Genomic DNA, 230686 nt, shown 5'->3' with positions numbered 1-230686 from the left:
GTGGGGTGAAAATCCTATATGCGCTTTTTTATGTTTTAAATAGATTTGAAAAAAGGATCAGCATATCGCTTTTAAGTGATTTCAAGAAAACGCTTTAAATGGTAATATGATTATGATTCAATCGATAGTAGGGGGAAGCGGAGCGTGAGGTTCGGTAAATCGATTAGAACTCGTCTTATTATTGGGTTTATGGCAGTTATGCTGCCGGTAGTTATTTATATGCTCATTAACAACAGTTACTCACGTGAGATCATTCGAGAGAAAGTATCTGAGACCTATCGAAACACACTCGATATTTACGTGGGGCAAACGGATCAAAATCTATTGCAGATTAATGATTATCTTTATAAAATGTCTGTGCTTGATACCGACGTAGGTTTGCTGATGTCCTTTCCGATGGATAGTGACGGATATACGTTAACGAAAATTAGAATTGATGGGAAGCTAAATCGTGACGTTGGTGTTTATAATCTGATTGATGCTGTATTTCTATATCACGATAAAGATATTATTTTTGGAACAAAAAGCGTATATAACGATACAAAAAAAATAATAAAAACGCATATGGATACGATGACAAAGGAAGAAAATCTGCTTATGAATGATCAACATTTATGGGAGGTCAGAGCAGATGAGCGGATGCCAGGGAAGTTTTTTTTGATCAATTTCATTAAGGTGTCAGATGATTTATACGTCGGCGCAATCATTAAAGTACAGGATATAAACAGAATGTTATCGATTCAATGGAGTGACGGTGATATCGGCCATAACGGCATTTATTTACGCGCTGGCGATCAACTTGTTCAGTCATTGACGGAAAACTTAGCGCCACTGGAACTCAGCTATAAAATATCGAAGAAACCGTATGAATCGCTGACTGATCGAAATACAGGCGAAACCTATCTTGTTATGAATAGAATGAGCGAAATGGTGGATATCGCTTATCGAGTCGTTATACCTGAGCGGACGCTGCTGCGTAATTTATTATTTTTTAGAAATGCGACGTTATTTGCTCCGATTGGGTTTCTAGCTATTTTGCTTATTTATTTGTTCTTTATGAGGAATATGCTGTTTAAGCCGCTGCATGAACTTATTCTAGGAATGAAGAAAATCTCTTTAGGAATGCTGGATGTTAGATTGAAGAAAAACAAATCGCTTGAATTTGAGTTTCTAGGAAACACCTTCAACATCATGGCGGAACAAATTAAAACCTTGAAAATTGATGTTTACGAGGAGCAGCTCCGCGTGAAGCAAGGAGAGCTTAAGCAGCTCCAAGCGCAAATTAATCCGCATTTTTATATGAACAGCTTAAATATTATTTATAATTTAGCAGCATTAGGCGATACGGAATCGGTGAAAAAGATGTCGCTGCATCTCGCTGATTATTTCCGATTTATTATGAAAGCCAATCGGGATACGATTACACTTAAGGAAGAACTAATGCATATTGAAAACTATATGACGATTCAAAAGATTAGGTTTCCTGAGAAGCTGCAATGTACCTATGAGGGAATCGATGACATTTTGCATTATCCAATTGCTGCATTAACCATTCAGCCTTTTGTAGAAAACTCCATCATTCATGGGTTCAAAAACAGGAGGCAGCTTTTCCAAATCAAAATTTGTGCGGAAATGGACTCCGAGAATGGATTTACGTTATCGATCAGCGACAATGGTACGGGCTTTAGTCCTGAGGTGCTGGAGAAGCTGCAAAACAAAGAACCGCTTCAGGAAGGCGAATCGAGCAGCTTAGGCATCATGAATGTTATTCATAGACTACAGCTGCTGTATGGCGAGCGGACATCAATTACTTTCCACAATCAAGCGGAGGGCACCGGAGCAATTGTCGTTATCGTATTTCCTAAGCTTACGGAGGGAGTGAAAGCAGTTGTATAACTTATTGGTTGTAGATGATGAGGAGATAGCAATTCGAGGCATCGTGAATGGCATAGACTGGTCAACGCTGCCGATTGCGAGTATTTATACGGCTATAGATGCGGAAGAGGCCCAGGCGTTGCTGACTGCGCATACGATTCACATTATGATATCGGATATTGATATGCCAAATCAAAGCGGAATCGAATTGCTAGAGTGGGCGAATGAGCATTCCCCTTCCAGCGTAACAATCTTTTTGACCGGTCATGCGGATTTTAAATATGCGCAGCAGGCGGTTCAGCTTGACTGCTTCGATTACTTGCTCAAGCCGATTGATCATAACGCTCTAAAAGCATGTGTGAATGAGGCGCTGGAAAAAGCTCGTGATTTGGAGCAGCTGGCAAAAATTCGCGGGACGTACAACTTATTTTATGAGCAGTGGAGCAAGCAGCAGCCTATATTAATTGAGCGGTTCTGGCAAGATATCATTCACTATCGTTTATCAGCGGCATCGCAGCAGCTCAATTTCTCATTGCAAACCTACGGTTTACCGCTTGAATCGGACAGTTTGATTCGCGTCGTGCTTATCAGCATCGAGCAGTGGCGGGAGGAATGGTCGGCCCGTGATGAGGAGATCATGACATACGGTATTAAGAATGCAGCTGAAGAGATCGTGCTTCAAGGTGAATCCGGCCATATTGTTCAAGATGGCAGCGGGATTTTATATGCAATATTTTATAGTGGAGTGTTCGATGACAAGCAAGGCAATAATGATCTGCATGCCAGATGCAAAACATTTATTGATCAATGCAAAACGATGCTGAATTGCTCGTTATCCTGTTATATAAGCGAAGCAGCGGAAGTGAAGCAGCTCCGTACTACAATACAAACGCTGCTTACCTTAGAGAGAAGCAACGTCAGCAATACTTGTGCGATTATAATGGAGCGTGATCATACACAGAAGCAAGGATTGAATACACTTCAGCAAGCCCCCTTTGCTGACTGGGCACTATTGCTGGAGTCCGGCAAGCAGACGGAGTTGTCCTTGCGAATAGATGAATGCTTCGACCAGATGTTAGAGCTGAAAGTTGATTATACCCATATGGCATCGTTTTATTATGGATATATGAATATGGTGTTCCAATGGTTGAATAAAAAGTCGGTTCAAATGACGGACGTGTTTGTACATAGAGAATGGGAGGTAGGCGAGAACATTCTCAAATCATTGCCGCGCATGCGAACATGGACACAGCAATTGAGCCAGCAGATAACGGACTATGCCAACCAAAACGGCAAGGACGTGTCACAAGTTGTGGAGAAGGTTCAGCGTTACATGGAAGAGCATATGGGAGAGGAATTCAGTCGTGAGCAAGCGGCAGAGTCTGTTTATTTGAATCCAGCTTATTTATCTCGTTTGTTCCGAAGGGAAACGGGTTACTCTTTAACGGATTATTTGGTTCGAATGCGTATAGCTAAGGCGAGAATCGAGCTTGAAAAAACAAATAACCGAATAAGTGATGTTGCCATAAACGTGGGATATAGTAATTTCTCGCACTTTTCTAAGCTGTTTAAGAAAACGACAGGGCTTACACCGCAAGAGTATCGTAAAAACTTTCAGGATGTATGATTGAAAAGTCACTGTACCGTTAATATGGTCACGGCGCCGACAGATGTCGGCGTCTTTTTTTTATACAATTATACCTAGATGAAACACAAGAGTTTTAGAAAGAGGAGGGGGAAGGCGTTGGCGAAACATACGTCGGAAGCGATAACAGCAGCTGCCTATATTCCGAAGAGTTCAATGAAAAAAATGTCTCAACTCCGTATTTTTCGCAAGTATTGGATGTTCTACCTAATGATGCTGCCAGCCATCGTATTGCTGCTGCTGAACAATTACATTCCGATGTTCGGAATCATAATTGCTTTCAAAAACATTAATTACGCGGATGGAATATTTGGAAGCGCCTGGAGCGGGTTAAGAAATTTTGAGTATTTGTTCAAAACGTCAGACGCTTGGATCATTACAAGGAATACGCTGCTGTACAACTCAGGTTTTATCGTATTGAACTTGGTATTCCCGCTCTCCTTTGCGATCATGCTTAATGAAATCAGAAGCCGGTTTCTCGCTAAGCTTCATCAAACGATTATGTTCCTGCCCTACTTTTTATCGATGGTCGTCATTAGTTATTTGGTCTATGGCTTCTTGAGCGATCAGCATGGGTATTTGAACACTTCGCTGCTGCCGGCGCTTGGACTTGAACAGGTTCAATGGTATTTCACGCAGGAGGTATGGCCTTACATTTTGCCAATCGTTAACACCTGGAAAAGCATGGGGTACTTTACCGTCATTTATATGGCAGCCATCATTGGCATAGATGATGAGTATTACGAAGCCGCAACCATAGACGGAGCAAGCAAGTGGAAGCAAATGACGAGTATTACGATCCCGCTCATCATGCCGATCATTACGATTATGACGCTGCTGCAGATCGGAAAAATATTTAACGCGGATTTCGGTTTGTTTTTCCAAGTGCCAAGAGAATCGGGTGTGTTGTTCCCGGTAACGAATGTTATCGACACCTATGTTTATCGCACATTCCTAACGGTTGGTGATATTGGCTTATCCTCAGCGGCAGGATTGCTGCAATCCGTAATCGGCTTCGCATTAGTATTTTTCTCGAATTGGGTGGTCCGCCGAATTAATAAAGATAATGCGTTATTTTAGAGTCGTGCAATCGAAGTATATTTACGAAAATTTTGTTTGGAGGTGATCCTATGGAAGCAGCTGAGATTGAGAAAATACCTTCCGGATCTAATATCAAAAACCAATTATCACTTCCGGCTTCTCTAGGCATCAATATATTTTTTATAGTGTATTCGTTGCTTTGTATCGTACCGCTCATTTTAATTATTATGGTTTCGATCTCCGATGAAAGTACAGTTGTCAGGGAAGGGTATCAATTTATTCCATCAAAGTTTGATTTGGCAGCGTACCAGTTCCTATTTAAGGATGCGACCCAAATTTTTCGATCCTATGGTATCTCTATCTTTGTAACGATTGTCGGAACTTCACTTAGCTTAATGATCATGGCGCTGTACGCTTATCCAATATCCAGATCAGACTTTCCTCATGCCAAGTTTTTTACCTTCTTCGTATTTTTTACGATGCTTTTCTCAGGGGGCTTAGTTCCTTGGTATCTCGTATATGTTCAAATGCTCGATTTGAAGGATACGATAATGGCTCTTATTGTACCGCTTTTAGTTGCTGCGTTTTTTGTTCTAATCATTCGAACGTTTTTCCAAACGACCATTCCTGTTGCCATTCTGGAGTCTGCAAAAATTGATGGAGCGGGAGAACTCACGATCTTTTTCAAAATTGTTTTGCCGTTATCGCTTCCGGTACTTGCCACAGTAGCACTCTTCCAGACGTTAACGTATTGGAATGATTGGTTTCTCAGCCTTGTGTTTATAACGAAGGAATCGAACATAACTGTTCAATACCTCATGTATAAGACGATGCTGAACATTCAGTTTTTAGCTAATAACAGTACGGCGGCGGCGGCTATTATTGCGGCTGGAGGCACCTTTAAGTTTCCGAGCGAGACGGTTCGTATGGCAATGGTTGTTGTTGGAATCGGTCCTATCATTTTTGCATACCCATTCTTTCAAAAATATTTTGTAAAAGGGCTGACTGTCGGCGCTGTAAAAGGTTGAATTCATGGCTATCAGCAATCATACGGCTGTAATCGGCAACGCCGATTTAGCATATAATCCAAATTTTTGAGGGAGGTCCACCCGCTATGAAGCAAGTTAAACAAAAAACATCGATGCTTCTTCTCATGCTGATGTCCATCGTACTGATTGTATCCGCATGTTCAGGAAACAACGGGAAAAACAACGCAGAGCCAACAAAAGCGCCAGCTGCCGAAACGGATAAACCAGTCACTAAGGATGAAGAGTCGCCAGCATCAGATTTGAAGCCATATCAGATTTCTCTCGTATATCCTGGCACACCGCAAACGGATGAGAAAAAAGTAGAAGAAGCACTCAACAAGCTGCTTACTGAAAAAATCAACGCAACGATTGATCTCAGGCCAATTGATTGGGGTGCATGGGATGATAAAATCAATTTGATGGTTGCTTCGAGGGAAGAAGTGGACATTGTGTTCACGGCGCAGTGGAATGGTCATGCTAAATATGTTGCCAAAGGCGCATTTCTGGATCTAGGTGAGCTGATTGATAAATACGGTCAAGGCATTAAAGATTCATTAGACCCTGCGTTTCTGGAGGGGGCAAAAATTAGCGGCAAAAACTACGGTGTTCCAACGAACAAGGAACTCGCGGCTGCTGGCGGAATCGTCTACCGCAAAGATGTTACCGATGAGCTCGGCATTGATATGAGCAATGTGAAAACACCAGAAGATCTTGATGCTGTATATGCCGTCGTTAAGGAGAAAAAGCCGGAATTAATTCCGCTGTATACAACGGCAGGCGCTTTCAACTCGCACTTCTTCGCCAATTACGACTTCTTGGGCGATTCAACGATTCCTGGCGCCATTCTTAAAGATAAAGACGATACTAAAGTGATGCCTATGGAGCAGCTTGATCGCTACAAGCAATATTTAAATCTGACTCGTGACTATTTCAAGAAAGGCTACATTAATGCAGATGCTGCGACTACACAAGTTGCTTCAGCAGACGCTTGGAAGGCAGGCAATGTATTCTCTACGATTGAGCCAATGAAACCAGGCAAGGACGCAGAGATTGCAAGCGCTTCTAACCTGACTGGGAAGCTTGCTCAAATCATGATGACAGAAAAAACAGTCGCCACATCTGAAACTGCTGGTTCGATGCTAGGTATCTCTTCCACTTCTAAGGACCCAGACCGTGCGATGATGTTGATTAATTTGCTTCATACTGACAAGGAAATCAATAACTTGCTTAACTTCGGTATTGAAGGCGACCATTATACACGCAGTGGAGAAATCATAACAGCTACAGGAAATACAGCTAACTATAACCCAGGCTCGGCTTGGATGTTCGGCAGTCAGTTCTTGAACTATGTTTGGAATACAGAGGACCCAGATAAGTGGGCCAAATTTAAAGAGTTCAACCAAAATGCGAAGGTTTCTCCAGGCCTTGGTTTCGTATTCGACAGCGAGCCAGTGAAATCGGAAGTTGGAGCATTGGCAAACGTAATCCGTCAATATCAAAGAGCGCTTGAAACAGGCTCGGTCGACGTCGATAAAACGTTAGCTGAATATGATAAGAAATTGAAGGAAGCAGGCGTTGATAAAGTGGTTGCGGAGAAACAAAAGCAATTTGATGCGTTCCTAGCCAGCAAGTAAACAACCTGTTGTTACGATCAATGAAACCCGCGCCTTCTAAAGGCGCGGGTTTTTCTTGCTTGCAATTTTTTGTGTATTCCTTACAATTAAGCTAACAAATGCAATTCATCCATGCAGTAGGGGGCTATGCGGGTATGACTCGATCGATGTACCATTTGATGCGTGCAAGGATGCTCCTGCTGACCTGCTTCTTTCTAGTCATAGCTTGTTCAAATGAATCAGGCACAGAACCGGCATGGAGCAACAGTGAAGCCAAGAGCCAACTTGAAATCAATAATGAAAGCGTTTCATTGGATACGGGAGAAATGGATGAAGCTGATAACTCTGACATTCATCAATTAAAAGCGTACACGCTTAAGTTTGTATATACAGGTGCACCGCAGAAAGATGAAGAAGAAATAGAAGCGGCCATGAATGACTACTTATTAACGAAAATAAATGCAAAAATAGACCTCATTCCAATTGACTGGGGACCGTGGGACGATAAAGTCAATCTGATGATCGCATCACGTGAAAAGATTGATATTTTATTTACAGCGCAATGGAATAAACACGCGATTAATGTGTCAAAAGGTGCTTTTTTAGTCGTTGATGAGCTTCTAGATCAGTATGGTCAAGGCATTTTGCAATCGCTTGACCCTGTATTTCTGGCAGGCGCCAAGATTGAGGGACATAATTATGCCGTTCCAACAAACAAGGAGCTTGCTGCGCAGGGAGGCATTATCTATCGCGCGGATATAGCTGAAGAGCTTGGAATAGATATGACTAAAGTGAAAAGTATAGAAGACTTAGATGAAGTTTATCAGATTGTCCGAGAGAAAAAGCCGGAGATCACACCCCTTTATCTGAAGATGGGGGAATCATTTAATACACATTACATTGGGAATTTTGATGCATTAGGAGATACATCGATTCCTGGGGTCATTTTGAAGGATGGAGAAAGCACTAAGGTTTTGCCTGCCTATGAAGTGGGACGTTATATAGATACACTGCACGTAACACGCAAGTTTTTTCAAAAAGGGTACATTAATAAAGATGCGGCTACGAATCAGACGATGAACAGCGAGGCGCTGAGATCCGGCGATGTTTTTTCAATAACTGGCGCATTGAAGCCCGGCAAAAGTGAAGAGCTGGCGATTCAGACGGGTATGATTGGAAAGCTTGCACAGCTGCCGTTAAATGTGAAGACGATAGCAACGTCAGAGACCGCGGGGGCCATGCTGGCTATCTCTTCGACCTCACAAGATCCAGCGCGAGCGATGATGTTTATTAATCTGCTGCATACGGATGTTTATTTAAACAATTTATTGAACTACGGAATTGAAGGCAGGCATTATATAAAGGTTAGTGAGAATGTGATTAGGCCTACGGAGTATACGCAAAATTATAATCCAGGAACCACTTGGATGTTCGGCAATCAGTTTTTAAATTATGTATGGGAAAGTGAAGACCCAATGAAGTGGAATAGCTTCAAACAATTTAACCAAGAGGCAAAAGTTTCACCAGGTCTTGGCTTCGTATTTAATGGAGATACGGTAAGGGCTGAAGTAGCTGCGGTCGGCAATGTGGATAGGCAGTACCAAACTGCGCTTGAAACAGGATCTGTAGATGTGGATAAAATACTGCCCGAGTATATCGAGAGGCTGAAAGCGGCTGGTATCGAGAAAATAATAGCGGAGAAGCAAAAGCAATTCGATCAATTTCTTACAAGCAAATAAGCCTTCAAAGCTTATAAATTGTGCCGGCCATGCGCTTTCGTTGCTGGACCGGCACTTTTTAATGATAAGAAAACGGCTAGAGAGCGCTTCCGCCAAAAACAAAACGGTACTCCCAATGCGTATTGTCGATGTTGTCGATTCGTACACCGCCGCTTTCCTTAGAATAAGTATCCAGCATTTTTCCGTTGCCTAAATAAACGCCTACATGAGTAATCGTTTGTTTTGACTTCGTTAAACGCGAATAACCTGCCGTACTGCTGCCGTGATAGGACATAAAGAACATGAGGTCACCGCGCTTTAGGTTTTTCCAGTCTGTTTGAATCGCTGAATTTTTCTTAATATAAGCTGCTTGCAGAGCAGAGGTAGAAGGAAGCGTTACGCCCGCTGCTTTTTCAAATATGTGTTTGGTGAAATCTGAACAATCAAATGTTTTCGTTGTGCTTCGATCAGAGCCGAACTCATAGGGTGTCCCTAAGTATTTCATTCCTGTTGCAATTATTTTCTCCACCGATGATGATGCTGCATAGACATGTCCATTTGTTTGGAAAGGAATGGTCCCAGTATTTAATAATACGGTAGTCAAAAAGCCAGCTACAATGAGTTTCTTAATGGAATAGTTTTTCATTGGCAGCGTATACACCTCCTGTGTGATAATAACGTAACACAGGGATATTAGTAGTTTAAGCTGTAAAATATGGGTATTAACCCGCATTTGACCCTAGAGGCGGGCTGCCCACTCGACCTAAGTCTAGTGAGAAAACCGCCGAAAGTCCGTTTTATAAAAGGAGAAATTGATCTAAACTAAGTACATAAGCAAGAGCAACACACGTAAGGCAAGAAAAGAAAAATGAATAAATTCTAATAGTCGAAAGGAGTTGGAAATGGAGATGAATGGAAAAAGCGCTTTGGGCGTGTTGCTTGTCATCGTCGGCAGTATCGCGGTACTTAATTTTGTCGGAGTTCATTTCGGTGCAATATTCGGATTTTTGCTACCGTTCATACTAATCGGATTGGGGGTTGTCGGTTGGTCGAACAATAAGAAATGGATTGGCGGAATACTTATTGCAATCGGCGGCATGATGATTTTCGGTAAACTCGGCGGTATCATCTTACTGCTTCTAGCAATCGGCTTAATCGTTGCTGGTGTGAGCCTCTTTAAGAAAGACAAACGCAGAGCATTCTAGTTGCTGCGAATCATTATAAAATGTAAAGATAGATGAAGCTGGTTTTGCACCGCAAAACGTTAAGGAGGACATTGAATGAGCATTATGAAGCGAGTTCGCGACATTACTGTCGCTACATTAAATGAACGGCTTGAGAAATCAGAGGATCCAGTACGGTTGATTGATCAATTCCTCTGGTCGACAAGAGAAGATATTATCCAAGCTGAGAAGTTGTATCAGCAGTATGCAGGACATAGCAATCACCTGAAAGCACAATGGCTGCAAGCTGAAGAGCAAAAGGAACGCCGTGAGAATCAAGCGTTGACAGCTCTGAAGGCTGGCGAGGAGCAAATGGCAAGAATCGCATTGCATGAGAAAGCTAGCTGCGAAGAGCGTTCAATTCAATACCGTGAGCTGTTCGAGCAAAGCCGTCAAAACACGCTTGATCTTGAAGAACAGCTGCGCGAGATGCGCAGCGAATACCAATCGGTATATGACAAGCGTGAATATTATGCAGCTCGTATGGAATCACTAAGGCTTCAACAACGAATGAACGCTCGATATACGAGCGGCTTCGGTGATCAAGGCATTCAATCGGGTTCTGTGTTTAGAAAGCTGGAGGATCGTATAAGCGGCATGGAGCATGAAGCAAAGAGTCTTCGCGACATTCGCAAAATGGGTCAAGAATTCGTATCCGAAGCGGGCAATACATTGCAAACGGTTATTGAACGAGAGCTTGAGCAGCTGAAACGTAAGCTTGAGAAAGAGGGATGGTCGTCTTGAAAAAACTGTATCGATCTTCTCGAGACAAAAAATTATTCGGTCTTTGCGGTGGATTAGCAGAAATGTTGAATGTGGATGCGACGCTGCTGCGGATTCTACTTATAGTCGTTACGATCTTCACAAGCGGAGCTGTTATTCTGATCTATATTATTGCAGGCTTGGTTGTTCCTAAAGAACCGCCAGTCTACTCCGGCTTTGGTCCAAACGGCTTTGGTAACGGAAACGGAAACGGTTATGGCGGAGGTTATAACCCTGGATTCGATCAACATACAAATTCGCCTTTCGGCGGTCCTTACAAAAACCCGCCGCAAGCGCCAGGCTCTTGGAGTGCACCGGCACCTTCATCCCAGCCTACAACATCGTCACAGTTCGATAGCATGATGGATGATTTGGAGAAAAAAGCACTACGTCGTGAAATTGAAGAATTGAAAGCCAAAATTGCTAAATACGAGAAGGGGGATTTTTAATATGGGAATTTTCAAACGCATGAAAGACATGACTAAGGCATCGGTAAATGAGGCATTGGACAAAATTGAAGATCCGATTATTATGTTGAATCAATACTTGCGTGACATGGAATCTGAAATTCATCAAGCTGAAGTAACAGTAGCTAAACAAATGGCGAATGAGCGCCGGATGAAGCAGCGCTTGGAAGAAACAGTACGCAGCGCGGCAGATCGTGAATCAAAAGCAGAAGCGGCTCTAAGAGCTGGACAAGAAGAACATACGCGCAAGCTGCTTGAAGAGAAGCTTTATTTTGACCAAAAGGTAACAGAATATACTGATTTGCACGCACAATCGAAGACTCAGGCTGAGGAATTGATGCAACAGCTGCACGCAATGAAAGAAGAGTTCTACCAGCTTCGCAACAAGCGCAATGAGCTTGCTTCCCGTGCACAAGTAGCAAAAGCTCAAAAGCAAATGGCGCAATTGACTACAAACAACACGATTGATAGCGGTTCGGCATCACGCGGCTTCTACCGGATGGAAGAGAAAATTATGCAGCTAGAGGCTGAAGCAGATGTATTGCGCACGCCTTACTCCTATAACAGCTCTTCGAACAGCTTTAATGCAGCAGATGCTGAGAAAAAAAATAAAGTGGATGAGCAGCTGCAAGCACTCAAAAACAAGCTAAACCCAACAACTTCATTAACAAAGGCTCCGACTGAAGAATAAGACTATAGGCTATGAAGGAAGCGGACCGTTTTGCGGTCTGCTCTTTCATATGTTTTTTGCTTCATCGTGGTTAAAATAGCGAAGAGAAGGAAGTGAGCCGTATGGAGCAAGGCAATAAGAGCGACCATTCGAATCATGCGGCCCGCAAGCGTCTGGTAACGGAAACGATATTGTGGCTGCTGATCATTGTCAGCTTGGTTGTTATCATATTGCAAGGAATCGGTTATGTTGATCTCTTCACGCTTCAAGGGAAATGGGCAATTATCGGACTAGCTTTCGTTGGCGCAGGTTTAGCGGCTGCTACATTAAACGGTTATTTGCAAAACTCCAAGCTAAAGGAATCGCTGAAGCGGCTGACCGAGCAGCAAAAAAAACGTCGATTTACAGTTACGCTAAGCAATGGGGAGACGACGGAAAACGAAATTTCAGAACAAGAGCAGGTTGATCCTAACTGGGCGAAGAAGGTCAAGTTCACCGCAGTAATCGAAGAGCGCCAGCGGCTTGCGCGCGAGCTGCATGATGCAGTAAGCCAGCAGTTATTCGCCATATCGATGACAGCGACTGCTGTTAGTCGAACGATTGAGCGAGATTGGGAGCGAGCCAAACGTCAGGTACAGCTTATTGAGGAAATGGCTGCCGTTGCTCAATCAGAAATGCGTGCGTTGCTGCTACATCTTCGGCCCGTCCACTTGGACGGAAAAAATCTGGGGCAGGCGCTTACTGTTCTAGTGGATGAGCTGAAGCAGAAAGTACCGATGAAGATTACACTTGAGGTTGATGATACGATCCTGCTTCCTCCTAATGCTGAGGATCATTTATTCCGCATCGCTCAGGAGGCATTATCGAATACACTCAGGCATTCGAAAGCGGAAAGCATGGATATCAAATTGCTTCAATTCGGCAACCAAGTACACATGAGTCTGAAGGACAGCGGCGTTGGATTCGATCTTGAGGCGAAGAAGCAAACGTCCTATGGCTTACTGACTATGGAAGAGCGGGTAATTGAAATTGGCGGTTCCTTGCAGATGATTTCGAAACCTGGCGAGGGAACTGTCATTGAAATTTGGGTACCCACTGATGTTTCATAAGAGAATGTAATATAATTAGAGATAATGATGAGCTTTACGAAAAAATGAGGGCGGTGTAAGGTGTGGAAGCAACCCAGCAATTGAGTCGGCCTATAAAGGTTCTGCTTGTAGATGATCATGAAATGGTGCGCATCGGACTTGCAGCGGTGCTTGATACCGAGGATGGAATTGAGGTTGTCGGTGAAGCGAGCAACGGCATGGACGGCATTCGATTAGCACAGGCATACAGACCGGACGTTGTACTTATGGATTTAGTTATGGATGGCATGGATGGTGTCGAGACGACAGCAAAACTGCTCGAGTTGTACCCGGAATGTAAGGTAATTGTATTGACGAGCTATTTGGATGATAGCAAGCTCTACCCTGTTATTGAAGCAGGCGCATTCAGTTATTTGCTGAAGACCTCGCGAGCGACCGAGATCGCGGATGCGATAAGGGCCGCTGCTCGCGGACAATCGGTACTGGAGTCGCAGGTAGCAGCTAAAATGATGAATCGCTTCCGGCAGCCAAAGCAGCAGGAGCAAGCTCCGCTGCATGATGAGCTGACTGAGCGCGAGATGGATGTATTGAAGCGGGTTGCACAGGGACGCTCCAATCAAGAAATTGCCGACGAGCTGTTTATAGGTGTGAAAACAGTGAAGTTTCATATTACGAATATTTTTAATAAGCTTGATGTGGATGATCGCACACAAGCAGCCATTTATGCACATAGACAAGGAATTGCCGAATAAGTGTAGAGCTATGGCTTAGCGGATATCGATAATACTTTTTGGTATAGCTGCTCGATATCATCTACATCGATTACTGGGATGGACGGGTGAACTATTGTTCCAGAGCTGGCATTACCCCAAGCCGCGGCTGCAAGAGGGTTTGAAACACTGTGGAACAGCTCGGAATCTACCGCTGTTCGGATCATAATGATTTTTGGGTATGAGGCATCTTTGAAACCTTCGATAAGAATAACGTCGGCCTCGGTCATTTGTGAAATTAACAGCTGAAGCGGTTCAGCATGCTGTTTCATAATTGCTGTACGCTTTGAGGATGTGATAGCTGTTATATCAGCCCCTGCTTCTTGATGCCTCCATGTATCCGTTCCTGGTGTATCGATCTGAAAATCATGCGCGTCGCGTTTGATTGTCCCAACTTTATATCCTGCTTGTTTGAAGCGTTCTGTTAGCCGGCAAACCAATGTGGTTTTGCCGGTATTTTTGTATCCAACGATTTGAACGATTAATGGCATGGGCTTCTCCTTCATGGCGCTTGATGACCGTAATTGCCAATAGTTTAACATACATTGTAAAATGGATGCTGAACAAGCTGCCGAAGGTTACGTAAGGCGGCGAGATGAGCGGAGGTTGAATATGACTGAGAGTGGCGAGGCGAGCGGAAGTATGGATATGGTTGATCGTGGTGAGGTGAGCGGGAGTAGAGATATGGCTAATCGCGGTGAGGCGAGTGAGGGCATGGATAAGGCTGATCGCGGTGAGACGAATGAGGGCATCGATAAGGCTGATCGCGGTGAGGCGAGTGGGAGGAAACAGATGAGCCGGTTCAAACGGCAGGCTGTGAAGGTGGAAGAAGCGCAGCAGCGGCTGCTTGCTGCTGCGGATGGGCTAGCCCTCGGCAGCGAGCTTGTGCCGCTGCGGGCTAGCGGCGGCCGATGGCTTGCGCAGACGATAGCTGCGACAAGCGACTGGCCGCCCTTCGCGCGCTCGGGCCTCGACGGCTACGCCGTGCGCGCGGCAGATATCGCGTCAGCGTCGCCAGGTACGCCGGCGACGCTGCGCGTGGTTGATTCGGTTGCAGCGGGCGAGCTCGCCTTTGCGACCGTGCAGAAGGGCACTGCCGTGCGCATCATGACTGGCGCGGCTGTGCCTATGGGGGCTGACGCGGTCGTCATGCTTGAGCAGACCGCGGAAGCGATGCTGGCCGATGGCTCGCCGGCGGTGCTGATTAAGCACGCCGCCGCGGCAGGCCAGCACATTGCGCCCCAAGGCGAGGAGTTTCGCCTTGGGGGCGCGTTGGCATGTCCCGGGACGCTTGTGCGACCGGGACATATTGCGCTGCTAGCCACCTTCGGCTATGCCGAGGTGGCGGTTGGCAAGCGCCCGCGCGTAGCGATATTTGCGACCGGCAGCGAATTGCTGGCGGTCGAGGCTCCGCTGGCGGCGGGGCAGATCCGCGACAGCAACAGCTATATGGTCGCTGCTATGGTGGAGCAGAGCGGCGGAGTAGCGGTTATGTGCGGATCATTGGAAGACAAGCCTGATGCCGTTGAGGCTGCTTTGGCGAGTGTATGGGATGATGTTGATTTGATTGTCACAACAGGCGGTGTATCTGTAGGGGACTTTGATGTCATGTCAGACATCATTAGGTCGATAAAGAACAATAGTGTATCTGGTAGCGAAGATGCAAACCGAGTGCTCTTCGACAAAGTTGCGATGAGACCGGGCAGTCCAACGTCAGCAGCAATGCTTAACGGCAAGCTGCTGCTCGCCTTGTCAGGCAATCCCGGTGCTTGTTTTGTCGGATTTGAATTATTCGTTCGTCCGGTGCTGCTGCGATTGCAGGGAGCAAGTGAAGCATTGCCTCGTAAAGTAAAAGCAAAACTGCGGACAGCTGTGAATAAGCCAAGTCCCCATGATCGTTTTGTGCGCACAACACTCATCAGCACGGAAGATGGAAGCTTGGATGCTGACCCGCTAGCCTATTCCAAATCGAGTATGATGGCTTCCATTCCGGATGCAGAAGGATTAGCAATCATTCCGTCAGGCTCGAGAGGAGCAGAAGCGGGTGATATCATTGAGGTCGTTCTTATCCCTTAACATGGAATTTAGTGAAAATAAAGGTTTTTATTATATAAAACGGGAGGATATAGTCGGTACGGAGCCGAATATATCACTTACATAGAGTGACAAGAAGCAGCTTTGCGAACGTGGCATGCCCTTTCGGATTTAACTTTAAAGGAACCGATTCAAGACTAATCCAACATATGGAATTGGCGAGTAGGTTTGCATAGAACTGTAGTAAGCAGCGTAAGGAAGAGTTGATGTTAGAGGTGACTGGAGCAGATCAACGGCCTTATGCTGCTCGGCATAGGTAAGTGCATATTTTATGCCAGTAAGCATACCTTCTGATCCAAGCATTAGCCTCTGCATACGGCTGGAAGAGTACGACAGCTTTTGTTTTTGCTCCATATGGATGGAAGTTGGCAGCAAACTCTTGCTGATTTCGTTCTGAACAGAAATAAGGCTAGCTGTTCGATCTCTATTTTCTGATGAAATGCTATATGTAGAATCCGCAATCCACTTGCCGTCTGTTGTACTGCGTCGCAGTCCGATCTCCTCCGCTGCGGGATGCCTCAAAGCCAGCTCAATACTTTCCCACAGCTCTGGTTTCAAATCATCAGCATGTGCTCTGTAATGATCCTCCAACTGATTGAGCATTGCAGTAAGGCGATGCAAACTGCCTGCAATTGGCTTGTCCGTGTACAATTCGTTACTTAATTGCTTGTTTATCTGCTCGATGTCGTACTGAGCTTGTTTAGCCTTATTAAGCCAAGAAGCAGCACTGTTAGCAGCTTGCTGGAAATCGCGCGTTAAGCTCTTGTTATATTCTGGGGCTTGCTGAGCTTCGCCATCCCGATAAGGATAATAAGCATAAGGGCTAATGGCTTGTACGGTGGAGTATGCATAGGATCGTTCAATGCCTCGAATGGAACGTATCGATGTGCTCATTAGAAAACTCCTTTCTCACTCCATTGGTATATGTTGTGTCAGCGTACTATACGGTGATTAAAAAGACTGGCGAAAGCTGTCAGCAGCATCAATAAAATAAATAAGCGGCGCATCTCCGCTGAGCTCGCCGCTTTGCCATTTACAGCAATAGAAACAAGAATGCGATTGAAGCCAAATCAAGAGCGAGCGCGTCGCCCCATGGATAATAAGGCCGTTCTCCATAATAGTAAGGATCATAAGGGTAAGCTTGCGTTTGAACTTGCGTTGAAGCGGATTTATGAGCCATCTCTTTTTTACCTTTACCGCCTTTTTTGTTTTTTGAAACTTGCGGCTTTGCATTTGAGGTCGCGGCTTCCGTTTCGCCGGAGCCTGCGTTTAAATGCAATCTGCCGCTTTCGCAGGAGCTAAGTATGCCAAAGTGGCGCATGCCGTCATTCATAATCACACATACTGGATACCCGCAAAAACGACTGACGACTTCTTCGTGCAATGGATAAATGCGTTCCATTTGCTGATGACACCTCCAAAGTGTAATGGGAATAAAGCGCTTGAGCGTGTTGTTTTGGCATTTTGCTATGAGAGGCTAGACTCAAAGCATTTATTCCAGCATTCCTGCAACCAGTGTATTCACCTACAGGCAAACGTGTATGGATGTTTACCCATTTGGAAGAGGACAGGAGTGAATAATAATGTATATTCCGAAAAACACACCTCCCGCTCGCCACCGTATGTCAGCAAAGCAGCGAGCCAAACAAACGAAGGTTGGAATCATGCTAGCGATGCTCGTGATTTTGATATGTGCAGCATGGGCGATGTGGCAGGCCGACAGGGAACCGAAGGAAGCAACTTCAGCGGAACAGCTTCTTCAGCATGATTTGGGAGAGCTGTGGTTATGGAGCGACGACCAAATGAAAAGCAGCTCTGAGGGAGCGCAGTGGTCGATTCGATGGAATGTAACGGGCAAGGAAGGAGCCATGGAGGAGCTTACTCAGCAAATGTTTTCACAGGAACCGGGAAAAGCTAGCAGCATACTGGTGCAGAACCAGAATGAGGGCAAAACAGTCACTGGCGTTATCCCGTCATACGGCGGACAAGTTTCAATTAGTCTCACGCAGATCGACAGCAATGGCGAACAGCTTATGGTTATATTGGAAACTAAGCCAACAGAAATGACCAAAAAAAATAAGCTGCTGCAAGTGACAGCAGAAGTTTCCGCACAGATCGCACGTATTTCCCCTGCGTTTACGACGAGTATGAAAGTACAAGGTTATACGAAAAATAGTCAAGCCATTGAGCGTTTGGTTAGGCTGACAGATGCCAAAGTAGTGGATCATTATGAAGATAAAGGCACGACAAGCGACATGTTTTATACCCGAAAGCTGCATTCAGCCATCACCGTTGAAAATGGGAAAACAGCCAATCTTCAAATCGCTTTGCATAAAGAGACAAATTCAGATCAAACGGCATTGACGATCGGTGTGCCTGTCATTACGGGTGAATACAGTGCCAATGCGACGGCAAGCCCATAGATGGGTATACTTTGATTAGAATTAGTAACGGATCTTATCAGTATTTTTTATGACATGTTGAATAGCGAATTAAAGTTGAATATGCTAAACTACATATCATGTAAAGTTGTATAAAAATACATAGGGAAAGAATGAGGCAAATGACATATAATAATAATCTTGAATCCGTCTCTGCAGAAGGTGCTGTATATTACCTCTTCGGAGCAACGGGCGATTTGGCTCGGCGCAAGCTGTTTCCAGCCCTTTTCAGTTTATATAAAGAAGGCAAGCTCACGGAAAACTTTGCCGTCGTTGGTCTAGCAAGACGTCCTCGTACGAATGAACAATTTCGTGCTGACCTTTATGAATCTATTGTAGAGTTTTGTCGTTACAAAGCGGACGATGCTGAACTTTGGAATCGTTTTGCAGAACATTTCGTATATATGTCACTCGATATTAACGATGTAGAAGGCTTCCGCGAGCTTAGCAAATTGTCTGAGCAGCTTGACGTGAAGTTCAACATTCCCGGCAACCGTCTTTTTTACTTGGCCCTTGCGCCTTCACTTTTCGGTCCGGTATCATTCAATTTGCGCGACGGCGGATTGCTTGAATCAAACGGTTGGCATCGCGTCGTAATCGAGAAGCCATTTGGCTACGATCTTCCATCGGCTCAGAAGCTGAATGAACAGATTAACCAAGTGTTTAAGGAAGAAGAAATATACCGTATCGATCACTATCTAGGCAAGGAAATGGTTCAAAACATTCAAGTTATTCGTTTTGCTAATGCTTTTTTTGAGCCTTTGTGGAATAATAACCATATTGCCAATGTTCAAATTACATTATCCGAAACGGTTGGCGTTGAGGATCGCGGAGGCTATTACGACAAATCGGGAGCTTTGCGCGACATGGGTCAGAACCATATGCTGCAAATGCTTACGATGATTGCTATGGAGCCGCCAAGCCGCTTGCACGGAGAAGATATTCGTGATGAGAAGGTAAAGGTGCTTCGTTCACTGCGTAATTATACGTCCAGTGATGAGGTTCGCTCGCACGTCGTACGCGGTCAATACAGCGAAGGCAGCCATCATGGCAAAGAGCTTACGGGCTACCGCCAAGAGGATTCTGTTGGCGAGGACTCCACGACTGAAACTTATTTTGCTGCCAAAGTATTAGTGGACAACTTCCGCTGGGCTGGCGTGCCTTTCTATATTAGAACGGGCAAACGTCTACCTGTAAAAACAACGGAGGTCGTCATCGAGTTCAAATCGATGCCGCAAAATGTTCTATTTGCGCAGCGTCATGATTTGGCGCCGAATTTGCTCGTTATTCGCGTAAACCCGCTTGAGGGCATATATATTAAAGTAAACGCAAAGACACCTGGTCAAAACAATTCGGTACAGCCAGTCGCCATGGAGTTCTGCCAAAGCTGCCAAATCGGCTTAAATACGCCTGAAGCGTACGAACGCCTCATTCATGATGCGGCACGCGGCGACTCCACTTACTTCACTCGCTGGGATGAAGTTTCCCAAGCATGGGCGTTTGTGGATCGAATTGCACAAGCATGGCGTGAAGATAAAAGCGATTTGAAGCTGTATCCAGCGGGATCATGGGGTCCAGAAGCTGCGGATGAAATGCTAAAAGAAGATGGTTTCCATTGGTGGCCGGTTAACGGACAAGAGGAAGATAACGTCATTTGGGTTTCGAACAGCGGGAAATAATCGCTGCCGCATACCTTACGTAATGAAGGGAAGACAAGCATGAGCCAATCGTTAAGTGAAGAAATTAAACAGGAAGTAGATAAGCGCCGCACATTCGCGATTATCTCTCACCCGGATGCAGGAAAAACGACCCTCACTGAGAAGCTCCTCCTATTCGGAGGAGCCATTCGGCTTGCAGGGTCAGTTAAGGCGCGCAAAGCGAGCCGTCATGCAACATCCGACTGGATGGAAATTGAGAAACAACGTGGTATCTCGGTAACGTCCAGCGTAATGCAGTTCGATTATTTGGGACATCGCGTTAACATTCTTGATACGCCTGGTCACCAAGATTTCAGTGAGGACACATATCGTACGCTTACCGCAGCCGACAGCGCCGTCATGCTTATTGACGTTGCCAAAGGTGTCGAGGCACAAACGATCAAGCTGTTCCAGGTTTGCCGCAAACGCGGCATTCCGATTTTCACTTTTATTAACAAGCTGGACCGTGAAGGGCAAAGTCCATTTGAATTAATGGAGGAGCTTGAGCGTGTCTTAGGCATTCGCGCTGTTCCAATGAACTGGCCAATCGGCATGGGACGTGAGCTTTGCGGTGTTTATGACCGAATGAAAACACAGGTCGAGCTTTTCCAAGGAAATGACCACTCGACAATCGAGGTTCGTCCCGTTAGCGATTATAATGATCCTGTCATTCGTGAGATGGCTGGAGATTATTTAACAGATCAGCTTATTGGTGATCTTGAGCTGCTGGATGTCGCTGGTGATCAATTTGATTTCGAGAAAGTGCAAGCGGGTGAACTGACGCCTCTTTTCTTCGGAAGCGCAGTTAATAACTTTGGCGTGCAAACTTTTCTAGAAAACTTCCTTCAGCTGGCTCCTAAGCCGACGTCGCGCAACAGCACGACAGGTCAGATTGAACCAACGAATGAGAAATTCACGGGATATGTTTTCAAAATTCAAGCGAATATGAACCCGGCCCATCGTGACCGAATTGCTTTCCTTCGGATTTGCTCCGGCAAATTCGAGCGCGGAATGAGCGTTCGTCATGTGCGTAATGGCAAGGACATTAAGCTTGCGCAGCCTCAGCAGTTTCTAGCGCAAGACCGTGATATCGTGGATACGGCGTATCCGGGCGATATTATCGGTTTGTTTGATCCAGGCATTTTCCGAATCGGCGATTCATTATCACAAGGCGGCGAAGTTGTGTTCGATGAGCTTCCAACGTTCTCGCCTGAAATTTTTGCTAAAGTAACCGTTAAAAATGCGTTGAAGCACAAGCAGTACCAAAAAGGCATTGATCAGCTCACGGAGGAAGGCACGATTCAAGTGTTCCACTCCACAGGCAACTTCGACGAGACGATTCTCGGCGTTGTTGGTCATTTGCAATTTGAGGTATTTGAGCATCGAATGAAAGCGGAGTACGGCGTAGATATTCAATTGCACCGGATGCAGTTCCAATTTGCCCGCTGGATCGTTGATGATAATATTGACCCTAGCAAATTCCGAATCAATACGACGCTCGTAAAGGACAAGAAGGGCAACTTTGTCGTCTTGTTCGAGAACGAATATGCGATGCGTACGGCAGTAGACAAGAATCCAACGTCTAAGTTTCTGGAAACTGCGCCTTAAGGGTAGGGATATAGGCACGTTTAAAGCATCCTCGGCCAATCGCGCAGCAGCGCTTGCGGCTGGGGATGCTTTTTATATCCATCTCCTTGAATTTCAGTGCTAAAACGAATCTTTACCCGTATAATAAATGGATAAAAAACGATAGGTGGCTAGTCATTCATGAAAACAATCATGTTCACCGGGGGAGGCTCAGCCGGACACGTTACCGTTAATATGGCCTTGATCCCGCATTTTTTGGAAGAGGGCTGGTCAGTCCAATATATCGGATCGGAGAGCGGTATTGAAAGGCAGCTTATCGCAACGATTCCAGAGGTTAAGTATTTTCCGATATCGACGGGAAAGCTGAGAAGGTACATGGATATTCAGAACATTAAGGACCCGTTCAAGGTAGTAAAAGGTCTTTATCAAGCTTATCGCCTCATTAAGCAAAATAAACCGAATGTCATCTTCTCCAAAGGCGGATTTGTATCCGTACCTGTCGTTATTGGCGCATGGCTAAACAAGGTGCCGCTGCTTATTCATGAATCCGATCTGACGCCAGGTCTCGCGAATCGGTTATCGATCCCTTTTGCTACAGGGGTATGTACGACTTTTCCTGAGACGGGCAGCATGCTGAAGGCTGATAAAAGCAGGCATGTAGGAGCAGTTATACGTGAGGAAGTGAAGCAGGGCAACGCGGATAGAGGCAGAACCTTTTGCGGATTTACCAAAAACAAACCTGTCATCTTGATTATGGGTGGAAGCTTGGGTGCACGCAAAATTAATCAGGCGGTCAGACAGTCATTAACAAGCCTTACCAAAAGCTTTCAAATCGTTCATCTCTGCGGTAAAAATCAAGTTGACCCGTCGCTTGCTATGCCTGGCTATAAGCAATTCGAATTTGTGAATGAGCAATTGCCGGATGTATTGGCGATGACGGACCTTGTGATTTCACGAGCAGGCTCTAATTCCATATTTGAGTTTTTATCCTTAAAGAAGCCGATGCTGCTTATTCCTCTAACACGGGAACAGAGCCGAGGAGATCAAATTTTGAATGCCCAGTCGTTTGAGAAATCGGGTTATGCCGACGTATTGTATGAAGAGAAGCTGACGGCAAGCACTCTTGTTGAGAGTGTCGAGCGTTTGTACCAAAACCGTAAATCCTATATTGATAGGATGAACATGAGTGAGGAAGCAAATGCGCTGTCCGCTGTTTTTGAATGGATTAATGAAATAGCGAAGAAGTAGGTAACTGCAAGAGACAACGAGAAAAAACGATCTGGGACGCCGATGCAAGCGTTCTGGATCGTTTTTTTGTAATGAGGGCAACGATAGAAAAATATGCAAAAAGTTTATTGACGCTAAAACGTTTTCATGCAATAATGTACGCGTGTACATTAAAATGAAATGACAACTTAGCATATTAGTTTTTCAGGAGGAAAATGATTATTAGCAGGAAAGAAGTTGCGAAACTAGCTGGTGTTTCAGAGGCGACTGTTTCGAGAGTGATGAACAGCGTCGGCCCTATCAAAGAGGAAACGCGTGAACGTGTATTACAAGCCGCGGCTGAGCTTGGATACGTACCGAATGCGCTTGCTCAGCAATTTGCTCGAAGGAAGAGCGGGAATATTGGCGTCATATTGCCATTCGTGCCAAAGGTTCATTTGTTTTCCACTTACTATTTTTCGGAAATATTAAGTGGAATTGGTGAAACAGCGAAGCGCTGCGGCTATGACCTGCTTCTTATTTTTAGAGAACCGGATGGGGCGAGAGATTACGCTAAGCTATTTCGCACGCATAAGATTGATGCTTGTATCGTTTTAGGCTCACAAAATGTGCCTGAAGAAAGAGCCGCCCTTGCTGAGCTGAAGGCTGAAAACTTTCCTTTCTGCCTTGTGAATCAGCGGTTTGATGCGGAGCATTATCGTACTGTCGATGCTGATCATGTTTCAGGCAGCAAGGCAGCCGTATCGCATTTGTTGAGTCAGGGCAGCCGCAGTATTGCTTTTGTTAACGGCCCGCTGCAATATTCCAATAGTGCCGATAGGCAGGAAGGCTACAAAGCGGCTCTAATGGAAGCGGGACTTGCTTATGAGCCTAGTCTAATCTATCACGGTAATTACAGCCGAAAGAGCGGAGCGGAGCTCGCGGAGCAATTGGCGGAACAAATTAAAGAAGGCAATATCGATGCGGTATTTGCGGCTAATGATCGAATGGCAATCGGCCTGATGCAGCGCTTGCGGGAACTGGGAGTTGAAGCTGGCGAGCATTATGCGCTAGTTGGATATGATGACTCAGACGGCTCGCGCATCATTAGTCCAAGGCTTTCAACCGTTGCTGTTCCTTTCTATGAAATGGGTAAGCTTGCAGCTGCTAGATTGCTGGACCCGGATCAGAAAACGGAAACGTCAGATTCACAAACAGATGTTTTACCGGTCAGCCTGATCACAAGAGAAACGTCAAGACTCAAACGTTAAATCCTGAATACGAGTTTTTCTGCTCCATTCTATTTCAATTGCGGGACGCGATCTTATCGCTAGAGGCAGCATAAGGCGTTTACGCTTAAGAGAGGCGGATTATTATGGATAAAGTAAAAGTTGGCATGGTTGGTTATAAGTTTATGGGGAAGGCACATAGCAACGCATACCGCGCGCTTCCGATGTTTTTCCCGAATGCGATTAAACCGGAGATGACGGCCATTTGCGGACGTGATCCAGAAGGTGTTGAGCAAGCACGGTCACAATTCGGCTGGGAAAGTGCTGAAACGGATTGGAATGCGCTCGTTAACCGCGAGGATATCGACTTAATCGATATTAATGCACCAAGTGATGCACATAAGGCTATCGCTCTAGCAGCAGCGGCAGCTGGCAAACATATCTTTTGTGAGAAGCCGCTGGCGCTTACGCTTGAAGACTCCCGTGAAATGCTTGATGCTGCAGAAAAAGCAGGCGTGAAGCATATGGTAGGTTTTAACTATCGATTTGCACCTGCTGTACAGCTTGCCAAAAAATTGGTGTCAGATGGCAGGCTCGGTGAAATCTATCATTTCCGTGCTGTGTTTTTGCAAGATTGGATTATCGATCCGAGCTTCCCGCTCGTATGGCGTCTTCAGAAGGAAATTGCAGGCTCCGGCTCACATGGTGATTTAGGAGCACATTTGATAGATATGGCGCGTTTTCTCGTTGGAGAATTCAATGAGGTTATCGGCATGAGCGAAACTTTCGTTAAAGAGCGTCCGATTGCTTCAGCTATGACAGGCCTTAGCGCAAAGGGAAGCGAGGGTGGACCGCTCGGAGAAGTAACAGTGGATGATGCAACCATGTTTATGACACGCTTTGCTAACGGCGCGCTGGGCAGCTTTGAGGCGACTCGCTTCGCAGCTGGCCATCGCTGTACGAACGCTTTTGAAATTAACGGCAGTAAAGGAAGCATCAAGTTTGATTTTGAGCGGATGAATGAGCTTCAAGTTTATTTCACCGATGATGCCGAGGATGTTCAAGGCTTCCGCCGCGTACTTGCAACCGATCCATCGCATGCGTATATGGACGCTTGGTGGCCAGCTGGACATACCATTGGATACGAGCACACGTTTACACATGAAATGCATGAGCTGATGCAAGCTTTTGCTGAAGATCGTCAGCCCGTTCCGAACTTTGTAGATGGCGTGAAATGCCAAGAGGTTCTGGAGGCGGTAGATCGTTCGATTGCAGAACGCCGCTGGGTAGCAATTAGCGAATTATCGTAAGCCATATAGGGTTATTAGTTAGGAGATTACTTAGCGCTTGGAGAGAGGCAGGAGAAGGTAATGAAAAAAGCACTAATCGTATGGGGCGGCTGGGATGGACATCAGCCGAAAGAGGTAGCAGAAATTTTTCGTGAGGTGCTTGCAGCTGAGGACTTTGAGGTAGAGGTGTCCGACACATTGGAAGCATTTGCGGATGCAGAAAAACTGTTGGGACTTGATCTTATCGTACCCGTATGGACGATGGCACGGATCGAGCAGAAGCTTGTCGATAATGTATCTGCAGCTGTTCAAAGCGGCGTAGGCTTGGCAGGATGCCATGGCGGAATGTGCGATGCGTTCCGTGAAAATGTAGACTGGCAGTTTATGACCGGCGGACAATGGGTAGCTCACCCAGGCAATGACGGTGTTGAATACACGGTTAATATTAATTATTCATCTAGTCAGCTGACAGAAGGCATTGAAGATTTTGTTGTCAGCTCTGAGCAATATTATTTGCATGTGGATCCGGCAGTTGAAGTGCTGGCGACAACACGTTTTCCGCTGACACCGGGACCGCATTCCCTCAACAAGGCAGTCGATATGCCGGTTGTTTGGACGAAGCGCTGGGGTGTTGGACGCGTATATTACAACTCGCTTGGTCATCAAGCTAATATTATAGAGATTGATGCGGTGAAAGAGCTTATGAGACGCGGCTTCTTGTGGTGTGCGGAAGGTAAAGCAAATGCGCTGGCAGCAGGCAAAATAGCTTCTGCTTATAGCGGTATGGCAGATAATCAGTTGTAAATCGCAATCATAATAATCTTAGGATATGAGAAGAGGGACTAGACATTATGGAAAAGATCAAAGCAGGCATTATAGGAACAGGCAATATTAGCGGCATCTATTTTGAAAACGGCAACCGTTTTGATGCCTTGCAGGTTGTAGCTTGCGCAGATTTAGATGTGGAGAGAGCCAAAGCAAAAGGCGAGCAGTTTGGCGTTCGCGGTTGTTCGGTTGAGGAGCTGCTTGCTGATCCGGAAGTTCAAATGATAATCAATTTGACGATCCCACAAGCGCATGCTTCGGTGTGCTTGCAAGCTCTTGAAGCAGGCAAACATGTTTATGTTGAGAAGCCATTTGCAGTTACTCGTGAAGAGGCGCAGCAGGTACTTGAGCTTGCTGAGAAAAAAGGTCTTTATGTTGGAAGCGCGCCGGATACATTCCTTGGCGGCGGCATCCAAACGAGCATCAAGCTGCTTGAGGACGGCTGGATCGGTACGCCGATTGGCGCGACTGCATTCATGGTGTGCGGCGGGCATGAATCATGGCATCCGGCTCCTGAATTTTATTATCAAAAGGGCGGCGGCCCGATGTTTGATATGGGGCCATACTATTTAACCGCGCTTGTAGCGCTTCTTGGACCGATCACTCGTGTAACGGGTTCGGCACGTATCTCTTTCCCAGAGAGAACGATTACAAGCAAACCGAAATACGGCCAGCAGGTTGAAGTTGAAGTACCAACTCATATCGCTGGAGTGATGGACTTTGCATCTGGTCCAATCGGAACATTGCTCACAAGCTTTGATGTGAAAGGCGGCTCAACGCTTCCTCGAATCGAAATATACGGCAGCGCGGGCACACTTCTTGTCCCAGATCCAAATGGGTTTGGCGGACAAATTAAAATTTGGCGTGCGGGCTCAAACGAATGGTCAGATATTCCGCTTGCTTACGGATACACAGAGAACGCTCGTGGTGTCGGTGCAGCAGACATGGCCAAAGCGATTCAAACCGGTCGTAAGCATCGCGCTAATGGCGAGCTTGCTTATCATGTACTCGAAGCTATGCATGGCTTCCATGACGCGTCGGAACAAGGCGTACATTATGTTATGAAGAGCACTTGTGAGCGCCCAGCGCCATTGCCGCTTGGTTTGCAGCCATTCTGCTTGGATTAATAAAGGCTGAAGAGCATTAACGGCTAGGATGTAAAGTCATTAATAAATAACTTAAAAAAAGAGCTGTCTCAAAAGTAGATGTATCTACGATTGGAACAGCTCTTTTTTTTTTGATGAAACATAGTTCGGACGATGTCCTCACCTTAACAATCTTATAGCTAATGAACCCAGCAGGTCTTATTCAAACCATTCGTAATAGATTTAATTTGTAACGAACTCCAGAATCGCTATTTCAAGAAAAATAGCTCGGAACACCATGTAAATCATGATATAACGTTTATCAGGTTCGTTAAAATGAAAGAAGAGTCGTTTTCTGCATAATAAGAATGATACGGTTCGTTAGAGAAATGATTAAAGTATTATGCAATGTCGGCGAGACCAATAATTGAATCCGCCGGGAATAGCCTTTGGTGTGCTATTTTTTCATGCTCTCCAACATTTTGTCCAAAGTGAGCTATTGATCCATCGATCTGAATACTTTTGAGACAGCTTCATTCGAATGCTGGCTATTATTTTATCCAAGCGGCAACCTTGTCAGGATTTTGCTCAACCCAAGCTTTAGCAGCTGCTTCTGGCGTTTCGCCTTCTTGGATTTTGATCATAACGGAAGCCATATCATCTGGCGTCCAATTAAACTGATCGAGGAATGCATAAGCTTCAGGCAGATCATCCTTTAAGCCTTGACGGGCGATTGTATGAATTTGTTCATCTCCGCCATATACATTTTTAGGATCTGCCAAATATTTCAGCTCCATCTTGGCGAACATCCAGTGCGGTGTCCAGCCTGTCACAACAATCGGCTCTTTGTTAGCATAAGCCTTCTCAAGCTGCTGAGTCATCGCTGCGGAGGAACTCTCAAGCAGCTTCCATTTATCTCGCAGATTATATTGATCTAATACTTTTTCTGTCGACATCATAAGACCAGCACCCGGCTCAATACCGATAATCGTATGATCTACTTCAGCGCCAACGGCATCGTTAAGCTCGTCAATGCTGTTAACATCCATATATTTAGGAACGACTAGACCAATTTTTGTTCCTTCAAGATTTGGTCCTAGATCATCAAATTTACCGTTATATTTTTCGATGTACGATGCATGTGTTGTAGGAAGCCATGCAGCTACCATCGCATCTGCACTGCCGTCAGAAATACCAGCCCACATAGGCCCCGCGTCAACTTGCATCATATCAACTTTGTAATTAAGCTTCTGCTCAAGTACTTCCTTCACAACATATGTGCTTGCTATCTCAGAATCCCAAGCCACATAAGCAAGCGTTACTTTTTTCTTAGCGCCTTCATTGTTCGAAGAGCATCCAGCGACTAAAGCCATGGTCATAACAGCAGCAACAATTACACTCATTTTATTAAATTTCAAAAAATCACTCCTTAAAGTTTGCGCAGCAAACTAACATCGAAAGCATACGCTTTAATTTTGCGCAGCAAACTAGCATTGAGCATGCGCTTAACGTTTATAAATTAGGTTAAGTGGTTTTGCTTTTACGAATAATTTGTTGGGTCAGCCGGTCTAAAATAATGGCTAATATAACAATGGCAAGACCAGCTTCAAACCCAACGCCGGTATTTCCTTGCGTCACTGCACGATATACATAAGCTCCTACACCTTGAGCACCAATCATGGATGCAATGACGACCATCGATAGTGACAACATAATGGTCTGGTTAATGCCGGCCATAATGGTTGGCATGGCAATAGGAAGCTGCAGCTTGAATAATTTTTGCGTTGGCGTAGAGCCGAAGGCATCTGCTGCTTCTACTAATTCGGCAGGGACTTGGCGAATGCCAAGATTCGTTAATCGTATCGTTGGCGGGATTGCAAAAATAATCGAAGAGATCACGCCAGGAACAACACCCAAGGAGAAGAAGGTTACAGCTGGGAGCAAATAAACGAAGGCTGGCATCGTCTGCATAAGATCAAGCAATGGTGTAATGATTTTTTGGAAATTGGTGTAGCGAGCACACAAAATTCCAATAGGAACGCCAATCAGCACGGATATGAAAGCTGCAGTCAAAACGAGAGCTAGTGTCTGCATCGTTTGGCTCCATAAGCCGAGGTTTTCTATAATTAACAATCCGATAAGTGTGAATATTCCCATTTTCCACTTGCCGATGAGCCAAGCCAAAATAGTGAATATCAAAATAAGCACTAGCGCTGGAAACCAATTGAGAGCGACATCCAAGCCATTTACAGTTTCGCCAACAACTGTGCGTATTAATTTGAAAAAAGGGTCGAAATGAGCTTCAAACCAAGCTTCCAGCCATTCGATCCAGTCAGCTAATGGGATTTTAGGTAGATTCAATACGTTCACCAGCCTCTAATACGGAATTTCCAGCTAATGCGGCTAGAACCGCGCCCTTGATGACGATGCCTTTAAGGCGCCCGTTTGCATCAATAATGGAAATGGGGAATTTCGAATTACTCATTAATTCAAACAACTCATTAAGCAGCGTATCCGGCTGTGCGAATGGTGCTTCTCGCTCCATTGCATCTTCAAGCTTTTGGCCGTTTTTAATTGCATTCGCTGCTTCTTCTGCCGTTATAACGCCAAGCAGGCGCATACCTTTGTCGACAACGTAAAGGCTCGATACTCCGCGGTCACGCATAAATTGCAAAGCAACACGCGGGCCTTTCTCGATCGTTATCGTTTCAGGCTTAATCATGACATGTGATGCTGTAAATACTTTGGATAAATCAACGTCCTCGACGAAACGCTCAACATATTTGTTCGCTGGCTGCATCAATATTTCTTCAGGTGATCCAATTTGCACGATGCTTCCGTCCTTCATCAAAGCGATTTGATCACCGATCCGCAGTGCTTCGTTTAAGTCATGGGTAATGAAAACAATTGTTTTCTTCATTTTGGATTGAAGCTCAAGCAGCTCATCCTGCATATCCTTCCGAATTAAAGGATCGAGTGCGCCAAATGCTTCATCCATAAGCAGAACATCCGGATCGTTAGCAAGTCCTCTTGCGAGTCCAACGCGCTGCTGCATACCGCCGCTTAATTGGTCAGGATAGCTGTCAGCCCATCCTTTTAATCCAACAAGCTCTAGCGAATGCATCGCCATTTCTCTGCGTTTTTTCTTATCGATGCCCTGTACCTCTAGTCCGTATTCAATGTTTTGAATAACGGTGCGATGCGGAAACAGTGCGAACTTCTGAAATACCATACCAACATTTTTTCTTCTAAATTGCCGCAGCTGCTCTGGTGACATCTTAAGCACATCTGTCCCGTTAAACAGGACTTGACCTAAAGTAGGTTCAATTAATCGATTGAGAAGACGTACAAGTGTCGACTTGCCGCTACCGGACAAGCCCATAATAACAAATATTTGTCCCTCTTCAATCGAGAAATTTGCTTGGTTCACCCCAACCGTAAGCTTTGTTTCTGCAAAAATTTTCTCTTTAGACCATCCTTTATCCAGCAGCGGGATCGCCTTTTTCGGATCTGTTCCGAAAATTTTGGTCAGCCTCTTGGCTTCTATAATCGCCATGTTGTGCCCCCTTTGGAATATTTCGACTCCCATAAGTTTAGTTGGTTATGTTTGTTATGGTCAAAAGGCGTGAGACTCTGTATACTACGTACAGTTATAACTTTACGAACTTTACATACTGTATACTCTGGATAACTCCCTTTTTCGTATCAAACGTGTTCTTTACATATGGATGGTCATTTGATTACAATAATTGATGTAAGAATGATAGGGGGAAAGACACTCCTCAGGAGGAACGACATGAATGAGCTTGCAGCATTAACAGATGAGCAGCTAACCAAGCTGCATAAAGCAAGGCGCCGCGTCATTGAATCAATTGGTGAAAACATGGATTTGTACGGCATTACGTTATCCATTGGTCATTTGTACGGCAATATGTACTTTAATCGTGAGCCAGTTACACTTGATGAGATGAGCCAGACGATGGGCATGAGCAAGACTTCAATGAGTACTGGCATGCGTACGCTGCATGATCTGAAGATGATAAATAAAGTATGGGGTAAAGGCTCAAGAAAAGACTTATATGAAGTAGAGCCGAACTGGCATCAAAACTTTACGGACTACTTCTCCATTAAATGGAGAAAAGCTGTCGAGCAAAATATGAGTGCCCTAAACCGATCAATGAAGGAAATCGATGCTCTAAAGCTTCAATACGAAAGCGAACAAGCTTTCCTTGATGTGCTTGATAATGATACACAAAAGATTGATGAGGCTTTAAAATATTACAAATGGCTGGATCGTTTAATCGATTCTTTTGAAAATGGAGATATTTACAAGCTAATACCTCTTGAAGAATAAAATGAGAAACGAAAGGCAACGCTTCTTGCCTTTATTATGCTTCAAAGCCGCGAGGAATTATTCTTGCGGTTTTTTTGCTTGTTTCGGGCATAATATAGAAGCTTTGGTTCTGTATAAAAGAGGGATTAATGTATTTTTTACAAATATCAAGGATCTAACTCCTAGGTATGTTTTTCTAAGTAAAATATGGTAAAATCATTACAATCATTTTAGAGCGGGGGAAGTGTATATCGATGGATAATCGCTTGAGAGCCAGCACTGAGCCTATGATCATTACGAACGGAAAGATCGTTTTGCCTGGCCAAATGGCTGACGGGGCAATTGCTATTATCGATGGGCGAATTACTGCTGTGCTGCACGATGAACTCGCAATCAGCAATTGGATAAAGCTGCACCCCCAGTCTATAAACATAGATGCGAAGCAGCAATACATACTTCCAGGTCTAATTGACATTCATTGCGATGCGATTGAGAAAGAAGTGCAGCCGCGTCCCAATACATTGTTTCCTTTGGATATGGCATTGCTGGAGTTTGAACGGAAGCTTCCGGTGCATGGCATAACTACGATGTATCATTCATTATCGCTTGGCGTAGGGCTTAGTTTGCGAGGAGATCATTTGCTAACGGGGATGATTGAGCATATTAACAGCTATCGCAATAAACGATCGATGATTCGCAATCGTATACATTTGCGCTTTGAGGTATCACATTTGGCAGGTATGCCAATAGTTGAACGGTTTTTGAATGAGAAAGCGATTGATTATTTATCGTTTATGGATCATTCGCCCGGGCAAGGCCAATATCGTGAACCCGGCTCATTTGAGCGTTATGTAATGAAGAATCAAGGTGTAGGCGTCGTAGAGGTACGTGCAATTGTTGATAATCTTATTCAGCAAAGGCAACTGGTAAACGGTGACCATTTGAAGAATCTGAGTAAACTTGCAGCTAAAGCTGGCATAGCCGTTGCCTCACATGACGATGATTCGGTGGAGAAGGTAGATGAGTCGCTTGATTATGGGGTTTCTGTCTGTGAGTTTCCAATTAATATGGTTACGGCAAAATATGCTTCTAATCGAGGGCTTCATGTTTGTGTAGGTGCTCCTAATGTGGTTAGAGGTGCGTCTCATGACAACAATTTAAAGGCGGTCGACGCAATTGCTGCTGGTGCTGCCCACATTTTATGCTCGGACTATCATCCATCTTCTATGCTGGCAGCTGTGTTTAAGCTTGCAGATGAAGGGATTGCCGCTTTGCCAGCTGCGGTACGGATGGTCTCATTACATCCAGCGCAGGCATTGGGCGTGGATGGTGACATTGGTTCCATAGAGCTTGGCAAAGCAGCGGATTTAATTATCGTGGATCGTTATGATGGCCTGCCTTGGGTAACAGCTGCCATTATCGGAGGCCAAATTGTTTATTCTGCAGCTGTGCGTTACTGAGACGGATTAGCATGCTCAGAATGATGAAGATGCCTATATAAGGAATCAACCATTCGCTCTTGCTCTAGCTCAGTGGATTGCTGCCAGATCATCTCAAAAAGTACACCAAGCCCCGGCAAAGCACGCTCATCCGCGCCAATTGAGTCTTCAATTACTTCTGATAGATCTTTAGCCGAGTTATCCTGCACACGCATAACGATTGCTTGACGCAGATCAATTTCTTTCAAACTAAACAGCCTCCTGCCCATTGGGATTTACTTATTTACTATGTCCAGTGCATGCTTCTTTCATCCGAATGAGCAAGCTATGGTATACTGTCTAAATAACTGCAGCAATCATCCGCGTAAGGAGGATTATGTATCGATGGCAAAGAAGCAATACGCAGTAATTGGAATGGGGCGTTTTGGCTCCAGCATTGCAAAAGCTTTGACAGATATGGGCTTTGAGGTATTAGCTATTGACTCGAACGAACAGCGAGTACAAGAAGTCGTTAATTTTGTAACTCATGCAGTATCCGCCGACTCAACGGATGAGGAAGCGCTTCGAGCGCTCGGTATTCGAAATTTTGATGTTGTCGTCGTTGCGATAGGACAAGACATTCAGTCAAGCATTTTGACGACGCTCATTTTGAAGGATTTAGGAGTAAAAACGTTAATCGTCAAAGCTCAAAACGAGCTTCATGGTAAAGTTGTTGGCAAAATCGGTGCTGATAAGGTCGTTTTCCCCGAACGGGATATGGGCCTGCGCGTTGCGCATCATCTTGTGTCGCCTAACATTCTCGATTATATCGAGATATCAGACGATTACAGCATTATTGAAATTAAAGCTCCCGAGCCAATGATTGGACAAAGCTTGAAGAAGCTCGATATTAGGGCGAAGTATAAATGTAATGTTATGGCTATTAAAACGGGCTCCACCATGAACATCGCTCCATATGCGGACGATTTAATTGGCAGGGACGATATTCTTGTTATTGTAGGTAAAAACTCAGATCTAACAAATTTAGAAATTGCATATTCGGAAGGTTAAATCAAACTATGAATGAAAATTTTGATTCTTTGCTATCATCTGTACAAAATGACAGAGTCAAACAGTGGGCATCGCTGCTAGACAAAAAATACCGTGATCGCAGTGGCCAATTCCTAATAGAAGGCGTTCATCTCGTATTGGAAGCGCTGAGAGGTACAGCAAAAGTTACGACGATAGTTTATGATGCAGAACGTGGTATTCCCGCAGAGCTTAAGCTGGAGCGAGAAACGAATGATACAGAGGCAACACTCGGTTTAGAGTGGGTTCAAGCTTCACGATCGGTCATGTCAAAATGCACAGGAACGGATACGCCTCCACCTGTATTTGCTATTTTGTCAAAGCTGTCCGTACATAAAGAGGCATTATATCGCAAAAACGGGATTGTCGTTGTTCTTGACGGCGTTCGAGATCCTGGAAATGCGGGAACGATCATCCGCAGCGCGGATGCGGTTGGCGCAGATGCTGTTATTTTGGGCAAAGGCTGCGTGGACCTCTACAATCCGAAAACCGTAAGATCTACGATGGGTTCTTTATTCCATCTGCCTATTATAGAAGCGGATTTAAAAGAACTGCTGCCTGAAGCGAAAGCAAAAGGCATGAAGCTTATTGGGACAAGCCTGCAAGCGGAGCATACCTGCTATGGCTACGACTGGACACAGTCAACTTGGCTGCTGATGGGCAGCGAATCAGAAGGACTGTCTCCTGAAGTTCGCGCGCTCGTGGACGAATCGGTCATTATTCCGATGGTTGGACAAGCAGAGTCGTTAAATGTAGCGATGGCAGCAACGGTTTTGCTGTATGAAAGCTTGCGTCAGCGGGCTTATAACAAATAAATATCGAGATCAAAAAAAGGCTGTTACAAGGTTATTTCCTTGTGACAGCCTCTCGTTTTTCACGCTAGCTTATTGGATAACTCCGCAAGCGATACGATTGCCAGAATTTCCGGATGGGTCGGTAACATAATCATCTTCTTTTTCATGAATGATAATGGATGTGCCGCCGTCCTTTAATAAGGAATTTGGGTTGCCTTTCAAGAGCGTCACATCACTGCTTACGAGATCAGCCTTCACTTTGCCATCAGCACCTACCGTAATATTGGGGAGGTCACCGTTATGGTAGCCTTTTGGATTGTTAAAGCCATGCTGCTTATTCACTGGATTGAAATGAGCTTCAGCTGTTTTGAAATCAGGAGTATCGCATTTGCCCACGCTGTGAAAGTGAATACCATGCTTGCCTGGAGGAAGCTTTTCCGCTTCAATGTGCAAATATACTTTGTCAGCTTTTTGGGTGAGTTGAGCGGATCCAATATGTTGGCCTTCGCTGTTAATTATAGTGACAAGTACTCCAGCAGGTTCAGCATTTGGATTTGGATGTGCTAATACAATTCCAAATGTTTGGGTCAGGAATAGCAAACAGACTAACATAGATATTTTTCTCATCGTATTCTCCCATTCATCATGTTTTTGTTTTGACCGCATAGAAAACGGCAATATGCTTATAGTGTGCAAAACGATTACTTTTATACATAAAAATCCAGCTGGAGGAATGAGTATGAATATTAGAAGGTTCCTTGAAGAGGATATTAGTGAGGTTGTTTCCCTATTCTATGAGACGGTGCATGAAGTAAACAAACAACATTATTCACAAGATCAGCTTAACGCTTGGGCTCCACAAGATGAGACAGACCAAAAAATCGAAGCTTGGAAGGAATCCATGGTTCGAAATATTACTTTTATCGCTGAGAACAGCGGTCAAATTGTAGGTTTTGCTGATATGACATATGGAGGGGAACTGGATCGAATGTATGTCCATAAGGATTATCAGAGAAGAGGCATAGCTTCAGCCCTATTGAAAAAACTTGAAGCTGAAGCTGGTCGACTAGGGGTAAATGAGATAAAAACAGATGCGAGCATAACAGCAAAACCATTTTTTGAACATCATGAATACCGGGAAGTCGATTCACAAGCCGTGGAACGGAGAGGTGTGAAATTAAACAATTTTAAAATGATCAAAAAGCTGTAAAACTAAGAAGAATACTATGTAGCTGCTGTATTTGTCGCTTCGTTCTGGATGCTATGAACACCCATCACGACTGCAATAAGCTCATAGCTATTAAGCTCGGTTGAGAGATTGTGGAGACGGAAAGCTCCCGACTGGAGCCAAGTGCTCGTTTTTTCAAAGGAAGCAACCTCTTTCCCTGACGTATCCATGATCGAATAAACATAAGAGAAGGCAGGGGATTCAATTTGAAAAAGACCTCGCTCTCCGGCGTCGTATTCATATCGTTTGCTAAAAAAAGTAAATCTGGTTCTCAGCACACCAATTATTGAATCTGCGGCGTCACGAACTTCCCATTTACTAGAGAAAAGACGGAATTTTCCACTGTAGAGGAGTCTATGGTCGGAAGCATAAACAGACAGCGTCGCACTGAACATGCTTTGTAAGTCTATAGTTCCAGCAGAGGCTCCATTTGCATCCATAATCGTTGTTTCTCCAGCATTAAAGAAGTTGTCTTTAAAATAAAGCTCCACTTGAATACCACCTTTCCGTTTAAGAATAAGGAATGTACGGCTAGCCGAATATATTTTTTACAAACGGCGTTACGGGCATATCTATTAAATCACGCATAGGAATCCACTTTGCGCCTAACGAGTCTTGACCATCGCCATCCGTTCTTAAATTAAATGTATCATCTACTAGTTTTACATCATAAATAATGCCGATATGGTGCATCTCTTCTAATTTATCCGCTTTAAATGGCCAGATCAGCGTATATGACATTGTCGTTTTGATGGTGCCAGTTAACGCTGTAATTCCTGTCTCTTCTTCAAACTCTCTAATGAGTGTTTGATAAGGCTCTTCTCCAAATTCAATCGACCCTCCCGGGAAATCCCACTTCCCTGTATGAGGCCCTCTGCCTTTTTTGATGAGCAATACTTTATCGTCTTTCCTCAAGACGCCGTACACCCCAAGATGTGTAAATCTATCCATATATAAGCCTCCTTCACAATGTCATCTTCGACATCATGTACACTTACTCCTTGTAAATACAAAATTTGGTTTGGCTATTGCAATAACACTTGCCCTTATGTTATTTTAAAAAGAATGAATGAAAGGGAGGTGAAGTAGGTGAATCACGAAATGGTCAATAACCGTATTAGCCAGCTGCCGATTGCTATGGCTGGCATTGTTCATGCATTTTCCGCGAACGGGAGAGGTCTGTCCAATTATGCTCATACGATTAAACCATTCGCGAGAAGACGCCTACTTTAACCACTACGGATAGCTTTACCATCCGAAGGGTCGCAGGCTTGTTGCTGCGGCTCTTTTTTTGTTGTGTTTGAGAGTCAGGGTCTTCATCTAACAGGAGGCTCTTCACATGATTATTGTTAATATACAGGAAATAAAGAAATACCACGCCGCAAATCTAATATTTGATGGACTTACGCTGCAAATACAAGCAGGCGAGAAGATCGGGTTGATTGGCCGCAACGGAAGCGGAAAATCGACATTGCTTCGCCTAATTTCAGGTCATGATCAGGTAGATGAGGGAATGCTTACAGTACAGAAGGAGCTGGCAATCGGATATTTGCCGCAGACACCTGCCGAATTTGATAAGCTGACTGTGTATGAAGTTTTGGCTTATGGCTATCAAGACTTAATGGCGTGCAAGCATCAGATGACGCAGATGGAAATAGAGATGTCGAGTCCGCAAATGCTTGCTGATTCAGCTGCTTTGGAGCGTTTGTTAAAAACATACTCGCTGGCTCAAGAAAGGTTCGAGAGAAGCGGCGGTTATGAGATGGATACGGCAATTGAGCAGGTCGCAACGGGCTTGCGTATCGATCGAGCTGTTTATTCACGAAGCTTTGGCAGCCTGTCCGGCGGTGAGAAAACGCGGATTGCACTTGCCTCCCAGTTGATCGTCCGACCGGCTTTGCTGCTGCTTGATGAACCTACGAATCATCTGGATTTGCGGGGGATGGAGTGGTTGGAGCAATTTATTCAGCAGTATGATGGCGCATGTGTCATCGTATCGCATGATCGTTATTTTCTTGATGAGGTGTGCTCCAAAATAATCGAGCTTGAGGATGGTACAGCACAAACCTTTCTTACAAACTATAGCGGATATGTGAAGGAGAAAGAGGAGCTTCTCTTGCAGCAGTTTGCGAATTTTCAAGAGCAGCAGAAACAGATAAAGAAGATGAAGGAAACGATTAAGCGCTTGGAGGAATGGGGGCGTATCGGCGACAATGAGAAGTTTTTTAAACGCGCCGCTTCCATGCGCAAAGCTTTGGAAAAGCTGGAAATGATTAAACGACCGGTTCTTGATCCGAAGACCGCTGATTTCGAGCTTACAGCGCTTGATCGCTCTGGACGTAAGGCTATTACCTTTGAGAATGTAACTAAACAATTCGGTGATCGGATTATTTTGGATAAAGCTGAGGGCAGCTTGTTCTATGGTGAGAAGGTTGTGCTGGTCGGGGACAATGGCTCAGGCAAAACGACGTTGTTTAAGATGCTGCTTGGCGAGCTTCAGCCAGATGATGGACAGCTAGTCCTAGGAGCCCGTCTTCATATCGGCTATTTGGCTCAAGAAGAGAAGGTTGACGATAAGCAGCTCAGCGTACTTGAATTTTTTAAAACGGAGGGCGGTTTAGAGGAAGGCGAGGCAAGGAATATACTGGCCAGCTATTTGTTTTACGGAACGGATGTATTTAAACCGCTTCATTTGCTGTCAGGCGGGGAATGGTCACGCCTTCGCCTCGCGCTGCTTATTCGCAAAAAACCGAATTTATTGCTGCTGGATGAGCCAACGAATCATCTTGATGTCAGCTCCCGCGAGGCGCTGGAGGAAGCTTTGGAAAACTATGATGGAACGGTGCTGGCGATCTCGCATGATCGATATTTTATCAATCGGCTGGCTAAACGAGTTTGGGAGCTTAATGAGGGAGCCATTCACACTTACTTGGGCAATTACGATGACTTTAAGTCGAAGCGGAAGCCTTATAAAACGAACGAGAACAATGTTACCGTTAAAACAGATCATGTTGTGCGAGATCCGAGGCAATTAGCTGAGCATACCAAGCCGAAACATGGTGGAAGAGTGGAGCGTACGAAGGAACAGCTGGAACAAGAGATCGCGAGGCTTGAAGCTAGTCTGCTAGAGGGCAATATGGAAATGGAGCAAATCGCGGCAATGGGTGATCCAGCTGCGCTTGAATCCATTTGGAATATGCAGGAGGAGCGCCAAAAGCAGCTGGATCAGCTAATGGCAATATGGTTGGAACTATAATTTATAAAATGCCGTTATGCTAATCTAACATGCTGTTATGTGTAACCCATGGTGTGATTCTTGTTTTGTAATGGTTGTAGTACACCATTTTACGAGAATCCCCCTTGGGTTATTTCTTTTTCTATGTGCAGCTAGCTGCGTTCACGATTTCAGTCGCTAGACGTATTGTTAATCAAAGTTACGGAATGTATGATTATTTTGCTATATAAATAAGGATAAGTAGGTGGAAAATGGTAATAAAGGAAAGAAGGTTTATCTCGAATATATTACTTGTGAGTATGATATTGTGCAGTGTTTTAACGAATTCCGGCTGTACTGCCGCCACTAGCGAAAATAAAGCATTGTCCTCGAAAGCTCTTCCAGCAGCGCGTGTGGAAAAAATGACGATGAATAGTGAATCATTACATAAAGATATGAAACTGCAAGTTTATTTACCTGCTGGATATACGGAAACCGTTGACTATCCTGTCCTTTATTTGCTGCATGGTCGAGGAGGTAATGAGAAAACGTGGAATAAAGATATGAGCTTGTCCGATAAGGCGACTCAATTGATCAAGCTCCAGAAAATCAAGCCATTAATTATAGTGATGCCTCAGTATGACAACAGTTACGGTACGAATTACGCTGATCAAACGTATTCCAAGGATGGACGTCAATACGGGCGATATGAGGATTACTTGACCAAGGATTTGATCGGTTATGTGGATTCCCATTACAGTACGATCGCCGATAGAGAAGGTCGATATATTGGAGGACTCTCTATGGGCGGTTTTGCAGCGTTGTTTTTAGCATTTACGCACCCGGATTTATTCAGCAAAAGTGGTGGACATAGTCCAGCCATGTTTATGGACTCTACAGAGAAGTTAGGCTGGTTATTCAAAGATGAAGAAATGAGAAAGCAGACAGATCCGCTTTATCTTGTAGATCAGCTGGAATTGAAAAATCTAAAGGTTTATTTGGATTATGGTAATAAAGATATGATGCATGTTATTAATTCTACCGATCAATTATATGCAAAGCTTAAAGCAAAGGGCATTGATGTACAATTTCATACCTCATCTGGCGGCCATGATCGTAATTATTGGAAAGCGAATACAGATCAATATTTAATGTTTTATGCTGGATTTTAAGATAGCTGTACAGGACTTGATTCTGAAAAAGCCAACCGATTAGCCTTTCTAATCCGTTGGCCTTTTCTATGTATTCTCATCTTTCTAATTTTAATAGACCCTTCCTAAATAAGATATGGTAAACTAAATGTTGGAAACGTCAATTCCGAGGGAGTGAAGTCATGGAACAGTTGATCGGGAAAAAAATGAAATATGATATTTTGAACGCATATGGCGTTACGATTGTACCAGCTGACTCTGTTCTGACTAGTGAATCATTACAAATATTAATAAACCATCGGATAGATTTATCATCGATTGCCCTTGCTTATGAGCATAAGCCGATTCAGCAATCAAGCATTCAAATTGGTGAGCTTGTTCAGCAAACGGTTAATATCTCAAAAGAGCTGTTTGAATCGATCTTAGTATCACGTAAGGTCCCGTTAATGGAGATTCGCAATGAGGTGCTGCCAGCTATTTTGCAGCTATCCAAAAATCAGGATATTTTCGAATTATTCGAAGCGGTGAAAGCCAAGGATGATTATGTATATGAGCATAACGTAGGTGTTGGCGTCATATCGACGCTTATCGGAAGATGGATGAATCTGGACAATTCAGAGCTTTCGATTTTGTCGCTTGCTGCTACCCTACATGATGTTGGCAAAGTAAAGCTTCCGCTAGAGGTTTTAAACAAGCCGGGCAAACTGAATGAGGTTGAATTTCAATTAATTAAGAAGCATACCATTTACGGTTATGAGCTGCTCAAGGGTACGACGGGCTTAAGCCTGCGAATCGCTCGTGTTGCGCTTCAGCATCATGAACGCGAGGACGGGAACGGTTATCCGCTTGGACTGAAAAAGGAAAATATCGATTTATTCAGCTCTATCGTAGCGGTTGCGGATATTTTTCATGCGATGTCCTCCAAGCGTCCTTATCACGAGCCATTATCCTTTCATGAAATTGTAAATCAGATGACAGATGGGAAGTTTGGTGTTCTTAACCCGCAAATTATCTCGGTATTTATTGAAAACCTGATGAAGCGATTAGTCGGCAAACAAGTGCTTCTGACGGATGGCCGAGAAGGCGAGGTCGTGTACATCAACCCGCACAATATTGAGACGCCTCTTATCAAGCTGGCAGATTATTTCTTGGATTTAAGCCAGGAGAGAAATATACATATCAAATCTATTATCGCTTAAAATATACCATCCTAAGTGCTGCTAACCAACATCTGTTGACTAGCAGCATTTTTTTGTATGAAGTATGTGTATTTCTACGATTATGCTCTATTGCCGCTTTTGAAAAGGGTAGATCTAGCCACTCTGTTTGGCTGTTTTTTTTGCTATAGTACAATTATTAACCGGAGGTGCCTGCATGCGATCGGGTCTTAGCAATCCTTTGACAAAATTGAACATAAAGCAGCAATTGATACTTTTGTTTCTCGTGATGGTGAGTCCGATTTTTCTACTGCATTGGTACGGCAATATGAAAGCAGAGCATTTGCTCAAAAACCATGTGACGAGCGCATATGTGGAGCTCATTAAACAAAACGATACCGTCATTAATCGTGACATGGATACGATCAGCAAAATAACGACGACGATTATTCAAAATCCAATTACGCAGCAGCTTGTCCCTACTGGGGCTGAGACGGTTATTGAGAGAGTACGGAAATACGATAAGGTCGACAAGTTGCTTGCGAGTAATTCGATTCCTCTAAATGGAGGAGAAGCCGTATATTATTCGCTGTATATTTATGACCCGAATGATTACTATTTTTTTGCACCGAAGCGTCAGTTGACACAAACCGGGGTTTATTTTTTCTCCGATGCAGAGAAGCCGAGCTGGTACGATGATGCGGTTAGTTATAAGAGCAAAGGTTACATGGAAATTATTGATTCAAATGTAGGATTATCGCAGATCAGCACGCTTGCTTATATTCGTGCTGTTAGCAATGTATCTATTGGAAACGGTATCATTGGCGTTTTGGTCGCAACAAAGATGGATATGAAAATTAGCGAATCGCTGAAATCCGTTTCACTGCCAGACGGCAAGATCATGTTTATGGATTGGTCGAACCGCGTGCTCGCAGCGACTGATTCAAGTCTGATGGGGAAGACGTATGTACTGCCGCCTGCAACAGAGATTAAGGATGGGATGGAAGCGGTGGGCACTTTTGATGTCATGACCTCTGATTACATCTATGTGGTCAATTATAACCGCAACTTGAACAATAAACTTGTCTATCAAATTCCGATCAGCTCGTTATTAAAGCAGCAAAGCGAGCTCAAGCATGTCATCCAGCTCATTTCTATAGCTTATATATTGTTCGGCTGCGTCGTTGTTGTTTATTTCTGGCGCTCGCTTATGACGCCGCTTCAGAAGCTGGCGCAATTTGTTCGCACCTATGAGCCAGGCAGGCTAGTGCCGGAGACGCCGGGAAAAGGCCGGAATGACGAGGTCGGCGTACTCTTTGCCGCTTTGTATGATATGGCCCGCAGGCTAAATGTGCTTATTCATTATAAATATCATATGGACATCAAGCAGAAGGAGTCGCAGCTTCAGCTGCTTTACCAGCAAATTAATCCACATCTACTATACAACACGCTTGAGAGTATTTACTGGAAGAGCTCGCTTGAAGGCAATACGGAATCGGCTGAAATGATTAAGGACTTATCGAAGCTGATGAAAATTGGCCTAAGCAGAGGAAGAGAGCTCATTCCGCTGGATGAGGAGCTTGAGCATGCATCCGCTTATGTCAGCTTGCAGCAGAAGCGATACAAATATGAGTTTCAAGTGCACTGGAACATTTCCGATGCAGCAAGAATGATTATGATTCCGAAAATATCGCTGCAGCCGCTTATCGAAAATGCGATTATCCATGGCGTGAAATTTATGGGCGAGGATGGCGAAATCCAAATTTCGGCCGTAGTTGAGGGCGAACGGGTTACGATCAAGGTGGAGGACAACGGACATAAGGAAGTTGATTATGCCTCAATTGAGCGTTTGTTAAGCAATGACAAGTCGGATCATAGTTTAGGTTATGGGATTCGTAACATCCAACAACGAATTCAGCTTCATTTTGGCAATGGATATGGAATGAGTTACAAGCGCGGTGACAACGGAGGCACGACGGTGACGATTATTTTGCCAACGAGTTATGATGAGACAAAGTGAGCATTGGGATGCGGACGGGGAGGATTATAAATGTACAATATATTGATCGTAGATGACGAGCCTTTAATATGTGAGGGTTTATGCAGTTTATTGTCTGCTTCCGGCATTAGTTTAGCAAATGTTTATATGGCACACAGCGGATATGAAGCGCTCGATTATTTGAGAATTGAAGAAATTGACCTGCTGATCACAGATATTCAAATGGGTTCGATGAATGGAATTGAGCTAATGCATCAGGCTAAGCTACTGAAGCCTTGGGTTCAGACGATCATCATTTCCGCTTATGAAACCTTTCAATATGCTCAAATGGCGATTCGACTCGGTGCAAAGGATTATATGATTAAACCGCTTAATAACGATCAATTTCTGGATTCCGTCCGAAATGTGCTGCTCAAAATGAATAAGCCTGCGGCAACGGAGGATCAGTTCTTATCCAAGCTGCAAGAGCATTTCCATATGGAGGAGCCGCTCCCGAAGCGAACGGAGCTGTTTAATCAGCTGCTGTCAAGCTCCGAGGAGACACCCGAGGAAATAGCGAAGAAGCTGTATGAGCGCTACGCAATCAAGCTGAACGGGCCTTATTATGCGGTCATTAAGCTGCGCCTGAATTTATCGGATAAGGATCGGCAGATCCAAAGTAGGGATGCACTGCTGCTGCAATATGCTGCATTGAACATTGCGAACGAGCTGCTGGATAAGGAATGGAATCATGTGGCCTTCTATTCCCCCAATCAGGAGATTAGTGTACTTATTCAATGGGACGAGAACGAGTTTGGAGAAGCTAGTGTCAACAAAATTAATCAATTGGATATGATCGGGCGCAGCCTCTATTACAACATTCATAAATTTATCGGGCTGCACTGTGTCATAGGCATTAGTCAAATTGTGCGGGGCATTGGTTTCGTGGGCATGCTCAGCGAACAAGCGCGCAAAGCGATCTTGTGGAACCGTGAGCATCGTGATCATTATGTTTTTTATTACGGTGATTTTAATTGGAGCACCTATACGCAGGACCCTACTGCCGAAGAGCTAAGCGAACAGAATAGCCTCATTGTAGAGAAGTCGAAGGCATATATCGATCGCAACTTTGCTCAGAAGGGACTGACGCTGCATGAGGTCGCCCAAAAAAATCATGTCAGCCCGAATTACTTAAGCTATTTGTTCAAGAAGGATACAGGCTATAACTTATGGGAGTATGTAATAAAGCTTCGAATGGAGGAGAGTCGGAAGCTTATTTTGTTTACCGATTTGCGAAGATACGAGATTTCGGAGCGCGTCGGCTACGAATCTCCTGAGCATTTTAGCAAAATATTTAAAAAATATTATGGGATGAGCCCAAGCGAGCTTAAGAAGGACGACAAGAAATAAGATGAAGTAAAAATAGCTATCATTGTCTTAGATTTGCACATTACCAGTTAGCCGCCTTGCTTCTAGAATGGTATAGAGCAATAGAAAAGAAATGAGGGAAACTCAGATGGAACAATCCGTTGTAGTAGGCGAGCCGCTCGATAGCAAGGTGCAGAGGAAGGCTGGCAGGTGGAAAAGACATATTTCGGGCTATTTGTTTCTGCTGCCCGCAGCTATCATTTTTATTTTATTTTTGTGGGTGCCGATAACGAAAGGTATTATTTACAGCTTCTACACGATCGATTTTGTAAAGGGAAATACGTTCGTGGGGTTTGATAACTACAAGACGATTTTTAACGATCCTGATGTATGGATTGGTGTCAAAAATACGCTGTACTACATGTTTTTATGTATGGTTATCGGCTTTTGGGTTCCTATTCTGTTTGCAATCGCGATATCAGAGCTGCGTCGCTTTCAAGGCTTCGTTCGCGTGGCGGCATATTTGCCGAACGTCGTGCCTGCTGTTGTGTTATACGGCTTATGGAGATGGTTCTATGATCCGGTAGGTCCGATTAACGGATTGCTGACGGAAGCGGGGCTTGACCAAATAGCCTTCCTAACGAATAAAAGCTGGTCAATGATTTCGCTTGTTGTCATGGAAACATGGCAGCAGTTCGGTTCAGGCATGCTCATTTATTTGGCTGCTGTTCTTAGTATCCCGCGTGACTGGTATGAGGCAGCAGAAATTGATGGCGCAGGCATATTCCGCCGTATCTGGCATATTACGCTTCCGTCGATTCGCGGCTTGATTCTGCTTCTGTTCCTCTTGCAGTTGATTGCAACGACGCAAGGTTTCCAATCTCAGCTGGCCTTGCTTGACGGCGGTCCGAACAAAGCAACGCTCACTTACTCGCTGTTTATCGTCAAATATGCATTTACGAAGCTTGATTACGGGGTAGCTTCTGCGCTGGGTGTACTTATGTTCGTCGTCCTTGGCGGTTTGGCGCTTTTACAATTCAGGCTGAACAACAGGGGGGCGGGCAAGTGATGAAGAGCTTAGACAGAGGGATATTATCCAGTCACGATTTGCGCAGAAATAAAAACAAGGTAGGTTTTCTGATTATTATCCTTGTCATTATTGCAATGGTTGCCTCGATGCTTTATCCCATTGCTACTGCATTGTTTAACGGTTTGAAAGCAAACACCGAAGTGAACTCGTTTCCACCGCACTTTTTGCCATCGGAGTGGCATTTCGACAACTACCGAACAGGCTGGAATTTTATTAACCTGCCGCAGTTTTTGAAAAACACGCTTATGATTTTTGGCGGCAACATGATTATGACCATCGTCGTGCTCGGTTTAGCAGCCTTTAGCCTATCCAAGCTTAATGTTCCGTATCAGAAGGGAATCTACTTTTTTTTCATGATTACTCTTTTCATACCGCCTAGCACTTATATCATTCCGAACTTTCTTAATCTGAAGGATCTTGGTTTGCTTAATACGTATGCGGCTTTCTGGCTGCCTGCCAGTGCGAGTGCATTCTATCTGCTGCTGCTTAAAAATTTCTTCGATGGTATCCATCATGAAATGATTGAAGCGGCTCGAATCGACGGTGCGTCAGACTGGAAATGCTTCAGCCTTATCGCGATTCCGCTTTCCATTCCTATTTTCTCCACGCTAGCAATATTTGTTTTCTCAACGGCATGGAACGATTGGTTCTGGCCTTCGCTTGTGATGCACAGCGATAAGAAATATCCGCTTGCGACAGCCGTATATAAATACGTCATCAGTGCGCAAAGGCTCAATCTGAACATTCGTTTCGCCATCCTTACGATGGTGATGCTGCCGCCGATTCTCGTGTTTCTGGCGTTCCAAAAGTTCATTATGCGCGGACTTCATCTTGGCGGGGTTAAGGGATAAGCAGTTCGTAGACATACACATGATCGGAATAAGAATACACCTCGCCCAAATGAAAACGTCTCCTTTATGATGAGGATGTAGTGAAAATACGAATGGTGAAGGGGAATATCGATGCTAAAGAAAAACGTGGCAGTGTTGATTTGTTTGGTCATGATATGCTCAATTCTTGCAGCTTGCAGCGGTGGCAACAAGGAGACCAACGATCCAAAAGAAACCGATAAACCAACGAATGCAGCGACAAACAATGCAGGCAGCAAGGAAACAGATCCTCCGAAGGAAGATATTAAAGACAAAAAAATTACGATCAGCATTTATTATCCATTGCCGGATCAGGTTGAGAACCGCAAGCTGGAAGATGACAAAATCAAACGTTTTAACGAGGTTTATCCTAATGTGGAAATCGTAAAAAGCGACTGGCACTACAACCCAAGCGAAATCGGCATCAAAATGGCAGCAAACGAAGCGCCGACATTTTTCAACACTTGGGCAACAGAAGCTAAGTTTTTGCAGGAGCGCGGCTGGGTAGCCGATATTACGGAGCTGTGGGACAGTTATCCCTTCAAGGATCAAATCAACCCTGTGCTGCAAAGCCAATTTATCATTGACGGCAAGGTGTTCGGGGTATCCCAGAAAGCCTATGTTACAACTACGGTTGTAAACAAGAAGCTGCTAGACGAGAAAGGTGTACCGATTCCATCGTATGACTGGACATGGGACGATATGTACAACACTGCGAAAGCAGTAGCTGATCCGAAGAAAGGTATTGCAGGTATTGCACCGATGGGCAAAGGTACAGAAGCAGGCTGGAACTGGACCAACTTCTTGTTTGAGGCAGGCGGCGATGTTCAGACGATCGCTGACGGCAAAGTAACAGCGGCCTTTAATTCTGCGGCAGGCTTGAAGGCGCTAGAGTTTTACAACAAGCTTAGATGGGAAGCAAATGCAATTCCGCAGGACTGGGCACTTGGATGGGGCGATGCTGTCGGCGCTTTCGGACAAAGCCGTACGGCTATGGTTATAGCGGGAGCTGAGGGTGTACTTGAGCAGGCACTCAACCAAGGCGGCTTGAAGCCAGAGGATGTATTGACATTCCCAATGCCGGCAGCGGAGAAAGGCGGCAAGCATACAGGCGTGCTTGGCGGCGATTACCTCGTGATCAATCCAAATGCGACGAAGGACGAACAAGAAATTGCTTTCCGCTATATTACATTCGATTACTTTACGGATAAAGGTCTAGAGTCGCTTGAAACCGATATCCAAAAACGCCAAACAGAAGGCAAATACTATATTCCGCCGCAAATGAACTACTACAGCCCTTCATCGGAATACGGTCAAAAAGCACAGGCTATATTTGATAAATACGATAACGTCTACAAATATAACGCTGAATCCGATTCTTTGCTTGACGGCAAACCTGAAGCGCAATACAACACGCAGGATTACTACGGCGAAGTAACGAATGTGCTGCAAGAGGTTTTCTCCAAAAAAGGTTCAGATCTTCAAGGCCTGCTCGACAAGTCTGCCAAGGTCGTGCAAGAAAAGTATTTTGATTCTATTAAAGTCGAATAGCTAAACGGATTGATCTAAAGAAAGCCTCCCCAATTCATCTTTAAAGGGGAGGCTTTTTATTATTTTCTAGCTTTCTAAATCTTCTGTTTTTGTATGCACGCTGTCTTCTTCATTATCCCGAATGGTCTTTTGCAAAACGAGGCAAGAAACGATTAAGAAAGCACCGGCAATCGCGTAGTAGCCTTTGACATAAAGCGGCTCCTCTAGCGTGTAAATACCTATATATTGAGCGAGAATGGCAATGATAAAGCCGGCCCAAGCCATGAACGAAAAGGCGGAGGTATTGCGGCTTCTGTAGCCAGGGTTGTAGTCTTTGAGAAACTTATCCTCGTCATTGTCGCGCGCAACCTTCTGCAGAAGAAATGAAGTGATAATTAATAGTATGCCGGTTACAGCGTAATACCCTTGCACAGACATTGGCTGTTTAAGCGTGTAAATACCGATGAATTCGAAGCCACATGCTATAAGAAAAGCTGCCCAAGCCATGAAGGTATACGTTGGGGTATTGCGGCGGCGATAAAAATTTGCTGGTTTGCGTACTTGCATCGTTTCCATTTTTTCCATTTGAGAAAGCCTCCCGAATCGATTTGTTGTTCATGTCTTTAGTTTACATCAAATGCCAAAACGCAAAAGTACCAACTTATTGTAGTACCAGGTACTAGGGCGTGACTGAAAACCCGTTCAGTGGCACCTTTCACCGCCTTTTCGCCCCCTGCTTCGTTCCGTCTGCTTGACGTACCCCGGTACGCCTTCACAAACGCGCCTTGCATGGAACGAAAATTCAGCAAAATTTGCTGTCTTCAGAGTTCTCAGACATGCCCTAGTAAGAAAGGAATTGACAATGAGAATGGTTATCATTAGAATGCTTGTTAATATGCTCTGCAAGGAACCATACATAAAAGGCTGAACCATCATGATCAAGTAGTCGGCTTTTTCTTCGGTCGATCTGTGAGCAGCGCAAAGTAAACGCTAGAGGAGCTGAACTCGGAAAGTGGAGTGGAATGATCTTATTAGGCTTTGGAACCACGCCTCAATTAAGGTGTTGGATGTTCGTCACCATAGGATGAAACTTGGCGATAGGCTGCAATCCTACCGTCTTCCAGCAAGCGGATTTTTATATACGACAATTGGCAGCGCAAATGTATGTTTGGACGGTCATCTATATAAGGCGGAGCGATTTCATGTACTGCATGGGGGCAAAGGAATGTGCTTGGATATAGACAGGCTGGAGGAGGATTTTGATTATTACTTAATCTTCTATAAAGCACTTATTCCGCATCCTTGCAGGCAAGAGATTTTATCTCTTGTTGAAAATAACAACCCATTCCATATGCAATATGGCTTCGCCCCGCAATACCCGATCCCACTGTTTCGAATTGTTAACGCAATGGCACAAGAGTGGCAAATATCGCATTCATTGGAGAGGTTTCATGTCAATACGTTATTTCATCAATTTGTTTATGAGGTATTCATTCAGCTGCAAAAGCAAGACATATCTCTATCGAAGCCCGACCTAGCAGCTCAAGCGCTTCGTTATATTCATGATCATTATATGGAGCCGATTACGCTTGAGCAGTTGGCGCAGACCTTAAGCTATAGCGCCAAAAACTTGTCCAAGGTGTTTAAAAAGGAAACAGGGCATAGTCTCATTGATTATGTCATTCAGGAGAGAATTGATCATGCGAAGGAGCTAATGAAAAATACAAGCGCAACCATTCAGGAAATTGCGGAAAGCGTTGGTTATTCCGATCGCTTATATTTCACACGGATATTCAAAAAGGTTGCTGGCATTTCGCCAGGCAGGTATAAGGACCGTTTGAAAAATACTAGAAGCGGCGCAGATCGTCTATATAGATCGAGCCGATCGTCCATTGTTCAAGGGAGGCTCCGGCGTTACAATGTGTATCGTTATGATAATCATTATCAATACAAAGGAGAGAATCAATTGCCCATGTACAAAGGATTGAAATTATCAATGGCGGCAACCCTGTTGTTTTGTTTTGCTTTATTTATGAGTGCATGTTCTACGGGGACGTTAAATACAAATACGGCAACCGTGGAATCAAAATTAACGACGAAGGGGGAAGCAGCTCCTTCCAATAAGCCGCAAACGGAAGCTCAGACTAGAGTAATCACAACGATAAAAGGTGATATCGAAATTCCTTCGCATCCCGAACGGATCGTTGTTGATCTCTACTTAGGCAGCTTTATTGCACTTAATGTCAAACCCATCGGAACGCCAGAATTGAATTTAAAAAATCCATATTTTTCAGACGCGCTTGCAGGTGTGGAGAATATTGGAGAATACGAGAGTGTATCGCTAGAGAAAATAATAGATTTGCAGCCGGATATGATCGTTACAGGTAATGAAGCAGCTTATGAGCAGTATAGCAAAATTGCACCGACGATCGTTGTTCCTTATGGCGAACTAAAAAATACGCATGAAGAATTGACCTACTTCGGCAAATTGTTAGGGAAAGAGGCAGAAGCGGAAGCATGGTTAGCTGATTACGACCAGCGTATTGCAGCAGCCAAAGCAAAGGTTGAAAGTGCCATTCCAAGCGATGCTGTGTTTTCTGTCATGCAGGATTGGGGAGGGAATACGGGCGTATTCGGCGATAATTTTGGCAGGGGCGGACAAGCAGTCTATCAAGCACTTGGACTTAAGCCGCCAGCTAAAGTAGCGGAGCAGCTGATGAAGGAGCAAATTGTTGAGGTTTCTGGAGAGAAGCTGTCTGACTTTGCTGGCGATTATATTATATTAACGTCTGATACGCTAACGCTTACAGATTTGAAAACCGAGCCGATTTGGAAGCTGATTGATGCAGTTAAAAATGATCGCGTCTATATTTGGAGTAAGGAACGCTCATGGTATTTTGATCCGATTGCTACGCTATCACAGACAGAGGAACTAGCTAATTGGCTCGCAGGTGCGAAATAAACGAATCGTTGAAAGCATTGATAGAGATAACAAAAGTCAGTTTTGTACAAAAAAATGGTGACTTTTGTCCATTGTCACAATGAGGATGGTATCCTAAACTTTAATAAGTGATAGTGATAATCAATATCAAAAATAAATTGATCATGACTGACGTTTGGAGGCAAACGATGAACGAACAATTGGAACTCTATGATGTAACGATAATTGGTGGTGGCCCAGGTGGGTTATATACCACTTTCTATAGCGGCATGCGCGATTTAAAAACGAAATTAATTGAAGCGCAGGATCAACTCGGCGGGCGAATGCTCACTTATCCTGAGAAAATTATTTGGGATGTAGGCGGGGTAACACCGATTCGCTGCGAACAATTAATTGCGCAATTGATTCAACAAGCCAAAACCTTTGACCCGACGATCGTGCTCGGACAGCAAATTACGGACTATGAACGATTGGCTGACGGAACTTTTATGCTAACTTCATTAACTGGCGAGAAGCATCATACAAGAACGATCATTATGGCAATCGGTTACGGAATAAAAAAATTAGCGAAGCTGGAGATTGAAGGGGCTGACCGCTATGAAGTAACGAACTTGTACTATACTGTACAGGAGCTGGAAAAATTCCGCGATAAGCGAGTGCTCATTTCTGGCGGCGGCGATTCCGCAGTAGACTGGGCTAATGAGCTGGAATCCATTGCAGCCAGCGTAACGGTCGTGCATCGCCGCGACAGCTTCGGCGGGCACGAGAGAAATGTTTCCAGGATGAAACAATCCTCTGTAAATGTTCTTACGCCATATCAAGTGCTTGCGCTTCATAGCAGTAATGGGGAAAGTATCGAGAAGGTAACAATTGCACATATGGAAACGGAGGAAAGCAAGCAGATTGAAGTCGATGCTGTCATCGTCAATCATGGAATGAAAAGTGATTTTGGACCCATCCGTGATTGGGGTCTTGATATGGGAGTATGGAATGCGAACGTTGGGGAGCGGATGGCTACTAATATTCCGGGCATCTTCGGCGCAGGCGATTTCGCGAGCTTCGGCAGCAAGGTTGGGCTTATTGCAGGAACGTTTACGGACGGCGTCTTGGCACTCAACAGCGCGAAGCTGTATATGGATCCGGAAGCTCCAGAGATGGCTTATGTTTCTTCTCATAACGAGCGTTTTAAGGAGAAAAATCGGGAGCTTGGCGTAGTAGAAGAAGAATAGTATACCGTTTAATCAGAAAGCATGAGCTTCACAGCCATCAGCAGGTTACCCATATAAGTATAGAACCCCTCTGTCTAAGACAGAGGGGTTTTTGCATGCCTATACACTTCGTAATATAACACCTATTATTTCTAGAAATGCACATCGATATGTAAGCGATTCCAAATTATGATGAAAGAGAATGAAAGATTTACATAAGCAAGTGCTTTCGGGATACGTTTGCACTTGGATACCTTTGGGGAGGTTTGTGCAATGAAACGTGCAAGGTCTATACTGGCATTCATGCTGGCGCTGCTGCTTATGCTTATGGCGGTACCGGTCTATGCGGATGAGACGGCAGTAGTATCGGAAGGCGGGGGCCAGCCCGAGGCGGCAGTGTCATCCGTTACGGAATCAACCTACGTTCGCATCCAGAACAAATGGCAAAGCAATTATTTGTACGAGGATGAAAATGGTATCGTGAGGTACGGTTTTCCAAGCTATGAAGATGAGTCCTCGCAATGGCTCATCGAGGAGCATGCTGGCAATAAGCGAATTCAAAATCGTGCAACCGGACATTACATTACGGTCTCAGAGGTTGGGAAGCGGCGCGATGCACTGACCAGCCGCGAGATAACGGAGAGTACGCTTGCAGACCAATGGACCATTCATGCGTCCAGCCGCGAGGGTTATGTGGTCATTAAAAGTGCAACTGTGCCGGAGAATGCCAATCTCGTTATTCATCAAGAGGATTTGCTCGGCTTTGCAGAAGTAAGCAATGACATCAATATAACGTTCGAGAGTCCGCAGTGGGCGCTCGAGCCAGTGGAGTCTGCTGCTCCAATTCGTCTTGCCAACAAGTTCCGAGCAGGACAATATTTGTACGAGGGAGCTAATGGTTTCGTTGACTTTGGCGAGGTGCCTGCTGCGGATCGCAAATCTCATTGGGTGCTTGTCCCGGGAGCAACGCCGGATTCCTATCGGATTAAAAACCGTGCAACCGGTCATTACATTACGCAAGGAATAGACGAAGAGCCTATTAAAGCTATCGGACTGGACAATACAAATAAAAGCGAGTGGCTGGTTGCTGACACAGCGGGTGGAGATTTTATCACCTTTCAGAACGTTGCAGCTTATCAGGCGGTTCCTTCGACCATTTACGTGTTGAATACGCAGTTTTCTGATGACAAACATGTACGCTCGAACAGTTGGTCCGTTCTGGATCGAGACAATGCACACTGGCGAATAGAGCTGGCGCCGGATACGCAGCCATACCGTATCGTGAATTTTACAAATGAGAAGGTAGGTACTGCTTATTTGTATGAAGATGCTGGGCTGGCAAAGGTTGGCGCGCTGACAACACAAGCAGGCCAGAAGTCATTTTACCAGTGGGTAAGGGAAGATTTTAACGGCAAAAAACGGCTGCGCAACCTAGCAACTGGTCATTATGTTACGCGTGCAGGAGTTAATGAGATCAGTGATCCGCTTAAGGTATCTTCACTTACGGAGAGCTCTGCAGAGGATCAATGGTCCTTTAGCAAATCAGCCATTTATGATGACTATCAAAGCATTCAGAGCTATGTTGGTCAAGGCGAATATTTGCATATTCAAGACAATACGGGCGCGGCCCAGGCAAGTGCAATTCAGCCAAATGAGAATGCGGCGCAATGGTTGTTTGAAGACCCGGCATTTAGCGGGGATGGCTCGCCGCAATATATTCGAATTCAGAATGAATGGCAAAATTTCTTCTTATACGAGGATGCAGCAGGACAGCTGAAATACGGCAATGTCTCTGAAGGCGATTATAAGGGACAATGGTTAGTTGAACGTTTTAACGGTCGCAAACGCATTCAGAATAGAGCAACAGGCCACTACATTAATTTGCAAAATATGAAGGATGGACGCATGGATGTGACTGAGGTAGCTGATGACTGGACGAGTGCGGTTTGGGTCATCGAAGATGCCGGCGGCTCAAAGCTCATTCACAGCTTGCAGGACGCTAATGATGTTATCGGACAACAAAAGTATATTAGCTTGCAAAATCTGACGAAATACGCGGAATACGGCGTAATTAATCCAGGATGGGGAAGTCCCAAATGGAAGTTTATACCCGTGACAGACGCGGCGCTAACGAATGTGAGACTTAAGAACAAGCAAACCGGCAGTTATTTGTATGAAGTGACCGCTGAAGGTGATGATCAAGGCAAGGTTAAGTATGGTGAGCTTCCAGAAACGGATCTTAGCTCAGTTTGGTTTTTGGAGCGCACGGGCGATGGACCGACCTCGGTGCGGCTGAAAAACCTCAAGACTGGCCACTATGTGTCAATGGAGCACGTAGGCGGGGATGTTGAAAAGGATGCCCCGACTCAGCAAATTATTGCACAAGGCGGCATTCACGAGAGCTGGGGCAGCGTGAAGTGGAACATGGAGCCTGGATCTTCTGAAAAATTTGTAGTGCTGCGGAGTGGTTGGGCTCGTCATTTTCTATATTCAGATGGTGAGGGATATACGAAAGTGAGTAAGCTTGTTGCTGATTCGGATAGCGCACAATATGCAGTTGAGCCGCTAGTACTTCCTCCGAAACCTTTGCCAGAGGCCCCTATTCGTATAAAAAATAAGGCAAACGGCCAATTTTTATATGAAAACAATGGTGGAATTGTCCTTTACGGCAACTTGGCAGAGAACAACGGCTACAGTCATTGGATTATAGAGTCAGAGGGCGGGAAACAAAGGTTGAAAAACCGTGCTACAGGACATTACATGACAATGACCGGGGATTATGCCTTTATTGAGAGCAAGCAAGCCATTCAAGGCGATGCGTTCTTAGAGTGGGCAGTTGAAAGCACTCCGAGCGGTGCGGAATATATGATTCGCAGCTTGAATGGGAAATACGATGATGAGCTCATTCATGTTCAAAATAATGCAGGCTACGCAGAACGTGGATTGTACCCAGCATCATTTGGATCGGTGCAGTGGACGTTTGAGAATGCAACGGAGCAATTCGAGACGCCGCCAATGGGCGAGGAGAAGACGAATGACACGGCTACCCCAACATTTGACGATACGAACTATATTCGTATTAAAGAAAAGTCAGGCACAGGCTATTTATATGAAAACAGCGGCAAGGTGCTTAGCGGCTCGGTAAGGGCAGATAACGCGAGCTCCCAATGGCTGCTTCAGGATTTCAACGGCCGGAGGCTGTTGAAAAACAAAGCTACCGGACATCTATTGACGCTACAAGCAGATGGCCTGGCGGCAATTGCGGGTGAGGCTAGAGGCATTGATGCGGCACAATGGACGATTGAGGATCGTGCTGGCTATAAACGGATTATAAATGCTACGCAGAAAGACGGATTGCTGCTGCTAACGGCTGGCAAGCTGCAATACGGTACGCCGAGTCAAGCGGATGAGGCACTTTGGCAGTTTGAGCCCGTTGCCTCCAATCAGCGATATGAAGCAGAGAACGCTTTTATGTCAGGCGGCATTAAGGTAAGTAAGGAGTTAACAGGCTTTAAAGGTGCAGGGTACGCTGGGAACTTCACTGCAACGGGAGATAAAATCAGCTTTACCGTTCATGCTGGGGCAGCAGGCAGCTATTTAACGGAGCTTCGTTACTTGAATGTCTCCGATGCGTCAAGCCAGCTTAGCCTGTATGTGAATGGCTTACGGATCAAACAAGTGGCGTTTAATGCAGCAGGAGAAAAACAAAGCTGGTCCGAAGCGGTTATTGAAATGCAGCTGCGCAGCGGAATTAATACGATTACGCTGCAAAAGGATTCAGCGGATTCAGGGCAAGTATGGCTCGATAGCCTTCTAGTCAGACAAAGCATCGGCATTGCTTACCGCGGAGCGACAGTTCCATACATTACCTATGAAGCGGAACATGGGTTAACGAACGGTGAGCTGATTGGACCGTCGCGCAGCTATCGCGAAATCGCTTCTGAGGCATCGGGCAGGCAGGCGGTTAAGCTGGTAGATGAAGGTGATTATGTACAATTTACATTAGCAAAGGCGGCTAATTCACTTGTGCTGCGTTATGTCATCCCAGACAGTGCAGACGGGGCTGGACGAAACGAAACGTTGGGCCTGTACGTAAACGGAGAATTTAAGCAAAATTTAGAGCTTAGCTCAAAACATGGCTGGGAGTACGGCAGCTATCCATGGTCTAATGATCCAAAGCAGGGCAATGCACATCGTTTCTTCGATGAAATACATGCTTTGATCGGTGATATACCCGCAGGAGCTACGATCCGTCTGCAGAAGGATGCGGAGAATGCGGCAGATTATTATGTCATTGATCTTGTCGATATGGAGCAGGTGGAAGGTCCGTTTGCAAAGCCTGATGGATTCCTATCAGTTGCCGAATATGGAGCTGTACCTGGCGACGGCATTGATGATTCGGCAGCGTTCCATTCTGCAATGAATGCAGCGAAAGAACAAGGGAGAGGCGTTTGGTTCCCTCAAGGGGTATTTGAGCTTAAGACTGATGTGATTGAATTGGATCAAATCACTATTCGCGGTGCAGGGATGTGGTATACATCGCTGATCGGTGCGAGGTTTATTGGCAAAGGCGCTAATATTGGCGTATATGATCTACTCATCGACGGCGACCTGAATATCCGTGATGATGAAGCGTTGACCCATGCTTTTTATGGCGGCTTCGGCAAAGGCTCGGTCATTCAGAATGTTTGGGTCGAGCATTCAAAAACAGGGTTATGGCTGTCCAAGGTAAGGGGCAGCGACGAAATAACGGATGGCCTGCATATGGTTGGCCTTCGTTTGCGCAATTTGATGGCCGATGGCATCAACTTCTCCGTAGGCACGAGCAATAGTGTGATGGAGCAATCGGATATCCGCTATCCAGGTGACGATGGTTTGGCGATGTGGTCGGCGGAAGGACGCGCAAGCATCAACAATACGGCGCGTTTTAATACGGTGGCTTTGCCTTGGCTGGCCGATAACTTCGTTATTTTTGGCGGGCAAGACAATAAGCTTCAAGATAACATCGGTACAGATACAATTACGAACGGAGCGGGCATTGCCGTATCGACACGCTTTAATCCTGTGGCATTCAGCGGCACAACGGTAGTGGAGCGTAATACACTGGTTCGTACGGGCAGCGCTGACTCTGCGTACAACATTAATCTAGGTGCGATCTGGATTTTTGCTGGCGAGAAGGATTTGAACGGCGAGGTCATTGTACGGGACAACGTCGCACTCGACAGTACGTATGCCGGTTTAATTGTACACGGCGGCGGATTCAGCATTGCTCATGTGAAGCTGCAAAATATCGTGTTTGACGGAATGGGTACAAACGGAATAGATGTGACAAGCGGGGTGTCGGGCAATATTCAGGTGGATAATGTCATTGTGCGTGGTGAGCGGATAGCGACACTAGCAAGCTCAAATGATCAATTATCGTTCACCGAGCAAAATGAAGGTTTTGCCAATCGTCCGAAGCCATTCCGCATAGCTCTTGAGAATGGCGATAGAGGACCGCTGTCGTTGACTGTGGGTGATACGAAAGCCATAAAGGTGTTTGATCAAGCAGGCGTCGATGTCACAGCGGATGCGATCATAACGATTGCGCAAGCAGACATTGCAACTATTAATGATGATAGACAGCTTCGCGCACTAAAGATCGGCCATACCGCACTTACCGTGTCACATGGCTCGCAAAGCAGAGTGTATACGGTGGAAGTGAAGGCGGTCGTTGTGCCAGAGGAAGGAAATGAAGGCAGCACTGGCGGTTCAGGTTCAGGCCAAATCGGCGGTGCGATTAATACAGCGCAAAATGACAGCAAGCTAAAGACAGATGCCTCAAGCAAGCTTGAGCGGATCATCTTCGCCAAAGGTACGTTAACATCAAATGGAGAACTCTCCTTCTCCGCACAAGCTCTTCTTGACGCGCTTAAGAGCAGTCCAAATGCGGTAGTCGTCATTGAGCAGGGTACAGCGTCGTATGAGTTCCCGCTGGCGCTTGTAAACGGCGTTCTGGAGGAGGCAAAGCTTGCGAATAACGGCAAGCTAATTGTAACTTTCTCAATCAAGCCGGTTAGTCAACTGGTGCTTGATAACATTCGAGCTAAAGCTAAAGCCGCAGGCTTTGAGCTTGCAGGTGATCCTGTTGATTTTATTATTTCCGTCTCGGATGGAAGCACATCAGCAGAAGTACACAGCCTTGGCGGCAAATATGTGAAGCGTACGATGACAGTAGACCGTGAACTGGATGCCAAAACAGCAACAGCGCTCGTATTTGATCCGGCAACGGGAGCTTTCCGTTACGTTCCGGCTTTGTTCCGATCAGCTGAAGGGAAAACAACTGTCACCATTTTGAGTACTAGCAACAGCAGCTACGTAGTCGCTTTAAATCCCAAAACTTTTGCAGACATTAGCAGCCACTGGGCAAAATCGAATATTGAGCTGCTCGCTTCCAAACAAATTGTGAGTGGTACAACGGCGTCGAGCTTTGCTCCTAACCGTACAGTTACACGCGCCGAGTTTGCGTCAATGCTTGTAAGAGCGCTTGGCCTCCAAAATAGTGGAGGCAAGCAAGCGTCAGTGTTCAGCGACGTTGCGCCGGGGGCTTGGTATGCGGATGCGATTGCAACAGCTGCAAGGTTTGAACTGATTAAAGGCTTCGAGGACGGAACCTTCCGTCCGAATACGACCATTACGCGCGAGCAAATGGCAGTAATGGCAGCAAGCGCATTAAAATTTGCGGAAGCAGCAGGAGCTAACGTCAAGAAAGCTGTTAATGAGGCTGCCAGCTTTAAAGACGAAGCAGCTATACATGGCTGGGCGCTTGATGCGGTGACTCGGGTTGCAGCAGCGGGTATATTGGAGGGCAAAGGGAATCAATCATTCCTGCCTCTAGATCTAGCAAGCCGCGCCGAAGCAGCAACGATGATCACACGGTTATTGCAGTTCTTAGAGCTGCTGGATAAGTAATATGCAATGAAAAACGGTGTCTACCTGTCCCGCGAGGGCTAACAGGGCGACACCGTTTTTTTTGTATAACTTAGCGTTTTCTAAGTAGAAAAAACTCGCATTCTTTTCGGTTATGATAGGCAATATCGCTTACCCCCGATTGGGTCACAATCGTGCTATCATCAAACCGCACAACCAGCGAGCTGGCATCGATGAGCTGATTGTCTTGAAACACGCGAATACGCTGCTGCAGTTCGATAACCTCTTTAAAGTCCTGATCGGTGCTGAGTCGTCGATTAATGGCCATATATACTCCTTTAATACGGAAAATGATTTCTTATAGTCTATCCCATGTTAGATCCTGTTGCAAAGTTGTCTTTGTTTCTCTTTGTCCCCTCAGGGCAACCTATGTTACATTGTATTCACGAAAAACGAATTGTCAAAAGGAGAAGGAGATCCGAGTATGTCCATCCGCGTTCGGCTGCTATTGTCCTACAGCTGTATTCTTATCGTTACGATCGTATTGTTTCTTGCCGCTGCTCTGCTCTTTGTAGTAGCGATAACAGGCGATGTGCGAAGCGTAAAGGACTTTTACAATATTCATTATTCCGTTAATCCATTGTCTGAGCAGGAGGAAACGATTTTCCTTGATCTAAAGTATTTGGCGAAAAATGAACCCGACTCGCTTCTTGATCATACACTGCTCGATCAATATAATTACAAGCTTCGTTCGGTACAAGCGGAGCTGGTTATAAGAAAAGGTGACGAGGCGATATATTCGTCCTTGTCCGTAAAACAGCCCCAATTCATCACGTTTTTGCCTGACTATGAGATGGAAAACAATGCAATCCGCAACACCCTGCAAATAGGGGACCATTTTTATGCTTATGCGAAATTTGATTTTCGTTTTCCAGATCAATCCAAGGGAAGCGTGCTCGTTGTAAGGGAGCGTAGTCCATTTGCAGAGGTTGTTCGTACACTTTTGCCTATTATATTAGGCGTGCTGTTTATCGTGCTTTTGCTCATGAATATGCTGCTTTATTATTTTTTGACGCGCAGTATTATTAAGCCGCTTGATCTGCTTCGGAAGTCGACAGAGCGTATTAAGGAAGGCGATTTGGAGTTTGAGCTGCAAGCGGTAGGCAGCGATGAGATTGCAAGGTTAAGCGAAGCCTTTGAAGATATGAGAATGAAGCTGAAGCAATCGGTAGAGAAGCAGCTGCAATATGAGCAAAATCGCAAGGAGCTTGTCGCGAACATTACGCATGATCTGAAAACGCCGATTACTTCAATTAAAGCAAGCATTGAAGGCATTCGGGACGGTGTACCGGATACGAAGCAAAAGATGGAGCGTTATGTGAATACGATTTTGACGAAGGCCGAGCATATGGATCAACTGATTGACGAGCTGTTTCTTTACTCGAAGCTTGATTTGAAGCAGCTGCCATTTACATTCGAGGAAATCAGCTTGGGGCAATTCATAGAGGACTATGCCGAGGATTTGCAATTTGATTTGCAGGACAAAGGCGTTGCGCTGACGTGGAACATTGTTCATTCGGAATCTACTAATGTGCTTGCCGACCGAGATAAGCTGAAGCGGGTTCTAACCAACATTATGGACAACGCCATGAAATTTATGTTGGACGAGCCAAAGCAAATAGCGATATCGCTTTGTTTGGAGACTGATTTTGTTAGATTAACGATTAGCGACAGCGGCTCAGGAATATCGGAGGAAGCTCTCCCGTTTATTTTTGAACGTTTTTTCCGCGAGGATCTCTCACGCAGCCAGCAAACGGGTGGAAGCGGCCTAGGACTTGCGATTACGAAACAAATTATCGAAGGGCATAACGGCAGCATTCATGCTGAGAGCAAGCTTGGAGCAGGAACTAGCATGATCATCAAGCTGCCGCTCGCGAGTAGCATAGGAGGACGAACATGACGAGAATTCTCATTATTGAAGATGAAGTGTCGATAGCTGAGGTGGAAAAGGATTATTTTGAGCTGCATGGTTTTTCTACGGACATATGCTTAACAGGAACAGAGGGGCTGCGCGCTGCTGTAGAAGGTGAATATGATTTGATCGTACTTGATTTGCAGCTGCCAGGCATGGATGGGTATGAGATTTGTCGTCAAATCCGTGCGGTAAAGGAGGTCCCTATCCTTATCGTATCTGCCAAAAAAGAAGAGATCGATAAAATTCGCGGGTTAAGCTTAGGGGCGGATGATTATATAACGAAGCCGTTTAGTCCAAGTGAGCTGGTCGCCCGGGCGAAAGCACATTTGCAGCGCTACAAGCGATTGATGGGAAACCGCGATACCAAAGCCTCAAATAAGATCCAAATACGCGGCTTGCAGATTGATACCTCCTCCCGGCGCGTGTACGTCAACGACCAGGAGGTGCAGTTCACGACAAAGGAATTTGATCTGCTGTCCTTTCTAGCGTTGAACCCCAATCATGTATTCAGTAAGCAAGAGCTGTTTGAGCAGCTGTGGGGGATGGATTCGCTTGGCGAGATTGCGACGGTAACCGTTCATATACGCAGGTTAAGAGAAAAAATAGAAGCGGATCCTTCGAATCCGCAATATATTGAAACCATTTGGGGCGCAGGGTATCGGCTCACGATTTAAACGGATTAAATAGACTATTCCGGTACGCTATAGTTATTTAACCAGTGGAAGGCTTGTTCAGCATCACTAAAAAATTGTACAGATGGTTTGGTATTGGTTTGCTGTAAGTGATTCAGAATTTCACCATCTTCCAAGAGGAATGCGATGGCTTTGCTATGACTCAAAAGGCTTTCATTAAAAAATTTATCTTTCCATGCTTTTTGAACCGAAAAATGGTCGGGTGTGTAGCCTTTTCGATCCACTAACAAACGGTATTTTCTCCCCTCTGCCATGAATGGCTGACAAACCTGCTCGAAACCATTAAACCAGTCGTTAACGTCATCTGTGCTTATTTTTCCAATTAGACGAGTAACAATTAAATCTCCTGAAACGGTTGTGCTAATATTGCGTTCACTCAACTAGATTCATCTCCCTTAGTTACAATTATGTATAACGTTTCCATAATGTCAATATGGCTGCAACTTGCTGAGGTCGTCTTCTTTTTTGACCAAGTTCTGCATAAGTATGGGTAATAAAGAGTGTGCAGCTTGGTGCGGGAGGGGATCGGATTGGCGAAATGGGGAAGGCGAGGCTGGCATTTTCGAGGATCAGGCGGCAGCCGTATGCAGCTTTGGTCTGGCCGTCCATTCTCTAAAGTAAAATCAGTCACTTGGGGCAGTCGTGGGAGTTCAGCTTCATCAAGGCCAGCACCAAAGAAATGGGGTTCGGGAGTTCGTTCAAGTGCAAGCAGCGGAAAATGGGGCATTAGGCGTCCAGCTGTAAAATATAGCAGCAGTCGAAGCAGCGGCAATGGCGGATCAGGCGGCATTTGGGGCTCTCGCCCTGCTAAGCCTCGTATAAGACGACGTACAATCTTTATTATAGCCCTGCTTGTTTTTATGGTTTTTTCGATCCAATCCTTCGTCTATATTGAGAAAAATTTGCGGCCGCCGCTGATGAATATAGCGAAAATCAGAGTAAAGCAAATCGCTACGCAGGCTATCAATAAAGCGATAACCGAGCAGGTAGCGAGCCGATCGGACAGCAGCAACCTTATTGACTGGAAAATGAACAGCAATGGAAAAATATCTGGTTTCATGCTTAATTACGCGGAGCATATGAAAATTACCTCGCAAACGATAAACACCGTACAAAATACATTAAATGAAATGAAGGATATACCGGAGCATATTCCGATTGGGCATGCGCTGGGTAGTGCGATCATTTCCTCATACGGACCAAGAGTACCCGTCAAATTCGAGCCGGTTGGGGCTGTTAAGGTAGATCTTAGCACGCGTCAGAAGGATGCCGGCATCAATATGATTTTGGTTGAGGTATACATTCGCATAATAGCGGAGGTTACGATCATTATTCCGTTTGATACCGAGCCGGAGCTGGTCGAAACCGATATCCCGATTTCATATTTGCTAGTAGTCGGCGACGTGCCAATGTACTATTACGACAATACGGGCAAACCTGTAGGCGAGTCGGCTGCGCAGGCGCCAAACATTTCGGTTCCGCTCGGCGAAGGTGCGGGAGGCGGAGTTACATCCAGTCCGCAAAACAACAATAATGGAGAGTCTTCAGGCACTGGAGCATCTAATACAGGTCCGTCAACAGAAGCAACGAACGAAGGCTCTAATCATTCTAAAGATTCTAACCAAGGATCAAATAGTTCGGGAAATTCATCTTCTGAATAGCATACATATAAAAACGACTTTATTGTCTTCAGCAAAGAGGACGATAAAGTCGTTTTATATTTTTTGCTTTAATTTCCGGAACGAATTCGTTTACGCTCGGCTTGCTCCCAGCGGCGCAGCATCGGATATGGATCAAACGACCATTCAATTAAACCGCGGTCGCTGTATACGCCATAATGCAGGTGAGGAGGAAACTTTCCCTGCGTCCCGGGTTTGCCGTAACCAGAGCTTCCTACCCATCCAACAACCTGTCCAGGCTTTACGACATCGCCTATATTAACGGTTTTGTCAAAGCCGGACAAATGTGCGTAATAGTGGTAAAAATTGTTTAGATCACGAATGCCAATTCTCCATCCGCCGTAGGGATTCCAGCCCTGCACCTCAACAATGCCATAACAGGTGCTCCGAACAGGGACACCATGCCTTACGAAAATGTCGGTACCTTCATGGGTACGCCTGCCGCCCCAGCTTCGCCCGGTTCCCCAGGTGCTGTTATAGGCATAATGAGTGCTGATAGGCAGCGGGAATGCATGCTCGAACAAATCAAGCTGGCCAAATGCTTCATAGATTCGGGCGAACTGCTGGATGCGCTGCACTGAACGATTATTTTGATAATACTCCCAAAGTCCGATTGCGAAATCATCATTGGAGATACCGTACGCGGCAACGCGGCTAACAAGTGAATAGAGAAGATCGATGTCGCTTGTTCGTTCCGCTTGTCCATTCCCGTCACCATCGCGGCCAATTCCGTTAAAAAAGTTGATCGATACCGGCGAGCTGTCATCCGTATTCGGATTGAGCGGGCCTACCCAGCGTTCCTGGTCGATAAACACGCCAACGGTGTTCCCAAGCATTGGACGAGCCTTTGGACGTGCTTTAGACATGGATCGCTCATACTGATCGATGGCTGCGATCCAGAACCAAGGCACTTCGGTAAATAAGCTTAACTTGTCATACAACCCTCTTCTAACGGAAAAAGGATCGGTCTCAGCATCGACTGTTTGCTCATGGGCCTTATCAGTTTTTTGCTTGACAGCAGGAGCTGCTCTTACAGAACTGACGGGCGTGACAATGAACAGAGAAGCTGCGGTTATTGCTGCAACAATAGGAATAGTCAGTTTCAAACGTCTCACCCTTCCAAAAGCATGACGGTTATAACGTTATGTTTTGCAAATCATTGGTTTTTATACGAAACATGTTATAATAAACGCATGAGTTTAGGAATTATAAATGAACTTGAAAGCAGGTAATCCCCAATGAAACAACAAGAAACACTCAAAAAGCCTGATTGGCTTCGAATAAAATTAGCGACAGACGGTAACTTTGCCGAAATTAAAAATATGATGCGCTCAAAAACGCTACATACGGTTTGTGAGGAAGCACGTTGCCCAAACATTTATGAATGCTGGTCGAATCGAACAGCCACATTTATGATATTGGGTGATATTTGCACGCGCGCTTGCCGTTTTTGTGCTGTTAAGACAGGTATGCCGACTGAACTGGATTTGGACGAACCAGAACGGGTAGCAGAGGCAGCAGAGCAAATGAATCTTCAGCACTGTGTTGTTACATCGGTTGCTCGTGACGATCTTAAGGATGGCGGCGCATCCATATTTGCAGCTACTGTACATGCGATTCGCAAACGTATGCCGTTTTGCCGAGTTGAAGTGCTTATTCCTGACTTCTTGGGAAATAAAGATGCGCTTCAAATTGTAATGGATGCAAATCCTGATATTCTAAATCATAACGTTGAAACGGTGGAGCGGCTTTCGGATCGTGTTCGTGCCAAAGCCAAATACAGCCGTACGATGGAGCTGTTGAAGCGCGCCAAAGAAATGAAGCCTAAGATTCCAACCAAATCGAGCATTATGCTTGGCGTGGGTGAGGAATGGGATGAAATTTTGCAGACGATGGATGATCTTCGCGCAAACGATGTAAATATTTTGACATTAGGTCAATACTTGCAGCCAACGCCGAAACATTTAAAGGTCGTACGTTATGTCCACCCAGACGAATTTGCAAAACTAAAAGAAGAAGGGCTGAAGCGCGGTTTTAGGCATGTAGAATCCGCACCATTAGTACGCAGCTCTTATCATGCACATGAGCAGACCGATTCGGCACACGCAGCAATGGCAGCGGAAGCCGAAGCGAGCCGTGAGATTTCTTCCGGTGCTTGCTCGAGCAGCTTGTAACTGACGCTCAAGATGAGGTGGAAAATATGGCTTTGATTCATATCGGCGGAAAATCTTATGAAATTGTGCTTGAAAATAGGAATGGCTGGAATCCTGAAGCATTTCGTGATCGATACAGCGAAGTACTTGAGCGCTACGATTATATTGTTGGTGACTGGGGCTATAGCCAGCTGCGGCTGAAAGGTTTTTTTCGTGACAGCCATCAGAAAGCTACGAAGGAAAGCAATCTATCTGGCATGCCGGATTACATCAATGAGTATTGTAACTTTGGCTGCGCTTATTTTATTTTAGAAAAAACAAACAGTACCGTTCGTGAGCCAGACGACTATGACTTGGATGCAGACGAAGAGCGTCCGCGTATAGAAGCAGCTGATCTTCTTGCAGCAGCTGCCGGTTTTGTGGATATTTCTGAAGGTCTTGAACATGATGAGGTTGCGAGTGCAAAGGAAGAAAGCGCCGCTCCAACACATGAAAGGCATACTCGCAATCACACAAGGGAAAATCGCCATAGAAGCTCCAATCGCAATAAAAACGACGCGGATAAAGGCAACGACAGCGCGAATAGTGCTGGCGAAGGTAAAAATAGCAGCGAGCAGCAGCAGGGCAGTGGGAAACGTGAGCAGCAACAGCAGCGTAAAGGCGGCTATAAAGGCAATAACGATAACCGCTCCAAGAAACCGTTCCGCCTTGCAGCCAATGAAACCGCGGCTTCATCTGCAGAAACGAATCGACCAAACAAAAAAGACACAGAGCGCGTATAATACGCTCTGTGTCTTTTTTTGGTTTTAAATGATGGTAACAGATCTTATCGGACGTCGTAACCAAGGAATGCTTCACGTACTCGGTTCCAGAAAGGAAACGGCCGATATCGTGCAAAGCTTACTTTACGGCTGGATACACTGCAGCGGATGGAACGAATATCGCTGCTCATGATGCTGATGTGATCAATTGCGAGCTGCAGCCGCTGCTCTTTCTTAGAGATGATATCACAGTGATGATGCTGCGGCAGCAGCACGGATGATCCAAGTGTACGATATACACGATTATTGATCGAAGCGATTTCCGCAATTTGCAGCGATTCTATCGATGGATGGACAATCGCTCCACCTAAGCTTTTGTTATACGCGGTGCTTCCCGAAGGGGTCGAAATGACAATGCCGTCACCGCGGAACATTTCAAACATCTCATCATTTATATTGATTTGGGCGACGAGCGTTCCGTCAACGCCTTTTAATGTGAATTCATTTAATGATAAGTAATGACGGGTCTCGCTTGGTGTCTCAACTTCAATCTCGGCAAGTGGATACCTAACGATTCGTGGTGTTTCCTCTGCCATCATTGCGACGAGATCTTCAAGCTCGTCTGCCTTCCAGTCGGCGTAAAATCCAAGATGGCCGGTGTGAATGCCGACAAATGCAACATTCGTAATTTGATCAACATATTTATGAAAAGCGAGGAGCAGTGTACCGTCCCCTCCGATGGAAATAACGATTTCCGGTGATTCATCATTCCGAGTGAAGCCTCGCTCCCCGGCTAGTTTATGAAATTTTTCTGCTAACGATTTAGATAAATCATCGCCTCGATCAATTACCGCATACTTCAAAAGTAAATCTCCTTCCGATCTCCATAGTACTTAAGATGATAAAGGAAATTGTGTTTAAATTCAATGAGCGGCTCTAATCATGGCCCAAGCCACCCCCATAACAAGTAAACGAGAGTCATTGCAATTAATCCATGAATCATTCTAGCTATAAAAAAAGGACGATAGCGCAAATCTGTTTTGCTGAGCAGGCTTGCTACTTGGGCATGGACTGATAAGCCGCCCCAAGAGAGCACCCAAGCAGCGATTGCAGCTTGATGCATGAGTCCAGTACCCGCTGTACCTGCCGAACGAGAGCCTAATGTGACCTCGAACAATCCGAATATCCCAGCGTCTGCAAGCGGCTTAGGCAGGCCGATTAAACCAAACAAAAATCGCAGAGCTTCAGCCATCGCCTCAATGATGCCTGCATGCGTCAGCATCTCCATTACGACGGAGAAAAAAACGACGAGTCCGCCAACGACGATCATTAGCCGCAGCGCCGATTGAATTGAATCCTGCAGCAGCCGTCCTAGTCCGCGCCCATCCAGCAATCGAGCCTCATGCATCGCCTTGAGTGCTTCGGAGATGCGAGAGGGCCGTCGTTTTCTGAACCCCTCCCTTGCAATCGCCGTTTTTTTGGTTCCAGATGAAGGGGCATGTCTATCGTGAAAGCGCATGAGAAAACCGATAAGAAGACCGCCTCCGTAGTGCGCAGCAGCGAGTATAGGAGCAATCGCTACATTTTGGAAGAAACCAACGGACACGGCGCCAATTAGGAAAATAGGATCAGAAGTAGTCGTAAAGGCAACAAGCCGCTCACCTTCTGCTCGGTTGACGAGCCGCTGCTCAAAGAGCTGTGATGTTAGCTTTGCGCCTACCGGATAACCGGAAATGTAACCCATCGTCACGACAAAACCTCCGATGCCGGGAAGCCGAAATATAGGTCTCATGAGCGGATCAAGCAGCTTACCGAAAAAATGTACAATACCGAAGCCGAGCAGCAATTCCGATATGACGAAGAAAGGGAACAACGCTGGAAAAAGCACCTCCCACCAAATAGAAAGCCCACGGAGCGAGGAGTGAAGGGTTTCTGTAGGAAAGACAGTCATTAAAAGCACGATTATAATTGCGCCAAGCGCGGTTATAGATAAGGGATGAATAATCGTTCGCAGCAGATAGACCGCCTCCTCAAATAATTAGAAGGGGAGCCGAGCAGATGCCATAAGATGCTGTACAACCCCTCCTAAACGTATATGTAGGAATAAGGATATCCATCACTGGATATGCTTTAAAAATAAATAAGTTTGACAAAGAAAACGCTTGCAAAACGCTGGATTCCTGTTTTTTTTATGGTACAATGGAATTACCTTTGAAACGGTTGGAGTGATGGGTATGAGTATAATCGCTGGCATCTTGGTCTGTGCTTTCGTCTATGTCATTCGAGAATCTCTTACAGCACCAGGGGAAGAGGACTATGAAGGTTGATGGGTAATACGCACTATATGATGAGCCCCGGATAAGCATCCCGCGGGCTTTTTTTTGTTAAGTCCGTACTTTTATTTGTGATATAATACTAAATACCTACACAATGGAGATGAATTTGACGATGAATAGGAATATAAGCCTTTATGAGGCTTTAGGTGGATCTGAGACTTTAAGGCTGATTGTTAACTCTTTTTATCCTAAGGTACAAGCCCATCCGTTAATTGGGCCTTTGTTCCCGCAAGATATTGATCCTGTTATAGAAAAACAATACTTATTTTTGACGCAATTTTTTGGCGGGCCTTCTTTATATTCTGATGAATATGGACATCCAATGATGAGAGCAAGACATATGCATTTTCCAATAACCCCTGAACATGCTGGCGCATGGCTTGACTGCATGCAAAGAGCATTGCAAGAGGTAGGCATAAATGACGAGCTGCAAGAGATCGTTATCAACAGACTATCCGGACCTGCACACCACTTTGTAAACACATCTGAAGAGGAGACGTGATTGTATGGAACCGCTCTACCTATCCAAAATCATATGCATTTGCTGTGAAAAGACTTTTATGACTTCGCGCGTTAGACCAAGCTTCAAAAGAGCAGCTAGAATGGACTCTGACTTTTGCGGATATTATAAAACGGACGTAAACCCTGATTATTATGTTGTACGGGTTTGTCCTAATTGCGGCTTTGCCTCAACTGAGAACGGGATGGAGCGGTTGAATGATCGGCAAAAAAAGAAATATCATGATGAAATCGGAATGCATTGGAACAATCAAGATTATGGCGGGGAGCGCGATCTGAAGAAGGCGATGGCCAGCTACAAGCTAGCGCTTTTATCAGCCCAAGCCATTGACGAGAAGGATCGCGTGCTTGCTGGTATATTGCATCACATTGCTTGGCTGTATCGTTATGAAGACAATCAGAAAGACGAGAAACGGTTTCTTACGTTTGCACTTCAAGCCTATATTCGTGTATATGAGGCAGAGGGTGTTGCGCTTAACAATGCGAAGTTAATGTTTTTAATAGGGGAGCTGAATCGTCGTATCGGAGAATTAAACGATGCTGTACGTTGGTTTTCCCGCGTGGTGAATGATAAAAAAATCGTGGATGCTGCAATGATTCGTGCGAGCCGCGAACAGTGGCAGCTTATACGCGAGGAGATGGAAGCCAGATCGAAACATGCATCCGGCAACACTTCTCCTGACGAGGGCTCAGATTTATTGAAGCAGTCGGTCTCTTCTTCCGCTTAGCGGAGCGCCTTTTTTAGAACACGGTTTGTCAGCAAATAATCGCGATCTGCATCAACAATAGTCACTTTATTATGGCAGCAAGGGAAAACGAGCAATCGTTTCGTACCGTCTTGTATGTCTTGGAGCTCTTCTGGTTTTATTGGAAGCAGCACGTTTTCTGCATGGCAGAAGGGACAGCTCGATACATAAAGGTCGCCCATAATAATGTCATAAGGCCATGCTTTTTCGAACGGAATCATGATTTGTTTTCGCTCTCAGGTGCAGCGTTAGGCTTAGCAAGCTCGGCGAGCTTTTGCAATAATATATGGCGCGGCATATGCATTAAGTGCTCTATTGGGACGCCAAGCTGCTCGGAAAGCTTAACAGCTGTATCAGCAGAAATCTGCAACGGTTTAGACATGGTGTAATTCCTCCAATCTGGATATAATTAAGTTATACACTGCCGAGAAGGTTTGCGCAAATAAAAACGCGGCCGCATCTTGGCTTTTTTTATGGAAGAGAGGATGAGAGCAATGAATACGGGATATCCGCAAAGTTGGGATTTAGAAGTTTTTTATGAGGGTGGCTCAAGCTCAGCAGCGTTCTTGCAGGAGCTGAAGGGCATGGATGAGGACATTGAGAAGCTTGATGCAGCACTTTTAACGGAAGCAAGCATTGGAGCTTCTGAAATTGCGGTGATGACGGAGCTGCTGCAAAGCATCATCATTAGGCTGCGTGAAACAGAGTCGTTTGTTTCATGCTTGTTGGCTCAGAATATGCGAGACACAGCCGCGAACTCACAAAGCGATCGCGTAAAGACGCTTGCTGCGAAGTTTCTAGGGGTGCTAACCCGCTTTGACAACGTACTGCGAGGTCTTGATGATAGTGAATGGGAAAAACTGCTGACGCACCCACAGCTCGCTGAGGTAGCGTTTAGCTTGACTGAACGCCGCGAGCTTGCAAAGCAGAAAATGGCTCCTGAGCTGGAAGCGCTGGCTGGAGATTTAGCGGTAGACGGTTACCATGGCTGGGGCGATTATTACAACGTCATAGTATCCAGAGCGAAATTTAACGATGTAGGAAAAGACGGGGAGAAAAAAGTTTTATCCGCTGGTCAAATGCATAACCGCTTATCCGATGGAGACCGCGATGTTCGGAAGGCTGCATTCACAGAGTGGGAGCGGGAATGGGCAGAGCAGGCGGATTTATGTGCAGAGACGTTAAACCGAATTTCAGGCTTTCGTTTAAAGCTGTACGACAAGCGCGGCTGGGATTCGGTGCTGCAGGAGCCGCTGCAAATGAACCGGATGAGCGAAGCTACACTGCAAGCGATGTGGTCTGCAATCCAAGAAAGCAAACAGGTACTCGTTCGTTATTTAGATCGTAAAGCGAAGCTGCTCGGTGTAGAGAAGCTGGACTGGCATGATGTAGAAGCGCCAATTGGAGCTGCGACAAAAACAATTCCTTATGACGAAGCGGCAGCTTTTATAATCGAGCAGTTCAAGACGTTTAGTCCCGATCTGGCGGAATTCTCGGAGCTTGCCTTCAAAGATGGCTGGATTGAGGCTGAGGATCGTCCAGGGAAGCGTCCAGGCGGCTTCTGCACCGCTTTTCCAAAGAGCGGTCAAACTCGTGTATTTATGACGTATTCAGGTACGGCTTCGAATATTTCGACGCTTGCGCATGAGCTGGGTCATGCTTACCATCAGCATGTCATGAACGATCTGCCAGCGTTGTCGCAAGAATATGCGATGAATGTTGCTGAGACCGCTTCGACATTTGCGGAGCTGATCGTTTCGGATCAAGCACTTAAAACAGCAACGGAGGACGAGGAGAAGCTTGGATTGCTTGAAGATAAAATTCAGCGGTCTGTTGCATTTTTTATGAACATTCATGCTCGCTTTTTATTCGAGACTCGTTTCTATGCGCGTCGCAGCGAAGGTTTAGTATCCGTTGAAGAGCTTAATGCCTTAATGGAAGATGCGCAGCGGGAAGCTTATTGCGATACGCTAGGTGAGGTGCATCCTCATTTCTGGGCATCGAAGCTGCATTTTTACTTAACGGATGTTCCTTTCTACAACTTCCCTTATACATTTGGCTATCTATTCAGCGCGGGTATTTATGCAAGGGCACTGAAGGAAGGTTCAGATTTCAAAGACAAGTATGTTGCATTGCTTCGTGACACTGGCCGCATGACCGTAGAGCAGCTTGCTAAAGAGCATCTTGGCGTAAATGTGGAAGAGATGGACTTCTGGCGCGAGGCGGTTGCATTGACAGCTGTTGATGTAGATCAGTTCATCGAAATGACAAACGAGTAAAGCGCTTCTTCAGAAGTGCTGTAATAGCAATGGCAGTAGCCGTAGGCATGGGAAACCATTGGTCTACGGCTTTTTTTATATGGAATTGGGATGGATAGTATTCTAGCTACTGCAAAAACTTCTGCAAAACAGGAGTGCATTTCTTTGATTTGTGGGAAGCGAGGCAGATTATATTATAATAAGATTATGTTCGATTATTGAGAAACACAGAGAGGCGGAATTGAATTGAAAGAGCAAGCAAACAAAAAAGTTGTCGGATTTATTGGAACGGGTATTATGGGCGCAAGCATGGCGGGCCATTTGCTTGATCACGGATATGAAGTGAATGTGTTCAACCGAACGAAATCAAGAGCAGACCTCTTGGTATCAAAGGGGGCTGTTTGGCAGGATTCGCCGAAGTTGGTTGCGGAGCAATCAGATATTATTATTACGATGCTAGGTTATCCGGCCGACGTGGAAGAGGTTTATTTTGGAGCTGATGGTTTATTGCAAAATGCTAGGTCCAATGCGGTGCTTATTGATATGACTACCTCAAGTCCTGCTCTTGCCAAACGCATTGAGGCAGAGGCTGGCAACAGAGGACTTATGGCGCTGGATGCCCCAGTTTCTGGCGGCGATGTAGGTGCGAGGGAGGCTAGACTGTCAATCATGGTTGGAGGCTCGGAGCAAGCCTATAATGCGATATTGCCATTGTTTATGCTCATAGGTAAAAACATCGTTCATCAAGGTGAGGCAGGAGCGGGTCAATTCACTAAGATGTGTAATCAAATCGCGATTGCATCCAATATGATTGGCGTGAGCGAAGCTCTTGCCTATGCCAAAAAAGCGGGGCTCGAACCTAGCAAAGTATTGAAAAGCATTGAAGCCGGCGCTGCGGGAAGCTGGTCCTTGTCCAATCTAGGACCTCGCATTATCAACGGAGATTTTGCTCCGGGCTTTTACGTAAAACATTTTGTGAAAGATATTAAAATCGCCATCGAGTCAGCTGATGAGATGGGTCTTCCTTTGCCAGGACTAGCGTTAGCTCGTTCTTTATATGAGCAACTTATTTCACTTGGTGAAGAAAATAGCGGTACACAAGCGTTATATAAAGTTATTTTTAACGAGTAGGACGACCATATATTGTACATTAATTATTAATATGATATATTATTTTTGAATAATAGTACTATATAATACAAGTATGACTCATATAGAGGACGGGGGAGAGTACGATTCAATTATCTTCGCGGCAATTGGAGCTTCTTGAGCTTGTGAAGAGGCATGCGCCGATTACCGGTGAGCAGTTGGCAGAATCTCTAGGTGTCAGCAGGCCCACACTGCGCTCGGACTTATCACTTCTCGTCATGCTTGGATTGCTTGATGCGAAGCCCAAAGTTGGTTATTTTCTAGGCAACACCTATCGCTCGAGCAGCGAGCCTTTGCAGCAATTGAACAATATGAAGGTGAGAGAAGTACAAGGTGTTCCCGTTAATGTTCCGGACTCATTGTCCGTGCATGACGCTGTTATTACGTTATTTACTGAAAATGCAGATACTCTTCTAATTGTTAATGAGCAGAAACGTTTTGTTGGAATCGTAACACCGAAGGATTTGCTGAAAATAACGCTTGGCAACGCTGGTGCTGCATCTATTCCTATCAGTATGGTGATGACCCGTTATCCTAATATTGTGACGCTAATGCCCGACGAATCTGTGATGGAAGCGATTCGCAAAATGTCGCTTCATCAAGTAGATTGTTTACCAGTTATCGTTCCGCGCGAGGATCAGGTGACTGATCCAGAGGTTACTGGCTGGGTATCGAAGTCGAACATTATACGTCTTATGGCGGACATCGCGATGGATGGGAAATTGGGGGAGCCAGAGTTATGAAACAGCAGATCATTTATGTATGCTCCGATGCTGTTGGTGAAACGGCGGAAGCAGTTGCAAAGGCGACTTTACGTCAATTCTCCTCAGAACAAGTGAAAATAAAGCGTTACGGCCATATTAAATCCGAGGATGAAATTATTCGTATCGTGGCTGAGGCAGCTAGTACTGGCGGTTTTATAAGCTACACGCTCGTCCAGCCGGAGCTTCGGGAGCAAATGAAGGAAGAGGCTTTTAGAGCTGGAGTTAGAGCCGTTGATGTCATGGGACCGATGATGCAAGCATACGTTGATACGTTTGGGAGTTTCCCGAAACGTGAGCCGGGGCTGCTGCACTCCATTGACGATGCTTACCATCGCCGAATGGATGCTATTGAGTTCGCTGTGAAATATGATGACGGCAAGGATGCTCGAGGTTTTGTACAAGCGCAGGTCGTCCTGATTGGCGTATCTCGAACGTCGAAGACGCCGCTGAGCATCTTTTTGTCCCATAAAGGAATTAAGACGGCTAACCTGCCGTTAATGCCCGAGGTCAATCCTCCCGAAGAATTGAAGCCTGCACCTGGCAGGCTCATTATAGGTTTAACGATGCAAGCTGAGCATCTTCTGGAGATCCGCTCTGAACGGCTTAAGACGCTGGGACTTCCGGCATCTGCGCAGTATGCGACAACCGAGCGCATTCAAGAAGAGCTTGATTATGCAGAGTCCGTCATGAAATCATTGAATTGTCCTGTTATAGATGTTACAAATCGTGCTATTGAAGAGACTGCAGGTATTATTACTGAATGGCTTAATAAATAAATGGCTATACCGATAGAGACAAAGGGGGATTCAACATGGATAAAACGTTTGTAATGGTAAAGCCAGATGGTTACGCGCGTGGTTTAGTAGGTCGTATTGTTGCTCGATTTGAAGAGAAGGGCTTTAAACTAGTAGATGCAAGGGTAATGCGCCTTTCAAGAGAGCAAGCCGAGACACATTATGAGCATTTGCGCTCAAAGGTGTTTTTTGACGAGTTGGTCGATTTTATCGTTTCGGGGCCTGTATTTGCTATGATATGGGAAGGCAAAGACGCTATTAAAAACGCAAGGAGTCTTATTGGCGCAACGAATCCATCTGAAGCCCTTGCAGGTACAATCCGTGGAGATTTTGCAATCGATGTAGCTAGCAATATTATTCATGGATCTGACTCTATCGAAAGCGCAGAGCGCGAGATCAAAAACTTTTTCCAATAGTCAACGGAATTGTAAGTTAAAGAAATAAGAAAAACAGCAGAAAATTCCTTAGTTGACGAATGGAATATGGGTATGGTAAATTTTAAACAAAGTTAATGATCAAACACGGAAGCACCGTATAAGGACGCAGATATCTGCGCCTTCTACGGTGCTTTTTTTGTGTTTTCTAAGCGGAAGGAAGGTGAAAGGGCTGAACAAATATCAACTTGCTGTGGCGGTAAGGGAGCCGGAATACTTGAAGCGGCTGGCTGATTATATGCAAGGCAGCAAGCTTGGCGAGCAATGGCAGATTATCGCGTTCACGCACGCAGATTCTTGGAAGCTCTATGTGAAGCAAGGCTACAAGATTGACTTATTGGCTGCTCAGCCTGAGCTGCTTGCAGAAATGGATGCAGAGCAAGCGGGTATTCCTGTAATTGCTCTAGTGCTACAGCTGGGAGAGAGCAAGGAGAAGCATGAGCTTTTGCAATATCAACCCATTCCCCAGCTGCTGAAGCGTTTTTCGGAGATTCATTCCCAAGCGATAGGACATGCTGCCTCTTCGTCAGGCGCTTACGAGAGGCCGTCTGGCATGAATATTATATCTGTTTATTCGGCGTCGGGGGGAGTGGGGAAGACGGCTTTGGCGCTTCATTTGGTACATGCTGCAAGTGTGCATCAATGTCGTACCTTTTATCTGAACCTTGAGCGGTGGAACTCTTCTGAAGCTTGGCTGCGCAACCAGCAATATACAGATGGCCTCAGTGAAGGAGAGGTGAAAGAAGAGGGTTTGTCAGAACTGCTTTATGGACTCAAGGCACAGCCGGAGCAGTCGGTCAATTGGCTTATGGAGCATCGAAAACGGGATTCGCAACTTAACGGTGATTATTTAGCCCCTTGCACCAATTTGGAAGATCGATTGACGCTTAATGAGGAAGATGCGGCAGGAATAGTGAGTACGATTGCTCGAAGCGGGCAGTATGATCTCATTGTCATTGATTTGGAGAGCGGTCTGGATGAGCTGCACCTTGCTATTTTTGAACGATCAAATCATGTGCTTTGGGTTGCAAGCGATAATCCGTCTGTGAGGGATAAACAAAAAATGGCCCTGCGTTATGGAGCGCAAAAGTGGAGTGATCGCTTTAGCTCTTTGTCCAATAAATTCAAATGCGTAAAGAACCATATGGTTAATCCGAAGCATACCGTCCATAACGAGATTGATGGCATGGCATGCGCCAAGGTGGGGCTGCCGGAAATTCCAGAATGGCGAGGAGCAAGCCATGTTGCTCTGCTGTCATCGCCGTTATATCGAGCAGCTGCAGATCAATTATTCAAGCAGCTTTATTTGGAAGGAGGCGGATCGATTGCTGAGCGATGAAACGGTGCTTGAGCTGCGCAACAAGGTACGAGCCAAAATTGATTTTAGCGGATCACTGTCAGATGAAAGCCTGATGAGAATAGCAGAAGAGATCGTCTTCGAATGGTGCGATCTTCATCCTCTTACCGCAACCGAGAAAGTGAAGCTTGTACGGAGGCTGTTCCATTCGTTTAGAGGTCTTGATATTTTGCAGCCGCTAATGGAGGATGCCTCCATTAGTGAAATTATGATCAATCATCATGCAGAAATATTTGTGGAGCGAAGAGGGAGAATGACACTTTTGCCGGTTTCTTTCGAAAGTAGAGAGCGGCTCGAGGATCTAATCCAGACCGTTGTTGCGAGTGTGAATCGTGTCGTTAACGAGTCTACGCCGATTGTTGACGCCCGTCTGAAAGATGGCTCTAGGGTGCATGTCGTATTGCCGCCGGTTGCGCTCAAAGGACCATGCATGACCATTCGGAAGTTTCCTGATCAGCCTCTCACGATGGAGGAGCTAGTAGCATTCCACTCGCTCTCGCAGGAAGCGGCATCGTTTTTGAAAGAGCTTGTCGGGGCTCAATACAATATGTTTATAAGCGGCGGAACAGGAACAGGCAAAACAACTTTTTTAAATGCATTGTCGCAGTTTATCCAGCCGGATGAGCGGATTGTTACGATCGAGGATTCTGCTGAGCTGCAAATTCGCTCCATTCCTAACCTAGTAGCGATGGAAACGCGCAATGCGAATACAGAGGGGAAAGGGGAGATTACGATTCGCGACCTCATCCGTGCCTCGCTTCGGATGCGTCCTAATCGCATTATCGTCGGTGAGGTGCGGGGAGGAGAGGCTCTTGATATGCTGCAGGCATTAAATACCGGCCACGCCGGAAGCATGTCAACGGGCCATAGTAATGGCGCGAAGGATATGATGGCAAGGCTGGAGTCGATGGTGCTAAGTGCAGCAGAATTGCCAGTGATCGTTATTCGCCAGCAAATCGCCTCAGCCATCGATATTGTTATCCATCTATCAAGATTCCGTGATCGCACCCGCAAAGTGACGGAGATATGCGAGGTCATTGGCGTTGAAGATGGAGAAATATTGCTTAATCCACTGTTTATTTTTGAGGAGGAGGGAGAGCGGAATGGCAGAGTGCTTGGCGGGCTAAAACGTACAGCGAATCCGGTAATGAGAATGGACAAATTGACGCTTGCTGGGAAAAGAACGGTCGAAGGAGTGGCGATATGAACAATTCAAGCGGCGTGAATAAAAGCAGCAGCCTTCATCGTCAACATGGGGGACGGATAGAGAGAATGCTCTTATGGTGCGGCTGGGAAAGCGATGCGACGCTAGCGAATCTTCGAGCTGGCCGAACCCTTACCAATTATGAACAATACCCACTTAATCGAAACCAGTTTATCACTACGTCCTTAATCGCAGCTGTGATTTTCTATGGTGCTGTCTTTTTATTTTATCATTCTGTGTTCCTTTCATTTACAGCGGCAAGCTTCGGTATACTCGCTCCTAGAATTAGACGAAAATTTCTTCTGGAACAGCGCAAGGAGAGACTGAAGCTGCAATTTAAAGAAGCTTTATTTTCACTGACCTCCTCGCTTGCAGCAGGGCGCTCTCTTGAAAATGCATTTTTATCTACTCACGATGATTTGAAGCTAATTTACCCTGATGCTCGAACGGAGTTGCTGCTGGAGTTTCAAATCATTCGCTTTCGTCTAGATAACGGCGAGCCGTTAGAATACGCGCTGCGCAACTTTGCTAATCGTGCAGGAATTGATGAGATTACTCAGTTCGTCGATGCACTAGCTGCTTGCAAGCGCTCTGGAGGAGATTTGCTTGAGGTGATGAAACAAACCTCGATCATTATTGGAGAGAAACTTGAAATTGAGCAGGAAATTGCAGTTATGGTTGCTCAAAAAAAATTCGAAGGTCGAATTATGATGGCGGTGCCTTTTGTTTTTTTAGCGTTTTTAAGCCTAGCTGCACCCGACTATATGGCTCCTTTATATGGAGGAATCGGATATTTGCTATTGACGGGAGCGCTGCTGCTTTTGCTTCTCTGCTTTTGGTTGATGGCAAAGATGATGAGTATCCGAATGTAGGATGAAAGGGGACAAAGCATGCTCGCGGCAATTGCACCGGTTACTTTAACGGTGATTTGGGTGTACTTGGCAGGAAAAGGAGCATTGTATGCCATATGGCGTCAGCTAATGGGTAGAAAACAAACGAATGACCAAACGCGGCAGCAGCTAATGCAGCTAAGTTTGATTGACCCTTTTATGCGTGTGCTAGAACGGTTCAAGCTTTTTGATACGCTGCATCTGCCTATGGGCAGCTACCATATGAAGCTCCTCTTATTGAAGGATAGCAGCTGGTCAATCGAGCGGACAAAAGGTGAAGCAACTGCTGCTCTAGGTACGGGATATGCTGCTTTAACAGGTTGTGCTTGGATGAGTTTACTTGGACAGGAGCCTACACTGTTAGTCATGGGGGTAGTGTTCGGCATCGTGCTAACGATACGCCCTTTCGTAGATGCAAGGCGGCAAGTTGAGGAACGAAAGCAGCAAATCATTATAGAGCTCCCCGTTATGCTCAGCAAGTTAATGCTGCTGGTCGGTGCCGGTGAGACAGTACAGCAAGCGCTAGCAAGATGCTTGGAGGGAAAGGAGGCTACCCAGCATCCTCTCTACAAGGAATGGGGAGAGACGGTATCTATGCTTCGCAACGGTCAATCGTTCAGTACGGTAATGGAGCGGTTTAATAGAAGATGTGCGGTGCAGGAGGTTTCGATCTTTACAACGGTGCTCTTATTGAATTATCGCCGCGGTGGAGAGCATTTTATTCTTGCATTGCGAGAGCTCTCTTACACTTTATGGGAGAAGCGCAAGGCAATCGCTAGATCGCGCGGGGAGCAAGCCTCCTCAAAGCTTGTATTTCCGCTTGTAGGTATTTTGTTAGTACTCATGATTTTGGTAGCTGCACCCGCAGTACTGCTCATGTCTTAACTTAAATTAGGGAGGAAGATGAAGGATGAGAAAAATAAGCCAATCGCTACGTTCATTTTGGAAAGAGGAGGATGGTTTAGGGACGCTTGAAATTATTTTGATTATTGCGGTTGTCATCATTATTGCACTGTTGTTTAAAGACTGGATTATTGAGCTGATTGAGCGCTTGATGGGCAAAGCAGATGACGAGGCGGACAAAATTTTCAGTTAGCGGGTGAGGCTTTTGAACAGATTGCGAATAAATGCAGGGCTGCTTCGCTTGCTTAAGAAGGAGCAAGGCAGCTTTACGCTGGAGTCTACGATCGTATTTCCAATGCTGTTCGGGCTTATATTGTTGTTTATTTTATTTGGAATGTACATGTACGAGAAGGTCATTGTCTATTATGCAGCGTCTTCAACAGCAGAGCGTGCGGCTTTCAGCTGGGATAACAGTAATCGAGATGCAAGAAGTGGCATGCTCAATGAGCCAAGTTATGATGGTTTATATTGGCGTATTGGCGAGGATGGCGTGCTCAGCAGCTTGTTTGGACTGAGAGGAGAAAATGATGCAGCGAAAGTCGTGCTCCCACTTGCAGAGACGGGTGATGGAGAAAAGAATGCTTTAGCTATTCGGAAAATAGAGCAGTCTGCTAGATGGTTGGGACAAGCAGGCCTAACATACGAAGGAGAAATCAGCTATTCAAGCAGCATTCTGAGAAGAGTGATCAAAGTCAAACTGAAGGAGCCTTTATCGGCTGAATCCATTGAGAAAAGCTGGTTGAAGCGTGAACCCAAAAGTGTAGCCTCTTCCACGGTTGTTGATCCAACTGAGTTTATTCGGAGTGTTGATCTCGTACGCTATTATTCATCAAGGTTTGCAAATCGGGCTGGAGGAGCGGGGCAAGCAAAGTCTCAGGCTGGTCAAGTGCTGGATACTTATAAAGGTAAGGGGAAGGCGACAAAGCCATAATGTAGCGGAACAGATAAGGCTTGAAAGGTTCCGATGGAGGTGCAGGCAGCAGTGAGCATAAAAAAAGATTTGAAGCATCGTTATCGGCAGTTTGTTTGCAAGCTTTTCTTTCGAGAAAATGGGGCAGTGACCGTGTTTTCGGTTATTGTTTTATCCTCGCTGCTTTTGTTTTTCTCTTTGCTTATTGATTATGCCCGAATTGCGGCTCTGCATAAGTTAGCAGAGGATGCTGTAAGGTCAAGCGTAAGATCTGTACTCTCTGCTTATGATGCTGTTCTATATGAGCGATATGGTTTATTCGGCCGTGGTGGTACAGACGGTCAAATCATATTCGAGGAAATGATGACGGCGAATACAGAAACAGCAGATGACTCGGGTCGATCAGGGATGAAGCTGGTTCGCGCTAAGTCAGATGCTGCCGCACTGCACGCAGCGACGTTTCTAGGCAGCCATAATGTATTCTCAAGACAGGTGCTCGAAGAAATGAAGTATAAGGCGCCAGTAGATTTTACATTGGATCTCGCAGCAAGGTTTGTACCTATGGCAGGTGCAATGAAGGAGGCATCGATTGCAATAAGTTTGCTGGAGAGTATGCGGAAGCTTTATGAGAAACGGGAAATTCATCTAGCGAATGTACTTCAATTGCAAAAGCAGATGGCTTCGACGATAAGTGGAAGCAGTATTTCTATGTTAATTCCTGTCCAGCCAGATGTAGTAGCAATAGAGGGGAATTCTGCTCTGAGCATTGCGGGGGAATACAGCTCATATGCAGCCAAAGTTATATATAATCAATCGTTAACTGCCGGGCAGAAAATAATGTATACAGCTGAAATAGAAGCATACGAGGAGAAAGTGAGAGCTTTTGCTATGGAGCTGCGCAAAGTGAGTGATGAAATACATAGACAGCATGTGAAGCTTCAGGGAGAAGCAATACAGGAGCTGGAAGCTGCAAGGGCATTAAATGACGATATGCTGAGAATTGTTCAACAAGCTAATCAACAGCCTCAGCATAGTGGATATGATACGGTGTCCAAGCATAAGGCAACGAATACTGAACAGCATCAGGTTCCCGCTGATGCTGCTTCCGACATTGAGCAGGTAAGGAAAGCTGCGGATGAGCTTGTAAAGACGGATGGATGGTTCACGGAGTACCGTCAGGAGGTGGAGGCGCAGGGCTCGTCTGCTGCTTCAATCGATATGGAAGCGGGGGCTTATCAGTCCAGCAGCCTTGCCTCTATAGTTAAGCCGGTTAAGAGCATAACTGCTGATACGTTGCTTGAAAGCGTCACAAGCCTCCGTCTTGCTTATGGGGCATATGAACAGAAATATATTCGACCTGCTAGTATCATCGTTGATCGACAGAAAGCACTCGATCAGGGTCAGATATCAAAACAGCTTAAACAGCAAAAGGAGCAAGCCGGTTCTCTCTGGAATCAGGCACGCAGCTTGCTGCATGGACTGACAAGTATCCCGCAAATGGAAGAACATCAAAAGGTGTTCGAACAGGTACAGCTTCGTTATAACGATAACCTATTATTCAATGAGCAGACTGATGAAGCAACAGAGATTGTCGACATGGAGAAGGCTAGTGATGCGCATATGGCAGCTGAACAGTCTAATACGCTTATGGGTGGATTGTTCTCAGGTATGGCCGGGATGCTGGAGAAAACGAGAGATTCATTATACTTTGGTGAATACGTTATTCAACGCTTCACTTCTTTTGCTCCTCAGCATTTACGTTCAATGATGACTGGAGGAGATATATCAGAGTTGTCACATGCCATTTCATTTCATAATCAGGAAGCGGAATATGTTATTTATGGCTTCAACAACCCAGTAGGGAATATAGCTGCTGCATATGGTGAATTATTTGCGGCTCGACTGGCTGTGAGAACGATGGAGGGGCTGCTTGAAAGCAAATCATTAGGCCATCCATTGCTTATCTTATTAGCTGCGCTTATTTATGGATTAGAGAAATCGATCGAGGATATGCTTGCTTTCTCTGAACGAGGAACTGCTCCACTTTCCAAATACATAAAAGTAGAGCTTTCATATACGGATTATTTACGTCTTTTTATACTGATGCATGGTGCCGATGATGGGGCAAGTCTGGCCCGGATGATTGCAGCCATCGAACTAAACAGTGGGACGATTCTCTCTGCAGTCCCGAGCGGAGTGACAGGAGAAGCAGCCGTTTCGATGGAGCTTTGGTTCATACCCGGATTAATTCGAACGCTGGGAGCAGTCGGACTTCTGGAAGGAAAGGTTGTAGGCAACCGTTATGAGACGACACAAACGATGGGCTGGTCTTATTAAATGTCGACGCCTTAAGCAGGAACAAGGTTCGATAGTCGTAGAAGCTGCATTAGTTATGCCTATGGTTATAGTTGTGCTGCTAGTCTTCGTCATGCTCATTCGTTTATGTGCGGTACAGTTGGCACTGCATTCTGCTGCTTCTCAGACCGTAAGGCAAATAGCGGCACATATATATCCAGTAGAACTTGCCTGGCAGCAGGCATCAGCCGTCGTTCCGCTGCCTTCCAAAGGAAATATTCCTTTGTCTTCATGGAGTGAGATTGCCGCAGAAGCGGCTGAATGGCTGCCTTCACCCGCAGGAGCTTTGGTTTCATCTACATTGCGAGGAGATTTTCGTCCGATTCAAAATATGGCCGCTACTGAAATAGGCAGATCTGTTATTCAGCCGTTAATAAGTGAACATACTGATGCAGCCATTATTGATCCCCAGAAGATAAGGCTGAGCTGGTTATCGCTTCCGGATCTAAATAAGGAGCATGAGCCATATTTAGCTATCGAGGTGGAATATGACTTTCCATTAAAGCTGCCTTTTTACGGTAAACCGATTGTCCTTAAAGAGCAAGCCTCCGAACGTGTTTGGATAAGTGACGCCGCACCAGCAAGATATGGTGAAAACAAAAATGATCAAGAAAACATTCCGATACAAATCGTTTCTATTGAGCCAAATCCGCTCCGACCTGGCAAGAAAGCTGCCGTTACAGTGAAAACGCTGCCGGGTGCTGCGATTTCTTTGGGTGTTACTTATAAAAGCGGCTCAAGCAAAGCGAAACATCTTGGTGAAGCAGTTGCCGATGCAGATGGCTATATCAAATGGACATGGCATGTATCCGGAAATACAACTCCTGGCACATGGGAGCTTAAAGCTTCAAAGGTGAATAAGGAAAACAATCAAGTGTCGATGCATTTTGTCGTTGAGAAGAGCAGCGATAGAAAGTAAGGAAAGACTTAGCCGCCTTGGAGGGGAGTCGCCATGGAGTTTATTGTAACAGCTGTTGTTGCAGTGTTTTTAATGATCGCTCTCTATACGGATTTAAAGGCTCAAATTATACCGAATTGGCTGACTGTGACTTTTTTCTCCGCTGCATTTATTTATCATACTGGTATCAGCGGTTTGGAAGGAGCTGCAATTGCAGCAGTTGGCGCCTTAACCGGATTTATTCCTTTGCTGCTGCTTCATCTTGCCCGAGGAATAGGTGCTGGCGACGTAAAGCTGTTTGGCGCATTGGGAGCTTGGGTGGGAGTATGGTTGGTGCTGCAGATGATGTTTTATGCCATCTTATATGCTGGTGCAATTGGCGTGTTTCTTGTCATTGTAAATCGTGCATTCGGGAAAAGAATGGCTGCTGATGTAACGGCATTTGTTGTGCCAGTGGCAGGGGATAGGAAGCTTCAGTGGCTGCAATGGGCGGAATCAGGTAAAAAGTTTCCGTTTATGTTGGCGGTTGCACCCGCTGCTGTTACGGTATGGTCCATTTTCAGCTAAGTTTTCATGTTACAAGGGGGAATTTGAGAAATGAAAAGCTTTCGGATTGATTTTGCTATGAATCAGTCGCATGAGATGATTATTGATCGAGAGAGCGGCTTGTATAGAAGCGAGCTTGATGAAATTGAGCTTCATATGCTTCATAGCGAGCGAATTCCCTATCTGCTGCCTATTGATTGGTTCGAGCTGGATAGCAAGGTTACATTCCGATACAAGCTTTCAGGAATGAGAATGCTTTTGCACAGACTGCAGCAACAGCAGCTCTCGATGGAGCAATACTACATGCTAATATTAGGCGTTGCGGATGCGTTATTCGAATGTAGGCATTATATGCTGCGGCCAGAGGGCTGTCTGCTTGATGAACAATATATTTTTATTGGAGAAAAGCTTCATGATATACGGCTTGCTTATATTCCAATAATGGAGGGGACTGCTGAACAAACAAAAGGAGCGGGCGATCTCTTGGCGTTAATTGTACGTTTCACCTCTTATGTAGACCGCATTGATGGGGAAGGATTAAAGCGTGTGCTTCAGCATTTCGGCAAGAGATGGCCTCTTGAAGAGCTGCGGGCGACGCTGTTGGAATTGATAGGGGAAGCTTTATCTTCATCGAACCAGCGATACGAGGCAATAGAGAAGCCGGAGATGCAGCAAGCAGCAAAACCTGCTCCAACGCAAAAAAATCCACTATTAGATTGGCAGCAGCGATCTGAGTTGACGAATAGCGATGAAAAAGGGCGGGTTCAAATACCAAACCCTTCATTGCGTTCATACTCCGCCCCTATAATGGAGGAGTTTAAGGATCATGAATTATTTTCAAAACATTATGCTGACCCTTTGGATAGGGAAGCGGATGAGCCGGAAACAAAGAAAAAATGGATCGGAACAGCAATTATTGTCGTAGCACTTGCATGTGTTTGGCGATTTGTTTATTTTGAAGCTGTTGGTAGGCAGAGCTTACTGATCAGCTCGGGCATTTCCTTGCTGTTATTAGCAGCCGTTATGCTAGTTTGGAAAAAGAAAACAAATGACGAAGCAGACTACGACGAATCGAAAAAAATGATAGAAGAGGCATCGTTCCACTCTGGACTATTTCCAGGGCTTAGTCGTGCTCATGCAAATGATGATTCTGTCGAGGCGCCAGCTATTAAACCGCCAGAGGATCAGAGCGAATTATTCGAGTCTCAGTCGGCGGCCTCGCTGCATGTTGTTGCAGCAAATCCCGTTTCTCATATAGCAGAACCAACAGTATTGCTAGGAAATAATCAGTCATTGGGGGGGTTAGGTGAATCGTCAGTATGGCTCCAAAGGAGATGGAAGAGTCAGGAGAACAGGATAGAATTACAAGAAGGAAGCTTTAAAATTGGGCGTTCGGGAGAGCAGGTGAGTTATGCAGAGGGGGCAAGCGGTATATCGCGGCTTCATTTGGAAATTGAAATCTTAGAGGGTGAATATAAAGCGAAAGACTTAGGTTCCCGGAATGGGAGCCTGCTAAATGGACAAATGATGATCCCTTATAAAAGCTATAAGCTATCGATAGGAGATGTCATCCATCTTGCAGGCGAGCAAGGACCAGCGTATGTGCTGAAATCGGAATAAGAAATGAAGCTAACCTTGTCCTACAAGTTCTTCCATTGCACTATTAACCGTTGGATAGCGGAACACAAACCCGTTTTCAAGCGCTCTGCTTGGCAAAGCTCGCTGTCCGTCTAATAGAAGTGTGGACATTTCACCAAATAATGTTCGCATCACAAAAGCTGGAACCGGGAACCAATGAGGCCGGCCCATTGCTTTGCCAATGGCTCGACCAAATGAATCATTTGTTACAGGTTCAGGTGAAGAAGCATTGATGGGTCCTTCAATAAAGTTGTTGTCCAAAATAAATAGGATTAGCCGAATCATATCCTCGAGATGGATCCAAGATAACCATTGTTTGCCGCTGCCGATCTTACCTCCGCCGAACAAGCGATAAGGCATAGCCATTAAAGGAAAAGCACCTTCCTTTTTGTCTAGAACAACGCCCACACGAAGCTTAACAAGCCGCTCAGCTGGTATGCTGTCTGCGGCCTGTTCCCATTTCTGAACGACTTCGGATAAAAAATCGGTAACTTTTGTCGAGCTTGATTCATCAAAAATACCGTCTGCTGATATGCCATACGCAGAAATGCCGGATGCATTAATGACAAGCGGTGGCTTGCGATCGAGTGATTGCACAAGCTTTGAGATGCGGGCGGCTGCTGTTAGTCTTGAGTCCATGACACGCTTCTTGGCAGCTTGATTCCATCTTTGATTAATGGATTCACCTGTGAGATTGACTATGGCATCTATGCCTTCCAGCAAAGCAGGAGCAGCTTCGAGTTCATCCCAAGTTAATTGGTTAAACCCAGTGCGATTGGATTGATTTTTAGAACTAGTTCTGGAAATAATCCATACCTCATCATTTCTCTCAAGCAAAGCCTTGGTAAGCGCACTTCCGATAAACCCAGTTCCTCCAGCTATTGCAACCCGCATCCTCGTTCGCTCCTTCAATTCACCCATTACTTCAGTTCATTGATTACTTAATTTCTTCAATTTTAACTAACCAATTTTGTTTGAGGGTCGCTTCACCTTCAATGGCTATTTCCGAATACTCAAATTTCACTTTTGCATCGTCCGGCAATGCTTCTAACGTGCTTTTTTGGTCATCTGTTACTTGAAGTGCAATTGCACCGGCAGCTGTTTCTATTTCTATAGAGTGCGAGTCGCTTAGACCGCTATAAATACCTTCATTCACTTTGTTTGGCGCTGCTGGATCCTCGATCGTACCGTCGTTGTTTGTTGCAGTATCTGTCGGTTCCGGTGAAGAAAGATCAGGATCAATGACACCATTATCTTCTGGCAACTGAGTAATAACTGGTCCGTCGGTTGGACTGCCTTGCTGTTCGTTTCCTGCATTAGTATTGCCACCGCCACATGCGGATGTTGCGAGCATAACAGCGAGAAGAACGGCTCCTGCTGTAGCTGCTTTTTTGTTTCTTCTTCGCTTCGATGAGTTCATCATGAGAACCACCTCCTGTATTTAATAACGAAATAGATGAGTATTAGGTTACATTTTTATATATAACCATAAAATACGAGTATGAAGCATGTATATAAGGGGGGCATTAATTGATGATTAAATATAAATAAGTTTAAGCCGCACTGATGCGGCTTAAACTTATTTATTAAGTAGATGCTTATAGGGAGTATAGTCGATTCCTTGACGGTCAAGAAAAGTAACAAGACTACGGTAATCACGTTTAGGAGTTGCTCGTATGTAACCTTCGATACAATGCTCGCGCGTAACGGATGATGCGCCATGTTCAATCGCCACTTGACCAATCTTGGCTGCGATAGAATGTTTAGCTATATCACGAAAAGCGCTTGGCACTGGGGAAACAAGCTCGTCCAGCAAACTTTTGGAATCATCATTCCACATGCTGCGACTGCGATCTACCCAGTAGTTTTGCCAATCGAGCTTAGACTTGCCGTCTCGCATCGGAAGCACCTTGAGAAATTTTCGAAACATGAAAAATCCGCCAATCGACATAGCCGCAACCATGACGACCGCCCAAAAAACGATAAAATACATAAACCAGTCGGGGGCAACTTTCATACGTGTCTTTCACCTCAATAATGAATTATACCGTATTCCTAGATTTATTTCGACATTCCTTGTAAAATAAGGTTTGATCAACCGAAAGGGGCGTAATATTTATGTTGAAAATAGGTTCCCATGTATCATTTTCGGACAAGGGGCTGCTCACTGCAGCACAAGAAGCAGTATCGTATGGCTCAAGTACATTTATGATCTACACCGGCGCACCTCAAAATACAAGAAGGAAGCCGATCGATTCGTTATATATTGAAGAAGGAAAAGCGCTTATGGAGCAATCCGGTATTAATGAGATCGTGGTTCACGCGCCTTATATTGTGAATCTTGGCTCATATAAGGATTCTACGTACGAGCTTGCGGTTTCTTTTTTACAAGAAGAAATTCGCCGTACCGATTACATCGGTGTACGTAATATTGTTCTTCATCCAGGTGCCTATACGGACAAGGATGCAGAATATGGCATCGCTCGTATAGCTGAAGGCTTGAATGAAGTGCTTGCAGGCACAAAAGAAACGAATGTTAACATCGCCCTAGAGACGATGGCAGGCAAAGGCACAGAAATTGGCCGCAGCTTCGAAGAGCTTGCGGCGATTATTGACAAAGTTCAGGATAACGAACGGTTAACTGTATGTATGGATACTTGCCACATGCATGATGCTGGTTACGACCTTGTTCATGATCTGGACGGCGTTCTTGAGCAGTTCGATCGTGTTGTTGGATTAAACCGCGTTGCCGTTGTTCACGTGAACGATAGCAAGAACTCACGCGGTGCTGGTAAAGACAGACATGCTCCAGTTGGCGCAGGCTGGCTTGGTCACGATGCCATTCAAAGAATCGTTGAACATGAAGGCCTTAAGGGGCGTCCATTTATACTGGAAACGCCTTGGATTGGCAAGGAAGACAAGACTGAACGTCCGATGTATGAAGCGGAGATCGCTTTGCTGAGCGGCAATGGCAGAGCTCGCTTAGGTGAAAGCTTCTTTGAAGATGTGGAGCGCCTGCATCATTTCTTCGGCAAGCAAGAAATTGATTCCAGAGGTTTTGTACTCTCTACTTGGGATTTGCTAAAAAATGATGCAAAAGCAAAAAAAGCAGACCCGCGCGAGCCGATGGAGCGTCTGTTCGATCTTGTAATGGCAGGCGAAGCATTGCCGGCAGGACTAACAGAAGAACAAATCAATCAGCGTATTACGGCTTGGTTTGGCGGCAAAGAGCTGCTTGCTAGACTTTAATTAAAGTTAACATTAATTCATATAGATCATTGCGAAAGGAAGTTTGAAGTCCATGTCATCACCATCCACCCCATCTGAAATAACCGTTGAAGCAGGTGGAAAGAGCGGGCGTGCGCGCATGCTTATTTCTTGTCCGGACCGCCCGGGCATCGTAGCTGCTGTTTCTCATTTTTTATATGAGCACGGGGCTAACATCGTTCAATCGGATCAATATACGATGGACCCGGAAGGCGGAATGTTTTTCATCCGTTTTGAATTTGATCTAGTTGATCTGGACAAGGAGCTTCCACTTCTCATGGAGGACTTCACCAGAGTAGCCGATCGGTTTGATATGAAATGGCATACATTCCGTGCCAGCCGCAAGAAACGTCTTGCTGTATTCGTTTCGAAAGAGGATCACTGCTTGCTAGAGCTGCTTTGGCAGTGGAAGGCAGGGGATCTTGATGCCGATATTTCAATGGTTATAAGCAACCACCCTGATATGCGCGAACTGGTCGAATCCTTTGGCATTCCGTATTACCATATCCCAGTTACAGCGACTACAAAAGAAGAAGCCGAGCGCAAGCAAATGGAAGTTGTTGCAGATAAAGCGGATATCATTGTATTGGCGCGTTACATGCAAATCATTTCGCCAAAGTTCATTGAACAATTTCCAAATCGGATCATTAATATTCACCACTCATTCCTACCCGCTTTCGTTGGGGGCAAGCCTTATGCGCAGGCTTATACACGCGGCGTAAAAATTATCGGTGCGACAGCGCATTATGTAACAGAAGAATTAGACGGCGGGCCGATTATCGAGCAGGATGTTCAGCGCGTCAGCCACCGTGACAACGTCGATGATTTGAAAAGAATCGGTCGGACAATTGAACGGGTCGTTCTCGCAAGAGCTGTGAAATGGCATATTGAAGATCGTGTAATCGTGCATAATAATAAAACTGTTGTATTCAACTAACTGTATTTTTATGCGAATATTCTATTTTTTTTAATGGAAAACAAGCATGCAGAGTGATACAATATTCAAAGTTATTGCGTACTGGTATGACGCTGTATCGTTGTTTTTAGAAACCATATAACGAGATGAAATTAGACAAGCTTAGACCATAGGAGGAAATTGTAATGTCAGTCACACAAAAGTCGGTTGAACAGCTTTCTATCGATACGATCCGTACACTTGCGATCGATTCCATCGAGAAAGCGAAATCAGGTCACCCTGGTATGCCAATGGGCGCTGCTCCAATGGGCTATCAATTATTTGCAAAAAATATGAAGCATAATCCATCGAACCCTACTTGGGTAAACCGTGATCGTTTTGTTTTGTCTGCGGGTCATGGCTCTATGCTGCTTTACAGCTTGCTTCACCTCTCCGGTTATGATCTGCCGATGGAGGAATTGAAAAACTTCCGTCAATGGGGCTCCCTAACACCAGGACACCCTGAGTTTGGCCACACGGCTGGCGTTGATGCAACAACGGGTCCACTTGGACAAGGTATCGCTATGGCGGTTGGTATGGCAATTGCGGAAGCACAGCTGGGTGCTACTTACAATAAAGAAGGCCACGAGCTTATTAACCACTTCACATACTCCATTTGCGGCGACGGCGACTTGATGGAAGGCGTCTCTCATGAGGCTGCATCCTTCGCAGGCCACCTGCAGCTCGGCAAATTGGTCGTTCTATATGATTCCAACGATATTTCGCTTGATGGCGAATTGAGCCTTTCTTATTCCGAGAGCGTTCAAAAACGTTTTGAAGGCTACGGCTGGCAAGTGCTTCGCGTAGAAGATGGAAACGATCTAGATGCTTTGTCCAAAGCCGTTGCTGAGGCGCAAGCAGATCTATCCAAACCAACTTTGATCGAAGTAAAAACAGTAATCGGCTATGGCAGCCCGAACAAAGGCGGAAAAGGCGGACATGCTGGTCCTCACGGATCACCGCTTGGTGCTGATGAGACAAAATTGACGAAACAAGCTTACGGTTGGTCTGAAGAGCTTCAGTTCCACGTGCCTGACGAAGTTCGCGCTCACTTTGCAGATGTGAAAAGCAGCGGCGAGCAAGCAAATGCACAATGGGATGCAAGCTTCGCAGCTTATAAAGAAGCTTTCCCTGAGCTTGCAGCTCAGTTCGAGCTTGCTATCTCTGGCGCAATGCCTGAGGGCTGGGATGCTGACCTTCCTGTATACACAACTGCGGACAACGCGGTTTCAACTCGTGTAGCTTCAGGAAATGCACTTAACGGTCTTGCGAAAAACGTTCCGACTATTTTCGGCGGATCGGCTGACCTTGAGAGCTCGACAATGACTCATCTGAAAGGTTTGACGCAGTTCAAACCAGGCAGCTACGATGGCCGCAATCTTTATTACGGCGTACGTGAATTCGGTATGGCTGCTGCCATGAACGGTATTGCTCTTCACAGTGGTTTGAAAGTATTCGGCGGTACGTTCTTCGTATTCACAGATTACCTTCGTCCTGCTGTTCGTCTTGCTGCATTGATGAAGCTGCCTGTCGTTTATGTATTGACGCATGACAGTATCGCAGTTGGCGAAGACGGTCCTACACATGAGCCTATTGAACAGCTTGCTTCGATTCGCATCATTCCTGATCTAACGGTTATCCGTCCAGCTGATGGCAACGAGACTTCCGCTGCATGGGCTTATGCTGTAGAGAACACTGGCAATCCAGTAGCGCTTGTGCTTACTCGCCAAAACTTGCCGATTCTTGAAGGCACAGTGAACGGTGTTCATGAAAACCTGCGCCGCGGCGCATACGTTGTATCTGATGCAGCAAATGGCAAGCCGCAAGCACAAATTCTTGCAACGGGCTCCGAGGTTCAACTTGCTGTTGCAGCTCAAAAAGCTCTTGCAGAAGAGGGCATTCAAGTACGTGTTGTCAGCATGCCAAGCTGGGATTTGTTCGAGAAGCAATCGAAGGAATACAAAAATTCCGTCATTCTTCCTGAAGTTAAAGCCCGCCTTGCGATTGAAATGGCTCATCCATTTGGCTGGGAGCGTTACACAGGAGATCAAGGCGATATTCTTGCTATCGACCGTTTTGGCGCATCAGCACCTGGCGATCGAGTAATCAAAGAGTATGGCTTTACGGTCGAAAACGTTGTTAGCAAAGTGAAAGCATTGCTGTAATAGCTTGTTCAATAGATCATCAAAGCTTTAGCATCCGATATATAAGGGAGATTACGTCTACGATGTCTCAATTCGAAAATGTATCGATCGTCAAGAAGGCAAATGTTTACTTCGACGGTAAAGTAACAAGCCGCGCTGTACTGTTCGCTGACGGCACCAAAAAAACACTCGGCATCATGCTGCCAGGTGACTATGAGTTTGGAACAGACTGCGTTGAAATCATGGAAATTTTGGCTGGCGATTTGAAGGTGCTACTGCCTGGTGAAACCGAGTGGCTGCACATTCAAGGCGAAGGCGAATTCACTGTGCCTGCGAACACAAAATTCAAGCTTCAGGTTGCTGAAGTTTCGGATTATTGCTGCTCGTATATTTACGAGTAAGCACTAAATATTGAAAAAAAGGCTTCTTCGCTTCGGCGAAGAAGCCCTTTTTTTTGTTCGTTCGCAGCATTGACTTATAATATTCGTTAATTCGTGACAAAACTTGTTCAAAGCGAATTGTTTTGAGGTGTAGAATCGGATAAAGTTAATTTATATGCACCGTATTCCATGACTGGAGGATTTTTTGGATGAAGGAAAGAAACTATACACCGCTCATATCGATCTTAACAATCGTCCTTGTCGGGCTGATAGCTGTTTTGTTTTTTCTGCCGGCGTACGAGGGAGAAATTCACTTTGACGTAACGATTTTGCCATTGCTGAATGCGATTTTTAACTGCTTTACTTTTATTGCACTCTGCATAGCGCTAACGGCGATTATGAAAAAAAATGTTCGGATGCACCGTGCTTTCATCGGCGCTGCATTTGTCTCCACAACGTTGTTCCTAATTTCCTATGTAGCGTATCATTATCTAACGGAATCAACGAAATACGGAGGAGAAGGCATTCTTCGCTCGATTTATTTCTTCATCCTCATTACACACATCCTGCTAGCGATTGTTGTCGTTCCTCTAGCCCTAATATCGGTTGTACGCGGGCTGCAGATGAAAGTGGAGAAGCATCGAAAAATTGCTAGATGGACGATGCCGATTTGGCTGTATGTAAGTCTTACTGGCGTAATTGTTTACTTAATGATCTCGCCATATTATTAAGCAGTATTTCAATGAAAAAGGGGTTGTCCACAGTGATTCATACACGCGGACAACCCCTTTTTAAATTAATCCAGTCCGCTAAGCTTGCGGCCGATCCATTGCTCGTAAGCTTGGCCTACGCTCGACATATCAAGCTGGCTTAGTCCCATTGCATCACCAATTTGGAATAGGCTCTTCGTTGCTTCCAGCAGAGGAGTCGGCACATGCAGACTGTCCGAGAGGGCAGAGGATAACCTTAAATCCTTTAACATCAGCTCGAGCGAAAATTGAACGTCGTAATTGCCTTCAAGCAGCTTTGGTCCCTTCATTTCAGCTGCCCTGCTTGCTGCACCGCCAGATTGAACGAGCTCGACGAACGAGCTGCCGTCAATGCCACCGCTTGCTGCTATCGCCATGCCTTCTGCAAGTGCCACAACGTTGATGCCAACAATCGTATTGTGGGCGAGCTTGGCAATGGAGCCGCTGCCGCTTGGGCCCATTGGAATGACTTTACGTCCCATAGCGAGCAAAACGTCTTGGACTTCTTCAATCTTGCCTGCATCGCCGCCAGCCATAAATACGAGTGTACCGCCTTCAGCGGCTGGCTTGCTGCCTGTAACCGGCGCATCTAGGAATACTGATCCAATAGTATCCGCCGCTGCGGCAAGCTCCTTAGCAAGCGTTGGAGATATCGTGCTGCTGTCAATTAGCGTAATGCCTGCGCGAGCACCTGCAAAAATACCGTTTTCGCCAAAGTAAACTTCACGGATTGCAGCATCATTACTAATCATTGTAATGACGATTTGTGCAGCACGCGCAACGTCAGCCGGTGATTCAAGCTCAGAGGCACCTAAGGCGAGCAAGGACTCTGCTTTGCCAGGAGTTCGATTATAAACGACAACTTCAAATCCTTTGCGCAATAAATTAGCAGCCATTCCCATTCCCATTACGCCTAACCCGATAAATCCGATCTTCTTCATAATCATATCCTCCACTTTGAATCGATTTTTGTTTAATTATACAGACACTTCATTAATTTTTCATCGTTTGTTGCTTGTTTTTATAAGGCAAATCCGATATTGTAGATGCTAAGTTGAAAAGCATTTTCAGGTGTAGAAGCCACATTGGTTTACAACATTCTAGGAGGTTTCCATTTACATGAGCAAAACAGTTCAGTTTGACTACAGCAAGGCTTTAGCATTCGTTGGCCAGCATGAAATCGATTATTTGACAGAATCCGTTCGTCTCGCACACGAGCAATTACATAACGGAACAGGTACAGGATCAGATTACCTTGGTTGGATCGATCTTCCGACTAACTACGATAAAGAAGAGTTCGCTCGCATTCAAAAGGCTGCTGAGAAGATCAAATCGGATTCCGAAGTTCTAATCGTTATCGGTATCGGTGGATCTTACCTTGGTGCACGTGCAGCTATTGAGGCGCTGTCGCACTCGTTCTATAATATTTTGCCAAAAGAACAACGTAAAACACCGCAAGTTTTGTTTGCCGGCAACAACATCAGCTCGACCTATGTGACTCACCTTTTGCAATTGGTTGAAGGCCGCGACTGGTCGATTAATGTAATTTCGAAGTCAGGCACGACAACTGAGCCTGCGATTGCATTCCGCGTATTCCGTGCTGCACTTGAGAAACAATACGGCAAAGAAGAAGCGCGCAAACGCATTTACGCAACGACAGACAGCGAGAAGGGCGCACTGAAGAAGCTTTCCTCTGAGGAAGGTTATGAATCGTTTATTATTCCTGACGATGTTGGCGGTCGCTATTCTGTGCTTACAGCAGTAGGCTTGCTGCCAATTGCAGCTGCAGGCATCAATATCGAATCTATTATGCAAGGTGCAGCAGACGCATCCAAAGAATACAGCAACCCTAATCTTGCAGAAAACGAAGCTTACCAATATGCAGCAGCACGCAACGCGCTGTACCGCAAAGGTAAAGTGACTGAAATTCTCGTTAACTACGAGCCATCGCTTCACTTCGTTTCCGAGTGGTGGAAACAGCTGTTTGGCGAAAGCGAAGGCAAAGACTTCAAAGGAATCTTCCCAGCAGCTGTAGATTTCTCGACAGATCTGCACTCGATGGGTCAATTTATCCAAGAGGGTAACCGCAATATTTTTGAAACTGTTATTCAAGTTCAAGAAGTGTCTGAGCATATCGCTATCGAACACGATGCAGCGGATCTTGATGGCCTCAACTTCTTGACAGGCAAAACGATGGATTTCGTTAACAAGAAGGCTTTTGAAGGAACGCTTCTTGCTCATACGGATGGACAAGTTCCGAACTTTATCGTCAACATCAAAGACATGACGCCATACACATTCGGCTATCTTGTGTATTTCTTCGAAAAAGCATGCGGAATCAGCGGTTACTTGATGGGTGTTAATCCATTTGACCAACCGGGTGTTGAAGCATACAAAAAGAACATGTTCGCTTTGCTTGGCAAACCGGGCTTCGAGAAAGAAAAAGCCGAGCTGGAAGCAAGGCTGTAATCAACCGGCTTGAACGGTATACGGGAGTCATAGCCTATGCTTGAGAAGTATAGAACAGTCAGGTCGCAGGCTAGTGCAGAGATCGTCATCAAAAAATCGCGGTTCATCGGGTATGCGAAGCCAGTGGAAACCGAAGAGGAAGCTGTTGCATTCATCAATGAGATTAAGCAGCTGCATAAGCAGGCGACCCATAACTGCTCAGCTTATATGGTGGGGGAGCGAGACCAGTTCCAGAAGGCATCGGATGATGGTGAGCCAAGCGGTACAGCGGGCAAGCCGATTCTCGAGGTTATCAAGCATAAGGGGCTTAAAAATGTCGCTGTCGTTGTGACGCGATATTTTGGAGGCATTATGCTCGGAGCAGGCGGTCTCGTTAGAGCTTATACGGATGGTGCTGTAGCTGGCATTGAAGCAGCAGATGAAATCGTCAATGTGCTTCACCGCGAAGTATTTGTTGATGTGGACTACACTTGGTATGGCAAGCTGGAAAATGAGCTGCATACGAAAGGTACACGCGTTGGCGGGACGGATTTTATCGATCGTGTCATCGTGCGCTGCCTGCCGGAAGATCCTGAAGCAGATGCTTTTATCGCTTGGGTAACCGATCTAACACAAGGACAAGCGATCCTCTCCGAAGGAGAAAAGGTTTATTATATTGAAGGCGAATAAGAAGAAGAGGAGTATCGGCTTAGGCTGATACTCCTCTTCTTTGTACTCAGAGGCATGCGTAACGAACAATCATAAGAAAAAGCTATAAAAGCGATAAGATTTTCCAAATTTATTATTGACTTAATCCCAGTTTGGATGCTACATTATCAATACCTAGTATCTTAATAGGAATTATGTTTTTAATTGTTTTGTTACACCTACGGCACGAGCCGATGGTCTGGAGGTAAAGTCACAGTGAATGCTTTGTTTCGTGGTAAAGGGTGGAGTTTTGGTTTTCGAAGCACCATAATGCTTTATTTTGTCATCTTAATTATTTTACCAATCGTTGGCATTTACACGCAATCATTTTCGCTTGGATGGACCCCTTTCTGGGAAAGCGTATCCGATCCACTGGCTTGGAAAGCGGTGCTGCTTACAGTAAAGTTGGCTGTTATCGCAACGATACTCAATATGTTTTTGGGGACGATGATCGGATGGGTGCTTATTCGTTACCGTTTTCCCGGACGTCGTTTGCTCAACAGTCTAGTTGACTTGCCGTTTGCATTACCTACAGCAGTAGGCGGACTTATGATCTTGCTTCTGCTAGGGCCTAATAGTTTAGTAGGCGGCCTAGCCCAAAAGATTGGCATCGAAATCGTGTTCCATGAGCCGGCAATTGTTGTCGCTATGCTGTTCGTTACCTTTCCTTTTGTTATTCGTGCCATTCAGCCTTTACTTGAGGAAATGGATAAATCAGAGGAAGAAGCAGCCTATACGCTAGGCGCAACGCGCGCGAAAACGTTTTTTAGCGTTATTTTTCCTACGATGCTGCCAGGAATTTTGAGCGGCGCTATGCTGGCTTTCTCCCGCGGAATTGCGGAGTTTGGCGCAGTTGTGCTCGTTGCAGGCAATATTCCAGGCAAGACGTTAATTGCCTCCGTTTATATTTTTGGAGAAATTGAAAGCAGTAATCCGCAGGGAGCCGCCGCTGTATCGGTGCTGCTGCTCACGCTATCCTTCCTCATCTTATGGACGGTCAACCTCATTCAAGGCAGGAGGGGCGACCTATGATGAGAAGATTGTGGATTACATTAACTTATATTATTTTTGGATTGCTGCTCATCGCGCCATTGATCAAAATCTTTACAGGCTCTTGGGCAGATGGCTGGAGCGGCTTTATAGAAGGCATTACTAGGCCGCAGTCGCTGCATGCTCTTATGATGACGGGAATTATCGTTGTTGTCGTTACAGCCTTAAATACGTTGTTTGGCATTATGCTAGCAATGTATCTCGTCCGGGCCGAATGGATTGGGAAAAGGATGAAGCGGCTGCTTAACAGCTTAGTCGATTTGCCCTTTGCGGTATCACCAGTTATCGGCGGTTTGATGATCGTTCTTATTTTGGGACCTAATACAATTATCGGTGCATTGTTTGAGGATGCGGGCTTCAAAATCGTCTATGCGCTGCCAGGGATGATCTTAGCGACATTGTTCGTCACATTCCCGCTAATGGTACGCGAGGTTATGCCCGTGCTGCAGGAGATTGGAGCACAGCAGGAGGAAGCGGCATCAACGCTCGGCGCTTATTCCTGGTACACGTTCTGGAAAGTAACTTGGCCATCGATTCGGTGGGGTGTTATCTACGGCGTAGTATTGACTGTTGCACGGTCACTGGGAGAATTCGGAGCTGTACTCGTCGTCTCCGGCAATATTATGAATAAAACACAAACAGCCACTACACTCGTTTATCAAGATGTTGAAAATTTTAACGTTGTTGCCGCCAATGGCGTGGCTCTAGTTCTTGCGGCATTTTCAGTTGGACTGCTGCTGCTAATGGAATGGGCGAAAAAACGAAAGGAAGTGCATTAAGCCATGCATATTGAAGTACGGAACTTGAATAAAAACTTTGGCGATTTTCATGCAGTGAAGGATGTAAGCTTTGAAATCGAAAAAGGTCATCTGATCGGCTTGCTCGGACCGAGCGGCGGTGGTAAAACGTCCATACTTCGAATGCTGGCGGGGCTCGAGTCTCCTTCCTCAGGCGATATTCTGTTCCACGGCAAACGTGTGAATGATCTTCCGCCGCAGGAGCGCGGCATCGGTTTCGTATTTCAAAACTATGCGCTCTTCAAGCATATGACCGTATATGACAATATCGCATTTGGCTTAAAGGTGAAGAAGCAATCGAAGGAGCAAATTCGCGAGCGCGTTATGTACTTGGTAGAGCTTACGGGGCTAAAAGGTTTCGAGCATCGTTACGCCCATCAGCTGTCAGGAGGCCAACGCCAACGGGTTGCTTTCGCTAGAGCGCTCGCGCCTGAGCCGCAGCTGCTGCTCCTCGATGAGCCGTTTGCTGCTATCGATGCGAAGATTCGGACCGAGCTTCGCACATGGCTTAAAGAAATGATTGAGCGTGTCGGCATCACATCGATATTCGTTACGCATGATCAAGAGGAAGCGATTGAAGTTGCCGATGAGATCATGATTATAAGCAAAGGCAAGCTAGAGCAAAAAGGCAGCCCATGGGACATTTACAAAAATCCAGAGACACCGTTTGTAGCAAGCTTTATTGGCGAATCTACTATTGTAGACAATATCGCGGAGCTTAAAGGTTTTGAGGATGCAGCGAGCCGTCCGGGCACCAAAGCGCTTATCCGGCCTGAATATATTGAGATTGGCAAACCGGGCGAGATCAAGCTGGCTTCAGCTACGCTTGCCGGTAAAGTAAAACAGCTACATTTCCGCGGCAGCGAGTGGATGGTTGAGCTGCTTGTTGGCGATACGAAGCTGATTACGTACCGTTCGCTGGAGCAAGAAGTGCTCCATCCCGGAGATGAGGTAAGGGTGCTCGTCCATCGGGCTTATTTATTCAATGACAACGAAAGCTGGATTGCGGAAAATAAGCTGAAGGTTGACCCCATGCCTATTCATATTTAACCAATATGCTACGTAGAAAGAGTTGTATGCGAATATGAAAATCAATCTGGTAACAAGTCAGCGCATGCTCGTGCTGCTGCTTGCTGCGGTTATGCTGATCGTATCGGCTGGCTGCAGTAAAGAGGAGCAGACGAGTAACCATGCGGCTGGGTCTACCGTACAGGACGGCGATGTTACACTTGTAATCGGTGCGTATTCGGTAGTGAAGGATGCTTTCGCGGATTTGCTGCCTGCATTCCAAAAGTATTGGCTGCAGGAGACAGGGCAAAAGGTCGTATTTCAGGAATCGTATGAGGCTTCAGGCACGCAGGCCAGGGCGATCGCTGGAGGTTTTGAAGCCGACGTTGCCGTGTTAGCTATGGAAGGTGATCTCGACAAAATAGCGAAAGCGGGTTTCATTACGCATGACTGGAAGGCACAGAGCAATAATGGCATGATCACGAACTCCATCGTTGTATTGGGGACTCGTACTGGCAATCCGCTCGGAATTAAGGATTGGAATGATTTAACACGCGAGGGTGTGAAGGTGCTGTATCCGAATCCGAAGACTTCCGGCGGCGCACAGTGGGACATTAATGCCATATATGGCGCTGGCCTTAAGCAGTCAGAGGAGCAGACGGGTACAAAGGATGCCGAATATGCGAAGCATTTTCTAAAAGCAGTCCATGCCAATGTGGAATCGCTTGATAAGAGCGGTCGCGCATCGATGGCAGCCTTCGAATATGGTGTAGGCGATGTCATCGTCACTTACGAGAACGAGCTGCTCGCTCGAATTAAGAAAGGCGTCAAGTATGACATCGTTGTTCCAAAAGACACGATATTGATCGAGAATCCAGCAGCGATCGTGGATAAAAATGCGGATAAGCATGGCGTTCGCAAGGTAGCCGAGGCTTTTATTGCCTTTTTGCAAACGGAGCAGGCACAGCGGCTTTTCGTGGATCATGGATTCCGCTCCGTAGACAAGAAGGTAGCTGAGGGTACGAAAGACCGTTATGTGGTGCCGGAAGGATTGTTTGACATTTCTTACTTAGGCGGCTGGTCTGAGGTTAGAGAAAACCTTTATTCCAAAAAAGGTGTCTGGTATCAAGTGCTCGCTGATCTTTAATACGATGTGTGAGGAAAGTTCTTAATAAACCTCTGTGCTTTATGTCTCTCGTTTAAACGAGAGGCATAGGGTGCAGAGGTTTTTTTGATGAAAGCATGATGCTGCCATCGACTAAACGAAATATGAGCGATTTGTTTACGATTGTTAAAATAAGTCTAAAAGATGCTGGGGAGCAGGCAAAGTTTCCGGGCTTTTTTTGTGCGTAAAGGCACTTCATGGGCCGAACGTACTAAAAATGCTACTCCGCTGCGAATGATGTAGAAACGAGAGAAGCAAGGGCAAGGGGGAGAAATGATGAAAAATACTCAAACATTGAACAAGAAAAAGAAAAGGATTAAATACTTTTTGATCATAAGTATAGCTTTGTTGATCATCGTTGCTTTGGGCGGATGGGGGGCATTTCGTTACCTGATCGGCAAGCAGGATATTGGACAGCTTGAGGTGCCGCTGCCGGCAGCTACGATTTTGTATGATCAGCACGGTACGGAAGCCACCCGTATTTCTTTCAATAAAATTGATGAGATTGCCTATGAAGACATACCAAAACATATGGTTGATGCCGTTGTTGCGGTAGAGGACAGACGTTACTTCGAGCACGAAGGAATGGATATGCGGGCAATTAGCCGAGCGATTTGGACAAATATAACATCAGGCGGGACAGTACAGGGCGGAAGCACGATAACACAGCAGCTCGCGAAAAATGTCTTTTTGTCGCAGGAGAGAACCTGGTCGCGGAAGTGGGATGAGCTGCTTTTGGCGAAAAAGATTGAGGAAAGCTACAGCAAAGAGGATATTATGGAGAAGTACCTCAACCAGATCTACTATGGTGATGGAGCATGGGGAATCGATAGAGCGGCGCATACGTATTTTGGCAAGCAGCCAAATCAGCTTAGCGTAGCGGAGGCAGCGCTGCTAGCTGGTCTAATCAAGGCGCCATCCGCCCTAACTCCTTATAAACATCTAGAAAAAGCGGTTGATCGAAGAAATGTGGTTCTTCAGCTTATGAAAGATCAAGCGCTGATTAGCGAGGATATATATAATAAGGCCATTCATGAGCCTGTGAAATTACTGAGCGCAAAGCCTAATCGAGTAGATGATATCAACTATCCTTATTATGTGGACCAGATCATTCGTGAGGCGATGACGCAATATGGGTTATCGGAAAATGAAGTGCTGCAGGGCGGACTTCGAATCTATACCGCTTTGAATACGAAAATGCAGCAGTCGGCGGAACAGGTGTATGCGAAGGAATCTCTATTCCCAAGTAGTGCTGCAGACCAGCTCATTCAAAGCGGTGCTGTTCTAATTGATCCGCGTGACGGCGGAATTCGGGCGATGGTTGGCGGCAGAGGGGAGCAGCCATTTCGCGGCTTTAACCGAGCGACACAGCTAAGCCGTCAGCCAGGCTCAACGATCAAGCCCATCGCTGTATACACGCCTGCGCTGGAGCTTGGCTATAAGCCAAGCGATGATCTAGTTGATGAACCGATCAATATTAACGGCTATGAGCCAAAAAACGCAGACGGCTCCTTTCATGGCAGAGTGTCACTTTATGAAGCGCTTATTAACTCTTACAACATACCTGCTGTGAAGCTGCTTAACGAAATGGGGATTGAAAAAGGAATGGATGCGGCGGCGCGTTTCGGTATTCCTCTGACAGATGAGGATCGCTCGCTGGGGCTTGCGCTCGGCGGTCTTCATCAGGGTGTATCGCCGCTTCAGATGGCCGAAGCTTTTGGCGTATTCGCAAGTGACGGTGTTCGTAATCATGCGCATACCATTACTCGCATCGAATCGGCAGACGGCAGCGTACTAGCTGAATTCAAGCAGAGTGAAGGCAGTGTGAAAGTAACGGAGCCAGAAATTGCCCGAACGATGACAGCTATGTTAGAGGGAGTCATAAAGGATGGGACGGGTACTGCTGCAATGCTTGAAGGCCGCCCAGTTGCAGGGAAATCTGGAACGACACAAATGCTAGGCACGACAGGCTACGGCGCAAAGGACAATTGGTTCGTTGGCTACACTCCGCAGCTTGTAGGCGCGGTGTGGCTTGGGTACGATCAAAGCGACAGCAGCCATTATTTGTCGACGAGCTCAAAGGCTGCGGCTGTTGTCTTTCAAGCTATATTCGCAGATGCATTAAAGGATGAGCCGGTTATACCGTTTCCTAAGGCACCAGATCTTTTGCCGAAGAAGAAGGATAAGGAAAAAGAAAAAAATAATATATCGAACAAAGATGATGATTCTGATAAGAAACGAGATTGGAAAAAGGAAAGGGAAGAAAGAAAAAAACAGAAGGAAAAAGAAAAAGAAAAAGAGAGAAAGAAAGAGAGGCACAAGGATAAAGATAAGGATAAGGATAAAAACTGAGGAATAGGGCGTGATAATGTAAAAGGGAATTGGTGGAATAATAAGACCAACTAGGGTGGATCAAGTTATTAATAATAGAAGTTTATTCAGGAAAAATGCAATTGTTGGACAACCATTGTATAATGAATAGGCTATTAACTATTCTTTCTATGGTTAATTAATTTTCGAATGAAAAAGGGGAGTATTATCCTATGTCAACAATGAATGTATTTGTTACAAACTGGTTGAATCATCGTAAAGTATTGCTTGCTATGCTTGATACTGTACAAAATGAAAACCTCCAATATAAGCCTTGGGAAAAGGCAATGTCGTTGTCAACTCTTGTTCTCCATATCAATGGATCAATGGACATGTTCGCACAAACGGTAAAAAACGGCGTGTTCACGCCACCTTCAACAGCTAAACAAGCTGAAACGATTGAAGAGCTGAAAGCGATCGTAGCAGCAGATACCGCTTCAACGAAAGCATTGCTAGAATCTTTAACGGATGAGCAATTGGAAAAAGAGATCGACTTCCATGGCATGAAAATGGCTGGAATCGTTTTGCTCGAGAATGGCAAGGATCATGAAATTCATCACAAAGGTCAATTGTTCATTTATCTGCGCTTGCTGGGCATCGAAACATTGCCGTTTTTCGTAAGCAGATAATAGGAATTGTATTATAAGGGGAGGAGTTCATACATCAGGCCGTTGGTCTCATGAAGCAACTCCTCCTTTTTATTAACTCCTCCTATCTGGCAACTCCTATCAAATTTATAGAATAGGAATGAAGAGACGATGATCAAAATAAACAGTTCAGAATTGAACGCTGCTTTTCAAGCATTTATTGGCAAGGAAGTTTATATTCATAGTGAAGCGACCTCTTTCGTCTTTGTCCGAAACTTCAAGGTTAGCCTCACTGAAGCTCATATTGCTGGTGAGGGTTCATACCGGATAGCTCTTCGCTTTGATGAGCTTGGCTGGCTGCGTACAGAAGCACTCACCCATTATGAAGTAACGGTGGATGAGAAGCTATTACTGGCGGGTTACGATGATATAGGCAGAATGAACGTTGCTCTGCAGCTTGGAAAGGAGCCGTTTCCGGAATGAGTGAAAAAGCAGTTAAAAAGCTATTAGCTGTGTTTGCGCATCCTGATGATGAATCTTTTATTTGCGGAGGAACATTGGCAAAGTATGCAAGCATGGGAGTTGAAATTACTCTCGTAAGTGCGACAAAAGGCGAAATGGGACGTCGAATGGGAAACCCGCCTTATGTGAATCGAGAGACTATGCCTGATATTCGGGAAAAAGAGCTGCGAAACGCTTGCGAGGCACTTGGCATTCAAAATCTTATTTTTTTTGATATCCGTGACAAGATGGTTGAATTTTACGATTCAGAGAGCCTCATCTCAAAAATAGGCGTACTCATGGATGAGATCAATCCGGATGTAGTCCTTACTTTTCATGAAATTTTAGGCGGACATCCTGATCACTGTGCAATTGGAAAAGCAACAACTACCGCTTTCCACCGCAGCAAGCAGCCGGGTGCGCTCTATTTCATCAGTTTCGGCGATATGATGAATGCTCCGGAACGATTTGGTTACACGAAGCAGGACATTGTCAAAATTGATGTTCGTCATCAGTTAGAAGCTAAGCTTGCTGCGTTTCGTGCGCATCGCTGTCAAACCGAAATGGACGAATGGGTATGGGAAGCAGACAGCGCAGCATTGGCGCATTTTGGCAAGTTTGAGTATTTTATAAAAGGAAATCAAACAATGATCCCAAAAACTGCGGATGATCTTTTTTAAAAAACGTACATACGAAACAGGCAGTCTTCAAGCAGCTTAATCTGCTGAAAGACTGCCTGTTTTTATTTTGTTTAAAACATTGGAAATACATATCGAACAAGAAAGTAGAGAGCCCCGAAGAAGATAATAATGTAGGCAGCATATTTGATGAATGTAGACGCCACTAAACTTGAATCTGATTTTTTTTCAACATGTCTTTCTTCAATCTCTAAATTTTGTTGCCTTGTCGTCATTTGAATCACTCCCTCAGTGAGTTTGATAATATTGAATACCCTTCTGGGGTAATGATGAATCAATGGCGTACAGAAAATCGTTTATATATCGATGTTTTTCGATCATTTCTTGGGAAATAGTCGAGATAGGTAAATGGTAACCTAATCATTTTGTACCATTGAATCTGTCATGAGGAAGATGGATAATAACGGAAATAGCTTTTCTTTTTTTGCAGCGAGTAAAAAGGGTTTATCCCTTTTTTTGAGAATTGAGGTTCTTTTTTACGAAGGTCTGAATATCTTAGTTAACGAAGCCCTATTGTTGCAGGTACACCTTTATTTTGCAAAACAATAGAATAGGGCAACAGGAGGCATATAAGTTGAAAGAAGCAAGGAAGCCTTTACAGCTAAGTACACAGATGAGCCATAGCCACAGGGACATCCTACTTGAAATTGAGGAAACGATTGCGGAATTGGAAATCTACTTGGAGACAAACCCGGATGATGAGATCGCTTTGGTGCAGTATGAGCAGTTTTTGAATAAACGCGAGGATTTCACTTATTTTTTGGCGGAGCCGTATGGAAAAGCATCTCAATCTGTCATGCAGGCGTAATCAAATAGAGCAAGGATGTCAATAACATGGACATGCATGGTTCGGAAGAGCTGCATGGTTGCAGCTAGGCTAAGGGGAATTAATAATTAGATCTGAGATTAGGAGTCAAAAGGATGCCAAGGAGCGAGCAGCTGCCCTTGGCATTTTTTTATTTTGATTAGCGTATGATGAGACGAATGTACGTAGGGTTATTTTCGATATTTTTATCTTTAGCATGGGAATCAAAGAGGATGTCTGAAGGGAGATGGGGAAATAACCACACAATTAAATAAATAAAAGTTTAGCGAAAATACTAATTGAAAATGATTTTCATTCGCTGTATAATGAGAAACGGTATCAATATAATGATACTAATTATCATTATCATACAGGAGGAAATAAAGTGAAACGAGCAGGATTGAAGATTGGTATTATGACTTTATTATTAGCGACTACGGTAGCATGTGGAAACAATGTAAATAAGCCAGAACAGGTGACTGGAAACACAGCAACAGAGCAGCCAAGCCCGGCTGCAACGGAAGCTCCTGTGTCTGATTCTAAAATAGAAGTAGATGAAACAAAAGCAGCGGAACTGATTGCACAGTTCAATAACCAAGTTCCATCATCAACGGTAACCATATCAGTAGCTATTGCTGAGCTTCTAAATGAGCTTGGAATTGAGACAGCCGGTGTTCCAACGACGAAGAACAAATTGCCAGAAGCTTTCGTTAACCTGCCTCGCATCGGCTCATCTCATCAGCCGGATCTAGAGCAAATTGCGAAGCTGCAGCCTGGTGTCATTCTTGGACCAAGCTCCATTAAGGATAGTTTGGATAAGTCCTTTAAACCAGCGAATTTACCTACAGCTTATTTGCCTGCGGACTCCTTAGACGAGTTGAAACTCAGCACGGTAGTTCTAGGTCGAGTGTACGGGAAAGAAGATAAAGCGAATGAAGTATTGCAGAAGCTGAGCGAACAAGAAGCGGAAGCTGTTAAGCTTTCCGAAGGCAAAGATGCTCCAAGCGTAATGGTTCTATTCGGTTCTGCTGAATCATTAATGTTCATGAACGATAGTACTTTTGTAGGCAGCTTGGCGAAGAAGCTAGGAGCAAAAAACGTATTATCAGAAGTATTGAAAAAAGAAGATGCTTATGTACCACTTGATATGGAAAGCATCGTAACGGCTAATCCAGATATTATTTTGCTAGTTGCTCATGGTGATCCTTCTGCTGTTACGAAGCAGCTTGAAGATGATGTGAAGAAGAACGGAGCTTGGGAGAAGCTGAATGCATTCAAAAACGGCAAGCTGATTGCACTTGATTATAACTTGTATGGAGTAGCTTCGTTAGTAAATGCACCCAATGCATACCAAGATATGGCGAAAATTTTGTATAACTAATGAAAGGGAGCTTAGAGGTGACGGATAATAAAAAAATGAGAACGACCACGCTTCTAGCTCTCTCATTTTTGTTGCTGATTGTGGCTATTTTGTTCTCAGTTGCGCTTGGTAGTGCAAGATTTGATCTAGCTTCTACTTTTCAAGCGATACTAGGCAATGGGAATGAAGCGGCAAATTCTGTGCTTTGGGATATTCGAATCCCTAGAGTATTTCTTGCTTTGATAATCGGCGCGAACCTTGCTGCATCGGGAGCTTTGCTGCAAGCAGTTATGTTAAATCCACTGGCAGACCCGGGGCTAACTGGTGTTTTGTCCGGGGCAGCGGTTACCGTATTATTTATTATGCTAGTCATGCCTAGCTATTCATCGTTTATTCCGTTAGCTGCAATAATTGGCGGCGGTATTGCTGCCGGAATGGTTTATACTTGGGCATGGAACAAGCAAACAGGTTTTACACCTGTTCGCATCATTCTTTCGGGTGTCGCCGTAAATGCGGTATTTGGAGGAATGATCGGCCTGCTCTCTATCAAATACAGCGATAAGCTGCCTGGTGCACTTGCATGGATGAACGGAAGTTTGGCAGGCAAAGGAATGGGCGATGTGCTCATGATATTGCCCTATTCGATTATTGGATGGATTGCCGCGATTCTATGTATTCGGCAAGCGAATATATTACGTTTAGGCGAGCAAGTAGCACATAACTTGGGGCAAAACCTTAATCGAAGCCGCTTGATTTTGTCTTTTGTGGCGGTGTACTTAGCCGCTGTTTCAGTGTCGACAGTAGGTCTTGTTGGGTTTATTGGCTTAATTGTGCCACATATGGCTCGTTTATTAATTGGCACAAATTATCGCCACACGTTGCCGCTTAGCTTAATACTTGGGGCGCTGCTTCTCTTAGTGGCAGATACAATTGGGCGGACTGCCTTCGGCTCTGTAGGAGTGCCTGCAGGTATCGTCATGGCATTGGCAGGAGGTCCGTACTTCCTCTATTTGATGCGAAAAGGAGGGGTCTAAGTTGTTAAAGGTCCAATCGTTGAATATTCGTTACGCGGATCGTACAATAGTGAGCGACTTTTCTCTCGATGTGAATGAGGGAGAAGTGGTATCCATTATTGGACCAAACGGCTCGGGAAAGTCGACTATTTTGAAGGCTGTATCTCGAATGATTCCTTGCGAAAGCGGACGCGTCTGTATTGCCGATCAAGAGATTCGCTCGCTTAGTACGAAGCAAGTATCGCAAATGCTGTGCATGCTTTGTCAGAAGAACGTCAGTCCGTCTGACATGACAGTAGAGGAATTGGTTGGTTATGGGCGAATTCCTCATAAGAAATGGTATGAGCGTCTGGATGCCGAAGATTATAAGGTCGTACATTGGGCGCTTGAACAGACGGGCATGCTGGAGTTTAAAGACAGACTCATCGTATCCCTCTCTGGTGGAGAAGCACAGAAGGCATGGCTTGCTATGGCGCTCGCTCAAAGACCTAAGGTGCTTCTACTCGATGAGCCCACTACTTATTTGGACATCGCACATCAACTGGAAGTGCTCGAACTTGTGCGAAGACTAAATCGTGAATTGAAGCTGACGGTTATAATGGTGCTGCATGATTTGAACCATGCATCCGCTTATAGCGATAGAGTTTGTGTGATTAAGAATGGGGATAAACATGTATTTGGCAAGCCGAAGGATGTTTTTACGATGGAGCTGATTCGCAGTGTCTACGGTGTGGAAACAGAAATTCAGCAAATGCCGGAAAGCGCTAGTCCACGAATTCACGTATTAAAAAAAGTTTTATAAAAAAAGCGAGGGATGACGAATGAAGGCGATGGATATTGAAATGATTAAGGTGAATTATTTGAATTTTACGGAAAGCTTGAAATCTGTCGTGCTCGGTACAATCGACGATGAGGGAAAACCTTTTGTTTCCTATGCTCCCTTTGTGAAGTTCAACGGAAAGCTCTACATTTATATTAGCAGAATCGCTCATCATTTCCGGTACATGGAAGCCAATCCATCAGTGGACGTTATGCTGCTGGAGGATGAGTCGCAGACTACAAATTTATTTGCTAGGCAGCGTGCTCGCTTCGTTTGTAATGCGGTTAATATCGGCAATGAAGGGCATATTGAGATATTTGAACGGTTTGAGCAAACCTTCGGCAAAAACATGATAGGCATGCTTCGCGGCCTCGATTTCTCTTTGTTTGAGCTGACGGCTTCGGAAGGTCGTTATGTAGCAGGCTTCGGTCAGGCTTACGATATCGACTTGTCAGGCGAGAAATTTGAGCATGTTGCAAGAGATGGGCATGCACAAGCGAAGAAAGCTTAATAAGAGCAGAGGAGCGGACGCTATTATGACGATCACAACAGTACTGCCTATTTGGCGTGCTATTCAAGAAAGATTCCACAAAACGGTCAAAGCATTGCCGGAGCAGGATTTGTCTTTACAGCTTGGAGCATCCTCCATTGGCTATATGCTTCGACATAACGCTGAGGTTGAATATATGTTCGCAGACTGGTTCTTCGGGAAAGGCATGCCGGAGGGATTGCAGATCTCTACAAGCAGAGGTGCTGCTGGGAGCAAAGCAACCTACGATAATTTACAGGAGCTTATTGAGCTGCTTGAATCCTCCAACAATCATCTTATGGATGCAATGAAAGAGCTTCCAGAGGAGAAATGGCATCAAATCGTGGACTGTCCGATCGGCCCCTCAACGCCGCTTGAGGCTGTTGGCCGTTTAATGTACCATACCGGCATCCATGCAGGCCAAATCTCGCTTATTCAAAAATGCGCTCCTAAAGAGGAGCCAGCTACTTAGGGATACGATTGAAGTCTCAGAGACCACTCTCTGGGGCTTTTTTTTATGAAATAATAGTCAAATACAAATGTCGGATCATGACGGAAAATACGGATTAAGAGTAAAGGTCGCAGGTGATTTCGGTAAATGATGCCGCAATTTGTAGGGGAAGAATCGATTAAATTGAACTCGCTCTGAAAATTATGGACACATGGAGCGATTAGACAGTTTGGAAAACAAGATATTCTATCATTTGATTTACTCTTTGCCTTATTTGCAGTACCACTTATAATATATACATAACATCATAATTAGGATTGCAAGGCTATTGCTAAAACTAGATATAAAACAAGGAGTTGCTGTCATGATATTAGAGGTTGCTTCATTGCAGGTTAAGGCAGGGCTGTCCGAACAATTTGAAAGCAATTTCAAAGCCGCATCAAAAATTATCTCTAGCATGAACGGTTATGTCAGTCATGAACTTCAGAAATGCTTAGAAGAGAATAATAAATATATATTGCTTGTAAGATGGGAAACGCTGGAGGATCATACCGTTGGCTTTCGCGGATCGGCGGAATATTTGGAGTGGAAAAGTCTGCTGCATCATTTCTATGATCCATTTCCATCGGTGGAGCATTATACGAATGTGGATATTAGCTAGAGTGAATGGTAAGAGCCATCACTGAAAATAAACATAGAGGTGAGAAGCATTCAAGATTTTATTCCGTTACATCTTTGCTTCGATGGTGTAGGTCAAGAGGTCGAGATACTGGACGTTGTACAACTGGGTGATGACCTGTATCGCATTGAGGAGAATCCTGTATTTACTGAAAATGTTGCTTTTGGAGACGTTATTCGCGTAAGAGCATTCAAGGATGTATCCATGTACATAGAAACGATAGAGAAATCAACGTTCACCAGGCATAATTGGCTGCTAAGCAAAGAAGTTATCTATTCATTAGAGCTTAAACTATTAAAAAATAAAATTCGAGAGTGCCAAGGCAAGTCGCAGCAAGTGTTTGGCGGTATTTTTATTGTAAATTTACCTGCTCATTCAGAAATTGATATAAACCATGAGGTACAAAAGGTAATCAAAGCAGTTGGGAAGTAAAGTTTAAACGATCAAGCAGCATAGAAGGAGGAGTTATAGATGGAGCTTGGGCTAAAAGGAAAAATCGCACTCATTACAGGCGGGAGCAAAGGAATTGGACTAGCAACAGCATTGCTGCTGGCAGAGGAAGGTGCTGAGGTAGCCATTGTTGCACGGGAGGAGGAGTCTCTGCGCAGCGCGGCAGCACTTATAAAGGAACGAACAGGCAAAGAAGCGTTGGCAATCAGCGCGGATGTAAGTCGGCCGGAAGATGCCGCAAGAGCGGTTGAGCAAACGGCAGCACACTTTGGCGGTGTCAACATTCTTGTGAATAACGCAGGAGTTTCTGCGGCGCAGCCTTTTGAGAAGGTGGAGACTGATGCATGGACAGCGGACCTCGATTTGAAGCTGCTCGGAGCAGTTCATTTTGCGCGTGCGGTACTTCCATATATGCGTAAAGCAGGTGGAGGAGCTATCGTCAACGTGACAGCTATAGGCGGGAAAACGCCGGGTGCTTCCTCTCTCCCAACCTCCGTTAGCCGCGCCGCAGGCCTTGCACTGACCAAAGCGATGAGCAAGGATCTGGCTGTGGATCAAATTCGTGTAAATGCAGTTTGCATCGGGCTGATTCGCAGCGCACAAATCGAGCGGATGTGGCAAGCTGCGAGCCCTGAGCTTAGCTGGGATGAATTCTCAGCGGACAAGCGCCATGGGATACCTTTGGGTCGAATTGGCAGGGCGTCGGAAGCAGCAAATGTTATCGGTTTTCTCGTTTCGGAAGCCGCATCTTTCGTAACGGGTACGTCTGTAAATATTGATGGTGGCATTTCTACGGTGCTGTAGTCTGTCTGCTGAAATAAGAAACGAAAGAAGCTCCTTACAGATTGCCGCATTGAACGGTTCTGTTTGGAGCTATTATTATTACTATTTTTTTATTTCTTTTGTTGGAATCGTTGGTTGAAGCGGTCAACTCGTCCGCCTTTATCGGTATTGCGTTGTTTACCTGTATAAAAAGGATGCGAAGCGGAGCTTGTATCTACGCGAATGACCGGGTAGCTATTCCCGTCTTCCCATTCCATTTTTTCATTGGACGATTTGGTTGAGCCCGTCAAAAATTTGTAGCCGCTGCTCACATCAAAAAACAATACTTGATGGTAAACGGGATGTATGCCACTTTTCATTTTGTTCTCTCCTTTTATTTGTAATTGTTACGAATAACTATTTTTGTATCATACTCGAAATACGATTTTTGTGTCAAGGAGTATGGTTAAACACTTATTAATATATGGTATTTGCTAATTTCGCAAAAGTATACTACCATTAAATTATAATCATTCTAAAAGTAAGCCTTTACATAAAGTGGAATGCATTCATGTACTGGCTTTTCAATAAAAGGAGGTAGCTTTGCATGTTAAACATCACAGCAGAAACGGATCGAATAAATCGACATTTGATGGCGAACGGATATAAACTGACAACTCAGCGTGAGATTATATTGCGAGTGCTGCTTGAGAACGAAATGGATCACTTGAGTGCAGAAGGTGTCTTCATGCTCGTAAAGCAGAAAAACTCTGATATCGGTCTAGCGACTGTATATCGGACACTCGAACTGCTCGCTGAGCTTCATGTTGTTGAAAAAATGAATTTCGGGGATGGTGTAGCCCGCTATGACCTTCGCGGTGAGGATCATGAGCATATGCACCATCATCTAATATGCGATGAATGCGGCTCGCTGACAGAAATTAAAGAGGATTGGCTGCTCGAGCTTGAGCAGCGAATTGAACGGGAGTATGGCTTTAAAGTGACGGATCATCGGCTTGATTTTACAGGCAACTATAAGTCATGCAGCAAGGGCCAATGCAAACGGAGAAATAAAGCTGTATCTTAACTTCATAAAGGTTATAAGAAGGGCTTCTCCACTATGTGGGAGAGGCTCTTTTTTGTTTAGTTATGCGGTCGTTGCATGTCTAGCCGTCATCGAAATTTTCAAAAATGTTTCAAAACATTATTGTATAATATAAGAATGCTCTCGCAGATAAACATCTTACATAGAATAGAGGGGATTTAATGGAGCATGTTCATGGAACCTATGATAGTTTATTAGTTATTTTCTCTTATATTATAGCAGTCATGGCTTCATATACAGCACTGGATCTTGCAGGAAGAGTGAGCACCTCCAAAGGAAGCACAAAGCTAAGCTGGCTGATGTTTGGAGCGGCTTCTATGGGGATGGGAATCTGGTCGATGCATTTTGTCGGCATGCTCGCGTTAAAGCTTCCTTTCCCTATAAAATATGATTTGGTTATCGTGCTTATTTCGGTAATTGCAGCGATTGGAGCGGCTTTTACTGCGCTGTATGTTGTCGGCCGTAGTGAACTTTCGAGATCGCAATTGCTAGCTGGCGGATTATTGCTTGCCACAGGCATTACGATCATGCACTATGTTGGCATGTCTGCAATGCTTATACATATAACCTATAATCCGATTATCGTTATGCTCTCTATTTTTATTGCGTTTGTCGCATCCATTACAGCTCTTTGGCTATCGTTTTATTTCCGTAAGGATAGACAGAAAGGACAATGGTGGAAAAAGCTTGGAAGCGGCGCTATTATGGGGGCTGCGATAGTTGGCATGCATTATACGGGAATGATCGCAGCTAATTTTCATACCAGCAATAAGACTGCTTTGTTTCTTGGCGTTATTTTGGACCAAACGTGGCTGGCCTACATTATTGCGTTAGGTATATTTTTTACACTTGGATTATCTTTGTTTGGGATCTATATATCGAAGCGATTTGCCCATAAGGACTCAGAAATTGAACAAAATGAAAAATGGTACAAGTCCTTATACGAAAATAGCCAGGATGGCATCGTGTCTGTTGATTTGCAGTACCGTGTGACTAGCCATAATACGAATGCTTTGAAGATAACAGGTTTCAGCAGCAAGCAGGTTATGCATCAATCGATATCCTCGTTAAGCGGGATTATTGTGCATGAAGATCAAGAACGTGTGAAACAGATGTTTCAAAGATCCTTTAAGGGGGAGACTTTGAATCACGAAACCGCCATCATCCGTGCTGACGGTATGAGAATTGAGCTCAACGTAGCTAATGTACCGGTTGTTGTGGATGGTGAAGTCGTAGGCAGCTATATTATTTTTAAAGATATAACCGCTGAGAAGCGGGCACAGCTGAAAGTCAATCATTTAGCCTTTCATGATGAATTGACAGGTTTGCCGAATCGTCGCAAATTTAATCAAGCGATTGCAGAGACCATAGAACTGAGCAGTACAAGCGATTCACATTTTGCTGTAATGGTGCTTGATATCGACCGTTTTAAAATCATAAATGATTCACTCGGGCATATGGTCGGCGATCAGTTTTTGCAGGAAGTTAGCGGACGCATTCAACAAGCTATCGCAGGGCAAGACGTTATGCTTGCTCGCATGGGCGGAGACGAGTTTACGCTGCTGTGCCGCAATTATGAAACGCAAGACACGATTAAGCGGTTAGCGGAACAGATCATCAGCTGCATCCAAGCACCGTATCGATTAAAGGACAGTGATTTTTATGTGTCCGCAAGTATCGGAATTGCCCTGTTCCCTAGCCATGGACTGGATGCTGTACAGCTGCTCAAAAATGCCGATACAGCGATGTATGAGGTGAAGAAAAAAGGTAAAAACGATTATCAATTTTTCACTGGCGAGCTCGACCGAGTGCTGCAAGAAAAAATCGAATTAGAGGGCGATCTTCGAAAAGCGATCGAACGAGGGGAACTGCTGCTCCATTACCAGCCGCAAATCCGAACAGAGGATCGTGCGATGATTGGTATGGAGGCGCTTGTACGCTGGCAGCATCCAACTAGGGGGCTACTAAGTCCAGGCGTCTTTATACCGCTTGCCGAGGAGACCGGTCTCATTTATGAAATGGGAACATGGGTACTGCGCGAAGCCTGCAAACAAATGCGGATGTGGCATGTACAGGGAGGGCCGCTTATCCCTATATCCGTCAACTTATCTTCGCAACAATTCCATCAGCCTAAACTTGCGGATTATATTATGGCTATACTGCAGGAAACGGGATTGGAGCCGAAATATTTAGAGCTGGAAATAACAGAGAGCATGATGATGGACGCTGCATTGTCCAGCAGTATTTTGAATCAGTTGAATGAATATGGTATTCGCATTAGCTTAGATGATTTTGGGACAGGCTACAGCTCGCTCAGTTATTTGAAAATGTTCCCGATTCAAAAAGTTAAAATAGATCGCTCCTTCATCCGTGATATTACAAATAACAGCGATGATAGAGCCATCGTTTCAACGATCATTGCGATGGCTATGCATTTGAATATGGAAGTTATTGCGGAGGGAATTGAAACGAAGGATCAGCTGGATATTTTAACAGACAATTCGTGCAGAAAGATTCAGGGCTATTATTTTAGCAAGCCGTTGTCTGCAAGTGCTGTGGAAGAACGTTTTTTTGTGCCAGCGCGATAAGCAAGCTTTAAAAAAAGAAGCTGTTTCTAAAAGGTGATTACCTTCCAGAGACAGCTTCTTAATTTTGTTCTTCCGCTGCTTTGCTTAAGCAATTTCGGCAGATGCAGGCTTTGTTTTTGAGCTCCTCAGGAACGGCCTCTAAAAGCGTGCTGGGAAATGATTTCTGGAAGCACCAGCAATCTTTCGCTGCATTGTTTTCTTCCATAGCACAATCGTTTGGCCCATTGCAAAGGGGACAATTCATAAATGCAGTCGCCTCCTTGCTTGTTATTCAGTGACGTTAAGCACAAATTTCTCAATAACGTGGCGAACGCCTTCCTCGTTATTCGACAACGTTACATAGTCTGCAATGTCCTTCAGAGATTGAATGGCGTTGCCCATTGCTACACCAAGTCCGGCAGCGATAATCATTTCATTATCATTCCATGCATCGCCAAGGGCGATTGTTTGGTCCATTGTACAGCCAAGATGCTCGGCCATAAATTTCAGTGCATGTCCTTTAGTGCCTTCCTTATGCATGAACTCTAAATAGTGCGCTTTGGATTTAGTAATATGCACGCGATCACCGATTAGAGGCTTAAGCTGCTCAGCGATTTCATCGAGGCGAGCCGGATCATCGATAATAAGCATTTTGTTCATCGGAAAGTCGAGCAATTTGTTGAAGTCAGGCTCTATTTTGTAAGGGATATTGGCAAGCTTAGAATAAGCTTTGATTTTGTCATTGTCATGAGTGCTGTAAAGCTCATCGTCAACGTAAAGCTGCAGGTGCAAGCCGTTCTCTTCAGCGAAAGCGTGAAGCTCTTTAGCCGCATCAATCGGTACGTTTCTTTCATACAGGACTTGTCCATCAAGCAGTGTTTTGACGAGTGCCCCTTGATAGGTAATAATAGGAACATTGAGTTCAATTTGCTTAGCAATTTTTTGAGCGGAAGCAAACATGCGGCCTGTTGCCAGTGTAACCGTTACACCTTGGGCAATAGCAGCTTCCATGGCACGCTTCGTGCCTTCCGTTACGGTTAGGTCATCCGTTAATAACGTGTCGTCAACATCAATCGCGATAAGTTTATACATACTAGCGGTGAAGCTCCTCTCCAGCTCTCTATATTTAAAAATATAAGAAGTTATAAGTTTCAAATGTATAACTAGGCTTATATTTCGCAGCGAAACGATTGCATACGCCGCCAAGGTCGGCGATAGCCGTTTACGCTTTGATTAGGTTGATTGTAGCTAAAATGATCCAGACATTCAAGACTAGGCTTATGCTTACGAAGTAAGTTTTACTTCGTAAAACTTTTGAGGAGATGAACAGATGAACTATTTTACATCAGCGGCAGCAAAACAAAGATTTCTGACTCTCTGCGTCATGGGAGCTGTATTATTTACTGCTCTTGGCTTTGCAATAGGGTTTTTCTGGATGGGGAATCAGTATCCGATGATCAAGGAGCCGACCTTTAAGCAATTTACGGTTTCATACAACAAAATTATGAATGACTACTTAAACGGTGCTGAGCCGAAGAAGCTGATTAATGGCGCAATTGCAGGCATGGTTGGCTCGCTTGAGGACCCGTATTCCCGGTATTTGGCTGAGGAAAAGGGCAGTGCCTATACCCAGTCCTATGAGGGAGAAATATATGGAATTGGTGCTGAATTGCGCGAAGAGGAAGGCATGTTCATCATTACCGGGCTCACGAAGGGAGCTCCAGCCGAGCGAGGCGGCTTACTGACGGGCGATATCATTCTCTCGGTAGATAATCAGAAGCTGGCTGGAAAGACGTTTGAGGAGCTGCTTGGCCTTGTTAGAGGCAAGGAAGGAACATCAGTCTCGCTGCAGATTCAGCGCCCGAATCAAGTTGAGCCGATAACATTAAAGCTGAAGCGGGAAGCTATTCCAGTACATACGGTAACGTCTGAGCTTCTTGAAGGCGGTATCGGGCATGTTACGATTAGCCGTTTCGCTGAGAAAACTGCGGATGAATTCGAAGCTGCAATTACGGAGCTGCAGGCGAAGCAGCCTCTTAAGGGATTGTTGCTGGATATGCGATCCAATCCAGGGGGATTGCTGCAGCCAACCATTAAGATTGCGAGCAAGCTTATACCGAAAAACAAGGTTATTTTGAATGTCGTGTACAAAAATGAGCGGCAAACGATTTCGTATAAGTCTGATCAGAAGAAGGAATGGAAAGTGCCGATTGTAGTACTCGTGAATGGACAATCTGCAAGCGCGAGCGAGGTGCTGACGGCTGCGTTAAAGGAATCAGCGGGAGCAACAGTTGTCGGTGAAAAAACGTATGGCAAAGGTGTTGTACAAGCTTTTAATCAGTTTAAGGACGGTTCTGTCTTAAGCTTAACGGAAGCGCAGTGGAAGACGCCGGGCGGCACTTGGATTAACAAAACAGGCGTTTCACCGGATTTTGCAGTAGCCCTTCCCGAATATACGAAACTAAGACCGCTTGCGATTGGTACACATATGAAGATAGGCAGCTATGGCGAGGATGTAAAGACGCTGCAGATGATGCTGAAGGAGCTCGGTTATTCTCCTACAGGACAAGAAGGCATGTTCGATAAACAAACAGCAGCAGCATTAACTAAGTTCCAAAAAGCCGAGAAGCTGGAGGCTACGGGCAGTTTCAATGACAAAACGGGGTATAAGCTGCTGGAGCGTCTACGCGAGAAGCTTGGACGCGAGGACAGTCAGCTGATTAAAGGGTTAGAGGTTCTCAAAAACGGCAGTTGACAACGGGGATGATAATCATTATCATCAAATAGGAAGCAAATCCTTCGTTGCGCTGCGGGGTGTATCTTATGAAGAAGATTAAGTATTGCAAACGGAATCTCAAGAACGGTTTGGAGCCGGTTTATAAGGCGATGAAAAATCGATATCCGGATATTAAGCAGAAAAAAAGTGATTGCCTTGGCGATTGCAAAACCTGCAAGCTAGAGTGCTTCGTCGTGGTCAAGTCGAAGACGGTTAGCGCGCCGTCCGCAGAGAAGCTCTATAAGCGATTGAAAAAAATGATCGGGTAGCTTAAATTTCAATAAATTAACAAGAACGGCATTTGCCGTTCTTTATTTTTATGTTAGAATAAGTACAATCTAGGAAAGCTGAGGTGCATAAGCATGAATGATGGATTAGCAGAAGCATTAAATGAACAGATGAATTTTGAATTTTATTCAGCGCATGTGTATCTGGCAATGGCGGCTTACTGTTCAGGTGAAAGTCTTGATGGTTTCGCTAACTTCTTCATTGTACAGGCTGAGGAAGAACGGTTTCATGCAATGAAAATATACAAGTTTCTGAATGACCGTGGTCGTCGTGCTACGCTGTCTGCTCTTGGAGAGCCGAATAACGAATACTCTTCCATTTTGGACACTTTCGAGCAAGGCTACGGACATGAGCAGCAAAATACAAAACGTTTCTATAATTTATCTGACCTTGCGATCAACGATCGCGAGCATGCAACGATCAACTTCCTCAAATGGTTTATCGATGAGCAGGTTGAAGAAGAGGCGTTGTTTGATAACATTATCCATAAGCTGAAACGCATCGACAAGGATAGCAATGCATTCTATATGCTTGATGCTGAGTTCGCTGGACGTTCCTTCACTCCTCCAGCAGTTTAAGCTGGACACCGCAATAATGAATAATAAGGGGATGTGCCGGAAGTAGAGAAATCTACTTTCGATACATCCCCTTTTTTCGATCGAGTGGTTATTCAGCCCTTAAGCAATTGCTCCACAATTCGATTGGCTGCTGCTGCGGTTGAAATTCCATGTTCGTCAGCTGCTTGAAATACGTTCATCAGTATACCATTTATTTTCTCAACCTTTTGCTGTGCTGTCGCAGCATCCCCGCCAATAAGCTCAACAGAGGTTACGATGATGCCGCCTGCGTTAATCACATAATCCGGTGCATACAAAATGCCAAGCTCATGAAGCTTCTCGCCATGGCAGCTTTCGGCTAATTGATTGTTCGCTGCCCCAGCAACAATGCTGCAGTCTAGCTGGCCTAATGTAAAATCATTTAGGATGCCACCTAAGGCACATGGCGAGAAGACATCACAAGGTATGCGCATAATGACGTTTGGCTTGCAAGGCATTGCCCCAAACTCCTCGACAACCTTCTTCACTCGTTTTGAATCAACGTCCGTTACAACGAGCTCTGCGCCCGCATGCTTTAAATAGCGGCATAGCTGATAACCTACTTTGCCTAATCCTTGAACGGCAATGATTTTTTGCTGCATATTTTCGGAACCGTAAACCGTTTTGAGAGAGGCCTGAATGCCAAGGAAAACGCCGTATGCGGTCATTTTAGCTGTAAAATCATTTACTGCTCCGAGCGAACCTGATACATCAGTCACATAGGGTGTCTCGAGGCGAACCCAGTCCATATCCGATACATCTGTACCCAGATCCATACCGGTAATATAGCTTCCTTGCAGGTTTTGAATATGCTGGCCTAGCGCCCGAAACAATATTTCCCGCGAGCTTTGACCGGGTTGGCTTAGAATGACAGCTTTGCCGCCGCCAAATGGCAAACCTGAGATCGCTGATTTATAGGTCATTCCCTGCGCTAGCCGCAGCGCATCGAGGACAGCAGCTTCATCGCTGGCATATTGCCAAAACCGGCAACCGCCGAGGGAAGGACCAAGCTTTGTGCTGTCTATTGCAATAATTGCCTTTAAACCAATAGAACGATCCTGGAGGAAGATGAGCTGCTCATAGCTTTGATTCCATACATCCAAGTGGATTCCTCCTTTGAGGTCTGCCTGTCGCGCTTCTTGTATGTAGTGTATTCATTGCTGCTATTATGAGCTACTTCATGTGTCCCAGCCGCATCAATAAAGCGGGCAAAATTAATCATAGTAATTCTCTACCAGATCGGGCACAAATAATTTGTTATAGTGGAATGGAATAGATTCATCATTTGCAAACAGCTAGGATGAATTCACGATATAAAATAGATAATGAAAAAGGATGAGGTACCCTTGCATTTATTTCCTGTAGCATACTCGCTATTATCAACCGAAGCGTTATTGTCGCATATTAAAGTCCACTATGGCATTCATGAACCCGCTCGTCTGCACTATTTTCTGAGAGGGATGAACGATACTTATATTTTAGAGACGGAGCAAGGCAAATACATATTTAGAGTGTACCGAGCGGACCGGAGAAACCAATCAGAGATTGCTTTTGAGTTAGATTTATTAAACGATCTTCATGCAAAAGGGATAAGCGTGTCCGTACCGATTGAGAAAAATGACGGCACATTTATTAATGAGTTTTTGGTCCCTGAGGGTGTAAAGTTTGGAGTAATGTTTAGTTTTGCTGATGGTCAAGAAAAGCGAATGCAGCATCCAGAAGACAGTCGTCTATTTGGCGCATCCGTTGCTCAAATTCATCAAGCTGCCGACGATTTCACCTCTGAACACACAAGGGGAGAGCTCGATTTGGAGCATTTGATAGACAATCCGCTTCGCATAATTAAGCAACATATGGAAAATCGGAAAGAGGATTATCAATTTCTATATGAGCTGGTTATGCGCTTAAAAGATCAGCTTAACATCCATCTGAAAGCAGGACTGGACTTTGGAATTTGTCATGGGGATTTGCATGGCAATACGAATGTCGCTTTTACGGAAAATGGGACATTGACGCATTATGATTTTGATATTTGCGGTTATGGCTGGCGAGCTTATGACATTGCGGAGTTTAGACTGGCAAGAGAAATTCATAGCAGGCACGATAAAGAAGAGGTTGAACGTCTTTGGGATGCATTTATTTGCGGATACAGAGAAATCAGATCTATAGGCGAAAATGATATTCAAGCGGTTCCGATATTCGTAGCGCTTAGACAGCTTTGGCTCTTTAGCTTATGCTTCAGTGAATCTGAGTTAATCGGAGCAGCTGATTTTGATGACGGATTTATCGACAGCAAGATGGAGTATTTTAGAAATTTAGAGTAGATGTCACAAAAAAACTCATCTTATCGTTATATGTGCAAACATGCACAGGAGCTGATGGAGATGAAAGAGAAAAAGGAAATAACATGTATCATTATTGGCGGCGGTTATGCAGGCATTAACGCCCTCAAGGCAATACGAAAAACATTGCAGCCGGAATTAGGAGCTGGGAAGCTCCGTGTAATTCTGATTGATAAGCAGCCATACCATCTTCGGAAGGTATTGCTGTTCAAGCCGGCTGTCAATGATGATAATATTGTTGTTCCTTTTGGCAGCATGTTTCCGGATGGCGTGGAATTTATTCAAGGAATGGTAATGACCATAGAAAAAAGGGATAAGCGGTTATTGTATAAAGATGAGAGCGGGCAGGAGCAGCATTTAAAATACGATATTCTCATTTTGGCAGCTGGAAGCGTTATTCGTCAGCCCGATGCCGATCAGGGCGGTATTGCCTTGACTGGACTCGCAAGCGCAGCTCATATTCGAGAGCTTTGGCATGAAAACTTGAGAAAAGCGGTAAAGGAAACAAGCCGTGCTGAGCGTCAAAGATGGATGACTGTTGCCGTTGCAGGGGCGGGGATTAGCGGAATCGAATCATCTGCTGAGCTTGTCTATGCTTTGCGTAAGGAAGCAAGTGCACTCGGACTTGATCCGTCAGAGGTGATTCTCTACTTGCTAAATGCGCAGGATAGATTATTTCAGGAGGGACCGGCAAAGGTTGGCATGAAGCTGGAGCGCTTGCTTAAGGGCAGCGGAGTGACCGTTCTGCATGGACGCAAAGCTATTCGTGAGAGGGAAGGGGAACTTCTCTTATCGGATGGTGAGATTTTAAAGGTCGGCTTATGTATTTGGACGCTTGGATTGCTGCCTAATCCGATGCTCAGAAGCATGGGGCTGCCGCTTACCGCAGATGGTCGAGTCATTGTGGACGCTAATTACCGTGTGAAAGAAGCACCTGGGATATACAGCATTGGCGACTGTGCTCAAATTGTTGACCCTGTGAGCGGGCTAACGGATGGGATGACATGCAAGGAAGCGACTGCACAAGCAGATAGGCTGGGGAAGGTCATAACGGCTGATGTAATGGGTCATTCTGCACCTGTTCACAAGAGCTATATTGATTTTTTCTGTTTTGGTCTCGGGCCAGAGCGGGGAATGGTATGGACAAGGCAATGGGGGCTCGACATTGTCATAACGGGGAAGCTTGGATGGAAGGTACGGAAAATGACTTGGGATTATGCGAGTCTCATAAAATGATAAAAGCAGCATTTGTTATGAAACGAGGGATGGTGAAATGAAAGAGCTTTACCTGCAATATAAAGCGCTTTTGTTCAAAATTGCATACCAGCTTACGGGTTCGGCTGCTGACGCTGAAGATATCGTACAGGATGTTTTCGTGAAGGCATATGATATAGATCCAGAAAGCATAGCCGAGCCGAAGGCTTATTTGTGCAAAATGGCGACAAACCGCAGCTTGGATTTGCTAAAGTCTGCCCGAAAGCAGCGAGAGCGGTACGTTGGGCCGTGGCTCCCAGAACCCATTATCACAGAAGAGACGGATGCACTGGATGCCGTTATTCACCACGATTTGTTGTCTTATGCAATGCTGGTTTTGCTTGAAAGGTTAACCCCCTCGGAGCGTGCCGTATTTGTGCTTCGTGAAGCGCTGGGCTTCGAATATTCGGATATTGCAAAGCTAATAGAAAAAAGCGAAGTCAATTGTCGAAAGCTGCTGAGCCGTGCGCGAGACAAAATGGGGATTTCCGAGGCTGAGCCTGTTTATGCGCAGCCTGCAGGTGAAGAATGGGTTCGTCGTTTTGTATTGGAGCTTGCGGAGGGCAATGTGAAGGAGGTCCTTTCTCTGCTTGCAGAGGAGGTTGTTCTCCTTTCAGATGGCGGAGGCAAAGTGTCTGCTGCTATTCATCCTATTAAAACACGCGAAAACGTTTCTCGGTTTCTATTCGGTTTGGTTCAAAAAGGACCACTTGCTGATGGCAGTGTGAAAGCCGAGCTTAGAATTCTGAACGGTCAGACGGGACTTGTTTTACGATCAGATAAAGGAATCGAGGGGGTTACTCTTTTCCATGTGGTGCAGGGGGGCGCACTTCATCTGTACATTGTAAGAAATCCAGATAAGCTGAAACTGTTGGAATTGAATACTGGCGGATCATCATGAGGGAGGTGTCTTCATTTGAAGTTAATTGACGAGACCGTTGTAAAATTAGCAGAAGCCTTTCAACTGCCTGAACGCATATTTAAAATAGATAATTTGCCATGGGTTCCTTTTGATAAAAATCATACCTGTTATTTCAAACCTTTACGCTTTGATCTGAGCACGGGAACATTTATTTATGAGCCGCCCGGAGATATTCATACCCTCATAACGGAAGACGAGGAAGTGCTGACGCTCTTTATATTAGGGGGAGCGCTGCAATACTTCAATGACAACGATGAGATTACCGGACAAGATGATATTTTCACTATACTTCAGAAGTATAAGGATTTTTGCGCACAAAATAATATACATGAAAATCATGAGTTGATTTATTAATGCTGAGAGTAAAAATAGGAGAGATTATTGTGATGACACAACTTGCAAAACACATCATTGAGGGAAATTCGGTATTATTGCGTCCAGCAAAGGAGTCCGATATAGAGGCTTATTTAGCTTTTTTACAAGATTCGGAGATGAACCTGCTGACAGGGTCACAAAAAGCTTTTACAGGTGAGGAAATCGAAGCTTGGATTCGCAAAATTAGCGTCATAAACGAAGACCGATTTGATTCCATGATTATATTGAAGGAAACAGGGGAGCTGCTCGGCGAGGTTGTACTAAATGATATGGATACGATCAATCGCAGCGCGAATATACGTATCGGTATTCAAGGGACGCAGCATCGCGGCAAAGGTTATGGTACAGAAGCGCTGGTTCTCATGCTTAGATACGGATTTGAACAATTGAATTTGCACCGAATCCATCTCGGCGTTTACGCTTTTAATCCGCGCGCCATCCATGTGTATGAGAAGATCGGATTTCATCGCGAGGGAGTAGAGAGGGACGCTTTGTTTATGGATGGGAAGTTTCATGATCTCATTACGATGTCTATATTAGAGGATGAGTTCGACGCGCTATATGGAGCATAAAAACAAACAAATAAAGCGCCAATCGAGGACACGGTTCATTCCATGTTCGGGTTTGGCGCTTTTTTTGCAACTACATTTCGTTAGAATGGAGCGCAAGGAAGGAGTCAACCAGCTCAGGGTCAAAATGCAGCCCGCGCTGTTCACTAATATATTCCAGCGCACGTTCTTCGGACCATTTTTCTTTGTAGGGACGGGTGCTGGTCAATGCATCATAAACATCAACGACGCTGACGATACGTGCTTCAATTGGAATGTTTTCTCCGGCAAGCTGATGCGGGTAGCCGGTACCGTCCCATTTTTCATGATGGTATAAAATAATATTTTTACCCATTTCGAGCTCAAGCTTAAATAAATCATCTGTAAGCTCAGCATAAATTTTATCAATGATATCAACGCCGATTTGGGTGTGCATCTCAACAATATTTCGTTCGTAATAAGCGAGAGGACCAGGTTTATATAGAATACCCTCCGGAATTCCTGATTTGCCGATATCGTGTAAAATGCTCGCATGCGAAATGCGGTTCACGGCTTCCTCCGTCCAGCATAATTGCATGCGTTCATTATGGAAGTGAGTGAGCCGTTCCGTTAAATCCCGCACACGGACGAGATGCTGCTCGATGCCCGGATCACGAATTTCGCAAGAAATGGCGAGCACCTTAAGCATCGAGCTTTGAATGGAACCGATGCGCTCCTCTGGTAAATAGAAGCCGCTCTTTAACTTCTCCAGCTCACGAAAAATACCGATATAATAGGTTACCCCTTCGATTTGCAGAGGTGTTATAGTAATGGAGGAATGCCAAATACTGCTGTCTCTTCGCCGATTAGTTAGTACGCCTGACCATGGCAAGACTTGTTTAAGAGCTTGCTTCATCTGATCATGCGTTTCCTTTGGCGTATAGGATGTTCGCAGGATGCCAGCTTTTTTTCCAGCTATTTCTTGTGATGAGTAGCCCGTAATTTTCTCGTAGGACGGATTGACTGCAAGAATATGATGTTCTATATCTGTGATGATCACAGCATCAGCTAGTTTAAGGTAATGGACGAGGTGTTCATTCATGTTGCAAATCGTTTCTCCTCACTTCTTTTTCTTCGGCAATATCTTTGTGCCTTGCTCCATTGGAGACTGGCATAATGGGCATGCACGAGTCTCTGATTGTGAATCCTCGTACGTAATAATACGCTGCCATACCTCGCAGGAATCGCTAGTACATAACCATGCAAGAGCAGATTCAGTATCACCGTCCTCTTCTTCACCTGACATAAAGGCTGAGCGGATGAACCTTGATAGTTCAGCCGGTTTTCCCCGGTACAGAGCAGGGGAGCTGATATACAACTCCTCTTGGGCTCTAGTGACAGCAACATAGGCGAGTCTTCGTTCTTCCTCCAGCGCTTCTGCCAGTGCGTTGTCGCCCGTTTGAATGGAGCTCCGGTCACTATGCTTATCCGCAGCTAATGCAGAGCTATGCGGTAAAATGCCTTCTGAGGCACCGATGACGAATACAACAGGAAATTCAAGTCCTTTGGATCTATGAATGGACATCAAAGATATCGCACTGCGGTTATGATTATGCTTCTGAAGCTGCTGTACGGCAGCATGCTTGTCCGTAATATCATCAATATAGGCTAGAAAAGCTTCGATGGTATCATACGTGCTCGCCGCAGACTCGAACTCATCAAGCACTTCCTTTAAACCTTCCTTATGCTCCGTCATTTCATGACGCTTGCTCGTTTCAAGAAATTGGTCATAAAAGGATTGGCGAAGCTGCATAATAGCTTCAGCAGGTTTTAATTCGGCCAGCGCTTTAATAAGCTTGATGCGTTCTTTGATTTTGTCTTTCTGAAATTGTTTGATCTGCGGAAATTCAAGCAGATGTATGAGCGGCCATTTCTTAGCACGCTGCTTGTCTTGGTTCCATATGAAAGCCATAGCCTGTTCCCGATTGACATAAAGCGAGGGCAGCAAAATTTCCATTGCATCGAAATTGCGGCGATCCATTGCAAGCCTCAGATGGGCAACTAGCGGCTTTATCGCCCACTGGTCATAAAAGAGCTGGCCGTCGCCGAAGTCGATAAACGGAAGCTCCTTTGTAAGAAGCAGCTCGACGAGCGCCCTGCTGCTGCTCGCAGTACGGAATAAAACAGCAAAATCGCCAAAGGAGCGATTGCCTTGAGCAATTTGCATGCTAATCGTGTCCGTAATGAGCTTTGCCTCGTCTTGCGTCGTCTTGAGCCGTGCATAGGAGGGGCTAACTCCTTTGGGCTTGACAGCAAAGAGCGATTTCTCTTTGCGGAGCTTATTATATTGAATGATAGCATTGCCAAGTCCGACGATTGTGCTCGTTGAGCGGTAGTTAATATCCAGTACATAAGTTGCTGCACCTGGATATTGATGCTCGAAGTTCAATATATAATCGTTTTTTGCACCGTTGAAGGAATAGATCGTCTGATCGTCATCGCCGACGACCATAAGATTGCGATGCTTGTCGGCAAGCATTTGGACGAGCACGTATTGCACCTGATTCGTATCTTGAAATTCATCGATCATGATGTACTGAAAGCGCTGCTGAAGGGTAGCAAGCAGCGCCTTGTCGTCCCTCAGAAGCTTGTACGCTTCAAGCAGCAAATCATCGTAATCGAATTTATCCATCTCTTTCTTCCACTGCTCATAACGAGTGAAAAGCAGCTTTAGCTCTCTTTCCTCCGTTGTAGAAGCAGGAAGGTCTTCGATGTTGATCATCTGCAACTTAATGGCGGAGAGCTGTGCAAGAATGGTTTCGGGCTCATATTCGTTTTGCAGCAAAAGCTCTCGCATCAGACGTTTGAAAAAAATATGCTTTTGTCCGGTTTCACCCAAAATGCCTTGGCGATAGCCGCGCCCTCGCAGCAGTTGGAGGCAGAAGGAATGAAAGGTACGAGCCTCTACGCCGCTTGCTGCTTGCGGATTAAGCACAGGAAGAGCGCGAATGCGGCTTCGCATTTCATCGGCTGCTTTTTTGGAAAAAGTCATTAATAAAATATGCTGCGGCAAGGCGCCTTGCACAGCCAGCAGATAAGCAGTTCGGCATACGAGTACAGACGTCTTGCCCGATCCTGCTCCTGCCAGCGTTAGTGCGGCTCCTTTGTTATGGCGAACAGCGGCAATTTGAGGCCTATTGAGTGATATGCCGAATTGCTCTAAAGACCGGAAGAAGCCGGCATCCTTCTGGCTTGCATCAACAAGCTGAAGGCTCGTTTCGGCTTCTGCTTGCTCGGCAAAAGGAACCTGACTGTTCCGAATGCCTATGGGAAATGTATAATAGACATGACTCACAACTTCATCACCTTTAAGAATAATATTCACTTATTATAACAGAACATTAAAAGAATGAGGGATGACATCATGATTGAACAAGCTGTGAAAGAAGACTTAAAAGAAGTAATGCCGCTGCTGCTATCTGCGATTGGCCACATTGCCTACACCTTGGCAGGAACTGAGGATGATTCTGAAGTAGAGCGCATCCTTGGCGATTTTTATGTTCGCGAGGACAATCGGATTAGCTATAAGCATGTCCTTGTCGATAGGAGAGAAGATGGCATTGCAGGTATGCTTCTTAGCTATTCAGGCGATGGGGCTGCAGAGCTGGATGTGCCATTTGTTACACGTCCTGGGCGAGATAAAGGTGTGCGTGCGGATGAGACGATTGCTGTTGAGGCACAAGAAGGCGACTTTTACTTGGATTCCATCGCAGTCGCCGAACGTTATCAGGGGCAGGGCATAGCTAAAGCGCTAATTAGCGCTTTTGAACAGAAGGGTGAAGAGGCTGGATGCAGCAGGCTGTCGCTGATTGTAGAGCCAGAAAATACGAGAGCTTATGCGATTTACAAAAAGCTTGGTTTTACTGAGGATGGTACGATTTTAGTGAGCGGAAGTCCTTATATCCGAATGGTAAAAATCAAGTAATTGTTCAATAAGTTAATTATGGAATAAAAAGGGTTTGTGCGGTAAGATGAGAGAGTTATATGTAATTTATAATAGACTTTCATCGTAACCGGGGGCGTTTTATTTATGGCTATGGCAAGCTTCAAATCGAAATTAGCTTACAGCTCGGGAAATTTATCAGTCAACTTAATTGCACAGGCCTTCGCATCCTACATCGTTTTTTATTATGTGGATGTGCTTGGTGTAAAACCGACTTTAATCAGTTTGGCCATGGTGATTCACGGCATCGTCAATGCGGTGCTAAACCCGTTGTTCGGACACATTTCCGACCGTACGAGCTCCCGTTTTGGCAGGCGCATTCCGTACATGCTGTTTGGCATGGTGCCGCTGGTGGCCTTGTTTACTGCGATTTGGTTTCCAGTTGGTACCGGATCAGCGCTGTTCTGGTACTTCTTAACGATCGTGCTGCTCTATGACATTATGTTCGTGATGGTTGTATTGAACTATTCTGCACTGTTCCCTGAAATGTTTACAACGATGAAAGAACGGGCAACGGTGTCCTCATGGCGTCAAATGTTCGGCATCTTGGGGATGATTATTGGTGTGGCTCTTCCTCCCCTCGTTTATGCGAATATGGGCTGGGGGCCGATGGGAGCGATTTTTGCGGGGATCGCGCTTATTTTCTTTATTGTTATGGTATCGGCAAGCAAGGAAAAAATGGTTGTTTCGCGTGAAGAGGTTGGTTTCGTTCAATCCTTGAAATTCACATTCTCGAATAAGGCGTTTGTTTTATTCGTTATCGGCAGCTTTTTCGTCCAGTTTACCTTTGCCATGCTGCCCGCGGCTATCCCTTTCTTCACCAAATACGTGCTCGGAGCTGAAGATAGCAGCAATACGATTTTGCTTGGCGCTATTTTTGTCGCTGCCATCCCGTGCGTCTACATATGGGGGAAATTGCTGCAGAGATGGGGCCCGCGCAAGACCGTTATGATTGCCGTTAGTATTTACGCATTTGCAACGATTCCATTTTTATTCGTATCCAGCGTTGCAACTGCGGCCATGGCGGCGGTCGTGATCGGCATCGGTTTAGCGGGTTTGCTCGTTTTGCTGGATGTTCTGTTGTCCGAGATTATTGATGAGGATGAGAAGCAGACAAACGTACGCAGAGAGGGCATGTACTTTGGGATGAACGGCTTTATCGTCAAATGGGGAATTTCATTGCAGGCTGTTGTTCTGGGTGTTGTGCTGGAGGCTACAGGCTATGTGAAAGACGCGGTTCAAGCGGATGCGGCTGTGTGGGGCATTCGTTCAATGCTCAGCTTCATCCCGTTCATAGCTCTGCTTGTGGCTCTTCTATTTTTTTATTTATACCCTATTCGTCCTACGAATACGATTACAAAAAGCGGAGCGGTGACCCATAGTAATGACTAGTTTTATAGATTGGGTAAAAAAGAACCCATTATTGCTGCTTCTGTTTCTCGTCGGGGCTGCGGTGAGAGTGGTATATGCGGGATCCATACCAGGCGGCTTGAATCAGGATGAGGCATCGATCGGCTATGAGGCTTATTCTATTCTGCATTATGGCATTGATCGCAATGGCATTTCGCTGCCGGTTCATCTTATTGCATGGGGAAGCGGTCAGAACGCGCTTTATGCTTACCTGTCTATGCCTTTTATCTATTTATTTGGTTTAAATGAACTGTCAGTTCGAATGGTTAGCATCTTATTTGGCCTACTGAGCATGGTGCTATTTTATCGGATTGCAAATCAGCTATTTAAAAGAAAGCATGCAGCTGCGGCTGCAGCTTTTTTTATCGTCATATGTCCTTGGCATATTATGATGTCACGATGGGCGCTGGAGTCGAATATTTTTCCTACTCTAGTGCTGATCGCAGTGTTTTTTTTGTTCAAAGCGCTGCAGCAGCCGAAATGGCTGATTGGCTTTACATTAACACTAGCCGCTTCGCTTTATGCTTATGGAACGGCTTATTTTTTTGTACCTGTTTTTGGAGTAGGCATATTGGCTCTGCTCGTTGTTAAAAAGACGTTCAAGCTTCGAGTTCTGCTTTGGAATTGCGCGGTTCTCATTATATTAGCAGCACCTATCGGACTGTTTCTTCTTATTAATCGATATGGCATGGCGACCATACAATTTCTGTTTTCTATTCCTAAGCTAACTGTTCCTCGTGTAGAGCAAATCTCTACCGCATTTGGCGGTCATTTTTTCTCAACGTTTGCGGACAATTTCAAATCATTTTTGCAAATGTATTTGACTCAAAATGATGGTTTGCTGTGGAATGCCATGCCTAAATTTGGGTATATGTATCCGTTAGCATTACCGCTGATCGGAATTGGCATCTTGTATGGTGTGATGAAACTGATTAATAATTTCCGCATAGAGACAGCAGTCATTGCTATCTGGTTCGGAACGGCAATTCTAATGACATTGATTACAGATGTGAATATCAATCGTATTAATATTATTTTTTATCCGACGGTATACTTGGCAGTTGCAGGCCTTATGTGGCTGCACAAGCGGATTAAATACTCATTCCCAATAATTATAGCGGCGTTCTCCATTTTCTTTGTTTTCTTCTGTGCTAACTATTTCACTACTTATGCGAAGCAAATAAGCCCGCTTTTCTATGAATCCTTTGGAGAAGCTGTACAGTACGCATCGGATGAAACGGAAGGCAATATTTATGTGACGGATCAAGTGATGATGCCTTATATTTATGTATTGTTTTATGAAAAAATGGATCCGAAGCAGTTTATAAGCACAGTCGACTATATCAATCCGGGTGAGCCCTTTCAGTTTGTTCGCGCATTCGGCAGATACCATTTTGGGCAGCCTGAGCCAAGGCCAAATGAGGAAGCGGCTTATATTTTCAAAAATAGCGACTCTATTCCGGGTGAGGATTCAGGCTATAAGATTAAAAAATTTAAACATTATACGGTCGTGAGCGGTACAGGAACAGTGGTGGCTCAGAAGGTTCATGAATCATTTCAGAACGGCGGCTTTGAGGAAGGGCAGCAGTATTGGTCATTTACTTCCGGTACGGGGATAGGCTCAAACCGTCCTTACAGCGGTTCCAACTTAATGTATGTTGACCCAGGCAACGGTCGTGTCGTTTCCCAGACCTTCTCGGCTGCTGATGACGGTGACTATATCCTTTCTGCTAAAGTGAGTACGAGCGCTGCTGGTGGAATGATCGGGCTTTCCATCAATGGAGTAAAAGTTGAAGATCTTGCGATTAACGCACAAGAGCAATATGTAGAAGTTAAGCTGCCTGCAGTATCCGTGAACATGGGGGATACCGTTTCTATCTATTTTACTGGAGGGGCGGGCTGGTTAAATGTCGATGATGTGGCGTGGAGCAAGAAATAGTGACCGTATTATTTTGCGTGCTAGAGTAATGTTGATTATTTTGATTCTTCTATTTGTTATTGTCTTAATAGGCTGCTCAAATAAGCAGATGGGAATGAAGGAAACAATCACCGCATATTACGACCACATGCATAATGGAAAGATGGAGGAGTCTCAAAACCTTTTGGATTGGGACTCCGGGGAGTGGGACATTGTTGATTATTACGTTACGATGCCTCTCATGAATAAAGACTATGGTTTGGTTTCGTTAGAAACTTTTGAAATTAGTTCATCCAAGAATGATGATGCTTCAGGAGAAGCTGTAGTTAAAATTACTTATAAGGATAAAGCTGATAAAAATCGAATTGAAATCAACACGTTAGAGTTACATACAGATTCCAACGATAACTGGAAAATAACGTCCATCACACGAAACATGGAATGAAATTAATCCGATACGGCTTCACCGTTAATATAATAGCTGTCCTCACGATATGCATGAAACACGATCTCAATTTCAGATAAGTCAATTTGGCTGACATATTTGGTAACTGCCTGTGCAAATCGATTTCTTACTTGCTGTCCCCGCTCGAACCAGCCGACCTCGATAAATGCAAACCCTTGATCATCTGCCTCACTGCCAAAAACGCTGGTCGTATTTAGACAAGCCATTGTAAAATTATCGGTACCGCACTCGCAAATAGCGGCAAGCTCAGCGGCAAGCGGTGTCGAAACAGACTTTAACTGCTCGGACGGTACTCCGCGGAATAATAAATGTGGCATTGCACTGTTCCTCCTGCATAGATAGATTAAATATCCATAGTAGTATATCAAAAAAAAGCATCAGCCGCTTATACCAGGGAATGCCGTCTGATTCACAATCATTGGCATTCCTGTATAACGACTGATGCTTGTTTGTTTGCTGCTTACTCCGTCACATGAAACGGCTTAAGAAACAGCTTAGGAATTTCAGTTTCAAACTTGACGAGTTTGCCGGTTACCGGATGCGTGAAGGACAATACGCGGGCATGCAAGCCAAGGCGGCCAATGATGCGTGTGCGTGCGCCGTATTTTTTGTCGCCAACAACGGGATGGCCAATGTCCTCCATATGAACGCGAATTTGGTTTTTTCGGCCTGTCTCGAGATTCACTTCGAGAAGCGAGAAGTTTTTATTGGAACGAAGCACCTTGTAATGGGTAACGGCGTGCAGACCATCGTTCGGATAGGAGCTGGAATACATTTTGAGCGTTTTGCTTTCCTTCAGCCACGAACTGATTGTACCTTGCTCCTTCTTAACCAATCCTTCTACGAGCGCGATATAGCTGCGTTCTTGAACCGAATCCTGCCAGCTGTTTTGCAACTGCTGCTGAACCGCCTCGCTCTTTGCAAACATCATGACACCTGAAGTATCACGATCCAGACGATGCACAACGTAAATCCGGTTTTTCGTATTCTCGACACGTACATGCGCCATAAGCTGGCGATAGGCGGTCACTTCATTTTCTGGCGCAGAATCAGATGATATGGACAGAAGTCCCGATTCCTTCTTTATAACGATAATATGCTCATCCTCAAAAAGGATCGCGAGCCCTTCCAGCGGTATTTTATCCTGCGGCCGGTCTCTGCCTACCGTAACGGTTTGACCGGGCTGAAGCGGATAGTTGTAAGCGGTCGTTGATTTTCCGCCTACAGATACTTGTCCATTCGCTAATATGGATTTCACTACATTGCGTCCAGCACCTGAAATATTTTTTATGAGAAAGGGAAGCAGTTCCATCGGTTCGTTAACCGGGTAGGACTTGCTCTTATCTGCTTGTGATTGAGGAGCTCCGCGCTTTTTTCCCCTGTGCATGCCAAAAAACCTCCTAGATTCAATGCTCCTACTATACCATGAGTATGGGCTTCAGTTCTAATCTTCTGTTTAGCAGTTTAACAACGCTCTATGAATCTCGATCTAATAGACAAAGAGTTAAGAGGAGTGGTAGGATTAATGATAGATTTACCAAATGGTGAAAAAGGAAAAGTTTGGAGGAAATGATCGCGTGAAAACAAAAATTTTAAAGACTATGCTAAGTCCTATGCTCATTGCCGGGTTATTGCTTGCCCCATTGTCAACACTTAGCGTAGATTCTGTAGCGGCAGCCAGCGCTGCAAGCAAGACGGTTGCCGTATCGACGCAACAACTGCAGGTGATTGTAGATGGCAAGAAATTATCTCTATCAGCCGGCGCGTATGCAGAGAAAGGCGTCACATTTGTTCCGATGCGCGATATTTTTACAGCACTGGGCGCTACCGTAACTTGGGAAGGCAAGACGGAGACGATTATTGGACGTAAAGGCAATCGTTCTATTTCTCTTAAAGTAGGCATGAAGCAAGCGGTCATTAACGGTAAAACAGTGAAGCTCGATTCACCTGCTGTCGTTCGCAAAGGCGTCACGTTTGTACCCGTTCGGTTCATCTCGGAAGCTCTTAACGCAAATGTGAAATGGGATAAAGCCGCTAACGCGGTTCGAATCACATCGCAAGAGGCTGCCGAGCAAGCAGAATACAACGAGTGGCTTGAGCAGCAGAAAAACATTCCTAGACTTACTCCTAAAGAAATCGTAGATAAATATGATGAGAGCGTTGTTCTCATTATGACCAATCGCGCTCAAGGCAGCGGCGTTGTTATTGGTGATAATCTGATTCTTACTAATTATCATGTTATCGGAGATGCAGCCTCTGCTACTATGCTGGATGTTTATGGTGATGAGCTGAAGATTACAGGCGTAGTTCATTATGATAAGTCAGCAGATCTAGCTATTGTTAAAACAGAAAAATCAATTGATATTCCGCCGGTCGTTCTAGGTTACGGGTTAAACTCGTATAAAGGCGGCAAAGTCGTTGCCATTGGAAGTCCGCTTGGACTGCAAAATACAGTTTCAGACGGTCTGATTAGCAACATCACCTATGAAGACGGTATCCGATACATTCAGACAAGTGCTCCGATCGATCACGGCAGCTCAGGCGGGGCATTGTTTAATGAGTTCGGAGATCTTATTGGTATCACCACGCTTGGATACTCTGGGACGAGCGCGGATTTGAATTTTGCTGTATCCGTTATTCATGCTGCTAGTTTGAATAGCGAAGTAACAGAGGAGAAAATAAAGAACGCTAAGTTTTTACCTTCAAGCTTGCCGGATACGCTCGTTGGCGCTCCTTTGGCTGATATCGAGAAGGTGCTGAAAGATCAATTCTCTTCTGTATCTACTACTGAAGGCGAGGCTAAGTTTACGAAGTGGGAAGCCAAACGTGATTCCGCTGGCTGGCTCGTACTGACAGCAGATATTGATCCTAGGTTTTATATGTTATACGGAGCGTCGATGTCTCAGGAGCTCAGGCTTTGGGCAATTAATCTAGGGAATGAGTTCCATAAGATGCTGCCGGATGAGAAAATTCAAGTGCTTATTTCCTTCGAGCGCGATTATGGTTTCGAGCCGCGCGGCTTTGAATCGGGCGAGGTCACAGCACTTGGCGGCGACAAATGGCGTGTTCGCTATCCAATTATCGATATGCAGCTCAAAAATGAACTTTATATTAAAGTAAGAGTGTAAAAAAATGGAGGCATCTGCTGCTGCGATCTGCGGCAAGGGATGCCTCTTCTTTTTTTTGATTTTTTTCTGTACAATAGAAGGCATCTTGCTATAAGCGCTGAAGGCTTTCGCAAGCGTGCTTTATAGGCAAATGCTTAAGTTAGAGAGGTTATTACTTATGAAAGTGGTACTGTCCACATTAAATGCCAAGTTTATACACACATCACTGGCGCTGCGCTGTTTGAAGGCGTTTAGCGGCGATCGATTCGATATTGAAATTGCAGAGTACACCATCAAAGATCCAGTGATGAACATCGTGTCCGATATTTTTTCGAGAAAACCTGATGTAGTCGGATTCTCCTGCTACATTTGGAACATCGAGGAAACGATTACGGTTATTAATATGCTGCGCAAAATCATGCCTGAAATCAAAATTATTTTAGGCGGTCCAGAAGTCAGCTATGATATGGACTATTGGATGGAGCGTGTGCAAGAGGTTGATTTTATCGTGGTGGGCGAAGGCGAAGAGACCTTCCATCATTTGCTTACTGAGATTGAAGGCGATGGCAAATACCATATGGTATTTGGAATTACCTATCGGAAGCAGCGCGAGGATCGCGTCGAGGTGCTGATTAATCCGCCGCGTCCCAAGCTGAATCTGAATGAGCTGCCATCCCCGCATCGCTTTGAGGAGGATATTCCTCATTTGGGAAGCCGTGTCGTTTATTTTGAGACAAGCCGAGGCTGCCCGTTCAGCTGCCAGTTTTGCCTATCCAGTATCGAGGTTGGCGTTCGTTATTATGATATGGAGCGGACGAAAGCAGATATTTTGTATTTGATCGAAAAAGGCGCCAAGCTTATTAAATTCGTCGATCGAACATTTAATATTAAACGGGATTACGCGCTTGAAATTTTTGAGTTTTTGATCAAAAACCACCAGGGCTGTGTTTTTCAATTTGAAATAACAGCAGATATCATGAGACCTGAGGTGCTTGATTATTTGGCTGAGAATGCGCCTCCAGGCATATTCCGCTTTGAAATTGGCGTACAATCTACGAATGATCCAACAAATGAAGCGGTTCAGCGTCGTCAGAACTGGATGAAGCTGGTGCGTACCGTTATGAAAGTGAAAAATTCTCAAAAAATCGATCAGCATCTTGATTTGATTGCCGGTCTGCCGCTTGAGAACTATGATACGTTCCGCGGAACGTTTAATGATGTATTCGAGCTGCGTCCCGAGGAGCTGCAGTTAGGCTTTCTCAAAATGCTGCGCGGTACGGGTCTCCGCCGTGAAGCAGATAAATGGGGCTATATCTATATGGACAGATCGCCTTATGAAATGCTGGGCAACGATCTGATGCCATTTGGCGATATCGTTCGCATTAAACGGGTAGAGGATGTATTGGAGAAATATTGGAATGCGCACCGAATGGATCATACGCTGCTTTATTTGGTTGATCGTGTGTTTCCATCGCCATTCGACTTCTTCCAGGCGTTCGGCGATTTCTGGGAACGAAGCGGCTGGCAAAAGATCGGCCATCAGCTGGAGGATCTGTTCTCGCGGCTCTCGGCGTTTCTTGGATCGCTGCCTATCTCAGCAGAGAAGAACTTCGAACAGGTGCCAGCACTGCAAGAGGATACGAAGAGAGTTTCTGCTTCACCAGAAGAAATACTCGCAATTGCAGGCGAACGCTTAGATAAGGACGTCGTGCTGGGGCTAATGAAATACGATTATTTCCTTAATCATAATTATAAGCCTCGCAAAATTTGGTGGGAGTTTACGATGGACAAGTCGCTGTGGAGCGGCTGGATGCGCCACTTAGCGGATCGCCCAGAGGATGTATCTCCTGAATTCGCAGCACTGCGATTTGGCGAGAAGGAGCTTCACAAACATGCGGTTATTGAGAAGCTGCCGTTTGATCTTGCAACGTTCCTTGCTACAGGAGAGGTTGATCGCGAACATCATACGCTGCTCGTTGTTCTGTATGCACTTGAGGCAGGTAGTAGCAAACCGAAGCCGCGTCCTTTCACTTTAAAGATTAAAGCTGGTCAAGAAGCGATGATTAAGTAGTCCAGATTGAAATGAAAAGAACCTCCAAACCCATGAAGCAAACGGGTTTGGAGGTTCTTTGTTATTGGTTTGAAAATATGAAATTAAACAGAAGCAGGTACAATGCTGCGAAGTACAGTCATGCTGCCGGAAAGCTCATAGTCGCCAAGATTAGCGGGAAGGAGGAAGCACTCGCCTGCTTTAACGGATTGCTCGCCATCCGCCCATTTCACTTGTCCCTCACCATCGGCAACTACAAGGATAACGAAGCTATCAAGCGATGTGGACAGCTTCCAAGGAGCGGCTACGATACCTTTCTCAACGATGAAGTAAGGAGAAGAAGCGATGGTCAGCCACTGGCCAGCTACTGCGCTGTCTGTTTTCATCCGCTCAGCGCCTGCGCCTTCATAGGCAATGACATTAAGAGAATCTTCGATATGAAGCTCGCGCAGCTGACCATCAAGCCCAAGGCGATTGTAGTCATGCAAGCGATAAGTAGTGTCGGAGTTTTGTTGAATCTCAGCTACAACAACGCCAGAGCAGAGAGCATGAACGGTTCCTGCGGGAATGTAAAATGCATCACCGGCTTCAACAGTCACTTCTTGAAGCGCGTCCATAATGCGGCCTTCAGTGATTGCTGCTTCCATCGCCGCACGGTCAATGCCGTCTTTTAGGCCATAGATGATTTTTGCGCCTGGCTTAGCGTCGAGGATGTACCACATTTCTGTTTTGCCAAGCTCGCCTTCAGGCAGCCCTTCGTATGCATCCGTTGGATGGACTTGAATGGATAGGTCATCATTGCAATCGAGCAGCTTGATAAGGAGCGGGAAACGTCCGTTTTTCTCGGAAAAGCCTTGTGAGCCAAACCATACAGGTCCGTAAGTTTCACGAATTTGGTCAAGTCCAACGCCAGCAAGCTCGCCGTTCATTACTTTTGTAATGCCGTTAGGGTGATCACTGATCATCCAGCCTTCGCCAATTGAGCCTTCAGGCATTTCAAGGCCAAAACCTTCTAGTGCGCGTCCTCCCCAAATACGTTCTTTCATTTCTGCTTTAAATTGTAATGGATAAGGTTTTACTGTCATTATTTATCTCTCCCATATCGGTAGTATGTCGTTCTACTTCAGCTAAAAAATAACATTCAGAGCAATTGGCTTTAAAGAGCTGTAAGGTCAACGCGTTGCAAAAGATTAACGAGCAGTTGGACGCTTCTCTGCCGCAATAAGGTAAGGGGCAGCCTTGCGCTGGGTCTGCCTGTAAATAACGGTCTGCGCTAGGCTTTGAGGCAGCTGCTCTGCCCATGATTCCACGGAGGCGGCTTCCTCAGCACCGCCAGGATGCCCTGGATACAAAACGCAGGTCACGATACCTCCAGGACGCAGCAGCATTATAGCTGCATCGAGCGCAGCCAGTGTTGTTGCAGGCTCGGTTATGATCGTGAGATCATCGCTTCCCGGCAAATAACCGAGATTGAACATTACGGCTGAGACTTGTCCGATAATAGAAGGATCAACAGTCTCAGCCATACTTGCGTGATTGCTCAGCACAAGTTTAATATCGGGAAGCTTATTGTTATTTTGAAGGGAAGAAAGGCGCTCTTGCGTGCGATCAAGCGCCTCCTGCTGGATATCAAAGGCATATACTGTGCCGTTAGGTCCAACAAGCTCGGCAAGCGCAAGTGTATCTACACCACCGCCGGCAGTAGCATCAATGACGATGTCACCCGGCGAGGTACGCTCGTTGATCCATTTGTGAGCCATGCTTAGGACTGATAGAAACCCCATATTTCGCTAAACCTCCTGCTGCCATAACTTGCCTTGCCACGTATTGCGGCGCGTAAGCTCGTCGTCGAAGGCATTCAGCACTGACCATTTATTCATGCTCCACATCGGACCAATCAACAGGTCACGCGGCGCATCTCCCGTAAGGCGATGCACGATCATTTCTGGCGGCAGAAACTCAAGTGTATCAACAATCAATTTCACATATTCATCCTGCTCAAGAAATTGAAGCAGACCAGCCTCGTACTGACGTACCATCGGCGTCTTGCGCATGAGATGAAGCAAATGAATTTTAATGCCTTGCACGTCCATCTTGGCGACGGCGCGACCTGTATCAAGCATCATTTCATGCGTTTCCTGAGGAAGACCGTAAATGATATGCGCACATACACGAATGCCGCGTTCCCGAAGACGCTTTACGGCATCGAGATAGCAGGCTGTATCATGTGCACGGTTAATGAGCTCTGAAGTAGATTCGTGCACGGTTTGAAGTCCCATCTCCACCCAAAGATAGGTTCGTTCATTCAGCTCAGCCAAATAATCGACTACATCATCGGGCAAGCAATCAGGTCGTGTTGCAATGGACAAACCAACAACGCCAGGCTGCTGCAAAATGACTTCATAATATTCCCTTAGCTCTTCAACGGGCGCATACGTATTTGTATAAGCTTGGAAATATCCAATATACTGCGCATTTTGCCATTTCTGATGCTGACGGTCCCGTATTTTATTGAATTGTGTAACGAGGTCGTCCCGCCTGCTGCCCGCGAAATCACCAGAGCCGCGAGCGCTGCAAAATGTACAGCCGCCCTTTGCAATGGACCCGTCACGGTTTGGGCAAGTGAAGCCGGCATCAAGCGTAACCTTGAATACCTTGCCTCCCAACTGCTCATGCATTTCGTAATTCCATGTATGAAATCGTTTATCGCCCCAAAGCAGTGGCTGCTGCTGTTGCGATGTTGATAATTTAATCATCGTTTTCCCCTTCATTTAAGACCTACACCCTATATTTTAGCGAAAAACGAGTGGAAAAGCCACGTTTGTCATGCGAATAGATATTGAATGTTCGGAAAACGCTTTAATTGGAAATATTTTTTGAAATGGGTGTTTTTAGACTTGCGTAACCTTACATGAAGTGTTATATTAAAAGTGCGACAAAACAACAAATAAACCTAACATAGCCCATATGCACCTGCATTCATGAAACGTCGATTAAATGGAAATACTCTTACTAATAAATCGATGAGGTGATTAGAGATGAATAATGTAACCAAAATCCCGCACGGCGACGATACTGTAACTGTTGAGCTAACTGTAAAAGAATTGATGGCGCTTACAGGCGTCCGCTTTCACAATAATCATGGTGTAGAAATTTCCGCTCGCAAGAAGTTGAATGAAGTATTAGTGGGAACATACGAGCGTGAGCAGAAAGAGAACGCTCCGATTCCGTATCAGCTTTTGCTGTAACGACTATACATCCAATGACATGATAAGCAAGCCGCATCGCCAATAATTGGCTGCGGCTTTTTTCTATCCTCTTTACATTGCTCAATTTCTTGGGCACAATAAGGACTAGTCTATTCGTTGCATCGTCTACGATAAATGGAGGAATCACTGCATATGCGTTTAAGAGGAAGAAAAGGTATTCGTGAAAGTTTAGAGGGTCAGCCGGAGCTAGTCGTGCTCGATGCTGCGCCGCACAAAGGCAAGTGGCGTGAGTTTTTTGGCAACGACCAGCCTATATATGTAGAGCTTGGCATGGGCAAGGGTCGTTTTATTAGTCAAATGAGTGCTCGCTACCCGCACATCAATTTTATTGGTGTCGACATGTATGATGAGCTTCTTCGCCGCGCAAGCGAGAAGGCACGCATCGTATGGGAGCAAAAAGGGGAGTCTCATCCGCCCAATCTTGCGCTGCTTCGCGCTAATATTGAAGGAATCGAGACGATGTTTGCTCCGGGTGAGCTTGAACGTGTCCATCTGAATTTTAGCGATCCTTGGCCAAAGGCTAAGCATGCGCGCAGAAGACTAACGCATCCAAGACTTGTTGCCAAGTATATTGAACTGCTTAACGAGCGCGGCGAAATCCATTTTAAGACGGATTCACAATCTCTGTTTGAGTTTTCATTGAACAGCTTCGCGGAAATGGAACTTATCATGCGCAATATTTCGCTTCATTTACACAAAGAAGGCCCTCGAGAGGACCTTGTGTTTACGGAATATGAGATGAAATTTATGGAAAAAGGACAAAATATTTATCGTGTTGAAGCCGTTATCGGCTCCGAGGCTATTCGGAAGCATCGTGAAGCGAAACATGAGAAGTCGCTTAAAGAGGAAGCTGAGGCATCAGAATCCGTATCGAATGATTCGGATGATGAGGATAATTAATTTAGTCCTACTGCAGACGATACCCAGGAATAATTGACTGCCAAAGCTGTTATCGTTCCGATCAGTGCGCCAGCTGCAACATCAGATGGGTAATGCAGCCCTAGATACATTCTTGACCATCCAACGGATAGTCCAATTATTAACGCAAGCGGCACCAGCAGAGTCATCCATATCCCGCTAGTCAGCAATATAGGGACTAGCCATGCGAAGATCGCTGTTGTGTGTCCGGATGGAAATGAAGAATCGACAAGCGGCTTATGACATGTATTTACATCAGGCAGCGCTTGATAAGGTCGAAGTCGTTTGAATTTACGCTTTACAATTGCTACTGGCAAATGGCTTATGACGACCGCAGTTAAGCATTGCCACCCAGTAAGGCTCCAAGGAGCAGGTGCAAGTAGTGCATATAGAAGGGCGGTTGCGAGCGTAAAGGTTGCGCCGCCCATATGTGTGACCGTGCTTAACCATTTCCCCAGAATTCGATGTCTTTTTCTCCCTGAAGGTCTCCGGTTTGCCCAAATCAATAATCTTTGCTCACTCGTTTTCAGCCAGCCTATCATTCGTTCCATCGCTGTCATCCTCCTAACGGTGGCTTACTTCTATAACATTTATCAATTCCAGACTTAATTTTAGCATGTTTTTGTTCGCTGAGCGTAAACTATTTCTTGTCCCTATATTAAGGATAAGTAAGTATTATAGCACTAACTTGCTTTCCATGGGTGCTGCCTGATGAGAATGCGCTGTCATGCGTCTATCGGTATCCTGTTTTCGCTCCAAATACAGGGAATAAATATTGATTTCAAATTACTGTTTAATAATGTGCATTTGATGGTAAAACTGTAATGGACAAATTCCACGCGGTTGTGACAGGGTCTGTCGAAACCGCAAAAGATGTCGGAACGGAACTTTCTCGTTCACTTGTTCGTCACATAGACCTATTTCGATTTAAGAAACATTTTCACACATTTTAACGTAAATAAGGACGTTAGTGCTAAAAACTTAGCAATTGGTTGAAAATAAGGCTGAGTCGTCGTAAAAGGAGGTAATGTATTCATCCGTGAGCAATGCAAGCGTTTTTCTGCCGAGATTAAGCGCAATGAAGACTAATTCAACTTTTGACAAAGAAGTTGTTTCTGTGGAGAATCAATTATGGTCCGAGAGTGTTTGCAGAGAAACACTCATACAAAGAGAAAATATATAATAAAAAGCTTACGGCAGCCACGGGTGGATGCTGAAAAAAAGCAAAAAAAATGGGGTCTAAAGGGGTAATGCCGCATGTTCAATACGATTATGTTTGTGGTTCAAATTCTATTTGCGTTGCTAGGTGTGTATCAGCTGTTTTTAACGTTTTTCGGATGGCGGCGTAAAAAAGAAGATCTTTCTCATGCACCGAAAAAAACATTCGCACTGCTGATAGCAGCTCATAACGAAGAGCAGGTTGTTGGGGCACTGATTGAAAACTTGCAAAAAATGAAATATCCACGGGAGCTTTATGATATTTTTGTAATTTGCGATAATTGCACCGATGGTACAGTCGATGTTGTAAATAGTTATGATGGAGTATATGCATGTGTTCGTGAAAATCCAAATCAACGCGGCAAGGGCTTTGCAGTTGAGTGGATGCTTAAAGAGTTGTGGGCTATGCCAAAGAGCTACGACGGCGTAGCGATCTTTGATGCCGATAACCTTGTAGCGACTGATTTCTTGCAGTACATGAACAATGATTTGAGCAATGGATTCCGAGTTATTCAAGGCTACCTGGATACAAAAAATCCAAATGATTCTTGGGTCAGCTCAGCAAATGCAATTAACTACTGGTTCTGCAACCGGCTTTGGCAGCTTCCGCGTACAAATCTTGGCCTTGCCAACTTTCTAGGTGGAACAGGCATGTGCTTTGATTCAAAGCTGCTTCAGGAAATGGGCTGGGGAGCTACAAGCTTGGTTGAAGATTTAGAATTTACAGTCCGCTGCATTAAACGCGGAATTTATCCGAAGTTCAACTTTGAGGCAAAGGTGTTCGACGAGAAGCCGATTACGTTCCAAGCATCAGCTCGCCAAAGGCTTCGCTGGATGCAAGGACACTTTGATGTTACTCGTAAACATATGCTTCCTCTGCTTTGGCAGGGAATCAAGGATCGCAGCATGACGAAGATTGATGCGGCCCTTTATGTGTTCAATGCTTATAATTATTTGGCTGGATTTTTTATTGCAGCGATCATTTGGGGAGACATCCTGCTGTCAGGCGGAGATAACGTCACCTCCGTGTACAACCTGCTTCCAATTTGGCTAAGCATTCCGTACATGGCATATATTTTTGTGCAAATACCTTTATCCATGTATATGGCTAAAGTTTCGTGGAAGCTATATTTGCGGATTCCGACCTTTCTATTGTTCACCTTGTCATGGTGGCCGATAACGGTGCATGCATTCTTCACGCAAAACAACAAAAAGTGGAGTCATACCCAGCATACACGCGTCATCCGTCTTGAAGAAGTTCAAAGCAAACAAGTGTAATCGCTTGTTGACAAGGCTTTGTAGGCCATGGTATAGTAACACGGTAACATTTACAACTAACTTAATACGCACAAGCAGAAGCACCCGCTTCTCACCTTTCGGCTCAGGCTGGCTGGTTCGCGATAATCGATTAGTCATTCCATCATTTCAACTGAAGTGATGCTCTGACATACATGTACGGTTATGAGATGCGGGTTCGAGCGAACCCGCATTTTTTTATTGCGTGGAGACATGAACAAACCATTTTTGGAGGTGGCACGTTATTAGCAGAGAACATCAAATCAATGATGAAATCCGGGCCAGAGAAGTGCGTTTAGTAGGCGCTGAAGGCGAGCAAATCGGTATTAAATCCATTCGCGATGCTATGCAGCTTGCTATCGAGCTGAATTTGGACCTGGTGAACGTCGCACCGACGGCTAAACCGCCGGTATGCCGCATCATGGACTACGGAAAATTCCGTTATGAGCAGCAGAAGAAAGAAAAAGAAGCACGCAAAAACCAAAAGATCGTTGATCTTAAAGAAGTTTGGTTCCGTGCGAACATTGATGAAAATGACTACCAAACGAAGTTTCGTAACGTTGTTAAGTTTCTCAATGAAGGCGATAAAGTGAAAGCATCCGTAAGATTCCGCGGTCGTGAGATTGCTCATGCATCTTTAGGCCAAAAGATTTTGGATCGTCTTTCAAAAGAGGTTGCCGAATTATGCAGCGTTGAGCGCGCTCCTAAGCTGGAAGGCCGGAGCATGATTATGATTTTGGCACCCAAAACCAACAGCTAACAACTGATGAAGAACTTTAAGGAGGATAACTGATATGCCTAAGATGAAAACTCACAGCAGTCTGAAAGACCGCTTTAAAATTACTGGAACTGGTAAAGTAAAACGTTACAAAGCTTACCGTAACCACTTGCTTTCACACAAATCCGGTCGTCAAAAACGCGTACTTGCTGGCCAACCGCTTATGGCTGCTGGCGATGTTCGTCGTTTGAAACAAGGCCTTGCTAACTTGTAATAATAAGCTACACCAAATAAGCTAATTCAACCTACAGGAGGTTTCCACTCATGGCAAGAGTTAAAGGCGGTTTTGTCCGCACTCGTCGTCGCAAAAGAATTCTAAAGCTAGCTAAAGGTTATTTCGGTTCGAAACATCGTCTGTTTAAAACAGCGAAGGAGCAAGTTGGTAAGTCCCTAATGTACGCTTACCGTGACCGTCGCAACAAAAAACGTGACATCCGCAGACTGTGGATCGTTCGTATTAACGCGGCAGCTCGTATTAACGGACTTTCGTACAACAAATTCATGCACGGCTTGAAACTTGCGGGCGTAGAAGTAAACCGCAAAATCCTTGCTGACCTTGCAGTTAACGATATGACTTCATTCAACTCGCTTGCTGGCATTGCAAAAGAAAAAATTAACGCTTAGGCGTTGACCGCATATAAGGGCTGTCCAAGTCATCTAATCGATGATTTTTGGACAGCCTTTTTTGCGTTTTTTTTTGCGTAAATGAACCGACATGCGCACATTTATTGGAGCAGAGGACAAATAAACAGACGGATGCCACCCTCCGCGAATATGCTGTAGGACAACGGGAAGGGAGGGATTTCGCATGCGTAACGTTTCCAAACAGCAAGTACGGAAACTGGTCGGCAAATCCATTTATGCAGTACGTCCTGACGGCTCTGTCGTCACTGGCAAGCTCGTTCGGGTACACCAAAATAAACTGATCGTCGCTCCACTCGAAAAAGACAAAGGCAAGCTCGTGCAAACGAAAGCAATTTTGCCTCTCGTATTGTTTGACCTTCTTGCCATCGGCACGCTTCCTTTATGGGGCGGCGGCTTTGGTGGTGGTTTTGGCGGTGGCTACGGCGGCGGCGGCAACTGCTGCAACAACAATTTTAACCAATACGGCAATGGCAACTATGGTGGCTATGGTGGCAATGCTGGTTATAACGGTAATGCTGGCTACGGCGGTTATGGAAACCAGGGCTACAACGGTTTTTAATGGCAATTAAGTAATCATAGCGGGGTGAGCGGTTTAAGTAATTCGTAGCAGCGCAGCTCAGGATAGTATTGGACGGTATAGTAACCAAGCTTACTATAGAGTTGATGTGCTTTACCATTAACCTGATCGACAAACAGCCTGGCGACTTTGCAATTCTGCGTTTTGCCGTAAGCTTCGCTATGAGCTATTAATTTTCTGCCCCATTGTCTATTCCGATGATCAGGATGCGTGACCATCATATCTAAATAAAGCACCTCACCCATCACTTCAAAATGGATGAAGGAGACTGGAGGGCTTTTTTTAGATAAGGATGCTACAAAAGTAACACCGCGACGGAAACGCTTAGGGAGCTCTCGAATCGTTTGCGCATCATGTTGGTGTACCGTATGGGATAAGGGAATAAGCTCATTGCGAATGAGGCGAACCACTTCGGCTTGATCATACCTAGGCTCATAAATACGAATCATGCTCATCATTCCATTTCTACCGCGCCAAATGGATCTGGGACGCAGCATGAATTTGCCGCATTAGGGCTAAACTAGTATATGTAGCGCGCTAAAGGATTGCGCCGAATACATTTTACAACAAGAGTTGTTTATGGTTCTTGACGAACGGAGATTCACGGCATATAATAAGGAAAGTCTTATCTACCACGTACTGGTATTCGTACCATGTGGTAAATACAAAATCAGCATTGATGAGGACGAAGTGCTTAGGGCCCTTTTGAACAGAGAGCGGATGGATTAGCTGCAACCATCGCCAAAATCCCTTTTCTACGAGCTCACCTCGGAGCTGTTTCCTTGAAAAGCAACCATGTGTTGCCTATTAGGGGGAATCGCAGGGCAAGCGTTACAGTGCCATTGGTAGAACGTATATGCATGACGTTCTTACTTGTAGAGGTTATACATCGGGAGATGTGTAACGAATTTGGGTGGTACCACGGAAGATATACCTTTCGTCCCTCGTTGCTTCGTATTGGAGCATGAGGAACGAGAGGTTTTTTTGTTTTTTCTGAGAGGAGGATGACTGATGATAACGCAAGGTGCAACACTGAAGTCAAAAGAGGAAATGAAGGAAAGAATTTCGAAACCTGAGGTTATTTCTGGTTCGGAGATTTTGCTAAGAAGTCTATTGCTTGAGGGTGTAGATTGTGTGTTCGGCTATCCAGGTGGAGCAGTGTTGTACATTTATGACGCGATGCACGGAAACCCCGATTTCAATCATTTACTAACACGGCACGAGCAAGGCGCGATTCACGCGGCAGACGGTTACGCCCGCGCAAGCGGCAAAGTAGGCGTATGTATCGCTACATCAGGTCCTGGTGCAACAAACCTCGTGACGGGAATTGCAACTGCATATATGGATTCCGTACCACTAGTTGTTATTACCGGTAATGTCATCTCCAGCCTGATTGGCAGCGATGCATTCCAAGAGGCAGACATTACGGGAATCACAATGCCAATCACTAAACACAGCTACTTGGTTCGCGACGTTGAGGATTTGCCTCGTATTATTCACGAAGCATTCCATATTGCCAACACGGGGCGCAAAGGTCCAGTATTGATCGATATTCCGAAGGACATCTCAGCGGCTAAGACATTGTTCAAGCCAGTAACAGAAGTTAACATCCGTGGTTACAACCCGACAGTTACGCCTAACAAAAATCAAGTGGATAAGCTGATTAAGGCGATTGAACAAGCGGAGCGCCCGTTAATACTAGCAGGCGGCGGAGTCGTTTACTCTGGCGGACATGAAGAGCTGTTCGAATTCGTTACTAAAACGCAAATACCAATTACAACAACATTGCTTGGTTTGGGAGCTTTCCCAAGCGGCAATGATTTATTCCTAGGCATGCCAGGCATGCATGGCACATATACGGCTAATAAATCGATTCAAAGCGCAGACTTGCTAATTAATATTGGCGCTCGCTTCGATGACCGCGTAACCGGCAAGCTTGCGGGCTTTGCTCCACTGGCGAAAATCGTACACATCGATATCGATCCAGCGGAAATCGGCAAAAACGTACCAACAGACATCCCGATTGTCGGTGATGTAAAGACTGTTCTTGAAATTGTGAATAAGCTCGCGAAACGTGCAGACAAAGCGGATGATTGGCGTGCGAAGCTCAAAGCTTCATGTGAGCAATATCCGTTCAGCTATACGGATTCTGACGTTGAGCTTAAGCCGCAGTGGGTTGTAGAGCTGATCCATGAGACAACGAATGGCGATGCGATTGTAACAACTGACGTTGGTCAACATCAAATGTGGGCTGCTCAGTATTACAAGTTCAACAAGCCTCGTTCATGGGTTACTTCCGGAGGGCTAGGCACTATGGGCTTCGGATTCCCTTCTGCTATCGGCGCTCAAATGGCGAATCCGGATCGCGTAGTCGTTTCCATTAATGGTGACGGCGGGATGCAAATGTGTGCGCAAGAGCTTGCAATTTGCGCAATTAACAACATTCCGGTTAAGGTAGTAATTATCAATAATCAGGTGCTCGGTATGGTAAGACAGTGGCAGGAGCTTATCTATGACAACCGCTACAGTCATATTGATCTCTCAGGTAGCCCAGACTTTGTGAAGCTGTCAGAAGCTTACGGAGTTAAAGGCTTCCGTGCAACGAACAAAGAAGAAGCTCGTGCCGCATGGGAAGAAGCATTACGCCATCCTGGTCCAGCTGTTGTTGAGTTCGTCGTTCGCAAAGAAGAGAACGTATACCCAATGGTAGCGCAAGGAAGCACCATCGACGAAATGATCATGGGGGATGCGGAATGAAAAAACACACGATCGCAGTAATCGTTAACGATCAGCCCGGCGTTCTACAGCGCGTATCTGGTCTGTTCGGACGCCGCGGCTTCAACATTGAAAGCATAACGGTTGGTTCCAGCGAAGAAGCAGGCTTGTCGCGTATGGTCATCGTCACTTCTGGTGATGATCATACGCTCGAGCAAGTAACGAAGCAGCTATATAAGCTGATTGACGTTATTAAGGTCATTGATCTTAGCTCAAATCCGATGGTTGGCCGCGAGCTTGCACTCATTAAAGTGAATGCAGAGCCAGCATCTCGTCCGGAAATTTTAGGTGTTGTTGAAACTTTCCGCGCAGCGGTTGTTGACATTGGCACTCATTCGCTTATGGTACAAGTAGTAGGGGACACTGAAAAAATCGATGCTATGGTTGAACTGCTTAAACCGTATGGCATTCGTGAACTGTCGCGCACAGGAGTAACAGCATTAAACAGAGGCAATTCCAAGTAATAAGAGTTCATCATTCAACATCCCGCTTTGAGCGGGAGTTTAAGGGGAGAACCGCTGCTTAAGGGTCATTCTCTGCTTAAACACCCGCTCAAAAGGGTTAAACTAAAGGAGGCAATTATTAATATGGCAGTTACAATGTACTATGAAAAAGACGCTGATCAAGGCGTACTACAAGGTAAAACAATTGCAGTTATCGGTTACGGCAGCCAAGGTCACGCTCAAGCACAAAATCTTCGCGACAGCGGCTTGAAAGTTGTTATTGGTCTTCGTCCTGGTAAATCCGCAGACGTTGCTAAAAAAGATGGTTTCGAAGTACTTACAGTTGCTGAAGCAACTAAAGTGGCTGACGTTGTTCAAATTTTGCTTCCTGATGAAACACAAGCGAAAGTGTACAATGATGAAATCGCTCCTAACTTGAAAAAAGGCGCGGCTCTTATGTTCTCCCACGGCTTCAACATTCACTACGGACAAATCGTTCCGAACAAAGATACAGATGTATTCTTGGTAGCTCCAAAATCTCCTGGTCACATGGTTCGCCGTACGTACCAAGAAGGCTTTGGCGTTCCTGGACTAATCGCTATTGAGCAAGATGCTACTGGCAATGCTAAAGCTATCGGTCTTGCATATGCTAAAGGTATCGGCTGTACTCGTGCAGGCGTTATCGAAACTTCTTTCAAAGAAGAAACAGAAACAGATTTGTTCGGTGAGCAAGCCGTTCTTTGCGGTGGTGCTACTGCACTAGTTAAAGCTGGTTTTGAAACGCTTGTTGAAGCTGGCTACGCTCCAGAAATGGCTTACTTCGAGTGCTTGCACGAGCTTAAATTGATCGTTGATATGATGTATGAAGGCGGAATGGCGTCCATGCGCGATTCTATCTCCAACACAGCTGAATACGGCGATTATGTAACTGGTCCTCGCATTGTTACTGAAGAAACGAAAAAAGAAATGAAACGTGTATTGGAAGATATCCAATCCGGTCGTTTTGCTCGTGACTTCATCTTGGAAAACCAATCGAACCGTGCAATGCTTACAGCTACTCGCCGTAATGAAGCTGCTCACCCGATTGAAAAAACAGGCGCACAGCTTCGTGAATTGATGCACTGGATCAAGAAGTAATAAAAGATAGAATGTAGGAAAATATCCCGGTTCGCCGGATCGTTTGACGATGAGCACGTAGTATCGCCATGTGGTCCGAGCGCACCGGGATCATTTTGTTCACGGAGGTGCATTGCACAAATGCGGAAAATATATGTTTTCGATACAACGCTTCGTGATGGAGAGCAATCTCCTGGGGTTAACCTGAACACGAAGGAAAAGGTAGAGATTGCCCTTCAGCTTGAAAGGCTGGGAGTGGACCGCATGGAAGCTGGCTTCCCTGCTGCGTCTCCGGGAGACCTTGCTGCAGTTAATGCGGTAGCACGAGCAGTTAAAAATGCTACAGTTATCGGACTCTCACGCTCGCGTGAGCAGGATATCGATGCTGTTCGTGAAGCGCTTATCGGCGCACAGGATCCGTGCATTCACGTATTTCTTGCTACAAGTCCGATTCACCGCAAGCACAAGCTGCGGATGGAGAAGGAGCAGGTGCTTGAAACGGCAGAGCGTGCCATTCGGTATGCAAAGCAATATTTTGACAAAGTTGAATTCTCAGCAGAGGATGCAGGACGTACAGAGCTGGACTTTCTGTGTCAGGTCGTCGAGATGGCCATAAAAGCGGGAGCAACGGTCGTAAACATTCCGGACACGGTCGGTTATATGAATCCGCAAGAATTTGGGAACATCTTCAAGGTATTGAAGGAAAATGTGCCGAATATCGAAAAAATTCAGCTGAGCGCACATTGTCACAATGATCTCGGCATGGCGACTGCAAATTCGCTTGCAGCGATCTTGAATGGTGCAGATCAAGTTGAGGGTACGATCAATGGTATCGGGGAGCGCGCAGGTAACACAGCGATCGAAGAGATTGCAATGGCGCTTGCTACGCGTCCGGACTACTTCGGAGCTCAAACGACGCTGAACCTGAAAGAAATTGCCAAGACGAGCCGCCTTGTCAGCAAGCTGACGGGCATGGTCGTTCCAGGCAACAAAGCAATTGTTGGTGCCAACGCATTCGCGCATGAATCTGGTATTCATCAGGATGGCATGCTGAAAGAAAAAACGACGTATGAAATCATTTCACCAGATACGATCGGACTGAAGGAATCCAAGCTGGTGCTTGGCAAGCATTCAGGACGCCATGCGTTCCGTGAGAAGCTGATCGACCTAGGTTATGAGCTTGAGGACGAAGCGGTTAATGCTGCATTTGCTAAATTTAAAGATTTGGCAGATCGCAAGAAAACCGTAAGTGATGAGGATATTCTTGCTCTGCTTGAAGAGAAGCTCATTGATACGCCGGAAGTATTCAAATTAGAAATGATCCAAGTCAGTTATGGCAATCAATCTACGCCAAGCGCATCCGTTCGGATTCGTAAAGCGGAGGGTGAGGTCATAGATGAAGCGGCAATCGGCAACGGTTCCGTAGACGCCATCTATAACGCGATCGACAAGGTGACACAGGAAGTCGTGGAGCTTGAAGATTATTCGATCAAATCCGTATCGCAAGGCAAGGATGCGCAAGGTGAGGTTCATGTTGTACTAAAGCAGGATGATGTTTCTGCTCAAGGACGTGGACTTAGCACGGACATTCTTGAAGCTAGCGCGCGAGCATACATCGATGCACTTAATCGGCTGATCGAGAAGCGCAAGACGCCAGGCCGCCGCGATAAGATGAGTCTAATCTAAAAAGAAAGCAGTTCGCCAGAGTATAACCTTTGGGCGGACTGTTTTTTTGTTCTTTGATAGATATAGCTTCAAAAAAGGGATAATCAGCGACTCTATAGTTACAGCCTATAGAGTAAATAGATTTTATATCTTGGTAATCAACTCGTTTTTATGGTACAAATGATAATAGAATGAGAATGAATGTGTAGACTTGAACTTTTCAACAGGATTCGCCAAGCAAAAACGCCTTTGGCGTCCTTTGGATGCTGAAGTAGCTTTGATGGTGAAATATAAGCCCTTTATAAGCTAACAAACTTATAAATTCTTATATTTTTGAAAACGTTGAATGGACAAGTTTAACTCAAAACGAGGAGTGTTACATTATTATGTCAGAAGTTAAAAAAATTGCAGTTATTGCCGGCGACGGTATCGGCCCTGAGGTAGTTGGCGAAGCGCTTAAAGTGCTCAAAAAAACCGAAGAGCTTTACGGCTACAAATTCGAAACAGAACACGGCTTGTTCGGCGGTATTGCAATCGACGAGAAAGGCACACCATTGCCGCAAGAAACACTTGACCTTTGCAAAGGTGCAGACGCAGTATTGCTTGGCGCAGTAGGCGGACCAAAATGGGACAACAACTCCAAGGAACTTCGTCCAGAAACAGGCTTGCTAGGTATTCGCAAAGCACTTGGCCTTTTCTCAAACATTCGTCCAGCTACCGTATTCGATTGCTTGAAAGAAGCTTCAACTTTGAAGCCAGAAGTGCTTGAAGGCACGGATCTCATCGTTGTTCGTGAATTGACTGGCGGTATTTACTTTGGCGAGAAATTCCGTCGTGAAGGCGCTGGCGGCGAAGAAGCGGTTGATACATGCGTATACAACGTGCAAGAAATCGAGCGCATCGTTCGTCAAGCATTCGATATCGCTATGACTCGCGGCAAACGTCTTGCTTCTGTTGATAAAGCAAACGTACTAGAAACATCCCGCCTATGGCGCGAAGTGGTAAACCGGATCGCTCCTGAATATCCAGAGGTAGAGCTAGAGCACGTGCTTGTTGACAACTGTGCAATGCAATTGCTTCGCCGTCCTTCGAGCTTTGATGTCATCGTAACAGAAAATATGTTCGGCGACATTCTTAGTGATGAAGCTGCAATGCTGACTGGATCAATCGGAATGCTCTCATCTGCATCGCTTGGCGAAGGCAGCTTCGGCTTGTATGAGCCGGTACACGGCTCAGCACCTGACATCGCGGGTCAAGGCATCTCCAACCCAATTGCAACAATCCTTTCCGTAGCGCTTATGTTCCGCCTTACATTTGGTTACCACGAGGCTGCTGCAGCAATTGAAGCAGCGGTGAAAGAAGTTCTTGATGCAGGCCACCGTACAGGTGATATTGCTGTTGATAAGAGCACAGCAATTGGCACAACAGAAATGGGCGATTTGATCGTAGCTGCTCTAAGAAAATAGCATCTAGATTATAATTATTATAAATAAATATTAATTATAATATTGACTTGTTTATAAACTAGTGATACTATTTACTAGGTAAGTCACACAGACGAAGTGACATAAACAATAAAATTTATGGATAGGTCAAGGAGGTTTTCTATTATGGCAGAGCGTTTGGTAGGCCGTCAGGCCCCTGATTTTTCAATGGAAACAGCAACAGGTGACGGTAAAGATTTCGGTACAGCATCACTTGCAGATTATAAAGGAAAATGGTTGGTATTGTTCTTCTACCCACTAGATTTCACATTCGTATGTCCAACTGAAATTACTGCACTCAGCATGGCTGCAGCTGAATTCAAAAGCTTGAACACAGAAATTCTTGGTGTCAGCATTGATAGCAAACATAGTCACCGTGCATGGATCAACACGCCGGTTAACGATAATGGTCTAGGTCAACTAGAATTCCCTCTTGCTGCTGATATTACGAAAAGCGTAGCTCGTGACTACGGTGTATTGATTGAAGAAGAAGGTATCGCTCTTCGCGGTTTATTCATCATCAATCCAGAAGGCGAAGTACAATATCAAGTTGTTAACCACAACAACGTTGGCCGCAGCGTAGACGAAACTCTTCGCGTATTGCAAGCTTTGCAATCCGGTGGTCTTTGCCCAATCAACTGGAAACCAGGTCAACAAACTTTGGTATCGAAATAATATATTTCGAATAGCAGTATTAACAAAACCCGTGCCATTTAATGGTACGGGTTTTGTTTTTGTCTACATAGCGATACGGATAATGTGAGGAGAAAGCAGGAATTTCGTCCATGCAGAGCGAATATGGTATACTTAGCAACAGATAATAAAAAATGATAGGTTTGTTAACGCAAACTTTAGATGATGGTTTTGAAGATAGGTTTGCTGTGCAAACCTAAGATGATGCTTACGAAGATAGGTTTACTGCGTAAACCTTTGAGGAGGAGTCGTCAATGAGTTTTTGCTGTGGAGCTAGTATGATTGGAACAAAAGGTACACTTAAGCATATTCGGACGCATATTCACAATGTGCCCATTATGTTTTGTCCTGTCTGTCACCGTGTAGATATTCATTATTTAATCGAAAATGAATATGAGATACTAGCCGAATATGCACATGGCGACGGTGCTGCTGAAGTTGATTTTCAGGAGTACGTAGAGCAAGAAGGCAAGGCGCTGCTTGAGAATTGTGTTAACCATGAGAATGAGGATCCAATGGATGTTGTCCACAGTCAAATCGATATGGCACTTGATTTGCTAAGCTTTGCTAAGCAAATTGAGGATACGGAATGGCAGCTTGTTCTTAAGAAGCGTCTAGGGATGCTTAACAATAGAAGGAATAAGCTCCGTCAACGCCGTACTTCCGTTTAGTTTTTTAAACATGAATGGTGAGCCTCCTTCACGGGGGCTTTTCTTTATTTTGATCATATAAAAATGTATCATTTTGTAATTTTATTAAATTCGTTTGTTTCTCAATCAACGGTTTTTTGGCGATATAAAGGGGACTAAAGATGCTTTTAAATGAAAATTAAGATTTTCTCAGAATGTACCCCCCGAAACCGGGCAGACAGAAACGAATCATACTAATAGTGAGGTGGAGCGGTTGTTACTTGTTTTGTTCAAACGCTTTCTGCGGAAGTCTGTTTCTGCCAAAGCAGCAGAGGATGAGCAGAAGCTCACTCCAGAACAATGGGTTGCTCATATTCATGAAGGTGACGAGCTGCTGCGTGAGCAGTTCATAGCAGACTATAAGCCATATATAATGAAAGTTACAAGTCGATTTTGTAAACGGTATATCGATCCGAGTCGAGATGATGAATTCAGCATAGCGCTGCTCGCTTTTAATGAAGCCATCAATCAATTTTCCAGCAGTGCTGGAAAATCATTTCTCGGATTTGCTGAAACCGTCATTCGTCGTCGGCTTATTGACCATGTCCGGAAAGAACAGAGGCATTCTCAGGTTGTGCCTTACAGTATGTTCGACTCAGAGGATGAGGAGCAGCCTCAATATAATTCAGTCGAGACAAGACAAGCGATGACTGCATTTGAAATGAAGCGCACAGAGGACGAGAGAAGGCTTGAGATCACTGAGCTTAATCAAGAGCTTTTGCGATTTGGCATTTCCTTTGCAGAATTGGTAGACAATTCTCCCAAGCATACCGATTCAAGAAAGCTGTTGATTGGTATCGCGCAAACGCTCGTAAGTGAAACGGATTTATTAGATTCTTTAAGGCAAACAAATAAGTTGGCTGTAAAAGAGCTGACCGAAATGTGCGGCGTTTCCCGCAAAACGGTGGAAAGAAATCGAAAATATATTATTGCTATCGCACTAATCATTTCTGGGACATACCCTTACATGCATGATTATTTACATATATCCGATGAGCGCATCGTCGAGAATAAGGAGGCAAGCAAATGAAACGTGGAGTCGTTATGAGCATTCATAAGCAGTATGCAGTTGTGATGACGGCAGACGGTCAATTTTTGCAGGCCCCTATTCAGGGAACTACACAAATCGGAGAAGAAGTGACATTCGAAGAAGAGTTTAAGAAGCGCGTCATCCAGAGGCCGATTTATTGGTATGGGAGTGCTGCCGCTCTTATTTTGATTCTGTTTGTTCCACTTTTATTTTTCATGCAAAGAGACTCACAATCCGTAGTTGCTTACGTGAGCATGGATATTAATCCAAGCGTAGAGCTAGGCGTCGATGAAAACGAGAAAGTACGTGAGCTTCGCGCACTTAATGAAGATGGAGAAGTCATTATTAAAGGGCTCAAATACGCAGGTATTCATGTGGAAGAGGTTGCTGCTTCTATTTTGGAGAGGGCTAAAGGCTCACATTATCTGGATACGCCAAACAAGGATATTTTTATTACGAGTGTTTTATTAGACGACAATTTTGCGAGTAAAGGCGATTTTGAGAATATTTTGACGGGAAAAGTCGACGAGAAACTGAAAATGCTGCTCGCTCAGCTTGAAGCAGAAGCAGCAACTGCTACAATTACAACGTTGTCGCTGCCTAATGAGGTGCGTGAGGAAGCAGCTATAAATGGTATTTCTTCAGGCAAGATGGCCGTATATTTAATGGCAAAGGATGAAGGCTACAGTATCGAATTGGAGCAATTGAAAAAGCAATCCATCGATCAGGCAACAGCGTCTATCGGCGGAGTAAAGACAATTGTAAGCAATGCGGGAGATACGAGCAAAGAAAAGCTCAAGAAGCTGGTAGCACTGGAGAAAGAGGATAAGGTTAAGCAGCAAAAGGAAGAAACAAAGACGAAACCGAAACCGATTAAACCGACTACGACTCCAACTGCAAACAAGCCTGTAAAAGTGGAAAAACCAAATAAGCCTGTCGTTAGCGGAGTAAATAAAGGCAACGCAACTAATAAGCCAAATAAAAACGGGACATGGGGCAACAAGCCGGTAATTACGCCAGGGAAACCAACGAAGCCAGTTCAGCCTACAATGCCGAGCGGCGGTAAAAACGATCATAACGATGACGACAAAAATAATAACAATCATAATCATGATCGAAATAATAATGATGATGACAATGATCGAAATCGAGATCGCAATGATAGCAACAATAATCGCAATAATAACGAAAACAGTCATCAAGGCAAGCAAGAAAATGATAATTGGAAAAATCGATATGATGATAAAAAAAATAAGGAATGGAAGCATGATTGGGATAGATGGTATAAAAGTCGGGGGAGCAACAATAATGATTAGACTTCCGATATAAAAATGAACAAATAGCAGGAAATGAATGCAGTAGGCTAAAGTCCTAGATGACTTTCGGGCAGACTTTTTGCCTATTTACGGTGCATAATTCGACAGGATTTCCGATTGACAGCGATTGTAAACTCGCCCTATGATTAGTAGTAACTGTAACCGTTATTTATAGATGCTGCCGGGGAGGAGTACAAGATGTTGGCCATTCGAAAGCGCTATTTCCCGGCGCTTGCCGAGTATATTCGGAGTGGTAAGGAAGTATCATTATTCCATGCTAACGAGCTTGGCAAGGAGCTTTACGGAATAAACCCTGAAGAAATTATTGCCGTACATGAGGAATGCATACAGTCTTTGGCTGCAAATGTTGACTCGGAGGAGGCTGTGCGATTATATAATCGTTCCTTTGTTTTTCTAATGGAGATTATGGTTGCTTGCCGATTTCGTTTGCAGCCAGAGAGATCAACGGAGCAAAAATTCACTGAAATGCGAGAGATGCTTTTCAGGTCCAACCGCTCCTTTGAACGAGTCAAAAATAAGTATGAAAATGTTTTGCAGCACATGGACAGCGGAATTGCTTTGTTTGATAGTGATGGAATTTTATCGTTTATTAATGTACAAATGGCCAAGCTGCTCGACATCCCTCGGAAAACATTAATTGGTTGTACGATAAAGGAAATATTAAGACATCGGCGGCTTACTAGCAGCACGAAGCGAACAGTTCTTAGACTCTACAAAGAAATGTTTCTCATGCATAGCAAGTATTATGAGTTCCAACACAAAGATGGTAAACATCTATTGGTAACGGTTACATACGGTGATCAGTTAGACGGTGATTTTTTAATTAGCGTGAAGGATGTTTCTGAATATAAGCAAATTGAGCAGACGGCATTGCAAAACGACAAGCTTGCCATGCTTGGGAAAATTGCTGCTGCAATTGCACATGAAATTCGTAATCCGTTGACAAGCATTCGCGGCTTTATTCAGCTATTGCGGCCATATTTACTGGAAGTGGGCAAAGAAGAATACGCTCGTATTATTTTAACGGAAATCGACCGGGCAAATGATATCATTTATGAATTTCTAAATTCGTCCAAGCCATCAGCACCAATGAAACAATTGGTGTCTATCGATCATTTAATAAAAGAGGTTGTGCTTCTGACCGAAAGTGAAGCTTTGATGCGGAATTGCGAAATTAAAGCGGAGTGTTACTGCTCAGAGCATCTCGTCTCGATTGATGTTAAACAAGTGAAGCAGGTTATTTTGAACATTATTAAAAATTCACTCGATGCGATTGAAGAAGTTCAGAGCGAGCGTAGAGGCCTTATTGATATTATTACGCGTGGAAATGGACAATTTGCCGAAATTATTATTAAGGATAATGGAAAAGGCATGGACAAAGCAACGATGAGCAGATTGTTTGACCCCTTCTTTACGACGAAGCAGTCGGGTACAGGGTTAGGCTTATCGGTAAGCTACAGAATTGTTCGCAATCATAATGGTACGATTAGAGTGGATAGTCAATTAGGGGTAGGGACTGAATTTATTCTGACACTGCCATTAGCTTAATGTTCACTACAAAAGGATTGGCTTAGCTGAATTGAATCGGATGCTCTCCCCCAATCGTGGGCGGGGAGTATTTTGCTTTTTCATATCATGTTAGCTAAGTGACAAGTCTGCAATTATAAACATGGCAAAGAGGAGAACGCTTAGGTATAATGAGTTTGAAAAAAGCGATTGAAACGATTCAAATGAAATGGATTCGGTTAGGCAAATCCATTTGGAGAGCGAGGAAATAATAATGACTATTCAATTTACATACGGGGTTCGCGGTACAGAGCAAGCAAATGTAGATGCGGTTATTCGTTTTGTCAGTAAAAAAGAGTTGACGCAATCAGATGCAGCTACCCCGATCGTACAGCCGCAAATCGATGAAGCGCTTAGAGGACGTTATGCTAAAGGATTGTTTAAAGCGGATTCGGAGCAAACGGAGATTATGCCGACGCTTGGATTGTATCCTGCGTCTCATATCGTGTTTGTTGGCCTTGATCAGGATGGCGGAGCTACGAGCCTGAGGCTTGCAGCAGCGGCTGCAGCCAAAGCATTGAAAAAATTACAGGCGGTAAATGTGCAAGTACTACTGTCTGATGCACTTGTTGAAGGGCCAGCCGAAAACCTTGGAGTGGAGTCAACTGCACAGGCGCTGACTGAGGGCTTGCTGCTCGCGCTTCATGATCGACAGCCGTTAAAACGGGAGAAAGCGGAGCGATTTTCGCTGAAGGAGGTTGCACTCGTACCACAGGGAGCAGCTGCATCCGCAGAGGAAGCCGCTTTATGGACACAAGGGATAACAAAAGGCCGATTGTATGCTGAAGGGGTCATTTTAGCAAGAGATCTTACGAATTTACCTGGTAATGATCTTACGCCAGAACGGTTGGCGTATCATGCAGAGGAATTAGCGCGTGAGCTTGATTTGGAAATTGAAGTCATTGACGAGTGGAGCGCGGCTGAGCAGCGGATGGGCGGTCTATTAGGCGTTGGACAAGGCAGCATAAATCCACCGCGTATGATTGTTATTCACTATAAAGGCAATCCAAATTCAGAAGAGGCATGGGGACTAATCGGAAAAGGAATTACGTTTGATACGGGCGGTATTTCCTTGAAGAGAGCGGAAGGCATGCAGGATATGATTTCCGATATGGGCGGCGCTGCTGCTGTGCTGGGTGCTATTCGCGTCATTGGAGAGCTGAAACCAGCAATCAACGTCATCGCAGTCATTCCGACAGCTGAGAATATGCCTTCGGACCGAGCGATTAAACCTGGAGATGTGCTGCGCATGATGAGCGGCCATACCGTTGAAATTGTGAATACCGATGCTGAAGGCAGATTAGTGCTGGCAGACGGACTTACGACCGCAATTACAAGGGGAGCAACGAAGCTGATTGATGTGGCAACTTTAACTGGTGCCGTATCCGTAGCCTTGGGTACGCACGCAACGGGCGCCATTACAAACAATGACGAGCTCTACAAACAGGTGCAGCTTGCGTCAGAGAGAGCTGGCGAACGAATCTGGCAGCTTCCTTCTTATCCGGAATATAAGCGGCAGATTAGAAGCGATGCAGCAGATTTGAAAAATAGCGGTGGAAGATATGCCGGTACGATAACAGGCGGGTTGTTCATTGGACATTTTGCCGAAGGATTGCCGTGGGTGCATCTCGATATTGCCGGAACTGCATGGCTGGATTCGAGCAGAGGCTGGGAGCCTAAGGGAGCTACTGGCGTTATGGTTAGAACTTTAGTTGAATTAATTGTACAGCAAGAATAAGCTTTGAGATGTGATGATTTGGAGGTTCGCCGCGCATGGCGTACCTCCTTTATTTGCGAAGTAATACGTGGACTAAAATGGAGGGCTGACATATGACCTATGAAGAGATAATGAAGGAATTAGAGCGGCTAGGCAATGAGCAAACAAAAATGACCTTTATTCGTCATGGAGCGATGGAGCCGCTCTTTGGTGTGAAAATCGGTGATTTGAAGAAGCTTGTTAAATATGTGAAAAAAGACGAAGAGCTAGCGCTAAAGCTGTTTGCGTCCAGTAATAGCGATGCGATGTATTTGGCGGGACTTTCAGTTAATCCAAAAACCATTGCTAAAGAGACGCTGCAGCAATGGGTCAAACAAGCTTATTGGTACATGGCAGCAGAATATACGGTAGCAGGTGTCGCAGCGGAAAGTCCTTTTGCCCATGAGCTGGCATTAGAATGGATAGACTCCTCGGAAGAAATGGTGTCCACGTGCGGCTGGAGCACTTATGCGAATTACATCTCTATTACACCGGACGAGCAGCTGGATTTTGATGAAATATGCTTTTTGTTAAATAGAATAAAGGAAACTATTCATACGGAGCAAAATCGTGTTCGTTATACGATGAACACCTTCGTGATGATTGTCGGTATTTATGTCTCGGAGCTGCGTGAAGAAGCAGAGGCCGTTGCAGCATTCATCGGCAAGGTACATGTAGATGTCGGAAATACAGCGTGCAAGGTCCCGTTAGCTAGTGATTACATCCAAAAAACAGTTTCTTTGGGAAAAGCAGGAGTTAAGAAAAAAACATGTATCTGCTAACTGTTTATGCCCTATGGTATATAATGAACAATTCATTTTCAAAAAAGGCTATTTTTGGTTTGGCTCAATGAGTTAAACTTGAGATAGCTTATTTTATTTATGCCTCAAAGAACAATTTCTTTGTGTGTCGGAACGAAAATACATAGTGGAATAGGGGTATACTTATATGCATGCAATAAATAGAAGGAAAAATGATTTATTAGCTTATCGGCCATCCGTAACGATGGATGTTGAAGAGTTAAATCAATACTGGGAAAATGTATTAAACAGCTATGCAGAGAGGCCGCTTGATGTGAGGAGACAAACGGTTGAAACTCCAATCACAACGGTGAGAACGGAGCGTTTAACTTTTAAAGGCGGAGATGATACGCCTATTCACGGGTTATACATCGTACCTCAGCAAGGATTAAACGGTGCGAAGCTGCCTTGTGTCGTTATTTATCAGGGTTATACAGGCGACAAGGGACTACCAGAGCGTTATGCTGCATGGCTGCTGCTAGGATATGCCGTATTTGCAGTTGATGCTAGAGGGCAAGGTGGCGAAACAGGCAACTTGCTAACCTCTGATGAAGGTTTCGTCAAAGGCTGGGTTTCACAGGGAATAACGAATACCGAGCGCAGCTACTACCAGGCGATTACAATGGATGCGGTTAGAGCGGTGGATACAGCTGCCCTACAGGATGAGGTGGATGAGTCGCGGATTGCGGTTGTTGGCGCTAGTCAGGGAGGCGGATTGTCATTGCTTGCTGCAGCGCTGAACACCAAGGTAAGCGCGGTCGTTGCCGATATTCCGAACATGTGCCATATGGATTTTGGCCTAATGAATTCGACGAGCTCGCTTACGGAAATTGCTCAGTACATTAAAAGGTATCCTGAACGGCTTAACGCAGTGCTGTCTACGCTTGCTCATTTTGACCTGTTGAATTTGGCTGAACGCATTAAGGCGCCGGTGTTGATGTCGGTTGGCTGGAAAGATACCGTGTGTATGCCAGAGACCATCTACGCCGTATACAATCGGATACGATCGCTTAAGCAGCTCAATGATTATCCTTTTTCAGGTCATGAGGTAAGCGAATACCAGAACCGAGAATCGATTTTGTTTTTACAGGAAGCGCTGAAAAACGGCCTAAAGCCTTCAATTGATGCAATCGAGCAGCAAGATCAGAATTAATGCTCAATTAGTTGTCCAAAAGAGACAATCAATGCTTCAAATGGATGATATCGATGCCAATATGGTTATGGATGGAGAGCGTACTATGTACTAGAATATATATGAGCTATAAAACGGTGTCCTTGACACATGTTCATTTTTCTTACTTTTCCCTTTGTATGTTAAGGGATTAGTGTTTGCTTGATTATTATTGAAAACGATTTAGGCAAGTGCAAGTTGGCGAGCATGTATGGCGAGCATCGCCTTAGAAAATAATAGGATGGCAATGAATAGAGAGGGTGGAATTTTCTGCAATGAGCAACCATGATGAGCGAAATTATTCGCCTTGGCAAAGCTACTATGGCCCCAACCTTGGGTATGTGCAGGAGCAATACGAGCGTTTCTTAACTGATCCAGACTCCGTAGAGTCTACAGTTCGTGAGCTTTTTGTACGTTTCGGGGAACCTCCGGCTACACTACAAGGAGAAGCTCCGAGCATTACGGCTAAGCCAAGCGAGCAAAAGGCTGCATCACATGCAGCAGCACCTGGTCCGATTGATTCAAATATGTTGAAAAAGGTTGTCGCTGCGCATCAGCTAATGCTGAACATTCGCAGATACGGCCATTTAGCTGCAGATATTGATCCGCTCGGCTTCAGCCCTGCTGCTGATACAAAGCTGCTTGAGCCAGAAACTTTCGGACTTACGCAAGCGGATTTAACTTCTATTCCAGCATCGCTTATTTGGGATAATGCGCCAGCATCAATCTCGAATGGCTGGGAAGCAATCAACCGCTTGAGAGAGATTTATACCCGTTCAGCGGCGTATGAATTTACACATATTCATGATGAGAGTGAACGCAATTGGCTTAACAAACAGGCGGAGTCGGGAAGTTTCCCAGCACCGCTGTCTGCAAGAGAACGTTCAGCGCTGCTTGAGCGTCTAATGGAAGTTGAGTATTTCGAGAACTTCCTGCATCGGACATTCGTTGGACAAAAACGTTTCTCTATTGAGGGCGTAGATATGCTCGTGCCAGTGCTTGATGAAATCGTCCGCTCCGTAGCGCATGATGGAGCAAACCATATCCTTATGGGCATGGCGCATCGCGGTCGTCTCAACGTACTGACGCATGTACTTGGCAAGCCTTATGAGAAAATATTTTCTGAATTTCACCATGCTCCGAATAAAGAGCTTATTCCGTCTGAAGGATCAATGGGCCTTAATTATGGCTGGACCGGCGACGTAAAATATCATCTAGGTGCTGACAGAGCTGTGAAGGAAGGCGAAACGATTCGTGCGAATCTTACCCTTGCGAACAACCCGAGCCACTTGGAATTTGTTAATCCAGTAGTTGAAGGCTTCACACGCGCTGCTCAAGAAGATCGCAGCAAGCGTGGAATGCCTACACAAGATCCAGCGAAAGCAGTGACGATTGCCGTTCACGGCGACGCGGCTTTCATTGGAGAAGGAATTGTTGCGGAAACGCTCAATTTCAACAAGCTGCAAGGTTATCACAATGGCGGTACGATTCATATTATCGCAAATAACCGCCTTGGCTTTACGACGAACAGCATTGATTCACGCTCGACGCATTACGCAAGTGATCTTGCGAAAGGCTTCGACATTCCTATCGTACACGTAAATGCGGATGAGCCGGAAGCTTGCTTGGCAGCAGTACGCCTCGCTTGTGAATACCGTCTCCGCTACAATAAAGGTTTTGTTATTGATTTGATTGGTTACCGTCGTTTCGGCCATAATGAAATGGACGATCCAGAAGTAACACAACCGCTGATGTATGCAAAGGTTCGCAATCATCCGACCGTAAGCGTGCTTTACAGCGAGCAGTTGAAGGGTGAGAAGGCGATTACGGAAGCGCAGGTTGAAGAATTGCGTCAACGTACGAACGGCAAGCTGCAAGCAGCCTATGATGCAATGAAAGCGAAGGAAGGCGAGCCGAAGCTTCGCGGTGAGCAAAACAAAACAACGCTGCCTACAGGCGAGGAAGTACGCACTGCAGTTCCGCTTGAGACGCTTCGTGAAATCAACCTGGAGCTGCTTAACCGTCCAGAGGGTTTCACCGAATATACGAAGCTTCAACGTATTTTGCAGCGCAGAGCTTCAGCTTTGAACGATGGGGAAAAGGTTGACTGGGCACATGCCGAGACGCTTGCATTCGCAACGATTCTTGCAGACGGTACACCTATTCGTCTAAGCGGTCAGGATTCGGAGCGCGGAACGTTTGCACATCGTCACATCATGCTTAATGATAATGCGACGGCAGCAAAGTTCTCGCCGCTGCACATTTTACCGCAAGCGAAAGCATCCTTTGCCGTTCATAACAGCCCATTGTCGGAAACGGCAGTACTCGGCTTTGAATATGGCTACAACGTATTTGCGCCTGAAACCTTTGTTATCTGGGAAGCGCAATATGGTGACTTTGCCAACGTTGCCCAAGTTATTTTTGACCAATTCATTTCAGCTGGCCGTGCGAAATGGTCGCAAAAATCAGGCATTACGATTTTGCTGCCGCATGGCTATGAAGGCCAAGGACCGGAGCATTCAAGCGCTAGACTTGAACGTTTCCTTCAGCTTTCAGCTGATAACAACTGGACCGTTGCGAACCTTTCAACGTCCGCTCAATATTTCCACTTGCTGCGCAAGCAAGCAGCGTCGCTTGGCACGGAGCATGTTCGTCCGCTCGTTCTAATGGCGCCTAAGAGCTTGATCCGTAACCCTCGTGTTGCGTCGCATGGTGTTGCGTTCAGCGAAGGCTCATTCAAGCCGGTGCTTCCGCAATTCAAGCTGACAGAGCCGAAGGAACAGAAGGATAAAGTGAAACGTTTGCTTCTTTGCACAGGTAAAGTAGCTATCGATATTGAAGAGGCGCTTGCATCGACAAATGCTGAAGATTATGAATGGCTGCGCGTTGCAAGAGTAGAGCAGCTGTATCCGTTCCCTCATGCAGAAATCGAACGTATTGTGAAGCAATTCGACAAGCTTGAAGAAATCGTATGGGTGCAAGAAGAACCGCAAAACATGGGGTCATGGAGCTTCATGGAACCGCGTCTTCGCGCATTAGCTCCTAAGAAGGCAGCTGTTCGCTACGTTGGCAGACCTGATCGTTCAAGTACTGCAAGCGGACACCAAGAAGTACATGCCGCAGAACAAAAATGGATTATTTCGACAGCATTGAACGGCAAACCAGTTGAAACAAGTTTGATTAGGGGGTAGTGACTAATGGCTGAAATTATTGTACCGGAACTAGGCGAGTCCATTTCTGAGGGCACAATTACCAAATGGTTCGTGAAGGAAGGCGACTCCGTCAATCAGGGAGATGTCCTACTAGAGCTTGAAACCGATAAGGTTAACATAGAAATTAGCGCTGACAATAGCGGTGTTGTATCTCGCATTGCTAAACAAGACGGAGAAGTTGTACTTGTAGGCGAAGCGATCGGTTCGATTGGAGAAGCAGCGGGCGGCTCAGCCGCACCTGCTGCTCCGGCAGCTGAGCCAGCACCTGTTGCAGCTCCTGCTGCACCAGCTGCTGCTCCAGCGGCGCCTGTTGCCTCTTCTGCAAATGAAAGTGCAGCAACGATTAATGCATCGCCAGCTGCTCGTAAACGTGCTCGTGAGCAAGGCATTGATCTTTCAGCGCAAGGACAAGTTCCTGCTGCTGCACCTGCACCAGCGGTTGCCACTCCGGTTAAATCTGCTCCGCTAACACAATCAGAACCTGCTAACGCAGGCAAAGATGTGAAGCCGACTGAACGCAAACGGATGTCTCGTCGCCGGGTTACGATTGCTAACCGCTTAGTTGAAGCACAACGCACAGCAGCGATGCTGACGACTTTCAATGAAGTGGATATGACTGCGATTCTTGATTTGCGCAAACGCCGCAAGCAAGCTTTCTTCGAGAAAAATGATGTAAACCTAGGTTTTATGTCATTCTTTACGAAAGCTGTAGTTGGTGCGCTTAAAGCATTCCCGCTGCTTAATGCTGAAATTGACGGCGAAGATATTGTTACGAAAAAATTCTATGATATCGGCATTGCAGTATCTGCAAAAGAAGGTCTTGTCGTTCCGGTCGTTCGTGACGCGGACCGTCTAAGCTTCGCTGAAATCGAGAAAAATATCGTTGAGCTTGCTGGCAAAGCAAGATCAAACACGCTTGCTATTTCGGATTTGCAAGGCGGAAGCTTCACTATTACGAATGGCGGCGTATTTGGCTCCTTGCTGTCCACGCCAATTCTTAATGCACCGCAAGTTGGTATTCTCGGCATGCACAAAATTCAAATTCGTCCAGTAGCAATCGATGACGTTCGTATGGAAAACCGTCCGATGATGTATCTTGCATTGTCTTACGATCACCGGATCGTAGATGGCAGCGAAGCGGTTCGCTTCCTCGTAACCGTCAAAGCGCTTCTAGAGGATCCAGAAGCACTTCTTCTCGAAGGCTAAATATAAAGCATCACATTAGAGACTGTCCTTTAAGTAGAGTGATCTACTCAAAGGACAGTCTCTTTTTTTTGCGGTTAGGATGGCCATTTTATTATGTTATGAAAAAAGATGTCGAAAAAAGATCTGAATATCGATTACAATAAACATAATATTGAACATGGAAGCGGGCGTATTATCGGCTACAATTAAGATTTAAGAAGTATTCAATGGAGAGAGGCTGCATAATAGATGCGAGAATCCTTTACTAATCTCACAATGCTCCAGCGGTTCATCGCGTTGTTTATTGCACTAGTCGTTATACCTGTTATTTTTATGGATTGGGTTGTCTCGCGCAATGTCGCAGAAATTACGGAACGGCAAGTGGGTTCGACGCTGGTGAAGTGGGTGGAATCGAGTCATGTAACGATTGATCGAACAATCATGCATATGGAAGAGACCATGAATTCGATCATGTTGACCAAGGAAATTCAGGAAATGCTTAATATCCCGTTGTCTTCATCCTACGAGCGTTTTAGACGATTCACGTCTCTGGATGAGATGCTGCTCAAACAAACATCTCCTAAAATAGCGTATTCTTTTTTCATGCCGGATTCTGAAAGCCTTTACTCTTTTGTGCCTTCTTTGGATATGCAGACGCGAGGCATCTACTTCTCTACAAATGTGGATGCGCTTCCATGGTATAAGGAGGCTTATCGTGCACAGGGACGGGGAGTGCTGAAGGTACTGCATCAATTCGGAGATAATCCGTCCGATCTGGAGACGCTTGTTATGGTTAAACAAATGAACAGCATAACGAATGGGCGATCACCAGAAGCTGGGTACTTGATCGCGTCGGGACTTGAACGTGTGCTGGCAAGTGATCTTGATCCTGATAATGTGGCGAAGGATGGCGAATTATTGATTTTAAATGAAGATAATACGATCATCTCAACAACAAGCAACTACTCCATCGGAAAGATCCTCCCGTTGCCGGACTACGTATCGAATTCCAAAGGTGGATATTATACGCTAGAGGTTGATGGGAAAAAGTGGCTATATGCCATTCATCAAAGCGAGCAAAGTAAAACAAAGCTGCTCTATAAAACACCGCTGCAATCTATAATCGGCGATCATGAGGTTATTGAGCAGCTCGTTTATTATTCGATGATGGGTTATTTTCTGCTCTTGCTCCTATTAGGTGTTTACTTTATTCGTTCCATCGTTCGTCCAATTTCTAGACTCGCTAGGCATACACGCTCTTATGAGCCAGGCAAACCGCTTGGCTTAACACAATATCCACAGCGAACCAAAGATGAAATCGAGATTTTAAACAATAATTTCATGGATATGACAGAGCGGCTAAATGAAACGATCCACGATAAATATGTGCTTGAGCTGAAGCAAAAGGAGGCGGAGCTATCGATCCTTCACTCACAAATCAATCCGCATCTGCTGTACAATACGCTGGAGTCTATTTATTGGCGGATGACGCTTGAGGGAACGGACGAGTCAGCGGAAATGGTACGTGATCTGTCTCTTGTTATGCGAATTGGCCTTAGCCGTGGCAAATCATTAATTACGATTGAAGAAGAGCTGCAGCATGCAGAGGCTTATGTAAGGCTGCAGCTAAAACGTTATGATTATAATTTTAATGTCAATTGGATCATTCAAGAGGAAGCTAAGAGCTGTCTAATTCCGAAGGTTGTACTGCAGCCGCTTATCGAAAATGCAATCGTGCATGGCATTAAACGAATGGATAGTGATGGTGAGCTATGGATATCAATCAAGTTGGAGCTGGATTGCATCGTCATCGCAATAGAAGACAACGGATATCGCTTGAAGGATGTTGCGCACATTTATGATATTTTGGAAGGCAGAAATCCTGATGCGGGATACGGCATTCGAAACGTCAATAAACGAATTCAATTGCATTTTGGCGAGTTATTCGGTTTGGAATATGCTTTGCGTGCGGAAGGCGGGCTTCGGGCTCAGCTTACGATACCAATCTCACATACCATAGATGACCTCATGAGGGAGGAAGAGCATGTATAATATACTGATTGTTGATGATGAACCGATGATTTGTAAAGGGATCAGCTCAATATTAAGGCAGTCGGATATTCAAATCGGCGAGCTGTTTACGGCTGGCAATGGCTTTGAAGCTTTGGATTATTTTCGATTGGAAAAAATAGATTTGATCATTACAGATATTCAGATGGAGCATATGAACGGCATTGAACTCATGGAAACGATATTTGTAGAAAATAGTGCGGTCCCGATTATCGTGCTGTCAGCGCATGGAGAGTTTGCTTATGCTCAGAAAGCAATGAAGTTCGGCGCCAAAGAGTATATCGTGAAGCCAGTCATGCCGAAGCAGCTTATTCAAATAGTTGGAGGTTTGCTAAGACATAAGGAAAGTGAGCTTCGTACGGCATCTGATGCTGCGTTCAACCGCAAGTTTTATTTGGAGGAAACGAATCCAAAGCAGCATATGCTGCTTAACGAGTTAATTACGGAAGGGCTTGGCGAATCGGAGGTTGAAGCTTTATTTCAATCATTAGGATTAAAAATGGATGGCCCCTACTTCAGTTTATTTACGATCCAGCTGCATTTGAAAAACGCTGGTAAAACGGATAAAGACATTCAGTCCTTGCGTGATCGGAATTTGCTTAAGTATGCCTGCTACAACGTGGTAGAGGAAACGATCAGCAGCTGGGATAAGTTATTGTTTTATTCACCGAATGGAGCTCTGACTGTCGTGCTGCAGCTTTCAGCGAAGGAGCTGGACCATTCAATGAGGAGCAGCCTGCTGACGACGATCGGACAACAGCTTCATGCGCATCTGCTGGAATACTTAAATGTCCAATGCACGATTGGGATTAGTACGATTAAGGAAGGGCTGTTCAGTTGGGCAGAGCTTTATAAGGAAGCGATATCCGCGTTAAAAATGACAGAGGTTCATCATGACCATCATGTGTTTTTGGCTGAGGATATGTCAGACAAAAAATCTACAGAGGATCATAATGGAGATATTCAGGAAGCGAGAGGCTACATAGACAAACATTTTAGTAAAAAAGGAATGAAGCTGCAAGACATTGCTGACGCCGTTCATCTAAGTCCTAATTATTTGAGCTATTTATTTAAAAAGGTGCTTAATATTACGATATGGGATTACTTGACGAAGCAAAGAATGGAAGCGGGAAGAAGGCTGCTGCTTACGACTGATATGCGGAGATACGAGATTGCAGATGAGATTGGTTATGAGTCGCCGGAGCATTTTAGCAAAATGTTTAAAAAGTATTTCGGCTATAATCTATCAGATTTAAAAAAATAACATTTCTGCTCGTGCTGCTGCGCGAGCAGTTTTTATATGTCGAACGATATGTCGAAATCATAACAGCGCACACCTTAACCGTAACAGCGACCATCGTGTAGAGAGAAGAAGCTGACTTATAATGAGGATGCAAGCAACAAAAGACCTAATTGAGAGGGGAACTAACACGATGAAGATCAGGGGAATCGTAATCAGCATGCTCGTATTGATGATTGTACTAGCAGGCTGCAGCGGCGGCAGTAACAATGGCGGGAATAAAGGAAAAGAAGAAAATGCTGGAAAAGCAACAAATGCAGCTGTAAATAAAACAGAGGAGCAACCAGCAACTGAGAAACCAGCAGAGCCTGTTGAAATTACAGTTCAAGGCCAACCGCCGGATAGAACAGAAGCTATAGAGCAGTTGAACCTGAAAATTGAGCGTTTCAAAAAAGCAAACCCTAACGTTACGATCAAAACGGATGATTGGCAGTACAATCCATCTGAAATCGGAATTAAAATGGCTGCTAACAATGCGCCAACAGAGTTTAATGCTTATTTGACAGAAGGACGTGTTCTAGCAGAAAAAGGCTGGGCAGCTGATGTTACGAGCCTTATTGAAAATTGGAAAAACAAAGATGATTTAAATCCAATTATGACTGGTCCGTTCTCCGTTGACGGTAAAATTTATGGTATTCCAGTAGATGCTTATGTTATGACAATTACGCTTAACAAGAAAATTTTCGAAGAAAAAGGCGTTCCGCTTCCATCGCTTGATTGGACTTGGGAAGAGCTGATTGAAACGGCGAAAAAAGTAAACGATCCGGCTAAAGGTATTGCTGGCTTTATCCCAATGGGCAAAGGCACAGAAGCAGGCTGGAACTGGACGAACTTCTTGTTTGCAGCGGGCGGCGACATTCAAACGGTTGAGAACGGCAAAGTAAAAGCAACATTCAACAGTGAACAAGGTTTGAAAGCGTTGGAGTTTTACAAGCAGCTAAAAGATGCTGACGTGCTTCCGAAAAACTGGGCTCTAGGCTACGGCGATGCACTTAACCTGTTTAACCAAGGCCGTGGTGCAATGGTTATGTGCGGAAGCGGCAACGCAGCGGATGCAGCTATCAACACAGGTGGTATCAGCAAAGACGACGTCGTTATTTATCCGATCCCATCCGTAACTAAAGGCGGCAAGCACACTGGCGTACTAGGCGGTAGCTTCAAAGTCATCAACCCTAAAGCAGATGCTGCACAGCAAAAAACAGCATTTGACTGGTTGACTTCGGAGTATTTCACTGACGAATTCATTAATGCAATCGATGGAGAAGTCACTACACGTAAAGCAGAAAACAAAGTATATATTCCACAAACGATTTTCTACTGGACACCAGAATCCGAGTTCGGTAAAAAATGGGATACGATGTTGGCTAAACACGACAACGTGTTCACATATGACCCTGCTTTGATGGCTTTGCTTGATGGTAAGCCAGAGCCGCAGTATGAAACACAAGCTTTCTATGCTGAAATGGCTAACGTTATTCAAAAAGTATTCACGACAAAAGATGTTGATTTGAAGAAAGTGTTGGATGAAGCAGCAGCTAAAGTCCAATCGGAATTCTACGACAAAATTACGATCCAATAATAAGCCGCGACACCAAGGGCCAATACCAATAACCTCGGTATTGGCCCGTTTTTTTTCAAATTAGAAGTGATCATAAGTATCGCTGCACCTTGGGAGGGGGAGAATCATGGCAACACAAACGATTGCATCAACGATAAGCACGAAGAAAAAGCGAAAGTGGAACCTCTATATGTGGGGGGCCTTGTTTGTACTTCCCGAAATTATCGTTTTCTTGCTCTTTCTCTGGATTCCTATTATTAAGGGAGTTCTGTTCAGCTTTCAAGAGGTGGATTTCGTTAAAGGGAATGTTTTTGTTGGTCTGCAAAACTACATCGATATTACGAGTTCAAGTGACTTTTATATCGCAATAAAAAATACGCTGTATTATATGGGGCTTTGCGTAGTCATTGGCTTTTGGGTGCCTGCTGCAGTTGCTATTGCTGTATCGGAGCTCAGAAGATTTCAAGGACTAGCTCGCGTTGCGGGTTATTTGCCAAGTGTAATACCAGCTATCGTGCTATATGGCATGTGGGTTTGGTTTTATGATCCGATCGGTCCAATTAATGCATTTCTGATGGGCATCGGATTGCCGACAATTGATTTTTTTACAAAAGGCATGTCCATGATCTCGATCGTTATTATGGAAACGTGGCAAAACTTTGGGGGCGCGGTGCTCATCTATTTGGCTTCAATCGTCGGCATACCGCGGGATCTGTATGAAGCTGCAGAAATCGACGGTGCAAGCGTATGGCAGCGAATTAAGTTTATTACACTGCCTAATTTGCGCTCATTGCTGTTCCTGATGTTTTTACTGCAAATCATAAACACCTCACAAAGCTTCCAAGCACAACTGGCTATGACTGCCGGAGGTCCGGACAACGCGACCTTAACTTATATGCTGCTTATGAACAGAAATGCATTCACTTATTTGGATTTTGGCAAAGCAACAGCAATGGGTACGATGATGTTCGCCGTTATGATGGTGCTCTCCTTCTTCTACCTGAAAGTGCAGAATAGGAGTGAAAAAGGATGAAAAATACCGAGCGTTCCATAATCTCGTCATTTGATTTCAAACGTTGGCAAGTAAAGCTTGGTTACGCTGTGATGGTGCTTTTTATCGGCATAATCATTGTATCCATGCTGTATCCCTTTCTGAATACGCTGCTTAGCTCTCTGAAGACGACTGGGGAATTTTTTGCTTTCCCTGCGCCGTTTTTCCCAAAGGATTGGCTGTGGCATAACTATATTGATGCATGGCATGTTATTCCGATGCTTAATTTTTTGAAAAATACGCTGATGATTTTTATTGGAACGGTCATTTTCGCGCTTGTCTTTATTGGCATGACGTCATTCGCGTTGTCACATATGCGGGTACCTTTCAAGAAAGTGGTTATGCTGTTTTTCTTGTCTACTCTGATGATTCCATCTGCTACTTATTTAATTCCAAACTTCCTTAACTTGCAAAGCTTAGGTTTGCTAAACAGTTACTGGGCCTTTTGGCTTCCAGCAGGCGCAAATGCTTTTTATTTGCTGCTCATGAAAAACTTTTTCGATGGACTGCATAAGGAACTGTTTGAAGCAGGCAGAATTGACGGAGCTAGTGAGTTTCTATGCTTCATTAGAATCGCGATTCCTTTGTCGGTACCTATCCTAATGACGCTTATCATCTTCTATTTCTCCAGCACATGGAATGATTTTTATTGGCCGTCACTTGTTATGCTGGAGAAGGATATGTATCCTCTTGCAACAGGTATTTTCAGATATGTGGTGTATTCCGGCTCTACGATTCAGTGGAACGTGAAGTTTGCGGTGCTTTCGATTACGATGGTTCCGCCGCTAATATTTTTCCTTATTTTCCAGCGTTACATCATGGGTGGACTTAATGTAGCTGGGGTGAAAGGTTAACATTTCATCAGCTAGAGTTTTAGCTGCACGGGGCTTTATGAATGAGTAGTAAAACGAATTAATGATTCTCTTATAGACATTGCCGCTAATCGATACATTTGCTGGCGGCAATGTTTTTTTGTATTTTAAAATTGAAGTTGAGCAGGAAGAAGGCTGAAGATGTTGAAAGTAATCAACAGGATGAAGCTGCTTGTTGAAATGAGATGAGATGAGGGGATTAAAATCGTCGAGGTTAATGAACAATTGAGGGAAAGCGAAGAGAGATATCAGCATTTAGTTCATATGCTTCCTGACGGGCTTATTGTTGTGTTAGAAGATAATATTGTTTTTGCTAATCAAGCAATGCTAACTATGCTGGGCATTAGCAATTTCGATGATATTATTGGAGACCCCATAAACAAATTCATACATCCCGAGTTTATGGAGCGGTTTCCAGCTATGATCAACTATTTGATTCTAGAGGCTAATCCTTCTACGTTTACCTATTACGAGCTGCTTCGTCTGGATCAGCAAGTGATAGAGGTTGAAATGAGAGCAGTAGCTGTGAAATTTGATGGTAAAAATGCGGTCCAGCTTATTATTCATGATATAACCAAGCAGAAGCGAATGGAAGCCTCCTTGCTCGAGAAGGAATATTTATATAAAAGCTTGATGGAAAACGTTGTAGCAGGTGTATTCGTAGGGCTAAGGGATAAGATTGTTTATGCCAACCCGTATCTAGCGGAGATGTATGGTTATACGGTAGAGGAGATGTACGCCATCTCGATAAACGATTTGATGGATCAGGATGAAATCAATACTCACAAAAGCAAGATTTTACGTGGAATGGGTATTGGATTAAGTCAATTCCCTATCAAAAGTAAAGGAATAAAAAAAGACGGCAGCCGCATCTATTTGGAGGGAAACAGTACAGTTATTATGTTCAATGGAGAACTGTCCTTGCTTGGAACAGTTCAAGACGTTACACCTAAACGTGAAAAAGAAAAATTGTTAATGGAAAATGCCAAGTTGTATCAAAAAATTATAAAGTTTGTTCCCGAGCCGATCGTTATGAGTGATCATGGGATCGTGCTTTACGCGAACAAGCTAGCTTTGGAAGTGCTAGGAATTGAATCGGAAGCAAAGATAATCGGAACAAGTGTGTTCGAATTTATTCATCAGAGCCACCATGCATTAACGCTTGAGAAAATGCATCTCATTATGTCGACGGACGAGGCAACACCTTTTGAGGAACGTGTTCTTATTCGTACGGACGGAAAATTACTGGATGTGGAAGTTTCAAGTATCCGAATTAACAATTATTTGGGCAAGGATGTCATGCTCAGTGTGATTCGTGATTTGACCGACCGCAAACGCTCGGAGGAGGTTCTTATTCGTTCGGAGAAGCTGTCGGCAATTGGTCAGCTTGCCGCAGGAGTAGCGCATGAAATTCGAAATCCATTAACAGCGCTAAAGGGCTTTACACAGCTATTAAGCAGTAAATACCCAGAGAATCCGCATTATTTTTCTATTATGGCTAATGAAATTGACCGTATTACTTTAATCGTAAATGAGTTTATGACGTTAGCGAAGCCGCATTTCGCGAACTATCGCAGCGAACCTCTAGAGCCGATACTGCAAAGTGTATTATCTTTGCTGGAAACACAAGCTATTCTTATAAATGTGGAGTTGAAGGTTTGTTTTGACCATACACGGCCGAGTATATTTTGTAATGTGGACCAGCTTAAGCAGGTTTTTTTGAATATTATTAAAAACGCGTTAGAGGCAATGCCGCAGGGCGGCGAAGTTGTTGTGACGGTTGCAAGCTTGGAGGATGGCTTTGCTCATATCCGAATTATAGATGGCGGTCCAGGTATACCGGAGGAGCTTATTTCGAAAATCGGCGAACCTTTTCTGACAACGAAAGAAAAAGGGACTGGGCTTGGCATAATGATCAGCAACCGCATTATTGAAGCGCACAAGGGTACGCTTCAAATTAGCAGTGTGATGAACGAAGGAACAGTCGTGGAAATTATGCTGCCTGTTGAGGATCAGCTAACGATAGGCCTAGGATGAGCTATAGGCGTTATCATCTGATATAGCCAACAATCTTTTACGTTTATGGTGAAGTGTGAAATAAATGACGGAAGATAAGGCAATTATAATGGCACAAAGTATATACATAACGCTGTACCCGTAGCTTGAAGCCAAGGAGCCAAGCGTGTAGGATCCAATGCCATATCCAAGGTCGAACAGCAAATAAAACGTTGCTGTAGCGAGCCCTCTGCGATGAGCCGGAGCAGCAAGCACGGCTATGGTCTGAAAGCAAGGCAGCAGGGCTCCGTATCCGAGGCCAATGACAGCACCGGAAACAAGCAGAATAACGGGCGAGCTTGCTTGGCTAAGCAGCAGCATGCCGATGGCAAATATAACGATGCTGGGATATACAATGACATGTTCTCCTACACGATCAAGCAATTTACCGACAAGCGGACGAGGCAATACAATCATAATGCCGAAGCACACGAAGAAATAGCTGGCATATTGATCAATAGCCTGTTCATGAGCATAAACCGACATAAACGTTACGAGCCCGCTGTAGGCGAACGCGACTACAAACCCGCTAAGTGCAATGGGAACAGCTTTCTTCTCTACAAGATCGCGCCAATGCAGCTTGCTCTTCGTTTTTATGATCGGTTGTTCAGCTTTGGCAGCGGCAGATTTCTTGGCTGTTGAAGCGCCTAGGATGAAGGAGATGAGCGCGCACACCGCGCATAATGCGAACATCGCTGTAAAGCCGCCATGCGTTGTTATCGTTAAGCCAACGAAAGGGCCGATGACCATCGCGAGGCTCATAAATAAGCTGAAGTAACTTATTCCCTCTCCTTTGCGATGCTCGGGTATGATTCCGATTGCAGTCGTATTTGTAGAGGTAGTTGCGATAGCGAACGTGCCGCCATGAAAAAAACGAACCAGCAGCAGCATCGCGTAGCCAAAAACACCTAAGTATGCGATCGAAAACAATAGAAACAGCAGCAATGAAATAATAACGATCTTCCGTTCCCCATAACGGGTCATCAATTGGCCAGCGAAGGGCCGAAGCAGTACTGAGGCGATAACGAAAACAGTCATCGATAATCCGGCTTGCGTGTCAGATCCTCCAAGCCCATTGGTCACATAAACGGACAACGCTGTTGCTAATGTATAAAAAGCAAAAAATAGAAAAAAGCTGCTTAAACATATTTTAATGAAGTCGGCGCTCCATAGTTTATTCGTATTCATTATAGTTTCCCCTCTCAGATGTTCGCCGATCATTCACTCGTCTTTGTGTTTGATTCGTGGTTCAGTTCTGCGTTTTTAGTTATTTTGGCGATAAATTTTTTGAATGATTGAATTTCGTCTTCCGAAATATCTGTCAACAGCTGTGCAACAAATTTTTCTTCGATAGGTGCCAGTTCATTAGAGCATGTTCTGCCATTAGCGGTTAAATAAAGCAGCTGTGATCGGCGGTCATTCGGATTGGCGACACGTCGGACAAGCGCTTTTCGTTCAAGCTGGTCAACAAGCCGTGTAATGTTAGCGGGGTCCTTGTCGGAGCGCTGTGCCAAATCTTTATGAGTCATGCCATCGTGCTCATCAAGATACATGAGCAGCGACCATTGTTCAGGCGTAACGTCATAATCTTGAAAAAGCTGATGCAGCCGAAGGTTTAGTTTACGGCCTGTATTGCTGAGCATATAGCCTACTGATTGTATAATTTCCATTGCTTTCACCTGCTATTTTCATTTAGTTGTCATGACAATAATACGCTTAACAACTAAATAGGTCAAGAGCTTCAATCCACAAATTTGGAATGAAGCGGTTTACAGTTGATCGGAAGAGACATGATTTTGCTTGCGATATTGTTCGGGTGTAAGGTCGGTATGCAGCTTGAAAGCGCGGCTGAAATGAGAGGGATGCTTAAAACCAACATCATAACCAATGTCGGTAATGGGGTGAATGGTGTTGATAAGCTCGATTTTGGCCTGATAGATTCTACGCTGCATGAGAAACTGGAAGATTGTAAATCCAGTAACCTCTTTGAATGTTTTAGCCAAATAGTATTTGCTTAAGTGCAGCTCAGCTTGAATCGCCTCTAGCGTAATATCATCATTATAATGGCACTCCAAATAGGAGATGATTGCTTGAACATGGCGTTCTTTGGAGGTTGGAAAGGTTGGCTTATCCTTCAGCGGCTTCTGGCAAAGCTGATTGATCTGAATAAGAAAATCAAGCATTAAAGCTTGAAATCGCTGAATGGAGAAGCTGTCCTGAAGTACGTAAAGCTGTTCAAGCTTATGAAGACTAGCTTCTATTTCCGCTTTCTCATTGCCCCTCAGCTGCAAACGTATATTTTGAAGCTTCTCGAAGGGCTCGAGCAGGTCCGCTGCAAATGAAGGCTGAATAAATTGCTTGAAGTAATACGGATCAAAATGTAGGATCGACCGGTGGTAAACTGCGCTTGGATCGACATGTGCCCGGTGCAGTGTCATCCCGTGCATAAGCAGCAAGTCGCCAGGCTCCAGAACATAGATGCGGTCATTAATAAGATAGTTTACTTTGCCGCCATGGAAATAATAGATTTCGTAATGAAAGTGACTATGATAGGGAATATGAGCATTAAAATCAGAGCTGGTTCCCATTGTGAACGGTAATTTGATTTGTTGCTGCTTGCTCATCCTTTCGCCTCCACTCATAAATACCATCATTATACACCAACCACAGTCAAATAAAAGCGTAAACAAGTTAATGCGAATGAAGCCCACTGCATCCCAAAATGTTACCATATAGGCAGGCAAAACGATTGTGAAAGCAACTGCTATTATAACATTGTAAATAAAGGGGCGGTATTCGGATGCAGATCGTTCGTTTGGGAATTATCGGACTAGGAAATATGGGCAAGGGTCATATTGGCTACTTATTAAAAAGTGAAGTCAGTGGAGTTGAAATAACCGCAGTTAGTGATTGTGTACAAGCAAATCTTGCGTGGGCAAAAGAAAAGCTTGGCGATCAAGTCGGATTATATGAGGATCCTTATGAAATGATGGACTCTGGACTTGTTGACGGAGTGCTCATTGCGACGCCGCATTTCTCCCATCCAGAGCTTTCTATTGCTTGCTTTAAGCGTGGTCTGCATGTGCTTTGCGAGAAGCCGGCAGGTGTTTATACGAAGCAGGTTCGCGAGATGAATGACGCAGCCAGCCAAACAAATGTGAAATTCAGCATGATGTATAACCAACGGACAAATCCGATATACGTGAAGCTGAAAGAATTGATAGATAACGGCGAGCTAGGTGAAATAAGAAGAACCAATTGGATTATAACCAATTGGTATCGCTCTCAAAGCTATTATGACTCCGGTACTTGGCGTGCAACTTGGGCTGGTGAAGGCGGCGGAGTGCTGCTAAACCAAGATCCGCATCAGCTCGATTTGTGGCAATGGACAATCAGTATGATGCCAAAGCGCGTCCGTGCTTTCTGCTACTTCGGCAAGCATCGTGACATCGAGGTTGAGGATGATGTAACCGCATTCGTTGAGTACGAGAACGGAGCTACTGGAGTGTTCGTGACGACGACTGGCGAAGCGCCAGGAACGAACAGACTGGAAGTGAGCGGTGATCGCGGTAAAATTGTAATTGAAAATAACCAATTAACATTCTGGCGTCTAACGGTTCCTGAGCCGGAATTCAACAAGCAGTTCAAAGGCGGCTTCGGTCAGCCGGAATGCTGGAAATGTGAAATTCCAATTCATGGCAGCAACCCTGATCATAAAGGCATTACACAAAACTGGGTGAATGCGATTCTCTTCAATGAACCATTGATTGCTCCAGGTGAGGAAGGCATCAAAGGGCTTATGCTCTCGAATGCGATGCTGCTTTCGACATGGACGGATGGTTGGGTAGATTTGCCGATTGATGAGGAGTTGTTCTATAAGCATCTGCAAGAGAAAATCGCAAGCTCAGCCTATCAGAAGGAGGACTAGATCGATGAGTAATGCAGATGGCATGAAATATGCGCCAAAGGGAAAGCCGAATAGAGTAGTTGAGGATGGGCAATTCGTAATCGCCGCTGTTAGTCTTGATCACGGTCATATTTATGGCATGTGCAACGGACTTGTGGAAGCGGGCGCCACTTTAAAATGGGTATACGACGCTGACCACGCTAAGGTTGAAGCATTTATCCGTCAATATCCGCAGGTGCGGGCAGCTGAGTCGGAAGAGCAGGTGCTCTCCGATGATGAGGTGCAGCTGGTTGCAGCTGCAGCGGTAACATCAGAGCGCGGACCGCTAGGCGTTCGCGTCATGCAGAGCGGCAAACATTATTTTACCGATAAAGCGCCATTTACAACGCTTGAACAGCTCGCAGACGCTCGCGCTGCATACGCAGATACAGGAAAAAAATACGCAGTATATTACAGCGAGAGATTACATGTGGAATGCGCGGTTTATGCGGGTCAATTGATCGAACAAGGTGCAATTGGACGTGTTGTTCAAGTCATTGGACTAGGGCCGCATCGTTTGAACGCTGCCTCCCGCCCGTCATGGTTTTTTGAGAAGGAAAAGTATGGCGGCATCATTTGTGATATCGGATCGCATCAAATTGAACAATTTCTATATTTTACAGGCAATCAGAATGCCAATGTTGTAAACAGCAAGGTGGCCAACTATGCCAATAAGGAGTATCCAGAGCTTGAGGATTTTGGAGATATGACGCTTGTTGGCGAGAATGGGGCAACCGGCTACTTCCGTGTCGATTGGCTAACACCAAGCGGTCTTGGAACATGGGGCGACGGCCGTACTATGATTCTCGGAACTGAAGGCTACATCGAGATGAGGAAGTACATTGATATCGCTAAAGATAAGGACGGAGACCAGCTTTATTTGGTAAACGCAGATGGCGAGCAGCATATTCAGCTTCGCGGCAAAGTCGGCTTCCCTTATTTTGGCCAGCTCATTCTCGATTGCTTGAACGGCACTGAGCTTGCAATGACGCAGGAGCATGCTTTCAAAGCAGCTGAGCTGTCGCTTCTTGCTCAGAAGCATGCGACAAAAGTGGAGTAAAAATGTTTGCTGCTAAGGAGTAGTTGCTTTTTTGCTCGTACTCAGTATAAAATATGTGAGAATTAATAAATGGAAGGAGTGGGAATATGAGGATCAAGTACAGGGGTGCGATAACCAAATGTGTTTTTCATATTCCCATTTCACTTTTACACTAAAGCATCTATTGCTTTAGTGTTTTTTTTTATCCTATGGAGGTGTAACGGCGAATGAGGTACAAGAGGGTTCTTATTAAGCTTAGCGGCGGGGCAGTAGCAGGAAATGCTGAATTCGGTTTTGAGCCTGAACGGTTAAATTACATTGCGAATGAAATTATATCCGTGGTCCGTTTAGGTGTTGAGGTGTCGCTCGTTATTGGCGGGGGGAATATATTTCGCGGCAATATGGCGGAAAGCTGGGGAATCGAACGAGCGGAAGCAGACAACATCGGAACACTTGCAACCGTCATTAATAGTTTGATGCTTCGTGGGGTTCTGAAAGCTAAAACAGACAAAGAAGTTCGCGTCATGACAGCGATACCGATTACTTCGGTCGCCGAGCCATACATCAGACTGCGTGCAATCCACCATTTGGAGCAAGGTTATATCGTCATATTTGCTGGAGGCAACGGTCAACCCTACGTGACAACGGATTATCCTTCGGTACAAAGGGCCATTGAAGTGAATAGTGAGGCGCTTTTGGTTGCAAAACAAGGCGTAGATGGCATTTTTAATGCCGATCCTAAATACGATGCCGATGCGAAGCGGTTCAAATCTCTTCATTACAATGATGTTTTACAATATAATTTGAAGGTAATGGATCAGTCAGCCTTTATATTGGCTAGAGACTATCATTTGCCTATGCATGTGTTCAACTTCGACAAGCCCGGATCCATGAAAGAAATTTGTGAAGGCGGAAACAATGGAACCATCATTAGCGGTGAATCTGTTCTTGCCTACTAATAACTGTTGAAATAAAAAGGACTGCTTATAAAGGTATTCCCGTTTAATAAAAGCCGGGAAATGTACTTTTTAAGCAGTCCTTTGATGTTTTTAGGAGTCGGGAATTTTATAAAGACCTTATTCAACATCATAACAGAGCCGTAATTATAAGTCTATATTTTTGAATGATAATATGTAAAAATTTGATTATCTTGGATGGGAGGTACAGCATGAACCTACAGTCATTATTTTCTGAACCTATTATGTCACAGTCCACTCTGGGTGGCTTTGCTAGTGACGTGTTTCTAGTCATTACGGAAGCAGGGGATTACGTTGTTCGATCATCTGGCGTAGATGAGACCGTTGATGCTCCTTTTGTATGGGCATGCAGCAATTTGTTCGGGAAACAATTAAGCGAGACGTTTGATATGGAGATTATTAATCAATATCTTTCACGATTGACAAGCAATATCGCTATTCCCAGTGTACTTGGCAAGGCCGTGATCGATGGAAGACAAGTGATTTCGGTTGAAAAAATAAACGGAATTCCATTGTCATTTCAAAATAAATCCGCGATGCTGATGGAGGATTTCGGCAGGTCGATTGCGGAGATCCATTCCCATAAAGTTAAGGAATGGGGTTCTCTAAATGGCTCAGTTCGGCATGCATTAGCGGATTTCCCTCACATGCTAGCAGACGCTTTAAGGGTGTTGGCAGCTCGTTATTACAAGGAAAATGCGGCAATCCACGAATCTCTTGATCACCACTGTTCATTAGCTGAAAATATGTCGGTACCAACGTATGCCTCATGCATCATGCTTGATATGGATCCGAGGCAGTTTCTATCAAATGGAGAACGTGTTAGCGCAATCGTTGATACAGAAGCTTATGTGCTAGGTCCTCGTGAAATGGATTTAATAGCGATTGAATGCTCGTTGGATGAGGCGGGAGCTCATCATTTCCGCAGAGGTTATGCTGAAGTGCTGCGTTTCCCTGATTTATTAGAGGTGCGTGAATTGTACCGATATTTCTTTTGCTTACTCGAAATTAAGGGACCGGCTTTTGACTATCATAAATGGATGTCCTATCCTCATCTATTCGGGAACTTTAGGAACGCAGAAGGGTCTTCTTAATTAGAGAGGTGATGAGGTGGAGCTCGAATATGTGAAGTATTTGGCAAAAGGATTTGAAACGGATGCCGTATTGATTGATTTGATGAATGCACATGGCAACGACGTTTGGAATTTTGCATTCTTTTTAATTCGGAATGCCGATGCGGCAGATGACATTTGTCAGGATGTTTTTTTGACAGTATATGAGAAGCTGCATACATTTCGAGGCGAAGCCAGTATGAAGAGCTGGCTGCTTGCCATTACACGAAACAAAACGTATAAGTACAAAAGAAGTGCTTATTTTTCTAAGGTCATTGTGATGGATTTCGTAACAAGAAGGGAAACATCCAGATCAGCGGAAGCAGAAGTTTTTGACCTTATGGAAACTAAATATATTTGGAACACCGTTATGAAGCTTCCGCTGCGCTACCGAGAAGTCCTCATACTGGAAATTCATTATCAATTATCCATGCAAGAAATGGCAAGTTTGCTGCAAATAGCGGAAGGGACGGTTAAATCGAGGCTGCACCGCGCACGCAAAAAAATGACAAGTTTACTGCAAAGTGATTCAAAAGGAGGAAACATCATATGAAGGAGCCAGAACAGTGGGAAGAAGCGCTTAGCCGCTCCCCGTTTGTGAATCCTCGCTTCACTGAGCAATTGAAGGAGAAAATTGTTTATAGGGCCAATGATAAACCGAAGAAAAAGTCTTATATTGCTCGTCTGGGAGCACTGAGTGCAATCGCAGCCGTCCTTGTCTATATGCTGTTTGCCACAGATTTGAGCAAGCTGTTTACGAGCCCTTCACAAATCGTCGGAACAAATGGAAGCAGCAGGGTAGAGGAGATTCGAACGGAATACAGGAAGAACGGCCAAATGATATTTCAAATATTTCCTGAAGAAAATGTGGTTGCAGGTGTCATGCAAGGCTATGTTCTCCATTTCACGCAGCCCATTGATGTTTTTCTTGGCAAAAACATTTCTATTGAAGGTTATCATGCGCAATCGGGAAAACGGTTGACCGTTATGTCCCCTGTGACCATTACAGAGCCGAGCTCAGGGTATGAGACGTTGCAACGTTTTACAACCAGCTTTAGCCTGCCGCTGGGCGGAACATGGACATTCGAGGTCAAGCTGAATGAACAATTTTACGGTGACTTTATTTTGGCAGTGCAGGAGCCTTCGCCATGGATAAGCACATCTACGTTCAAATTGCCGTATACAGGCAACGATGGAATGCCTCACAACTATGTGCTTGCTGGCGAGAAAGACAAGGTGGGATTTCTTATAGGCCCTTATCAAAATGAGCAAGGATTGATCCTCGACGAGCAGCCGATTGTTGCGGGGAAAGGAAATAAGTACATGTGGTATTTCTGGGGGAGCAAGAAGGAACTCACGGGCAGCTTTAACGTTATGGGCGTAAAAGAAGGCACCACGCAGGAGATTGAAGTTTTCTCTGCGCGCAGTGTGGGCTCTCCACTGAATGGGGCAGACGCGGTTATTCCATCATCGATGGTACTGCCCGAAGCCGGCATGTGGCGGCTAAACGTATACATTCAAGATAAGTTATTTAGCAGTATTACTATTCAGGTGGAATCGGCGAGCTGATATTCATTATTTTAAAAGGAGAAGGCTGCCATTAGGCAGCCTTTTTAGTAAACTATTTACATAAGAACGTATGTGCGGTAAATTATGGGTATGAGATCTATGCCAGAATGGAGTGCATGCATGAAAGCGTTCATAGAGATAGAAGGAGCAAGGCTGCATAACCTCAAGGATATCAATGTTCGTATACCGAAAAATAAGCTTACAGTCATAACAGGCGTATCGGGAAGCGGCAAATCGAGTCTTGCTTTCGATACGTTATATGAAGAAGGAAAGCGGCGCTATCTATTGTTCTCGGGTACGCAGTATATGGTTGATGCAGTGTCTTCTTTTGATAAAATAACGGGTTTGTCCCCTGCGGTAGCAATTGAGCAGCGTATCGTCCGGCAATCCAATCCTAGAAGTACAGTAGGCACGCGGACAAAAATCGGAAATTTACTTGCCATTTTGTTTGCAACGTATGGCAAACGTGATCCTGCCTACAATGACGGGCTGCCGCTCTCCATGGAGTTGTTTCAGAGGAACTCACCTAAGGGAATGTGTGTGAAGTGTCTTGGTACGGGAAGCCATCAGATGATTCAAGAAGAAGCGATTCTTAATCCGGAAACACAAATCAAAAACGTGTTTGATGGTTTTTTGGTCAAGCATCGTTTTCATAGAGGAAACTTCAAAAAGTTTTGTGAAATATACAAGATTGATATAAATGACAAAATCGGTGTTTTGCCGGATGATGTTTTTCATTCCTTCAAGTATGGCTGCCGCAAGAGTGGATTTGTAGGCGCCGTTGTTGTTTTTACAGATATGATGAAACATATGGCCAGCAAAGTGAAGAGACATGGGAGCAAAGACAAAGAAGTGAATTTATGGGGGATTAATGCGGATTCCATCCCATGCCCCAAATGTAAAGGCACAGGTCTTGGCCTTCAGGCGATTCATACCACAATTGGTGAGAAAACGATTAAAGAGCTCGAGGATATGTATATCAACGAATTGCTTGCGTTTTTGCAAAAGCAGCACGCCAATGTATCAAGCAAAAATTTACTGGATGAAATGGTCATGAAACTTCAGTGTATGGTCGATGTAGGGCTTCATCATCTTTCTTTATCGCGTCCAGTTCCTACGCTCTCAGGCGGTGAAATTCAGCGTCTGTTTCTGGCGTCTTTTATTATTGCGGATATGGATTCTATTATTTTTATATTCGACGAGCCTACAATCGGATTGCATGAAGTAGAGAAGGAGATGCTGATAAGCATCATTCAAGGCTTAGTGGAGCGAGGAAACACAGTCGTTGCCGTAGAGCATGATCATAAATTTATGCAAGCTGCCGATTATATTGTCGATCTTGGACCCGAAGCGGGAGTTCAAGGCGGAGAGCTTATTTTCCAAGGCAGCTACCTTGATTTTATGGCTTGTGAACGATCGCGAACAGCCCCTTATTTGAATGGCACCAAAACCTTGCATGTCAAAACAGAATATAAGTTAGCCGATCCAAGCAAAGTACTTAGGCTGGAGCATGCGAGCCTACATAATCTTCAGGATGTCTCCGTGACGATACCTCTTGGACTGATGGTAGGAATAGCGGGAGTATCGGGCAGCGGCAAATCTAGCCTAATCCAGCACACACTTGTACCAAAGCTTAAGCAGTCACTCCAAAGCAAGTTCATATATGACAACGATGATACCGAGCTTGTGCTGCAAGACGAGGTGACGTTACTTGGAATCGAGCAGATTAAAAAATGTATAGTGGTGGATCAGAAGCCCATTGGAAGGAGCAAAACCTCTTGTCCAGCAACCTATACGGGTATATTTGATCGAATCAGGACTTTGTTCAGCAAAACACCTGATGCGGTGGAAAAAGGATATACAGCTGGTCTGTTTACCGTTAATTCTGAAGGAGGCTGTAGAGGCTGCAAGGGCGAAGGTTTTAAAAACCATTATGTTGGCTTCGGCAACTTCATAGAGGTAGAGTGCGATATGTGCGGGGCAACAGGATTTGTTGAAGAGGCTCTAAGTGTAAGGCTTGAGGGGAAAAACATTAAGGAAATTATGATGATGAGTGTCACAGAGGCCAGCATTTTTTTTGGAAATAAACAATCTATGGCGTATGACAAAATGATATCGGCCACTCTCAGTACGCTCGAAAGTGTAGGTATGAGTTATATTACGCTCGGCCAAAAGACGCCATCTATTTCAGGCGGTGAAGCGCAGCGGATTAAGCTCGCCAAGGAGCTGTGCAGGCAAAGCGGGAAAGATAATGTATATATTTTGGATGAACCGACGACAGGCCTTTCTTTCTCAGATACGGAGCGGCTGATGACATTGCTGCAGCAGCTCGCAGATGCTGGCAATACGATTATCATTACTGAGCATGATCCAGCTGTGCTTGCCAATTGTGATTATATTATCGAAATGGGACCTGGTGGCGGAAGTGATGGGGGAGCTATTATCGCAGAGGGCATGCCGCTTGAACTAATGTCGAACAGTCATTCCATCATCGGGAAATATATAAAGCAGGTGTTGAAATGAGCTTTGAATGGCAGTTGTCCACTCCCGAGGCGGAGGGAATGGATGCTAAACTTCTAGAGCAGATAGATGATTATGTGAAGCAAAAGCGATATAGACTCATAAACAGCGTGATCATTGTGAAAAACGGGAAACTGGTTTATGAACGTTACTTCAATAAGTGTAATGAAAATACGAGTCATTCCATTAAATCAGTATGGAAGAGTATTTTAGCCATCGCTGTAGGCATCTGTTTGGACAAAGGCTTGATTAATAATCTGGATGAACCGATAGGCAATTATTTGCCCGCCTTTACTGGTCATAATCATCACTATCATAAGCTGATTACGATTCGGCATTTGCTAACGATGTCATCAGGAATTTACTGGAATGGCGGTGTTCATTACCATTGTCCGATGCTGCAGCAAATGATGCGTACGAATGACTGGCTATCGCATATCGCTGATATTGACATGCACAGTGTTCCTGGCATGAATTTTCAGTATAAGGAATGGGATGTCATGTTGTTATCAGCGGTCATAGGCAAAGCCTATGGAAGCACATCCTACGATCTCATTTATCATGAAATGTATAAACCGCTCGATATCGCCAGTGGAATTTGGCCGAGCAGTCCATGCGGTTTCTCCTATACGGTAATGAAGGGTGAAGAACAATCGGATTTGTCTGCTAGAGATATGGCTAAGGTAGGTTTGCTATTTTTAGGAGAGGGCAGTATTAATGGCAAACAGATTGTTTCTCCAGCGTTTGTGAAGCAAGCGATAACCGCATCCTATCCGTCCTATGGTTTTTTGTGGTGGCTGTCTCAAGCTGGATATGGATGTCGCGGATTTGGCGGACAAGAGGTGAATGTCATTCCTGAGCATCAATTTGTATCCGTCATACAAGCGACACCCACACCATCGAGTAAATCGTATCCGGATATTCATGACTTGTTTCTTAGCCAAGCGTTTAAATAAAAGCTGCTTGTAATCTGAACATTAAAGGAGGATAAACCTATGAATACGGTCATTTATATGGTTAGACACGCAGAATCGCCTTTTGAATTTGGACGAGAACGAACGCGCGGGCTCTCGGAGGAGGGTTTCTCAGAAGCAAAACGTGTTGCAGAGGTGCTGGGCGATGTCGATATTCATTTTATGGCATCCAGCTCTTACACGAGAGCGGTGCAGACGATTGAGCATTTAGCAAAGCGGAAAGCGATGACGATTGTAGAGTATGAAGAACTGGTGGAAAGAGCGATAAAGGGTTTGGATTATAAGGCTACTTGGGACGTTCTGTATGAAGCGATAAGGAAATCTTTTATCGATATCGATTTTGCTTTGGAGGGCGGCGAAACGACTCGAAGCGCACAACAAAGAGCGATACCTGCCATAGAGAGAATACTGGAGGAGCACCGAGGTAAAAACATTGTTTTGGGTACCCATGGCAATATTATGACGATCATTATGAACCATTATGATAATAAGTTTGGATTTGATTTTTGGAATACGACCTCGAAGCCAGATATTTATAAATTAACATTTAATCTGAATAAGCTTGAGCATGTGGAAAGGATATGGACTTAAGTAAGGCGACAAGAATCCATTGAAACCAATGGTCATCCTGCAAAGGATGGCCTTTTTGTATGCTGTCACTCCAACGAGATCGTTCATTACATATATAGGATCATGTATTATTTTTTTGCAACAGACCAGATATTTAGTGTTATACTCGCTATTAAATTAACAACTAATGCGGAAATTCATCAATAAATGAGTGAAAGCGACCGCATGAAGATGGAGCGTGAGCGGATTGAAAATACTAATTGTAGACGATGAGCCAAGGCATCTCAGAGGAATGGCTAAATTAGTTAGTGCGATGCGGCCAAAAGCTGAAATATTAGTAGCGAAGGATGGGGCAGCTGCTATCGATATCATTCAACAGGATCAACCGCAAATTGTACTGACGGATATCCAGATGCCTAATATGGATGGATTGACTTTATTGAAATGGCTTGAGGATAAGGAACATCGACCGAAGGTAGTTATGGTATCGGCTTATAATTTATTTGAATATGCGCAAACTGCTCTGCGTCATGGCGCTTATGACTACTTGTTGAAGCCGATTGATATAGATAAAGTGGAGGATATTTTGGGGCGGCTTGATGCACAACTAGCGGCGGAGTCCATGCAGAGTGAAGCTTCCGAAAAACTGCAGCATCGGCTTAAGCTAACCTCCGCTGCCTACCAGAACAATCTGCTTTTGTCATGGTTAAGCGGCAATCTATCAGCAGCGGAGCAAGTGGAGCTTGAAGCACTCGATATTGTGCAAGGAAGCGGTACAGTTATCTTTTCTGAACTCACCATTCGTCTTGAGGAGGATAAGAGCCTCTACACACCTGCATTGCTGCAGCAGCTGGAGCATTTAGGGTCCTACTACGGTCACGCCAGCACCTTCTCTATTAATTCGCTTCGAGAAGATGTATTCCAAGCGATTACCATTGTGCGTACGCCGAGCCCATTCCAGCTTAGACGCGATGAGATTCGATTTGCATTTAGCGAACTAAACAAGGAGTGGCTGCCGTATGGCCGGCTTGTTCATGGCATGGGGACGAGCTGTTTATCTTTAGTAGAGCAGCTGCCACATTCTTACCGAACGGCTCAAACTGCCTGTGATTATAATTTCCATGATTGCTGGCAAGGGGTCCTATTTCATGATGAGCTGAACCACTCCAGCAAGTCCTTTCACTTAGATGGGGAGCGGCTTTTTGAAGCGTTGCAGGATAACGATCCAATGGCTGCCATCCTGCTGTGCCGATCTGCCTTTCAAGAACTGGCAGGCGAGGGCCACACGGAACCGCAGCTTATTAAAGAGTGTGCCTCACTCACACTTATGAAGCTTAAAAGCCGAACAAGAGATGTTGTCGAAAGAAACTTTGGAAGCGTACTCACGAATACGGTCGTAACGGAAATACCTGCATGCGATAGTTATGGTGAGCTGCTGACTCTCTTGAAGTCTCAAATTCATGATCTGCACCAAGCGTTACGGAACATGAAGCAAGGGAAAAACGAGATTATTATGGAACAGTGCTTGAGCTGGATACAAGAGAATTATATGGAGGATTTGACACTAGAGATGGCAGCTGAACAGTTTGCCTTTAATCCGTCTTATTTCAGCACATTGATTAAAAGCTGTACCGGAAAGTCTTTTTCTGACCATATTACCGAGGCTCGGATGCGACGGGCAAAACAATTGCTCAGAGATGGCCATTTGAAAATTTATGATATAGCTGCGCAATGCGGCTATCGCGATACGAAGTATTTTTGCCGAGTGTTCAAGAAGCAGAATGGTCTATCGCCGGAAGCTTATAAGCATAAATCCCTTACAACGAATAGAGACGAGATATGAATATGACATTTCGATCACGGTTGTTCATCAGCTATATCATCCTAATTGCTTTGCCGTTCCTTGTGTTAAGCACTTTATTTTATCGTACAAGCCTTAAGGTTGTGACGGAGCAAGCGCAAAAAAATGTTTATGAGATCGTCAAAAAAAATAATGAAGTCATCGATACGAAGCTCAAAGTTGTCGATCAGAACAGTTTGGCCTTGTTTGTAGACAAGGATCTGTTTCAAATTTTCAGTCAGCTGAATCCAGCAAAGGCTGAGGAGCTGCTGGCAGCTGATCGACGCGTATCTACTATTCTCAGCAAATACTTTTCACAAAACGACGATGTTTACGCCTATCAGCTTTGGACTTCTTACTTCACCTTCGGCAATTCGCAAAACATGCCGCAAGGAGATCCTACACTTTCAAATATTTACAAGCAAGCTGTGCATGCGGGTGGAAAAATGATTTGGTATCCTACCTATGATTTTACGGAGATGTTTGATCAGTCTTATCTTTCCAAGAGCATGATCGATTATCGCTATTTATATTCAGCCACACGTTTGCTCAATTTCTCCCATATGGAAGACAGTACATTAATTAAGCTGAATCCGAATGTGGAGCGTCCAGTGCTTACGATAAGCTTCAAATCGACCGTACTGGATGCCCTGTTTGAGAAGAGCATACCAGTCGGTTCCCGCTATATGGTATTAGATTCGAACGATATGGTAGTTGCCGGCAGTGATGTGTCACAAGTGACAAAAAGCTTCAACGAGAATTGGGTGGATTCATTCCGCATGACGGGAAGCGGTACTCAGCGAATGAAGCTGAACGGCGAGAATATGATCATATGCTTTGACCGCTCAACCGTAACCGGATGGTTGTCGATCGTAATAACGCCGGAGTCTGCATTGGTAAGCAACCTTGTGCCTGTTATTCGAACCTCAACGATTGTGTTAGCTGCTATATTGAGCGGAATCGCATTTTTATTTGCTTATTTTATATTAAGCCGCATCACAGGTCCGATTAAGAAGCTGCTCGGAGCGATGAGATCCGTTGGCGAAGGCGATTTTCAAACCCGCGTGGAAGTCAGCACGAATGACGAATTCGGCATCTTGATGCAGCGATTTAACCGGATGAATGATCGGATTCACCTGCTCGTCAAAGAAAACTATGAGATTAAGCTAAAGGAAAAGGAAGCAGAAATTCACGCGCTCAATATGCAGATGAATCCTCATTTTCTGTATAACACGCTCAATATTATGAATTGGACAGCGATTGAAAATAATCAGAAGGAGCTAAGCAAGATGCTCGTCTGTTTGTCCAATATGCTGCATTATACTTCTCGGAAGGAATGGGGCGCCGTTCATCTGTCAGAGGAAATCGAATGGATGAAAAACTACTTTTATATTATGTCTGCGCGGTTCGAAGGCAAGTTTACCGTTAACTATGAAATTGATCCGATCCTTTATGATCATAAGCTGCCTAGGCTGCTGTTTCAGCCGTTTGTTGAGAATGCTATCTTGCACGGGTTTAATCAGATGGAAGAGGGAGGCGTTATCCTCATTCGCGGCTGGGCAGAAGAGGGAAAACGTTTTTTTGAGATTAAGGATAATGGACGAGGAATAAACGAAGAGATGATCAAGGTGATTTTGTACAAACAATCTTCGTCGGTCGGCATTAAAAATACGATCTCCCGTTTACAGATGGCATACGGTGATGAATACGGCATCGAGATTCGGTCCGTGCCAGGATCAGGTACCAGCATTCTGATAAGACTTCCGCTCGATACCTAATAATAGTCCACCATTCCAATAATACTCGGGTTTTGAAAGCGTTATCTATCGATTACAATAAAACCATCATAGACTGCAGCTATGAGCCAATGAGATGGATAAATGAAAGGGGCTCGTTACGAATATGAGAAGACAATGGAAATCGGTTTCCGTTCTCTTAGTTGTGCTGCTTATGGCAATCAGCGTATTATCGGCTTGCACGAAGTCTGATTCGGGTAACAAAAATTCTCAGGCTGGGGCAACGAATGGCTCAAGCAACACCGAAAATACAGGCAGCGGTGAAAATGTATCCAAAGATCCGATCAAACTGCGTCTTACCGCTTGGGGCGCACCTGATGAGATCGCAGCATTTAAGAAAGCAGTCGCTAGTTTTGAGGCTAAGCATACCAATATTAAGGTTGATTTCCAAGCCATTTCAGCGGATTACGATACGAAATTAACGACCATGGTAGCTGGCAACGATGAGCCGGATATTGCCATGATGGAGTCCAGCACGATCGCTTTTCCTTTAGCGGAAGAAGGCAAGTTCGTCAACCTTCAGGATTTCCTTGATAAGGATACGGAGTTGACTGTGGATAGGCTCGTTCCTAACATTATGTATTCCTCGGAGCCTGGCAATGTAGTCGGTATTGCGCCTGGCCCAGAATCTTTTGCTTTATTTTATAACGAAGATGTATTTAAGGATGCAGGCTTAACACCTCCGCCAGCCAAAGCTTCTGAAGCGTGGACATGGGATCAGTTCGTAGAGGTTTCGAAGAAACTTACGATTGACAACAAAGGCAAGAATGCGGCAGAAGAAGGCTTTGATCCTAAAAATATTAAACAATTCGGAGTCAACGTACCAACTTGGTGGGGCGCATACAGCAACTTCATCTATTCAAATGGCGGAGACTTCTTGTCTGAGGACGGCAAAACCTTTGCTCTGAACCAACCTGAAGCTGTTGAAGCTATTCAGAAGATTTCCGATCTTATTAATGTTCATCATGTAGCGCCGTCACCTGTTCAAGCGAAAAATATACCAGGCACCAACGTTGCGCTGCAAACCAAAAAAGTAGCGATGGCATTTGATGGTCAATGGGCAAGCACAAGCTTGGCACAATCCAAATTTAATTTTAACGTTGGCGTGCTTCCCGTGATGAAACAGCCGATGACGACTGTCGTTTCTGGCATGTTCTCGATGTTTAAATCAACGAAACATCCGGAGGAAGCATGGGAGCTCTTGAAGGCACTGATTGATCCAGAAGCTTCAATCGAGCTGCTAACTGCCGGCACTTGGATGCCATCTCATAAAGAGTGGTACACGGATGAATCTTACCTAACCAGATGGACTGAAAACCTGCCTTCTCGCCCATCGGGCTACAAGGATGCGGTCGTTGAGATGGTATTGAGCAACAGCCATGCAACACCAACCGCTTATGTGAAAAACTTTAATAAAATTATGGATATCGTTAATCCAGCACTCGATAAAGTTTGGTTAGGCCAGCAAACCGCTCAAGAGGCAATGGATTCTATCGCTGCGAAAGCACAAGCACAGGTTCAAGGACGTCGTGACGTACAATAACCAATTAAAGAAAGAACTATAGTCAAATTGACGGCGTTCTTCCTGAAGACCGCCGTCTTCTTAGGATAGGAGGCAAGTATGGGCATGGATATTCCTGCGCAAACCATTCCAGCAGTCAGTAAAAAAAGTCGCATAAGAGAGCGTAAGGCGTTATTCTACGGGTTATTGTTTACAGCTCCTGCCATACTAGGCTTCATCATATTTACGCTTGGTCCTATGATTGCTAGTTTGGTGCTCAGTTTAACCGATTATAGCGTGTTCAAAGATACAACCTCATTTATTGGTTTCGATAATTACGCCAAGCTGTTCTCAGGTGAAGATGATTTATTTTATAAATCACTAGGCGTTACCTTCTATTTTGTTATTCTGCGGGTACCTGCCGTCATCATCATCTCTTTTCTGCTGGCGCTGCTCCTTAATATGAATGTAAAGGGTAGATCGTTGTTCCGCACCATTATTTATTTGCCAAGTATCGTTCCAGCGGTTGCATCGTCCATGATATGGCTGTGGCTGCTTAATCCAGACCTTGGTTTAGTCAATACGGTGCTCGCATGGCTTCATTTGCCGACAAGCAACTGGTTGTTTGGCGAGAGCAGTGTTATTCCATCTGTTGTCTTAACGACGCTTTGGGGAATAGGCGGCACGGTCATTATTTTTCTAGCGGGGCTTTCGGGTATTCCGAAGCAGTATTATGAAGCCATTGATGTCGATGGCGGAGGTTGGATGCATAAGCTGCGCCATATTACGATCCCGATGGTAACGCCAACAATCTTCTTTAATACCATCATGACGATTATCGGTTCTTTCCAGGTGTTTAGCGAAGCCTACATTTTGACACAGGGCGGGCCCAATAATAAAAGTTTATTTTTCGTGTTTTATTTGTGGAGTACAGCATTCCGTGATACAGAGATGGGTTATGCATCTGCCCTGGCATGGATTCTTTTTATCATTATTTTGTTCTTTACGTTTATCGTATTCAAAACCTCGAAATCTTGGGTTTACTACGAGGGGGAAAAATCATGAGAGAGTCCAAACTCAAGCTGACAGCAGGTTATGCGGCCCTTATTATTATTTCAGTTATGTTTATCATTCCGTTCGTTTGGCTGATTCGAAGCTCAGTGATGGATTTGTCGCAAATTTTCGTTATGCCGCCGGAATGGATTCCAAATCCTTTTAAATGGGATAACTACGAGAGAGCACTTACCGTGCTGCCTTTCGGACAATTTTTCAAAAATACACTTATTATTGTGTTCAGCGTTATTATCGGAACTGTGCTGACGAGTACGATCGCAGCCTTTGGTTTCTCTCGTATTCAGTGGAAAGGCAGAGACACCATTTTTGCAATCCTCATGACCAGCATGATGCTGCCTGCTGCGGTTACGTTAATTCCGAGCTTTCTTGGATGGAAAACAATGGGCTTCTATGATACGTTCTATCCCCTTATCGTACCGGCGTTCTTTGGTGGAGGTATCTTTAATATCTTCCTGCTACGCCAATTCTACATGACGATTCCGCGTGACTTTGACGAGGCTGCTTTTGTGGACGGGGCTAATTATTTTCAAATTTACTGGCGTATTCTTATGCCGCTTAGCCGTTCGGCTGTGATCGTCGTTGCGCTATTTACCTTCTTAGGTTCATGGAATGACTTTATGGGGCCGCTTATCTATTTGAAGAGTGACAGCCGCTTTACGCTAGCACTTGGCTTGCAAATGTTTCAAGGCAGCTATACAGCGCAATGGGATTTGCTCATGGCGGCTTCAGCAACTGTCGTTATGCCCTGCGTGCTCGTATTTTTAATCGGCCAGCGTTATTTTCTGGAAGGCATTACGTTAACGGGATTGAAAGGATAACAATTAGCGATGAAAGGATGGTTAGACATGACATTAACGGAAACGAAGGCGATAAAAGGCTGGCAAAACGTGCCCTTTACGAAAGTTGAGATCGATGATGCTTTCTGGAGGCCGCGGCTGGAAGTTCTCAAAAATATTACGATGAAGGCATGTTTAGTCAAATGCGAGGAGACAGGCCGAATTGACAATTTTGCAATAGCAGGCGGACTGCTGGAAGGCAAATTTGAAGGGATGTATTATAACGACTCCGATGTGTATAAGGTGCTTGAAGGTGCCGCTTATGCACTTATGACGGATCGTGATCCAGTACTGGAAGCAGAGATCGATCGCATTATTGATCTCATAGCTGCGGCGCAGGAAGCGGATGGATATTTAAGTACTTATTACACGCTTGAAGCGCCTGATCTCAAATGGTCGGATATGGAAAAACACGAGATGTATAATGGCGGCCATCTGATTGAAGCAGCGGTTGCTTATTTCGAAGCGACAGGCAAGCGGAAGCTGCTGGATGTAGCATGCAAAATGGCTGATCATTATGATCGCGTATTTGGTCCTGGCAAGCGGCACTGGGTGGAGGGGCATGAGGAGATTGAGCTTGCGCTTGTGAAGCTTTACCGCACGACCAACGAGGATCGTTATTGGAAGCTGGCGCTTTGGCTGCTTGAAGAACGTGGTCATGGTCATGGTAAAGGTGCCATTTGGGACAAAGAGGAATGGGGCCCTGCGTACTGCCAGGATGATGTACCTGTTCGAGATATCGAGAAGGTAACAGGACATGCTGTACGAGCGATGTATTTGTACACCGCGATGGCTGATGTCGTGCATGCTTCCGGTGATCCGACGTATATTGATGCGCTGCACCGCGTTTGGTCGCATACGGTTGAAAGGAATATGTATGTGACAGGCGGCATCGGGCCGTCTCAGCATAATGAAGGCTTTACACATGATTACGATTTGCCGAATGATTCGGCTTATTGCGAGACCTGTGCGGCGATCGCTATGGTTTTTTGGAATCACCGGATGAACTTGTTGTTTGGCGATGCCAAATATGCCGATGTTGTAGAGCGGGAAATGTACAATGGCGCTTTAGCCGGAATCTCGTTGTCTGGCGACAAATTTTTCTACGTCAATCCGCTTGCATCAAATGGCGAGCATCACCGCGTGGATTGGTTTGGCACTTCTTGCTGCCCGACTAACCTAGTTAGATTTTTACCATCCATTGGACAATATGCTTATGCTGCTAAGGATGCTGGAGTAGTCGTCAATCAATACATGAACGGGGAAACTGCTTTGGAAATAAAAAGTGGGACAACCGTCAAACTTAAGCAGACAACCGCGTACCCTTGGGATGGAAAAATCGAAGTTGCGGTAAGCTTGGATCAAGCGGAAACGTTCGAGATCCGGCTTCGTGTTCCTGGCTGGTGCAGAGGATATAAGCTATCGCTTCTAGGGGAGCACCCGCAGCCATCGGAAGGAAAGATCGAAAATGGTTATCTCGTATTGAATCGCTGCTGGACACCGGGAGACTCCATTGTATTAGAGCTGGATATGCCGGTTGAAGTTATTCGGTCACGGCCGGAGGTGGAGGCTAACATTGGAAGAATAGCTCTGCAGCGCGGACCTGTGGTGTACTGCATGGAGCAGACTGATAATATGGAGTTATCCTACGATGAATTTTCTCTTGCAGCACATGACCCGCTATTCATTGAGCACCGAGCAGAATGGCTTGGCGGCGTGACTGTTCTGAAAGGAAAAGTGGCTGAAGGCAACGCTTGTTTATTTATTCCTTATTATGCATGGGATAACCGAGATGCGGGCTTCATGCAGGTATGGATTCGTGAAAAAGAAGATCGTCACTTATATCGTTATTAAGCAGAATGCTTTAAAATGAAATAGATAGATAAGCAAAAATCCGAGAGACAAGACGCTTTTTTATAAAGTGTCTATCTTTCGGTTTTTTGTTCAGGAAGCAGTTAAAGGGAGACATAATAAATGAATGTCGTAAACGCAACATTAGAAGATCTAAATGGATGGTTAGAGCTGGCTGCTGAGGTGGAGTACCTCTTTGGCCCAATGGTAGATGATCCAAACTTTGTTCTGGCACTAGAGAGAAATATACATCAAAATCGCGCGTTCTGCGTGCGGGAATATGATGGTTCGCCAGGGTGCAGCCTGTTAGGGGGACTATTGCTTTCTACATCTAACGCCCCAAGCTACAAAATCGGTTGGTTGTCTGTCTCCGCTAAAGCAAGAAATAAAGGCGTGGCATCGGCATTGCTGAATCATGTTCTAGCGCTTATAGATGTTCCTTCAGAAATAGCAGTCACAACATTTGGCGACGATATTCCAGACGGGATGCCTGCAAGGCGCCTTTATGAGAAATTTGGTTTCATTCCCTTGGAGGAATCGATTCCAAACGGTCCCGAAGGCGGTTCAAGGCAAAAGTTCCAATTGACGATTGCTCATCGGTAATGATGATTTCTTTAGTTGTCTAACCGTTATTACAAATCGTTGTGTACCGTTTTACCTGGATAAAACATAGCGCTCTCTATCTTCTCGTTTTCTTTTGCAGAGATGGAAGCAGCTATTAATTTAAATACTTTAGTTTTACTCCCCAAGGAAGATTCATATTTTTCCAAATGCGATTTGGACAACGGTTGTTTATAGTAGCCAGGCACATATTTGTCCAGCATGCTTTGCATAGCTTTTGCAGCCTCGTCTATTTCATTAACAAACTGTATTTTCCCAGAAACCATAACGCTCATATAAGAGGTGTCGGTATGAGCAGGTACGGGGTCAGTTAATGTTCCATATTCTTCGCTCACGGTAAAACAAGCTTCAGGATTTTGCTCGATATAGGAGATTTTCCGCCCTTCAGCAGCACCATGAAAATAAACCGTGTCGTTCAGCCAAGTGAAATTTAACGGAACAACGTAAGGGATTCCATCGGCAGATAGGCCAAGGAATCCTGTTTTTGCGTTTAACAAAAAGGTTTGAATCTTGCCCTGATCAGTACACTCTCTTTTCTGTAATCTTACAGGAAACATATTTAGGCACACCCTTTGTCTTTATGATAATGTAATAATAATGAACAATTGTCCCTGTGAAAAGGGGCAGATTCCGAATATTTCATGGGGTCAGGTGCTGCATATGATTGAGATTACTCCTTTACTCGATAAGCAGGGAAAACATCCTTTATACTCGCAGCTGTATACGTATATTAAGAATCAAATTGAATCTGGATCAATGGCTGAAGGTACTAAGCTTCCATCGATTCGTGAGTTGGCGCACTATTTAAAGATTAGCAAAAACACTGTAGAAGCTGCTTATCAGCAGCTGCTTGCAGAAGGGTATGTGGATAGTAAAAGTCGTAATGGAATAAGAGTGCTGCCGTTAGAGGATGTGAATACAAATCGAGATTCAGTTCAAGTAAGTTCCACTAAAGATGTTAATTGGAAAAGGTATCGGTATGATTTTAACTATGGTGATATTGAATGGCATCGCTTCCCGATGAAGATATGGAAAAAATGTTTGTCGGATGGTTTAAATGGTGACCCTTATCGAATATTGGGTTATGGACATCCACAAGGAGAAGAGGAGCTTAGGGAAGAAATTGCAAAATACGTATTTCAATCTCGCGGAGTATCGTGCAGCTCCAATCAAATTATCATTTGTTCAGGAACACAACATGCCGTAAGCATGTTATTGCAGTTTTTGTCTCTAGGGGGGCAAAACATAGCTATGGAAGAACCCGGCTATAATGGCGTTCGAACGATTTTTAAAAATCATGGCTGCGAAATTACGCCCATTTCGGTCGATTCTGATGGCTTGAACATAGAAGAGCTGCAAACAAGCAATGTCAACGCAGTGTATGTGACACCATCACATCAATTTCCATTAGGCATGGTGATGTCAGTACAGAAACGAATGAAGCTGCTTCAGTGGGCAAACCAAAACGACGCTGTCATTATCGAGGATGATTACGATAGTGAGTTCCGATATGTTGGCCAGCCGATTCCCTCTCTTAAAGCATTGGACTCAGGAGAACGTGTCGTTTATTTGGGGACATTTTCGAAATCGTTTTTGCCTGCGGCCCGATTAAGCTATATCGTCTTGCCAACAAACATGCTGGAAAAGCGGGATGAGATATTTTCCGTTTACAGTCAGCCTGCATCACCTATCATTCAGCAGGCCGTGTTTTTGTTTATGAATCGCGGACATTTTGCTGGGCATATACGCAAAATGAGAAGACTGTATCAAGCGAAGCATAAAGCTTTAGTTACTGCGATATCACTGTATATGTGTGATCGTGTAAGTATCATTGGGAGCAAATCAGGACTGCATTTGCTGCTTGATGTTAAGGACAGAGAAAGCGGCCAGCTGATCGAACGGGCAGCAGAAAATGGGGTAAAAGTGTATTCTCCGAATGTACATTGGATGGATAGTGAGCGCTGTCCGGCATCCTTTGTATGGCTTGGATTTGGCGGAATGAGTGAGGATGATATTGAAGAAGGCATTCGTCTGCTAAGCCATGCTTGGTTTGGCTCAGCATAGGAGATTTATTCTAATTGCATGTGCTATAATTTTACTAAAAATACAAGATTACACTAACAACCATTAGAATTAGAAAGGTGAGATTAGTAGAATGGCTCAGGTGAAAGTTTTTGGACTTAAGGATCAATTAAATCCGATAAAACAGCAATTATCAGAAGTTATTCATTCCTGTGTAGTGGATGTATTTAAAATGCCGCTCGATAAGAAGTTTCATCGTTTTTTCGCAATGGAGAAAGAAGATTTTTATTACGCTCCTGGACGAACCGAGGCGTATACGATTATCGAAATAAGCGTATTTGAAGGTCGTTCCATCGATTCCAAAAAACAGCTTATTCGTTCGCTCTTTGATCACATTCAAGCACAATTGCATATTTCTCCTGAAGATATCGAAATAACAATTTTTGAAACTCCAAAATATAACTGGGGCATTCGCGGCCTGCCAGGGGATGAACTGCAGCTCTCCTATAATGTTAATGTGTAGCGCGCGCAGATTAGATTCTTCTGAGGCTAGTATTGCACCGTGGCTGTCGGTCAACAATGCGGCCGAGGCAATAAAGTTTTATAAAGCGGCATTTAGTGCAGTCGAGCTTTATCGGTTAGAGGACGGAGACGGGAATATAGCTATTGCTGAGCTTTCCGTTAGAGGAGCGAATTTTTGGATTCAAGAAGAGGCTGCCGCTATACCCGCAATGGTAGGTCGTGGCTTCTTCCGGATGGTTATCACGGTCAACGACCCCGATGCCTTATTCGAATTGGCTATCGCTGCGGGAGCAATAGAAATTGCACCTATAAATGAAGAACATGGCTGGCGTATTGGTCGTGTAGCGGATCCGTTTGGCTATCATTGGGAGATCGGCAAACGACTGTTTGAATAGACAAATGATAATAGGTCGATGAATCCAAAGCAAAGGGGTCATCGGCTTTTTTTGTATAATGATCATACACTTAGCGAGGTGCGAGGATATGAATAATTTCACAAAGGAACGAGAGGGATAGATGCAACTAATATCTCCCAATTACGTCTTTAACATTGCATAAATTCAATTGGGGGGCATTAAAATGAAACGTTTATGCTCAGTTTTACTCCTATTTGCAGTTATCGCAAGTGGTTGCAGCAAGGGGACGAGTGCAGAGATAAACACGGTTGATCAGCATCAACCAACAAATGATATCGTTATAGAATCAAACAATATGCCTAAAGAAATGCCGAGTGATTTTGATTTCATGGTGCGTTACGGATACAGCGAAATAAACAAAAATGAAATTAATACTTTCTTAGATACGGCTACAAAGGATTTAGTGATGAACGGGACTGTATCTGCAAAAATTGCGTTTACGACAGAAGAGATGCGCAGCATTTATGAGAAAATGAGAGAAATAAATATAATGGGAACAAAAAACTTAAAGCCTGCTGCTATAGGGTGTGAACGGACTCCTTACGGGGAAGACAGCTGGGAAGTTAGTATAAACGGGGAATCCAAGACATTTACTTGGACCGAGAAATATTGCGAGTTAACAAAGGATGCGAAGCAGTTGCTGGAACTGCGACAGTTCATTCATCAAATCGTTGCAGGGAAGGAAGCCTATCAGAAACTGCCAGAAGCAGAAGGCGGATATGACTGAAGATTAGAGAGAATGAACTTGAATAAAGTAGGGAGACTCTCTTGTGTGCATTCGTGCAAAAAGATTTATTGTACAGAAGCTTGGATTTGAAAAAGAGAATTACAAACAAATCTTTATGAGAATGTACGTGTGGAACCATAATCATAAAAAGAAGGAAAAGATGCAAATTTTCAAGCTATTGGAGCCGAACAGAAATAAACTAGTCGTGTTAAATGATAATACGGATATAGATGGTATTCGGATGGGGGAAATAATACATTCAACTTTATAAAATAGCAGGATATGAGATATTCCGAACAAAATTAATCAATGCTCAATTAAGTTTGGTTTTCATGGAAAAAAGATAAATGGGACAAAAAGCATAGTTGTTTAATTGTAATGAATACGATCTTGACGAGTGAGCGAGATATCGTTATACTCATTAAGCGTAATGATTACTATTAATTAAATGTACTTTTTTATTTGTTATATAATCGTAATTATTACGTTTAATCGAAAGCTTAAATTAATTGGAGGTGCCAATGATGACTGTTAAAAAACTGCCTGTAACTGTATTGAGCGGATATTTGGGCGCTGGCAAGACGACGATTATGAATCATATCCTACATAATCGCGATGGCTTGAAAGTCGCTGTTATCGTAAATGATTTGAGTGAATTGAATATAGACGCTAGTCTTATTAAAGATGGGGGCGGCTTGTCACGGACAGAAGAAAAGCTTGTCGAAATGTCCAATGGCTGTATTTGCTGCACGCTTAGGGAAGATTTGCTTAAGGAAGTAGAGAGCTTAGCGAAAGAAAATCGCTTTGATTATATTCTGATTGAATCAACTGGTGTTGGTGAGCCTGTTCCCGTAGCTCAGACCTTCTCCTATATCGATGAAGAGCAAGGGATTGATTTAACACAATATTGCAGGCTGGATTGTATGGTAACGGTCGTTGATGCTTATCGCTTCTGGCATGATTACGCATCAGGTGAAACATTGCTTGATCGCAGTCAAGCCGTTGGCGAAGACGATACACGCGAGGTAGTTGATTTGTTGATTGATCAGATCGAGTTTTGCGATGTGCTTATTTTGAACAAATGTGATCTTGTTGATGATGAGGAATTGGCGGAACTAGAAGGGGTTCTCCGGACCATGCAGCCACGCGCCAAGTTTATTCGTACTTCCAAAGGCGAAGTTAATCCGAAAGAAATTTTAAATACGTCGTTGTTTAATTTTGACGAAGCTAGTCGTTCAGCAGGGTGGATTAAGGAATTGGAAGCTCCATCACATACACCTGAAACGGAAGAGTACGGTATATCCTCCTTCGTATACGAACGTGCGAAGCCATTTCATCCGCAGCGTCTTAAAGCTTGGATGGAGCGCTGGCCAGAGGAAGTCGTTCGAGCCAAAGGTATTGTATGGCTTGCGACTCGTAGCGCGTATGCACAAAGCTTGAGCCAAGCAGGGCCCTCCATACAGTTTGGACCGGCTGGTTTATGGGCTGCTGCATTGCCGGATGCGGAACGAGAAGAATTACTGCTCGAAGACCCAGAGCTCGCAAACGTATGGCACGAGGAATATGGTGATCGTGTTAATAAGTTTGTACTTATCGGCATCGCGATGAATCGTAAGCAGCTGACCGATTCGCTCGACCAATGCTTGCTGAGAGACGAGGAGCTGCCGCTTGACTGGAACGTGTTTCTTGATGAATTTCCGAATGCGATGAATGATCAGATGTACTGATATTTCGGCTGTCAGTGTTGTTTTTATATAAGAAGCAGCCTCAGGGAAACCTTTGAGGCTGCTTCTATTTTAATATCTTTAAAGCAGCTTGCAATTATGAATTGACAGCGCTTCGGAACATTGGTACCATATTTTCATAAACGCGTGTTTACGGAAAGAGGGACTAGGATTGAGCAAGGAAATTAATAGTACGGAAATTGCTAAGCTAGCAGGTGTTTCCAGAAGCACGGTCAGCCGTGTTATTAACAATTATGCGAATGTTCCTGAGAAGACGAAGCAAAAGGTATTGAAGGTCATTCAGCAATACAATTATTACCCTAATCTATCCGCGCAGGTGCTGGCAGGCAAACGCACGCGAACGATTGGTTTGTTTATGGCCGATTCCGGGCGAGTATCCGGCGACAGCATTTCAAGCTTGCTGCTTGCCCGGGTTATTGAAAACGCTTCTTCGCATGGCTATTATGTGCTGACTCATATCGTTCACGATATGAAAGATCAGAATGAGGCTCGTACGATTAAGGAGAGCTTCTATCAGCGCAGAATCGATGGAGGCGTGTTCATTGGAGCAGCTAATCATGAACCGCTTATTGAAGAACTTATAGCCGAAGGATTTATGGTGGCAATCGTAGATCAGCATTTGCCAGGACGGACCGAATCCAATCGTATTGTGTTCAACTTTGACAACGAAACGGGTGTAGGGCAAGCGATTGATTATTTAGTCAGCTTGGGCCATGAGCGAATTGGCATGATTAACGGAGATATGAATAGATACTCCGGACCATCCAAGTGGCGCGGCTTTCAAGCAGCAATGGCAAGGCATCAATTGCCGCTCGTGCAGCAGTGGATGCTGCCGGGAGATTTTAACGAATCAAGCGGCTACATGGTGATTAAGGAATTTATGAAATCCAAGATGGAGCTGCCGACAGCGATATTTGCGGCAAACGACAGCGTTGCATTCGGAGCTATTCGAGCATTGAAGGAATCCGGTATTCGTGTGCCGCAGGATGTATCGATCATAGGTTTTGATGACCATATATTGAGTGCACATTCCAGTCCGGCATTAACGACGATTCGGGTTGATTTTGCAGACATGATGGACAAATTAACGAAAACCTTGATCTCCAGCATTGAGAATGGTTCGGGCGACTATCAGCCGGTTGCGGCAAGCACGGAGCTTGTTGTCCGTGATTCCTGTCAAAGGGCAAGGGAAGATTCATAGTTAAGACCAAGACCTACGTAGTTAGAGGTCGTTATGATTTGCATAATGGCTTTTAATGTCAGGTTTGAACTGCACATTATTTTTTACTTTCAAATGAACGCGCGTTCACATGTTGTAGCTTTGTGAGAGGGGGAATGCGGATGTAGGTGAAGGAATTTCAATGAATTGGAGTATCCAGATATTGAATAGTGATTACACGGCTTTTACAGCACTTATAACGATAAAATCAACCTACAGGGGGAAACGGGCATGGATAAAAACTTGATTGGAACACGTACAGTAACTCAAATTGGATTATTAGTTCATGATATTGATACAACGTCGCAGGCGTATGCCGATTTTTTTGGAATTGAAAAGCCGAATTGGTTTTGGACAGACACGGTGGATAAAGCACAAACGGAATACAATGGTGAATCGTCAGTGGCTCGCGCCAAGCTTGCTTTTTTTGATATGGGTTCCTTGCAGCTTGAGCTTATCGAGCCGGATGAACATCCTAGTACGTGGAGAGAGCATCTCGACAAGCATGGTGAAGGCCCGCATCACATCGCGTTCGTCGTTGACGGCATGAAAGAAATTGTAGCATCCATGGAGAAAAACGGAATGGCATTGGTTCAAAAGGGAGAGTATACCGGCGGACGATACGCTTATATGGATACTTTTAAAAATTTGAAGATCATGCTGGAGCTGCTGGAAAACGATAAAAAGTAAATAATGCGATAACGAGTTTCCCAATATAGGTGATGAATGAACAGGAGGAATGAGCGGTATGAACATATTAATTACAGGCGCCAATCGAGGTCTTGGCTTAGCGATTGCTAGTGAAGCGTGCGAACGAGGGCATTATGTGTTAGCTGGGGTTCGCAGCCCGGGATCATCCGCAGAGGGCTTGCAAGAGCTGCTCACAAAATTTCCGGATCAAGTAACGATCCTGCCGCTTGATGTTGCGGATGAGAATTCGGTTCGCTACGCTTCCGAGCAAGCGGAAAACCGAGTACGCAGTCTGGATGCGGTTATAAACAGTGCAGCGATATTGCTGGGACGGGATCAGAAGCTGGAGCAGCTCGACTTGGAGCAAGTAGAGCAATCGTTCCAGACTAATCTTTTTGGGCCGATCGTCGTGCTCAAGCATTTTTTGCCTATGCTTCGTCAAGGAGAGCGGCAAAGCATCATTAATATTAGCTCGGAAGCAGGAAGCTTTACAGGCGCTTATGGCGGCGACTATTCGTATGCGCTGTCAAAGTCTGCTCTGAACATGTTCTCGGCACAGCTGCGGAATGAGCTTGCACCGCAAGGCATTGTTGTTCATGCACTTCATCCCGGCTGGATTAGAACAGATATGGGAGGCGAGCAAGCACCTGGAGATGCGACAGTATCTGCAGCTGGCATCTTGAACATCGTCGAGCGGAAAACGGAAGCAGATGCGCTTTTTATTGATCATAACGGCGCTCCTATGAATCTGTAAGGCAGAACAAAATAAAATTGGCGGTGGCTGATGAGCATACGCAGACGTACTTTGTATGTCATAGGCGGAATCATTACTCTTTTGTTAGTCGTGACGATATCATTTCGACTGTTATCAGGGTCAGAAGGCGGGAATACATTGAATAAGCAGCAGGAACAAGGAAATGCTCCAATAAACAATGCTGAATTGCCAATTGCAACGGAACCTGACTCGCAGCCAGAAATTAAGCAAGGAATGCAAGTGAAGGTGGATCAGGTTGGCTATGGAACAGCGCATGCGAAGTTTGCCATCGTGGAGGGTGAGTTGCCAAGCGAAGCGGAATTCTCGTTAGTAGACAGCAATGGCAACACGATGTTTACGGGCAGCTTATCTGAGCCGCTTGCGGATGCAGCATCACAAAAGACAATAAGAAGAGCGGATTTCTCCAGCTTCCAAACGGCTGGAGAATATAAGCTGCTAGTCGCTGGGGCGGGCAGTTCTTACCCTTTTGTCATTGGAGATGCTCCATATGATGATGCGCTCGCTGCGCTGCTCAGATCTTATACATTGCAGCGTTCGGGCGTAACGATCGACGATCCGATTACGAAGCTGAAGCAGACAGCAGGACATTTACAAGATGCGCAAGCAGAGATCTTCTTTGATGATGGAGTATCGCATAAAGGTGATCTCATTGATGTATCTGGCGGCTGGTACGACGCGGGTGATTATGGGAAATACATACCTCCAGCAGCTGTTACAGTTGCTCAGCTGCTGCTCGCTTATGACCTCAATCCAGAAGCATTTCCTGCGGGACAGCTTAAGCTTCCTGAAGGGTTAAAGACTGCGAATTCCTCGCTTCCTGATATTTTGGAAGAGGTGCGTTATGAGCTGGAATGGATGCTGCGCATGCAGCGTGCAGACGGTGCGGTTTATCATAAAGTGAGCGGTTCCGCTTGGACTGGATTTGTTACGCCAGATACGGATACACAAACTCGTTATGTATATGGTTTGTCGACGTATGGCACCGCTCAATTTGCGGGTGCAACAGCGCTGGCGTCTCGAATATATAAAACCTTCGACCAGAAATTTTCTAATCGTTTGTTAGCTGCGGCTGAGAAAGCACAGAGCTACTTGAGCGCAAACGAAGCCGCTGCTTTTCGGCAGGATCCGATGCAAGATAACGGCTCTGGCGGATATGGCAAGCAAACCGATGCAGAAGAGAGGATGTGGGCACTTGCTGAGCTGTTTCGCACTACGGGAAATAGCAGCTATAGCGACGTGCTTACTAGTCGGTTTGATTATTTGTTGAAGAGCTCTCCACAGGCGGTCAACTGGGCGAATGCCCAGCTGCTTGGTCAATGGGCGTACTATGGTGCGGAGAAAGCGGATGAGCAGTGGAAGGAGCTTATTCGTACAGCAGTAATTGATCGAGCGAAGGAGCTTGTTGCAAGATCCGAAGCAGACGGCTATTTCAACCTATTGAACGCAGAGGAATACACGTGGGCATCGGTGAAATCCGGAGCTGCTTATGGCTGTATCCTTCTGATTGCAAACCTAATGAAGCCTGAAGAAGCTAGCTTCAGAGCTACTGCGCTTGAGCAGCTGCATCATGTATTTGGCCGCAGTGCAACGGGGTTTAGTTATGTGACGGGAATAGGCAGTCAATACCCGCTGGAGCCTCATCACCGCATTAATGCAGCTACTGGAGTATTGATTCCAGGCTTGGTCGTTGGAGGTCCGAATCGTTACGGCGGAGATCCTGATTTGGATGCGGTCAAGGATAGTCTCGCACCTGCCATGGCTTATTTGGATGTAAGAGGTTCTTATTCGAGCAATGAATACGCGATTGATTATAATGCTCCTGTCATTTTATTGGCCTCTTTTTTCGCTAATGAGTAATTCAATAGGGGTATAAAAAAAGGAACTGCCTGCAAGGTCTTTATAGACCAAGCGAGGCAGTTCCTTTTGTATAGCTTATAGATATACGGCTTTGCCGGTTTTGGATGATTCATAAATTGCTTCAAGAATTTGAGAAACGACAAAAGCTTGCTCTGGTGTAACAACAGGCTCAGTGTCCTCTTCAATAGCTTTCAGCCACATTCTCATTTCGAGATCAGCATCGCTTTCTGTTTTGCCATCGTAGAAAGCAACTCCGCCTGCATTCAGATCAACCTTAGTTGCAAATAGACGGCTATGCTTCTCGCCATTAATGCGAAGGCCATCCTTCATGTCCGCGCCGCCTTCAGTACCAGACAACGTACATTTTGCTTCGTCAACTTCAAGTGTATTAAGTGCCCAGCTGGATTCAAGCACGATTGTAGCGCCGTTTTCCATAACGATCATACCAAATGCGGAATCCTCAACCGTGAACTTCGCAGGATCCCAAGGGCCCCATGCATTAGCAGCGTTCTCACGTTGCGAAAGCTTGTGGTAAGAAGTACCAAGCACTACTTTTGGCTTGTAGTTGTCAAGCATCCAAAGCGTCAAATCAAGTGCGTGAGTACCGATATCGATAAGCGGTCCGCCGCCTTGTTTTTCTTCGTCAAGGAATACGCCCCAAGTTGGAACTGCGCGGCGACGTACAGCATGCGCTTTCGCGTAGTAGATATCACCAAGCTCGCCAGCTTCACACAATTTTTTCAAGTGTTGGCTGTCTGGACGGAAACGGTTGTTGTAGCCAACAGTAAGTTTCTTGCCAGTACGGCGAGCAGCGTCAACCATACGTTGTGCATCGTGAGCTGTTTTGGCCATAGGTTTTTCAGTCATAACATGTTTGCCAGCTTCAAGCGCAGCAATGGCAATGTTCGCATGTGAATCGTTTGGCGTACATACATGAACAACTTCAATGGAAGAATCGTTCAACAGCTCCGTGTAATCCGTGTATACTTTCGCGTCTTCTGCACCGTATTGAGCGGCTGCGTCAATTGCACGTTGTTCAACGATATCGCAAAATGCAACGATTTCAACGTTTTTAAGTTTCTTCAAGCTTGGTAGATGTTTACCGTTTGCAATTCCGCCACAGCCAATAATAGCAAGTTTGTATACTTTAGACATGTTATAAAGCCTCCTAGTAGTATAATGAATTTTTTTATTGAGAAACGGTTTGACGAGCATTCCTGCGATATTCGGAAGGAGTGACGCCGAACTTCTTGCGAAATACAGCGTGTAAATAGTTGCCGCCGGCAAAACCGGATAACTTAGCTATTTTCTCCACCGAATGCGAACTCTCGAGCAGCTCACGGCATACGACAGCTAGCCTGATGTCTTCAAGAATACGGCTGAATGTATGTCCATGATGAAGCTCCTTGAATAATCGCTGAATTTGCCGTGAGCTTAAATTAAGCTTGTCCGCAACGTCCTCAAGCGTGATGAAGCCGTCATAGTTAGCGTAAATATACTCCAAGGCGAGTCGATAACGATAAGCCTTCATATCCCGCGTTGGAAAATGCTTCTGTTCACTTGCTGTTTCATAAGCGCGAACCGCTCGCATTAAAATCTGGATAACTGTCTGCTTAATGGTAGTATAGCTGCCGACAAAATTATCGTTGCAAGCTTGATACGCTTCAAGAAAGCGAGGCATCGCTTGATGAAGATCCATTGTTGGATACAATGGAAGCGCCTTGAGCTTCTCGATACAATTTCGCGCTTCAGCAGCTTCCCAGTCGTCATAGGAATGAACATCCTCGCCGTTATTCTGCTCGGTGCGATCAATGATATCGACATGCAGACAAAGCTCATCCATCGCTTCAAGCGGGTCTGCTTCTTGATAATGCATGATCTCAGGTCCGGTTAAATAAAGCATGCCAGGTTTTAATGCATACTCCTGGTCGCTAATAATGACCTTTCCTTTGCCCTGCGGTATGAAGTGAAATTCATATTCCGCGTGCTTATGAAATCCAATCATTCTGCCGGGAGGAAATTGCGTCAGATGGAAGCGCAGTACATGGATGTCGTAGGGTCCCCATCTGATGCACAGCTCCAGGCGTTCAAGCGCATCCTGGCGTTCATGCATGACCTCATACGGGAAGTTAGGCATGCCGATCACTCCTTGGAGTCGTTCAAATTATGTGTGTCGTATTACTCGCTCAGCTCATCGATGCGGATTGCACGGTGCTCATTAGCAGAACGGTTTGAAGCTTCCATCAGCTTTGTTAAGTCAATGGCAAGGCTTACATTTTCGTCAGCGGACGTGTTGTTCTCGATGTGCTGTACCCATTGGTCAAATGCACTTTCTCTGTTCGGCGGAATCACTTGTGCCGTCCATTGCTCAGATGATTGTGCTCCTGGTGTAGAAGTGCGAAGCAGCAGCTGGCTCTCAGGATTGCCATACAATAGCGTTCCTTCAGTTCCATGCACCTCAAGCGTAAATGGTGAATGATTGTTAACGAAGCCGGCTTCTACGATTCCGATTGCTCCAGATGGCGCGTTCAATATCGCAACTGCGTTATCTTCTACTTCTTTGCCAGTCACATAACCAAAGTGAGCAGAAACCTCTTTTGGCATTTCATTCAAGAAAAGTCTAGTCAAATACATAGGGTGACAGCCCAAATCGATTAACGCACCGCCGCCGCATTGCTCTAGGTTGTAGAAGTGTTCAGGCAGCCAGTTCGCTGTTGCTCCGTTATGTGAGAGACGAGCACGAACGAGTGTGATTTTTCCAAGTACGCCTTGTGACAAAATATCGCGAATCGCCAGTGTATAGCCGTCATTTAGACGAGGCAACGATACAGTTAATTTTACATTATTTTTAGCTACTTCATCTAGTATAACATTTACTTCTTTAAGAGTTGGGGCAATAACTTTCTCTGTGAAAATATGCTTGCCTGCTTTAGCCGCTGCTACGATAACCTCTTGGTGTCTGAAGGTTGGAGCGTCAACAATAACTGCGTCAATATCATCGCGACTCAACATTTCATTAAGATCGGAATGAAAAGTAACGCCAAGCTTCTCGGCAGCTGCTTGACCGCGTTCCGCGATTTCGTCCCATACAGCAACGATTTCCGTACCAGGGTGCTCCTGAGCTTGTTTCGTATAATCCCATGCGTGTACATGCCAATAACTGATTTTACCGATTCGAATCATAGGTTCATCTCTCCCTGGGCATCTATTAGCGAATTTGCATTGCATATATAAATTTATGACAACAGCTATAATTTAACATAGTTTTATGCTTATTTTTAGTGTAATTTAATGACCAAATTTGTATGAAATTACGACAAAAATTTGTTTCGCTTAAATTCTCTTACATATATTGCTTCCGATATTGACGCGGGGATATGCGGGTTATCTTTTTAAAGGTTTTACCGAAGTGGGAGAAGTTATCAAAGCCAACCGCAGCGGCAATATCGGTAATGCTCCTATCGGACTCGCGAAGCAGACGCTGCGCTTCTTTCATGCGCGTCAGAATGATGTAATCGGAGAAGGTAAAACCTGTCAGCTCCTTGAACATGCGGCTTAAATAATAAGGACTGATGAAAAAATGTTTTGCGACCTCGTCAAGCCGAAGCGTCTCCCCAAAGTGAGCATTAATGTAGCGGATAACCTCTGAAATTTTGGCATGCATGGGAGTAGCATGGTGCAGAGGCACTGGATCATGCTGCTGAATATGTCTAGCTGCAGTCAGCAGCAGCTCTGTTACGGCAAACGCAGGAAACAGCTCGAAGCCAGCAGGCTGCTGTCTGATCTCTGAGAGCGTTCTACTCATTAATTGTGCTGTCGCCAGCTGCTCTTGCATAGGCATACGAATAATATGGGATTGCTGTTCAAATGGCGTCAATAAGAAGCTGGCATGTGCTCCTGCCAATTTACTCAACATGGCATCATCAAAGTGTATGATAATTCGTTCATGAGCGGCATCGCCGGATTGCATCGTTTTGTGCAGCTCATGCTTCGAAATAAAGACGAGGTCGCCTTGCTCAACTGAATAGGAACGGTCACGTATAAAATAAATCCGCTGCCCTGACAGCATATAGTAAATTTCATAATAGTCGTGGTAGTGATTGTATTCCATCGTGTAGGGTGCTGTTCGCTTCGTATACTCAATGTATAGGTCGGATATAGAGCCAAAGCTGTAGATGTCGGGCTGGATGCTCATTAGGGATGTACTCCTTTTGATTTTATCGCAAAATAAGCGGTGTTTGATCGAAATAGAGCAGGATATGCAGAGAATTATATCACTATCATGCAGTAATATGAAGGTAATTGGAATCGAGGAGGAATAATGAGTATGGCAAAAAAACGGTATGTATTGGTAGGCAGCGGCGGCAGGGCAGAATTTTTCTACGGTGCGCTTGCAACCGATTTCAGAGAAACGTCGCAGCTGCTCGCTTTTTGTGATATTAACCAAACTCGGATGGACTATGCGAATCGCATATTAGTTGATAAATATAACCATGAGGCTGTAAAAACGTACAAATCAAATGAATTTGAACAAATGATTAAGCAGGAGAAGCCGGATGCGGTCATCGTTACGAGCATGGATCGGACGCATCATACGTACATTATTCGTGCGCTGGAGCTTGGCTGTGATGTTGTAACCGAGAAGCCCATGACGGTGGACGAGAAAAAATGCCAGCAAATTTTGGATGCGGTTGAACGGACGGGTCGCAATGTGCGTGTGACGTTCAACTATCGGTATGCGCCGCATCATACGAAGGCTAGAGAGCTGATTGCTAATGGTACAATCGGCAAAGTAACCTCCGTTCACTTTGAGTGGCTGCTGAATACGCAGCATGGCGCAGATTATTTCCGCAGATGGCATCGCAACAAGCAGAACAGCGGCGGTTTGCTGGTGCACAAATCGACGCATCACTTTGATCTCGTGAACTTCTGGATTGGCTCGCAGCCGGAATCGGTATTTGCCTTTGGTGATCTCTTGTTCTATGGTCGCGAAAATGCAGAGCAGCGCGGGGAGACGCAATTTTATGAGCGCGCAACGGGTAATCCGCTGGCTGAGAATGATCCATTTGCGCTGCATTTGGACAAAAATGATCATTTGAAAGCGATGTATTTGGATGCGGAGCATGAGGACGGCTACCGCCGCGATCAAAGCGTGTTCGGTGACGGCATTAATATTGAAGATACGATGGGCGTGCTTGTCCGCTACAAAAACAATGCGATCTTAACCTACTCCTTAAACGCATATTTGCCATGGGAAGGCTATCGCATTGCATTTAATGGAACAAAGGGACGCATCGAGATGAATATCGTGGAACAATCGTATGTGAATTCCGGCGGCGAGAAATCCGATGAGGGCGCGCTGAAAGAGCAGTCGATTAAAGTATTTCCAATGTTTGCAGCTCCTTATGAGGTCGAGGTAGAGGAAGGCGTTGGCGGTCATGGCGGCGGCGATCCGGTATTGCTGAACGATCTATTTGGAACGCCTGTAGAGGACCCATTCCATAGGGCGGCGAATCATATTGATGGAGCAAGATCGATTCTAACGGGCATTGCAGCAAACCGTTCAATCCAGACGGGACTCGCAGTACAAATTGATGAGCTTGTGAAATTTCATAACTAGGTCGCGGAGGAGGAAGCTGGAATGAAGCCATTTATGGACGATCATTTTTTGTTGTCAAACGAAACGGCGATTAAGCTGTATCATGATTTTGCAAAGGACATGCCGATCATTGATTACCATTGCCATTTGAGTCCGCAGCAAATTTTTGAGAATAAAAGCTTTGAGAACATTACGGAGGCATGGCTGTACGGTGACCACTACAAGTGGCGGGCAATGCGTGCGAATGGAGTAGAGGAGCGTTTTGTAACAGGCGGCGAGGGAGTAACCGATTACGAGCGCTTTGAAGCATGGGCCAAAACAGTTCCACAAACGATCGGCAATCCGCTGTACCAATGGTCGCATTTGGAGCTTCGTCGTTATTTTGGCATTTATGAGCTTATTAATGAGAAAAATGCACCGTCCATATGGGAACAGGTTAACGCGAAGCTCGCGACAGGCCAATTTAAAGCGCGTGATTTGGTCAACATGTCCAAGGTCGAGGTCATCTGCACGACAGATGATCCTGTTGATTCGCTGGAGTATCATATCGCGATCAAAGCTTTAGATGATTTTAACGTACAGGTGCTGCCTTCCTTCAGGCCTGACAAAGCGCTGGAAATCAATCGTCCTACTTTTCTAGAATGGGTTGGCAAGCTTGAAGAGGCGGCTGCAACGACGATCGACAGCTATGATGCGCTGCTTGATGCGCTTGAGGCAAGAGTAAAGTTTTTCGCTGAGGCGGGCTGCAAAGTGTCTGACCATGCGCTGGACTACGTTGCGTATGCAGAGACAACGAAGGCTGATGCTGCCGCTATTTTTGCCAAAGCCTTGAACAAGGAAACGGTCTCCCTGGAAGAAGAGAAGCAATACAAAACGTTCACGCTGCTCTTCTTGGGACGTTTGTATGCCGAGCGCGGCTGGGCGATGCAGTTCCATATCAATGCGGCTAGAAACAACAGCTCACGCATGTTTGGCAAGCTCGGACCGGATACGGGTTTTGATTCGATCAATGATAGCGACGTAGCTTACCCGCTAACGAGGCTGCTTGATGCGCTGGATATGGACGACGCGCTTCCGAAAACAATCGTGTATTCGCTAAATGCCAAGGACAATGATGTACTGGGATCCATTATTGGAAGCTTCCAAGGGGGCGGGGTGCCTGGGAAAATTCAACTTGGCTCTGCATGGTGGTTCAACGATACAAAAAATGGTATGCTTGATCAAATGAATACGCTTGCCAATCAAGGACTGCTTAGCCGCTTTGTTGGCATGCTGACCGATTCTCGCAGCTTCCTCTCGTACACCAGACATGAATATTTCCGGCGTTTGCTCTGCAATTTGCTAGGTGAATGGGTCGAGAATGGCGAGGCGCCGGAAGATATGGAGCTGCTGGGTCAAATGGTTCAAAATATTTCTTATCGCAATGCGAAAGCTTACTTCGGCTTCTAGCATGCTTGAAACGTTCTACAATTCCGCTAGCTCAGCGGGGGCTGTGGGACGTTTTTTTGTATCCAAGCGATAAGCAGCCATCAAAAATTTGAGCATCTGCGGTCCGGCTATATTCGCGGCAATTCCGAATAGCTCGGAATGCACTGCTTTTCGGCATAGCAAATAAAATGCCGCGCCGCCGATGAGCTCAAAGGCAATGAACTCCTTCCATTTCCAGGCGGGAACAATGTATATTTCAAATTCTTCTTTTTTGGCAGCTCGTGTACGCAAAATGGGAGCCCTCCTGCTAATTAGGCGCATTACAACCGTAACTAGATTATGCGGAGCAGCTTATCCATCATTCGCAATGATTTCAATAAGTATAATAGGAGTGATTGCATTGAAGAAAACAACCTTCGTAACCGGAGCAGATCGAGGAGTAGGCTTGGCCCTCGTGAAATGCTTGCTTGAGCTAGAATATGACGTTTTTGCTGGACAATATGCGGACCATGTACCGCAGCTTGATGAGTTAAAAGAAGCACATGCAGGTCGGCTGCAGGTGCTGCAGCTGGACATATCAAGTGATGAGAGTGTGGCGAGGGCGTTCGCGGCAACAGCTGCAAGGACGGATCAGCTGGACCTATTAATCAATAACGGAGCGATATTGGGAGATATTACAGCAACGGTGCTGGATCCGCTTCATTACGCGGAGATGCTTGATGTTTTTAATGTGAATACTCTAGGCAGCTTGCGGATGAGTCAGACCTTTATGCCGCTCCTGCTCAAGGGAGAATCAAAGTTTCTGCTCAATATTTCGTCGGAGGCGGGCAGCATAAGTGATTGCTACCGGGACAGCTGGTATGCGTATTGTATGTCAAAGGCAGCGCTGAACATGCAATCCAAGCTGATCCATAATGGCATTAAGCAGCTGGGAGGCCGTGTACTGGTTGTGCACCCAGGCTGGGTGCAGACGTATATGCAGGGCAAGTTAGATGCTGCAGCGTCACTTACGCCTGAGCAATCGGCGTCCTCTATTCTAAAGCTAGTTGAAGCCCGCATAAGCTTGGATGCTGCGTCAGCAGATTGTGAATACGTGGATTATGCAGGCAATGCGCTGAATTGGTAAAAGCTAGAGACGCGGATTCGATTGTGCAGCTGAGGCTAGTGCAAGAGCTCACTTCAATAAACCAGCCGATTCAGCATTCGCTGGATCAGCTGGCTCGTTACGAATGAGTCATTATTTAGCAGCAATCAGTTGACGGAAAGAGCGGCGCAGGATGAATATCATGAGATCGATATCCTTCTGCGTTACAATTAATGGAGGAACGAGGCGAATGGTAGATGAATTCAGTGCATTGATAAGCAGTCCCTCACGCATACAAATCGCAGCAAGCTCATCAGCGGTGTTCTCAGGTACGTCAAATGCGAGCAGAAGTCCTTTGCCGCGAATATTCGCAAGCGGAAATTCGTGAGAAAGATCACGAAGGCTGCCTTCTAGAAATTGGCCTTGCAGCTTAGCGTTGTTTGCCAAGTTTTGCTCCAGCAGTTCCTGAAGCACGGCATAACCTGCGGCCATGGCAAGCGGGGCTCCTGTATAGGTTCCGCCTTGATCTCCCGGCTCAAATAAGTCATATTTGCTTTTTGTCAGCATCGCCGCTAACGGAAAGCCAGCACCAATGCCTTTGCCTAAGGTGATGACATCAGGCATAATACCGTAATGCTCATAAGCGAACAGCTTGCCTGTTCTGCCCATCCCCGTCTGTATTTCATCAAATATTAACAGCATGCCGTACATATCGCATATTTTACGCAATCCGAACAAATACGCTTCATCTACGGAATGAACGCCGCCTTCCCCTTGCACGAGCTCGACCATAATTGCACAGGTGTTGTTCGTAACCGCAGCAAAGCAAGCATCAAGGTCATTAATAGGTACATGTTTAAAGCCCTCGACCTTAGGAGCGTATAGATCCTTCCACTTTGCTTTCCCAGTTGCAGACATCATAGCTAGCGAGCGTCCGTGGAAGCTGTTCGTTAACGTAATAATCTCATATGCTCCATTCAAATTAACAGAGCCATGTTTTCTTGCCAGCTTAATTGCACTTTCATTCGCCTCAGCACCGCTGCTTACAAAAAAAGCTTTATCCATACCGCTGACGCTGGTCAGCGTCTCGGCGAATTCAATCATTGGTTTATTATAGTAACCGGGGCTTGCATGAACAAGCGTTGAAGCTTGACGTGACAATGCCTCCTGCAATACAGCAGGGGAATGCCCCAAGCTTGCAACCGCCCAGCCGCCGACAAAATCCAAGTAACGATTTCCATCCGTATCCCACAAAAACATACCCTTGCCTTTTTCCATCACGACGCTGGGACGGTGCGCCGTAAAAAGAACCGATTTCTCCGCCGTTTCTAATAATGCCTTTGTTGCTGACTTTTCCATCTGAATCATTTACGAGCCTCCCGGTTATTCATTGTATTGCATAAATATACAACATTAAGAATAAAGATTCAACCACTTTGCTTGAATTTTCTTAAAGACAACAGAATGTAGGGAAGTGGACAACAAAAATGCAAACAAAGAGGAGAGATCACGATGTGGAATGGTGATTCTTATTTAACGAAGCTATATGACGAAGCCATTGCTCGGCATCAACAGCTTCGAACTCTGCAGCTCCGAAATGAACGCAGGCCGAAGCTGAAATCAGCGCTGCGAGAGTTGGTAGGCCAGTTCGAGCCTAATCCCGCACATATACCGAAGGTGCTTGAGCGTGTTCAATGCGATGGATATGTTCGCGAACGGGTGGAGCTGTCGGCTACGCCAGAGCTGACCTTTGCCGCGTATGTGCTTATTCCGAGTGATGTGCAGGGGCCGCAGCCGAGTGTGCTGGCACTGCATGGTCATGGTTATGGGAGCAGGCAAATTGTTGGTTTGCGGCAGGATGGATCACAAGATGATGAAGACCCGGGCAGCCATCAGCATTTTGCTATTCAGCTCGTGAAACGGGGCATGGTCGTGATCGCACCAGACGTCATCGGCTTCGGCGAGCGCAGGCTCCATGCCGATCTTGCGCTTAATCCAGATACGCCAAGCTCGTGCTACCGGCTGTCGACGCAGCTGATGATGCTTGGCAAGACATTGACCGGCCTGCGCGTATCAGAAGCGTTAAAAGCATTTCATTATTTGTCTACGCGTAAAGAGGTTGATGCTGATCGGATTGGCCTCATGGGTTTTTCTGGCGGAGGTTTAATTGGGTTTGTGACGGCCGTGCTGGAAGCGCGCATAAATGCAACGGTATTGACTGGCTTCGCGAGCACAGTCAAAGACAGCATCTTTGCCGTTCATCATTGCATTGATAATTACACGCCAAGTTTACTCGTTCACGCGGAGCTGCCGGAATTAATCGGATTAATTGCTCCGCGTCCGTTATTTCTTGAATCTGGAGAAAATGATCCAATTTTTCCGGTGGCAGGCTTTCGGAAGGCGGCAGCAGAGATTCAGGCCATTTATGAGGCGGATGGAGCTGGTGACAAGCTTCTAACGGACGTATTTCCGGGTAAGCATGAAATAAGCGGCCGACTGGCTTACGATTGGTTGAAGCAAACGTTATCGCCTTAAATTACGTCGTATATTGCTTGCGAAACTTCGTAGGCGGCAACCCGATTTGCTGCGTAAAGCAATTGGAGAAGTAGGGAACATTTTCAAATCCAACATATTGTGCGATTTCTGCGATCGGCCATTCTGTTTTGAGCAGCAGCAGCTTGGCTTGCTCAAGCCGATATTTGGACAAATAGTCGATAGGTGTCATGCCATACACCTGCTTCATGCAGCGGGTAATGTAGTTATAGTGAAAATTGAGAGCTTCAGCCATCGTTTTGCTTGAAATTTCAAATCGATAATTATTTTTTATATAAGCCTCCGCTTTCTCAGCTAGAGTGACAATGGGGCTTGTATAGCTGTCATTTTGCCGCAGGTCCATCATGCGCAGCAGCTCCTCGAATGTCTGCTGCTGCGTCCAGAATGCACTCGACTGACGCTCTCCTCCAGCTTTGTTCAGCGTACGCATTAAGCGAAACGCTTGCTCTGGATAGGGGAGCGTCCATGCTTTCTGCAGGTGAAGGGAGTAAGGCGAAGTTAAGAAACGATTGTAATGCTCTTCTTGGTTAATGCCTGAGTGATCGAGCTCCGTTTGCTGCCATTCCCCCACTGCTTGAAAATGAACCCAGTAAAAGCGTGTTTTTTCCTCGGAAGGCTTTACGGAATAGTGATAGCGGTCAGGCAGCAGAAGCAAGGTTTGCCCGTCTGTTAATTGCCATTTCCGCTCATCCTCGCCTATAAATAAGCAGCCATGTTCTACGATAAGAAGATCAAATACGCCTAGCTGCTTCCGGCTCGGATGCTGATCGCCACGTTCGTGATTCGTAACGCCGCTCTCTAAGTAATAAGGAAGCGGAGGGGCTGCAAAATAAATATGCTCCGATGCTGCTATCATAATCAATTACACTCCCTGCTTGTGTGAAATTTTATAAGTATTTAGTTATTTTCGTTTGTATTTAAGTTTTATTTTAACCCATAAAATAGAGATCAGCAGTATGAAGTTATTCATTTCGGAAGAGGGGTTTTAATAAATGGAGCAAATCGCAAGTAGGGACCATGCCAAACCCGTATCACTTAAGCAGATCAATATTCAAGATTCATTTTGGAATTATTATATTAATCTAGTTAGGGATGTTGTTGTACCCTATCAATGGGATGCTATAAATGATCAAGTAGAGGGAGCCGAACGAAGCGGAGCGGTTCGTAATTTTAAAATTGCGGCAGGTTTAGAAAAAGGGGATTTTTACGGCTTCGTATTTCAAGATACCGATGTAGCCAAATGGCTGGAGGCGGTCGCTTATTTGCTTGAGACAAAGCCAGATGCTGGCCTAGAGCAAATTGCTGACGAAATGATCGACATTATTGAAAAGGCGCAGCAGCCTGACGGTTATTTGAATACCTTCTATACGATTAAAGAGCCGGGCAAGAAGTGGACAAACTTGACGGAGTGCCATGAGCTTTATACCGCAGGCCATATGATCGAGGCTGGAGTAGCTTACTATAAAGCAACAGGCAAGAAGAAGCTGCTTGAAATTGTATGCCGCATCGCAGATGATATTGCTGTCGTGTTTGGTGATGGACCAGGTCAAATCGCAGGATATGACGGTCATCAAGAGATTGAGCTAGCACTTGTTAAATTATATGAGACAACGGGTGAACGCAAATATTTGGAGCTGAGCAGCTACTTTATTGACAAGCGCGGCCAGCAGCCCAGCTTCTTCGAAGCAGAGGCTGACCGCAGGGGCAGAACTTCGCATTGGAGCAATAATAAAATTCATATCGAAGCGGATTATTTCCAAGCGCATTTGCCTGTTCGTGAGCAAGAAGCGGCGGTTGGCCATGCGGTGCGTGTCGTTTATATGCTTGCGGGTATGGCGGATATTGCACGCGAAACGGGCGACGAGTCTTTGCTTGCGGCATGCCGCAGATTGTGGGACAATATAGCCTCCAAGCAGATGTACATTACTGGCGGTATTGGATCAATGGCGCAGGGCGAAGCTTTTTCATTCGATTACGATCTGCCAAATGATACGGTATATTCAGAAACTTGTGCATCGATCGGCCTCATTTTCTTCGCTCATCGTATGCTTCAGCTCGAGCCTAACAGCCGCTATGCGGATGTTATGGAACGTGCTTTGTACAATACCGTTATTGCAGGCATGTCGCGCGACGGCAGACATTTCTTCTACGTGAATCCGCTGGAGGTAACGCCGGATGTATGTGAAGGAAGAAACAAAAACTTTAATCATGTGAAGCCTGTACGCCAAGAGTGGTTCGGCTGTGCATGCTGTCCGCCTAATATTGCTCGCTTGCTTGCCTCGCTTGGCGAATATTTGTATTCCACAAAAGGTAATACCATTTATTCGCATTTGTATATCGGCGGAGAAATGGAGCTTTCATTAGGAGATACAAAAATCAAGCTTCATCAGCAATCCAATATGCCTTGGGCAGGTTCAGCACGTTTTGAGGTGACACTCGGCGAGCCGGCAGTATTCACTTTGGCGCTGCGTATACCAGACTGGTCTTCCAATGCAGCGGTACTCATAAACGGAGAAGCCTTTTCCCTTGCGAATCAAATCGTGGACGGCTATGCGCGAATTGACCGGGAGTGGACGTCCGGCGACGTTGTGGAGCTTGCATTCGATATGCCTATATTACGAGTAAGAAGCCATCCGCTAGTGAAGCAAAATGCTGGAAAGGTAGCGCTGCAGCGCGGACCGCTCGTCTATTGCCTAGAGGAAGCGGACAACGGAAAGCAGCTTCAGCAGCTGCTTCTGCCGCAGGATGCCAAGCTGGAGGAAACGTTTGAACAACATCTGATTGGCGGCATCCAAGTCATTAAGGCGCAGGCGCTGAAGCTTCAATTCGAGGATTGGGGCACTCAGCTTTACCGCACCAACGCAGACGCAGCTCTTGAGCAGACGGATGTTACGTTTATTCCCTATTACGCATGGGCGAATCGCGGCAAAGGCGAGATGGCGGTATGGGTGAAGGAACGACTATAGGCCGTTTGCATTCCAGCTTTTTTGAACTGAGATGATCAAAATAATTTGGCGATTGCTTACCGAGATTAATTCGGAAGTAATCGCCTTTTTTGTGTTGCAAAATATATAGTTTATAGGGTTGACACTATACTTTTTACATTGTGCAGTTTATTTTTTGAAATTACAATTTAATTAAACATGAATACGATTTATTTCATGCTATTATTGGCGTTATAACACTAATGAAATAAACGACATGTCATACTATACCTACAGGGGAGGGCATAAAAAATGATCCGAATACACAATGTGATTGAACAGTTAAAGGCTCCCATTGATCATATAGAAGGCAGTGTTGATACGTTAAAGTTTGGAAACGCTCAGACGGAGGTTAAAGGTATTGTCGTTGCCTTTATGGCAACACAACAAGTGCTGGAGAGATCGGTCGAATTAGGGGCTAATCTCATCATTACGCATGAGGGTACTTTTTTCAGTCACCATGATGCAAAGGAATCTACTTATGTGAATGATCCTATTTATAAGGCTAAAAGCCGATTTATTGAAGAATCAGGATTGGCGATTTATCGCTTTCACGATTATTGGCATCGTTACGAGCCAGACGGCATTATGGAGGGGCTTATTCACGCCTTGGATTGGAATGATTATGTGACGGAGCATTTGCCTGCCGCATCAATCGTTGCCGTTCAACCGATGAAGCTCGAGCAAGTGATCGAGCATATCAAAAAAAAGCTGGGAATCCGTTATGTACGTACAGTAGGGGATTTATCCACAAGTTGCAGCCGGATTGGATTATTGGCCGGCTACAGAGGTGGAGGGGACAACGCGATTCCTTTATTTGCAAACTATAAGCTGGACTTGATCATATACGGCGAAGGCCCGGAGTGGGAGACGCCAGAGTATGTAAGGGATGCCGTCCACCTGGGCAGGCACCAAGCACTAGTTGTTCTAGGACATTCCGAAAGCGAGCAGCCAGGTATGAAACTGCTGGCTGATCGGCTTCGCCATAAATATTCCACTATTCCTGTTCATTTCTTGCCTGTAGATCCCGTTTTCAAAGTGGTCTAACCCCCAATAAGAGGAGGAATTTGATGCATTTACATCGTGCAATTCTGGTAGATGATGAACCATTTACCCGCAAAGGCTTAATGAAGCTGATCGATTGGGAAACCTGCGGCTTTCAAATCGTAGGGGAGGCTGACAATGGCGAGGATGCGCTTGAGCTGATCAAGCGTGTGCAGCCTGAGCTTGTCATAACGGATATTCGTATGCCGGTTATAGATGGGCTTGAGTTGATTCGTTTAGTCACGATGGAAAATATAGCTGCGCCCTACTTTATTATTATAAGCGGCTACAATGATTTTAATTATGCGCAGCAAGCGATGCGTTATGGCGTACATGACTTTGTTGTTAAACCAATTGATGAGATTGAATTCGCCAATACCTTAACCAAATTAAATGACAAACTTAAGCTCAAACAAATGGAGCAAGTTAGAAACAATCGGCTCATGGGCGGCGAAATGATTCAATCACTTATTCTCGGAGAAGCAAGCGAAACAACCATAATAGAATGGGAACAGCGCCTCAATTTGAAGGAAGAAGATCGTATATTTTATTTGTTTGCTGAACTGAATGATAACTATAATTGGTTTCCTTATGAAGAGAAGGTTTCCTACGCGCGATTCAAAGAACTTGTAGAGCAAGTGCTTGTTCGTATTACTTCAGCAGAACAGCCAATTTGCTTCAATGAGCATCGCAATCGTATCGGCATTCTACTGCCGGGCTACTTGCTGGCTCATTGGGGTGGGGATATTGAACGATTTTTAATCGCCTTTAGAGATGCGCTTGATGCGCATTTGGGAAAAGGCGTGTTTCTTTATTCTGGTTCTGTTGTACAGGGGCTGTTAGATATTCGTGAATCGTACAAGACCGCCAAGGAAGCCATTTTATATAAATATGTATATGAGGATAGTCGTATCGTTATCTATGATCAAATCCAATCGGAGAAGCTGAACTATATCGGGTTAGATCCAGCTGATTTTAATCAATTTATGGAGCAAATGGAGGAGCTGCAGCTTGATGCTGCGATAGTATTCGTCGATAAATGGTTTCATGATTTCCGGGAGAAACGGTATGCCCCAGAGGCTGTGAAGATGAACATTCAGCTGTGCTTGATGGGAATATTGAAAACCATTCGGAATATGGAGGGTGACGAACAATCCTTGCAGACGCTCGGGCCGCTGCTGAGCTGGCATGATTCTCATTTATCGCTTGGTGAACTAAAAAAACTATTTATTGCATTTATCGAAGAAAGTCAACAAAGTATTGCAGTGCTTAGGAAGGAACAGTTGAAGAGCGATATTCAAAAAATTAAAAGTTATATTGAAGTCAATTATTCGCAAAACATCAGTTTAAAGAGTATTGCTGCACTATTTTATGTCAATCCCGTCTACTTAGGCCAATTGTTTAAGAAGACATATCGTGTATATTTTAATGAATTTTTACTTCAGCTTCGAGTGAACGAGGCCAAAAAGCTGCTGAGACAATCGCGTACCATGCGCATATATGAGATTGCAGAGAAAGTCGGCTTCAGCAATGCAGATTATTTTGTCACGCAATTTGAGAAAATTGAGCATATGACACCTACTGAATATCGAAATAAGCTCTTGTAGGCCTTCGTGCTTAAAGCATCCGTTATTTGAAGAAAAGGAGAATATCCGTGAAGCTGAGCCTAAGTCTCAATAATGTTCGTCTACGAAATAAGCTGCTCATTCTTTATATTTTTTCGGTGTTTCTTCCCATCGTATTAACCAACGTTATTTTTTATAATGTGACGACGGAAAATGTGAGAAACCAGCGGATGAAGGATATTTCACGAGCAGTAGAACAAATTAACAACGAATTCCGGTCCGAAGTCGAGGACGCGGTTACGATTTCTTCTGTATTTTATACGGATTATAATTTAAATGAAATTTTAGAGAGGGATTATCAAGAGCCGGCAGCTTATGTTGAAGCTTATGATACTTATTTCCGAAGAATTTTGAATAGCTACACGCCTGTTTATGCCTCTATTCAGAACATCAAAATTTTTGTGGAAAATCCGACAATGCTGCATTCAGGCGGCGTTGGTTATTTATCGGACGAAATTAAACAGTCTGACTGGTACAAATTGCTCAAAGAAAGAGACAATTCTTACCCTATTTTCATTCGAACGCAGCAAGAGGATATCTATCTGAAAAACGATAATTCTACCAGTAGGAATACATTTAGTATTATCAGTAAGATGGATTATTTTGAATCGAAAAATAAATGGCAAAAGTTTTTGAAAATTGATTTGAAAACGAGCACGATTGATCAAATATTTCGAAACCAAAACCTGCAAGGCAACATTTATTTGATTGATGATAAAGGTAAGGTTGAATATACGACTGACCCCGAGGTAGACTGGAGCAAAAAATCGCTTGCGTTTGATGAATTAGTTTTCCCTAAGGATTCAATTGAGTTTCCTTCCACTAATTCCTATGTGAGTTATTTGGAAAATTGGCGTATTGTCGGTACGATCTCGGAGGAAGAGGTGCTTAAGGATGTTAGACAGTCCAGAGAATTTGTTTTTGTGCTGGCCTGTTTAAATATTTTCATCCCAACGCTGATTATATTATGGATTTCACGTTCACTGCACGAGCGGTTGGTTCGCATTTTGCAGCATATGAAAAAAGTGAAAAACCAGAACTTCGATACGATTAAGCAGGGTGAATCCTTGGATGAAATCGGACAATTAACGAGTGAATTCAATCGAATGACGATACAAGTTAAAAGCTTGATTGATGATGTTTATATTGCGGATATTCAGACAAAAACATTGGAGCTTGAGCGGAGGAAAGCGCAGTTGAATGCGTTGCAAAGCCAGATCAATCCTCATTTTCTGTTTAACGCGCTGGAAACGATTCGAATGCGAAGCCTCATCAAGGATGAGATGGAGACGGCTAAGATCATACACAATATGGCGAAAATATTTAGAACCTCGCTCACTTGGGGCAAGGACCGCGTTATGGTTAGTGAAGAAATTGAATTTATTTTGTGTTTCCTCGAAATTCAGAAATACCGCTTTGAAGATCGGATGAATTATCACATTCACGTAGATCCTTCTGCTAAAGAGTGTAAGGTGCCGAAAATGATGTTTTTGCCGTTTGTAGAAAATGCAAGCATCCATGGCATTGAGCCGTTAAGGCAAGGGGGGAGCATTCAAGTACAAGTTGAGCGTGATGCTGACACGTTAATCTTCTCGATTAGAGATAATGGAATCGGCATGAATGATCAAAAAGTCAAACAGTTTTATGGCTATTTGGAAAGCGACGAAGAGCTAGGCGAGAGAATAGGCGTTCAAAACGTTATTTATCGCTTAAAGCTGATTTATGGCGACCGTTTTCAACTATTAATTAAAAGTGAACCTGGGGAAGGCACCTTTATAAGGGTTGCTGTTCCAGTTGAGATATAGGGCTGCTCGTTAAATCGATTATCCTATATGTTTTTTTAAGTTTGAACTATAGTTTATTGGGTAAACAAAGTATTTTAGATTACTTATAATGAAAGTGCTTACAAAAAAAGTTGCACTCGAAAGGGGCTGGGGAAAGTGAAAAAGAAAATATTATTGACTTGTATGACTGCCTTTATGATCTTTACTGCTGCATGCTCGAACAGCGGCAATGGCGGAGAAGCAAAGCCAACAAACAGCACAAACACTCCTGCAAATACTGCAAGTGAAGGGAAAGAAACAGATAAGCCGGTTGAAAAAGTTACTTTTTCTTATTTCAATGGTGTTGCAGCAGCTAAGGACATTAACAGCAACGAGACGACGATTGGTAAAATTTTGGAGGATCAAACGGGTGTTAACTTTAAAATCGAGCATTTGGTTGGCGATTTGAACACAAAGGTTGGCACGATGATCGCATCAAACGCTTATCCAGATGTTATGATTCCGGATGCTGCAATTGACAAGATTTTAGATGCAGGTGCGTTTATTGCACTGGACGATCTTATTGAGCAATACGGCCCTAATATTAAACGGGTATATGGCAAGTATTTTAATCAAATGAGAGCCGCGGACGGCAAAATTTACTTCCTGCCATTCTCTAATACAGTTGGCGAGTATATTCCGGATCCGAACATTAACCAAGGTGCATTCTGGGTACAACGCAGGGTATTAAAAGAAGCAGGTTATCCGAAAGTAACAACGCTTGATGGTTACATGGATCTCATTAAAAATTTCGTAGAGAAGCACAAGGATGAGGATTTGACTGGTTATGTTTCACTGACACATGACTGGAGATTTTTCGCAACTTCCAACCCTCCAAACCATTTGGCAGGTTACCCGAATGACGGCAACGTCATCGTGGATATGAACACCTTCGAAGCAAAAACATACGCTGCGGATGAAAATACGAAGCGCTGGCTTCAAAAGCTAAATGAGATCAATGCTGAAGGCTTGTTCGATAAAGCTTCCTTCGTAGATAATTTTGATCAATATTTAGCTAAATTGACTTCGCATAAAGTGGTTGGCTTCTTCGATTACGGCTGGCAGTTTGCTAATGCGCAAAATGCGCTCAAAGACGCCGCTAAACAAGATCCAACACAGGATGATTTCGTATACTTCCCGCTGCCAGTTACTTTTGACGGCCAAAAGGATCAATACCTGGATCCTCCAGGCTTTGTTAAAAACCGCGGTATGGGTATTACCGTGAGTGCGAAGGACCCAGCGCGCATTGTTCAATACTTGGATAATCTTCTAACAGACGAGAACCAAATTCTTCAGAAATGGGGAATTAAAGGGGAAACGTACGAAGTAAATGAAAATGGAAGAATGTACCGTACAGCGGAACAAATCGCCAAAATCGATGAAGCTTTCAACGAAAAATTTGGATTTAAATATTATTCTTGGAACTGGCCGCTTTACAACAATGGCTCGTCTCTGCCGGATGGCAACTCCGTATCACCAGGAATGCAAGCAGAAGTATTCCAAATGAGCCTAACTAATGAAGACAAGACTATTCTAGAAAAATATGGCGTGAAAACGTATTCCGAACTGTTTGCAGCACCGGACGATCGTCCATGGTACCCTGCTTGGGGCATTCCGAAGGAGCAAGGCTCCACGCAGCAAATTTGGGAAACGAAAAAAGATGAGCTTACGAAAAAATACTTCCCTAAGCTTGTCCTTGCGAAACCAGCTGACTTTGAGAAGGTATGGACAGAATATACAGATGCATTCGGCAAGCTGGATACAGCTGCCTACGAGAAATGGACGACAGATGAAGTGAAGAAATTGATTGAAGCATCCAAGCAATAAAATAGAAGGATCGGTGAAAGGCCGGCTTGCGGATGCAAAATGCCGGCCTTTCTTCAAATATAAGAATTTATAAGTTTGTTAACTTATAAAAGACTTATATTTCTCTGTCAAAGCTGCTTCGGCGTCCAGAGGTCGCCGAAGACGCTTTTGCTTGCTATCCAGCATCATTCAGTCCGGAAGGAGAGATTCAAGATGGAACATAAGCCCGATATGTCATCGTCAAACCTGGTGCTGCCTAAGAAGCCGTCGGGACTGAAGAATTTTGCGAAAAAGCTCATTGAGCAGCGCGTGCTTGTTCTTATGTCTGTACCGTTTCTAGCGTGGTTGTTTATTTTTAAATATATGCCTCTATGGGGGTGGACGATCGCCTTTCAAGCCTATAAGCCAGCGAAAAGCTTTAGTGAGCAGAAATGGGTTGGATTTGATCATTTTAAATTTTTATTCGAGGACGAAAGGTTTCTTCGCGTCTTAAGGAATACAGTAGCGATGAGCGGAATCAATCTGGTTCTCGGCTTCGTTACGGCAATCACACTCGCTTTGTTGTTAAATGAGGTCAGGAAGGTTGCTTTTAAACGTATTGTTCAAACGGTCAGCTATTTGCCCCATTTTATTTCATGGGTAGTTGCGGCAAGCATTATTCAAACAACGTTATCTCCAGATGGCATTATTAATCAAATGCTGCTTTGGATCGGATGGGTGGAAAAAGGCGAGGAAATATTGTTTCTCGGTATACCTGAACAATTCTGGACCATTTTTGGAGCAAGCTCTGTATGGAAAGATGTAGGCTGGAATACAATCGTCTACCTAGCGGCAATGACGATGATTGACCCTGCGCAATATGAAGCAGCAGAGATGGATGGAGCAGGCCGAATTAAACGGATGTGGTATGTAACGCTTCCGGGTATCAAACCGGTTATTATCGTATTGCTCATTATGAATATCGGGTATTTGCTGGAATCGGGCTTCGAGCCGCAGTATTTGCTGGGTAACGGCATGAACGTCGATTTTTCCGAAAACCTTGACATATTTGTTCTTAAATACGGGATTGCGCAAGGCAACTACTCGCTATCGATTGCAGCGGGCATGTTTAAAACCATTATCAGCTTTATTTTATTGTTCGCAGCGAACAATCTTGCAAAACGTATGGGCGAGTCCAGACTGTTTTAGAGGGAGGGGTACAACATGAGTCATTCGGCATCGGAAGCTGTGTCAAACAAACCAAGCCGCATCCGCTCATCACGCGGCGATCTCATATTTGATATTTGCAATTATATATTTCTTACCTTACTGATGGTTGTTACATTATATCCTTTCTTGAATACGGCCGCCGTATCACTTAACAATGCGACGGATTCGATTAAGGGCGGCATTTATTTGCTGCCAAGGATATGGACGCTGGACAATTATGCCTATGTGCTAAAAGAAGCAACGATATTCCATGCAACGCTGATTTCAATCCTTCGAACGGTGATTGGAACGATTGCTACCGTTTTTTGCTCAGCGATGGTCGCTTACACGATTACTAGGCAAGAATACGTTCTTAGGAAATTCGTAACGATTGCGTTCATCTTGACAATGTATTTTAATGGCGGTCTTATTCCCAACTTTTTGTTAATCCGTGATTTAGGCTTGATCAACAATTTTTGGGTCTATATTTTCCCAGGCTTAATCGGCGTATTTAACTTAATCATTATTCGTTCCTTTATTGAAGGGCTGCCAGAGAGTATTTTGGAATCAGCAAGAATAGATGGTGCAGGCGACTTCAAAATGTTCTACAGCATCGTTCTGCCGCTTTGCGTACCTGTACTTGCAACGGTTGCTTTATTCTCAGCCGTGTATCAGTGGAATCAATGGTTTGACGTGTTCTTGTACAATTCCTCGAATATCGATCTCAGTACGCTGCAGTATGAGCTTCAAAAAATTCTTCAGAACTCCAATGCATCTTTGACGGCGAAGACGGCTGCTGATGCATTCTCGGGCGCGGCCAATTCTGGAGGG

General features: G+C 44.9%; 211 protein-coding genes, 1 pseudogene and 1 other annotated feature (1 of these 213 only partly in view). Of the genes and pseudogenes, 164 read left to right on the top strand and 48 right to left on the bottom strand.

Features of this window, described 5'->3' with window-relative positions; all coding sequences use genetic code 11:
* Nucleotides 1-144 precede the first annotated feature (144 nt).
* The 6 genes from AB4Z50_RS13110 to AB4Z50_RS13085 all read left to right on the top strand — a co-directional run bounded on the left by AB4Z50_RS13110 (nt 145) and on the right by AB4Z50_RS13085 (nt 8941).
* Nucleotides 145-1896 (top strand): sensor histidine kinase, encoded by a 1752-nt coding sequence (locus AB4Z50_RS13110; RefSeq protein ID WP_441879414.1) that lies wholly within the window; start codon nt 145-147, stop codon nt 1894-1896.
* The gene (locus tag AB4Z50_RS13105; protein ID WP_441879412.1) at nt 1889-3502 is read left to right on the top strand and encodes a helix-turn-helix domain-containing protein; all 1614 of its coding nucleotides are present in this window, start codon (nt 1889-1891) and stop codon (nt 3500-3502) included. The genes AB4Z50_RS13110 and AB4Z50_RS13105 overlap by 8 nt, the downstream gene beginning before the upstream one ends.
* Before the next feature lie 117 nt (nt 3503-3619).
* Nucleotides 3620-4600: an ABC transporter permease gene (locus AB4Z50_RS13100; RefSeq protein ID WP_441879410.1), complete on the top strand. Its 981-nt coding sequence runs from the start codon at nt 3620-3622 to the stop codon at nt 4598-4600.
* 50 nt (nt 4601-4650) lie between these two features.
* Nucleotides 4651-5589, top strand: a complete 939-nt coding sequence (locus tag AB4Z50_RS13095; protein ID WP_076270979.1) for a carbohydrate ABC transporter permease — start codon at nt 4651-4653, stop codon at nt 5587-5589.
* A gap of 86 nt (nt 5590-5675) precedes the next feature.
* Nucleotides 5676-7223: an ABC transporter substrate-binding protein gene (locus AB4Z50_RS13090; protein ID WP_441879408.1), complete on the top strand. Its 1548-nt coding sequence runs from the start codon at nt 5676-5678 to the stop codon at nt 7221-7223.
* Between the two features lie 134 nt (nt 7224-7357).
* Nucleotides 7358-8941: an ABC transporter substrate-binding protein gene (locus tag AB4Z50_RS13085; protein WP_441879405.1), complete on the top strand. Its 1584-nt coding sequence runs from the start codon at nt 7358-7360 to the stop codon at nt 8939-8941.
* 76 nt (nt 8942-9017) lie between these two features.
* Here the strand turns inward: AB4Z50_RS13085 and AB4Z50_RS13080 are convergent, their stop codons facing one another.
* The gene (locus tag AB4Z50_RS13080) at nt 9018-9566 is read right to left on the bottom strand and encodes a C40 family peptidase (RefSeq protein ID WP_076270982.1); all 549 of its coding nucleotides are present in this window, start codon (nt 9564-9566) and stop codon (nt 9018-9020) included.
* A gap of 262 nt (nt 9567-9828) precedes the next feature.
* On the opposite strand from AB4Z50_RS13080, the gene AB4Z50_RS13075 reads away from it, so the two are divergent.
* The 6 genes from AB4Z50_RS13075 to AB4Z50_RS13050 all read left to right on the top strand — a co-directional run bounded on the left by AB4Z50_RS13075 (nt 9829) and on the right by AB4Z50_RS13050 (nt 13882).
* Nucleotides 9829-10125: a LiaF transmembrane domain-containing protein gene (locus AB4Z50_RS13075; protein ID WP_076271055.1), complete on the top strand. Its 297-nt coding sequence runs from the start codon at nt 9829-9831 to the stop codon at nt 10123-10125.
* A gap of 75 nt (nt 10126-10200) precedes the next feature.
* Nucleotides 10201-10887 carry a PspA/IM30 family protein gene (locus tag AB4Z50_RS13070; RefSeq protein WP_441879403.1) on the top strand — a complete coding sequence of 229 codons (687 nt, stop codon included), beginning with the start codon at nt 10201-10203 and terminating at the stop codon, nt 10885-10887.
* Nucleotides 10875-11354: a PspC domain-containing protein gene (locus AB4Z50_RS13065; RefSeq protein ID WP_441879401.1), complete on the top strand. Its 480-nt coding sequence runs from the start codon at nt 10875-10877 to the stop codon at nt 11352-11354. Before AB4Z50_RS13070 ends, AB4Z50_RS13065 begins: the two co-directional genes overlap by 13 nt.
* Nucleotide 11355: 1 nt before the next feature.
* Nucleotides 11356-12063: a PspA/IM30 family protein gene (locus AB4Z50_RS13060; RefSeq protein ID WP_076270985.1), complete on the top strand. Its 708-nt coding sequence runs from the start codon at nt 11356-11358 to the stop codon at nt 12061-12063.
* Between the two features lie 101 nt (nt 12064-12164).
* Entirely contained in the window at nt 12165-13151 is a 987-nt protein-coding gene (locus AB4Z50_RS13055; RefSeq protein WP_441879399.1) for a sensor histidine kinase, read from the top strand.
* Nucleotides 13152-13231: 80 nt separating this feature from the next.
* Complete coding sequence (locus AB4Z50_RS13050) at nt 13232-13882, top strand: response regulator transcription factor (RefSeq protein ID WP_076271056.1); 651 nt, start codon at nt 13232-13234, stop codon at nt 13880-13882.
* 8 nt (nt 13883-13890) lie between these two features.
* On the opposite strand, the gene mobB is transcribed toward AB4Z50_RS13050, so the two are convergent.
* Nucleotides 13891-14391: a molybdopterin-guanine dinucleotide biosynthesis protein B gene (gene mobB / locus AB4Z50_RS13045; RefSeq protein WP_441879397.1), complete on the bottom strand. Its 501-nt coding sequence runs from the start codon at nt 14389-14391 to the stop codon at nt 13891-13893.
* A gap of 61 nt (nt 14392-14452) precedes the next feature.
* Between mobB and AB4Z50_RS13040 the strand changes: the two genes are divergently transcribed.
* Nucleotides 14453-15976 (top strand): molybdopterin molybdotransferase MoeA, encoded by a 1524-nt coding sequence (locus tag AB4Z50_RS13040; RefSeq protein ID WP_441879395.1) that lies wholly within the window; start codon nt 14453-14455, stop codon nt 15974-15976.
* Nucleotides 15977-16111: 135 nt separating this feature from the next.
* Here AB4Z50_RS13040 and AB4Z50_RS13035 read toward each other — a convergent pair whose 3' ends face one another.
* Both AB4Z50_RS13035 and AB4Z50_RS13030 read right to left on the bottom strand, forming a co-directional pair.
* On the bottom strand, nt 16112-16888 hold the full coding sequence (locus AB4Z50_RS13035) for a hypothetical protein (protein ID WP_441879393.1): 777 nt from the start codon (nt 16886-16888) through the stop codon (nt 16112-16114).
* Between the two features lie 139 nt (nt 16889-17027).
* Nucleotides 17028-17396, bottom strand: coding sequence for a hypothetical protein (locus AB4Z50_RS13030; protein WP_441879391.1), 369 nt, complete (start codon nt 17394-17396; stop codon nt 17028-17030).
* A gap of 181 nt (nt 17397-17577) precedes the next feature.
* On the opposite strand from AB4Z50_RS13030, the gene AB4Z50_RS13025 reads away from it, so the two are divergent.
* From AB4Z50_RS13025 to AB4Z50_RS12990, 8 genes are all read left to right on the top strand, one after another.
* The gene (locus AB4Z50_RS13025) at nt 17578-18417 is read left to right on the top strand and encodes a YwmB family TATA-box binding protein (protein WP_441879389.1); all 840 of its coding nucleotides are present in this window, start codon (nt 17578-17580) and stop codon (nt 18415-18417) included.
* 140 nt (nt 18418-18557) lie between these two features.
* Nucleotides 18558-20114 carry a glucose-6-phosphate dehydrogenase gene (gene zwf / locus AB4Z50_RS13020; protein WP_441879387.1) on the top strand — a complete coding sequence of 519 codons (1557 nt, stop codon included), beginning with the start codon at nt 18558-18560 and terminating at the stop codon, nt 20112-20114.
* A gap of 39 nt (nt 20115-20153) precedes the next feature.
* A complete protein-coding gene (locus AB4Z50_RS13015) occupies nt 20154-21740 on the top strand; it encodes a peptide chain release factor 3 (RefSeq protein WP_441879385.1) in 1587 nt (528 codons plus the stop codon).
* Nucleotides 21741-21899: 159 nt separating this feature from the next.
* Nucleotides 21900-22967 (top strand): undecaprenyldiphospho-muramoylpentapeptide beta-N-acetylglucosaminyltransferase, encoded by a 1068-nt coding sequence (locus AB4Z50_RS13010; protein WP_441879383.1) that lies wholly within the window; start codon nt 21900-21902, stop codon nt 22965-22967.
* 194 nt (nt 22968-23161) lie between these two features.
* A complete protein-coding gene (locus AB4Z50_RS13005) occupies nt 23162-24196 on the top strand; it encodes a LacI family DNA-binding transcriptional regulator (RefSeq protein WP_441879381.1) in 1035 nt (344 codons plus the stop codon).
* A 104-nt stretch (nt 24197-24300) separates the two neighbouring features.
* Entirely contained in the window at nt 24301-25464 is a 1164-nt protein-coding gene (locus tag AB4Z50_RS13000; RefSeq protein ID WP_441879379.1) for a Gfo/Idh/MocA family protein, read from the top strand.
* 60 nt (nt 25465-25524) lie between these two features.
* Complete coding sequence (locus AB4Z50_RS12995) at nt 25525-26247, top strand: ThuA domain-containing protein (RefSeq protein ID WP_441879377.1); 723 nt, start codon at nt 25525-25527, stop codon at nt 26245-26247.
* 47 nt (nt 26248-26294) lie between these two features.
* Entirely contained in the window at nt 26295-27395 is a 1101-nt protein-coding gene (locus tag AB4Z50_RS12990) for a Gfo/Idh/MocA family protein (protein WP_179089922.1), read from the top strand.
* A gap of 509 nt (nt 27396-27904) precedes the next feature.
* Here the strand turns inward: AB4Z50_RS12990 and AB4Z50_RS12985 are convergent.
* From AB4Z50_RS12985 to AB4Z50_RS12975, 3 genes are all read right to left on the bottom strand, one after another.
* Nucleotides 27905-28771, bottom strand: a complete 867-nt coding sequence (locus AB4Z50_RS12985) for a glycine betaine ABC transporter substrate-binding protein (RefSeq protein ID WP_305953912.1) — start codon at nt 28769-28771, stop codon at nt 27905-27907.
* Between the two features lie 106 nt (nt 28772-28877).
* Complete coding sequence (locus AB4Z50_RS12980; RefSeq protein WP_076270998.1) at nt 28878-29714, bottom strand: ABC transporter permease; 837 nt, start codon at nt 29712-29714, stop codon at nt 28878-28880.
* The gene (locus AB4Z50_RS12975) at nt 29701-30909 is read right to left on the bottom strand and encodes a quaternary amine ABC transporter ATP-binding protein (RefSeq protein ID WP_441879374.1); all 1209 of its coding nucleotides are present in this window, start codon (nt 30907-30909) and stop codon (nt 29701-29703) included. Before AB4Z50_RS12975 ends, AB4Z50_RS12980 begins: the two co-directional genes overlap by 14 nt.
* Before the next feature lie 240 nt (nt 30910-31149).
* Between AB4Z50_RS12975 and AB4Z50_RS12970 the strand changes: the two genes are divergently transcribed.
* Together AB4Z50_RS12970 and AB4Z50_RS12965 are read left to right on the top strand one after the other, a co-directional pair.
* Complete coding sequence (locus AB4Z50_RS12970; RefSeq protein ID WP_339207472.1) at nt 31150-31707, top strand: GbsR/MarR family transcriptional regulator; 558 nt, start codon at nt 31150-31152, stop codon at nt 31705-31707.
* 233 nt (nt 31708-31940) lie between these two features.
* A complete protein-coding gene (locus AB4Z50_RS12965; protein WP_441879372.1) occupies nt 31941-33146 on the top strand; it encodes an alpha-D-ribose 1-methylphosphonate 5-triphosphate diphosphatase in 1206 nt (401 codons plus the stop codon).
* On the opposite strand, the gene sspI is transcribed toward AB4Z50_RS12965, so the two are convergent.
* Nucleotides 33140-33373 (bottom strand): small acid-soluble spore protein SspI, encoded by a 234-nt coding sequence (gene sspI, locus AB4Z50_RS12960; RefSeq protein WP_144376885.1) that lies wholly within the window; start codon nt 33371-33373, stop codon nt 33140-33142. The two genes, AB4Z50_RS12965 and sspI, sit on opposite strands and share 7 nt — an antisense overlap.
* A gap of 79 nt (nt 33374-33452) precedes the next feature.
* Between sspI and AB4Z50_RS12955 the strand changes: the two genes are divergently transcribed.
* The gene (locus AB4Z50_RS12955; RefSeq protein ID WP_076271060.1) at nt 33453-34175 is read left to right on the top strand and encodes a potassium channel family protein; all 723 of its coding nucleotides are present in this window, start codon (nt 33453-33455) and stop codon (nt 34173-34175) included.
* An 8-nt stretch (nt 34176-34183) separates the two neighbouring features.
* Complete coding sequence (locus tag AB4Z50_RS12950) at nt 34184-35008, top strand: TrmH family RNA methyltransferase (protein ID WP_441879369.1); 825 nt, start codon at nt 34184-34186, stop codon at nt 35006-35008.
* A 69-nt stretch (nt 35009-35077) separates the two neighbouring features.
* Here AB4Z50_RS12950 and AB4Z50_RS12945 read toward each other — a convergent pair whose 3' ends face one another.
* Complete coding sequence (locus AB4Z50_RS12945; protein WP_441879367.1) at nt 35078-35614, bottom strand: superoxide dismutase family protein; 537 nt, start codon at nt 35612-35614, stop codon at nt 35078-35080.
* Nucleotides 35615-35726: 112 nt separating this feature from the next.
* Between AB4Z50_RS12945 and AB4Z50_RS12940 the strand changes: the two genes are divergently transcribed.
* Nucleotides 35727-36197 (top strand): GNAT family N-acetyltransferase, encoded by a 471-nt coding sequence (locus tag AB4Z50_RS12940; RefSeq protein WP_441879365.1) that lies wholly within the window; start codon nt 35727-35729, stop codon nt 36195-36197.
* 14 nt (nt 36198-36211) lie between these two features.
* On the opposite strand, the gene AB4Z50_RS12935 is transcribed toward AB4Z50_RS12940, so the two are convergent.
* Both AB4Z50_RS12935 and AB4Z50_RS12930 read right to left on the bottom strand, forming a co-directional pair.
* The gene (locus tag AB4Z50_RS12935; RefSeq protein WP_441879363.1) at nt 36212-36706 is read right to left on the bottom strand and encodes a hypothetical protein; all 495 of its coding nucleotides are present in this window, start codon (nt 36704-36706) and stop codon (nt 36212-36214) included.
* Nucleotides 36707-36746: 40 nt separating this feature from the next.
* Entirely contained in the window at nt 36747-37166 is a 420-nt protein-coding gene (locus AB4Z50_RS12930) for an NUDIX hydrolase (protein ID WP_441879361.1), read from the bottom strand.
* Between the two features lie 138 nt (nt 37167-37304).
* On the opposite strand from AB4Z50_RS12930, the gene AB4Z50_RS12925 reads away from it, so the two are divergent.
* The 9 genes from AB4Z50_RS12925 to AB4Z50_RS12885 all read left to right on the top strand — a co-directional run bounded on the left by AB4Z50_RS12925 (nt 37305) and on the right by AB4Z50_RS12885 (nt 48593).
* Nucleotides 37305-37448, top strand: coding sequence for an RAxF-45 family protein (locus tag AB4Z50_RS12925; RefSeq protein WP_441879359.1), 144 nt, complete (start codon nt 37305-37307; stop codon nt 37446-37448).
* A gap of 106 nt (nt 37449-37554) precedes the next feature.
* Nucleotides 37555-39471: a ribosomal protection-like ABC-F family protein gene (abc-f, locus tag AB4Z50_RS12920; RefSeq protein WP_441879357.1), complete on the top strand. Its 1917-nt coding sequence runs from the start codon at nt 37555-37557 to the stop codon at nt 39469-39471.
* A gap of 278 nt (nt 39472-39749) precedes the next feature.
* A complete protein-coding gene (locus AB4Z50_RS12915; RefSeq protein ID WP_441879441.1) occupies nt 39750-40601 on the top strand; it encodes an alpha/beta hydrolase in 852 nt (283 codons plus the stop codon).
* 161 nt (nt 40602-40762) lie between these two features.
* Nucleotides 40763-41779 carry an HD-GYP domain-containing protein gene (locus AB4Z50_RS12910; RefSeq protein WP_441879355.1) on the top strand — a complete coding sequence of 339 codons (1017 nt, stop codon included), beginning with the start codon at nt 40763-40765 and terminating at the stop codon, nt 41777-41779.
* Nucleotides 41780-41954: 175 nt separating this feature from the next.
* Nucleotides 41955-43757, top strand: coding sequence for a sensor histidine kinase (locus tag AB4Z50_RS12905; protein WP_339207479.1), 1803 nt, complete (start codon nt 41955-41957; stop codon nt 43755-43757).
* Between the two features lie 30 nt (nt 43758-43787).
* Nucleotides 43788-45125 (top strand): response regulator transcription factor, encoded by a 1338-nt coding sequence (locus tag AB4Z50_RS12900; RefSeq protein ID WP_441879352.1) that lies wholly within the window; start codon nt 43788-43790, stop codon nt 45123-45125.
* A 106-nt stretch (nt 45126-45231) separates the two neighbouring features.
* Nucleotides 45232-46152 (top strand): carbohydrate ABC transporter permease, encoded by a 921-nt coding sequence (locus AB4Z50_RS12895; RefSeq protein WP_339207481.1) that lies wholly within the window; start codon nt 45232-45234, stop codon nt 46150-46152.
* Nucleotides 46152-47024, top strand: coding sequence for a carbohydrate ABC transporter permease (locus AB4Z50_RS12890; RefSeq protein WP_441879439.1), 873 nt, complete (start codon nt 46152-46154; stop codon nt 47022-47024). Before AB4Z50_RS12895 ends, AB4Z50_RS12890 begins: the two co-directional genes overlap by 1 nt.
* A 111-nt stretch (nt 47025-47135) precedes the next feature.
* Nucleotides 47136-48593, top strand: coding sequence for an ABC transporter substrate-binding protein (locus tag AB4Z50_RS12885; RefSeq protein WP_441879349.1), 1458 nt, complete (start codon nt 47136-47138; stop codon nt 48591-48593).
* Nucleotides 48594-48659: 66 nt separating this feature from the next.
* Here the strand turns inward: AB4Z50_RS12885 and AB4Z50_RS12880 are convergent, their stop codons facing one another.
* A complete protein-coding gene (locus AB4Z50_RS12880) occupies nt 48660-48857 on the bottom strand; it encodes a YiaA/YiaB family inner membrane protein (protein ID WP_256711064.1) in 198 nt (65 codons plus the stop codon).
* Between the two features lie 60 nt (nt 48858-48917).
* A pseudogene (locus AB4Z50_RS12875) lies at nt 48918-49139 on the bottom strand (YiaA/YiaB family inner membrane protein); the annotation flags it as partial.
* 517 nt (nt 49140-49656) lie between these two features.
* Between AB4Z50_RS12875 and AB4Z50_RS12870 the strand changes: the two are divergent.
* The 3 genes from AB4Z50_RS12870 to AB4Z50_RS12860 all read left to right on the top strand — a co-directional run bounded on the left by AB4Z50_RS12870 (nt 49657) and on the right by AB4Z50_RS12860 (nt 59672).
* Entirely contained in the window at nt 49657-51534 is a 1878-nt protein-coding gene (locus AB4Z50_RS12870) for an AraC family transcriptional regulator (RefSeq protein WP_441879343.1), read from the top strand.
* A gap of 167 nt (nt 51535-51701) precedes the next feature.
* Nucleotides 51702-52742 carry an NAD(P)/FAD-dependent oxidoreductase gene (locus AB4Z50_RS12865; RefSeq protein WP_441879341.1) on the top strand — a complete coding sequence of 347 codons (1041 nt, stop codon included), beginning with the start codon at nt 51702-51704 and terminating at the stop codon, nt 52740-52742.
* 252 nt (nt 52743-52994) lie between these two features.
* Entirely contained in the window at nt 52995-59672 is a 6678-nt protein-coding gene (locus tag AB4Z50_RS12860) for an S-layer homology domain-containing protein (RefSeq protein ID WP_441879339.1), read from the top strand.
* Between the two features lie 70 nt (nt 59673-59742).
* On the opposite strand, the gene AB4Z50_RS12855 is transcribed toward AB4Z50_RS12860, so the two are convergent.
* Nucleotides 59743-59958, bottom strand: a complete 216-nt coding sequence (locus AB4Z50_RS12855) for a hypothetical protein (RefSeq protein WP_441879337.1) — start codon at nt 59956-59958, stop codon at nt 59743-59745.
* Between the two features lie 156 nt (nt 59959-60114).
* On the opposite strand from AB4Z50_RS12855, the gene AB4Z50_RS12850 reads away from it, so the two are divergent.
* Both AB4Z50_RS12850 and AB4Z50_RS12845 read left to right on the top strand, forming a co-directional pair.
* Nucleotides 60115-61590, top strand: a complete 1476-nt coding sequence (locus tag AB4Z50_RS12850) for a sensor histidine kinase (protein ID WP_441879335.1) — start codon at nt 60115-60117, stop codon at nt 61588-61590.
* Nucleotides 61587-62279 carry a response regulator transcription factor gene (locus AB4Z50_RS12845; RefSeq protein ID WP_441879333.1) on the top strand — a complete coding sequence of 231 codons (693 nt, stop codon included), beginning with the start codon at nt 61587-61589 and terminating at the stop codon, nt 62277-62279. Before AB4Z50_RS12850 ends, AB4Z50_RS12845 begins: the two co-directional genes overlap by 4 nt.
* Before the next feature lie 14 nt (nt 62280-62293).
* Here AB4Z50_RS12845 and AB4Z50_RS12840 read toward each other — a convergent pair whose 3' ends face one another.
* Nucleotides 62294-62677: an STAS/SEC14 domain-containing protein gene (locus AB4Z50_RS12840; RefSeq protein ID WP_441879331.1), complete on the bottom strand. Its 384-nt coding sequence runs from the start codon at nt 62675-62677 to the stop codon at nt 62294-62296.
* Nucleotides 62678-62827: 150 nt separating this feature from the next.
* On the opposite strand from AB4Z50_RS12840, the gene yunB reads away from it, so the two are divergent.
* Nucleotides 62828-63958 (top strand): sporulation protein YunB, encoded by a 1131-nt coding sequence (gene yunB, locus AB4Z50_RS12835; RefSeq protein WP_441879329.1) that lies wholly within the window; start codon nt 62828-62830, stop codon nt 63956-63958.
* Nucleotides 63959-64026: 68 nt separating this feature from the next.
* On the opposite strand, the gene AB4Z50_RS12830 is transcribed toward yunB, so the two are convergent.
* Nucleotides 64027-65082: a M23 family metallopeptidase gene (locus AB4Z50_RS12830; protein WP_441879327.1), complete on the bottom strand. Its 1056-nt coding sequence runs from the start codon at nt 65080-65082 to the stop codon at nt 64027-64029.
* A 132-nt stretch (nt 65083-65214) separates the two neighbouring features.
* Between AB4Z50_RS12830 and lipA the strand changes: the two genes are divergently transcribed.
* Nucleotides 65215-66150, top strand: a complete 936-nt coding sequence (gene lipA, locus AB4Z50_RS12825; RefSeq protein WP_076271021.1) for a lipoyl synthase — start codon at nt 65215-65217, stop codon at nt 66148-66150.
* A complete protein-coding gene (locus AB4Z50_RS12820; protein ID WP_441879324.1) occupies nt 66132-66911 on the top strand; it encodes a YutD-like domain-containing protein in 780 nt (259 codons plus the stop codon). The genes lipA and AB4Z50_RS12820 overlap by 19 nt, the downstream gene beginning before the upstream one ends.
* Before the next feature lie 44 nt (nt 66912-66955).
* Here AB4Z50_RS12820 and AB4Z50_RS12815 read toward each other — a convergent pair whose 3' ends face one another.
* The gene (locus AB4Z50_RS12815) at nt 66956-67753 is read right to left on the bottom strand and encodes an NAD kinase (RefSeq protein WP_076271022.1); all 798 of its coding nucleotides are present in this window, start codon (nt 67751-67753) and stop codon (nt 66956-66958) included.
* Nucleotides 67754-67830: 77 nt separating this feature from the next.
* Nucleotides 67831-68841, bottom strand: coding sequence for a sporulation integral membrane protein YlbJ (ylbJ, locus tag AB4Z50_RS12810; RefSeq protein ID WP_441879322.1), 1011 nt, complete (start codon nt 68839-68841; stop codon nt 67831-67833).
* A gap of 497 nt (nt 68842-69338) precedes the next feature.
* Between ylbJ and AB4Z50_RS12805 the strand changes: the two genes are divergently transcribed.
* Both AB4Z50_RS12805 and AB4Z50_RS12800 read left to right on the top strand, forming a co-directional pair.
* Nucleotides 69339-69728, top strand: a complete 390-nt coding sequence (locus AB4Z50_RS12805) for a globin domain-containing protein (RefSeq protein ID WP_076271024.1) — start codon at nt 69339-69341, stop codon at nt 69726-69728.
* A 4-nt stretch (nt 69729-69732) separates the two neighbouring features.
* Entirely contained in the window at nt 69733-70473 is a 741-nt protein-coding gene (locus AB4Z50_RS12800) for a DUF2225 domain-containing protein (protein ID WP_441879319.1), read from the top strand.
* On the opposite strand, the gene AB4Z50_RS12795 is transcribed toward AB4Z50_RS12800, so the two are convergent.
* Both AB4Z50_RS12795 and AB4Z50_RS12790 read right to left on the bottom strand, forming a co-directional pair.
* Nucleotides 70470-70712 (bottom strand): hypothetical protein, encoded by a 243-nt coding sequence (locus AB4Z50_RS12795; protein ID WP_441879317.1) that lies wholly within the window; start codon nt 70710-70712, stop codon nt 70470-70472. The two genes, AB4Z50_RS12800 and AB4Z50_RS12795, sit on opposite strands and share 4 nt — an antisense overlap.
* Nucleotides 70709-70873, bottom strand: a complete 165-nt coding sequence (locus AB4Z50_RS12790) for a YycC family protein (RefSeq protein ID WP_076271027.1) — start codon at nt 70871-70873, stop codon at nt 70709-70711. Before AB4Z50_RS12790 ends, AB4Z50_RS12795 begins: the two co-directional genes overlap by 4 nt.
* Nucleotides 70874-70985: 112 nt before the next feature.
* On the opposite strand from AB4Z50_RS12790, the gene AB4Z50_RS12785 reads away from it, so the two are divergent.
* The 15 genes from AB4Z50_RS12785 (at nt 70986) to AB4Z50_RS12715 (ending at nt 86573) form a co-directional block, all read left to right on the top strand.
* Entirely contained in the window at nt 70986-72770 is a 1785-nt protein-coding gene (locus AB4Z50_RS12785) for a M3 family oligoendopeptidase (protein WP_441879315.1), read from the top strand.
* Nucleotides 72771-72995: 225 nt separating this feature from the next.
* Entirely contained in the window at nt 72996-73880 is an 885-nt protein-coding gene (locus AB4Z50_RS12780) for an NAD(P)-dependent oxidoreductase (protein WP_441879313.1), read from the top strand.
* A 125-nt stretch (nt 73881-74005) separates the two neighbouring features.
* Nucleotides 74006-74641 carry a CBS domain-containing protein gene (locus AB4Z50_RS12775; protein WP_339207504.1) on the top strand — a complete coding sequence of 212 codons (636 nt, stop codon included), beginning with the start codon at nt 74006-74008 and terminating at the stop codon, nt 74639-74641.
* A complete protein-coding gene (locus AB4Z50_RS12770) occupies nt 74638-75438 on the top strand; it encodes a pyruvate, water dikinase regulatory protein (RefSeq protein ID WP_076271031.1) in 801 nt (266 codons plus the stop codon). The genes AB4Z50_RS12775 and AB4Z50_RS12770 overlap by 4 nt, the downstream gene beginning before the upstream one ends.
* A 35-nt stretch (nt 75439-75473) precedes the next feature.
* Nucleotides 75474-75872: a nucleoside-diphosphate kinase gene (gene ndk / locus AB4Z50_RS12765; protein WP_076271032.1), complete on the top strand. Its 399-nt coding sequence runs from the start codon at nt 75474-75476 to the stop codon at nt 75870-75872.
* 181 nt (nt 75873-76053) lie between these two features.
* Nucleotides 76054-77229 (top strand): hypothetical protein, encoded by a 1176-nt coding sequence (locus AB4Z50_RS12760; protein WP_441879310.1) that lies wholly within the window; start codon nt 76054-76056, stop codon nt 77227-77229.
* Nucleotides 77219-78454, top strand: coding sequence for a CpaF family protein (locus AB4Z50_RS12755; protein ID WP_441879437.1), 1236 nt, complete (start codon nt 77219-77221; stop codon nt 78452-78454). The genes AB4Z50_RS12760 and AB4Z50_RS12755 overlap by 11 nt, the downstream gene beginning before the upstream one ends.
* Nucleotides 78451-79323: a type II secretion system F family protein gene (locus tag AB4Z50_RS12750; protein ID WP_441879308.1), complete on the top strand. Its 873-nt coding sequence runs from the start codon at nt 78451-78453 to the stop codon at nt 79321-79323. Before AB4Z50_RS12755 ends, AB4Z50_RS12750 begins: the two co-directional genes overlap by 4 nt.
* An 18-nt stretch (nt 79324-79341) precedes the next feature.
* Nucleotides 79342-80226: a type II secretion system F family protein gene (locus AB4Z50_RS12745; protein WP_441879306.1), complete on the top strand. Its 885-nt coding sequence runs from the start codon at nt 79342-79344 to the stop codon at nt 80224-80226.
* A 25-nt stretch (nt 80227-80251) separates the two neighbouring features.
* Nucleotides 80252-80437, top strand: a complete 186-nt coding sequence (locus tag AB4Z50_RS12740) for a Flp1 family type IVb pilin (RefSeq protein WP_441879304.1) — start codon at nt 80252-80254, stop codon at nt 80435-80437.
* A gap of 12 nt (nt 80438-80449) precedes the next feature.
* Nucleotides 80450-81175 carry a TadE/TadG family type IV pilus assembly protein gene (locus AB4Z50_RS12735; protein ID WP_441879302.1) on the top strand — a complete coding sequence of 242 codons (726 nt, stop codon included), beginning with the start codon at nt 80450-80452 and terminating at the stop codon, nt 81173-81175.
* A gap of 51 nt (nt 81176-81226) precedes the next feature.
* Nucleotides 81227-83491, top strand: a complete 2265-nt coding sequence (locus tag AB4Z50_RS12730; protein ID WP_441879300.1) for a hypothetical protein — start codon at nt 81227-81229, stop codon at nt 83489-83491.
* The gene (locus AB4Z50_RS12725; RefSeq protein WP_441879298.1) at nt 83457-84428 is read left to right on the top strand and encodes a TadE/TadG family type IV pilus assembly protein; all 972 of its coding nucleotides are present in this window, start codon (nt 83457-83459) and stop codon (nt 84426-84428) included. The genes AB4Z50_RS12730 and AB4Z50_RS12725 overlap by 35 nt, the downstream gene beginning before the upstream one ends.
* A gap of 33 nt (nt 84429-84461) precedes the next feature.
* Complete coding sequence (locus AB4Z50_RS12720; RefSeq protein ID WP_441879296.1) at nt 84462-84974, top strand: A24 family peptidase; 513 nt, start codon at nt 84462-84464, stop codon at nt 84972-84974.
* Between the two features lie 30 nt (nt 84975-85004).
* Nucleotides 85005-86573: a DUF6382 domain-containing protein gene (locus AB4Z50_RS12715; protein ID WP_441879294.1), complete on the top strand. Its 1569-nt coding sequence runs from the start codon at nt 85005-85007 to the stop codon at nt 86571-86573.
* Between the two features lie 9 nt (nt 86574-86582).
* Here AB4Z50_RS12715 and AB4Z50_RS12710 read toward each other — a convergent pair whose 3' ends face one another.
* The 3 genes from AB4Z50_RS12710 to AB4Z50_RS12700 form a co-directional block, all read right to left on the bottom strand.
* Complete coding sequence (locus tag AB4Z50_RS12710) at nt 86583-87485, bottom strand: TIGR01777 family oxidoreductase (RefSeq protein ID WP_441879292.1); 903 nt, start codon at nt 87483-87485, stop codon at nt 86583-86585.
* A gap of 43 nt (nt 87486-87528) precedes the next feature.
* The gene (locus tag AB4Z50_RS12705; protein WP_441879290.1) at nt 87529-88014 is read right to left on the bottom strand and encodes a hypothetical protein; all 486 of its coding nucleotides are present in this window, start codon (nt 88012-88014) and stop codon (nt 87529-87531) included.
* A 156-nt stretch (nt 88015-88170) separates the two neighbouring features.
* A complete protein-coding gene (locus AB4Z50_RS12700) occupies nt 88171-88608 on the bottom strand; it encodes a DUF2621 domain-containing protein (RefSeq protein ID WP_076271042.1) in 438 nt (145 codons plus the stop codon).
* Between the two features lie 101 nt (nt 88609-88709).
* Here AB4Z50_RS12700 and AB4Z50_RS12695 point away from each other — a divergent pair, with 101 nt between their 5' ends.
* The 5 genes from AB4Z50_RS12695 to AB4Z50_RS12675 all read left to right on the top strand — a co-directional run bounded on the left by AB4Z50_RS12695 (nt 88710) and on the right by AB4Z50_RS12675 (nt 94068).
* Entirely contained in the window at nt 88710-89840 is a 1131-nt protein-coding gene (locus tag AB4Z50_RS12695) for a deoxyribonuclease IV (RefSeq protein ID WP_339207516.1), read from the top strand.
* A gap of 52 nt (nt 89841-89892) precedes the next feature.
* Nucleotides 89893-90795: a formyltetrahydrofolate deformylase gene (purU, locus tag AB4Z50_RS12690; RefSeq protein WP_339207517.1), complete on the top strand. Its 903-nt coding sequence runs from the start codon at nt 89893-89895 to the stop codon at nt 90793-90795.
* Between the two features lie 164 nt (nt 90796-90959).
* Nucleotides 90960-92978, top strand: coding sequence for a transketolase (gene tkt, locus AB4Z50_RS12685; RefSeq protein ID WP_441879287.1), 2019 nt, complete (start codon nt 90960-90962; stop codon nt 92976-92978).
* Between the two features lie 62 nt (nt 92979-93040).
* A complete protein-coding gene (gene ppnP, locus AB4Z50_RS12680) occupies nt 93041-93358 on the top strand; it encodes a pyrimidine/purine nucleoside phosphorylase (protein ID WP_076271046.1) in 318 nt (105 codons plus the stop codon).
* A 188-nt stretch (nt 93359-93546) separates the two neighbouring features.
* On the top strand, nt 93547-94068 hold the full coding sequence (locus AB4Z50_RS12675; protein ID WP_441879284.1) for a DUF420 domain-containing protein: 522 nt from the start codon (nt 93547-93549) through the stop codon (nt 94066-94068).
* Between the two features lie 65 nt (nt 94069-94133).
* Here AB4Z50_RS12675 and AB4Z50_RS12670 read toward each other — a convergent pair whose 3' ends face one another.
* On the bottom strand, nt 94134-95033 hold the full coding sequence (locus tag AB4Z50_RS12670; RefSeq protein WP_441879282.1) for an NAD(P)-dependent oxidoreductase: 900 nt from the start codon (nt 95031-95033) through the stop codon (nt 94134-94136).
* A 172-nt stretch (nt 95034-95205) separates the two neighbouring features.
* Between AB4Z50_RS12670 and AB4Z50_RS12665 the strand changes: the two genes are divergently transcribed.
* The 19 genes from AB4Z50_RS12665 to AB4Z50_RS12575 all read left to right on the top strand — a co-directional run bounded on the left by AB4Z50_RS12665 (nt 95206) and on the right by AB4Z50_RS12575 (nt 112329).
* Complete coding sequence (locus AB4Z50_RS12665; RefSeq protein WP_076271049.1) at nt 95206-96555, top strand: glucose-6-phosphate isomerase; 1350 nt, start codon at nt 95206-95208, stop codon at nt 96553-96555.
* 36 nt (nt 96556-96591) lie between these two features.
* Entirely contained in the window at nt 96592-97224 is a 633-nt protein-coding gene (locus tag AB4Z50_RS12660; RefSeq protein WP_441879280.1) for a YigZ family protein, read from the top strand.
* A gap of 288 nt (nt 97225-97512) precedes the next feature.
* The gene (gene cysT / locus AB4Z50_RS12655; protein ID WP_430057824.1) at nt 97513-98274 is read left to right on the top strand and encodes a sulfate ABC transporter permease subunit CysT; all 762 of its coding nucleotides are present in this window, start codon (nt 97513-97515) and stop codon (nt 98272-98274) included.
* Complete coding sequence (locus AB4Z50_RS12650; protein ID WP_441879435.1) at nt 98274-99071, top strand: sulfate ABC transporter permease; 798 nt, start codon at nt 98274-98276, stop codon at nt 99069-99071. Before cysT ends, AB4Z50_RS12650 begins: the two co-directional genes overlap by 1 nt.
* Before the next feature lie 3 nt (nt 99072-99074).
* Nucleotides 99075-100139: a sulfate/molybdate ABC transporter ATP-binding protein gene (locus tag AB4Z50_RS12645; RefSeq protein WP_076271051.1), complete on the top strand. Its 1065-nt coding sequence runs from the start codon at nt 99075-99077 to the stop codon at nt 100137-100139.
* A 34-nt stretch (nt 100140-100173) separates the two neighbouring features.
* Nucleotides 100174-101244 (top strand): sulfate ABC transporter substrate-binding protein, encoded by a 1071-nt coding sequence (locus tag AB4Z50_RS12640; RefSeq protein WP_441879278.1) that lies wholly within the window; start codon nt 100174-100176, stop codon nt 101242-101244.
* Between the two features lie 294 nt (nt 101245-101538).
* Entirely contained in the window at nt 101539-103614 is a 2076-nt protein-coding gene (locus AB4Z50_RS12635) for a transglycosylase domain-containing protein (RefSeq protein WP_441879276.1), read from the top strand.
* A 191-nt stretch (nt 103615-103805) separates the two neighbouring features.
* Nucleotides 103806-104261, top strand: coding sequence for a DinB family protein (locus tag AB4Z50_RS12630; protein WP_441879274.1), 456 nt, complete (start codon nt 103806-103808; stop codon nt 104259-104261).
* A 129-nt stretch (nt 104262-104390) separates the two neighbouring features.
* Nucleotides 104391-104702: a DUF1806 family protein gene (locus AB4Z50_RS12625; protein ID WP_441879272.1), complete on the top strand. Its 312-nt coding sequence runs from the start codon at nt 104391-104393 to the stop codon at nt 104700-104702.
* A complete protein-coding gene (locus AB4Z50_RS12620) occupies nt 104699-105400 on the top strand; it encodes a PIG-L family deacetylase (RefSeq protein ID WP_441879270.1) in 702 nt (233 codons plus the stop codon). Before AB4Z50_RS12625 ends, AB4Z50_RS12620 begins: the two co-directional genes overlap by 4 nt.
* A gap of 592 nt (nt 105401-105992) precedes the next feature.
* Entirely contained in the window at nt 105993-106226 is a 234-nt protein-coding gene (locus AB4Z50_RS12615) for a hypothetical protein (RefSeq protein WP_441879268.1), read from the top strand.
* A 382-nt stretch (nt 106227-106608) separates the two neighbouring features.
* On the top strand, nt 106609-107604 hold the full coding sequence (locus AB4Z50_RS12610) for an ABC transporter substrate-binding protein (RefSeq protein ID WP_441879266.1): 996 nt from the start codon (nt 106609-106611) through the stop codon (nt 107602-107604).
* The gene (locus AB4Z50_RS12605) at nt 107604-108617 is read left to right on the top strand and encodes a FecCD family ABC transporter permease (RefSeq protein WP_441879264.1); all 1014 of its coding nucleotides are present in this window, start codon (nt 107604-107606) and stop codon (nt 108615-108617) included. The genes AB4Z50_RS12610 and AB4Z50_RS12605 overlap by 1 nt, the downstream gene beginning before the upstream one ends.
* A 1-nt stretch (nt 108618) precedes the next feature.
* Nucleotides 108619-109398: an ABC transporter ATP-binding protein gene (locus tag AB4Z50_RS12600; protein ID WP_441879262.1), complete on the top strand. Its 780-nt coding sequence runs from the start codon at nt 108619-108621 to the stop codon at nt 109396-109398.
* 19 nt (nt 109399-109417) lie between these two features.
* Nucleotides 109418-109927 (top strand): HugZ family protein, encoded by a 510-nt coding sequence (locus AB4Z50_RS12595; RefSeq protein ID WP_430057455.1) that lies wholly within the window; start codon nt 109418-109420, stop codon nt 109925-109927.
* A complete protein-coding gene (locus tag AB4Z50_RS12590; protein ID WP_441879260.1) occupies nt 109887-110417 on the top strand; it encodes a DinB family protein in 531 nt (176 codons plus the stop codon). The genes AB4Z50_RS12595 and AB4Z50_RS12590 overlap by 41 nt, the downstream gene beginning before the upstream one ends.
* A 343-nt stretch (nt 110418-110760) precedes the next feature.
* Nucleotides 110761-111057 carry an antibiotic biosynthesis monooxygenase family protein gene (locus AB4Z50_RS12585; RefSeq protein ID WP_441879258.1) on the top strand — a complete coding sequence of 99 codons (297 nt, stop codon included), beginning with the start codon at nt 110761-110763 and terminating at the stop codon, nt 111055-111057.
* 39 nt (nt 111058-111096) lie between these two features.
* Nucleotides 111097-111507, top strand: coding sequence for a DUF4265 domain-containing protein (locus AB4Z50_RS12580; RefSeq protein ID WP_076268043.1), 411 nt, complete (start codon nt 111097-111099; stop codon nt 111505-111507).
* Nucleotides 111508-111546: 39 nt separating this feature from the next.
* Complete coding sequence (locus AB4Z50_RS12575) at nt 111547-112329, top strand: SDR family NAD(P)-dependent oxidoreductase (protein WP_441879255.1); 783 nt, start codon at nt 111547-111549, stop codon at nt 112327-112329.
* An 89-nt stretch (nt 112330-112418) separates the two neighbouring features.
* Here AB4Z50_RS12575 and AB4Z50_RS12570 read toward each other — a convergent pair whose 3' ends face one another.
* Nucleotides 112419-112667 (bottom strand): type B 50S ribosomal protein L31, encoded by a 249-nt coding sequence (locus tag AB4Z50_RS12570; protein ID WP_076268041.1) that lies wholly within the window; start codon nt 112665-112667, stop codon nt 112419-112421.
* 227 nt (nt 112668-112894) lie between these two features.
* Here AB4Z50_RS12570 and fur point away from each other — a divergent pair, with 227 nt between their 5' ends.
* Both fur and AB4Z50_RS12560 read left to right on the top strand, forming a co-directional pair.
* Nucleotides 112895-113374, top strand: coding sequence for a ferric iron uptake transcriptional regulator (fur, locus tag AB4Z50_RS12565; protein WP_339207536.1), 480 nt, complete (start codon nt 112895-112897; stop codon nt 113372-113374).
* A gap of 179 nt (nt 113375-113553) precedes the next feature.
* Nucleotides 113554-115980, top strand: a complete 2427-nt coding sequence (locus AB4Z50_RS12560; protein ID WP_441879252.1) for a bifunctional diguanylate cyclase/phosphodiesterase — start codon at nt 113554-113556, stop codon at nt 115978-115980.
* A 58-nt stretch (nt 115981-116038) separates the two neighbouring features.
* On the opposite strand, the gene AB4Z50_RS12555 is transcribed toward AB4Z50_RS12560, so the two are convergent.
* Nucleotides 116039-116224, bottom strand: coding sequence for a cysteine-rich CWC family protein (locus AB4Z50_RS12555; RefSeq protein WP_441879250.1), 186 nt, complete (start codon nt 116222-116224; stop codon nt 116039-116041).
* Between the two features lie 23 nt (nt 116225-116247).
* Nucleotides 116248-117051: a Cof-type HAD-IIB family hydrolase gene (locus tag AB4Z50_RS12550; protein WP_076268037.1), complete on the bottom strand. Its 804-nt coding sequence runs from the start codon at nt 117049-117051 to the stop codon at nt 116248-116250.
* Nucleotides 117052-117289: 238 nt separating this feature from the next.
* Between AB4Z50_RS12550 and AB4Z50_RS12545 the strand changes: the two genes are divergently transcribed.
* The 3 genes from AB4Z50_RS12545 to AB4Z50_RS12535 all read left to right on the top strand — a co-directional run bounded on the left by AB4Z50_RS12545 (nt 117290) and on the right by AB4Z50_RS12535 (nt 119601).
* Entirely contained in the window at nt 117290-118714 is a 1425-nt protein-coding gene (locus AB4Z50_RS12545) for a S41 family peptidase (RefSeq protein WP_441879248.1), read from the top strand.
* Between the two features lie 68 nt (nt 118715-118782).
* Nucleotides 118783-119004 carry a DUF1450 domain-containing protein gene (locus AB4Z50_RS12540; protein WP_076268035.1) on the top strand — a complete coding sequence of 74 codons (222 nt, stop codon included), beginning with the start codon at nt 118783-118785 and terminating at the stop codon, nt 119002-119004.
* Between the two features lie 93 nt (nt 119005-119097).
* On the top strand, nt 119098-119601 hold the full coding sequence (locus tag AB4Z50_RS12535) for a ferritin (protein WP_076268034.1): 504 nt from the start codon (nt 119098-119100) through the stop codon (nt 119599-119601).
* 92 nt (nt 119602-119693) lie between these two features.
* On the opposite strand, the gene AB4Z50_RS12530 is transcribed toward AB4Z50_RS12535, so the two are convergent.
* Nucleotides 119694-120722, bottom strand: coding sequence for a Leu/Phe/Val dehydrogenase (locus AB4Z50_RS12530; RefSeq protein WP_441879245.1), 1029 nt, complete (start codon nt 120720-120722; stop codon nt 119694-119696).
* Nucleotides 120723-120944: 222 nt separating this feature from the next.
* Here AB4Z50_RS12530 and AB4Z50_RS12525 point away from each other — a divergent pair, with 222 nt between their 5' ends.
* From AB4Z50_RS12525 to AB4Z50_RS12505, 5 genes are read left to right on the top strand one after another with little or no spacing between them, the layout of a single operon-like run.
* The gene (locus AB4Z50_RS12525) at nt 120945-121943 is read left to right on the top strand and encodes a phosphotransferase enzyme family protein (RefSeq protein WP_441879243.1); all 999 of its coding nucleotides are present in this window, start codon (nt 120945-120947) and stop codon (nt 121941-121943) included.
* Nucleotides 121944-122003: 60 nt separating this feature from the next.
* Complete coding sequence (locus AB4Z50_RS12520) at nt 122004-123197, top strand: NAD(P)/FAD-dependent oxidoreductase (RefSeq protein WP_441879241.1); 1194 nt, start codon at nt 122004-122006, stop codon at nt 123195-123197.
* 37 nt (nt 123198-123234) lie between these two features.
* On the top strand, nt 123235-124116 hold the full coding sequence (gene sigJ / locus AB4Z50_RS12515; RefSeq protein WP_441879239.1) for an RNA polymerase sigma factor SigJ: 882 nt from the start codon (nt 123235-123237) through the stop codon (nt 124114-124116).
* A gap of 15 nt (nt 124117-124131) precedes the next feature.
* Nucleotides 124132-124491: a 2,4'-dihydroxyacetophenone dioxygenase family protein gene (locus tag AB4Z50_RS12510; protein WP_441879237.1), complete on the top strand. Its 360-nt coding sequence runs from the start codon at nt 124132-124134 to the stop codon at nt 124489-124491.
* A gap of 32 nt (nt 124492-124523) precedes the next feature.
* A complete protein-coding gene (locus AB4Z50_RS12505) occupies nt 124524-125084 on the top strand; it encodes a GNAT family N-acetyltransferase (RefSeq protein WP_441879433.1) in 561 nt (186 codons plus the stop codon).
* A gap of 70 nt (nt 125085-125154) precedes the next feature.
* On the opposite strand, the gene AB4Z50_RS12500 is transcribed toward AB4Z50_RS12505, so the two are convergent.
* Together AB4Z50_RS12500 and AB4Z50_RS12495 are read right to left on the bottom strand one after the other, a co-directional pair.
* The gene (locus tag AB4Z50_RS12500) at nt 125155-126141 is read right to left on the bottom strand and encodes an HD domain-containing phosphohydrolase (RefSeq protein WP_441879235.1); all 987 of its coding nucleotides are present in this window, start codon (nt 126139-126141) and stop codon (nt 125155-125157) included.
* An 18-nt stretch (nt 126142-126159) separates the two neighbouring features.
* Nucleotides 126160-128424: a UvrD-helicase domain-containing protein gene (locus tag AB4Z50_RS12495; RefSeq protein WP_441879233.1), complete on the bottom strand. Its 2265-nt coding sequence runs from the start codon at nt 128422-128424 to the stop codon at nt 126160-126162.
* A gap of 39 nt (nt 128425-128463) precedes the next feature.
* On the opposite strand from AB4Z50_RS12495, the gene AB4Z50_RS12490 reads away from it, so the two are divergent.
* The 4 genes from AB4Z50_RS12490 to AB4Z50_RS12475 all read left to right on the top strand — a co-directional run bounded on the left by AB4Z50_RS12490 (nt 128464) and on the right by AB4Z50_RS12475 (nt 132815).
* Nucleotides 128464-129024, top strand: a complete 561-nt coding sequence (locus AB4Z50_RS12490; RefSeq protein ID WP_441879231.1) for a GNAT family N-acetyltransferase — start codon at nt 128464-128466, stop codon at nt 129022-129024.
* 105 nt (nt 129025-129129) lie between these two features.
* Nucleotides 129130-130434, top strand: a complete 1305-nt coding sequence (locus AB4Z50_RS12485) for an MFS transporter (RefSeq protein WP_441879229.1) — start codon at nt 129130-129132, stop codon at nt 130432-130434.
* Nucleotides 130427-132391, top strand: a complete 1965-nt coding sequence (locus AB4Z50_RS12480; RefSeq protein ID WP_441879227.1) for a glycosyltransferase family 39 protein — start codon at nt 130427-130429, stop codon at nt 132389-132391. The genes AB4Z50_RS12485 and AB4Z50_RS12480 overlap by 8 nt, the downstream gene beginning before the upstream one ends.
* The gene (locus AB4Z50_RS12475) at nt 132360-132815 is read left to right on the top strand and encodes a hypothetical protein (protein ID WP_441879225.1); all 456 of its coding nucleotides are present in this window, start codon (nt 132360-132362) and stop codon (nt 132813-132815) included. The genes AB4Z50_RS12480 and AB4Z50_RS12475 overlap by 32 nt, the downstream gene beginning before the upstream one ends.
* Nucleotides 132816-132817: 2 nt before the next feature.
* Here AB4Z50_RS12475 and AB4Z50_RS12470 read toward each other — a convergent pair whose 3' ends face one another.
* On the bottom strand, nt 132818-133153 hold the full coding sequence (locus AB4Z50_RS12470; protein ID WP_441879223.1) for a DUF1904 family protein: 336 nt from the start codon (nt 133151-133153) through the stop codon (nt 132818-132820).
* 143 nt (nt 133154-133296) lie between these two features.
* Nucleotides 133297-134223 (bottom strand): RluA family pseudouridine synthase, encoded by a 927-nt coding sequence (locus AB4Z50_RS12465; protein WP_441879221.1) that lies wholly within the window; start codon nt 134221-134223, stop codon nt 133297-133299.
* Between the two features lie 190 nt (nt 134224-134413).
* On the opposite strand from AB4Z50_RS12465, the gene AB4Z50_RS12460 reads away from it, so the two are divergent.
* Both AB4Z50_RS12460 and AB4Z50_RS12455 read left to right on the top strand, forming a co-directional pair.
* The gene (locus AB4Z50_RS12460) at nt 134414-135964 is read left to right on the top strand and encodes a stalk domain-containing protein (protein WP_441879219.1); all 1551 of its coding nucleotides are present in this window, start codon (nt 134414-134416) and stop codon (nt 135962-135964) included.
* 157 nt (nt 135965-136121) lie between these two features.
* Nucleotides 136122-138014, top strand: coding sequence for a B12-binding domain-containing radical SAM protein (locus AB4Z50_RS12455; RefSeq protein ID WP_441879217.1), 1893 nt, complete (start codon nt 136122-136124; stop codon nt 138012-138014).
* An 83-nt stretch (nt 138015-138097) separates the two neighbouring features.
* Here the strand turns inward: AB4Z50_RS12455 and AB4Z50_RS12450 are convergent, their stop codons facing one another.
* The 3 genes from AB4Z50_RS12450 to AB4Z50_RS12440 form a co-directional block, all read right to left on the bottom strand.
* Nucleotides 138098-139078, bottom strand: coding sequence for a type I phosphomannose isomerase catalytic subunit (locus tag AB4Z50_RS12450; RefSeq protein WP_076268019.1), 981 nt, complete (start codon nt 139076-139078; stop codon nt 138098-138100).
* A gap of 105 nt (nt 139079-139183) precedes the next feature.
* Complete coding sequence (locus tag AB4Z50_RS12445) at nt 139184-139777, bottom strand: class I SAM-dependent methyltransferase (protein WP_441879215.1); 594 nt, start codon at nt 139775-139777, stop codon at nt 139184-139186.
* Nucleotides 139778-139783: 6 nt separating this feature from the next.
* Nucleotides 139784-140749, bottom strand: a complete 966-nt coding sequence (locus tag AB4Z50_RS12440) for a TIGR01212 family radical SAM protein (RefSeq protein ID WP_441879213.1) — start codon at nt 140747-140749, stop codon at nt 139784-139786.
* A 282-nt stretch (nt 140750-141031) separates the two neighbouring features.
* Here AB4Z50_RS12440 and AB4Z50_RS12435 point away from each other — a divergent pair, with 282 nt between their 5' ends.
* Complete coding sequence (locus AB4Z50_RS12435; RefSeq protein ID WP_076268017.1) at nt 141032-141241, top strand: hypothetical protein; 210 nt, start codon at nt 141032-141034, stop codon at nt 141239-141241.
* 153 nt (nt 141242-141394) lie between these two features.
* Nucleotides 141395-142162 (top strand): tRNA (guanosine(46)-N7)-methyltransferase TrmB, encoded by a 768-nt coding sequence (gene trmB, locus AB4Z50_RS12430; RefSeq protein ID WP_076268016.1) that lies wholly within the window; start codon nt 141395-141397, stop codon nt 142160-142162.
* Here trmB and AB4Z50_RS12425 read toward each other — a convergent pair.
* A complete protein-coding gene (locus AB4Z50_RS12425; RefSeq protein ID WP_076268015.1) occupies nt 142159-142731 on the bottom strand; it encodes a phosphatase PAP2 family protein in 573 nt (190 codons plus the stop codon). The two genes, trmB and AB4Z50_RS12425, sit on opposite strands and share 4 nt — an antisense overlap.
* 706 nt (nt 142732-143437) lie before the next feature.
* On the opposite strand from AB4Z50_RS12425, the gene AB4Z50_RS12420 reads away from it, so the two are divergent.
* The 5 genes from AB4Z50_RS12420 (at nt 143438) to AB4Z50_RS12400 (ending at nt 146676) form a co-directional block, all read left to right on the top strand.
* Entirely contained in the window at nt 143438-144676 is a 1239-nt protein-coding gene (locus AB4Z50_RS12420; protein WP_076268014.1) for a glycosyltransferase family 2 protein, read from the top strand.
* Between the two features lie 66 nt (nt 144677-144742).
* Nucleotides 144743-144900, top strand: a sequence feature (ribosomal protein L20 leader region).
* Between the two features lie 56 nt (nt 144901-144956).
* Complete coding sequence (gene infC / locus AB4Z50_RS12415; protein ID WP_144376751.1) at nt 144957-145454, top strand: translation initiation factor IF-3; 498 nt, start codon at nt 144957-144959, stop codon at nt 145452-145454.
* Between the two features lie 34 nt (nt 145455-145488).
* Nucleotides 145489-145686: a 50S ribosomal protein L35 gene (gene rpmI / locus AB4Z50_RS12410; protein ID WP_076268012.1), complete on the top strand. Its 198-nt coding sequence runs from the start codon at nt 145489-145491 to the stop codon at nt 145684-145686.
* Between the two features lie 50 nt (nt 145687-145736).
* Nucleotides 145737-146096, top strand: a complete 360-nt coding sequence (rplT, locus tag AB4Z50_RS12405; RefSeq protein WP_054028358.1) for a 50S ribosomal protein L20 — start codon at nt 145737-145739, stop codon at nt 146094-146096.
* Between the two features lie 184 nt (nt 146097-146280).
* Entirely contained in the window at nt 146281-146676 is a 396-nt protein-coding gene (locus tag AB4Z50_RS12400) for a hypothetical protein (RefSeq protein ID WP_441879209.1), read from the top strand.
* A gap of 14 nt (nt 146677-146690) precedes the next feature.
* Here AB4Z50_RS12400 and AB4Z50_RS12395 read toward each other — a convergent pair whose 3' ends face one another.
* Nucleotides 146691-147191 carry a GNAT family N-acetyltransferase gene (locus tag AB4Z50_RS12395; RefSeq protein ID WP_083681944.1) on the bottom strand — a complete coding sequence of 167 codons (501 nt, stop codon included), beginning with the start codon at nt 147189-147191 and terminating at the stop codon, nt 146691-146693.
* A 514-nt stretch (nt 147192-147705) separates the two neighbouring features.
* On the opposite strand from AB4Z50_RS12395, the gene ilvB reads away from it, so the two are divergent.
* The 21 genes from ilvB (at nt 147706) to AB4Z50_RS12290 (ending at nt 176504) form a co-directional block, all read left to right on the top strand.
* Nucleotides 147706-149451 carry a biosynthetic-type acetolactate synthase large subunit gene (gene ilvB, locus AB4Z50_RS12390; RefSeq protein ID WP_441879206.1) on the top strand — a complete coding sequence of 582 codons (1746 nt, stop codon included), beginning with the start codon at nt 147706-147708 and terminating at the stop codon, nt 149449-149451.
* Nucleotides 149448-149933 carry an acetolactate synthase small subunit gene (gene ilvN / locus AB4Z50_RS12385; protein ID WP_076268009.1) on the top strand — a complete coding sequence of 162 codons (486 nt, stop codon included), beginning with the start codon at nt 149448-149450 and terminating at the stop codon, nt 149931-149933. The genes ilvB and ilvN overlap by 4 nt, the downstream gene beginning before the upstream one ends.
* 123 nt (nt 149934-150056) lie before the next feature.
* Complete coding sequence (gene ilvC / locus AB4Z50_RS12380) at nt 150057-151049, top strand: ketol-acid reductoisomerase (protein ID WP_076268008.1); 993 nt, start codon at nt 150057-150059, stop codon at nt 151047-151049.
* A 120-nt stretch (nt 151050-151169) separates the two neighbouring features.
* The gene (locus AB4Z50_RS12375; RefSeq protein WP_076268007.1) at nt 151170-152714 is read left to right on the top strand and encodes a 2-isopropylmalate synthase; all 1545 of its coding nucleotides are present in this window, start codon (nt 151170-151172) and stop codon (nt 152712-152714) included.
* Between the two features lie 365 nt (nt 152715-153079).
* Entirely contained in the window at nt 153080-154159 is a 1080-nt protein-coding gene (leuB, locus tag AB4Z50_RS12370; RefSeq protein WP_339207563.1) for a 3-isopropylmalate dehydrogenase, read from the top strand.
* 144 nt (nt 154160-154303) lie between these two features.
* A complete protein-coding gene (locus AB4Z50_RS12365; protein ID WP_076268005.1) occupies nt 154304-154852 on the top strand; it encodes a peroxiredoxin in 549 nt (182 codons plus the stop codon).
* Between the two features lie 272 nt (nt 154853-155124).
* Nucleotides 155125-155541: a hypothetical protein gene (locus AB4Z50_RS12360; RefSeq protein WP_076268004.1), complete on the top strand. Its 417-nt coding sequence runs from the start codon at nt 155125-155127 to the stop codon at nt 155539-155541.
* Nucleotides 155542-155764: 223 nt separating this feature from the next.
* On the top strand, nt 155765-156589 hold the full coding sequence (gene sigI / locus AB4Z50_RS12355) for an RNA polymerase sigma factor SigI (protein ID WP_441879202.1): 825 nt from the start codon (nt 155765-155767) through the stop codon (nt 156587-156589).
* Nucleotides 156586-157905: an anti-sigma-I factor RsgI family protein gene (locus tag AB4Z50_RS12350; protein WP_441879200.1), complete on the top strand. Its 1320-nt coding sequence runs from the start codon at nt 156586-156588 to the stop codon at nt 157903-157905. Before sigI ends, AB4Z50_RS12350 begins: the two co-directional genes overlap by 4 nt.
* A 198-nt stretch (nt 157906-158103) precedes the next feature.
* Complete coding sequence (locus AB4Z50_RS12345; RefSeq protein WP_076268001.1) at nt 158104-159474, top strand: ATP-binding protein; 1371 nt, start codon at nt 158104-158106, stop codon at nt 159472-159474.
* A gap of 232 nt (nt 159475-159706) precedes the next feature.
* Nucleotides 159707-161230 (top strand): leucyl aminopeptidase, encoded by a 1524-nt coding sequence (locus tag AB4Z50_RS12340; RefSeq protein WP_441879198.1) that lies wholly within the window; start codon nt 159707-159709, stop codon nt 161228-161230.
* 92 nt (nt 161231-161322) lie between these two features.
* Nucleotides 161323-162030, top strand: coding sequence for a DNA alkylation repair protein (locus tag AB4Z50_RS12335; RefSeq protein WP_441879196.1), 708 nt, complete (start codon nt 161323-161325; stop codon nt 162028-162030).
* Between the two features lie 166 nt (nt 162031-162196).
* Nucleotides 162197-163201, top strand: coding sequence for an acetylxylan esterase (locus AB4Z50_RS12330; protein ID WP_441879194.1), 1005 nt, complete (start codon nt 162197-162199; stop codon nt 163199-163201).
* Between the two features lie 293 nt (nt 163202-163494).
* Complete coding sequence (locus AB4Z50_RS12325) at nt 163495-166410, top strand: 2-oxoglutarate dehydrogenase E1 component (RefSeq protein WP_339207570.1); 2916 nt, start codon at nt 163495-163497, stop codon at nt 166408-166410.
* Between the two features lie 6 nt (nt 166411-166416).
* Complete coding sequence (odhB, locus tag AB4Z50_RS12320) at nt 166417-167637, top strand: 2-oxoglutarate dehydrogenase complex dihydrolipoyllysine-residue succinyltransferase (RefSeq protein WP_441879192.1); 1221 nt, start codon at nt 166417-166419, stop codon at nt 167635-167637.
* Between the two features lie 228 nt (nt 167638-167865).
* Nucleotides 167866-169668, top strand: coding sequence for a histidine kinase (locus tag AB4Z50_RS12315; protein ID WP_441879190.1), 1803 nt, complete (start codon nt 167866-167868; stop codon nt 169666-169668).
* Complete coding sequence (locus AB4Z50_RS12310) at nt 169661-170950, top strand: response regulator (protein WP_441879188.1); 1290 nt, start codon at nt 169661-169663, stop codon at nt 170948-170950. The genes AB4Z50_RS12315 and AB4Z50_RS12310 overlap by 8 nt, the downstream gene beginning before the upstream one ends.
* 169 nt (nt 170951-171119) lie before the next feature.
* Nucleotides 171120-172565: an ABC transporter substrate-binding protein gene (locus tag AB4Z50_RS12305; RefSeq protein WP_076267994.1), complete on the top strand. Its 1446-nt coding sequence runs from the start codon at nt 171120-171122 to the stop codon at nt 172563-172565.
* A gap of 106 nt (nt 172566-172671) precedes the next feature.
* Nucleotides 172672-173577: a carbohydrate ABC transporter permease gene (locus AB4Z50_RS12300; RefSeq protein WP_441879185.1), complete on the top strand. Its 906-nt coding sequence runs from the start codon at nt 172672-172674 to the stop codon at nt 173575-173577.
* Nucleotides 173574-174449 carry a carbohydrate ABC transporter permease gene (locus AB4Z50_RS12295; RefSeq protein ID WP_441879183.1) on the top strand — a complete coding sequence of 292 codons (876 nt, stop codon included), beginning with the start codon at nt 173574-173576 and terminating at the stop codon, nt 174447-174449. The genes AB4Z50_RS12300 and AB4Z50_RS12295 overlap by 4 nt, the downstream gene beginning before the upstream one ends.
* A gap of 243 nt (nt 174450-174692) precedes the next feature.
* Nucleotides 174693-176504, top strand: coding sequence for a PAS domain S-box protein (locus AB4Z50_RS12290; RefSeq protein ID WP_441879181.1), 1812 nt, complete (start codon nt 174693-174695; stop codon nt 176502-176504).
* On the opposite strand, the gene AB4Z50_RS12285 is transcribed toward AB4Z50_RS12290, so the two are convergent.
* From AB4Z50_RS12285 to AB4Z50_RS12275, 3 genes are all read right to left on the bottom strand, one after another.
* Nucleotides 176496-177710 (bottom strand): MFS transporter, encoded by a 1215-nt coding sequence (locus AB4Z50_RS12285; RefSeq protein ID WP_441879179.1) that lies wholly within the window; start codon nt 177708-177710, stop codon nt 176496-176498. The genes AB4Z50_RS12290 and AB4Z50_RS12285 overlap by 9 nt on opposite strands.
* Nucleotides 177711-177739: 29 nt before the next feature.
* A complete protein-coding gene (locus tag AB4Z50_RS12280) occupies nt 177740-178192 on the bottom strand; it encodes a MarR family winged helix-turn-helix transcriptional regulator (protein ID WP_441879177.1) in 453 nt (150 codons plus the stop codon).
* Between the two features lie 99 nt (nt 178193-178291).
* A complete protein-coding gene (locus tag AB4Z50_RS12275) occupies nt 178292-179146 on the bottom strand; it encodes a helix-turn-helix transcriptional regulator (RefSeq protein WP_339207579.1) in 855 nt (284 codons plus the stop codon).
* Nucleotides 179147-179322: 176 nt separating this feature from the next.
* Between AB4Z50_RS12275 and AB4Z50_RS12270 the strand changes: the two genes are divergently transcribed.
* The 16 genes from AB4Z50_RS12270 to AB4Z50_RS12195 all read left to right on the top strand — a co-directional run bounded on the left by AB4Z50_RS12270 (nt 179323) and on the right by AB4Z50_RS12195 (nt 198730).
* The gene (locus tag AB4Z50_RS12270) at nt 179323-180450 is read left to right on the top strand and encodes a Gfo/Idh/MocA family protein (protein WP_441879175.1); all 1128 of its coding nucleotides are present in this window, start codon (nt 179323-179325) and stop codon (nt 180448-180450) included.
* Between the two features lie 4 nt (nt 180451-180454).
* Nucleotides 180455-181528 (top strand): Gfo/Idh/MocA family protein, encoded by a 1074-nt coding sequence (locus AB4Z50_RS12265; protein ID WP_430057509.1) that lies wholly within the window; start codon nt 180455-180457, stop codon nt 181526-181528.
* Nucleotides 181529-181734: 206 nt separating this feature from the next.
* On the top strand, nt 181735-182466 hold the full coding sequence (gene pyrH / locus AB4Z50_RS12260; RefSeq protein ID WP_339207582.1) for a UMP kinase: 732 nt from the start codon (nt 181735-181737) through the stop codon (nt 182464-182466).
* 209 nt (nt 182467-182675) lie between these two features.
* The gene (locus AB4Z50_RS12255; RefSeq protein WP_441879172.1) at nt 182676-183578 is read left to right on the top strand and encodes a phosphotransferase; all 903 of its coding nucleotides are present in this window, start codon (nt 182676-182678) and stop codon (nt 183576-183578) included.
* A gap of 16 nt (nt 183579-183594) precedes the next feature.
* Nucleotides 183595-184149: a sigma-70 family RNA polymerase sigma factor gene (locus AB4Z50_RS12250; RefSeq protein WP_339207584.1), complete on the top strand. Its 555-nt coding sequence runs from the start codon at nt 183595-183597 to the stop codon at nt 184147-184149.
* On the top strand, nt 184146-185165 hold the full coding sequence (locus AB4Z50_RS12245) for a DUF4871 domain-containing protein (RefSeq protein WP_441879169.1): 1020 nt from the start codon (nt 184146-184148) through the stop codon (nt 185163-185165). Before AB4Z50_RS12250 ends, AB4Z50_RS12245 begins: the two co-directional genes overlap by 4 nt.
* Nucleotides 185166-185285: 120 nt before the next feature.
* Entirely contained in the window at nt 185286-187688 is a 2403-nt protein-coding gene (locus AB4Z50_RS12240) for an ATP-binding cassette domain-containing protein (RefSeq protein WP_441879167.1), read from the top strand.
* Nucleotides 187685-188641 (top strand): serine hydrolase domain-containing protein, encoded by a 957-nt coding sequence (locus AB4Z50_RS12235; RefSeq protein WP_441879165.1) that lies wholly within the window; start codon nt 187685-187687, stop codon nt 188639-188641. The genes AB4Z50_RS12240 and AB4Z50_RS12235 overlap by 4 nt, the downstream gene beginning before the upstream one ends.
* Nucleotides 188642-188680: 39 nt before the next feature.
* The gene (locus AB4Z50_RS12230; RefSeq protein ID WP_441879163.1) at nt 188681-189250 is read left to right on the top strand and encodes a histidine phosphatase family protein; all 570 of its coding nucleotides are present in this window, start codon (nt 188681-188683) and stop codon (nt 189248-189250) included.
* Nucleotides 189251-189476: 226 nt separating this feature from the next.
* Nucleotides 189477-191072 (top strand): response regulator transcription factor, encoded by a 1596-nt coding sequence (locus tag AB4Z50_RS12225; protein WP_441879161.1) that lies wholly within the window; start codon nt 189477-189479, stop codon nt 191070-191072.
* A 2-nt stretch (nt 191073-191074) separates the two neighbouring features.
* Entirely contained in the window at nt 191075-192847 is a 1773-nt protein-coding gene (locus tag AB4Z50_RS12220) for a sensor histidine kinase (protein ID WP_441879159.1), read from the top strand.
* 124 nt (nt 192848-192971) lie between these two features.
* Nucleotides 192972-194408 carry an ABC transporter substrate-binding protein gene (locus tag AB4Z50_RS12215; RefSeq protein WP_441879157.1) on the top strand — a complete coding sequence of 479 codons (1437 nt, stop codon included), beginning with the start codon at nt 192972-192974 and terminating at the stop codon, nt 194406-194408.
* A gap of 84 nt (nt 194409-194492) precedes the next feature.
* Nucleotides 194493-195431 carry a carbohydrate ABC transporter permease gene (locus AB4Z50_RS12210; protein WP_076268074.1) on the top strand — a complete coding sequence of 313 codons (939 nt, stop codon included), beginning with the start codon at nt 194493-194495 and terminating at the stop codon, nt 195429-195431.
* The gene (locus tag AB4Z50_RS12205; RefSeq protein WP_441879155.1) at nt 195428-196258 is read left to right on the top strand and encodes a carbohydrate ABC transporter permease; all 831 of its coding nucleotides are present in this window, start codon (nt 195428-195430) and stop codon (nt 196256-196258) included. Before AB4Z50_RS12210 ends, AB4Z50_RS12205 begins: the two co-directional genes overlap by 4 nt.
* A 27-nt stretch (nt 196259-196285) precedes the next feature.
* Nucleotides 196286-198130 carry a glycoside hydrolase family 127 protein gene (locus tag AB4Z50_RS12200; protein WP_441879153.1) on the top strand — a complete coding sequence of 615 codons (1845 nt, stop codon included), beginning with the start codon at nt 196286-196288 and terminating at the stop codon, nt 198128-198130.
* 120 nt (nt 198131-198250) lie between these two features.
* Nucleotides 198251-198730, top strand: coding sequence for a GNAT family N-acetyltransferase (locus AB4Z50_RS12195; RefSeq protein ID WP_441879151.1), 480 nt, complete (start codon nt 198251-198253; stop codon nt 198728-198730).
* Between the two features lie 29 nt (nt 198731-198759).
* On the opposite strand, the gene AB4Z50_RS12190 is transcribed toward AB4Z50_RS12195, so the two are convergent.
* On the bottom strand, nt 198760-199305 hold the full coding sequence (locus AB4Z50_RS12190; RefSeq protein ID WP_441879149.1) for a pyridoxamine 5'-phosphate oxidase family protein: 546 nt from the start codon (nt 199303-199305) through the stop codon (nt 198760-198762).
* A gap of 103 nt (nt 199306-199408) precedes the next feature.
* Here AB4Z50_RS12190 and pdxR point away from each other — a divergent pair, with 103 nt between their 5' ends.
* The 9 genes from pdxR to AB4Z50_RS12145 all read left to right on the top strand — a co-directional run bounded on the left by pdxR (nt 199409) and on the right by AB4Z50_RS12145 (nt 208721).
* Nucleotides 199409-200812: a MocR-like pyridoxine biosynthesis transcription factor PdxR gene (gene pdxR / locus AB4Z50_RS12185; RefSeq protein WP_441879147.1), complete on the top strand. Its 1404-nt coding sequence runs from the start codon at nt 199409-199411 to the stop codon at nt 200810-200812.
* A gap of 91 nt (nt 200813-200903) precedes the next feature.
* A complete protein-coding gene (locus tag AB4Z50_RS12180; protein WP_339207598.1) occupies nt 200904-201293 on the top strand; it encodes a tautomerase family protein in 390 nt (129 codons plus the stop codon).
* On the top strand, nt 201280-201687 hold the full coding sequence (locus AB4Z50_RS12175; RefSeq protein WP_441879145.1) for a VOC family protein: 408 nt from the start codon (nt 201280-201282) through the stop codon (nt 201685-201687). Before AB4Z50_RS12180 ends, AB4Z50_RS12175 begins: the two co-directional genes overlap by 14 nt.
* Before the next feature lie 184 nt (nt 201688-201871).
* Nucleotides 201872-202435 carry a hypothetical protein gene (locus AB4Z50_RS12170; RefSeq protein WP_441879143.1) on the top strand — a complete coding sequence of 188 codons (564 nt, stop codon included), beginning with the start codon at nt 201872-201874 and terminating at the stop codon, nt 202433-202435.
* A gap of 524 nt (nt 202436-202959) precedes the next feature.
* Nucleotides 202960-204162 (top strand): GTP-binding protein, encoded by a 1203-nt coding sequence (locus AB4Z50_RS12165; RefSeq protein ID WP_441879141.1) that lies wholly within the window; start codon nt 202960-202962, stop codon nt 204160-204162.
* Nucleotides 204163-204331: 169 nt separating this feature from the next.
* Nucleotides 204332-205381: a LacI family DNA-binding transcriptional regulator gene (locus tag AB4Z50_RS12160; protein WP_441879139.1), complete on the top strand. Its 1050-nt coding sequence runs from the start codon at nt 204332-204334 to the stop codon at nt 205379-205381.
* Nucleotides 205382-205630: 249 nt separating this feature from the next.
* The gene (locus AB4Z50_RS12155; RefSeq protein ID WP_339207600.1) at nt 205631-206089 is read left to right on the top strand and encodes a VOC family protein; all 459 of its coding nucleotides are present in this window, start codon (nt 205631-205633) and stop codon (nt 206087-206089) included.
* A 58-nt stretch (nt 206090-206147) separates the two neighbouring features.
* Entirely contained in the window at nt 206148-206843 is a 696-nt protein-coding gene (locus tag AB4Z50_RS12150) for an SDR family oxidoreductase (protein ID WP_441879136.1), read from the top strand.
* A 30-nt stretch (nt 206844-206873) separates the two neighbouring features.
* Nucleotides 206874-208721, top strand: coding sequence for a glycoside hydrolase family 9 protein (locus AB4Z50_RS12145; protein WP_441879134.1), 1848 nt, complete (start codon nt 206874-206876; stop codon nt 208719-208721).
* A gap of 75 nt (nt 208722-208796) precedes the next feature.
* Here AB4Z50_RS12145 and AB4Z50_RS12140 read toward each other — a convergent pair whose 3' ends face one another.
* The 4 genes from AB4Z50_RS12140 to AB4Z50_RS12125 form a co-directional block, all read right to left on the bottom strand.
* Nucleotides 208797-209876, bottom strand: coding sequence for a Gfo/Idh/MocA family protein (locus AB4Z50_RS12140; RefSeq protein WP_339207603.1), 1080 nt, complete (start codon nt 209874-209876; stop codon nt 208797-208799).
* 34 nt (nt 209877-209910) lie between these two features.
* Nucleotides 209911-210858, bottom strand: coding sequence for an AraC family transcriptional regulator (locus tag AB4Z50_RS12135; protein ID WP_076267964.1), 948 nt, complete (start codon nt 210856-210858; stop codon nt 209911-209913).
* Between the two features lie 41 nt (nt 210859-210899).
* Nucleotides 210900-211904 (bottom strand): Gfo/Idh/MocA family protein, encoded by a 1005-nt coding sequence (locus AB4Z50_RS12130; protein WP_430057532.1) that lies wholly within the window; start codon nt 211902-211904, stop codon nt 210900-210902.
* 160 nt (nt 211905-212064) lie between these two features.
* Nucleotides 212065-212916: a helix-turn-helix domain-containing protein gene (locus AB4Z50_RS12125; protein WP_441879131.1), complete on the bottom strand. Its 852-nt coding sequence runs from the start codon at nt 212914-212916 to the stop codon at nt 212065-212067.
* Between the two features lie 132 nt (nt 212917-213048).
* Between AB4Z50_RS12125 and AB4Z50_RS12120 the strand changes: the two genes are divergently transcribed.
* Both AB4Z50_RS12120 and uxaC read left to right on the top strand, forming a co-directional pair.
* A complete protein-coding gene (locus AB4Z50_RS12120; protein ID WP_441879129.1) occupies nt 213049-214341 on the top strand; it encodes a Gfo/Idh/MocA family protein in 1293 nt (430 codons plus the stop codon).
* A gap of 21 nt (nt 214342-214362) precedes the next feature.
* Complete coding sequence (uxaC, locus tag AB4Z50_RS12115) at nt 214363-215769, top strand: glucuronate isomerase (protein ID WP_441879127.1); 1407 nt, start codon at nt 214363-214365, stop codon at nt 215767-215769.
* A 15-nt stretch (nt 215770-215784) separates the two neighbouring features.
* On the opposite strand, the gene AB4Z50_RS12110 is transcribed toward uxaC, so the two are convergent.
* Nucleotides 215785-216039, bottom strand: a complete 255-nt coding sequence (locus AB4Z50_RS12110; RefSeq protein WP_339207608.1) for a hypothetical protein — start codon at nt 216037-216039, stop codon at nt 215785-215787.
* Nucleotides 216040-216139: 100 nt separating this feature from the next.
* On the opposite strand from AB4Z50_RS12110, the gene AB4Z50_RS12105 reads away from it, so the two are divergent.
* Nucleotides 216140-216874: an SDR family NAD(P)-dependent oxidoreductase gene (locus AB4Z50_RS12105; protein WP_441879125.1), complete on the top strand. Its 735-nt coding sequence runs from the start codon at nt 216140-216142 to the stop codon at nt 216872-216874.
* A 111-nt stretch (nt 216875-216985) separates the two neighbouring features.
* Here the strand turns inward: AB4Z50_RS12105 and AB4Z50_RS12100 are convergent, their stop codons facing one another.
* Complete coding sequence (locus AB4Z50_RS12100; RefSeq protein ID WP_441879123.1) at nt 216986-218200, bottom strand: aspartate aminotransferase family protein; 1215 nt, start codon at nt 218198-218200, stop codon at nt 216986-216988.
* 144 nt (nt 218201-218344) lie between these two features.
* On the opposite strand from AB4Z50_RS12100, the gene AB4Z50_RS12095 reads away from it, so the two are divergent.
* Nucleotides 218345-219367 carry a dienelactone hydrolase family protein gene (locus tag AB4Z50_RS12095; protein ID WP_441879121.1) on the top strand — a complete coding sequence of 341 codons (1023 nt, stop codon included), beginning with the start codon at nt 218345-218347 and terminating at the stop codon, nt 219365-219367.
* Between the two features lies 1 nt (nt 219368).
* On the opposite strand, the gene AB4Z50_RS12090 is transcribed toward AB4Z50_RS12095, so the two are convergent.
* On the bottom strand, nt 219369-220241 hold the full coding sequence (locus AB4Z50_RS12090; protein WP_076267955.1) for a helix-turn-helix domain-containing protein: 873 nt from the start codon (nt 220239-220241) through the stop codon (nt 219369-219371).
* Between the two features lie 136 nt (nt 220242-220377).
* On the opposite strand from AB4Z50_RS12090, the gene AB4Z50_RS12085 reads away from it, so the two are divergent.
* From AB4Z50_RS12085 to AB4Z50_RS12055, 7 genes are all read left to right on the top strand, one after another.
* A complete protein-coding gene (locus tag AB4Z50_RS12085; RefSeq protein ID WP_441879119.1) occupies nt 220378-222351 on the top strand; it encodes a glycoside hydrolase family 127 protein in 1974 nt (657 codons plus the stop codon).
* Nucleotides 222352-222621: 270 nt separating this feature from the next.
* Nucleotides 222622-223416: a Nif3-like dinuclear metal center hexameric protein gene (locus AB4Z50_RS12080; protein ID WP_441879117.1), complete on the top strand. Its 795-nt coding sequence runs from the start codon at nt 222622-222624 to the stop codon at nt 223414-223416.
* A gap of 23 nt (nt 223417-223439) precedes the next feature.
* Nucleotides 223440-225020 (top strand): response regulator, encoded by a 1581-nt coding sequence (locus AB4Z50_RS12075; RefSeq protein WP_441879115.1) that lies wholly within the window; start codon nt 223440-223442, stop codon nt 225018-225020.
* A gap of 47 nt (nt 225021-225067) precedes the next feature.
* A complete protein-coding gene (locus AB4Z50_RS12070; RefSeq protein WP_441879113.1) occupies nt 225068-226843 on the top strand; it encodes a sensor histidine kinase in 1776 nt (591 codons plus the stop codon).
* A 135-nt stretch (nt 226844-226978) separates the two neighbouring features.
* Nucleotides 226979-228688 carry an ABC transporter substrate-binding protein gene (locus AB4Z50_RS12065; RefSeq protein WP_441879111.1) on the top strand — a complete coding sequence of 570 codons (1710 nt, stop codon included), beginning with the start codon at nt 226979-226981 and terminating at the stop codon, nt 228686-228688.
* A gap of 192 nt (nt 228689-228880) precedes the next feature.
* Nucleotides 228881-229855: an ABC transporter permease gene (locus AB4Z50_RS12060; RefSeq protein WP_339207628.1), complete on the top strand. Its 975-nt coding sequence runs from the start codon at nt 228881-228883 to the stop codon at nt 229853-229855.
* A 15-nt stretch (nt 229856-229870) separates the two neighbouring features.
* On the top strand, nt 229871-230686 hold the 5' portion of the coding sequence (locus AB4Z50_RS12055) for a carbohydrate ABC transporter permease (protein ID WP_339207630.1). It continues 129 nt past the right edge of the window; the window shows 816 of its 945 coding nt (coding positions 1-816); its start codon is at nt 229871-229873; its stop codon lies off the right edge, out of view.

The sequence above is a fragment of the Paenibacillus sp. 2TAB26 genome (assembly GCF_052115145.1).
Lineage (GTDB): Bacteria > Bacillota > Bacilli > Paenibacillales > Paenibacillaceae > Pristimantibacillus.
Note: the sequence above shows the minus strand (reverse complement) of the source record. Positions and strands in the feature narration are given on the sequence as shown.

Bases quoted from the DNA above. Each gene is read 5' to 3' on its own strand.
- AB4Z50_RS13095 (WP_076270979.1), top strand. From the start codon at position 4,651: ATGGAAGCAGCTGAGATTGAGAAAATACCTTCCGGATCTAATATCAAA.
- AB4Z50_RS13090 (WP_441879408.1), top strand. From the start codon at position 5,676: ATGAAGCAAGTTAAACAAAAAACATCGATGCTTCTTCTCATGCTGATG.
- AB4Z50_RS13085 (WP_441879405.1), top strand. From the start codon at position 7,358: ATGACTCGATCGATGTACCATTTGATGCGTGCAAGGATGCTCCTGCTG.
- AB4Z50_RS13080 (WP_076270982.1), bottom strand. From the start codon at position 9,566: ATGAAAAACTATTCCATTAAGAAACTCATTGTAGCTGGCTTTTTGACT.
- AB4Z50_RS13075 (WP_076271055.1), top strand. From the start codon at position 9,829: ATGAATGGAAAAAGCGCTTTGGGCGTGTTGCTTGTCATCGTCGGCAGT.
- AB4Z50_RS13070 (WP_441879403.1), top strand. From the start codon at position 10,201: ATGAGCATTATGAAGCGAGTTCGCGACATTACTGTCGCTACATTAAAT.
- AB4Z50_RS13065 (WP_441879401.1), top strand. From the start codon at position 10,875: ATGGTCGTCTTGAAAAAACTGTATCGATCTTCTCGAGACAAAAAATTA.
- AB4Z50_RS13060 (WP_076270985.1), top strand. From the start codon at position 11,356: ATGGGAATTTTCAAACGCATGAAAGACATGACTAAGGCATCGGTAAAT.
- AB4Z50_RS13055 (WP_441879399.1), top strand. From the start codon at position 12,165: ATGGAGCAAGGCAATAAGAGCGACCATTCGAATCATGCGGCCCGCAAG.
- mobB (WP_441879397.1), bottom strand. From the start codon at position 14,391: ATGCCATTAATCGTTCAAATCGTTGGATACAAAAATACCGGCAAAACC.
- AB4Z50_RS13040 (WP_441879395.1), top strand. From the start codon at position 14,453: ATGGATGCTGAACAAGCTGCCGAAGGTTACGTAAGGCGGCGAGATGAG.
- AB4Z50_RS13035 (WP_441879393.1), bottom strand. From the start codon at position 16,888: ATGAGCACATCGATACGTTCCATTCGAGGCATTGAACGATCCTATGCA.
- AB4Z50_RS13030 (WP_441879391.1), bottom strand. From the start codon at position 17,396: ATGGAACGCATTTATCCATTGCACGAAGAAGTCGTCAGTCGTTTTTGC.
- AB4Z50_RS13025 (WP_441879389.1), top strand. From the start codon at position 17,578: ATGTATATTCCGAAAAACACACCTCCCGCTCGCCACCGTATGTCAGCA.
- zwf (WP_441879387.1), top strand. From the start codon at position 18,558: ATGACATATAATAATAATCTTGAATCCGTCTCTGCAGAAGGTGCTGTA.
- AB4Z50_RS13015 (WP_441879385.1), top strand. From the start codon at position 20,154: ATGAGCCAATCGTTAAGTGAAGAAATTAAACAGGAAGTAGATAAGCGC.
- AB4Z50_RS13010 (WP_441879383.1), top strand. From the start codon at position 21,900: ATGAAAACAATCATGTTCACCGGGGGAGGCTCAGCCGGACACGTTACC.
- AB4Z50_RS13005 (WP_441879381.1), top strand. From the start codon at position 23,162: ATGATTATTAGCAGGAAAGAAGTTGCGAAACTAGCTGGTGTTTCAGAG.
- AB4Z50_RS13000 (WP_441879379.1), top strand. From the start codon at position 24,301: ATGGATAAAGTAAAAGTTGGCATGGTTGGTTATAAGTTTATGGGGAAG.
- AB4Z50_RS12995 (WP_441879377.1), top strand. From the start codon at position 25,525: ATGAAAAAAGCACTAATCGTATGGGGCGGCTGGGATGGACATCAGCCG.
- AB4Z50_RS12990 (WP_179089922.1), top strand. From the start codon at position 26,295: ATGGAAAAGATCAAAGCAGGCATTATAGGAACAGGCAATATTAGCGGC.
- AB4Z50_RS12975 (WP_441879374.1), bottom strand. From the start codon at position 30,909: ATGGCGATTATAGAAGCCAAGAGGCTGACCAAAATTTTCGGAACAGAT.
- AB4Z50_RS12970 (WP_339207472.1), top strand. From the start codon at position 31,150: ATGAATGAGCTTGCAGCATTAACAGATGAGCAGCTAACCAAGCTGCAT.
- AB4Z50_RS12965 (WP_441879372.1), top strand. From the start codon at position 31,941: ATGGATAATCGCTTGAGAGCCAGCACTGAGCCTATGATCATTACGAAC.
- AB4Z50_RS12955 (WP_076271060.1), top strand. From the start codon at position 33,453: ATGGTATACTGTCTAAATAACTGCAGCAATCATCCGCGTAAGGAGGAT.
- AB4Z50_RS12950 (WP_441879369.1), top strand. From the start codon at position 34,184: ATGAATGAAAATTTTGATTCTTTGCTATCATCTGTACAAAATGACAGA.
- AB4Z50_RS12945 (WP_441879367.1), bottom strand. From the start codon at position 35,614: ATGAGAAAAATATCTATGTTAGTCTGTTTGCTATTCCTGACCCAAACA.
- AB4Z50_RS12940 (WP_441879365.1), top strand. From the start codon at position 35,727: ATGAATATTAGAAGGTTCCTTGAAGAGGATATTAGTGAGGTTGTTTCC.
- AB4Z50_RS12930 (WP_441879361.1), bottom strand. From the start codon at position 37,166: ATGGATAGATTTACACATCTTGGGGTGTACGGCGTCTTGAGGAAAGAC.
- abc-f (WP_441879357.1), top strand. From the start codon at position 37,555: ATGATTATTGTTAATATACAGGAAATAAAGAAATACCACGCCGCAAAT.
- AB4Z50_RS12915 (WP_441879441.1), top strand. From the start codon at position 39,750: ATGATATTGTGCAGTGTTTTAACGAATTCCGGCTGTACTGCCGCCACT.
- AB4Z50_RS12910 (WP_441879355.1), top strand. From the start codon at position 40,763: ATGGAACAGTTGATCGGGAAAAAAATGAAATATGATATTTTGAACGCA.
- AB4Z50_RS12905 (WP_339207479.1), top strand. From the start codon at position 41,955: ATGCGATCGGGTCTTAGCAATCCTTTGACAAAATTGAACATAAAGCAG.
- AB4Z50_RS12900 (WP_441879352.1), top strand. From the start codon at position 43,788: ATGTACAATATATTGATCGTAGATGACGAGCCTTTAATATGTGAGGGT.
- AB4Z50_RS12895 (WP_339207481.1), top strand. From the start codon at position 45,232: ATGGAACAATCCGTTGTAGTAGGCGAGCCGCTCGATAGCAAGGTGCAG.
- AB4Z50_RS12890 (WP_441879439.1), top strand. From the start codon at position 46,152: ATGAAGAGCTTAGACAGAGGGATATTATCCAGTCACGATTTGCGCAGA.
- AB4Z50_RS12885 (WP_441879349.1), top strand. From the start codon at position 47,136: ATGCTAAAGAAAAACGTGGCAGTGTTGATTTGTTTGGTCATGATATGC.
- AB4Z50_RS12880 (WP_256711064.1), bottom strand. From the start codon at position 48,857: ATGGCTTGGGCCGGCTTTATCATTGCCATTCTCGCTCAATATATAGGT.
- AB4Z50_RS12870 (WP_441879343.1), top strand. From the start codon at position 49,657: ATGAAACTTGGCGATAGGCTGCAATCCTACCGTCTTCCAGCAAGCGGA.
- AB4Z50_RS12865 (WP_441879341.1), top strand. From the start codon at position 51,702: ATGAACGAACAATTGGAACTCTATGATGTAACGATAATTGGTGGTGGC.
- AB4Z50_RS12860 (WP_441879339.1), top strand. From the start codon at position 52,995: ATGAAACGTGCAAGGTCTATACTGGCATTCATGCTGGCGCTGCTGCTT.
- AB4Z50_RS12855 (WP_441879337.1), bottom strand. From the start codon at position 59,958: ATGGCCATTAATCGACGACTCAGCACCGATCAGGACTTTAAAGAGGTT.
- AB4Z50_RS12850 (WP_441879335.1), top strand. From the start codon at position 60,115: ATGTCCATCCGCGTTCGGCTGCTATTGTCCTACAGCTGTATTCTTATC.
- AB4Z50_RS12845 (WP_441879333.1), top strand. From the start codon at position 61,587: ATGACGAGAATTCTCATTATTGAAGATGAAGTGTCGATAGCTGAGGTG.
- lipA (WP_076271021.1), top strand. From the start codon at position 65,215: ATGAAACAACAAGAAACACTCAAAAAGCCTGATTGGCTTCGAATAAAA.
- ylbJ (WP_441879322.1), bottom strand. From the start codon at position 68,841: ATGACTGTCTTTCCTACAGAAACCCTTCACTCCTCGCTCCGTGGGCTT.
- AB4Z50_RS12805 (WP_076271024.1), top strand. From the start codon at position 69,339: ATGAATAGGAATATAAGCCTTTATGAGGCTTTAGGTGGATCTGAGACT.
- AB4Z50_RS12800 (WP_441879319.1), top strand. From the start codon at position 69,733: ATGGAACCGCTCTACCTATCCAAAATCATATGCATTTGCTGTGAAAAG.
- AB4Z50_RS12795 (WP_441879317.1), bottom strand. From the start codon at position 70,712: ATGATTCCGTTCGAAAAAGCATGGCCTTATGACATTATTATGGGCGAC.
- AB4Z50_RS12790 (WP_076271027.1), bottom strand. From the start codon at position 70,873: ATGTCTAAACCGTTGCAGATTTCTGCTGATACAGCTGTTAAGCTTTCC.
- AB4Z50_RS12785 (WP_441879315.1), top strand. From the start codon at position 70,986: ATGAATACGGGATATCCGCAAAGTTGGGATTTAGAAGTTTTTTATGAG.
- AB4Z50_RS12770 (WP_076271031.1), top strand. From the start codon at position 74,638: ATGAAACAGCAGATCATTTATGTATGCTCCGATGCTGTTGGTGAAACG.
- ndk (WP_076271032.1), top strand. From the start codon at position 75,474: ATGGATAAAACGTTTGTAATGGTAAAGCCAGATGGTTACGCGCGTGGT.
- AB4Z50_RS12750 (WP_441879308.1), top strand. From the start codon at position 78,451: ATGAACAATTCAAGCGGCGTGAATAAAAGCAGCAGCCTTCATCGTCAA.
- AB4Z50_RS12745 (WP_441879306.1), top strand. From the start codon at position 79,342: ATGCTCGCGGCAATTGCACCGGTTACTTTAACGGTGATTTGGGTGTAC.
- AB4Z50_RS12740 (WP_441879304.1), top strand. From the start codon at position 80,252: ATGAGAAAAATAAGCCAATCGCTACGTTCATTTTGGAAAGAGGAGGAT.
- AB4Z50_RS12725 (WP_441879298.1), top strand. From the start codon at position 83,457: ATGAGACGACACAAACGATGGGCTGGTCTTATTAAATGTCGACGCCTT.
- AB4Z50_RS12720 (WP_441879296.1), top strand. From the start codon at position 84,462: ATGGAGTTTATTGTAACAGCTGTTGTTGCAGTGTTTTTAATGATCGCT.
- AB4Z50_RS12715 (WP_441879294.1), top strand. From the start codon at position 85,005: ATGAAAAGCTTTCGGATTGATTTTGCTATGAATCAGTCGCATGAGATG.
- AB4Z50_RS12710 (WP_441879292.1), bottom strand. From the start codon at position 87,485: ATGCGGGTTGCAATAGCTGGAGGAACTGGGTTTATCGGAAGTGCGCTT.
- AB4Z50_RS12705 (WP_441879290.1), bottom strand. From the start codon at position 88,014: ATGATGAACTCATCGAAGCGAAGAAGAAACAAAAAAGCAGCTACAGCA.
- AB4Z50_RS12700 (WP_076271042.1), bottom strand. From the start codon at position 88,608: ATGAAAGTTGCCCCCGACTGGTTTATGTATTTTATCGTTTTTTGGGCG.
- AB4Z50_RS12695 (WP_339207516.1), top strand. From the start codon at position 88,710: ATGTTGAAAATAGGTTCCCATGTATCATTTTCGGACAAGGGGCTGCTC.
- purU (WP_339207517.1), top strand. From the start codon at position 89,893: ATGTCATCACCATCCACCCCATCTGAAATAACCGTTGAAGCAGGTGGA.
- tkt (WP_441879287.1), top strand. From the start codon at position 90,960: ATGTCAGTCACACAAAAGTCGGTTGAACAGCTTTCTATCGATACGATC.
- ppnP (WP_076271046.1), top strand. From the start codon at position 93,041: ATGTCTCAATTCGAAAATGTATCGATCGTCAAGAAGGCAAATGTTTAC.
- AB4Z50_RS12675 (WP_441879284.1), top strand. From the start codon at position 93,547: ATGAAGGAAAGAAACTATACACCGCTCATATCGATCTTAACAATCGTC.
- AB4Z50_RS12670 (WP_441879282.1), bottom strand. From the start codon at position 95,033: ATGATTATGAAGAAGATCGGATTTATCGGGTTAGGCGTAATGGGAATG.
- AB4Z50_RS12665 (WP_076271049.1), top strand. From the start codon at position 95,206: ATGAGCAAAACAGTTCAGTTTGACTACAGCAAGGCTTTAGCATTCGTT.
- AB4Z50_RS12660 (WP_441879280.1), top strand. From the start codon at position 96,592: ATGCTTGAGAAGTATAGAACAGTCAGGTCGCAGGCTAGTGCAGAGATC.
- cysT (WP_430057824.1), top strand. From the start codon at position 97,513: ATGCTTTATTTTGTCATCTTAATTATTTTACCAATCGTTGGCATTTAC.
- AB4Z50_RS12650 (WP_441879435.1), top strand. From the start codon at position 98,274: ATGAGAAGATTGTGGATTACATTAACTTATATTATTTTTGGATTGCTG.
- AB4Z50_RS12645 (WP_076271051.1), top strand. From the start codon at position 99,075: ATGCATATTGAAGTACGGAACTTGAATAAAAACTTTGGCGATTTTCAT.
- AB4Z50_RS12640 (WP_441879278.1), top strand. From the start codon at position 100,174: ATGAAAATCAATCTGGTAACAAGTCAGCGCATGCTCGTGCTGCTGCTT.
- AB4Z50_RS12635 (WP_441879276.1), top strand. From the start codon at position 101,539: ATGAAAAATACTCAAACATTGAACAAGAAAAAGAAAAGGATTAAATAC.
- AB4Z50_RS12630 (WP_441879274.1), top strand. From the start codon at position 103,806: ATGTCAACAATGAATGTATTTGTTACAAACTGGTTGAATCATCGTAAA.
- AB4Z50_RS12625 (WP_441879272.1), top strand. From the start codon at position 104,391: ATGATCAAAATAAACAGTTCAGAATTGAACGCTGCTTTTCAAGCATTT.
- AB4Z50_RS12620 (WP_441879270.1), top strand. From the start codon at position 104,699: ATGAGTGAAAAAGCAGTTAAAAAGCTATTAGCTGTGTTTGCGCATCCT.
- AB4Z50_RS12605 (WP_441879264.1), top strand. From the start codon at position 107,604: ATGAAAGGGAGCTTAGAGGTGACGGATAATAAAAAAATGAGAACGACC.
- AB4Z50_RS12595 (WP_430057455.1), top strand. From the start codon at position 109,418: ATGAAGGCGATGGATATTGAAATGATTAAGGTGAATTATTTGAATTTT.
- AB4Z50_RS12590 (WP_441879260.1), top strand. From the start codon at position 109,887: ATGTTGCAAGAGATGGGCATGCACAAGCGAAGAAAGCTTAATAAGAGC.
- AB4Z50_RS12585 (WP_441879258.1), top strand. From the start codon at position 110,761: ATGATATTAGAGGTTGCTTCATTGCAGGTTAAGGCAGGGCTGTCCGAA.
- AB4Z50_RS12575 (WP_441879255.1), top strand. From the start codon at position 111,547: ATGGAGCTTGGGCTAAAAGGAAAAATCGCACTCATTACAGGCGGGAGC.
- AB4Z50_RS12570 (WP_076268041.1), bottom strand. From the start codon at position 112,667: ATGAAAAGTGGCATACATCCCGTTTACCATCAAGTATTGTTTTTTGAT.
- fur (WP_339207536.1), top strand. From the start codon at position 112,895: ATGTTAAACATCACAGCAGAAACGGATCGAATAAATCGACATTTGATG.
- AB4Z50_RS12560 (WP_441879252.1), top strand. From the start codon at position 113,554: ATGGAGCATGTTCATGGAACCTATGATAGTTTATTAGTTATTTTCTCT.
- AB4Z50_RS12555 (WP_441879250.1), bottom strand. From the start codon at position 116,224: ATGAATTGTCCCCTTTGCAATGGGCCAAACGATTGTGCTATGGAAGAA.
- AB4Z50_RS12550 (WP_076268037.1), bottom strand. From the start codon at position 117,051: ATGTATAAACTTATCGCGATTGATGTTGACGACACGTTATTAACGGAT.
- AB4Z50_RS12545 (WP_441879248.1), top strand. From the start codon at position 117,290: ATGAACTATTTTACATCAGCGGCAGCAAAACAAAGATTTCTGACTCTC.
- AB4Z50_RS12540 (WP_076268035.1), top strand. From the start codon at position 118,783: ATGAAGAAGATTAAGTATTGCAAACGGAATCTCAAGAACGGTTTGGAG.
- AB4Z50_RS12535 (WP_076268034.1), top strand. From the start codon at position 119,098: ATGAATGATGGATTAGCAGAAGCATTAAATGAACAGATGAATTTTGAA.
- AB4Z50_RS12525 (WP_441879243.1), top strand. From the start codon at position 120,945: ATGAAAAAGGATGAGGTACCCTTGCATTTATTTCCTGTAGCATACTCG.
- AB4Z50_RS12520 (WP_441879241.1), top strand. From the start codon at position 122,004: ATGAAAGAGAAAAAGGAAATAACATGTATCATTATTGGCGGCGGTTAT.
- sigJ (WP_441879239.1), top strand. From the start codon at position 123,235: ATGAAAGAGCTTTACCTGCAATATAAAGCGCTTTTGTTCAAAATTGCA.
- AB4Z50_RS12505 (WP_441879433.1), top strand. From the start codon at position 124,524: ATGACACAACTTGCAAAACACATCATTGAGGGAAATTCGGTATTATTG.
- AB4Z50_RS12500 (WP_441879235.1), bottom strand. From the start codon at position 126,141: ATGAATGAACACCTCGTCCATTACCTTAAACTAGCTGATGCTGTGATC.
- AB4Z50_RS12490 (WP_441879231.1), top strand. From the start codon at position 128,464: ATGATTGAACAAGCTGTGAAAGAAGACTTAAAAGAAGTAATGCCGCTG.
- AB4Z50_RS12485 (WP_441879229.1), top strand. From the start codon at position 129,130: ATGGCTATGGCAAGCTTCAAATCGAAATTAGCTTACAGCTCGGGAAAT.
- AB4Z50_RS12480 (WP_441879227.1), top strand. From the start codon at position 130,427: ATGACTAGTTTTATAGATTGGGTAAAAAAGAACCCATTATTGCTGCTT.
- AB4Z50_RS12475 (WP_441879225.1), top strand. From the start codon at position 132,360: ATGTCGATGATGTGGCGTGGAGCAAGAAATAGTGACCGTATTATTTTG.
- AB4Z50_RS12470 (WP_441879223.1), bottom strand. From the start codon at position 133,153: ATGCCACATTTATTATTCCGCGGAGTACCGTCCGAGCAGTTAAAGTCT.
- AB4Z50_RS12465 (WP_441879221.1), bottom strand. From the start codon at position 134,223: ATGCACAGGGGAAAAAAGCGCGGAGCTCCTCAATCACAAGCAGATAAG.
- AB4Z50_RS12455 (WP_441879217.1), top strand. From the start codon at position 136,122: ATGAAAGTGGTACTGTCCACATTAAATGCCAAGTTTATACACACATCA.
- AB4Z50_RS12450 (WP_076268019.1), bottom strand. From the start codon at position 139,078: ATGACAGTAAAACCTTATCCATTACAATTTAAAGCAGAAATGAAAGAA.
- AB4Z50_RS12445 (WP_441879215.1), bottom strand. From the start codon at position 139,777: ATGGGGTTTCTATCAGTCCTAAGCATGGCTCACAAATGGATCAACGAG.
- AB4Z50_RS12440 (WP_441879213.1), bottom strand. From the start codon at position 140,749: ATGATTAAATTATCAACATCGCAACAGCAGCAGCCACTGCTTTGGGGC.
- AB4Z50_RS12435 (WP_076268017.1), top strand. From the start codon at position 141,032: ATGAATAATGTAACCAAAATCCCGCACGGCGACGATACTGTAACTGTT.
- trmB (WP_076268016.1), top strand. From the start codon at position 141,395: ATGCGTTTAAGAGGAAGAAAAGGTATTCGTGAAAGTTTAGAGGGTCAG.
- AB4Z50_RS12425 (WP_076268015.1), bottom strand. From the start codon at position 142,731: ATGGAACGAATGATAGGCTGGCTGAAAACGAGTGAGCAAAGATTATTG.
- AB4Z50_RS12420 (WP_076268014.1), top strand. From the start codon at position 143,438: ATGTTCAATACGATTATGTTTGTGGTTCAAATTCTATTTGCGTTGCTA.
- rpmI (WP_076268012.1), top strand. From the start codon at position 145,489: ATGCCTAAGATGAAAACTCACAGCAGTCTGAAAGACCGCTTTAAAATT.
- rplT (WP_054028358.1), top strand. From the start codon at position 145,737: ATGGCAAGAGTTAAAGGCGGTTTTGTCCGCACTCGTCGTCGCAAAAGA.
- AB4Z50_RS12400 (WP_441879209.1), top strand. From the start codon at position 146,281: ATGCGTAACGTTTCCAAACAGCAAGTACGGAAACTGGTCGGCAAATCC.
- AB4Z50_RS12395 (WP_083681944.1), bottom strand. From the start codon at position 147,191: ATGCTGCGTCCCAGATCCATTTGGCGCGGTAGAAATGGAATGATGAGC.
- ilvB (WP_441879206.1), top strand. From the start codon at position 147,706: ATGATAACGCAAGGTGCAACACTGAAGTCAAAAGAGGAAATGAAGGAA.
- ilvN (WP_076268009.1), top strand. From the start codon at position 149,448: ATGAAAAAACACACGATCGCAGTAATCGTTAACGATCAGCCCGGCGTT.
- ilvC (WP_076268008.1), top strand. From the start codon at position 150,057: ATGGCAGTTACAATGTACTATGAAAAAGACGCTGATCAAGGCGTACTA.
- AB4Z50_RS12375 (WP_076268007.1), top strand. From the start codon at position 151,170: ATGCGGAAAATATATGTTTTCGATACAACGCTTCGTGATGGAGAGCAA.
- leuB (WP_339207563.1), top strand. From the start codon at position 153,080: ATGTCAGAAGTTAAAAAAATTGCAGTTATTGCCGGCGACGGTATCGGC.
- AB4Z50_RS12365 (WP_076268005.1), top strand. From the start codon at position 154,304: ATGGCAGAGCGTTTGGTAGGCCGTCAGGCCCCTGATTTTTCAATGGAA.
- AB4Z50_RS12360 (WP_076268004.1), top strand. From the start codon at position 155,125: ATGAGTTTTTGCTGTGGAGCTAGTATGATTGGAACAAAAGGTACACTT.
- AB4Z50_RS12350 (WP_441879200.1), top strand. From the start codon at position 156,586: ATGAAACGTGGAGTCGTTATGAGCATTCATAAGCAGTATGCAGTTGTG.
- AB4Z50_RS12345 (WP_076268001.1), top strand. From the start codon at position 158,104: ATGTTGGCCATTCGAAAGCGCTATTTCCCGGCGCTTGCCGAGTATATT.
- AB4Z50_RS12340 (WP_441879198.1), top strand. From the start codon at position 159,707: ATGACTATTCAATTTACATACGGGGTTCGCGGTACAGAGCAAGCAAAT.
- AB4Z50_RS12335 (WP_441879196.1), top strand. From the start codon at position 161,323: ATGACCTATGAAGAGATAATGAAGGAATTAGAGCGGCTAGGCAATGAG.
- AB4Z50_RS12330 (WP_441879194.1), top strand. From the start codon at position 162,197: ATGCATGCAATAAATAGAAGGAAAAATGATTTATTAGCTTATCGGCCA.
- AB4Z50_RS12325 (WP_339207570.1), top strand. From the start codon at position 163,495: ATGAGCAACCATGATGAGCGAAATTATTCGCCTTGGCAAAGCTACTAT.
- odhB (WP_441879192.1), top strand. From the start codon at position 166,417: ATGGCTGAAATTATTGTACCGGAACTAGGCGAGTCCATTTCTGAGGGC.
- AB4Z50_RS12315 (WP_441879190.1), top strand. From the start codon at position 167,866: ATGCGAGAATCCTTTACTAATCTCACAATGCTCCAGCGGTTCATCGCG.
- AB4Z50_RS12310 (WP_441879188.1), top strand. From the start codon at position 169,661: ATGTATAATATACTGATTGTTGATGATGAACCGATGATTTGTAAAGGG.
- AB4Z50_RS12305 (WP_076267994.1), top strand. From the start codon at position 171,120: ATGAAGATCAGGGGAATCGTAATCAGCATGCTCGTATTGATGATTGTA.
- AB4Z50_RS12300 (WP_441879185.1), top strand. From the start codon at position 172,672: ATGGCAACACAAACGATTGCATCAACGATAAGCACGAAGAAAAAGCGA.
- AB4Z50_RS12295 (WP_441879183.1), top strand. From the start codon at position 173,574: ATGAAAAATACCGAGCGTTCCATAATCTCGTCATTTGATTTCAAACGT.
- AB4Z50_RS12285 (WP_441879179.1), bottom strand. From the start codon at position 177,710: ATGAATACGAATAAACTATGGAGCGCCGACTTCATTAAAATATGTTTA.
- AB4Z50_RS12280 (WP_441879177.1), bottom strand. From the start codon at position 178,192: ATGGAAATTATACAATCAGTAGGCTATATGCTCAGCAATACAGGCCGT.
- AB4Z50_RS12275 (WP_339207579.1), bottom strand. From the start codon at position 179,146: ATGAGCAAGCAGCAACAAATCAAATTACCGTTCACAATGGGAACCAGC.
- AB4Z50_RS12270 (WP_441879175.1), top strand. From the start codon at position 179,323: ATGCAGATCGTTCGTTTGGGAATTATCGGACTAGGAAATATGGGCAAG.
- AB4Z50_RS12265 (WP_430057509.1), top strand. From the start codon at position 180,455: ATGAGTAATGCAGATGGCATGAAATATGCGCCAAAGGGAAAGCCGAAT.
- pyrH (WP_339207582.1), top strand. From the start codon at position 181,735: ATGAGGTACAAGAGGGTTCTTATTAAGCTTAGCGGCGGGGCAGTAGCA.
- AB4Z50_RS12255 (WP_441879172.1), top strand. From the start codon at position 182,676: ATGAACCTACAGTCATTATTTTCTGAACCTATTATGTCACAGTCCACT.
- AB4Z50_RS12245 (WP_441879169.1), top strand. From the start codon at position 184,146: ATGAAGGAGCCAGAACAGTGGGAAGAAGCGCTTAGCCGCTCCCCGTTT.
- AB4Z50_RS12240 (WP_441879167.1), top strand. From the start codon at position 185,286: ATGAAAGCGTTCATAGAGATAGAAGGAGCAAGGCTGCATAACCTCAAG.
- AB4Z50_RS12235 (WP_441879165.1), top strand. From the start codon at position 187,685: ATGAGCTTTGAATGGCAGTTGTCCACTCCCGAGGCGGAGGGAATGGAT.
- AB4Z50_RS12230 (WP_441879163.1), top strand. From the start codon at position 188,681: ATGAATACGGTCATTTATATGGTTAGACACGCAGAATCGCCTTTTGAA.
- AB4Z50_RS12220 (WP_441879159.1), top strand. From the start codon at position 191,075: ATGACATTTCGATCACGGTTGTTCATCAGCTATATCATCCTAATTGCT.
- AB4Z50_RS12215 (WP_441879157.1), top strand. From the start codon at position 192,972: ATGAGAAGACAATGGAAATCGGTTTCCGTTCTCTTAGTTGTGCTGCTT.
- AB4Z50_RS12210 (WP_076268074.1), top strand. From the start codon at position 194,493: ATGGATATTCCTGCGCAAACCATTCCAGCAGTCAGTAAAAAAAGTCGC.
- AB4Z50_RS12205 (WP_441879155.1), top strand. From the start codon at position 195,428: ATGAGAGAGTCCAAACTCAAGCTGACAGCAGGTTATGCGGCCCTTATT.
- AB4Z50_RS12200 (WP_441879153.1), top strand. From the start codon at position 196,286: ATGACATTAACGGAAACGAAGGCGATAAAAGGCTGGCAAAACGTGCCC.
- AB4Z50_RS12195 (WP_441879151.1), top strand. From the start codon at position 198,251: ATGAATGTCGTAAACGCAACATTAGAAGATCTAAATGGATGGTTAGAG.
- AB4Z50_RS12190 (WP_441879149.1), bottom strand. From the start codon at position 199,305: ATGTTTCCTGTAAGATTACAGAAAAGAGAGTGTACTGATCAGGGCAAG.
- pdxR (WP_441879147.1), top strand. From the start codon at position 199,409: ATGATTGAGATTACTCCTTTACTCGATAAGCAGGGAAAACATCCTTTA.
- AB4Z50_RS12180 (WP_339207598.1), top strand. From the start codon at position 200,904: ATGGCTCAGGTGAAAGTTTTTGGACTTAAGGATCAATTAAATCCGATA.
- AB4Z50_RS12175 (WP_441879145.1), top strand. From the start codon at position 201,280: ATGTTAATGTGTAGCGCGCGCAGATTAGATTCTTCTGAGGCTAGTATT.
- AB4Z50_RS12170 (WP_441879143.1), top strand. From the start codon at position 201,872: ATGAAACGTTTATGCTCAGTTTTACTCCTATTTGCAGTTATCGCAAGT.
- AB4Z50_RS12165 (WP_441879141.1), top strand. From the start codon at position 202,960: ATGACTGTTAAAAAACTGCCTGTAACTGTATTGAGCGGATATTTGGGC.
- AB4Z50_RS12155 (WP_339207600.1), top strand. From the start codon at position 205,631: ATGGATAAAAACTTGATTGGAACACGTACAGTAACTCAAATTGGATTA.
- AB4Z50_RS12150 (WP_441879136.1), top strand. From the start codon at position 206,148: ATGAACATATTAATTACAGGCGCCAATCGAGGTCTTGGCTTAGCGATT.
- AB4Z50_RS12145 (WP_441879134.1), top strand. From the start codon at position 206,874: ATGAGCATACGCAGACGTACTTTGTATGTCATAGGCGGAATCATTACT.
- AB4Z50_RS12140 (WP_339207603.1), bottom strand. From the start codon at position 209,876: ATGTCTAAAGTATACAAACTTGCTATTATTGGCTGTGGCGGAATTGCA.
- AB4Z50_RS12135 (WP_076267964.1), bottom strand. From the start codon at position 210,858: ATGCCTAACTTCCCGTATGAGGTCATGCATGAACGCCAGGATGCGCTT.
- AB4Z50_RS12130 (WP_430057532.1), bottom strand. From the start codon at position 211,904: ATGATTCGAATCGGTAAAATCAGTTATTGGCATGTACACGCATGGGAT.
- AB4Z50_RS12125 (WP_441879131.1), bottom strand. From the start codon at position 212,916: ATGAGCATCCAGCCCGACATCTACAGCTTTGGCTCTATATCCGACCTA.
- AB4Z50_RS12120 (WP_441879129.1), top strand. From the start codon at position 213,049: ATGGCAAAAAAACGGTATGTATTGGTAGGCAGCGGCGGCAGGGCAGAA.
- uxaC (WP_441879127.1), top strand. From the start codon at position 214,363: ATGAAGCCATTTATGGACGATCATTTTTTGTTGTCAAACGAAACGGCG.
- AB4Z50_RS12100 (WP_441879123.1), bottom strand. From the start codon at position 218,200: ATGATTCAGATGGAAAAGTCAGCAACAAAGGCATTATTAGAAACGGCG.
- AB4Z50_RS12095 (WP_441879121.1), top strand. From the start codon at position 218,345: ATGTGGAATGGTGATTCTTATTTAACGAAGCTATATGACGAAGCCATT.
- AB4Z50_RS12090 (WP_076267955.1), bottom strand. From the start codon at position 220,241: ATGATAGCAGCATCGGAGCATATTTATTTTGCAGCCCCTCCGCTTCCT.
- AB4Z50_RS12085 (WP_441879119.1), top strand. From the start codon at position 220,378: ATGGAGCAAATCGCAAGTAGGGACCATGCCAAACCCGTATCACTTAAG.
- AB4Z50_RS12080 (WP_441879117.1), top strand. From the start codon at position 222,622: ATGATCCGAATACACAATGTGATTGAACAGTTAAAGGCTCCCATTGAT.
- AB4Z50_RS12075 (WP_441879115.1), top strand. From the start codon at position 223,440: ATGCATTTACATCGTGCAATTCTGGTAGATGATGAACCATTTACCCGC.
- AB4Z50_RS12060 (WP_339207628.1), top strand. From the start codon at position 228,881: ATGGAACATAAGCCCGATATGTCATCGTCAAACCTGGTGCTGCCTAAG.